This is a genomic window from Virgibacillus natechei (genome assembly GCF_026013645.1).
Taxonomy (GTDB): Bacteria; Bacillota; Bacilli; order Bacillales; family Amphibacillaceae; genus Virgibacillus_L; species Virgibacillus_L natechei.
In genome coordinates, this window is sequence record NZ_CP110224.1 from 461,373 (window position 1) to 692,058 (window position 230,686).

A 230,686-nucleotide genomic window follows, 5' to 3' on the forward strand; every position below is an offset into this window, starting at 1 on the left:
TTGGTGTCGGGCAGCAAATTACAAATCGAAATCCTCGTTCCACGGTAGGAACCGTTACGGATATGTATACGTATTTGCGTCTTATCTATGAAAAGTTGGGAGAACGTACTTGTCCAAAATGTCAAACGAAGGTCAAACCTCAGCTTGAAAACAAAGAAGTTCACATTTTTGAAGAAGTTCCAGATTATACCGAATACGTTTATTGTTCAGCTTGTAACCATGAAATGGAAAGATTATCAAGATCTCATTTTTCCTTCAATAAGCCAGAGGGAGCTTGTGAGACTTGTGGAGGACTTGGGGAAGTGGCCGAAATTAATACGAAGGCAGTATTTAATGAGGATTTTAGTATAAGTGATGGAGCAGTGCTTGTCTGGTATGATTCCTATATGAAATACCAAGTAAGCATATTAGAAGTAGCAACTAAATACTATGATATTCCATTTGATGCCGATCTTCCATTGAAGGAGCACAGCGTAATTCTAAGAGACCTTTTATATTATGGAGTAGAAAGTGAAATTTTTTCTGCGCATTTTCCAGATATTAAAGCCCCTAAAACAGTTAGTACAGGGAAGTTTGAAGGAGTACTAACCGGAATCTGGCGAAGATACAAAGAAAAAGACGGAGATACAGCCGAGGCTGCACTCTTTTTCAAAGAACCATGCCATAATTGTGATGGTGAACGGTTAAAGGAAGCAAGCAGACTTGTAAAAGTGGCGGGTTCAAGCATTACCGAAATTGCGCAAGCGTCGTTAAAAGAAATGCTTGAATGGCTGACTAGTCTTCAAGGTAAAATCGTGGAAGACGAATCGATCATCGAGACAGTGCTGCATGATTTGATTGTTAAAGTGACAAGGGTAATTGATGTAGGTCTTGGCTATCTTTCCATGGATAGACAGGCTGTATCGCTATCCGGTGGAGAGGCGCAGCGGCTGCGATTAGCTTCCATTCTCGGGTCTGGTCTTACCGGGGTACTCTATATTCTTGATGAACCAACCGCAGGCCTGCACCCGAAGGATACAAAAGGGCTAGTAAAAGTAATGCAGCAGCTTCGTGACTTAGGAAATACCGTCCTTGTTATTGAGCACAGTATTCAAGTGATGCAGGACGCCGATCATATTATTGATATGGGTCCCGGTGCTGGTCAGCTCGGCGGAACAATCGTCGGAGAGGGACGTTTACAGGAATTAGAGGGGCAGGAGGATTCCGTGACCGGGGCGCATTTGCGAGAAAGTAGCTTTATAGGCAAAAGCCGCCGTAAAGGTACAGGTCATCAACTGACCATCCACAACGCTTATAAGCATAATTTGAAAAATATAACCATTTCTCTTCCATTAGGTTGTTTTGTTACTGTTGCTGGCGTATCGGGATCTGGAAAATCAACTTTGCTATATGATCTCCTTGCATCGGGTATGAATGGCAATCATTATAGCGGATGTGAAAAAATTACTGGATTTGATGAAGTTGAAAAGATGATTACAGTTGATCAGTCTCCATTAAGCAGAATGCGCCGTTCCAATGTTGCTACATATACAGATGTGTTTACACTCATACGAAATCTATTTTCCAAATTACCAGAAGCGAAACAAAGTAACTTAACTGCGAAGGATTTTTCCTTTAATACTACTGGTGGAAGATGCAAGAAGTGCGAAGGCCTTGGCGTCGTATCGGTTGATATGCACTTTCTGCCTGACTTAGAAGCTCGTTGTCCTGCCTGCCATGGTAAAAGATTTAAGGATGAAATTTTGACCGTTGCTTATAAAGAACATACCATCTCCGATATTCTTAACATGAGTATTGAGGAGAGTTTACCGTTGTTCAATGATCAAAAGAAAATTTCAAAGATGATCCATTTGTTAAATGAGGTTGGACTTGGCTATTTGCAGTGGGGTCAATCACTTACAACTTTATCTGGAGGTGAAGGCCAGCGGATTAAGCTTGCAAAGGAATTGAGCAAACAGAATAATGGACACACCCTTTATATATTGGATGAACCATCGACGGGGTTGCATCCCAGCGATGTGAAAAAGCTTTTGGTGCTATTAAATAAGCTTGTTGATGCAGGGAACACGATTATTGTTGTGGAACATAACAGTGACATCATTGTTGACTCCGACTGGGTTATTGACATTGGACCAGAAGGAGGAGAAGCAGGAGGAGAAGCAGGAGGAGAAATTGTTGCAGAAGGGACACCCGAGGAAGTCGCTACTGTAAAAGCTTCTCATACTGGCGCTTTCTTAGGGGCCTTTTTCTAGGGATCTGTCCCCCAAACAAAAAACGTTAAATTACACTTGAACCTTACGTAAGGTCATGTATTATAGTGGACTTAACAATCTTGAAAGTAAGGGAAAGGAAGACAGTAAATTGGAAAATAAAATTGTTAAGACACTGATATATGATAAACAAGTTCGTTTATATTTTGTTGACAACACGAAATTAATTAATGAAATTTTGAGTCAGAGCAAGGTAACAAACAGACTACTTAAACTCATATTGGGAAAATCCGTATCTGTTGTGAGTTTAATTTCAGGAACCTTAAAAGGAGATCAAAGAATAAGTCTTCAAATGACGATGAGTGACCCCAAGTATAAAGTCTTTGCTGATGTTGATGCGAAAGGAAATGTACGTGGTTACCTCAATGAAGAATTACTGAAAACTTCTTTTGATGATATTAATAATGTATCGCTAGAATATTTTATTGGTCATAAAGGAACTATTCGTGTGATAAAGGGATCAGAAATGAATCAATTTACTGGCATTACTGATATGCCTTACGGAAACATTGTTGATGACATTTCACACTATTTCAAACAGAGCGAGCAGACTCAAACATATATAGGAGCCAATATTGAATTAGGAAATGATAATAGTCTTCTATTCAGTAAAGCTATATACGCCCAATTGCTTCCCGGTGCTCCCATCCATCTTCTTGATGAAGTAAAACACACCATTAATACGAATCAAGAATTCTTTAACCGCTTCGTAAATTTCAGGGCTAACAATAGTGAAAAAAAGTTGAGGAAACTATTTAAGGATGTAAAAGTGATTGGATATAGTCCAGTTCAATTTTTCTGCGGATGCTCAAAAGAAATGTTTTATGGGATGCTTCATTCATTAAGTAGAGACGATTTAAAGCAAGCGATTAATAAAAAAGAGCCTATTGATACGGTCTGTCAAATCTGTGGAAGGACATATAGCTTTGGCCAAAGCGAAATTCAAGAACTTCTTTAATTTATTACACTAAGTAAACGTCTAAAACTACATTTTTATAAGGAAGTGATGCGCATGAAAGAATACTGGAAAGTGGGAGAACTTGCAACACTAACGGGTTTAACGATAAGAACCCTTAGATATTATGATCAAATACAATTATTTTCTCCATCTCAATATACAGAATCCGGGCATCGTCTTTATACAAAACCAGATTTGACCAATCTACAACAGATTTTATCTTTAAAACAAATTGGTTTGTCTTTAGATGATATACAGGCTGTAATTATGAACAAAGAAAAAAATGCTGCTACGGACATCATAGAAACTCAAATAGATCGAATAAAAGGAGATATACAAGTTCAACAGAAATTACTATATGAATTAGAAAGTGCCCTTAAAACGGTACGTAGTAAAAGAGTGATGTCCGTAGAAGAATTAACAAAATTGCTAGGGGCAATGAAAATGAATCAAGAAAAATATTTTACAAAACAGCAATTAGACATTATGAAAAGCTATTATGTTCAAGCTGATGAAGATACTATAAAAGAGGTAGAGCAAGAATTTAAAGTGATTTTAAAAGAGATTCGTTTGGAAAAAGAAAAAGGCACATCTCCTAAGAATAGTAAGGTGCAAGAATTAGCAAAAAAATGGAGTAACATTGTCTACTCATTCACAGGAAGTGACCCAGATATACAGAAGCAAGCTGAAAAATTTCATGCTGAAAACCCTGGAAATGAATTACAGCACGGAGTAGACCATCAAATATATCGTTATATTGAAGCGGCTTTACAGGATAATTAATTACTAAGTCCGGGTGAAAAATTTTCCCGCTTTTTTCTAAATACCCTTAAATGATAGGAGTTATATTATGAAAGAGAAACAAAGTGATAAAGGCCTTAAAGCCTTTATTTCCCTTTTATTATCAACGAATATACCGAAAATGGCCCTGACATTAGGCTTAATCGGAAGTGTGATCACAACACTTGTAGGACTCACCATCCCCTTACTGACAAGGGAAATAGTAGATGGCTTCTCCATGGAATCTATAAGCACTACGATCATCATTGCCATTGGAGCGGCTTTTATCTTACAAGCAATTATTGATGGTTTTTCTACTTATCTACTAGCTTCAGTTGGGCAGCAAATCGTTGCACGACTAAGGGAGTCTATGTGGCTAAAGCTTATTCGGATGCCAGTGAGTTATTTTGACAAAAATGCAAGCGGTGAATCCGTGAGTCGTGTTGTAAATGATACGGGGATTGTGAAAGATCTGATTTCACAGCACTTCCCGCAATTTATAACAGGGATTATTTCCATTATAGGGGCAGTGACGATCCTACTCATTATGGATTGGAAAATGACATTAATTATGCTGATTGCTGTGCCGTTTACGGTTGCTCTGATGATCCCGCTTGGTAGTAAGATGGCAAAAATTTCACGTGGATTGCAGGATGAAACAGCAACTTTTACAGGGAACATTCAGCAAACCCTTGCTGAGATCCGTCTCATGAAGTCTTCAACTGCTGAACCTGTTGAAGAGAAAAAAGGAATAGCAGACATTGGAAAATTACTCACGTTTGGATTAAAGGAAGCACGGATCTTTGCCCTGATCGGCCCGCTTATGTATCTAATTATCATGATCGTTGTCGTGGTGATCATTGGATATGGCGGTATACGAGTTGCTGAGGGATCGATGTCGACAGGTTCGCTTGTGGCATTTTTACTTTATCTTTTCCAAATCATTATGCCAATTACAACATTTGCGATGTTCTTCACCCAGTTACAAAAGGCGAAAGGGGCAACAGAGCGGATTATTGGTATTCTGGAATTGCCTCAGGAAGCTGGACAGGGTGGTATGGAGAAGGATATATCAAGTGAAACTGTTCATGTGTCTAATGTATCTTTTGCCTATAATGACAAGGAGCCTGTACTTGAACAGGTGTCCTTTGAAGCCCGTCCTGGTGAAAAGATTGCTTTTGCCGGGCCAAGTGGTGGCGGTAAAACTACATTATTCGGTCTGATTGAGCGGTTTTATGAACCAACTGCAGGAGACATACGGATCGGTGACACATCGATAACGGACCTATCGATGAAATCATGGCGCGATCAAATTGGATATGTTTCTCAGGAAAGTGCGATGATGGCAGGAACCATTCGCGAAAATTTAACCTATGGATTAAGTGAATCAGAAAGTATACCAGATGATCGATTATGGGAAGTAGCTGAAATGGCTTATGCCGACCAATTTATTAAGGCATTTTCAGAAGGATTGGACACGAAAGTCGGGGAGCGTGGTGTGAAACTGTCAGGCGGGCAAAGGCAGCGGATTAACATTGCACGTGCCTTTCTAAGGGATCCTGAAATTCTTATGATGGATGAAGCTACAGCTAGCTTGGATAGTCAATCGGAAAAGATTGTCCAGCAGGCGCTAACTCGGTTGATGGAGGGGCGTACAACCTTTGTTATTGCACATCGATTATCGACCATTACAGATGCCGATAAGATCATTTTTATAGAAAAAGGAAAGATAACAGGAAGTGGGACGCATCAGGGATTGATCAATACCCACGAGTTGTACCGTGAGTTTGCGGAACAACAGTTATCATGACTTGAAGGGGTCTGTCTGGACAGACCCCTGAATTATTTTTATAATTTCACAAGCGTCCGTCCACGAACTTTCCCTTCCAGAATTTCTTCTAATACGCCTGGTACTTCCTCCAATGGTACTTCACTGACAATGTCTTCATTAAGAAATGTAGGTTTTAAATCATCTGCTAACCGGTTCCAGATTTTCTTGCGTATTTCCATCGAGCATTGAACCGAATCAATCCCAAGCCAGTTGATTCCTCTAGAGATAAACGGGAGGACTGTAGTCGATACTGCTACACCGCCTGCTAAACCAGATGTGGCGACAGAACCATCGTATTTTAACGTACTTAAAATATATTGTAGGGTTTGGCCGCCAACTGGATCCACAGCTGCTGCCCACTTTTTCTTCCTGGTTGGCGTTCCATCTGTATCGGTAATTTCTTCCCGATCTATAATTTCCTTTGCACCTAATTTTTTTAGGTATTCGGCTTCACTGGCTTTTCCAGTGCTTGCTGCAACGTTGTAACCTTTTTTAGCTAGCATGTCTACAGAAAGACTGCCGACACCACCTGTAGCACCTGCAACGAGTACGGATCCTTTGCTTGAGTTTAGGCCATTGTCCTCGAGCCTCTGGATCGATAAACCAGCTGTTAGTCCAGCTGTGCCAAGGATCATTGCCTCTTTGAGTGATAAACCTTTTGGTAGCGAAACAACCCAATCTTTCGGAACTCTCGCAACCTGGCTAAACCCACCGAAATGCCCTGTTCCTAAAGTATAGCTTGTAACAATAACTTCATCACCTTTTTTAAAACTTCCATCAGCGGAATCGATTACGGTCCCTGCTAAATCAATGCCTGGAACGTGAGGATAAGATCCAACCATTTGATTTTTTATACCGACCATCCCATCTTTATAATTAATGCTAGAGTAAGCAACCTGTATGGTTACATCTCCTTCAGGTAAATCATCCAACGTTAAATTTTTCACTTCTAAATTGGTTTGTTCATTTTCTTTATCTAACACAAGCGCTTGAAAAGTGTCCATTTTAATGATCCCATCCTTTTCTATTAGAATAGCTATACCATATCATATTTCCTTTTTATACCGGAGCAAAACACATTCGCATTCATTTGTAATATATGCCACAATATGTAGCAGATATTCCTGTCTAAAAAGAAGGAGCTGAATTATCATGACTGTGGGAGAAGTCATTCATCTTGTAAGTAAGGAACTCGAAACAATACCGGGAATTGTCGGAGTAGTATTAGGTGGTTCGAGAGCAAGGGACACGCATCGACCTGATTCTGATATTGATATTGGGATTTATTATGACGAAGTAGCTGGATTTGATACTAATGCAGTTGGGAAAGCTGCTACAAAACTGGATGACGAGAATCGGAAAAATCTAGTAACATCTTTAGGTGAGTGGGGATCCTGGATCAATGGTGGTGGCTGGATTGTTGTCGAAGGCTATCATGTGGATCTTATTTTTCGTGATGTGAATAGAGTGGAGACTGTGATAGAGGATTGTCTATCAGGATCCATTTCTTCCCACTATCACACGGGTCATCCTCATGCCTACTTAAATGTGATGTATATGGGTGAAATTTCGATTTGCAGCATCGTAGCTGATCCGACAAATCAACTTGCGGCATTACAGGCGAAGACAATACCTTATCCTGAATCCTTGAAAGATGCGATTATCGGCTATTTTATGTTCGAAGCATCTTTTTCCTTCATGTTTGCAGATGATAACGTGGATAAAGATGATATTTCCTATGTCGCCGGGCATTGCTTCAGGGTGGTTTCCTGTTTGAATCAAGTTCTATTTGCTGCGAATGAAACATACTGCATTAATGAGAAAAAAGCTGTAGCGATGGTTGAGCATTTTTCAATAAAACCGAAAAACTACAAGGAGAGAATAGACAACGCTATTCGTTTACTATCTTCGGATAAAAATAATACTAGAAAAGGCGTGAATCTACTGGGGCAGCTTGTGACAGAAACAGAACAGTTACTTGATAAAAATTAAAGTGATGTTCATAGATGCGCTTATCACACTCCTTACGTAAAAGCAAAAATGAATCTTTTTCCATAGAATAACGTGTACTTTATTGTGGAAAAAAAGAGGATGGTTCGAGTGACAGAATATGAAGTGAAGGTTTATGAGGATATAAAACTGTGGCGGAAAAAAGTTCTGAAGCGGTCTAGTCTTTTCAACCAGGTATCGAAGAAAGCACAAACAAAAGTGAACGGAATGATTCCCGAGAAAGCCCATAACATTATCACTGAGAGTATAAAAAATATGGTAAAGGCGACCTTGGTCGGATCGAATATTACCAAGGCAAAACCGCAACCAGCTGGAGTAAGTTTGTATGACAGAGATGAGCTCATGAAGGAAAAGCTGACATCTTACCGGAAAACAGCGGTTATCGAAGGAGCGGGAACTGGTGCAGGAGGTATTTTCCTAGGGTTTGCTGATTTTCCGTTGCTTTTATCGATAAAGATGAAATTTTTATTTGAAGCGGCTTCTGTGTATGGCTATGATCCAAATGAATATGAGGAGCGTTTGTTTATACTGCATGTGTTCCAGCTTGCCTTTTCAAGTGATGAGAAACGGAGGGAAACCTTTCGTATTATATCTAATTGGGAATCAGAAAAGGGAAAGCTCATGGATATGGATTGGCGGGTGTTTCAACAGGAGTACCGAGATTATATTGACCTGATTAAAATGCTGCAATTGATTCCAGGGTTTGGCGCAATTGTAGGAGCATATGCGAATCATAACCTACTTGATACACTGGGAGAAACAGCGATGAATGCGTATCGATTGCGGTTTTTGCAATGAAGGGTGCGATTTTCGGACGTTTTATCATAAAAGACAACCTGAGCCTCAGAATTGCCGAAGTTTAGGTGATCCACATGTGTTGGGTTAGCACGTAAAATTTTTGATAGAAAGTTATTATATATGCTTTTAATCTATCTGCAAACGGAGAATTAGTGTTATAATTGAGTTAATATAGATGACGGTGAGGACAATAAATGATGGATAAAAAACGACATTTTGATAGTTCAAAGGAAATCATAGAAGCAATGTACTATCTTGATAATTATTGTATCTTAAAAAATATACATGCTGAGATAGTGTTGATGGGTGGCTCTGCTATTATGATAACACTTGGAATATTAAATGGTATGAATTTTCGTTCAACAAATGATATTGATGTAGAAACTATATCCACTACCGATATGGATTTACTGCAGGAAAGTTTGGATTTATCAAATATTCATTTAGTGGGTGGGATCATGGAGGTTCCTCCATTAGAAGATCTTAAAGAAAAAGATAATTTGTACGAAATACACCAGGATTTTAGTGATATTAACCTGTTTGTACCAAACATTGAAATATTAGCCTGTTGTAAAATATTCTCAAAAAGGCAAAAGGATCTTGATGATTTGGAAAACACGCCACTTCTAGACGCTTGTGATAAAGGGAAGTTGCTCGAGATGGTTAATGAATATAAAGTTGAGCTTTTAAATCCGAATGATCCAGATCTAAATGTTCATCAATTGGATAACATTTTCCGTCAAAGAAGTATATAATATAAAATTAGAGGTATTAATAAACAAAAAGGGAGGTACCATCATGACGTATCGTTATAAAGATTTTTATCAAAGAATAAATAAACAATCTCAAGAATTACTTCATGGTGGGACCGATTATCGTAAAACTACTGTAAGTTTATCCTTATTAGTTGCTGATCAGCTTAAAACTGTAACTCCCTTTTTAGATTTATTGAATACAAAAAGGGTTGTTGAGGAACACCTTCCGGATGAGAATAAAGAAAGAGTAAATGATGTAGCAAAAATGCTTTATGTTAACGCTAGAGCTTTAGAAGTTTCTTCTAAACGAACTGCTGCTACGAAAGCGTATGTGGCTGAAAAAACGCAAAATCAGCAACCAATTAAATTAGTTAAGGCAAAAAAATAAGAAGGTCTCTCATTCTACTAGCACATAAATAAAGCGCATCACTTATTCATACAAGTGATGCGCTTTAAATGTTTTAAAATTCCTCATAAATAGCAGGGTCTTGATCTTTATTTCTACCATCAGGACGAGTCAATGTTGCGAGTGTACTCATTTCTGTATCATCAAGCGAAAAATCAAAAATAGATATATTTTGTAATTGCCGTTCAGGGGATGCAGATTTAGGTATTGAAATTGCCCCGAGTTGATAATGCCAGCGTAAAATAATTTGTGAAATCGTCTTGTTATGATGATCGGCAATCTTTTGAATCGTTTCGTGTTGTAAGACTGCATTTGCTCGGGCTAATGGGCTCCAGGATTGTGTCTGGACGTTATTCTGTTCGTGCCATTTTCTTTGCTGTTCCTGGTTGAAAAATGGATGTAATTCTATTTGATTGATGCTTGGCTTAACACCTGTTTCCTTATCTAAACGCTCGATATGTTCAGGTAAGAAATTACATACACCAATGGAACGAATCAATCCCCATTTTTTTGCGTCAATTAACGCTTGCCAAGCTTCCACATAAGTATCTTGTTTCGGGTTTGGCCAATGAATAAGATATAAATCATAATAATCCAGATTTGCGCGGTATAAAGATTCCTGAATGGTAGTAACTGCCTTATCGTATGTTTGATAACGACCTGGTAATTTGGATGTGATTCTTAACTCGCTTCTTGGAATAGAACTGCGCCTAAGGGCTTCACCTACAGTACCTTCGTTTTCATAATTATAAGCAGTATCAATTAGTCGGTATCCTATTTCCATGGCATTGTTTATAGCATTAGCACCTTCATTTCCATTGAGGTTATATGTACCAAAACCTACAGCTGGCAACGTCATGCCATCATTAAGTGTGATCTCTGGAATTGGGTTACTCATAGCCAATCACTCCTTTTTTAGTAATATATAAAGATTACCACTAATTTGAGAAAAGGTTCAACTATATGAACCGAGTGAAAAGAAAAGAGGACTGTCCGGGGACAGCCCTTTTCTAATGAAAAAGCTACTCACGCTTACGACGTTTAAATAGGATTGTTGCAATAACAAATGAGACGATAAGCAATCCACCGAACCAAGCGATTGTTAACCAGGCATTGTTACCAATCGGTGTGCCAAGAAGCAGTCCACGCAATGTTTCAATCAGTGGAGTCATTGGCTGATTTTCAGCGAATGCGTGCAACCATGAGGGCATGGTCTCGGTTGGGACAAAGGCACTACTAATATAAGGTAGGAACAACATAGGAAACGTAGCTGCATTAGCCGTTTCCACGCTTTTTGTGATTAAACCAATAGTAACAAAAAGCCAATTAAGCGAAAACATGAAAAGAGACAAGACCCCTATTACACCTAGCCATTCCAATAAACCTGCATTTGGCTGAAATCCAATGAGTATCGCAACGAGGAAAATTACTGTCGTTGCAATCGCATTGCGGACGAACCCGCCGATTACATGACCTACCATTAATGAAGAGGGGAGGAGTGGCATACTGCGGAGGCGTTCAAATAAACCTCCAGTCATGTCCTGTGTAACACTTATCGCTATCAATGAACTTCCAAAACCTACACATGTAATAATCACACCTGGAACAACATAATTGACATAGTCCGTCCCTGTCTGAATAGCCCCTCCAAAGACATAGACGAACATGACCATAATGGCTATTGGCAGTCCAATAGCCATTAACAGAGACTCTGGTTCACGAAAAATATGCTTTAAGCTCCGCCGTGACATTGTCCAGCCATCTGATACGTTCCAGTATAATTTTGAATTACGCATTTGCAGAGAGCTCCTTTCTTTTACGGTTTGTTATGTCCATGAAAACATCATCTAATGTCGGCTTGCGGAAATTAATAGATTCAGTCTCGATGCCGTGTTCATGCAATGTGTTCAATATCTGGCGTAAATTTTCCGTAGAACCTGCCGTAACTGAAATGACCCGATCCGTCTCATTTACTTGTCCTTTCAACAGACTTTGAGCCTTTTGATAGGTATCCAGTTCGTTGAAAGTTAATTCCAGTTTTTCTTCGCCGATAATTCGTTTCAGTTCTTCGGCCGTTCCTTCCTCCACAATTTTCCCATCGTCTATAATAGCAATTTGATCCGCAAGCTGATCCGCCTCTTCCAAGTATTGTGTAGTTAAAAAAATGGTTACCCCATTGTCTGAAAGACGCTCTATCAAGCTCCACATATTTCTGCGACTCCGCGGATCCAGTCCAGTTGTTGGCTCATCCAGGAAAATAACCTCAGGAGAAGCAAGCAGGCTGATGGCAATATCCAATCGGCGGCGCATCCCGCCGGAATAAGTTTTTGCTGGTTTTTTCGCAGCATTTGTTAAATCAAATTGTTCAAGCAATTCAGTTGTGCGTTCTTTAACAGCTTTCCGATTCAGATGATTTAAACGCCCCATCATCATTAGGTTTTCTTCTCCTGTCAGAAGTTCATCCACCGCAGCATACTGTCCTGTTAAACTAATCATCTTTTTAACAGACTCAGCTTCACGGCTTGTATCATAACCTGCAATTGTTGCAGATCCACTATCTGCTTGAATTAATGTGGATAAAATGCGAACCGTCGTTGTTTTACCGGCTCCATTTTCTCCGAGCAATGCAAAAATGGATCCTCGTTTCACTTCGAAATGAAGGCCATCTAAAACAGTTTGTTTTCCATAGGTTTTCTGGATATCTTTAACGGAAATAACGGTATCGTTCATAATAAAATTCTCCCTTTGTAAATAATTGACTAATTCAATCAAAAATTAAGTGCATTAAATGTTAGAACAGTTTAAAAATAACTATAATAATTGATTGATTAAATCAGTCAATCTTAGAATACAGAGTTTATCTTTATCTGTCAATCCTTTTTTCAGGTTGTTGAAAGTGGGGGGAGGGGAGATGAAAAGTATTAACGTGCAGTAATCATTCGCAAAAGAATATCTACTTTTTGGTCCATATTTTCCCTCCACCATGTCGGATCATCTGCCATAATACCTGATATAACGGTTAAATAAATTTCTAATAATTCTTCTGTGTCCCCTTGAATAATTTCTCCGGATTTCTGCCCTTCAGCAAACAAAGGGAATAATGATTCTATGTAAAATTGTCCTGATTTCTTCACGAGATCGTATATATTATCAGGCATGTCATTCTCATTGGATTTTGCTAAATGTTGGACCACCCGAAAGATATCACTGCTCACTTCGAGTTCTCCCTGTGTAAATCCGAATATTGTAAATTGCTTTATTTTCTCTAGTGGGCTTAACTGGCTTTCATTCAGTTCATGAAAGACTTGATCTACCCTGTTTCTTTCCATTGCCCATTCAAGGCTTTCATATAAAACTTCATCCTTGGATGTAAAGTAATGATAGACCAAGCCGTGGCTGACTCCAGCTTCTTTCGCAATCATACTTATTTTTGTAAGTTTTACACCATTGTCTGCAAATACCTTGAGAGCAGCTTTCATAATTTGTGCTTTTCGTTCCATTCGCTTTTGTTCTAATTGGTTTTCATTTAAAGGTGCCATCGGAATCAGTTCTCCTCTGTAATTGTTATTATGATTCTATTATACCATCATCGCTACAAATGATAAAAAACACCTCATTTTTAAAAATGAGGTGCCTGCTTAAAGCTTACATTTTAATAGGTACGTCTCTCGTAAGAAAACGAATAAACCATAGTATCATACCTATCAAAACGAGCGTACCTAATATAGATACAACAAGTGGTATATTCAAATCAAAAGCCAGCCAGTATGACAATGGTTCGGCTAATTCATTTCCCCAAAGCAGGTCGAGAAGAGTTGACATGATAATTGCAAGTGCAATAAATCCAAATCCGATGATCCAGCCAAATCGGTAGTAGCCAACACCAATCAACCAACCGATTAAATAAGCGATGAATATAGTCATACTATAAACAATCAGTGATACGAGCCAGTTACTACTATCTATGAAGGAGGAACCACTAACCATCATTCCTGTTAAATCAATCGAAATACTCTGATCGTCATTTTGTATATGACTATTTTCCATTGAACGCTCTAGTACATGCTCGATATTAATTAGCCTTAAGATAACATATTCTATTACATTTAATACGGCTGCAATGATCGCCAGTGAAATAGAGATCGCTAAAGCTGAAATTGCTGTACCTTTAAAATAATCTTTCCTTGTTATTCCATGGTTTACATAAAAAGTTAGAAAAGCATAGGCTGATAAAATACCAATGACCAGCATATAAACTTTTGAAGAACCATAAGAAAACGCCAAGAAGTCTCCAAATGTGCCTGTCAAGTTAACAGAAATTATTATTATTGTGATATGGACGAATAACAAAATACTGATATACCAAATGGACCATTTCATTTGTGCGGTATACAGATCAAAGCTAACTTTAGATAATATGGGGTTTTGTTTCATGTTACGCCTCCTCTCTTGTTAAATAGATGAATAAATCCTGAAGAGAAATTGGTCCAACTTCTAGTCCGCTCTGTATTGCCTCTTGTCTACGTGCTTCATCCAAATATTCATAGATCATCACGGATTTTGTATTGCCTAACCGCTGTTCACTTAAACGCGTTTTGCCGATGACAAATTCATCAACCACTTCTGACGATCCAGTAATGGACGCGCCTTTGGATACTAGGGCCTCGTATTCTTCATGCAGAACGAACTTTCCTTTATCAATGATGACTACCTCATCGAATAAATAATCCATTTCTGAGACGAGGTGTGTCGATAGGATAAATGTCCGTGGATGCTTTGCTTGATCCTCTAGTAATTCTTGATAAAAAATTTCCCTTGTCGGTGCATCCATTCCGAGGTAAACTTCATCAAATATAGTTAGAGGTGCTCGGCTGGCAAGCCCCATCGTTACACCAAGTGCAGATTGCATCCCTTTAGAGAGATCCTTTACATACTTATCTGTTGGAAGTTTAAATCGTTTAACGAGATAATCTGCATATTCTGCATCGAAATTAGGTCGGTATCTTCCAACAATCTCGAGCATGGCATTAACATATTCATATTCATAGGATAGATCTGACTCATATAAGAAAGCCACATGCTGCATAATGCCAGCATTTTCAAAGGAGGGTTCACCACCAATTTCGATTTCTCCTTGTGTTTGCTTATGGAGAGCGGCTAACAGGGAGAGGAGGGTGGTTTTCCCAGCGCCATTTCTACCAAGGAGGCCATAAATTTTACCACCATCAAGTTTTAAGGAGACATTATCCAGTGCCTTGAAATCTTTATACTGTAACGAGACATTTTTTAATTCAACATCAAACGTCATCGTTTATCACGTCCTTTCACCTTTTTTATTAAATCAAATACTTCGTTTTCCGTTATTGCTAATTTGTCTGCTTCTTGTACTAATTGCACAACATAATCATCAACGAAGGCTTCCTTCCGTTTTTGTATGAGCTTATCCTTCGCTCCCATTGCAACAAACATCCCAACACCTCTTTTTTTGTAAATAATTCCATCTTCAACTAATTGATTAACCCCTTTTGAAACGGTAGCATGATTTATTTTATAAAAATGGACCAGTTGATTTGTGGAAGGCGCTTGGTCTCCTTCTTTCAGTTGGTCATTTACAATCTGGTCCTCAATTCGTTCCCTTACCTGCATGAATATGGGTTTATTCGTATCGAATACGTTGCTCAATGTAGAGTCACCACCTTTTTTAGTATGATGCTTATATGGTTATATAGTTATGTGTATAACTATAATGCATGAACTGTATTTTGTCAAAAATAAACTGTAACTTAATGAATCTTTTTTACATAGTATTAAATACGCAAAAAGTTTCCCTGGGGAAAAATAGTTACTTATTAAAAAAATACTTGACAAGTGCAAAAACAAAAATTAAACTTGTGAGTAGATAAAAAACTTTACCTAGGGCAAAAAATGGAGGATGCAAGAAATGAGATTTCTCATAAAAAGAATAGGAAGTATCTTAATACTTAGCTTAATCATCTTTCTAGCTGCTTGTAATTCGGAGGAAGCAAGCCAATCGGATGATGGAAAAATTAATGTTGTAACAACCATTTCACAACTTGGAGACTCCATATCTGTTATTGGTGGTGATCGTGTAGAGGTCGAAAGTTTAATGGGGCCGTCGATTGATCCCCATTTGTACAATGCAACGCAAAGCGATATTGCGACAATTGAGGAAGCGGATGTCATTTTCTATAATGGCCTGGAACTGGAAGCGAATATGATTCGAATATTTGAAGAAATAGGTCAGTCAAAACCAGTGCTTGCTGTAGGGGAAACGATTCCTGAAGATTCTATATTAGAAGACGAGGAAGAAGCTGGGGCAGACGACCCGCACATCTGGTTTGATATTGATTTATGGAAACAGGGATTGGATGCTGCGGTGGAAGAACTCAAACAGTATTCTCCTGAAGATGCGGATTACTTTGAAGCTAATAAGCAGGAATATTTTACGGAATTGGATCAATTAAATGAGGAATCGGAGGAAAAACTCGCAGCTATTCCTGAGGAACAAAGAGTGCTTGTAACTGCTCATGATGCCTTCGGATACTTCGGGAAGAAATATGATATAGAAGTAATAGGGCTACAAGGTTTAAGTACGGAAGATGAAGTTGGTATTTCTAATATTACAGAAACAATTGAGATCATTAAAGAACGTGAAGTACCTGCTATTTTTATCGAGAGTAGTATAAGCGAAGATACGATTCAGGCAGTAATAGAAGGCGCGGAAAGTGATGGAGTCAATGTATCTTTAGGTGGGGAACTCTTTTCTGATGCGATGGGTGAGCCTGGTACGGATGAGGGTACTTATATAGGGATGTATCGTCACAATGTGGACACCATCTATGAAGCGCTAAGTGAAGGAGCTGAGTAAGGTTGACGGAGGTCGTACTTAAAGTAGAGGATTTGGCTGCATCGTACCGGAAAAACACAGCACTTTATGATGTAAATCTTGAGGTGGAAGCTGGATCTCTAACCGGGATTGTCGGGCCGAATGGTGCGGGAAAATCGACACTTCTGAAAACAGTTCTAAATCTTCACCCTGCTTTGACTGGAAAGGTGGAATACTTCGGAAAGTCGTTTAAAAAAGCGAAGAAAAGAATTGGTTATGTACCACAAAGAGGTTCGGTTGACTGGGATTTTCCTACAGACGCGCTGGATGTCGTGACAATGGGATTATATGGACAAATTGGATGGTTAAAACGGCCGTCCAAATCGCACCGGGAAAAGGCAGCTGAAGCGTTGGAGAAAATGGGAATGACAGCATATGCCAAGCGCCAGATAAGCGAACTCTCTGGTGGTCAGCAGCAGCGTGTTTTCTTGGCTCGCGCATTAGTCCAAGATGCTGATTTGTATTTTATGGATGAGCCACTGGCAGGGGTAGATGCGGCAACGGAGCGGGCTATTATGAATATATTAAAGGAGTTAAAATCCTCTGGTAAGACGGTTATGGTCGTACATCATGATCTACAAACGGTGGAAGATTATTTTGACCATGTTCTTTTATTGGATCGTAAGGTTATAAGCCATGGTCTAACAGAAGAAGTGTTTACGAAACAAAATATAGGAAAAACGTATGGGGGAAATATGCGCTGGATGGGGGATGAAAGCTAATATGTGGTCGATTCTCATGAATAGCAATACGCAATGGGTATTGATTAGTACGATGATTCTTGGCATAGCCGCTGGTATGGTAGGGTGTCTGGCATATTGGAAAAAGCAGAGCCTTATGAGTGACGCGCTCGCCCATGCAGCACTTCCCGGCGTTGTTATCACCTTTCTATTAATAGGAGAAAAGAATTTGTTTATGCTAGTCATTGGTGCTGCAATCAGCGCTTTAATTGGAGCTTTCTTTATCCAGTGGATACAATCGTCTACCAGAATATCCGAAGATACCTCAATGGGGATGGTTCTCTCTGTGTTTTATGGTCTTGGTATTATGTTGCTTACGATTGTTAATCAATCAGCAGGAGGAAATCAGGCCGGATTGGACAGTTTTATCTATGGCCAGGCTGCAGCTATGGTTCAATCTGATGTATATACCATGATTGGTTTGGCCTTGCTGGTGATTATTATTATATTTACTGGGTTTAAGGAATGGAAAATTTATCTTTTTGATCCGTCATTTGCTAAGGGGCAGGGGCTACCGCTTAAAGGAATGAATATACTTTATACTGCTGTTCTTGTAACGACAATCGTTATCGGTATTCAGGCTGTTGGTGTGATTTTAATTGCCGCACTCTTGATAATTCCTTCTGTTAGTGCTCGGTACTGGACACACTCCTTTAAAATGATGCTGCTTGTATCTGGGGTATTTGGAGGATCAGCAGGTATTGCTGGAACCATGATCAGCACGATGGGAAGCGGATGGCCAACAGGACCATTCATTGTTGTTGTAGCATCCGGAATGTTTGCTGTATCACTTGTTTTTGGGAAAGAAAGAGGTATTCTCATAAAATACCTGCAGTTTAAAGCTCGCCAAAGACAGGTTGGCGCTCAGCAGGCCGCTACCAATCTTCAACAAAGAGGATTAGAGGAGGTTGGCAAATGACCTATACGGCATGGATTATAGTGACAGCTTCTTTAGTAGGGTTGACCTGTGGCTTAATCGGTGTGTTTCTGATACTCAGAAAGATGGCGATGATGTCTGATGCTATTAGTCACACGGTTTTGTTAGGTATCGTTCTTGCGTATATGGTTACAAATGAAGTGAGCGGACCGCATATGCTTATCGGTGGAATACTGGCAGGATTGCTCACGGCATTTCTTGTACAATGGCTTCATTCACTAGATATTGAACATCATGCATCTATGGGAATTGTATTTACGACATTGTTTGCGCTTGGTGTCATTTTAATTGCCACTTCAGTAGGAAATGCCCACTTGGACGTAAAGCATGCGTTGATGGGTGAAATAACATTCATACCGTTTCATACGATGTCTATTCCTTTTATCGGAAATGTACCTGTAGCAACAGCGATGTTGGCAGTTGCTTTCGTGATTGTTCTGTTTTTCATCATAGCTTTTTATAAAGAGTGGAAGATTACGACGTTTGATTCTGCGCTGGCGGCAAGTTTAGGGATTCCTGTGGTATTGTTACATTATGTCTTTATGAGTCTTGTATCTGTAACCACTGTTGCTTCCTTTGATGCTGTCGGAGCAATCATGGTAGTTGCTATGTTGATTACGCCTGCTGCTTCCGCTTATCTTTGGACGGATAAACTCTCTGTTATGCTTGTGCTGAGCGGCTCATTCGGTGTGGTATCTGCTGTGGTTGGTTATTATATTGCAGCATGGATAGATACCTCGATTTCAGGTTCCATGGCATTCGCAACAGGGCTCGTTTTTCTAGTTAGTTTTATTTCTTCTCCGAAACATGGACTTATTTCAAAATATGTACGACCAGCTAAAACAGTAGAAGCAGAATGAAGTGCCGATTTTTTTGAGGCCCTCATTCTGCTTTTACTTTAAAGCTCTTTTCATAAATAATGTTGTTGCTCTTGGCCCAATAACGGAAGTTCAGCGACCGGTTACAGTAGAGAACTTTATTCCAAAGTAAACAACTATGATGTTTCAATAAAGTTGCAAAGTAGTAAAATAATTATAAGACTATTTTACTGTTTTCATTTTCATATAATTTTCATAACAAAAAACATTCTAAATATGTTATCCTTTTTATAGGAAGCCTTAAAAACTATTAGGGAGGAGAAAAATAATATTAAAGACATCAAAATTTGTAACCGCTTTTGTAGTTTTGTCTATTGTTGTTTTATTAGGATCTAGTCACTCTTTTGCTAGTGAAAAAAGTGACGAAAACAATGAGGGCGCAAATGAAACATTTTCCGATTTTATGGATGAGGTATTTAATGATTTGGATGGATTAATGGTTAAAGCTCCAGATAACTCAAATGTAACGGAAGAATTTATAGAAGAAGCTACTGATTATTATAAACAAGAAAATTACAAAGAAATTAAAAATATAATTGCTGATCAGAATCTTTCAGCGTCACATAAAAGTACTACAGAAATGAATGACACTGAAGTCGAAAAATTCATAGAGGATAATAAAGAAGCTATATATGAAAGCATTGACGATTCCAAAACTAAAGAACATATGGCAAAATTAATGAATAACAACAGTGCAGATAACAATATAAATGTAGTTATAGGAAGAGACATAGAACAAAGCTTTTACCACCTTGAAACGGAGTCAACGTTAAACAGGTTTACAGATGAGTGGGTAACTACTCTTTCAGGAAGCTATTTGTATGATACTATTACGCGCGAAAAATTTGGAGTTGCGGGACCACAGGTTAATTTTGATGCTTCTTTTGGAGCTTTATTTAGTCCCTCGATAAATAATGTAGTTGGTGGTAACTCCATTATTAATAACAATGTTCAATTATCTGCTAGATATGATGTGACGGCTGACATAGGTTTTTCTGTAGGAGATTTACCCTTAGGTTTCCCTCTTAACTATGGAAACCACACTGATAGTCATATTTTTTACCTTGACTAACTGTGAATTTATGATAATACACCAACACTTTGCACCTTTGCTCTTAATCGGATAATTCTATTAAACTGTGTTCTTAAGAGTAGGGCAAAGGTGCTCTTTTCTGAGAAATATGACTAGTGCCGAGAGGAACGTTAAAATATGAACGATAGTAAGATGAAAAAAAATATTTTTAAACAAAGCATTTTGTATCGTTTTATTCTTTTATTAATGTTTCTTGTAAACGGCGCGTATGTATCCATTGAAATTTATAAGGCAAAAATCAGTGAACCATTGTTAGACAAGTCTGGACTAACTCACCTAGAGTATTCCAAAATAGAACTACTGTCTCATTACGCTAGAATATTTGAAGGTATTTTTATAACCCTAGCCATTATTAGTATCTTTGTATTATTTATCAAAAAATACAAAGGGTTATTAAAAAGTTATATTTTTATACAACTGCTCTTTTTGATATCAATATTTATCTTGAATAGTGTTTTATCTACGTCTTTTGGAGTTATCGTGGGAAATACAGTACGGAATTTAATCGGGCCTTTTATACTTTTAATAGGCGTGCTTATTTATTTTGTCATTACGAAAATAAGAAATAAGGGAGCTAATATGTTTAGCAGACGAATGTAAGAAAGAAGAGGGTTATAACCATCATTTCAAACCGTTATACAATATGTTTCTATTCATAATTTTAGTGCATATGGGAAATATATGCACTGGTTGTAAAAAATAGCAATATTTTCATATTAACAACCTCTTTGGGTTATTTAATTCTAATTATTCCACTTTAGCAATTATACCCCGACCATCACTCTAATTCATTATTGCACCTTTTCGAGAGGCGATGCAAAAATACCCAATATATTATTTATTAAAACGTTATCATACCAGTAAAAAATAGCATACTAAATGTTATGTGATTTAGTACGCTAAATGTATTGTGTTTTTTATTATTTCTCCACCCGTAAGTGAACGACTTATAATTTAATCAAGCTTTTTTAATATGGCTCCGAATCATGTCCTTTTTCAGTCGCTTGTTTTGGTGCTTTTTCAGCATCTTTATTTCCAAGTGGGTTTTTACTGGAACTATCTTTGTCCATCACCTTTTTCGCTTCATCCAGTCCTTCGCGTAAGCGGCGGCCGTATTCTTCATCCGCTTCCTCTGCAAGTGCAATCATTTTATCTTGAATACGCTGATCACATTCGGAAATATCACCTACGAGGTTGGAAATCAAATCAGCTTTTTCCCATTCTTCAAACCAGCGGAACGTTTCACCGGCTTGTTTCGTATTATCATTTCGTTCGATGGATTCTCGTACCAGGTTTCCTTCGACTTTTGGTGTATGTTCTTTTCCGGTTTGCTCTGCTTCTTTTAAACCACCTAAGATAGATGGTTCATAGTTAATATGCGGGTTTTGTCCAGGTGCTTTATCGTTTGATTGCCGCATCGGCCCACCTTCATGATTGGTTGCTACTCTCTTCCTGGCAGCATTAATTGGTACTTGCAAATAATTAGCACCCACACGATATCGCTGGGTATCGGAATAGGAAAAGGTTCTGCCCTGCAGCATTTTATCGTCGGAAAAATCAAGTCCATCAACAAGGACTCCCGTGCCGAATGCGGCTTGTTCTACTTCTGTAAAATAATTCTCCGGATTTTTGTTCAAGACCATTTTTCCGACTGGCAGCCAAGGGAACTGATCCACTGGCCAAATCTTTGTATCATCAAGCGGGTCAAAGTCCAGTTCAGGATGTGCGTCATCACTCATGATTTGCACAAAAAGTTCCCATTCCGGATATTCTCCGCGCTCAATCGAGTCATATAAATCCTGTGTCGCATGGTTAAAATTTGTTGCCTGGATATCATTCGCTTCTTGTTGTGTTAAATTTTTAATGCCTTGCTTTGGTTCCCAGTGGTATTTAACAAGTACTGCTTCGCCTTCTTTGTTCACCCATCGATACGTATTAACCCCTGACCCTTGCATCATTCGGTAGTTTGCCGGAATGCCCCAAGGTGAATAAATAAATGTAACCATATGAAAGGATTCGGGTGAATTCGCACAAAAATCAAAGAAACGCTCACTATCTTGAATATTTGTTATTGGATCGGGTCTAAATGCATGAATCATGTCAGGGAATTTCATGGCATCGCGAATAAAAAAGATTTTTATATTGTTTCCAACTAAGTCCCAATTTCCATCTTCTGTGTACATTTTTACGGCAAATCCACGTGGATCACGAAGCGTCTCCGGGGAGTGCATGCCATGTACCACCGTTGAAAAACGAATGAAAAGTGGCGTTTGCTTTCCTTTTTCCTGAAAAACTTTTGCCCGTGTATACTTTGAAACAGGTTCGTCGCCAACCGTTCCATATGTTTCAAAATAACCATGGGCACCAGCACCGCGAGCATGCACAATGCGCTCCGGCACTTTTTCTCTGTCAAAATGGCTGATTTTTTCGATGTAATCATAGTTTTCGAGTGTTGCTGGGCCACGATTGCCTACTGTTCGTATGTTTTGGTTATTCGTTACAGGATGTCCCTGTCTCGTTGTCAGTGTGTCTTCATTTTCGATATGTCTTTGGTGATTGGTTTCGTTTGATTTATCTTTGGCCATTCTTTTACCTCCGATTTATTATAGATTAGATAGCATACTTCTAAAGTAAGTCTCAGGCAAAAATGAGGCTGCACTTAGGTTTATGCACATAACTATAACCTTGCCAAAAATGACCAATAATATCCTTGTTTTTAGTTTTTTGATAGTAGGTTTTGGGTTTAGTTAGTATATATCTTGCGAGTTGTATTCTTTTCCTGTTTCTATGTGTGGAAAGTATTTATACTATGTTAAAAATTCAAAATACAAATAAAGGGTTTCACCAAAAAAAATAGAAGTTTATTAAAATGAGATTTTAAATGTGGAAGGGGAAATCTGATGTACGCGGAAATATTCAACGAGGTTGTATCCATAACACATTATGATTATGCCGGATGTTTGGATAAAAAGGGCTGGGATAACCCAGAGAAATACAGAAATAAGATTCAAAAACTAGAAGAACAAAAAGAATTAACGCCTGCTTGGTTTACGGAAATGGTACAAGATTATTTACTGGATTTTAAAGATCGACATATGTATTTCAGATTGTCCGAAAGTGGTAAGCATAAGCAGTATAATGGTGGTTTTAAGGTTAGAAGATATGAAGATAGATTGTATGTTACTTCGGTAGGAAAGGAAAATCGTCTGCAAGTGGGCGACGCCCTTATTTCTTTAAACACTATACCGATAGTAGATTTAGTTGCCAAACATAAAAGAGAATTAATGGAGAGTACGGCAGAAAGAGAAAAGTGGGGACCTGTTATTAACAGCTATACATATTGTGAGGTAGTGAATGCTAATGGGGATACGAAGGAAATGAGACTGGGGAAATATGAGAAGGAAGCGTACGTTTCCGAGTATTCGATAAAAACCATTGATGAAGATATGATATTGATGACATTAAGTGATTTTGACAATCTTGATTCTATTCCAGCATTAGTTAAGAACTATGAGAAGGAATTAGCATCTGCAGAAAATTTAATTATAGACGTTAGGATGAATCTAGGCGGAAGTGGCAGTGCATTTGAGGCATTATTGCCATATATCTTTGAAGCAGGAACAACGATTGTGGACCTTAATGAAGATTATGCGATGAAGTATAATTGCACATATCGAAATTATCGATTAACAAAAGAATTAATAGGAAACTTTTTAAAGAAAACGAATGATAACGACCTGCAAAATTACGCGAATAATTTTCTGCGTGAATTTGAAAAAAACAAAGGAAAAGGCTTTGCAGCATTGAATGAGGAAGAGGGAACAAGAACTATTGAAGGCAAGGAACATCCTAAAAATATTGTTGTTTTATCCGATGTTGATTGCGGGAGTGCAGGGGAGGTTTTTGTCGATATCTGCAAAAAATCACCAAAAGTAACGGTGATAGGCCGACCGACTGCTGGTGTTAATGACTATACAAACTTGACGATTATGGAGTGGGAAGGATTATTTAAACTTTATTATCCGACAGCAAGGTTAGATAAGGTTGATGCAGGAGAAGGAACAACAGGCCTTGGGATAAAGCCGGACATTTATATTCCATGGACGCCGGAACACTTGGAAGAGGACGTTGATGTTTGTGAGTCAATGTTGCACTTATGCCGTTCCTAAAAAAAGCTGAATGAAGAAGCCCTTCATTCAGCAATTTTTATTACTTCGTCTTATATTTAGCCTTCTACTAGTAAGAGGCCAATCTTTTGCAGCGTTGCTTCTTGATAACTTTGAACTAATCCCATCGTTTTAATCGCTTCTTTTGTAACGGTTTTTTGTTTTAACGTGATGTTAACTGGATTTTCAAAAGGGAATTCATGCATTGCGATTGTATGGTTGTCTTTCCAGTTAAGGTCTATTTTGCTTTTGCTAAAATTGTCCAGCACGGAGGGGACGGGGATGCCTTTTCTGAAAAACGGATGTCCATCTTCCATTGCTACACCAGGTTCGTTGATGCTCATAAATAATGATAGACTATCACAAAGTTGGAGCAGGGCATAATGAAAGTCGAACGCATCTTTATTTAAGTCAGAAAAGGAATCCATAATCTGTTGCTGACGCTCTCTTTCCTGTTCGACAAAAGCATAAGCTTCCTTGGAGGTTTCCTCTAAAAGGAAATTCATATAATGTGTGCTGCATAACAGTCCTGCATACGCATCAAATTGTACTACTTCATCAATGCCATGCTTGTAAAAGACAGCTTTTGGAGGAGTGGGAAAATCGATAAATGTGTATGGTTCCTGTTTTTTGTCATTCCAGAAGGGTTGCTCGTCAATAGGCTTCCATCCAAGATCATGCTGGAAAATAGCGTATTCAACAGATTTTCGAAGCTCTGGTTTTTTAAATAAAGCGTCTCGCCAATTAGCTATTAGTTTACCTGAAACATGTGCATGGTCATCTTGTGTGGTCATTATAAAAGCATTTTCATGTTCTCTGACAATCATGAATCATCACCCTTTCGAATGTATTATCATATGAATACGTTTCCCATGTTAAGTATACGCAAAAATGGATCAGGGGACAAAGTATAAGGTCAAAGGCACATTGTAAGCTTCCTTAACGTGCAGTACTATTTTACGATATAAATTCCTGGTGCTGTGTTGACAGAATCTACAATAGAAATTATAATAGATTACATAAAGTAACTAAGTATTAAACGGTAATTAAATTTGGAACTACTAAAAAAAAGAAGAGGAAGATAAATATGGAAAATAAATTCTTTGAAAAACCAGCAACCTATGTGGGAGAGCTCAGTGTTAATGTAACCGATTTGGAGAAAGCACTTACGTTTTATCAAGATGTCATTGGGTTTCAAATACTGGAACAATCAGAGCGCAAAGCATCATTAACAGCTGATGGAAAAACAGCTTTGCTTACATTGGAACAGCCGGAAAATGTTCAACCAAAAGAAGGAAGAACGACAGGTTTATTTCACTTTGCTATCCTTTTGCCTACACGTGTTGACCTTTCCAGTTTTGTGAATTATCTCATTAAAAAAGGTGATGTCCGATTAGGAGCATCTGATCATTATGTAAGTGAAGCATTGTATTTATCTGATCCAGATGGAAATGGAATTGAAGTATACCGAGACCGCCCGTCATCTGAATGGAGTTGGACGAATGGTGAAGTTTCCATGGGCACAGAAGCGTTAGACGGAGATAGTCTGGTTGCAGAAAGTAATAAGGAGTGGAATGGACTACCAAGTGAGACGATAATGGGTCACATCCATTTACATGTTTCGGATCTTCAAACGACTGATAAATTTTATATGGATGGTCTTGGATTTACTGTTGTTACGAAATATTCGGGTGCACTATTTACATCAACCGCTGACTACCATCATCATATTGGATTAAATGTATGGAATGGAGAAGGCGCCCCGACCCCTGCAAAAAATAGTGTAGGTTTGAACTGGTATACACTTGTTTTCCCGAGTACAAATGTGAGGCAAGAAGCAATTGATCGTCTGGAACAGATGGGTGCAAGTGTGAGAGCTGAAGAGGAATATTACGCAGTGGAGGATCCGTCTGGGAATGTGATACACTTGGTCGTTCATTAATACGTTCATTTTTAATGCAGAAATCCCGCCGTGCATGTTAGCATTGCGGGATTTCCTGTGTTGTAAATTATATATTCTTATACCATTTCTCGGCTGCTATTACTTCATTCATCGTTAACTGGTGGCCCTTGTTTTCCCACATAAGTTCTACGTTCGCATTAGCCCCTTCAAGTAACGATTTTAGATCCTTTGACTCTTCGGGTGCACAGATCGGGTCATTTGATCCAGCTGCAATAAATACATGTTTACCTGAAAGATCTGGTAAGTCGATCCCTCTTCTTGGCACCATTGGGTGATGTAGGATTGCTGCTTTTAAGGAATGTTGATAATGGAATAGTAAGCTGGCAGCAATGTTAGCACCATTAGAGTAGCCGACAGCCACAATATTATTGCGGTCAAAATGATGCTCCTGAGCCGCTTCATCAAGAAATTCATCTAATTCTTTTGTGCGGAAAATAAGATCTTCCTCATCAAATACACCTTCACCTAACCTACGGAAAAAGCGTGGCATCCCGTTCTCCGAAACATTTCCTCGTACACTTAAAATATTTGCCTCCGGATCAATTTTTTCTGCTAGAGGAAGGAGGTCTTGCTCTGTTCCTCCAGTTCCGTGTAGTAATAGTAATGTTGGTCGTGATGGATCGTTTCCTTGTTGAAAGATATGTTTCATTATATATGCTCCTTTCGTGTTTTTGTCTATTTTGGTCTTTCCATTGAAAAAATGTCGCCGGTTTTTGAATAATTTGATCCAGCTAAACGACTGACAGCAGCTAAGGCATTCGGGTCAATTCTACCTGCGTCATATATTTCTTCATCAATATGATAGCGAACCACTTTGCCGATAATGAGATCCGTAACATTATTCTCACCTAATTCAATAGAACGCTCTAGGGTGCATTCCAACCGAACCTTGGCTTCTTTGATTCCTGGTACCGATACGGATTCACTTTCAGTCCGTGTTAGATCAGCCTTTTCGATTTCACTTTCATCAGATGGGAGGGTTGCTGCTGTTTCATTTATTTTATTTACATTCTGCTCATCTACAATGTGCACAACAAATTCCTTGTTCTCCTTGATGTTACGAGCGGTGTCTTTAGCGGTTCCTTTTATACGTTGCACGGAGATTGAGATCATCGGTGGGTTTGATGATACAACGTTAAAATAACTAAATGGTGCCCCGTTGACCGTCCCGTTCTCGGCAATGCTTGTCACAAAAGCTATTGGCCTCGGTATAATGCTACCGATTAATAATTTGTGATTTTCCTTGTCTGTATTATTGCTTGGGTCAAAGGAAAGCAAAGAAATTCCTCCTCTTTTATTTATAACGACTAAAGCGTGCTAATCTTCCTAATCCAGGTTTCTAACTTCAATTGGAAACAGGCTTTTCTGAAGCCTCTCGCGATATAGTTCATATTGCTCTGGCAACATTAACTTCTCTCCCATTGTTGCGTGTGCTTCGTCAATCGCAAATCCTGGTGGGTCTGTTGCGATTTCAAATAATATTTCTCCATGCTCTCGAAAGTAGATGGCATTAAAGTAGTTTCTGTCTTTAACTGGTGTCACACCATAGCCGCTTTTTTCCACATGCTGTTTCCAGTCCAGTTGATCTTGGTCATCTTCTGCGCGCCATGCGATATGATGTACGGTTCCAACACCCATTTCCCCACTGCTGCTGGAAGTTGCTTTTACATCAATAACATTGCCGATATCACCGTATGATCGAAAACGGATGAATCCGTCTGCTTCACTGACTTTTTCAAGTCCCATTACATCTTGGAGTAATTGCGCTGTTTTGTCTGGTTGGGCGGATAGTAGTGTAGCACCGCCAAATCCCTTGATCGCTACATCGGGTGTAACCTCACCGATTGTCCAACTGTTCTGTTCTCCATCTTCTCTTTCGACAATTTCCAATTGTAGTCCATGTGTATCTTCAAAATGTAATGTCGTTTCACCAAACTTCTCTATTTTGGTAAATACGATATTGAATTTTTCCAATCGATTTTCCCAGAAAGGAAGTGCACCGATTGGTACAACGTAGGAAGTAGTTCCAACCTGGCCGTCGCCAATTTTTCCTTGCTTGGAATCAGCCCATGGGAAGAAGGTGATAATGGTACCAGGGCTTGCATCTTTATTACCAAAGTAGAGGTGGTAGGTCCCTGGATCATCAAAGTTAATGGTTTGTTTAACCATTCTCAATCCTAAAATTCCTGCGTAAAAATCAACGTTTTCCTGTGGGTGGCCGACAATAGCTGTTATATGGTGAATGCCAGCTGTTTTTTTCATTGTTCGGTTTCTCCTTCTTTTCCTGCTTTTTTTAGCAGTTCAATTAATGTTTTCTTTTCTTCATCCGTTAAGCCTGAGAAGATATCCTCAATAACGCTTTGGTGCTTTGGAAAAATTTCATCCATTAGCTGTTTTCCTTGTTCGGTAATTTGAATATAAACAACGCGCCGGTCTTCCTTGCAATTACTTCTTTCTAATAAATTTTTAGTTTCTAATTTATCAATGACATAGGTGATCGATCCTGTATTAATGAGTACAGCATCAGAAATTTGCTTCACTGTTTGTCTGCCTTTGTGATATAAGGCTTCCAAAATAGTGAAATCCGATGTTTTCATCCCATGCTTGCTAATATCTTTTTTAATTTGTTCCTGGATGGATTTCGAGGACTTCATTAAAACAACGAATGATTTTAATGCTAAATTCTCGCTCATGCCGTCACCCCCGTCATTTATTCTGAATTAATTTATCTTTAATTAAGTATAGTTTAGCTTATAAATAGATGAATGTCAATGGATTGGTTTGCCTTTTTAATTTTGTAGTGAACCCCCCCTCCGCGTTCGTCTAGTTTTCGCACAAGCACTATAAGATTCACATAAACTGACCAAGAACCTTTCGGGGAGGTGAAACAATGTACCAACGAGAAAAACCATTCTTCTTTATAATAGCTGCGTTTTTGATTCTGTTTTCTCTAACCCTATCGATCTATTTATTTGCTAGTCTAGGCAATGGTAGTTCACCAGGAAATAGTCCTGGGAATGGCCTTAATAATAATGTCGAAAATAATATTGATGCTGAAAACGCCGATGTCGACAACTCCATTGAGAATACGATCAACAGTGGAGATGTAGGCGACATTGATAATAATGTGACAAATGATATCAACGTTAGTGTTGACGTAAATGTTTCGAACAGTATCTTGAACCATATTGAATCCGATACCAGTGGAGATGACGAGAACGGAAATGGAAATGACGACGACAATGGCAACAACGATGGCAACGGAAACGGCAATGACCAGGTTCCAGAGACTGTTTGGGGTGTTGACTCTGCAAGTCTCACCACAGAAGACATGTTAGCTTGTGTCACAGAGAATTTCGGTGATCCTAGCGTCTGGGGACGTTATCTTGGGGACAATGAAGGTGTTTCTGTCGGGTTAACGGAAGAAGAAATCGATTTACTCCAGTCCAATGATATTCAAACCTTAGTCATCTGGAATCATACGACAGATGTGACCGGCTATGATCACGGTCAAAGCGAGGCAAATCAAGCGATTGAAATGGCCCAAGATTTAGGCATCCCTGAAGGTGTGGCGTTATTTGCTAACGTAGAACCGATTTACCCAGTTGACGCTGCGTTCCTTTTAGGGTGGCATGATGCACTCACGGATTCGGAGTATAACTCTGGCGTATATGGAATTTTTGACCCAAGTGAAGAACTCTATGTTGCTTTTGAAGAAGCAGCCGAAGAAAATAGTGACTTACTCGATGAGATGTACGTTTGGACCGCATCACCAAACGTTGGAATTACGACAGAAGACGATGCACCATCTTATGAACCTGATTATCCTGAAGGATCTTTACTCGCTGGTTGGCAATATGGAATTGAGGCCGAGACGTGTAACATTGACACCAATCTTTTTGATGGGAATGTTTTAGAAGTATTGTGGTAAATGAAACCTAGCTTCGATAGAATGCAGACGCTATATTTCACAAAGAGCAACGCAATTTTCGCGTTGCTCTTCTACAATTATTCAGGTGTTCGTACGACTAAAACATCGCATTGAGCTGAGCGCACGATGGCTTCAGATACGGAACCAATTAAGAAACGCTCCACAGCATTCACCCCCTGTAGCACCACAGATAATTAAATCAGCTTCAATGGTGGTAGAGATCTCCTTCGTGATGATGCTCCTTGGAGAACCGTATTCGATTACGATATTTACGTTTTCGATACCTTCAGCCACGGCTTGTGCCTTGTAGCCATCTAATTAATTCCTTTGATTGTTGTTGTGTTTGGTCGATAATGGAATGGTCATACGTTCCAAATGATCGATTATCGAGTACGTTCACGATGTTGACGATCGAGCCTTCATACCGTTTTGCGAACTCGATTGATTTACGAAATGCGTATTCCGCTTCTTTTGAGCCGTCTACTGCTACTACAATATTTTTATAGTGATTTGCCATTTCTCCTAAACTCCTTTTTGATCATTCAAACGATCATCATCATCTAACATTTTAACTTGGCCTATTTAATTTTTTAGCGTATGAAAAAGTTTATCGCGGGTTCTTATTTACGAAAAGAGATCAGCAATATGTTGCACTTCTTTTTCCGTTAATTGAACGTCCAATGCTTTTAAATTATTTAAAACTTGCTCTGAATTCTTAGCACCAGGAATTACTGTATCGATGGAGTCACGTGTTAAATACCAGGCTAAGACAACATGACTTACTTCTGCCTGTTTTGCATTAGCTATTTCACGCAGTTGTTCCACTTTTTCTAGGTTTTGTTCGAATGCTTCACCTTTTAGGTGGGGCATTTTAGAGCGGAAGTCGTTAAACGTTGTGTTTTTTGTATATTTCCCAGTTAAGATCCCTGATGCAAAGGGGAAAAATGGGACGTAGGAAATATTATTTTCCGCTGTATAAGGGAGATAATCCGATTCGGCCGCGCGATTAAACAGATTGTAATGCCCCTGATAAACATCTACATAGCCATCTCGATTTGCTTCTATTAATTGATCCATTGAAAAATTTGAAACCCCGATTGCTCTAATCTTTCCTTCATCTTTTAATTCTTTTAAAGCGCCAACTGCCTCATCCTTTGGCGTGTTTTCGTCTGGTTTATGAATATAAAATAAATCGATATAGTCAGTTTGTAGTCGTTTTAAACTTTCTTCTACGGTTTGCTTTAAGAAGGCAGGGGAGTTATCAGTGATTACATCGTCACCGGCTAACTTCTGTGCTCCTTTTGTAGCAAGTACAATATCATTTCGCTTAGCCGTTTGCTTAACAGCTTCGCCGACTAATTCCTCCGAACGACCTTTTCCATAGCTAAATGCGGTATCGATAAAGTCCAGTCCAGCATCTACTGCATTACGGACAACTTTTTTATTGTTTTCTTCATCTAAATTTGGGTAAAGGTTATGCCCACCAATCGCATTGGCGCCAAGTCCAATTGGATTTACGTATAAATCTGTTTTGGCGATTTGTACTTTTTTTGTCATCGTGTAAAAACTCCTTTTTTCTAGTGATGGATTTAAATCTTTATTTACCTAATTGTATGAAAGTTTATCCTTTAGTTCAATGAATACAGATTCTTAGTTATTGCTGGATAGCCCAATAAGTTTAAAGGTTAGCTTGTATTGGGAATAGGTTCCATAGACAAATTTTCTCATAAGGAACGTAAAATAATGGAGGTATTTATAATGAAAATAGGCATAATTGGAGCATCAGGTAAAGCAGGAAGTCTTATTAAGAAAGAAGCTTTAGATAGAGGAAACGTCGTAACATCCATTGTAAGAGATGAAGCAAAATTAACAGGGAAAAGTGACTTTGTCATAGAAAAGGATATCTTTGATTTGAAGACAGAGGATATTAAAGATCTCGATGTGTTGGTGAATGCGTTTGGCGTACATGAGCCAGGGAAAGAACATCTTCATGTGGAAGCAGGCAGGGTTTTAATGGATATCGTGAAAGGGGATCCTGACACGAGGTTAATCGTCGTGGGAGGTGCAGGAAGTTTGTTTGTAGATGAAGCAAAAACAACAAAATTAATGGATACATCTGATTTTCCAAGAGAAGCTTACCCAACATCCGTAAATCAAGGGGAAAATCTGAAGGAATTAGAGCAAACTAGTGGAATCAATTGGACCTTCATCAGTCCGGGCGCATTCTTTGACCCTGAAGGAAAAAGGACAGGCACCTACCAAAAAGGGAATGATATTCTTATCACGAATGCAAAAGGAGAAAGCTATATAAGCTATGAAGATTATGCCATTGCCTTACTTGATGAAATTGAAACACCCGTGCATAGTAATGAAAGATTTGCGGTTGTTGCAGAAGCGGAATAGTGAATACAAGGTTTAACATATGTGTAAATGACCCTTATTATTCTAAAAGAAATAACTGTAAATAATTCCATTCCTATTTTAGGTATTGAAACCTCCTTTTGTAGCACGCTAAATATTGTTTCAGTACAATAATAAGGAGGTATTATCGTATGGATGAGAGAAAAATGGTGAGGTCTGAATCAAGAAGAGCTGCTGATGCAGAAGTTGCAGAAGAATTAGGGTCATTTAGAAGTCAAATTGATCAGTTACAACAATCAATTTCTGATATGCAGTCACAACAAGGTGCTCAAAGTCAAAGTCAGCAGCAGCCTAGTCAAGGGCAGCAGCCGGCTCAGGGGCTACAAAATCAATTGTTGCAGCAAATCCAACAATTTAGTGGTCAAACGCAAAACCAATTACAACAAACCGACCAACAACTTGAACAATCGATTCAGCAAGCAATTCAAGCATTAAATCAAGGGTTACAGCATGTGCAATCAAACCAAGCCCTGAATCAAATAAATCAATCTCTTGGACAAGCCGAACAACAGTTAAATCAAATGAGCCAACAACAAAGTCAACAAAGCCAGCAAGGACAACAATAACGAATAAGTCGAAACCATAACAAACGATAGCCTAATCCTTGAGTAAGACTGACAGATCATGATGTCAGTCTTACTTTAGTTTTATGTGATAAAAAACTTTTGGGTAAGGGGATCTTTATCAAATTATTAACGGACAGATTGAATAAATACTGTATGAAACTTCTACCCTTGTAGAAATTAGCAGCCATGTTAATATAATAGCTTCTTTGTGAACAAATAAACCCCACCTACTAACTAGGCAGGTGTGGTTTATTATGTGCTTCTTTAGTGGTGGTAACCATTATCCCCGCGTTCACGAGTTCCTCTAATAACAAATCCAGATTGCCCTTCATTAGGTTTATGAAGTTTTTCTGCATAATCGATTAACTGATCCACATTCTCAGGGGTCTAAACCAGCTTCTTCATACATAGTTTTAATGTAAAACAAGATTGTAAGCAAAAGATACGGATACTTCACATGAAAGTTTTTCACTTTTATTTTGAAAAATATTATAGGAGGTCATAAATAAATGGATACGTTACGCTTGGATATTCCAACCATTGCAATTACAGGCAGTGCTGGAAAAACGACAACCAAAGAGATGATCGCTTCAATATTGGACACAAAATGGGACATATTTAAATCTTATAAAAATAATAATAACCCTTCTTTGCATACAAAAAAACATGCTCAAATGATAGAACCTTGGCATCAAGGAGTGGTTTTAGAATATGGGATGTCAAGGGAGGGATTTGGAAAACAACATTGTAGTTATATTGAGCCTAATATCAGTATTATTACGAGTATTGGATTCGCTCATATGGGTGCTCTTGGAGGTAACCTAGAGAATATAGTCGAAGCAAAGTCAGCACTCTTTAAATATATGAAACCTACGGGCACGCTGTTAATAAATAGTGACGATGAGAATTCAAAATTATTACAGACGGATAGCTTTAAAGGCCAAATGATAACCGTAGGAATTAAGAATAAGGCTGACTATCAGGCAATTAATGTAACATTTTTGGATAATGGAATGCTTTTTCAAGTTTTGTTAGATAACCATCTTGAGGAATTTTTTATTCCTTGCTTTGGCAATTTTAATGTCATAAATGCATTGTTTGCAATTGCTGTTAGCCATCGACTGCATTTTACTCCTTCAGAGATAAGAAAAGGACTAATGAACTTTGAAAAACCTGTAAGACGATTATTTGTGAAGCATTTACGAGAAAACGCCATTCTTGTCGACGATAGCTATAGCGCTAACCCCCAAGCGGTCAAGGCGGCTATAGATGTTCTAAGCGAAATTGGAAAAGACAAAAAGAAAGTGGTTATACTAGGGTCAATGCTAGAATTAGGTCATTATTCAACTAAATTTCATGAGGATATTGGAAAATACGTAGTAATGAACAAAATCGATACGATTCTAACATATGGAAAAGATGCGAAATCAATTGGTGATGGGGCTCTCTCTGCTGGTCATCCCTTAGCGAAGCTATTCCACTTTGAAGACCGTGAACTTTTGCATGCACATATAGGAGACATCACAACATCGAATGCTGCGATTTTGGTTAAAGGCTCAAATGGTATGAAGATGAATATGACCGTAAAGTATCTTGTTAAAAAGAATGGATTAAAAAAGAAAAACTAGTGAAAAGTATAGCCGCATTCCTTTAGAGGATGCGGCTAACTTTTAGGTTAGAATACGGTGTTTGTTATAGTATTCTTAGTTTCTTTTATTATCTTTCGGTTCGTATTCTGCTTTTATTGATTTCCATATTGATACAATCATAATCAGAAGGATGACTGTAAATGGCAAAGCTGCTGTTAATGAAGCTGTTTGCAGGGCATCCAATCCACCTGTAAATAATAACACAAGAGCAATTGCTGTAATAAGAACACCCCATATTATTTTGGTTATCAGAGCTGGATTTAGACTTCCTTTAGATGTCATTGTTCCTAAAATATAAGTTGCAGAGTCAGCAGAAGTTACCATGAAGGTAAAAATCAGCAATATCGAAATGATCGATAAGATGTCTGTAAAAGGCACAACTCCGAGTGCTTCAAATAAAGCTACTGTTACATCATTGTTAACAGCCTCTGCAATACGAGTTCCATTATTTAAATCACTGTACAATGCAGTTCCGCCAAATACGGCAATCCATACACAGGCAATAGCGGGTGGTGCTAACATCACGCCTGCTACAAATTCACGGATGGTTCTGCCTCTAGACACCCGTGCTACAAATGCTCCTACAAATGGAGACCAGGCGATGGCCCATGCCCAGTAAAATATCGTCCAATCATATACCCACTCGCCACCTGTATATGGTGTCAGGCGCAGACTGTACTGAACAAAATGGGTTAAATAATCGCCTAAACCCAGCACAAAAGAGTTTAAAATAAATAATGTTGGCCCCAGTAAAAATACAATGACCATGATAAGCAGAGCCAGCCCTAAATTTATGTTGCTCAGCCATTTTATTCCTCTATCCAATCCTGTGCCAGAAGAGACTAAATAGCAAACCATCATGATTAGAGCTATTATAATCTGGACCCCGATATTATTCGGGATATTAAAGACGGATGACAACCCACCATTTAGCTGGATAAACGATAACCCGACGGTGGTCGCAACACCCATGACCGTAGCAATTACAGCCAATATGTTAATCGTATTCGCTACGCCCTTATTTTTCCCGATAACGGGTTCGATGGCAACAGAAACCAATCCGCTCCTTCTTTTTCTGAATTGAATAAAGGCAATTGCCAGTCCGGCAATCGCAAAAACGGCCCACTGACTAATGCCCCAGTGGAAAAAGGAATATCCCATTGCCACCCTGGCCGCTTCCTCTGTCTGTGGCTCAATGCCAGGAAACGGGGTTACAAAAAAATGACTCATCGGTTCTGCGACACTCCAGAAAACAAGCGATACGCCAAAGCCTGCCGAGAACAGCATACCAACCCATGTAAAAAACGGGTATTCCGGGCGTGAATCAGAAGGACCTAACCGCATTATTCCATATTTACTTATGGAAATTCCAACTAGGAATAGGATAATAACAAAAACTGCTAGTAAATAAAACCATCCAAAATTAACCGTTGTAAAATCAAAAAGTGTCTGGGCCACTGTGCCAAACTGCTCTGGCATGAAAGCACCAATGATAACTAATAAGCCAAGAATAATTGCCGAGATAAAAAATACTGGATTTTTATAACTCTCTTTTTTCTTCATAAAATATCCTTTCTGTTTCCCTTTAATTTTACGTTTTATTATAGCATATTATAGTTTACCCAACATATAAACTGCTAAACACTTTAGAACACTAAACACTAGAGGCGAAGAAATAGCCTCTAGTGGCATGCCAAAGCAGATTAATCGCTGCCGTTCTCTAACTCTTTCTTTTTAGCCAATAGTTCCTGAAATTCCTGATCCAATTCTTCGGATGGATCAATACTTAGCCTGCTCAACGTTTCGGATATTTTTGTATCTAGTAGGAGTAATTCGTCTTCCACCGGGTCAGCTTCCACCTGTGAAACATGGTTTTTGTATGCATCATAGGTTCCTTCAAATAAATGAATCTCCTGATTTTCAATTGTTAAAACGCGAGTAGCAATATGCTGGATAAAGCGGCGATCGTGAGTAACAAGCAGTATGGTTCCCACGTAATCCAGCAGGAGTTCTTCCAAAGCTTCAACTGCTTCGATATCAAGAAAATTTGTCGGTTCGTCTAATAGTAATGTGTTTATATCGCTGACAAATAGTTTTGCAAAAGCTACCTTTACTCGCTCACCCCCACTTAAAATCCCTACACTCTTATAAACATCATCTCGAAAAAAGTGAAGCCGTGCCAGAACCGTTCGAATTAAGGTTTCGTCTTGATTAGAGGTTGAACGCACATTTTCTAAAATGGATGCATTCAGGTCCAACACATCTAAATTTTGGCTGAAATAACCAATTTTCATAGCAGGGGAGATGGTAATACCTTTGTCTTCATTCACTAACTTTTTCAATAAAGTTGTTTTACCACTACCATTTTTTCCGATGATAGCTATTTTGTCACCGCCTTTAATGTGAAAGTGCGTTTCTTGCCAAAGCGTTCGATCCGCTATCAATCCTGTGACATCGTTCCATCGTAGAACAATTCGGCCTGTGAATGTTTCGTCGTTAGGCAGATCCATCTTAATAGGCGAAGATTCCTTTATTTTCTCTACTGTTTGTAATTTCTCCAATCGAGTTTCAATGGCTTTTGCCGATTTTCGGAGCTTCTTCTGTTTATTTGCAAAATAAGGCTTTGCACCTATGGCATTTGCTTCTGAAGAGCTGACATTTTTTGGGGCCTTCGTTGCTCTATTTGCTTTTTTCTCTTTTAGCTCCAATGCATTTTCAAGTTGCTGTTTCTTTTTCACATAGTTTTCGTAGGCATTTTCCTGTTGTCTACGCTCTAATTCTTTTTGTGCGTCGTAATCCGTGTAATTACCTTTGTATTCCCTGAGTATTCCATCATCTATTTCCCATATTGTTGTACATAGGGAATCCAAAAAAGCGCGGTCATGGGAAACAATAACGAGAGCTGCTTGTCGGCGCAATAACTGATTTTCAAGCTTTTCAATATGTTCGGTGTCAAGATTCGTTGTCGGTTCGTCTGCCAGTAAGATGTCTGTTTTTTTGGCTAATGCTTGATTGATATATTCTTGAGTTACTTCACCGCCACTTTTTGTTGTATTTGTGTTTTTTAGCTGTGGAAGCAGCTCGCGTGTTGCGTTCGAAATGACTGCGCCTTCACTAGATTGTTTCTGCCCAGCGAGGACTTCTAATAAAGTAGTTTTGCCACTGCCGTTGGTTCCAACTAGACCAATACGGTCATGCTGTTGAATGGTTAAGTGTTCTGCATCCACTAATAATTGGTCTTTTACATAGATTTTTAATTCCCTAGATTCTAATAAAATCATCTATTCATCTCCATTTCATACGATACTTGGAGACAAAAAAGTGCCTCCTATCCATTTTCAGAATAGGAGGTACGAGTGTACTTATGTAGTTAAGAAAGTTTTCTTAACTGCCAAAAAGAGTTTTCTCCCTTTTGATAACCACACAAACCAATCCTATTCTGAAAAATCAAGTTGACGGCATACGAAATAAGCAGAAAAATCTGCTGAAAAAGAATGCCTTCACTTGTATGTTTTCAAAAAAATAGGATTAGTACTTCATGTAATTGGGTCACCCTTTACGTTTTTAGTTAGTGTTATTATAAATGAAATGGGGTATTCTGTCTATGGCTACATAATCATAATTAATGGTATACTACATACAACTAAATATTTTGCTTTATGGTGACTTTGATAAAAGTTGAAAAGGGAAGTTGGTTCGAATCCAACGCGGTCCCGCCACTGTGATGAGGAGAACTCTTTTGTAACCACTGTTTCAGCAAGTGAAATGGGAAGGGAAAAGGTTCGATGATTCTAAGCCAGGAGACCTGCCATAAGGAAGAACATTTTAATCCTACGGGAAATAGGAAGTTGTTGCGCTCATTTATTTCATAACAGATGAAACTTTTTATGCGCGCATGAAGCATCTTCTATTATTAAGAGGGTGTTTTTTTAATTAGGAGGTAATGTTGTGGAAAAGGTAGCTATTCAGCATTCAAAAACGATTCAAACGCGCTTGGTACTTCCACCGGATACGAACCATTTGGATACGATATTCGGCGGGAAAGTGCTCGCTTATATTGATGAAGTTGCAGCATTAACAGCAATGAAGCATGCAAAAAGTGCTGTTGTGACAGCATCCATTGATTCTGTTGATTTTCTTTCAGCAGCGAAAGTAGGGGATTCCCTGAAGTTAGAGGCATTTGTGACGTATACAGGGACAAGTTCGATGGAGGTGTATGTAAAAGTTACAGCACATGATTTAATTAAGAATGAAGAGAGATTAACAACAGAATCTTTTCTGACAATGGTGGCTGTAAACGAACAAGGTAGTCCCGTCCCAGTACCAAAAGTATACCCTGAAAACGAGGAGGAAAAACAGTTACATAGAACCGCTCCTTCAAGAAAAGAGAACCGAAAAAGACGAGCTGCTATTAGATAAATGGATAGGAAGGGTATAATATAAAATGTAGAGAATGCAAACGAAAGGAGTAATAAGCGTGAAAAACCAATTAATGAAAATGCTTACAGAGCGAAAAGATGAAATGATCGAAATTCGCCGTCACTTGCACGAGAATCCAGAGCTTTCTTTTAAAGAAGAAAAGACAGCTCAGTATATTGTTGATTTTTATAAAGATAAAGATGTAGAGATGCAAACCAATGTAGGGAATGGGCATGGAATTATTGTAACAATCGAAGGGGGGAAGCCAGGGAAAAAAATAGGATTACGCGCAGATTTTGACGCACTGCCGATCGTTGAAGAGGCGGACGTTCCTTTTAAATCAAAAAATGAAGGGGTTATGCATGCGTGCGGACATGATGGTCATACCGCTTACTTGCTTGTTCTTGCTGACTGCCTTATTCAATTGAAGGCATCGCTTTCAGGTGCAATTAAAATCATACATCAGCACGCGGAGGAAACACCGCCAGGCGGGGCAAAAAGTATTATGGAGTCAGGGGTACTTGATGATGTGGATAATGCTTTTGGCGTTCATTTATTTCCAACAGACCCTGCTGGAACAGTTGGGTACAGAAGCGGGTATACAATGGCTGGCAGATCTTATTTTAAGCTGGTGATTCAAGGGAAAGGCGGACATGGGTCTTCCCCGCATATGGCAAATGATACGATTGTCGCCGGATCCCATTTTGTTACGGTCACTCAAACCATCATCAGCCGACGCTTGAATCCTTTTGAAATGGGGGTTGTTACAATTGGCTCATTTGATGGAAAAGGGACCTTCAACGTGATTAAAGATCGAATTGAACTTGAAGGGGACGTCCGTTATATGAATAGTAAAACACAAGCGCGTATTGATAAGGAGCTTCATCGTATTGTTGCTGGGATCGAGGAGGAATTCGGTGTGGAGTGTGAGCTTACATACATAGATGATTATCCAGTCTTATTCAATGATCCTGAAGTTACAGAAGTCGTCAAATCAAGTTTGGAAAATATGAATGACCCGGAGATTAAGGAAGTTAAAGAATATCCGAAATTCTCCGGTTCAGAGGATTTTGCATACTATGCAGAGAAAATTCCAAGCACGTTCTTCTTCATTGGCTGTAAACCAAAAGGGGTAGAAGAGCCGTACTTTAATCACCATCCCAAGTTTGATATTGACGAAGATGCACTCCTCGTTGCTGCAAAAGCAGTAGGGCAGGTTGTGTGCGATTATTATGAATTGGAATAAATTAGGGTTTTTCGTTCCCCGAACAGTGCCTGTCACGTCCCGGAATTTGTCGAATGGAAGCGCCCATCATTTTTTGCTGATGGGCGCTTCGATAAGGAAATGATTTATCTCATCCACCATATAATCGGTAATTAGCTCGTCTTTGTTCTCATAGTATTTATATAAAGTACCTCGTGCAATATGTAACCGTTCAGCTACTATACGAAAGGTAAACCCGGCATAGCTGTACTCAAGCAGGGTTTCTTTTGTTGTTTGATATAATTCTTCCTTGGTAAATTTTCGCTCGCGTGTCATATACTCACCTCACGTTTTATAATAAAGGAATTCTTTTTGATCCATGAATTTGTTTGGTCTTCTTGGTATATTATAATGGAATTATGGGTGTTAATGAACATGTGCGTTTTTTAAAGTTAGGGGGATTCATAAATGGCTAACTGGTTGAAGCGAATTTTGGGTATGGAAAAATGCTATATTTGTAATAATAAGGCAGTTAAACCACGCATGTATATTAATGATGAGGGTGAAAAGGTTCCTGTCTGTTTTAAATGTGTAACCTATGCGGAAAGGCGCGCAATGAAAAAATCCAGTTATTAGGAATGTCTAAAAGATTTCCTGCTGATAAACTGAAGTTGGAATATAAAATTATTAAATTTAGTTTAATCCTTCAATTGTATTTCTAAAAAGTTTACTGAATTTTTCCCGGTCCTCTGCTGTGAATGGCTTTGGACCTTTTGTTCGTTTTCCGCTTTTTCTTGCCATGGAGCTAATGTAGCGTGTTTGTAAGAGGTGGTCGATATTTTCATTTGTATACGTGAAGCCTTTATGATGAAGTACGGTGCATCCTTTTGCTAATCCAAGTGATGCAAGGCCGTAGTCTTGTGTAATAATGATATCGTCTTTCTTGGCAAGTTTCATAATTTTATAATCCGCAGCCTCTGCTCCAGTATCAACATAAATAGTCTCCACTCCATCTCCCTCTTCATCGTGAGAAAAATGGGCAAAGCTTTTGACAAGAACGACAGGAAGTTGTGCGCCTTGGGCTATTGGGATGACGATATCTTTTACTGGGCTTGCATCTGCATCAACGTAGATCTTCATTGGATTCACCTATTTTTCGTATGTAAGTTGGTAGTATAAGATGATTTTAACAAATAAACGTGACTGAAGCGACAAAATGTATGTAATCGATCTGAACACATACCAGTATATTAGCTCAAGTTCACCATTAATTTCTGCAAAAAATTGTTGAATGAAAATCATCGAATGAATAATTCATCAATCAAACTGCAACATTTATAAGTTTTGCTATTTAAAAAGCATATAATGGAAGTAAATTAAAATGGCATACAATTTTCATGTGTTAATCTCCAGCGCAGTAATATACACCCCTAAATAAATGTTTTTAAAAATACAAACTGTGGTAACATGAAACGAAAGATTGTATAAAAGGAGAGTTATATGAGTAAGAAACAAGTATTTTACAGCATATTATTTGGTTTCTTGATTATTGGAGTTTTAAGGTGGTTAGGGTTACCTTCCGCAGAAAGGTTATTATCATTATTCGGAGAACCTACTCTATTCAAAGCAATCACTATTATAAACATCCTTGCTCTCCTTATATTTATGCTTTTTAAAATTTCTTCCAAAAAAATGCAAAAGAATAAATTTTAATTTAAAATCCCACATCATTCAATAATGATGTGGGATTTTTTGTTTACTCTATTATGGATAAATATGAAATTAAGAATAAATCTCAAGTTGCAACTTGGATGAGTTGGTATAAGGAGGGGGGATTTATCGGTTTGATCAACGGATTGGTAAATACTATACATTTGGACATGCCCCTGAATTTTCAAGTGAAGATGCACTCCTAGTTGCTGTTGCTGCCAAGGTAGTTGGGCAAGTGGTATGCAAAAGTTATTAGCTAAATTGATTTTGGGCACAGAGCCATTATGTTTTTAAAAGCTAAATGGCTCTAAACTATTAATTTAGGAAGAAGATATCTTCTATAGTAAAGGTGATATCAGGAAAGATTGTTGAGGTGTAGGTTTGATTTTCTTGGTCATAAATTTCTTCTAGTTGGAAGGATTCTAGGTGTAGTACGTATTTTTCTATAATCTGGTTTTGGAAATCGACAATCAGATATTCCTTTACTCCAGCTTTTTCATAATAACGTCTTTTTAGCAGACGGTCGTTCCGGGCTGTGCTTGGAGATAATACTTCGATCACCAGATCAGGAGCGCCGTAGCAACGGTTGTTTTGCAATTTACTTCTTTCACAAACAATGGAAATATCCGGCAAAACAGTAACATCTTCTATTCCTTTCTTTTCAGCTGTAAAAGGAAGGACAACTTGTAGATTACTGCCAAATACTTGGCATGTATTTCTTTTAAGCACTGTTCTAAATTCTCCAATTAAATTTGCAATTACTCCTTCATGTTCATAAGATGCTGGAGCCATGAACACAGGAACCCCTTCATATAATTCTGCGCGTTCTTCTTTTACTTGGAATAGAAATTCATCTAGTGTATAGGTTTTATTTTTATCAAGATGATCCATTTCCTTCCTCCTTTTTTACATTCATTCTTTATCCAATAGTAGCAAGAAATAGCATGCTGCACAAGTTGACAGCAAAACAAAAATGCTTTAATTATATTTCCTAATTGTGTTTCTTAAAAGATCGCTGAATTTTTCCCGATCTCTGCTGTGTATGGCTTAGGGCCCTTTGTCCGTTTCCCGATTTTTCTAGCCATCGAACTAATGTAGCGTGTTTGTAATAGATTATCGACCTTTTCATTCGTGTAGATAAATCCTTTATGATGAAGCACTGTGCCTCCTTTTGCTAATTCAAGTAAAGCTAGGCCGTAAATTGTTGAATGAAAATCATCGAATGAATAATTCACCAATCAAACTGCAACATTTATAAAAAAACAAAAAAGTGTTGCAATTTTAAAAAATAAAGCATACAATAAAATTAAACTAGGTATTTGGAAAGTTAAATCGAATTATAAATATAAATTATTGCGAGATAGAGGAGATATAAATATGGATAAACGAGAGATGATGGAAATTAATTTGAAACAGCAAAAGGTTATTTCTGACCCTTTGCGCTCACAAATCATTGCATTGTTGTATGAAGAGCCAATGACGCCAAAGCAAACAGCAGATAAGGTAGGGAAAAACCCTGGAACGATTTATTATCATATCCAACAACTTTTTAAGCATCACATCTTAGAAATTGACCATGTGAGCACAGAAAAAGGGATCGTAGAAAAATATTACCGGGCAAAGGCGGTGTCGTTTAGAAACCCTGATGAGGAAGTCCCCTCTAATCATGTTGGCGGCAGCAGATCGCATATGTTTCTGTCTGACAAATTAGTAAAAGAATTAGATGAAGAAGTTCAGGAACTGTTTTTTAAGTACGCGCACTTGTCTTACAAAGAGACGGAGGAACAAAAGCCGTATGAGGTTGGTTTCCATATTAAAGAATTTAAAGAAGAGGAGGGGGAAGAGTGAAAGCATTTTTTATCGAACGCAATTTCCTAATATTATTGTCAGGTGTGTTCATTAACGGTATTGGTGGCGGGGTTTATGCTGTATCCGGGATGTTGCTCGTTCTTCATTTGAGCGGAAGCGTTCTCTATTCAGGTTTTGCATTTTTTGCTGTTTCACTTGCGAACGCTATGGGGTTTCTTGTTGCGCCGTTAGCCAATTATTTCAAGTATAAAAATGGGTTAGTCATCTGTGGATTTTTGAAGGCGGCTCTTCTGTTTACGATTCCATTGTGCTATATAACCGTTGGCCTTAACGTCTATTATGTCATTTTTCTATTATTTACGATTTCCCTTCTTTCTCAATTTACCTATCCAATTGAGTCGACTATTCTTCCTATAATAGTTGGAAAAGACAATATTATTCAAGCCAATTCTTATTTACAGACAGTTCGGGAAGCAATGGATGTTGTATTTGTAGCTGGTGCAGGAATTCTTGTTGCATTTATAGGATCCGTTCAAGCGATTTTAATTACGGCTATTTGCATGTTATTGTCCGCTCTTGCTTATACCTTATTTAATTTCCAACAACCAGAAGAATCTAAAGATAAACAATCAGTTGGCAATGTTTTGGATGTATACAAAAGTGATCTAAAGGCAGGGATTGGTTATATTCGATATTCACTCATTCCAAAGATGATCGTATCCATTATATTTATAAACTTGGCAATGGGCGTAATGACGACAAACTTGCCTGCTTTTGCGCTCATTAAAGGAGGAAGTGAAGCAACATATGGCTTTTATATGGCGGCGTTGTCGCTTGGGATAATGATTGGAACGATTATGACATCGAAAATAAAAGAAATTGGATTTGGACGATTAACGATCATCAGTTTTAGTGGTACCGGCGTGCTGTGGATGGGTACAGCTCTTCTTCCCGTTATCCCATCACTTATCCTTTTTTGTTTGGGAGCAATCTCCATTGGCATTATTAATATACTGATATTTTCCGCAGTTCAGCAACAAGTTGAAACGTTGTTCATTGGGCGGGTCATAACGGTATTATCAAGTGCAGCATCAATCGGTATACCTTTTGGTGCGCTTGCTGGAGGTGTCATTGGTGAAACATTTACTCCAGTTGTTCCAGTCTTTATATGCGGAATAGCGATGTGTGTCTTTAGCTTTAGCTGGTTAAGCAGTTCTGTGCTACGAAAGCTTCCTAAAATTGATGAGGCGAAATTATTCCCTGCAAAACAGGTAGAGGAAGTCTAATGTCAATAAATGTATCTATGCGTATACGAATCACCTAAAGGATAAGAAGAGGCCTCTCATGTTATAGGTCTCTTTTTATGCTTATTTCACATGATATTTTGTTAATTAATGGGAGGAGAGAGATGATCTCAATCAGAATTCCCTTTGAATTTCAGACATTTTTAGGTTGAGTTTTGTTAAATAGGTAATATACTAAATTACAAAAATACATCGGCGTTTCTGTTGGGAGAGGTTCATCGCCAACTTTGGACGCGTTTGTCTGTAACTGTTACAGTCCCAATCTTTAGAAAGAGCCTAAATAAAAGGAATTGAGCTATCATTTTGTGAAAAGCTTTATTCCTTTTCCGATGATTAAAAGTAAGTTATTATGGCTGAAATGCTAGTGATTGGATTATGATTTTAGCATGATTATAAGGAGATGAACATATGAATCAAAAAGTGATCATTAATGATTTAGCAATAAACGCAATGAATTACCAAGAAGAAACGGTTACGGAAGAGGGTAAAGATCTGTTTAAAATAGGTTTTGATTTTAAAGTAACCAGCAGTGATTACCATGATGTAACCACTTTACTTTATAAAAATGATTTTACTGTTAAGGTGCCAGGAAGAAATATCAATTTATATGCAACCATTTATAATTACTCCACGTCCATTACGAATTTGTATGAGGAAGATGCAGTCGGGGACTTTAAGCTGGAGTTAATGGAAAAGGTATAGGTCACTACCAATATCCTATGGGGGGATCTTCAAAAAGTCCAGTAAAAGTGACACAATGAAGAGGAACTTCGACTAAGTACCGACAGTCCTTGCGTCGAATGTAGAAGTCACCACAACACGTTAGAACCCAGGACGTGCTAGTGTCGGTGTTGCCACAAATGTTTTCGGTGGGGTGAGCATTTACGCGCAGTCCCAGGTCGTGGCGAACTTAACCGACGCGGTCCTTTTTATCCTTATTTTTGAACCAAGCTTATCAAAACAGAGTTGCTGGGCACCATATGATAGGCACTCCCATATACTACTAAGAATTTGGATTTTGGGAGGAATGGAAATTGAATAATGAATTTCATATGTTTGTCGAGAATATCATAGAAAGTTGGCCCGAGCAACAGCGAGAAGGCGCTGAAAAAATAATGAATAAATATGGATTACCGCAAGAAGCTATAACAAGCAGGCTAATATGGTATGACAATTATCCTTGGCAGATAAAAAAGTATAAAATACTTTCTTACTGCATAAGTGCAACTAAGGTTGTACCCTAAAGGCTTGGTGACAACCAAGTTTTCTAAGAAGAAAACAATTGTCCACCGGGACGCAGTGCCACATAATTTTCCGACGCCACACCCGGATTTTCTGGAGCAAACCATTAATTATAGAGCCCCGTTGGACGCTTTTGATGCTATTGCCTATTATGACGGCAGCTGCTACCCCGATCGAACGAAGGGGGAAGTTACTGCCGTTTGTGATAAGGAAGAAATGAATATGTTATCTATAAACCTGTTTCATGTTATCGTGACAAGAAAAAGAACGGGAGAAGAAGCAAGGCGATGCATGATTGAGATGGCGGCGGATTTCTTGCTTCATCATATTTCCTCGCCATATGTAGAGCAATTTCTTTTTCCCCAGCAATATCATACGGAAGATCCTGACAAGGCGTATTTTTAATTTACAAAGGCCACCACAACAGCCAGATTCGGGCTTTTGATCCGTCTCTGGCTCATTTAATTTATGGGCATCTATCTAGATTGTCTATGTTATAATAGAAAATAATTATGTGAAGAGAGGATGTAAATTATGCTACCAACTATTATTGTGATAGCCATTGTTCTGATTCTGGCCATTTTTCTTATCACATCGTATAACCGACTGATCAAATTACGAAACTGGGTGCAGGAAGCTTGGAGTCAGATTGATGTTCAATTGAAAAGACGTCATGACCTGATCCCCAACCTTGTAAATACAGTGAAGGGCTATGCTGAACATGAACGTGAAACATTGGAGAGCGTTGTGGAAGCACGAAGTCAATTGGTTAATGGATCACCGCAAGAACGTATAGATGCTGATAATCAAATTGAAGGGGCACTGAAATCAATTTTTGCCTTATCGGAATCTTATCCAGATTTAAAAGCGAATGAGAACTTTTTAAACCTTCAAGAAGAACTGTCAACAACGGAAAACAAAGTAGCCTATTCTAGACAGCTTTATAATAAGTCTGTTGCCGAATATAATATTAAGCGGCAATCGTTCCCTACCAATCTTATGGCAAGTATGTTTAATTTTGAAGGAGAAGAACCTCTTTCTATACCCGAAGAAGAAAGAGAAGTTCCGGATGTAAGCTTTTAATGGAGGCCTATTATGCTATATCAACAAATTAACCAAAATAAACGAAAAACAGTTTTACTTGTGGCTTTATTTAGTGTGCTTGTCCTAGTGCTTGGCTCGGCAATAGGCTATTTATTAAACAATGATTTTGTCTCAGGTGTTATCATTACGATCATTGTATTAGCTATTTATGTGCCGATCACGTTAAAAACTGCGAACGCTCAAGTATTGAAAATGTCTGGTTCAAAAGAGATCCAGCGTAAGGATCATCCGCAACTTTTTGGTGTGGTTGAGGAGCTCTCTATTGCCGCTCGTATACCAATGCCAAAGGTTTATATCGTAGAAGATCCAGCACCTAATGCCTTTGCAACTGGAACCAAACCAGAGAAGGGGGCAGTGGCTTTTACGACAGGTTTGTTAGATAGATTGAATCGTGAAGAACTATCAGGAGTAGCTGCCCATGAAATCGCACATATTCGCAATTATGATATACGTTTGATGACGATTTGTGTTGCTCTGGTTGGTGTTATTGTTCTCGTTGCTAATATTGGGTCACGAATGATGCTTTTCGGTGGTGCACGAAGAGGTGGGGGGAATAATAAGAGTAATCCGATACTAATGATACTTGCAATTGTGTTGGTTATTCTTGCTCCAATAGCTGCTCAATTTGTAAAACTGGCTGTCTCCAGAAACCGTGAATACTTAGCAGACGCGTCAGCGGTTGAATTTACACGTAATCCAAAAGGGCTAATCAATGCTTTAAATAAAATAAGCCAAGATCCAAATGATGTAAAAGAAGCAAAGGAAGCTACTGCTTCTATGTACATTTCGAATCCATTTAAAAAGAAACGGAAGAAGAAAAGCTCCTTATGGTCAACACACCCTCCAATGGAAAGTCGAATTGAGCAATTGAAGAATATGTAGCTAGTAAGGGATGAAATGATGACTTCAGCAATTGAATTAAAAGTAAAAGCGAAATATATAGCGCAATATAAAAATAAATACCCTTTGATAAGTAAGGATGCGATCCTAAATCCTGATGTGCTTAAAGGTGAAGGTAGCATTGTACATTTAGTCGATGAGAATAACCAGTTTATTGCAAAAGGCTACTATGGGAAACAAAACAAAGGGATTGGTTGGGTATTGACACATAGCAAAGGAGAGAAAATTGATTCTTCTTTTTTGAAAGTTAAAATCCAAACAGCAATAAACAAAAGACAAGCCTTCTATAAAGATAAAGAAACCACTGCATTCCGAGTTTTTAATGGGGAAGGCGATGGGATCGGTGGATTGACAATTGATTATTTTGCTGGGTTTTACTTAATCAATTGGTATAGTGAGGGGATATTTTCCTTTAAAGATCAGATTATTCGTATACTTGATGAGCTTGGAGCGTATCAGGGTATGTATGAGAAGAAACGCTTTGATACAAAGGGACAATATATGGACGATGATGATTATGTAAAAGGGGTTCAGGCTGAATTTCCAATTATTGTAAAAGAAAATGGGATGAATTATGCAGTCGATTTAAATGATGGTGCGATGGTGGGTATTTTTCTTGATCAGCGTGATGTGAGAAAAGCGATCCGTGATAAATATGCCAAGGGGAAAAATGTGCTCAACACATTTTCCTATACAGGTGCTTTTTCTGTGGCTGCTGCTCTTGGCGCTTCTAGCAAGACGACAAGTGTTGATCTGGCAAAACGCAGTAAAAGTAAAACGGTTGAGCAATTTCGTGTGAATGGGATTGATTATGAACAGCAGGACATTATTGTGATGGATGTGTTTGATTATTTTAAGTATGCGAAGCGGAAGAATCTCAAATACGACGTAGTCATTCTGGATCCACCTAGCTTTGCCCGATCGAAAAAACGGACATTCAGTTCTGCTAAAGATTATCCAGCCCTTATTGAAGATACCATTTCAATTACAGAGAAGAATGGTGTCATTATTGCTTCAACGAATAATGCAACTTTTTCAATGAAGAAATTTAAAGGCTTTGTGGAGAGAGCGTTCAAAGAAATGAATACAGCCTATAAAATTTTGGAAGAATTCTCCTTACCGCCAGATTTTCAAGTTGATCGGAATTTTCCCCAAGGTAATTATTTAAAGGTGTTAGTTGCGAAGAAATTAAGTTGATCATTCAACTCCATTCCTTTCTATCAAAAAACAGCTGTAGATTATTCTACAGCTGTTTTTATCGTATTGTTAATTTGCAGTCCATTTGTATCAATCTGTAATGCAGAGATCTGATAACCTTGTAAAAACTGTTGCATATGCTCAGCAATACTTTTCCCTTTCCCTTTTTCCGCAAAAGAAACCATGGTAGGACCGGCACCACTAATAACGGTTCCATAAACGCCACAACGCTTCGCTTCCTTTTTAATCTCATGATAATGTGGGATGAGTTCCGATCGATATGGTTCATGAAATAAATCGTTTTCCATCATCTTTCCTGCGAGCTCATAGTTCCCGGAGAAAAGGGAAGCTATCAGCACGTTGCTGATACTGCTTGCAGTAGTGGCTTGTTCTTTGGAGAAATAGGCAGGAAGGACCCCCCTAGCAGCCTTTGTTTCCAGTTCGAATTCAGGGATATATCCTACTACATCTAAATCTAAATCAGGTATTCTAAGCCAATCAACATCATTTTTAAAATGTTTTGAAGTGATGGTAAGTCCACCGAATAAGGATGGTGCTATATTATCCGGATGTCCTTCAAATTCAGTTCCGTATGTGAGTTTCTCGTCAGGGGATAAAGAGAGCTCACATACTTGGTTGGCCAGTTCAATCCCAGCAATAATTGCTGAAGCACTGCTTCCGAATCCTCGCGCTAATGGAATATCACTATTTATAGTAAGTTTACAAGTAGGTAGCTGCTTATTATGACGCTTGGCAGTTTCTTTTGCAACTTGATAGATTAAATTTTCCTCATAATTTGCATCAGTTGGCAGGAAAGAGGATTGGCTTATAAGTTCCCATTGATCAGATTCAGCAACTTTTAATGTTAAGTAAAGGTTTAATGCAATTCCGCCTGAATCAAAGGCTGGCCCTAAGTTTGCAGAGCTAGCCGGAATAGAGATGATAAATTCCTTCATACCTTCACCATATCTTCTAGGTAATCCATAACAGCTTTTTCGTCATTTGGTAACGTCACTGGATCTACCTCTAATTGATCAATAGCTGTTTGTGGATCTTTTAATCCATTCCCTGTTAGGACAGCTACAACTTTACTGCCAGGCTCAATCTCGCCTTTCTCGCATTGTTGAATAAGCCCAGCTATGGAAGCGCTGGATCCAGGCTCAGCAAAGATACCTTCTTTTTTTGCTAGAAGGTTAAAGGCATTCGTTATTTCATCATCTGTAACCGCATTGATTGCTCCATTTGATTCATCTCTTGCGTTAACAGCAAGTTCCCAACTCGCTGGATTTCCTATTCGAATCGCTGTAGCAATTGTTTCTGGATTAGGGAATACGTTGTTATTGACTATTGCTGCTGCACCTTCCGCTTCAAAGCCAAACATTTTCGGTAATCCTGTTTGCTTTAATTGGTGATACTCCTTAAACCCTTTCCAATAAGCACTAATATTCCCTGCATTTCCAACAGGAATAGCAAGGACGTCGGGAGCAGACCCCAGCTGTTCGCACACTTCGAAAGCTGCCGTTTTTTGTCCTTCGAGTCGGTACGGGTTCACGGAATTGACGAGCGTCACGGCCGTTTTTTCACTTACCCTTCTTACCATTTTTAAGGCATCATCAAAGTTTCCGTCAATCTCCACGATTTCAGCGCCATACATCATTGCCTGAGCAAGCTTCCCAAGTGCTATCTTTCCTTTCGGGATAACAATGATAGCTTTGATACCTGCTCTTGCTGCATATGCAGCAGCTGAAGCAGAAGTGTTGCCAGTTGATGCACAAATTACAGATTTACTTCCTTCTTCAATTGCTTTTGCAACAGCTAATACCATTCCTCGATCTTTAAACGAACCGGTTGGATTAACCCCTTCTATTTTTCCATGTAACTCTATTCCTAATTGCTTGGATAGAGCTGGAAAATGAATAAGTGGTGTATTTCCCTCTTGTAGTGTGAGTTCAGGTGTTTCACTTGTGACAGGGAGGTAAGGCTTATAGTGTTTCAGTAGTCCTGGCCATTTCACTTGTAACATCTCCTTCAACTTTATAATAGCTTTTTACATCTAGAACAACATTTAAATCTTTCAGTTTATTTAATGATTTGTTGAAGTTTTCCAGTGATGTTTGGTGTGTCACTAAAACAATTTCCGCTACTTCGTGTTTCTTAATCGGATTTTGTAAAATACGCTTAAAGCTAATATTTAATTCATTGAATAGCGACGAAACTGCTGAGAATACGCCAACTTCATCCTTAACATGCAACCTTAAATAGTATTGTCCAAAGCGTTGATCAGCTTTCATTAATTCCTTCTTAAAGCGTGGTTCTGTCACTTGTGTTCCATTCACACCTAAATGAATATGTTTAATTACTTCTACAACATCCGACATGATAGCAGTTGCAGTTGGCAAACCACCTGCCCCTGGACCATAGAACATTGTTTCTCCAACAGCTTCTCCGTACACATAGACAGCATTGTACTCGTTTTTAACATCGGCTAATGGATGGTTTTTTGATAGGAGCGTTGGCTGTACATTCACTTCTACTTTCTGATCCTTGCATTTGGCAGAGCCGATTAATTTCATGGTATACCCAAGCGTATTTCCGTATTCCAAATCTGCCAGTTCTAAATTTTTAATACCAGATACTTCGACTTCTTCAAGGTCTACGTTGGTTGAAAATGCAAGTCTGCCTAAGATGGCCATTTTTCTAGCAGCATCTAAACCTTCTACATCTGCAGTAGGATCTGCTTCAGCAAATCCTAGATCTTTTGCTTCCATGAGGGCATCTTCATAGGATACACCTTCGTTATCCATTTTTGTTAAAATGTAATTGGTTGTTCCGTTTACAATTCCCATAACTTGTTGTATGTGATCAGCTGAAAGCCCGCCAGTTATTCCTCTCAAAATCGGGATTCCACCTGCAACACTTGCTTCGTAATAAAAGTCACATTTGTTTAAACTTGCTATTTCTTGGAGTTCTGGACCGTGTAACGCTACTAAATCCTTATTTGCGGTAACAACATGTTTCTTTGCGGAAAAAGCTTGCAGAATATACTGTCGAGCTTCCTCCACTCCACCCATTACCTCAACGATGACATCAATTTCTGGATCCTTTAGAATATCATCAGGATTCGTGGTGATATGTGTTTGTTCTTTATCGATATTTCGTATTTTTTCAGGATCACGAACGAGCACACTTTTTACATTCACTTCTGAACCGAGTTGATGAATTAGCTTCTCTCGATGGTTTTCAATAATTTGAGCAACACCCGCTCCGACAACTCCTAAACCTAAAAGACCAATAGATATATTTTCCCTCACACTACCACCTCAAATTTATCATTTTTATAAAATTATATTTAGTACATTTAATCATGAATAACAATGCATGGCAATAGCGAATTTTAAGAATTATTTTATAAAACGCTTACATTGTAAATTCGATCGCCGAAAAATTGCTGGCTTCTTAACCAGTATCAAAAATGAAAAGACACAAGCCCTTAAGCCCGTGTCTTTTCTATTTTTCTATTCCATGACAAAGCTCCATACATTGAAAAGATTGCTGCACCAAGCGCAAGAATAACAAAGAAACCGCCAACAGTAGCGTTATAATTAACGGATGCCTGTTCAATGACCACGCCACCAATTAATGATCCAAATGCAATCCCGAAATGCAAAGCGGAGTTATTTAAGCTTTGTTGCGTATCGGATGTTTCTGGAGAAGTTTGTATTAAATAGCTTTGCATGGCTGGGGTGATCGCCCAACTCATCATGCTCCATATAATCATTACAATTAAGAACAGTGGCAATGCAAACGTCGTATATGGAATTGCAAAAATCGATAGACCGAACACAGTAATAACGTAGAGAATCGTACGTTTTGCACCAAATCGATCAGAGAACATACCTCCAATTGCTCCACCGGTTACTGCAGCGACACCGAATAGTAAATATACAATACTAACCCATGTACTATCCAAATTCATAGTTGATTGAAGAAATGGAGTTAAATAACCATATAAAGTCAAATGTCCGGCTAAGAATAGAAATGTAGTCAATTGGGCGAATAGAATTTTTTTGTTCTTCAATGTTCCTAATTGCTCTCTAATCGTAACAGGTTGTTTCGGAGCAATTTTGCCCAAGAAGAAATATACACCTATAATGGAGCCTACCGTTAAAATGGAAATTAGAAGGAAAGGAGCTCGCCAACTAAATGCATTCCCCAGCATGACCCCGATTGGTACACCTAATACGAGTGAACCGCTGATTCCCATAAAAACAATTCCAATTGCTCGAGCACGATATTGCGCGTCAACAATATTGGATGCCATCGTGATACATAAGACAACGAGTAAGGAACCACTAGCAGCAGAAATGATTCGTGCAATAAGTAACATGGCATAGCTCGGACTGATTACTGCTATTAAATTTCCAAATAAAAATATAAACAATGCTATTATCATTAATCGTTTTCGTTCCATGTTTGAGGTTGCAGCCAATAAAATGGGGGCAGCAATTGCAAATACCAGTGAAAAGATAGTAATTAACAGACCAGCTTGTCCCAAACTAACACCTAAATCTGTTGCTACTAAATCTAGTATTCCTCCTATAATTAATTCGACCATCCCCACAACAAACGAAACAATCGTTAATAAATAAACTCTTTTATCCATAATATATTTCCCTCTCTGTCTAGTTACCACTATAATAGTAACTTTTATCAAAAGAGAAAACAAGCTATTTTTTAATACAGACTTTTCTGTGCTATGATGGATGTAATATGGTATGAATGATGACAGGAAACAAGGGGTTAGCAATATGCTGCAACAATTCGGTTTTACCCAATATGAGAGCCAAGTTTATCGCGCTTTAATCACCATAGATCAAGCAATGGATGCAACATCTATCGTAAAGCGTTCTGAAGTTCCAAGATCCAAAGTCTATGATGTTCTTCGGAGGTTGGTAAAAAAAGGAATCGTGCTCGAGTCAACAACGGAGAAGAAAAGATTATATACAGCTCTACCGTTGCATTTAACGATTGAAAAATTAAAAGCGGATTTTGAATGGAATGTACAGGCATTAAAAGAAACAAAAATGAAAGAAACGCCAGTGGACGATCGTGTCTGGACATTAAAAGATAATCAATCCATACAAGTTTCTCTAAAGAATTTAGTACAAAAAGCAGGGTCTTCTATTTTTATTTCTGCATGGGCAGATGACGTAAACGCCATTCTTCCATTTTTAGAGGAAAAGCATCATGCTGGTCTTGATGTAACTGTTCATGTGATTGGGGAAATTGAAACAATTATTCCAAACACCTCTACCTTAATCCCAGATACAGAGCACAGCAAGCTTGAACGAAGCCGTATTCTTATTATAGATCAAATGGAGATGTTATTCGCGGGGGTTGAGGATGCAGAGTGGCAGGCAATCCATACGCAATCACGGCCGCTGGTAAAATTTTTTACGGAGTTCTTTTACCACGATGTGGCCTTAACGGAAATTACTCGGAAATATAAAGATACGATCATGAACGATAACGAAATTCGAGATATCTTATTGAAGTTGAGATATTAAGTCTTGACGCGGTTGAGAACAAACCATGATTGATAAAAAGAATAATGGGTACCATAAGGCCGAGTTATTTCATTTTTTTATGAGGTGAAAAGATGGATAGTCTATTATTTTTATCGTTCTCAATAGCATATCTAGGGTTGTTTTGCTACGGCATAGTATTGGCCAAGCGATACGGGTGGAAGACAAGTATGAACGTTATTTTGCTTGTTATCATGGGCTTATTATATGATAATGCTATACTTGCTGCTGGCCGTTATATCGGGGAAGGGTCTATTCTGCAAAACTTAAATTACGTCCGGTTCTGGCTCCACGCTCTCTTTACCCCATTACTTGTCGTTTTTGCATGGAATACATTAAAACAAGCGAATATTAAGTGGACTAATTATCGCTGGCTGTATTATGGAGTAATTCTGTGTACAGTAAGTTTAATTATGATAGAACTTATAACAGAAGTATTCGGACTTTCTCTTGAAGCAAAGCGGGAGTATGGAGTGCTAAGTTATCACAAGGTTGAAATGTCCAGTGGACCTCCCATCATGATCCTACTTGTCACTGCTGTACTGCTTGTTGCTTCTATTTTTGTTTGGGTGAAGCAAAAGTGGATCTGGTTTTTTATCGGTACAGTGTTGATGATTGTTGGAAGTGCTGCTATACCACCAATCGATAGTGGAGCCGTTACGAATTTATTTGAATTAATATTAATAACCTTTCTTCTATTGACCAAAGCCTATCAAAATAAACGAAAAGATGGACTGAAATTCTGATAGAATGGAATTTAATCTTATGCTAAAGTATATGATCAATTACGAGAAATAATTTGTGTTATTTGATATAATTAAATCACCTTAAAATTAGGAAGGGAGGAACAGTTGGTGGAAACTGAAGCGAAATTACAAAAAGATGCTATGCGTGTGTTAAAACTTACAAGTAGAACGTTTTATATTCCGATTAAATTACTCAAGCCAACATTGAGAGAAACAGTTGGTGCTGCTTATTTATGCATGCGTGCGATAGATGAAATAGAAGATCATGAACAATTGGATGCTGAAACAAAGCAACATTTGTTGAGGAGAACGAGTGAGTTATTACTAACTGAATTTGATGACGAGGCATATCGCGAATTACTAAAGCCGTATGAATCCCTTTTACCGGAAGTAACAATCAGAATGAACGATTGGATAGCCTTTTGTCCTGAAGGCTTCGTGGGTAAAATGAAGGAAGCAACAAGTGTAATGGCTGGTGGTATGGCTGATTGGGTCGAAAAGGACTTTCAAATAGAAACCAAAGCGGATTTGGACGATTATACATATTACGTCGCAGGCTTAGTTGGTGTTTTGCTTACCGATATTTGGAAATGGTATGACAATACAGAATCTGACAGAGACTTGGCTGTAGGATATGGTCGAGGGTTACAGGCGGTTAATATATTGCGTAATCAAGGAGAGGACGCGGAACGTGGTGTACGATTTGTTCCTGATAATTGGACAAGGGAAGATCTATTTGCCTATGCAAGGAACAATTTAAAACAAGGTGATCAATACATAGAAGGTATCGATAATAAAAATGTTACGTTGTTTTCTAAAATTCCATTAGAATTAGCGAAACGCACACTAAGGGCAATGGAAAAAGGCAATGAAAAAATGTCGCGTGAAGAAGTAGAGTCAACAGTAGAAGAGATTATTAATGAATAAAAAAAAGTACGATTAGCCTGCTAATCGTACTTTTTCTATAAAAAGGCCTAATATAATAAATTTCACGATTTAAGGTATGATAATAACAAGAAGAGCGGACACCAAAATAGGTTTAAGAAAACATATATCTCACACAAAGATAACAACTAAATAAGTTGACTTGTTAACGGGTTATTCCTATAATTAGAAATTGTGTTACAAAATTGAGCAAGCTGGTGGTATATGTCAATGCTTATTATTAATCGAATTCGGTAATAAGTATTCTCCATCCAACGGTCTTTAATGGCAAAATAAATTCTAGATTATAGACACTTGTTCCTAAAACATAGGAGGAAAAGCGTGGAATCAAAGAAAAAGGAAAAGTTGGATTGGACAGTTTTTATAGTAAGTGGCGGTTTTTTAATCTTATTTATAATATTATCTTTTATCAACAGTGACATGGTAGGGAACGGAATTACAACGTTATTTGATTATTCCGCTAAATTTTTTGGTGGATATTGGCAACTGTTATTGTTGGGTAATTTCTTCATTGGATTGTTTTTAGCCTTTTCAAAGTACGGAAAAGTTCGTTTAGGAAAACAGGACAAACCTAAATATAGTAATTTTCGTTGGGTTGCTATGATTTTAGTTACCTTATTGGCGAGTGGTGGTGTGTTTTGGGCAGCATCAGAGCCGATGTATCATTATATGGATACTCCTCCTTTACTCGGTGGTGGGGAATTTAATAATATAGACGGAGCATTCGCGTATTCCTTTATGCATTGGGGATTCTTAGCATGGGCCATTTTGGGGACATTAGCTGTAATTGTTATGATGTATGTACATTATAATAAAGGATATCCTCTACGCCCAAGAGGTTTATTATATCCTCTATTTGGTGAAAAAATTTATCATAGAAGTGTGCTGGGATCCTCGGCTGATATTTTTTCTATTATAGCGACGGTGGCTGGTACATTAGGTCCGCTTGGGTTTCTAGGATTACAGATATCCTATGGGCTTAATCATTTATTTGGTTTGCCGGATAGTTTAATGATGAGTATAGTTGTTGTAATGATACTTGTTTTAGTAGCAGCAATATCAGCTGCAACAGGTGTAGATAGAGGGATTCTAACACTCAGCCGCTATAATGTTGGGTTTACCATTTTTCTAGCAATGGTCGTACTTCTTGTTGGACCTACCATGTTTATTATGGATGCGTTCATCGGTGGTACCGGATTCCACTTGCAAAACTTCTTCACGATGAGTTTATTTCGCGGTGATGAAGCATGGCTAGGTGCATGGACTATATTTTTCTGGGGTTGGTTTATCGGTTATGCGCCGATGTTGATCGTATTTATTAGTAGAATTTCTCGTGGGAGAACGATTAGAGAGTTAGTGATTGGTGTATCAATTGCAGCTCCATTAGTTAATAACTTTTGGTTCTCCGTTGTAGGAGGAACAGGGGTGTTCTTTGAAAGAGAAAATCCAGGTTCAGTCTCAAATGCTTTGAATGAAGGTGGTATGCCTGCAGCTGTTATGGCAATCACGGACCAACTACCAATGGGTATGTTATTCGGGATAGGGTTTCTCCTTGTATCTGTTATCTTTGTTGCAACAACTGCAGATACTATGTCTTATACAGTTGCCGCTACTTTAACGGGTAATGATCAACCGAAAAGGTGGTTGCGTGTATTCTGGACGTTGATATTCGGTCTCACTACCGTGATGATTCTTACAATTGGTGAAGATAGTATTGCATCGATTCAGAATTCAATTGTTATAACGGCCGTCCCCGTGTCCCTGTTATTGTTGCCTCCGTTATGGAGTGCACCAAAAATAGCACGCAAGATGGCAATAGAACAAGGCCTTATCTGGCAGCGAGAAATTAATAAAAAAGTAAATAAATAATAGAACAGTAAGGGTCTTCGTTTCCTGACATATTCAGGAAATGAAGGCCCTTCATACTTTTTAGCAGATAAGAAACCACCATCTATTATGAAAATGTAACACAAGGATAGACGGTTATTTAAAATGGTGTGTAAAAAGCGCTCTAAGTCCGAGGTGAGTAAGGGCGAGAGCGAAAACAATCATAACAATTGCTCCTACTATCTCAAAGAAGCTTGCTACACTATCGGTAATAAAACTTATCTCAGCCAGGTTTGTTAATCCAAATCCAGCCAAAAAAGTAGCTAAATATAATAAAGCTAACTGATACATACGATATCCCTCCTTCTCTTTATTTTATGAAGGAAGAGGATACGGGTGATTGTATGGTTGTCTATTTAACTTAATTTAAGGCTAAGCACTGGATTTATAGAGCATTAAAAGCACTGAAAGGACTCAATTCTTTCCAAATCGATTCCGTAATAGGTCCATCTATTACCGTGCCAGCGATAACCTGCAATGGAGGTTCTGCCAACAAAGGTCGGATAAAACCAAAAAGCATCCCGCTGTAACCAGACATAGGTGAAGCGATACATGCATCCACGGATTCCTCCAGGATCTACTGCAAAGGTTTGAAATTGCGATTGTTCTGGAATGAAAGCGGGTGGTGGAATAGTTGGTGCAGCACCAGTTTGTTCGCCACCTGGAAATGGCGCTGGGCCACCAGGGTAGCCTCCAGGTGCGCCTGGAAAAGGTCCACCTGTACCAGGAGCCCCGCCAGGTCCAAATAATTGATTCCACATAAACTGTGATAGGTTAAATTGCCTCTCGTTATAATACGGTGGTGGCTTATCATACATTATTTATTTCCTCCCTTGATTAAATCATTCACTATAATATATGGGTGATTGTTACAGGTGGGAATGATTTTAGAAGATTGGGCGGTATTTTATTAGATTTCTTCTGTATTAAACTTTTCACCGTATTTAATTCATAATTAGAGGCGAAAAAATATACCTTTTTCGCCTCGTGAAGAACATATGGAATTCAGGTTGTAGTTAGGCGCTATAATGCTCTAACTGCTTCTTTAGTATTCTTTGCTTTGGTTATTGCTGATATAACAGAAACGCCGTCTGCTCCAGCTTTAATCACAGAATTTGCATTATCTGTGGTGATCCCGCCGATTCCTACTATTGGTAAGTCGGGAAACTGTTTTCTTAATGCTGTCATCCACTCTACTCCCACAGTTGCTTTAGCATCAGCTTTTGAGTTGGTTGCAAAAACAGGTCCTGCGCCTATGTAATCGATGATGGAAATAGGGCTTTTAGCAACTTCGTCAGCATTTGATAAAGAGAGTCCGATAATTTTATCCGGAAAATGCTTGCGAATTTCTTCTACTGAGCTATCATCCTGTCCGACGTGGATGCCATCAGCATGTAATAAACACGCTAAGTCAACATCATCATTAACGATAAAGGGAATATTATGCTGCCTGCACACTTCACGTAGTCGTTTACCTAACTCCAATTTTGCATCACCCGTTAACGAACCTTCACCTTTTTCACGGAACTGAAAGGCTGTTATTCCCGAATTGGCTGCGGATTCTAGTATTTGTACTGGATCTTGATCACAATTTTGACTGCCCATAATAAAGTATTTACGCAAGCTTTGTCTTAATGGAGGCATCATTTATTTACTCCTTTCGAGTGCTTCGGTCTCTAGTGAGAGTGCATCAATGAATCGGGGGATAAAGGTTCCGGAACCTGCTACTTCTTCATGGGAAGCAGCGAATTCAGCAGCTAATCCGTAAAATTCAATTGCTGCTAATGCCTGTTCTTCAATAGAGTACCTAGTTGTTAAGCAAGCAGTTAGGATAGACCCCAACAAACATCCCGCTCCTGTTACCTTTGCCAAAATGGAATGACCTGTTTTATTACGAATTATTTTTCCTCCTATACAAATGAGGTCTGTTTTCCCGGTAACGATTGCAGTAGTGTCATAGTCTGCTGCCACTTTTGCAGCAATCCCTTCAGTATCCTCACCACCGAGCGAATCAACACCTTTTGTTTCCCAAGGAATTTGAACAAGGTGGGCCATTTCACCAGCGTTTCCTTTGATTACAGTAGGTTTCACTTCTTGTACGATTTCTTTCATAGCAGATGTGCGAAATGATGTAGCTGGTACTCCTACAGGATCGAGTACTACTGGGATTTCTTTCTCGTTTGCAGCTTTTCCTGCAGCAATCATTGCGGGAAGCTCCACGGGTGTTAGAGTGCCAATATTAAGCAGAACGCCGTCCGCAATCGACGCTATTTCATCAGCCTCTTCTTCAGATTTTGCCATAATAGGAGCGCCGCCAAAGGAGAGTAGACCATTAGCGGTGAAATTCATGACCACTTGATTTGTTAGATGATGAATCAATGGATTATTTTCCCGTACTTCCTGAATAATGTTTGGATTCATCGTTTCACCCTTTCTTCTCGGCTTGCCCAATGATTGGTAGGCCCATTTCCAGAGCCAATTGAAAAGGAATGCTTAATAGCAGCTGTTACAAAATGTTTTGCTTTTTCAACTGCTTTTTGTAAAGGTAATCCTTGGCTTAAATAAGCAGTGATTGCAGCTGAATACGTGCATCCCGTTCCATGTGTGTTTGTTGTATCGATTCGTTTAGAAGAAAACGTGTGCATGGATGTCCCGTCATATAAAAAATCAACAGCATCACCTTTTAAGTGTCCACCTTTAATAAGGGCACCGTTAGCACCAAAATTCACCACGATTTGCTCAGCTGCTTGTTTCATATCATCGGTTGTATCAATTTTATCTCCAGTAATATATTCTGCTTCTGGGATATTTGGTGTGACCAAAGTGGTTAATGGTAAAAGCTTTTCGCGTAAATAAAGGCGTGCTTTTTCTTCGATTAATGGATCACCACTTGTAGCAACCATGACAGGATCCATTACATAAGGGGCATCAAGTTTTGGGATTTTTTCTGCAATTACCTTCATCATGTCAATATGTGCAATCATTCCTGTTTTAAATGCGTGAACTGGTATATCCGTAATCACGGATTCCAACTGTTGCTCAATCATTTGAATAGGAAGGTGGTGTACATCTTGAACGCCAGTTGTATTTTGAGCAACAACGGTTGTAATGACCGACATGCCATAGCTTTTGAGTTCCTGAAATGTTTTTAAGTCTGCTTGGATACCAGCTCCTCCGCTGGGGTCAGTGCCGGCAATAGTAAGTACGGATGGAACTTGAGTCATCTGTAAACCGCCTCCTCGTTTTCTATTCTTAAATCATCTGTAAATGTCATGGAAAGTCCTCCTCCTAATAAGTTAGGAAAGTAGGTGCCAATCTGACCACCTGACTGGCAGCGGCCGAGTTTTCTAATTGCATAGGAAACTATAGAATTTAAATGCTATGGATAACTTAGTTATCGAAATAGCCACGTCCAGCTCCAGCGCCCAGCAACTAGCGCGACTTCCTTCACCTCCGTACGATAAAGAAGACTTGCCGATTGGCTCTGCCAGAGGCTTAGTCGCACTTATACCCTGTGGGTGAAAAGAAGACTTGCCGATTGGCTCTGCCAGAGGCTTAGTCGCACTTATACCCTTGTGGTGAAAGTCAACATTGGCTTACTTGTCTTAAGGAAGGCCGACTAAAACCGGGCTTGCGCTCAGGCGTCGGCATACCCCTATGAAGGGGCATGTTTCCTTTATCTCCTCCGGCTCAGTCCAGTCCGTACGTTGCTAAACGGGCGCTTGCGCTTTGTTCTTATATGCGTACTAAACTTTGATATTTAACCTTTGATATGATAAACCAACCGATAAACGCACCGGTAATACTACTGACAAGAAATGCTGGCATAAAGGCGAAGGCACCAACAGAGCTTCCCATCAGTAGTTGTGCAAATGGTACAGCAAATAGGGAGCCAATAACCCCGCTTCCAAATGCTTCGCCAAATACAGCCCATGCTTTTTTGCCGATTTTTTTATAGAGGTAGCCAGCTAAAAATGCTCCGACCATACCGCCTGGAAACGCGAGTAATGTTCCGAGACCCAGCATATTCCGGAGTACACTAATCATAAAAGCAATGACGACTGCAGGACCTGGACCAAGCATTACGGCAGCCATGACGTTGACCGCATGCTGAACAGGGTATGCTCGTGCCACTCCAGCGGGAAACCATAATAATTGTGCAGTAATGGTTCCAATTGCTACAAAAACAGCCATCGTTGTTAATAAACGCGTTCGATTCAATATTCTCCTCCTTTCATAGGGAAACCAAAAAAGCCAGATCCGCTGAGGGACCTGACTGTGACTATGAAAATAGATTAGACGTATCATCGCATCGCCTAACTACTTCCCTCCGCTGGTGTTAACCAGATCAGGTCTATAAGAGTCAGAAAGTAAACGTACTTTCCTCTCAGCCCCCGTGATTATTGGGCACCCCTAGTAGTAATTGTTTATTATTAGATTCACTCATTAGCATAACAAATAGCTGGATGGTTGTCATGGGTAAAGTTAAAATCTTTACATTATTTTGTAAAACATATCATGATATAGAAACTATTTTCTATAAATAAATGATTGATCAAACGTTTGATTAATACTATTTTAATTCCATATCTAAAAATGCATAAAAGTCAGCCCATTCATCAATAACTTTGGATGTTGGTTTACCGAGTCCATGTCCCGCTTTTGCTTCGAGACGAAGGATGACTGTTGAATCCTTATCCGCTTTCTCGAGTAATGTGGCAGCGAACTTTTTTGCATGAGCTGGTAAAACTCGATCATCACTTTCTGCTGTTGTTATGAGAATAGGTGGATACTTTTGTCCGTTCTTTATATTATGCAATGGCGAATAAGCATATAAGAATGGAAAATGTTCTGGTTTCTCTGGATTTCCAAACTCGGGTATCCAATAACGACCGATTGTGAATTTATGGTAACGTAGCATGTCTATTACAGGAACCGTGCAGATGACAGCACCAAATAGATCAGGCCTTTGTAGCATACAAGCTGCGACTAACAGACCTCCATTTGAGCCACCCATAATGGAGAGTTTCTTTTGATTGGTATATTTCGTTTCAATTAACCATTCGCCAGCAGCGATAAAGTCATCAAAGACATTTTGTTTGTTCTCAAGCATTCCAGCTTTATGCCATTTTTCCCCGTACTCATTTCCACCGCGCAGGTTAGCTACAGCATAAATCCCGCCCTTTTCCAACCATCGTAAAATTGCAGGATTAAAAGAAGGAGTTCTGCTAATATTAAAGCCACCATACCCATTTAGAATAACTGGATTTTCGCTATCCAATTTAATGTCATTATGATGTGTAAGGAACATTGGGATCTTTGACCCATCCTTTGAGGTATAGAAGACTTGCTCTGTTTGAAAATCAGTCGTATCCACAGGTAGGGTTGATTCAGCGAATACAGTAACGTCTGGATCGTCCATTTCATAATGATAAATGATTGTTGGACTTAAGAAAGAAGTCATGCCAAAATAAATTTCATCTGTTTCTTTATGGCACGTCATCTCCGTTAATGAACCGATTATCGGTAATTTAATTTGATATAAATAGGTTCCATTTTGATTATAGACGTGTAATTGATGATGAGCATCATGAAGGAGTACAACGATGAACTTTCCGTTTATAAATTTCACGGAATCCATGACATCATCTTGTTCTGGTAGGACTTCCTGCCAATTCTGAGGTTCAGGGTGATCCAGATCAATTGCAATAACCCTACCATTCGGGCTATCTAGGTCTGTTTGAAAGTAAAAGATTCTACCTTCGTTTGTAATGTATTGGTATCCTGCATTTTGATCATCGAGCAGACGCATAAATTCCACCTTTGAATCAATAGCTTTAACAAACACTCTATTTTCTGAAGCGGTTCCTTGAAATACGTGTAGACAGAGATGTTTTTCATCATCGCTTATCATTGGTGAGAACATTAGCTCTTTTTCGTCTGGTTGTTCGTGAACTAAAGGGTCATCATCTTGACTAGTTCCGAGCTTATGAAAATAAACGGCATTGTAATTGCTTTCATCTTCTTTTTCGACACTTCCTGGCTCGGGGAAACGACTATAGAAAAATCCAGAATGATCTGGTGCCCATGCAATGGCTGTAAATTTTACATAGCGAATATGATCTTCCAAGTCTTGTCCACTCTGAATATCCCTTACATGAATTTGCTGCCAATCACTTCCATGTAAGGAGGTGGCATAGGCAATATACGCTCCATCATTACTAAAAGCGTAGTTCGTCATTGCAATTGTTCCGTCCTCACTAAGTGTGTTAGGGTCAACCACAACAGCATCCTGTTCTTCGCCCCGCTTGTAAAGAACAGCCTGATTTTGTAAGCCATCATTTTTTTGGTAAAATAAATTACTTTTCACTTGTTTTGGTACAAAAAACTTTGGATAATTCCACAATTCCTCTAATCGCTGTTTGTCGAACGCTTTTGATTCAGCTTGTGAAAAATAGGTATCGCATTGCGCTGCCAAGGAATTTCCCCATTCCACGGTTTCTAATGAGGATGAATCTTCCAACCATCGATATGGATCAGCTACCTTTGTTCCATAAAAGTCTTCAACGATGTTATCTTTTTTCACTGTTTTCATGCTACGCCTCCTGTTTTTCCTGTATACATTATGTTTCGCCAAAAGTTAGTAGATTCCTTTATTTTTTGGCAAATAGGAAAGAGGGATAGAGTACGTAAGTAAGGGTAAATAGTTTTATTATTTTGCTAGATTTTTGTTTGAAACGTGATATACTATTAGGAAAAGAAAGGAGGGTCAAAGTCAAATGGAGGAGAAATTAAATACTATTTTAGAACACTTGGAAATACTACAACAAGGACAAGTTCGATTTGAAGAGAGACAGGATCGATTTGAAGCAAGTTTAAACATTTTTGGAGAAAGACTTGGTCAAGTTGAAAGAAGTCAAGAAAAATTAGTATCAAGCCAAGAACTTCTTGCTATTAATCAAGCTTCTATGGAAGAAAGACAAATCCGCTTGGAAGAAAATCAAACCAATATGGAAAAGAACCAAGAATTGTTTGCATTAAGTCAAGTTCGTTTAGAAACCAAACTTGATAATTTTATGGTTGAAACAAGAGGTAATTTTAAGCATGTTCAGTCACAGTTGGATAGACATACAAATTTGTTTAAAAAGGTACAACTAAAACATTAAATTGTAAGGTTTACTATTCATATTGGATTTCGAGTGATTTATTAGAACGAATGATATCTTCAACTTATCCTCAATTTATTATCCTTTTGTTATATACTTCATAGAAAACTACTCCATATATTATCTAACTAAATTGTCTGTAAAAAATTAAGATGTGGATCGATTAAAAAAGATTAGCAGGTCGTGTTGAGTACGACCTGCTAATCTTTTGTTTGAATAAATGATGGAGCATAGCGGGCTCGAACCGCTGACCTCTTGGCTGCCAGCCAAGCGCTCTCCCAGCTGAGCTAATGCCCCGATGGATGAATTTTAGGAACAACCTATAATATACACGTTTTTTCGTGTGATTTCAAGTGAAATTATTATAGGAACTACAATTTGAGATATATAATTTTCAAACACTTATTATGGAGCTAGCTTTGCGATATACCTATCATGAAAATAAATCTATTTTCATGATAGGTGGTGGCTCGCTCAAGGCGAGTCATGTTGGTTCTTATTTGCAAGTCTAAAGGGCGAGCATATAAGCTCGCCCTTTAACTATTGATTTTGTTTTCTAGCAAATTGAATAAAGTAATCCAATGATCTCTCATTCGCTAATGAACCTTTATTCACTACGTTTTCAACAGGGCTACCCATTAAGATTTTCTTTACTGGTATTTCTAGTTTTTTCCCATTTAATGTCGTAGGTAAAGCTGTTACTTCGTGAAATTCGGACGGTACATGACGCGGTGAGCATTGTTCTTTGATTTGTTTTTTAATTATCTGCTGGATCTCATCGGTTAACTTATACCCTTCTTTCATTACAACAAATAGGGGTGTAAAAGAAGTACTACCAGTTGGGACGTCTACAATTAAACTATCAGCCACTTCCTTCACCTGATCGACAGCCCGGTAAATTTCGCTGGTGCCAATTCGAATACCCCCACGGTTAATGGTTGCGTCTGAACGACCATAAATAACGCTGGTTCCACGGTCTGTAACTTTTAAGTAATCACCGTGTCGCCAGATGCCTGGGTACATATCGAAATAACTTTCATGCAAGCGGCTCCCGTCCTCGTCATTCCAAAAATAGATCGGCATCGATGGAAAAGGTTCGGTGAGTACTAATTCGCCTACTTCTTTTATTTGAGGTTCACCATCGTCGTTAAAACTCTCAATTTTTGCACCAAGCCCACGACACTGGAGTTCTCCAGCATAAACCGGTAGAATTGGCGCACCTAAAATAAATGCTGTACATACATCAGTTCCTCCACTTGCGGAGGCAATCCACAAGTTGCTTTTAACATTTTCGTAACACCATTGGAAGCCTTCAGGTGGCAAAGGTGATCCTGTCGAGCTAATATTTTTTAAATGACGTAGGTCAAACTCCTCGCGTGGATTAAGTTCTTCTTTCATGCAAGCCGTAATGTAGCTCGCACTTGTTCCAAATACAGTCATTTTCGTGTCTTCAGCAAATTTCCAAAGCATCTTCTTATCTGGATAAGCAGGATTCCCATCATATAGTATAATGGTGCTTCCTGTAAGAAGGCCACCGACGAGGTAGTTCCACATCATCCAGCCCGTTGTGGTAAACCAGAAAAAGCGGTCATCTTCTCCTAAGTCTGTATGGAAGGTTAATGCTTTTAAATGTTCGAGTAAAATTCCGCCTTGACTATGTACGATGGGTTTTGGCTTTCCAGTAGTTCCAGATGAAAATAGAATCCATAGCGGATCATTGAACGGTATATGCTCATATGTCAGCTCGAGGTCCTCTTTTGACTTAATCGCATCTGACCATGTTATTGCATTTTTAAATCCACTAAAATCCGCATCTGCGTTTACGTAAGGAATTGCAATGGTTGCTTTTAAACTTGGTAGTTCAGCCTGGATATCCTCTACAATTTCAGTACGGTCAAAACTTCTTCCGTTATAGTTATATCCATCAACTGTAATCATCACTTTAGGTTCTATTTGTTTAAATCGGTCGATGACACTTTGTATTCCAAAGTCAGGGGAAGCACTAGACCAAATGGCACCAAGACTGGCTGTTGCTAAGAAAGCTACTACAGATTCATAGATGTTAGCGACATATGCAACGACACGATCACCTTTTTGGACACCGAGTTTTTGTAGTGTTAGCTGAAGTGCGGCTGTATCTTGATAAAGTTGCTCCCATGTTACTTCAGCTGTCTCTCGTTTTTCTGAAGCATGAATAATTGCAGGTTTATTTTTATCTCTATTTCTGAAAATATGTTCCGTATAATTGATTGTGGCTTCAGGGAACCATTTGGGTCCAGGCATTTGATGGGAAGTTAATATTGTTTCATAAGGCTGCTTTGATCGAATATCAAAGTATTCCCATTGTGACTTCCAGAATGCTTCTATCTCATTAACAGACCATTCCCATAGGGAGTGATAATCATCAAAGTGTAAGTTTTTACGTTCGCTTAGCCAATTCATATAATCGTACAGGAATGATTGTTGTTTTTGGTTCTCATCAGGTTCCCATAATAATGTTCCCTCTTCTATCTGTCCCATCAGATCCCTCCTGAATAGTGTGATAATTACTACTATTATATTGATTTACTCCGTTTATGTAAAGATGAGAAGCGTTTTAATTTACACTGGTTAGAAAACTTGGCTTTCGTTAAAGGGATTCTTAGAAAGCGTTCTTTGGTTATGCTTTGAAGTGCAGGCCTTTTTAGACGAATGTTCTTAGTTGTACGGATGCAGTAGGGATGTTTATGCTCCTATCTGCAAAAAAATCCCCCGCTTGTACGAAGGATTTTCCTTTTTAATCTGCTAATTTATCGGCAAATGCTTTAACATATGGTGGTAGATCCGGTGGGCGGCGGCTGGATATGATGTGACCGTCAACCACTACTGCTTCGTCACTCCACTCGGAACCAGCATTCGTCATATCATCTTTGATGCCAGGAGTGCTTGTTACCTTTTTACCTTGTAAAATCCCTGCAGAAATAAGAACCCAGCCTGCATGGCAAATTTGACCAATTGGTTTCTTTTGATTATCCATAATCTTGATGAAATCCAAAACCTCAGAATAGCGCCTTAATTTGTCTGGAGCCCATCCGCCGGGAACAAGAATCCCGTCATAATTCTCTGCGTGAACGTCAGTAAAGGCATATGCAGACTCGGCAGGCACACCATATTTTCCAATATACTTTTTATTTGCTTCTTTTCCAACTAAATCAACTTGGGCGCCCTCTTCTTGAAGGCGTAAGACCGGATACCAAAGCTCTAGATCTTCAAACTCGTGTTCAACAAGTGCGATGACTTTTTTATTTTTAAGTCGCATGTAATCCCTCCATTAGATGATAATTCCAGTTTAACAGAGGTTAAGAACGATTTCGATTTTCATGCCAAAAAACCGTCCATTATTTCTTGTTCTGCAATTCCTCATTCAAGGAGGCTTCCACCTTTTTGAAATATATATAAAAACCTATCCAAACTAAGGTATAAAACGCAATCCACACGAGTGCGTTGCTGAGAATTGCGAGAGGTGTAAAGGGCACCCATCCAGTCGAAAGCGCAATGATAAAATAAATAGTAATCGACAGGCTGAAGTGGATAACCGTTTGTTTTAAATAACTCCAGTCATGAAACTCAAATATAAAAGAAGATAATCCAAAGTAAATGCCAATAATGAAACTGCCCAACATACTCAGCCAAATTTCTGAAACGGTAGCATCTACTCCATAAAATTTGACAAAGGAAAGGACAATAAATGTATAAATTCCTCCTACAGCAATCCCGGTTGTGGCCCGTTTTAGCACTTCAACGATCATATGCTTGCCCACCCTTCATCAGCTTTTCCTTTATGGCTGCCACATATTTTCTTGTAATGTATTCTTTATTTCCAGAATGAAAGTAAACACAAAGGTTGCCGTTAAAAGATAATTCGAAGCGCTCGATACGATTTACATTTCCAATAACTGATTTAGAAAAACGTGTAAAGTCATGGGGAACCAGTATTTCCTCTACTTCATACAACTTCATTTTTATTTCAATTGTACGATCTTTTAATGTAGCAAATATCTTTCTCTTTTCAGCATAGACAAAATCGACCTCATTCGGATCGAGAAGTATCGTCTGATCCAATTCAACACCAAATAAACGCTGCTGTCTTCGCTTCTTTACAACCTTCACAATTTCCTCCAGTTCCTCCGTCCATTCCTTTGCTTGAATGGTCAGCGTAGTTTCCTCATGCTTATCATCGATATCAATGTTCACTTTCATCAGGTCATTCCCCCAGTAATTCTAACCTATGGCTTGTTTTAAAAAAGCTGGATAGCGGAGCAATGCTATCATAAATCCTGCTAATCCAAATCCAAAAAGGACAAGCGACACTTGAAAAAGATCCATATATGACAATGTGCCTGCCATGGCATCTTGAAACGCCTGATGTGCCCAGGATTGTGGCAGGAATTTACTGATCGTTTGCATGAATGCAGGCATCGTGTCGAGTGGCATCATTTGTCCGCCAAGTAACCCTCCACCAAGCGCAACCACTTGTGTGAATGCAATCCCCATGTTATTTGTTTTCACAAGCATAGCGAGTCCGAGTCCCATTCCAGTTACGGTAAATGTTAATAAGACAGATAACAGAAGCAAGTGAAATGGCTGCTCCAAGGGTATGTTATAGACAAGTTTTCCGAATAATAACAAGATAAAAATCTGTATGAAAACGATAACCATGTTCGGAATCCATTTTCCCAGTAAATATAAATAAGGGGAAAGTGGTGTGCTTGCGATCCTGGCTGTCATCCCGAGATTCCGATCCTTAAGAACCGTTTCAACCATATTAATCATGATGAAAAAAACAAACATAACGGTATAGCCTGGTACGATCGATAAGATAATTTGTTCACGTATGGTTGCTTCAGTTCCGGAAGTAAGTACAGCGATAAATAAAACGGTGAAAATAATCGGTAAAATCAACATCCAAAATAATAGTCCTCTGTCTTGAAGATATTTTTTCATTTCAAGAAAAATCAATGCTCTCATGATAAAACCTCCCTATTAGTTTAACATAATTTAATCTCGTAGTTGGCTGCCGGTTAAGGAGAAGAAAACATCCTCTAGCCGTGGCTGAACAAGTTCTAATTGCTCTAATTGCACGTTTTTCCTTTGGCAATGATTTAATACGGCCTCCATTGCTTCTAGAGGGGTTCTGGTCGCAAGTAAATATCCGCCGTCCTTGTTTTCTAATGTTCCAAACTGCCTGATGTTTTCTGGCAAACTGTTTATCCCTTTAATGAAAATGGAAGGGAAAATATTCTTTTGTAATAAGCCTTCAATACTTCCATTTTCAATAATGTCCCCCTGATCTATAAATGCAACTTCATCACATAGCTGTTCAACTTCTTCCATATAATGACTGGCATATATAATCGTACAACCTTTTTGTTTAAGCTGTTCGATCATTTGAAAAATATAACGACGTGATTGCGGATCAATCCCAATGGTTGGCTCATCCATAATAATGATCTTTGGTGTATGCATGAGAGCACAGCCAATATTCAGACGGCGTTTCATTCCACCTGAAAATGTAATCACTTTGTCATTACCTCGTCCGGATAATCCGATATCTGCCAAGACTTCAGATGCTCGGGTCTTTAGTTGCTTTCCTTTTAACCCATACAGCTTACCAAAAAAATACAAATTATCTAACGCGGACAATGTTTGTTCCAAGCAGATTTCCTGGGGGATATATCCAAACTGTTCTTTCTTTTTTCTATCGATAGTTGTTGCGCCGATGTGAACTTCCCCTTTATAGTCTTTAATGACGGAAGCAAGGATTTTCATTAACGTTGATTTCCCAGCACCGTTCGGACCGACAAGACCGCAGGCAATCCCGTCTGGAATGGTAAGGGATATATTTTTCAATGCTTGTGTGCCACCACCATAATGCTTTTGTATATTATTCACTGTCAGCATTATTACACTTCCTTTTCTTTTTTTCCATTATGTCATGAGGGTATTTTTAATACTTGGGAAAGTGAATAACATACCGTGATTTATGTATGAAGAGACAAAAAACATACATAAAAAAACATCACCTAGTTGCAAGTGATGTTTCATGAAAAATTTAGTTCAGTTTCCGCCGTACTCACCGTGTTTGATGAAGGTCTTCTCATCCTCAATCAGGCCACAAGAGCCACATTGGATCCTGTATTTCGGACCATTATAACTGGTATGAAAAACTTCTACACTTTCATTCGTATAATTATTCATAACTTCACCAGTCTGTGCATCTAATTTAACGGGTTTTGCGACTTGTTCGATCATGTTGAACCTTGAACGATTTGTTTTACAATTGGGACATCGGTATGGTTGGTTCATTATAAACACCTCCATCCCATATTATTCCTAATTGTTATTCTTTTATTTATATTGTCTTAGTGGTAAGGCATTGTGAGAATGGTTTATCAAAACCTGGGCAATTTCAATCAAACCACTTTCTTAGTTTGGAAAAAAACGACTCTGTTTCATGCTCATTGTTTATTATTTCCTCTTCAGGCTCTTCTTCTATAAAAATTTCTTCTTTATCAATCGCGTAATCATACGTTAAGACAGCACCAATATCCGTATTGTTTTCTTGATTCGTAATGGTGGTGTACGGGATGCTGTGTTTATTTGCCAGATCCTTTTCTTCCTTTAAGAAACGATGGGCAACATGTCCGTTGATTAATAATTTGGCATCTTTATGGTTCTGCATGGCTTCTTCTAATTTAGCTAGACCTTTATCTGACATTACCTGTCCTTTTGAAAGAGCAAGTACAATTCGTTCTCTGAGTGTGCCTAGGAATTGTTCCCTCTCTTCTTCTTTCGGTCTCCGTGTTCCATAAATTCCCTCTGTGAGATAATCGTCCACATTTTTCTTATTGCTCATAGTTATGCCTCACTTCTTATACTTGTAATTTTATTGTACAAAGTCCCTGTATGAGATGCAATGAAAAAAGGTGTCCTAATTTTAAGGACACCTTTATATTACTATTATTTATTTCTTTTTGCGCGTTTATCAGCTGCGCGACTTCTTGACTGCGCTTCTTTATCCTCATGATCAGCGAACTCTTCTGCGAATTCCACATCTTTGCCATCTTTCAATTGGCTTTTTGGTGTCTGTGCGAGAAAGCTATTTTTTGCTTTATTGTGTTCGTCTCTTCCCAAAGGGATCACCTCACTTCATTATTTTCATGATTAGTATGTGTAGAAGCATTTTTTCACATACTAGGACTATCCAAATAAATATAAGGAGGAATCTACATTGAACAGAGAAAATACGTGTAAGGCATGTGAAGGAACTGGGATGTTGGCAGATGATGAGGGATGGCAGTACAGTTGCAGTGTTTGTGATGGAGATGGTGAATATTCGGAATCGGATGCTTCAAGGCCGGCGAGAGTAAGGTCTGTTGATGAGAATAATCGATTGCTGGATTAAGAAAAAGACTACCTGTTTCCATATAGGCAAACAGGTAGTCTTTTGTTTTAATGCGGCATGTTTCCTTGAATGGGTGCAAAGCCATTTATAATCGCTTGCATATCTGCTTGCTTCAGCTGTGGAACTTGGTAATATTGATTCTTATTCTGATATAAGAACACTTCGTAGGCCATTTCCACCATGTTCGGAACACTATCTGCAAATACCCTTCTTAATACAGGGTTCGTTGTCTCTAATGCTGTTGTGGTGAAAGTTGTTGCTCCTGCTTTTAGCACGCTCATCATATAGCCTGAGACACATTGATCATTAATTTCATTTACAGATTGAGCAGGCGTCGTTGGCTGTGATGGTTGTAGTCCGTATGTGACATTATTGCTTTGTGTCATGTTGTAGACTTGCGTATCCACCGTAGGTTTTTGTCCTGTTTGTAATGTTTCAACAATCGTGTTATACGTTTGCGTTAAAAATGCTTTATGCTGTTCAAGCATCGTTTTTAATTCGGGGTCTTGGATATGTTGTTCAAATAATAAATATTGTTCCATTCCCCCTGTCAATGTAGATAAGGCCTCTTCAGCATCAAAAAGCTCGTGTCCACCATGTCCTTGCCAGTCGGGCATTTGTGAGGAATCGTGTAAGTTTTGTTCTTGATTTTGCATTGTTTTTGCCTCCTTAAAGTAGTCTTGTTTATCTTTGTCAAAAAAAATTTAGTTATGCGCACTTATTTATGTTGTATGGCTGTCTAAGATGCCTTTGGGGGAAATTGTTAATCCAAGCTGAAACCTTTTTTGAATCATGCTCGTAGAAGTAAGTAGCTAAAAGAAAAATGAATACGAGGGATGTTTACGATGAAAAAAGGTGTCATTTTATTACTATTGTTTGTTGTAATGGGATGTAGCGATCAGGATCCAGAAGAATCCAGTTCGCTAATAGGCGCTTGGTCTGGAACGATTGAGATTCCGGAACAACCGCTTATGATTAAGGTGGAATTTACTAATGATGATGAATTAACGGGCACAATCAGTATTCCTGCTCAAAGCGTCCAAGATTATCCGCTTTCCATCGTAAATGTAGAAGAGGAAGAGGTTATGTTTACGCTGGAAATACAGGGGCAGTCGATCACATTTGACGGGGAGATAGAAGGAGAATCGACCATTGCAGGAACGTTTATGCAGAGTGGACAGTCGTTCCCTTTTGAACTGACGAAAGAGGACGATGAGGTAACGGAAGCGGAAGAAGATGGAACGTTTCTTGAGGTTGAAACAGATCTAGGACCGCTATATGGGCAATTAGAAACGCCTACCAGCGAGGGAGAATTTCCAATCATGATTATTATTCCAGGATCTGGCCCGACAGATCGTAATGGCAATTCCCCAGGCGTCCAAAATGATAGTCTAAAACTTTTAGCCGAACAACTTGCAAAAGAGGGAGTCGCTAGTGTCCGGTATGACAAACGTGGAGCTGGAGAAAATGAACAAGCTGTCATTTCAGAGGAAGAGATGACATTTGATCAATTTATCGAAGATGCCGTTGCATGGGTGAACATGCTTAAGGAAGATGAACATTTTACGGAGGTTGGCATTATTGGGCATAGTCAAGGTTCATTAGTTGGCATGTTGGCTGCACAGGAAAGTAATGTAGATACATTTGTTTCTCTAGCAGGAGCTGGTCATCCCATCGATGAAGTTATGTATGACCAACTAAGTGAACAGCTTCCAGATGATTTGCTGAATGAAAGCGAAGAAATTTTACAACAGCTAAAAGAAGGAAATCAGGTCGAAAATGTTAATCAAGAATTGCAGGGAGCATTTCGGCCATCGGTTCAACCTTTCTTGTCTTCATGGATGAAATACGATCCTGCAGAGGAAATGGAAAAGCTGGCTATTCCAACGCTAATTATAAATGGTGGACGTGACATACAAGTTCCAGTAAGTGAGGCTGAATCACTGTATGGGACAAATGTCGACGGGGAACTTGTTATTATTGAAAATATGAACCACGTTTTGAAAGAGGTACCGGAAAATCGAGAGGAAAATTTGCAATCATATGTAGATCCAGATCTCCCACTTGCCGAGGGACTAATGGCTGAACTTGTTGAATTCTTAAAAAAATAGCTGTTACCAAGAATAAAAAAAAGTAAAATGGAAGCAATTATGCTACGATAGATTAAAGACATAAATCCTATAAAAATGGGGGTTACATGATGCAGAAAAAAGATCCAATCCAACTAGATAATCGCATTCATTTGATAGATGGATTTGATTTAGATGTACCAGATAGAACAGGCTCCTATGTTATCGATGAAGAAGCATTAACGATTGTTGAAACAGGTCCTAGTCCATCGATAAAACATGTTAAAGAAGGATTGAAAACATTAGGTTTTTCTTTGGATCAGGTAAAATATATCATTGTTACCCATATTCATCTTGATCACGCTGGTGGAGCAGGTTTATTAGTAAAAGAATGTCCGAATGCCACTGTGGTTGTTCACCCACGAGGGGAAAGACACCTAGTGAATCCGAAGAAATTGGCGGCAGGAGCGAGAGCTATATATGGCGAAAGTTTTTCGGACTTATTTGATCCAATTATCCCTGTTCCCGAAGAGCGATTACTCGTAAAAGGAGAAGGGGACACGCTTCAAATTGGCTCAGCATGTACACTTGAATTTTTGGATACACCAGGACATTCCAAGCATCATTTCAGTATTTATGATCCTATAAGTAAAGGAATGTTCACTGGAGATACAGTTGGCATCCGCTATGAACAGCTAATTCGTGAAGGTATTGATTTGTTTCTTCCTTCTACTTCGCCAAACCAATTCGATCCTAATGCAATGCAAGCTTCTATTGACCGGATGATGGATATGAAGCTAGAGCGGATTTATTTCGGTCATTTTGGTATGACGGAAAAAACAGATCAAGCGTTAGATCAAGTGTCAGAATGGTTGGATATATTTGTCGAAGAAGGGGAGCGAGTTGTGTCAGAAGGTAAGGGGTATGACGTTCTTGCTAAAGCCTTGTTAGGAAGAGTTAGACATCACCTCCGGGAATTTGATATTCCGGATGAACACGAGGCCTATATCGTGATAAATTTAGATATGCAGGTTAGTGCACTTGGAATTATGGATTATTTTAAAAAGCTAAAGCAGTAGATATAAGGCTCCATACCTTTGATAAGTATGGAGCCTTATTTATATGGGTGCTACTATTTCATCCATTGTCTAATAATGTTAGCTGTGCCTGCTTCTTTGGAAGCATTAAGCAAATAATTTAAATCCATGATAGCTGTATCAAACTTATGAATTTGGAACATTCTTTTCGCCCACTCATAGTCACTTGTCCAATCCGGGTTATCCGGCTGAGAAACTAAAGCAGACTCTAAACGATGGATAATTATGTCTTCTATTCCAATGACGAAGATATTTCTTCCATTTTCTAATTCAATACTGATTACTTTCTCCTTATTCCCCTCTAAAAAGTTAGCTGGAATTTCAATGGATATTTCTAATTTTTCGTGATACCAACTGCGACCTTTTCGGGCGAATCCAAGATGGTTTGTTAATAGATCATCGAATTTATCATGCCCATCTGTGATCAAGTCTATATCATACGTTGTATAATTATTTCGTGTGTAGATTTCTACAGATAAGCCACCGACAATTATTGGTTTAATATTATCTTTTTGAAAATACGCCGTTAACAAAGCACATATTTGCAGCATTTTTTCATGCTTTGATAAGACTTCAAGCCCCTCAAATTCATTTTTTAGTTCATTCAGCTGGATCATAGTACATCCTTCGCTTTCCGATCATTTTCATCTTACCTTCGCGTTTTGCTCTTTCTACGCTTGCTCTGGTGATTTTTGTTAATGCAATTTGTTCGTCCAAAGACCGTGTTCTGGCTCTCCTGACACGTGGCTTATCCCCATGTTCCGAACGTATTTGCGCATTAACTTGTTTACGCCTTTTCTTAATTGAATCTTCAATCTGTGTCATTTTAATCGAACGCATTAGCTACACCACCTTAAATGTATATCACTATAATTATTATATCCTTTAAAAGGAGATAATGCACCTTGTCCGGTAAATTTCATTGTCTTTGAACAGAAAAAGAGCTGATCCAAGAGATCAGCTCACTATTTATTTACTGCTTACATATTCTAATCTTCTTCCGTCTTCATAAATGTTAACAGCAAGAAGAATACGAAGCTTATTAGTAGTATGGTGCCACCAACAATAAAGAAGATAGTTGTAAAGGTATCCCCGAAATTAAACGGGCGAACATAATATAACCACATTCCGCTTGTTAAGCCGATGGTACCTATAATTGCTGAGTAGACATGTAAGGCTGCTAACGTTTTATTTGCTGGGGTGAAAATTTTATAATAAACAGCAAAGGCAAACAGTGAAAGCCAGCCGACCACCAAAATGTGCGCATGGACTGTTTGAAACTCTGGACCGCCTGCACCCGCCATATGTGAGCCTATAACAGCTCCTAATAATGCAAACACTGCTGAAAAGCGAAGTAATATTTTACTGTAGTTGTTCATGTGTTATCCTCCTTCTTATTAATAAATTGACTAATAGTACCAGTATAGCTTATCTATATGAACAGAAGATGAATAACGGATTGTACTATTCTGGAGGATCCATTTCCAACATCACAGGGCAATGATCGCTTCCCATCACTTGTTGATGAACCTGGGAATCTTTTAATAAGTATGTCATTCTTTCGGACACAATAAAATAATCAATTCTCCATCCGACATTCCTTTCTCGGATCGTTTTCATATAGGACCACCAAGAGTATAGACCTTCTGTATCTGGGTAGAAATACCTTAGGCTATCGACAAAGCCGGATTCCAAGAGTCGCGTCATCTTCCCACGTTCTTCTGTAGTGAATCCTGAATTCCCATGATTGGTCTTATGATTTTTTAAATCAACTTCATTATGCGCGACGTTAAGATCGCCACAATAGATAACCGGTTTTTCAGCATCCAGCTTTTTTATATAACGATATAGTTCATTTTCCCATTCTAATCGATCGTCTAATCTTGTTAGATCTCTCTTGGAATTAGGGGTATACACATTTACTAAGTAAAATTTATCGAATTCGAGTGTAATGATACGCCCTTCTTCTTGGTGGTTATCACTTCCCACGCCGTATCTGACTGATAATGGCTTTTTCTTTGTAAAGACTGCTGTACCCGAATACCCTTTCCTTACTGCATAATTCCAATACTGATGATAGCCTTCTAAGTCTAATTCAATTTGTCCTTCCTGTAACTTTGTTTCCTGAAGACAGAAGATATCAGCATTTACTTCATGAAAATAATCTAAAAACCCTTTTCTTACACATGCGCGAATTCCGTTTACATTCCAAGATACAAGTTTCATAAATGAATTGTTTCTCCCTTTATTAAGATGGTTGCTTTGTCCATTTTAGCATATTATCTTAGTTGGGTCGTGCAGATCAAGTGTTTAAAAATAATCATTTTGCGTATTGACAGCTTGGTGTATTAACCGTATAATACACTTCAGATAACGTGTTAATTGGTCCATACATGCATTTTTTTGTTGGTTGTGTATTAATAGATTAACACACACCGGAGAAAACATATAGGAGACGGGGCTATAATTATGAATTTTAATAATCGGGATCCTGTCTATGTGCAGGTTGTCCGCAAATTTAAAGAAGAGATTGCTACCGGTACCATAGATCCCGGCGAGGCGATTCCATCAAGAAGAGAATTGGCGAACAAATTAAAAATAAATCCCAATACAGCACAGCGAGCGTATAAAGAGATGGAGGAACAGGGCTTGATTCATACAGAGGGTAATTTACCTAGTAAGATTACAAAAGATGAAAAAGTTCTAGAATCAGTTAGAGGAGAACTCATCGAAGAAGCGGTAGATTCTTTCGTGGCATCTATCCATTCGATAAACGTTCCACTCGATGAAATAGTAGGTTTGATCAGAGAAAAGTACACAAGTGGGGGGGATAAGCATGATTGAGGTTAAAGAGATCACGAAAAAGTTTGGCCGAAAAAAAGTATTGAATGGCGTTTCATTCACAGCTAATAAAGGAGAAATAACATGTCTCATCGGTATTAACGGTGTGGGTAAGACAACGATCTTGAATGCGGTTATGGCATTAACACCAATCAATTCTGGTGAAATTTTAATCAATAAAGAGAAAGTAAATAAACAGAGTTACGAAATAGTTACCTTTATTCCTGATGCCATTACAATGATGCCGCAAATGCGTATATCAGAAGCGATGGAGTTTATGCAGGATTTTTACGATAACTGGAACCAGGAACGCGCAACAGAATTACTTAAATTTTTTAAATTAGAGGAAAGGGAGCGGATCTCGGATTTATCAAAAGGGAATACAGCTAAAGTGAATCTGCTGCTTGGATTAGCGCTGGATGTTGATTTTCTGTTAATGGACGAACCGTTTTCCGGGATTGATATTTTCAGCAGGGAGCAAATTGCTGAGGTGTTCGCAAGTCATTTAGTGGAAGATCGTGGGGTTATTATTACGACACATGAAATTAATGATATTGAACACTTAATTGATAAAGTAGTATTGCTTGATAACGGAAAGGTTCTAAAAGCCTTCAACAGTGAGGAAGTCCGGGAAACGCAAGGAAAATCCGTCGTTGATGTAATGAGAGAGGTGTATCAGCCATGAACCGATATTTGAAACTGGTTAATTTTGAGTTGGCTCGTTTTATGAAAATTTATCTTGTACTCATTGCGATCACAATCGTTTCACAAATTACTGGAGTGATCGTAAAGTCAAGAAGTTACTTAAGTGATGCAAATGAGGCAATCTATGAAGATTTAATGCCGATGGAGCAATTTTTGGAGCAAACGGGTCCATTGAGTATGGTACAGATAAACCAAAGTATATGGTCCGTGGGCCCGATTGCATTATGCATTATAGCATTACTCTTCTATTGTTTTTTCATCTGGTATCGTGATTGGTTGGGGAAAAATACATTCATCTACCGTTTATTGATGTTACCAACTGCTCGTCTGAATGTTTTCCTTGCCAAAGCCACTGCAATATTTTTAATGGTCTTAGGATTGGTTTCACTGCAGCTCATCTTATTGCCGGTGGAGAGTACGATTCTTAAATGGACCGTGCCATTGGACTTTCGGATAGATATGGCCGTCGGAGAAATTATTAATAACTCCGTTTATGGTGTGTTTCAATTACTGATTCCTCAAAGCTTCATTCAGTTTGTTATAAATTACGGAATTGGCTTTATGGCAGTGTTTATCTTATTTACAGCAATTCTTTTTGAACGAAGCTTTCGGTGGAAGGGAGTGCTGTTAGGGAGTGTATATAGCCTAGTAGCTATAGCTGTATTTTTACTACCTATTCTATTGCAAGGCTTCTTTCAACTAAATTATTTGTATCCCGTTGAATTACTGATTATTGAAGTCTTCTTGGGAATTCTTGTTACTACAATATCTATATGCATGAGCCGTTATCTATTAAATAAAAAAATAACTGTGTAAGGGGGAAGAAGATGATGCGTTATTGGAAATTAATCACCATTATGGTAGTGGTTGTACTGTCTATTGGTTCCTATTATATCGAGTCAGCTATAACAGGTACTAATTATCCAGAATTTGTATTTGAGCATCATAGTGGTAACGAGGAAGAAGTTAAGAATCTTATCTTAGATGCACAATATATTAATGAATTGAAACATAATATGCTACAAGTAACTGCAGAGGGAACAAAATATCAAAATGAGGAGTCCTATTTAGAGGGGCTTGAGAGTCATGTCGATGATACTATCAAACAGCTTCAGGAAGATTACCCGAGTTTCATGCGTGGTAAAAGCGAACATTCATTAGCCCCGTTTTATGAAAATGAAACGATATTGGTATATGTAAATCAAAATACGAATTCTCCTGATGCAGAGAAAAGCGATTTTACTTTAGATATTGAGGTTTTAGATAAAGGTTCAGGAGATCGAACAGCTTTTACAATAAAGCTTCCTGAGACAAAAGATTATCAAACGATGCGTATTGGTGACGTTCAGGTTATTGATGGAGAAATGAAGATTATTACGCGTAACTTCTTACACGTGGCCCAAACAGGCTATACTTCCTCAGAGGAAATACATGTATATAACCTTGATGTAGCAAATCAGGAGGTAACAAGTAATGAAGTGATTGTTTCGAATGCGGAACCAAACAATGCAACAGTTACTTATATTACTATTATCAACGAACATGGCGGCATAAACCAGAATGAATACGTTCTAGTCCATTTCGATTATATGGAAACGGTTGAACATGAAAATGGAAGCTCAAATCTCGAACAGATAGGAAGAGAGTTAATTGCATACAATCTCGAAACAAATGAACAGGAAGAACTCGATTTACCGGAAGCGTTACAGGATTCACTGCATACAGCATTACTGAGCGACTCTACAATTTATTTTAATAAACTTACGGAGACTGGGGTTGAGATTCTAACCTATGATTTAAATAGTAAAGAAATAGAAACGGAAAAAGTGTTGGAAGATACAGCAGCGTTTGAAGTGGAGCCACATATGGCAGTTAAAAATGATAACATGTATCTAACAAGTAAGTACAAGTATACGGATTCACATGCAGCTATTTTTGTAGTTGATTTAACTGAAGGCGATATTCTTTATGAAGGGGCAGTAGAAATGAAAGACCAACAAGCCGAGAAAGAAGAAGAGGATGTCTTGTACATTGATGATATGTTAATCGAGTAATTCATGTGGCTGGTTATAGCTATCCAAGCCCATTTCATCAGCCTATTTTTCATTTATTAGGGATGTTTATCTTAACCATAAAAAGGATAAACAATCTATGAGGTGAAAATATGAGTACGAATGATAAAAAATCACTAAAAAATCAGAAAGATCGTATTGAAGAAAGAACAAAATTGGATAAGTTTAAAGAGCAGGAATTGGTAGATGATATCCCGATGGAAGATCTAAAAATAGAACAAAAGGATGAGAAGAAAAAGTTCAAATCGAAGAATGCATCACAAAGTGAAAGAAAGCATCAAACAATGAAGGGTGATAAGTAGGGAGTCTGCATACTTGCATATAGCCCTAATAAAGTTATGGCATTGCACGGGATAAGACGGATTGAAAATCATTCAAGAGAGATCGCTTCATCCTGTGCTTCAGCTCATATATATACAGCCACTAAAGGAAGAATACTATAAAGCCTATTTTTAGGCAGATAGGATAGTATAAACTTTCCCACTGCATCAGTACAACTAAGGATATTCATCTAAAGGCGAATGCCAAGTTTTCTAGTAAAACTGAGCAAACTGACACAGAAGATATAAAAATAGGTAGTGTTACTAGTTGATATGCCGAGTCAATTTAACGTTATTTACATAAGAATAATGTAAATCGATACAAGTCTTGTAGAAGATTTAACCCATGAATATACCCTTTATAGAAAACCAATTGATCACTGGTTTTCTATTTTTCATTTTATAAAAGGACAAGTTGAGAGAAAGGAATACATAAGACATAAAGGGAAAAATCCCTTATAAAAAAATGAATCGTTCATATACATGAGTATGGTGTTTGTTTATCTTATACCATTGTTTGCATATGATAAATTGTATGGACCTTAAGATAAACGCAAACTCAACTTTCAAAGAACGGAGGTTTCATGTTGAAAGATATAACTGCTATTCTCGTGCATTATACGAATCAGTCCGTATTGTATAAAGCGTTAACCTCTTTAAATAAAATTAGCTCTAGAATTCAATCGGTTATTGTTTTGCAGGAAGAGGAAATGCCTTTAGATGTGATGGATAAATATGATTGGTTTGATCGAATTGAATATACGATGGCGGAAGGTAATGATTTAGGGGCAACACTGAATCATACGATCAATAAAATAAGCAGTTCTTATGTCCTCTTTCTATACGATACAGATTATCTTTCATCTTCCCATTTAGATTCTCTTAGCCTATCCAATCCTAAGTCAGTTTTAGAAACCTTCTATCATAATCAGAACATTATTATTCACCAACCTGTGCTAGTTCGTACTTCTTATCTAAAAAAGCAACCTTTCTTATCAAACCTCCAACTTCCATTCAAGGAAGCGATTCTTCCTGCCTGGCTTTCAAATGTAGACAATTCTCTTAAATGCTTTAAAAAGGGGATTGTGAGCCAATCAAGGAAAAATAGTTCTACTAATACGATAGAAAAACAAAAAAATATACAGAAATACCAGCTGCAGAAAACCAACACGAACCATCCGAGCCTTGCCGTCTTAATTTCAACTTATAATATGGAAGCTTATGTTGAAACTGCCGTTGTTTCCTGCCTTTTACAAAATGAACAATTGGAACAGTTGCTGATCATGGATGACGGCTCAACGGATAACTCCTATAAGCAACTTCAAAGTTGGAGTGATGGAAAAAGAGTGAGGCTATTCAACAAAAAAAACGGGGGGAAAGCTAGGGCGTTAAACGAGCTATTGCCCCTTGTTACGAGTGAATTTGTAATGGAACTTGATGCCGACGATTGGCTCGATCCCGATGCTATTTCCGTTATTAAAAAGTATCTTTCGGAACTTCCTCAAGATATTTCGGTGTTGTATGGCAATCTAAGAAAGTGGAAGCAAATGGAGAGTGATGTTCTCTTTAAAGGGGTAGCGAAAGGAACGCTTATAAAGGGAAGAGCTGACCTGTTATCTTATCGTTTCCCTCTAGGGCCGAGGATTTATCGGACTTCTTCACTAAAGAGCGCAGGGGGATTCCCCGTGATTGCGTTTGAAAATGGAAGGATTTATGAAGACGTAAGTATGTTAAACCAATTAATAGGAGATTCCCGGTTTTGGTATCATGATTTTACTGTTTATAATGTACGCGAACACAAGGATAGTATCACAAAAAATAATCTATCAAACTGGAAGGGATTTTTAAAGACGCTAAAATAGAGAACAATGGATGTTTCTTATCCATTGTTCTCCAAAAATTTATTTACGGTTGAAATGATATAGTCTTGTTTTTGAAAAGATAACGTAGGGGAGATAGGGAGTGCCAATATTTTTTCGGCAGTTTTTTCCGCAATCGGGAAATCCCCCTTTTTATAATGAAGATAGTGGAAGGCCTGCTGCAAATGTAGAGGGATGGGATAATAAATAGCCGAGGCAATACCGTTATTTTTTAATTCTGAAACTAATTCATCTCTTTTATCTAATTCAATACAGTATTGATGAAAAGTGTGTTCTCGATTTTCTGAGATTGGTGGCTTTTTTAAGAGATTATTGAGCTTTTCCGTGTACCTTCTTGCGACCTCCTTTCGCTTATGCAAAAAGATGTCTAGATAATATAATTTAACAAGTAGAATAGCTGCCTGAAGTTCATCAAGTCTGCTATTCATACCAATCGATGAATGTTGGTATTTCTTCTCACTCCCATGATTCCGGAGTTGACTAATCTTTTCATAAAGCGCTTTATGATTGGTTGTGACTAAACCAGCATCTCCAAATGCTCCAAGGTTTTTCGACGGAAAGAAGGAGAAGCAGCCAATATCGCCAATTGCTCCAACTCTACTCCCATCATATTCTGTCCCTATTGCTTGACAAGCATCTTCTATTACCCTCAAATTATACTTGTTTGCTATCGCCATTATTTCTTTCATATTAGCAGATTTTCCATTCAAGTGGACTATAATTATAGCTTTTGTGTTTTGTGTTATTGCTTCTTCAATTTTAGAGGGGTCCATATTATAGTTAGCTTCTTCGATATCGACAAAAATGGGTTGAGCGCCTACTTGCGCAATTGTCTCTCCAGTGGCAAAAAAGGTAAATGGTGTGGTGATCACGTCGTCGCCAGGGCCAATATCTAATGCCATTAGAGATAATTGTAGGGCGTCAGTGCCGTTTGCTACCCCAATACCATAGGAAGCCTCTACATATTCAGCTACTAACTTTTCCAGTTTTTCTCCTTTTTCCCCCAATATATATTCCCCACTATTTAATACCTCGGTTACCATCTCTAAGATGGGGGTTCTTATAAGCGTTAATTCTTCTTTTAAATCAACCATTGGTATTTGGTTAAACGTGTTGTTTGACATTGTAATTCTTAAACTCCTTTAATTTCCTATCCCTTCATATTGAATACCTAACTGGGATATTTCTTTTTTATTTAGTTTATTTCGACCATCTAAAACGAGCTTACAACTAGCGAATTTATGGAAGTCTAGATGGCTATATTCCTGGTGAAAAGCTTGAAGGATAACGACATCAATTTCAGAAATAAAAGAATCATTTAAAGATAAAGGATTTGCTCCGTACTTTGCGATTTCGCTATCTGAAAATAATGGGTCATTTACGAATAGGTTCGCTCTGTTGTCCTTAAGTTGATCAATTAGCAACAAGGCGGTTGATTTAGTAGTCTCTTTTACATTTTCTCGATAGGATAATCCTAAAATAAGAATATTTTTATTCTGTAAGGAACCTATCCTTTTTTTGATTTTTGAGATTGCATAATTTGACATGTTATCATTGACTTTTCTAGACAAAGAGGTCAATCCTTGATCTAATCCTTTGTTTATGAAAAAATAGGGATAGATTGGGATGCAATGTCCCCCAACTCCAATACCAGGGGAATGTAAATGCGAAAAGGGCTGACTATTACTAGCTGTTATCACCTCAGACATATTGACACTTTTGTCTTCAGCAAACTGTGCAAGTTCATTAGCAAGAGCGATATTTACATCACGATACACGCACTCTGCAACCTTTGAGAATTCTGCGGTTTCTAAAGAACTCACTTCGATTAATTTGCAATCGAGTGCTTTTTTATAAAAGTTTGACGCTAATTCAAGGCTTTTCTTGTTCACTCCACCAACGACTTTTGAATAGTTTTGTAAGTCCTGAATAATCTGATTAGAGTAGACTCTTTCGGGGCTATAAGCGAGATAGAAGTCTTCCCCCATCGTCAAACCAGAGATATCTTCTATTTTTTCTCCAAACTTATTTTTTGTATCTCCAGGAGGAAGTGTTGTTTCAAAAATTATTAAAGAGCCTTTCTTAACACCTTTGGCTATATCTTGAACAGCTCTATCAATAATTTTGTAATCAATATTGTTTTGTTCATCAACTAACACTGGAACAATGACAACTATTATATTCGATTGGGCAACAGCTTCTGATGTTGCTGTAGTGGCTGATAATGTTTTATTTTTATGAGCATTTAAGACCAAATGATCTAATCCCGGCTCATTTTTTACATGGGATTCACCTTGATTTATGGAAGTTACAACATCTTTGTTTATGTCCGCACCGAAAACTTTATATCCATTATTCGCGAAAATAGCAGCCAAAGGCAGTCCTATTTTGCCTAGTCCAACAACAGCCACATTTGGTAATGGTGTGCTTTGATCTATCATTATAAATTCAACCTCACTTTTGTGTTTATTAAGACGTATTTAATTATAATTTATGTTGATAAAATTCAAAGTGACTGTACTAATGAACGATACTGTCGAATATAGTTAGAAGTATGTTTTCAAAAAGACACCGAAAACATTTGGGACTGCGCGTAAATGCTCGCTCCAACGAAGTGATTCGCTGCTTATCATTTATCTACTTTATGAACACCTCTACGAGCATATTAAGCATTACCCATGTCTTTGCCTAATCGGTCATATATAGCAAATAGCCTCTTTTCCATGTGTTCCCAACTGAACTGGGTTTCCATTACATCTCGTGCATTTACACTCATTTCATGGATTTTACTTCTGTTGGAATGAAGAAAAAGGAGGGCTTGAAAATAATCCTCGGCAGTGGCTTGTAACCTATTGACAACATATCCGCATTTATAAGTTTGAATAAATCTTTCCATTTCTGTGCATTGATTTACTAAAACAGGAACGCCATTATTTAAATAACTAAAGAACTTATTCGGCATAGCGAAACGGTTATTCAGGGAATGAACAGCGTCTAAATCTACCCATCCTAAATCAACGTCCTTCATGGCTTCGGGAATCAAGTCATAGCTTACCCATCCGGTAAAATAGACTTTATTTTCTAAGTGGGGAGGAATAAAAAGGCTATGATCTTTTTTGGATCCCCCGATAATTTTGACTTTTAGATCAAATTTTTTATCGCATATATCTAATATGTTCATCAACTTATTAAAATTTCCTCTTTTATGATTCATCACACCTTCATAGGCAATAAGAAGTTCTTGTTTATTCAGCTGTATTGATTCATATTCGAAAGCTAATGGAGGAGAATTGTGAATTACTTCTATAGGGAGCTGTGGATCTAAATCTAAATACCATGATTTAATCGATTCCGATACTGTAATGACATAGTCTAATTCTTTTAACATATACGCGAGCATCTGCTGTTTTATATTTTTGGTTCGTTGAGGTTGATGAACCAAGGGATCGGGTTCTAATTCATGGCTATCATAAATTAATTTGCAGTGTTTTCCCTTTGAAGAAAGGGCACGTTTAATTCCAATGCCAGAATAGAGCGAATAAAACTCATGGGCATGATAGAAATCAGCTTTTTGTGCGATACCTAACTGTGTTAGTGGGTCAGAAAAACGAGTGAAATTTCCAGAGCGGAGATTATGATGAAGTTTTTTGATCTCTTTTTCAGGATAGATCTGTTCATACGTAATGATGTTAATTCCCTCATGTATAAATTCTGTCGATCGATAATTATCATAAAAAATAGTACCATCCACATCAAACAGGTATCCGTCTTTTCTAGGTACTATCATTGTTACCCGATAACCTTGTTTTAACAAACTTTTAGCTTCTTTTTTAAAAATGCGCGCATCTAAAAAGGGATGTTCCGATAGTAAAAAACAAATTTTTTTATTCATTATTTTCCTCCTATCTTATTCAGCATCAGCCTTGTTATATAAGGAATTTATAATTTTTTCCACCCTCTAACTCTTTCTATGATATTTGTGTTTATGTGAAATCATGTTCAAAAATGATGAATAGTTCAAAATGATATCTAATATATGAATCATAAATTAGATATCGTTTTTGAGGAAGGGTGAAAGCAAAGAAATGAAAATATTAACAATAGTAGGAGCTAGACCTCAATTTATAAAAACAGGTATGTTGTCTAAAACCTTAAAATTAAATTCAGAAATTGAAGAAGTTATCGTACACACCGGACAACATTATGATGATAATATGTCCACCATTTTTTTTAAGCAATTGAATCTCCAAAATCCCGATTATTATTTAGGAGTAGGATCTGGATCTCATGGAAAGCAAACAGCCAAAATGCTAGAGGAACTGGAGAATGTTATGGTTTCCGTCGATCCAGATATTGTACTAGTTTATGGAGATACAAATTCTACGCTTGCTGGGAGCCTAGCAGCGTCAAAGCTCCATATTCCAATAGCTCATGTTGAGTCTGGGCTGCGAAGCTTTAACAAAAAAATGCCTGAGGAGATTAATCGAATTATTACAGATCACCTATCTGATTGGTTGTTTTGTCCCTCAGATGCTGCAGTTAAAAATTTAAGGAAGGAGGGAATTGATAAAGGGGTATATCAAACGGGAGATATCATGTATGACGCTGTTTCTTATTTTAAACCTTATGCTGTGCAACAATCTTCTATCCTGCAGGACTTATCGCTTGTAGAAAATAGGTATTATTTGGCAACCATTCACCGGGCCGAAAATACAGATGATCCCCAACGTTTAAAATCGATTCTTGAAGCTCTGCAACAATTAGAAATGGAGGTAGTTATTCCGATACATCCCAGAACCAAAAGTAAAATAAAACAATTTAGACTAATGAATAGTATTTCGTATCCTCCAATTAAATTAGTAGAACCTTTAAACTATTTTGATATGTTAACGATTGCTTCCAATGCCAATGTGATCTTAACCGACTCTGGAGGTGTACAGAAGGAGGCTTATATGCTTCAGGTTCCTTGTATTACCATTAGGGATGAAACAGAGTGGGAAGAAACGGTGCAGTCTGGTTGGAATCACCTAGCAGGTTCTGACACGCAGCAAATAGTAGATACTGTAAAGGCACTACAAATCCCTAAGGAATATCCAACGCTTTTTGGAGATGGTAGAACCTCACAGAAAATAGTTGAAATCTTGATGAGGGAGTTTGAAAATAAATAGCTTTAATTATTTAATTTGAATACGTAAAGCTGGATTTTCTCATAGTAAAAGAGGTGAGTAAGAGCTCACCTCTTTTATTTAGGTAAAATGGAAAACAGGGAAAGAAACCTTGGTCTATTTGTATTAGTGTCTTTTATTTTCCTGCCATATCTATAAATTTTTATAAACGTCAATATACTGGTTAACTACTTTTGCAGCATTATGATGCTGTTTGACATAGGCTCTTCCCTTAACGCCTAGATCCTTCCATCGATTAGGGTTATTAATTAAATCTTCTAAGACAGTAAGAATCGTATCCGGGTTTGCGTTCACAACAGGAAACCCCGCTGGATATTTATCTACAAGATCCTCTCTTATATAGCATATAACTGGTTTCCCTAATGCCATTGCTTCTGTACTGAGATAACCGGCTGAACCAATTCTTAACTGGTCAATAACAATATCAGCTTCTGATAACAGTTCCATCGTCTTTTGATGATCCAAACCTTCAATTAATTTAAAATCAAACAAAACTCCGTCATTTTGTAATTGTTCAACGGCTTCTAAAATAAATTCTGTTCCTTTTAAATTACGTTTTGTAGGGGCGTGAACAATGAGAGGCTTCGTCTTTTCTTTGGGATAGTTTGGTTGGAGTTTACTAATATCGATGATGTGGGGAATAACATGAGTTTTCTCATAATACTCCTTAATATAAGTTTCTATTTCATAATCCAGAACAATAGCATGATCAATATACTTAGAGAGATGGGATAAATTTTTTCTGATTTTTTCCTCCGTCCATTCGGGTTTAACACGGACAAAACGATTATGACTTTTCGCAGCAGATAATAGACGTGCCTCAGACCCACGATGATGAACAACCATTTTCTTTCCAGCTCTTTTCAGTATCTCTAAATCACTTTTGTCTGGAAAAAAAGTTCCCCCGAAATGAAAGTGAAAGATATCGTATTCCTTTATTGCCTTATTCAAGTACTTTCTAATTTCATCATCCCGTAAATGTTTTGGTGTTTCTTGTAAATTCAAACAAACGTCGGATTCAAAATTGTAACGATTGGCATAAAAATGACATGCAGTTGCAGTAATGCCCTTCGAACGTAGAGCACGACATAAATTAATCATTGGTAATCCACCTTCAGGAATATGCAATATGCGCAACTGTTCCACCCTTTCTTTAACATGATCCTCGCTCATGCATTCGTTTAATTGGTTTGAAGTTGTTGATAAATAGTAAACAATCGTTCTTCCATCTTTTCCCACGAATATAAATTTTCCATTACCTTACGCCCATTTTTGCTCATTTCTTTTAATTTATTTTTATTATCATGAAGAGAAAGTAAAGCATCTGCGAAATCTTGAGATGTTGCATTCGTTTTGTCAACAACGTAACCACATTGATGTGTACGTATGAAACCTTCCATTTCATGGCATTTATTCACTACGACTGGTATACCATTATTAAGATAACTAAAAAACTTATTTGGCAATGAATATGTGCGATTAAGAGAGTATTCTACATCCTCTAAATCAATCCAGCCAATATCAACATCCTTCAAATACTTTGGAATGGAATGATAATCGACCCATTTAATTAAATTTATATTACTACGAAGATGCTCTGGTGTTAAAACCGAATCTCCATATCGACTTCCTCCAATAATTTTGAATTGGAAGTCTATCTTCTTTGAGCATATTTCAGAGATGCCAAATATTTTTTCTTTACTTCCTTTTTTATCGTCAATGTTTCCTTCGTAACCAATAATTAACCCATTCGAACTATAATCTTTAACTAGATAGTCTTTAGCAAGTGGAGGGGAGTTATAGATCACTTCCACAGGTAATTTTGGTAAGTGAGATAAATACCATGATTTAATCGAATCTGAAACCGTAATGACATAATCAACTTCTTTAAGCATTGTAAGAAGTTTTTGTTTCAATAGCTTTCTTTTTTCCTCGGAATACCGAGGGTGTAGTGGATCAGGTGTTAATTCATGGCTATCGTATATTAACTTTACTTCCTTTCCTTTTACTTTTTTCATTAATCGTTTTATACCAACTCCAGCAAAAAGAGAAAGATATTCATGCGTATGATATATATCTGCATTTTCCTTGATAGCAAGTTGTGTTAAAGGATTAGTAAATCCCTGACTTTCCCAAACAGATTCATCACTTAAGACTTTATTCAACTGTCGTTTGCTACTCTCGGAATTATAAGTGACAAATTTAATTCCCTCATGAGTGAAAACCTTATTTCTGAACTGCTTCTTAAAAGGGCTACCATCAATGTCGAATAAATTTCCATTTTTTCTTGGAACAATCATCGTGACGGAGTACCCCTTTTTTTGTAAGCTTTTTGCTTCCTTCTTAAAAATTCTTGCATCCATAAACGGATGATAAGCAACAACCATGCAAATCTTTTTCGACATAATTATTCTCCCTTTCTTGGCCGTGTATATAGGATAATATATTTATTGTTTGTTTTATTCACTCCTCGCAAGTTCAATGTAGAAATATCATTCTATTTTTTTACAAGGAAGTCATCGTGATAATAGCTGTGAATATCAAAAATTAATTTTCTTTGCCGGAACCCCTGTAGCTGTTATGTTATCTTCCACATTTTTTGTGACAACTGCTCCGGCACCTACTATACTATTCATGCCGACAATAACACCTGGCAGAAGTGAGGCATTATTTCCAATTTTAGCCCCCTTTTTAATATGCGGCCCATTTAGGGAATAAGATTGGGCTCCCATGTATTTATCATTTGACATTGAAACGCAAGGGCCGATAAATACATTCTCCTCTAATGTCGTATCCCCTGTTACGTATGCGAGCGTTTGAATGGTGCAATTTCTTCCTATCGTCGTATTCAATTCAATAATCGCTGCTCTTCCAACTACCGATTCTTCAGCAACTGAAACATTCTCCCTTATACTTGCGTGATCTCCGATAAACACATTTTCTCCAATCAGCGTACCAGAATAGATGGAGACTAAATGCCCTATTTGTGTACCAGATTGGACAACTAGCTGCGTATTACCTTTAGAAATTTTTCGCATCCTTTGGCTGTTGCCTGGCTGGACTCCAAGGACACAATTACAACCAATTGTGACATTATCTTTAATTTGGGTACCTTTTAAAATGATAGTGTTATGCCCTATAACAACATTTTCCCCGATGGTTACATCATCCTCAATAACAATTTGCTTTCCTAGTTGTGTACTTTCAGGAATCTTAGACATGTAAAAAACTCCTTTACTTATGAATTATGGTTTCTATTCTTTTAACCAGCTTCTCTGTCCGTTGTTTAACGGAATGCCTTTGGCGGATAAAGTTATAACCTTGGTCAACAATTTGTTGTCGTTCTTTTTCATTCTCTAGAAAGTAAGCAGCCTGCTTTTTAAAATTGGATTCGTCTATCGGTACAAAATGAATGCCTGGAATAAAACCAAGGTCTTCCAATTCGCAGAAGGTTGGAGCTAAAAGGAGTGTTCTGCAAGCAAGGACTTCAAAATATTTTATGACAGGATAATGTAGAACGGAAGGGCAGGTAAAGAAAAGTTTGGCCCGGTTGATTTCCTTAGCATACGCGTGACCAATAAAATTTTCACTTTCTTCTTTTTCACTAAAGTCCCGGTAGCCAGGGTGGTTGTGATAGACGAAATTATCATCACCTTTATAGAAACTCAATATCTTTTGCCTCAATGGATAGTAGTCATTAACGGCTCCCATCATTAATAAATTGTTGCTCTTTTTTAACTCATAGTCCTTATACAATTCTGTATTAACAAAATGAGGAAACCATTCCATTTTATTTTCGAATTCCGGATACGTCTCTAAGAATTTGTCTCGTACAACCGTGAACACATGAGAAATTTTATTTTTTTTTATGTAGTTTCTTCTGAGATTTGTAAAACGATGAACATCATTCACAAATAGGCCTGTGGGGATATCGGTATGGGCAAGTCCTTTAATCATGGGGGACATTTGGTGATCGATATCATTTAACAGCAAAATAAAGTCTGGTCGAGTGGGGAGCTGCTTCAAAATATAGTTAATATGACCGGGTTTTCTCCATATCGTTAAGTTTACGATGTTTCTAAGTTCCTGCTCTAAATAATAAAAGTTTTTATTTAACTGCCTTGATGTATCTTCCGTTAAAAACAATACATGAATCATGCTTTTACCTCCTTTTTCAAGACGTCTAGTATTTAGTCACGTTAATAGGACAAAAGCCAAATTTGTCTTTTCGGTATGGTAGTCTACCTCATTTCATAGCTGGCGCATAGAATAAATTAGTATTTTATAGAGTGAGGAGATATATTATGAAAGTCGGTGTAATCGGAGTAGGAAATATGGGAGAAAACCATGTGCGAACGTATTTATCCATGCAGGATCAGTGCCAGCTTGTAGGTCTATACGATAATGATGAAAAGAAAAGCAACCAGATTGCGAAAAAATATAACGTAAAACCGTTTCAGTCTATCGATAGTCTGCTTCAATCAGTTGATGCTGTCAGTATTGCTGTACCTACTGAATTTCATTATGATATCGGCTTATCCTGTATACAACACAACGTCCATATGTTGATGGAAAAACCGATTACTACTACAGTCGTGCAGGCTGAAGATCTGATCCAAAAGGCTAACGAAGTAGACATAAAAATTCAAGTAGGACATATTGAACTTTTTAATCCATTAATTCAATTTCTTACAAAAATAGTAGAAAATGAAACAATAATTGGGATTCTTTTTCACAGAATGAGTCCTCCTGGAGAAAGGGTTAAAAATGTTAATGTTGTAAATGATTTAATGATCCATGACCTTTATATTTTAAACCAACTCCTTCCTGGTAACGTAGTGGAATTTTACGCTCTAGGAAATGTGGTAGAAAATATACCAAAACATGCTGCTGCTATTATCAGGTATTCCGAAGGGGTGACAGCCCAGCTTACAGCCAGTTTTAAATCAATGAAAAAAGTCAGGATCATTCAAATTCTCACAGAGGAGGCTTTTCTTGAAGCGGATATTTTAAATAGGGAAATTAAAATAACGCGTTCGATTATAGAGGATACTAGTAAAGTTCCCGTACCTATAACCCAAACAATTCAGATCGACGATTCGATACAACCATTACGTATTCAGTTATTGGATTTCATAAATTGTATTACCTGTGACACAGAACCATTCGTTTCCGGTGAAGATGGGAAAAAGGCACTGATAATTACCAATAAGATTACCGAGTCCATCATCAATCATAAAATATAGTTGCTTTAGTTATTTGTATGTCGGAAAATGAAATTTATTTATTAAAGTCATTTTTTTCATCTAATTTTTATCGCAGTTTAACGGATGGCAAAACCTCCACTGAATAAAGGTTAACTTTATAGTTGGGGGTTTTTAGTTGTTTAGCTTAAATGTCTATAAAATATAAAATACCTTGGCTCATTGAACCAAGGTATTATTAAGCGATTGCTTCTTCTAGCTATACAGTTGTGTTTATGCTGCTACAGGGAAATTCATAAAGTTAATAGCATCTAGGGATATATAGAGTTTAACATTATCCCCATAACCGTTATTTACCTCAATAACTAGAACCAACTCTGGTGTGACAGTTGAGAGGATTCCTTCTATCAAATTATTATCGGTAGCTACTTCAACCAATGAACCAACACGATTGGCTAATTCGGCAGCGAAAGTTTCTTCAAACATCTAAATTCCTCCTCCCTTACAATTCATTGACTAGTTCAATGTTTTCCATACGGACTAGTGTCTGTGCTCCAGTTGCTTCAACCAATGCGATATAATCGTTTCTTACGGCAATCAATGTGCCTGTTACGCCACCAAAAGGGGTCGTAACTTCTACTTGTTCATTTACTAAATTTAACAAAACGTCTCTCATAGTTGTGGGAGAACCAGGTACGTCTGGTACGTCTGGTACGTCTGTTTCCTCTTCCCTTGAACCAAAATCTAAATTTAACCCTCCATCGGCGCTAAATCCTGGTAAATCAATAGAAAAATTTTTACTTAGTCCACTAGTATCATTTGTCATATTTTGGGATAATTGGTTAACCAAATTTAGTAAATTATTCCTTTGGGCGTTTGTTAGATTTGCCAATTTCATACTTCCTTTCATTATATTATTTTCATAGAGACTGGGATAATCAGGTAAGAGCTAACGTTAAAATGTGAGATGAGATATACGAATAGAAAATATATCTCATCTTATTACATTTCCTGAATTCCCTTCTCTTTAAAGAATGTCTAGGCTAACAACAATTGCAACGAGAACCTGGATTAATAATTGGATATTAACGATTACGTCCGTATTCACTGTGCTGATCTCAACATTCTGTGATTGTTCTATAATTGTTTTTTGATGATTTACTTGTCTTGTTCTGGCAATTTGTCTAAGGTCTTGAGTGACCCCCTCGGATTCATCACCACTACCGATGCTAATATTAATGATAGCTTCGATAGCTGCTTGAATACCAACTTGTAAGGAAACAGCTGCTTGTGTATCCGTACTTGTAACATCGACTCCCTCGGAATCCTTGATAATAATCCATTCATTTGATATTTGCTGCTCCGATACGGACTGTCCTCCATCTTGAATGGCAGCCGCATCACTTTGTACATTTCTAACATCATCGCAGTGGTCTAAAGCACGCCATTTTGTAGTATTACTCAAATCTAGTCACCTCTTTCATTTTTATTTACCGCATTTTTAACGGGTAGTGGGGGAGAACCAATCCCCCACGGAATGAAGTTTTCTTTTATAAAACATCAATCATAACTACCAATGCGATTAGTAATTGCAGAAGAGCTTGAACATTGACTGCTAAGTCGGTGTCTGTCGTCGATATATTAATATCTTTGGAGTTATAGATGAAAATTTTCTGCTTATTTACTTGTTCCGCATTAAAATACTCTACGAGCTCTTGTGATACAGCTTCCCCCTGGTTAGAATCAGCAACTGTAAGATTAATAACTAACGTGATAGCCAACTGTAAACCTGCTTGAAGGGAGACTCCAACTTGTGTGTCTGTTGTATCGACTTTGATGTTGCAAGATTCTTTTACCCAAATCATTTCAGCGGACTCTTGCTCCATAAAAGAATATTGATCTGCTTCTTGAACAACTGTTGCGTCTTGGTTACTAGTAAATGTTTCATATTGATTCAATGGTCTACTAGACGGACTGGCATGATCGTGATCATGATGGTGCTGTTTCTTGCACGTTTCGCAGTCTGTACTGCATTTATTGCAGTCTCTTACTTTAAAATCATGACAACATTCCTTCTGTCCTTCATAGTAAAGGGTAAGGTATCTATTGGGATAATTAGTTTTGGATGGTTTATATGACGCCATATTAATGAACACTCCTTTCTTTCGTTATACAATAATCTATGGATTTAACTATTATAAGACTGTACACATTAACTAGAATCGCTACTTTTTCCAAAAATAAAGAAAACACCTATTAGATAGGTGTTTTCTTTAATAGACCTTTATTCACTTGATTGATTCGTATTTTTCTGTTTTTCACTGAATTGTTCAACCTGTGTTTTTAAATCGTCGACCATCTCTTTAAGCATTTGTTTCTGTTCATCTGAGATATTTTTTTTAACTTGTTCAGGTTTAACACCATTCTTTCTAAATATATCATCAACCATTAGTTGCACTACCTTTTCTGGGACTGCCTTCTGTTTAGATGAATCGTCCATATTTATTTCACCTGCCTTCTTCAACTATTTATTTTATATTATGGTGCGTAACATAATTTGATTGTGTTGTTGTCTATGAAAATTACAAGATTTGGGTATTTGATATATTCTCATTTAATAGGAATATTGGTTATAAGCTTTAGAAAATTAGCACCTGGCACTTCAAATAGACCACAAGGTTGTTAAGTGGCAGGGATTCAGGAAGTTAGATCTGAAATTGCATGCAAGTGCGTGTCATTTTTACCGGACTTTTTGAACAACCTCTGCAAACACTTTTTACAAAAGGTAATTGCTTTACGGTAGTGGTTTAGATATAATATTTCCGTGTTAAACGTTTTCGAATAACCTTGAAGAAAAAGGTTAGTTTAGAGATAAGGAGGAAGATTACAACGATGAATAAAGAAGACACATCTAAGAAAAAAATTGAATTTCCTCACGTATTTGTTATTTTATTTTGTATTATTTTGATTGCATCCGTTTTTACTTATTTTATACCAGCAGGAGAATACGAAAGAGAGACAACCGAAGATGGCGTGGAAACGGTCGTTGACGGTACATATGGTGAAGTAGAATCTGAACCGATTGGTTTTTTTGAGATATTTCAATCCATTCATGCGGGGATGGTTGAAGGTGCAGAAATTATTTTCTTCATCTTTATTGTTGGTGGGGCATTCGGAATTATGAATGCAACCAATGCTTTAACGAGTGCGTTTGGTTCCTTATCGAGGAAGTTGGCTGGGAAGGAATTGTTTTTAATTCCGATAACGATGACAGCCTTCGCGATAGGCGGAGCAACTTTTGGTATGGCTGAAGAAACCATTCCTTTTATCATCATATTGATACCAATCGCTATGATGGTTGGTTTTGATTCCATGGTAGGAACGGCGATGGTGCTTATCGGTGTATATGCCGGTTTTACGGCAGCGTTTATGAACCCATTTACAGTAGGAGTAGCACAAGGAATTGCTGGTTTACCAACCTTTTCAGGGATGGGAATCAGGGCTGTTTTTTTTGTTGTTTTTCTATCTGTAAGTATTTTGTATGTTATGAGGTATGCAAGAAAAGTTAAAAAAGATCCTTTAAAAAGTATGGTTTATGAAGAGGATCAGCGAAGAGACGTCAAACAAAGTTTAGCTGATCAAGCCGCTATGACAAAGAGACAGGGGGCCATTATTGGTGTTTTGATTTTAACGATAATTGGTCTGGCACTAGGTGTTACCATCGAAGGCTGGTATATGAGAGAAATTGCAGGATTATTTTTCTTAATGGGTATTGTCATCGGGCTTATCGCTAAAATGAGAGTGAATGAAATTGCGACATCATTTCTGAAAGGGTGCGAAGAACTGGTCTTAGGAGCTCTTGTAGTTGGTTTTGCTTATGGGATTTTAGTTGTACTGGAAGACACAAATACCATCGACACCATTTTATACGGAATATCTTCACTAGTTTCCGGATTGCCGACAGGATTAACAGCTATGGGGATGCTCGTGACCCAAAGCCTATTAAACTTTGTAGTACCTTCTGGAAGTGGGCAGGCTGCGCTTAGTATGCCAATTATGGCTCCACTTGGAGATTTGGTAGGTGTTGACAGGCAGACAGCTGTATTAGCCTTCCAATTTGGTGATGGTATTTCCAATATCTTAACACCAACGGCTGGTGTTCTGATGGCTGCGTTAGCCCTTGCTAAAATATCATGGGTTAAGTGGGTGAAATGGGTTTGGCCATTAATTGTAATTTGGTATGTGTTGGGAGCAATATTTGTAACTGTTGTTCATATGTTCATTTGGTAGGAGGAGAATATGTTGGAACATTTATATAGTAAATTACAGGAAATATATCCTGAATTAGTGGAATTTCGGAGAGATCTTCACATGTATCCAGAACTTTCACATCAGGAAGTAAATACGCCAGAAAAAATTGCTGCTTATTTAAAGAATTTAGGAGTAGAAGTGAGAACGGGAGTAGGTGAAAGAGGTGTAGTCGGAACGCTAAAAGGTGGGAAGCCTGGCAAAACGATAGCCTTACGTGCAGACTTTGATGCGCTCCCTATTCAGGAAGAGAATGATCTAGCGTATAAGTCACGGATTCCTGGAGTTATGCATGCTTGTGGTCACGATGTGCATACGGCAACCCTGCTTGGTGTAGCAAAAGTTTTAACGGGAGTGAAAGCGGAAATTCCAGGGACAGTCGTGTTCATCCATCAATTTGGCGAAGAAGCAACACCTGGTGGAGCAAAGTTGATGATCGAGGATGGATGTCTGGATGGTGTTGATGTTATCTATGGTGCGCATGTCATGGCTTCAGAAGAATTTGGCACAGTTAAGGTGAAAGAAGGGTATAACTCCACAGCACAGGATGACTTCTTTATTAAAATTCATGGAAAGGGTGGACATGGCTCTGAACCGCATCAGACGGTGGACCCGTTAGTAACAGGCAGTCAATTAGTTGTGAACCTGCAGCAAATTGTTAGTCGAAGGGTGAGCCCACAGCGTTCTGCCGCTGTGACAGTCGGTTCTTTTATTAGTGGTGATGCGACCAATGTTATTCCTGACACTGCAGTCATTAAAGGGACAGTACGTACGTTTGATGAGGATTCTCGGGCTATTATAGAAAAAGCTATGGAACAAATTGTGAAATCCACCTGTGAAGCGGCTGGTGCTACGGTTGAATACGAGTATGTAAAAGATTGCCCATCGATTTGGAACGATCCTGTAACAGCAAAAAATGTGCAAGAAAAAGCCGCTGTACTAGTTGGTGAAGAAAATTTGAATCGCATTGATCCAATGATGGGAAGTGAGGATTTCGCATTCTATCAAAAGGAAATACCAGGTGTATATTTCACAGTAGGTGGCAGAAACTCGGAGATTGACGCTACGTATCCGCATCATCACCCAAGGTTTAATGTAGATGAACGAGCAATGATTAATATTGGAAAGATGTTTTTAAGTATTGTGATGGAGTAAGTAGATATAGCTAATAGTTACTTGTCAAAGAGAAAAGGCGGTATTGTATTATGACCACATCCCTTCCTTTACAAGATACTCCAAGTTTAAAGCCAGTCACTCCTCGTGTTTTATCGATTCGTGACTGGCTTATTTGTTAGTTCTTATTTATGGCTAGGGCTGTTTGCTGAGATAGAAACGGTCATAACCGTATGACTGGAACCTGCTTCAACAGTTGTCTGAAAAACTTGCTCTAACCCATTAAATATTGAAATGGCTTCTCCATTGAGGTGAGTAGAGTAATGTGCTGATGAGACAGTAACATGCTCTTTCATTGCTTCAATTTGGTCATAGATAATGTCCATATAATTTCCACCACCTAGTGGGTAAAGTGAAAATTTTGCTGCAACAGGTTGTTTGGTATTTTTTATCTGATCACGGTTAACAGGACTTTCATCTTCTGACATATAAACATCTCCTGAAGAATCACCAGGACATCCTAATGAATAGGTGGCTTGGAATGCAATATGCTCTCCTGTTTTTGCTGCATGTGTGAAGATTGCTTTTGTCACGTCAAATACGTGAATAAGTTTTCCACGTACAGTGGTCGTTACGTCGTCTGTATTCATCCAAACTTTAGATGTGTCTACTTCATTTAAGGCACCTTCGATAATTTGGATAAAATTGTCACTCATTGGGTGAAGCGAAAAGCTAACTCCTGCAATGTTACTATCGTTACAAGATTGATTCGTCATATGAAACGCTCCTTTTTCGCAATGGTCGTGGCCCCAAGTTAAAATCAGAAATAAAAAAACTGCACTCTCAGAGGAATGCAGTCGGTTTGTATGGTTTGTCATATAAAGTTAATTATACCCAAAGTTCGACTACACTTCCCCACGCTGGTATTATCCAGTTCGGGTAAGAGGGTCAGAACCATGCAGTTCTTCTCAGCCATATATAGCTCCCCTAGTGCCACTATTGCTTATTTAGTTTATATGTCTATTTTAACATAGATGGTTTTATTGTTAAAGCCATGATCACTAGACTTGTTTCATAACTTTATGTTTTTTTACCAATTAGAATATCCAGGTCAACGGTTATTTCAGCAGAGTCCTTTTCTAAAAATGAATTTACTTGCTCGTTTGTAGCTGCCCATGATAAAGGCGTCATTTGAACGAGTGCCTGAATAAATGGGTTATCTAGATTCACGGTATAGCGTAGCCTTGAGTGATCTACAAAATGGAAATTCTCATTAAAACGTTTAACAGTTTCAGCATTCGTATAACGCTGTTTTTCTGGATCATCAAAAAGACCCTCTCTTAATTCTTTTAAGTAATCACTTTGAGGGACTACCTTTACGACTAACCCATTCGTATTTAAAAGTCTATTGAATTCTTCATAATTTGAAGGTGATAAGATATTAAGAATAACATCAAAAGTACCGTTTTGAAACGGTGTGTTTGTTAGATCAGCAACGGACCAGATTTTATCTGAATAGTTCTTGGCAGCTGTCAAAATACCTTCTTTCGAAATATCAATACCTACTCCCATGACTTCCTTTTTAAAATCAGAGCTCAGCCTATCACAGATGGTACTAAGATGTGAGCCTTCTCCGCAACCGGTATCGAGCACAGCTATTTCATCTTTTTTATTTCCACTGTGTTCATTTATCACAGTGGAAATAAACTGAATTAGAGGGTCAAAAAAGTCAGCTTCTGTCATAAGCTTTCTTCGAGCTTCGAAAAGCTCCCTACTATATTTTGTTTTCATTTGGTTTGTTGCTAAGTTGAGATATCCTTGCTTGGTAAAATCAAATGTATGATTACGTGAGCAGGTTAAACTTTTTGATTCAGAAACCTTCATAGATGAACCACAGGTAGGGCACTTAAATATGGATTCAAAATGACGTACATAGATTGCACTCTTTACTCGTTTATTTATTTTATTCAAAAAAGCCACCTCATTTATTTGCGTTATTTAACTATGGGAATAATGTACACCGTTATCTTTCTTATAAATATAACATAAGTGTCCACCTATTCCGTCGATCATTCAACAGATAATTAATTGCACAATCTTAAGTAAGCATAAAATAAAACCTCATTTAGTAAGGATAGACGTACAGGACATGCTAGTATGGAATGGCAGAGGAAAGGAAACGTCCCGTGAAAAACGTCAAACGCAAAAAAGATTTCTTTTTCACGAAAATCCTGTTTAGTCGATCTACCAGTTAAACGATGCCTAACCGTATGATTAAAAACAAGTGTAAAAGGTAATTGTAATAAAGAGGTGATAAAATGCTGACAGAATCTGTAATACGTATTATCTTGTCCGTCATAATTCTAATCATTATGATCGTCATTTTAACTCGTTTTAGAGCAGGTAAATCTCAAGCTCCTCCAAGAGATTCGCTTCATGTTTTGAAAAAAAGACTCGAAAAAGGGGAGATAACGCAAGAGGAATATGATGAAGCAAAGAAAAAACGCGGAAAGTAAATATGTACGGAATTATATTTCGTCATTTCCCGGGAAATAGTGATAAAATATCTCTACTAAATTAACAAGCTGCCGAGATACTCGACAGCTTGAAAACTTTTAGGCTTATTATTTTGCGAATCAAGTTAGTTTTTAGTGAAATTTAAAACCAAGCCGCACCTACGATTATGAGGAGAATAAATAGTACGACGATTAACGCAAATCCACCGCCGCCAGCACCGGCACCAGGTGCGCCATATCCGTGCCCGCAGGCACCAGCACCATATCCAGCTCCGTAGCCGCCATATCCAAACATAGAAACACTCCTAACATTATTTTTTATTTAACTCAGTTCTTAATATCCGTAACCACCGAAAGAAGCACCAACAATAATTAATAGGATAAACAATACTACGACAAAGGCGAAGCCTCCACCATAGCCTGCTCCTGCAACAGCTCCACTCATTAATAAAACACCTCCATATGTTCATTTGTTAGTAATATATGTAGATGATTCAATTAGTGATATGGACACTATCCCAAATTTGGCGCCTTGGAATTAAAAAATGGAAAATATGTTTGAAGTATTCTCTAGAATAATTTTTCACCAATAACTAATGCAATTGTCCATTACGATAATACAGGAAGTACATATACTGTCGTATGCTTCATAAAGATACGGGGGTGAATGAATGTCAGCTGGACATTATTATGGACTATGCCAACAATATAGAGGAAGAGCTGTTGAAATTAAAACGCGTACTGGAGTAACTCATAGAGGGGTTATTTGTCACGTTGATGAGCATAATGTATATTTGCAGCCACTTGGTCGTCAAGGTGGCTTTGGTGGTTTTGGCTATGGAGGCTTCGGCGGCATCGGTTATGGTGGACCCGGAGGATTCGGGGGCTACGGCGGCTTTGCTGGACCAGGCTATGGCGGCGGTTTAGGAATGGGCGTTGCGTTAGGATCCATTGGTACGTTGGCCTTACTTCCATTGGTAGGATTTATTTAAGGCTTAAAAATAAAGAACAGACGGGTATTTTTCGTCTGTTCTTATCTCTTTATAATCACTCCGTTTTTATTTGTGCGATTTTAGACGTAGGAAAAGAAAGTAAATCCTTACTCAACGTATTATTTTCGTCTATATACTTTTTAACTAAATAATAGCCAACACTATAACCTACCATTTTTGGATAAAACCGTAATCCGTACAATATTTCTTGATGTTTTCTCTCCTGATTGTGTACATCTTTTTTCGGTAGAATTAAATGATTAAATAACTTTTTGAGTTCTTCATTTGAATAATACGCAGTCCAATTAGCAAGGTATTCTTCTCCAAATTTTTCACGTACAGCATTCTCCGCTAATCCTTCCAGAATGATTGTGTCTAGCAATACGTAATCCTTTTCACTTTTTTTAAATTTGGACAAGCGGCATATATGATTATACTCATGTGCGAATAATGCTCGTATTTCTTCTTCCTTATTTTCATTGGAAATAAATAAAAATAGCTTATTTTTGAAAGCTAGCCCGGATTTACCATTAAAATCTTGTTTAAGTTTTCTGTTGCTCGTATCAGATGGAAAAATGAAAATGGGGATATTTGGTCCTGACCACAGTTTTCTTAGTTTTTGACTTTCATCTTGCACGATATGCCAAACCTTCTTTTCTTTTAAATGATCGACTATCTCATTGTTTCCGTTTCTGGATGGCTGCCGGTACATTCCATGGGAAAGTAAGTAATTATATATTTCGGAAGCTGATGCACCATCAAAATATTTCTCCAAATTTTCACATATATCTATCGGCTTATCATAAGAGTCCATTAACCATTTATCTGTTCTAATAACACCCATCGTAACACCCCTATTTACACATCTCGTCTGATAAAGTATGCATTTTACTAACAATTGTTACTAATGGTTGATACTCACTAGAAAATTTTTGTGAAACAGGACAAAAACCTTCTCATAAAACGTTATTCTGAATACGATGTAGCAGACCGTTAAATAGGAGGTGTAATGTTTATGTTTCCTGCAAGACCAAGACGACCAATGCCACCATTTCAATCACGTCCACCTGGACCACCTTTTCAATTTGGCCCACCTCAAAGACCACCTCAAAGGCCACCTCAAAGGCCACCTCAAAGGCCACCTCAAGGGCAACAGCCAAACAAACCAAGTTTAAAGTCTCAATTTCAAACACCTGAAGGACGGTGGGATTTTGAGAAAATATCATCAACTGCCCAACAAATGCACGGGATATACAACCAGGTAAGTCCGATGATTACGCAAGTGGGTCCAATGGTTTCCAAATTTTTTACAAGGTAAATAATAGGAATCTCTTGATTTGAAAGTAACGTAATGACAGGGCTCGTTATTTATCCTTCCATTTCTAAATATCCAAGCTTGTAGGAGGGTAATTCTTTTTACAAGCTTGGAATTAAATATAGTAATGAACTATTTTATCCAAAAATCATAATGTATGGTAGTTACTTTCTAGTCCTGTGCTTTTTACCAGTCGCACCGCCGGCATTAGCACGTACTGGGGCTGGGACTGCGCTTACTCGTCCCACCGAAGACATTTGCGATTACTCGCCCCAACACAAACATTAAGCAATGAGGGGTAGGTTATAGAAGGGGGAAGGGGCACTAAATTGAAACATTCATATCTCGATTTTTTGGCATTATTTGGGGTTGGGGGTGCACATCCTGGGGGACTTAAGCTTACAAAAGCTATATTAGCGACAGAAAATTTAGATGAAAAGAAGTCCGTTCTTGATGTTGGTTGTGGAACCGGTCAAACCTCTGCATATATTCAGGAACAGTATCAATGTACGGTTACGTCATTAGATTCCAACAAGATAATGGTGGATAAGGCAAGACAGCGGTTCTTATCCTTACAATTACCAGTGGAAGTTATAGAGGGGAGCGCTGAGGCCCTCCCTTTTAATGAATCCGTATTTGATATGGTTCTTTCTGAATCCGTAGCATCATTTACAGATGCATCTTTAACTATTCCAGCGTTCAAAAGGATGCTCAAATCAGATGGTGTGTTGATTGTAGTGGAGATGGTACTTGAAAAGCCACTTATTGAAAAAGAAATGAAACCAATTGTTGATTTTTACGGTGTTCATCAGTTATTAACGGAATCCCAATGGTATGACAGATTCAAAAGAGTAGGTTTCACTCATATAGATATCCAGAAAGTTACGTTAGGAGATGGGGGAGAGGATCTGGAAAATGCTCCAGACTTTTCTGTATCTGAAAATATAGACGATGCATACTTTGAGATTCTCGAAAAACATGAACACTTAACGAAATTTTATAAGGATATATTAGGTTTTCGCATTTTTAAATGTTATTAGTGCCCTGATAAATATCATGTGAAGTCTTGTCACTTGTTCCAGATATCATTCAAAAGGGTGGTGAAAGGTTAATGACTATTAGAGTAGCTACTTATAGTGAAACACAAAAAATTTTAAAGTATGCTCCTGCTGTATTAAAAGAAGCTACGGTGGGTTATTATGAACCAAGGCGAGATATAGCGCGGCAATTAGCGTCCTCCTTTTTAATTGGTGGTGGGTATTATATTGTTTATACCGAAAATAATGTTATTCAGGGTTGGGTTGGTGTAGGAGAGATCTTTGATAATTATTCCAGTGAAAAGATCGGTTTTATTCCAGAAATTTATGTTATGCCAAATGATAGAAAAAAGGGAATAGCAGATAAATTATGTAAAGAAGTATTTAGAAAACTGAAAGAAAGTGGACATAAAAAAGTACAATTAAATGTGTTCTCAGGGAATCATGCAAAAGATCTTTATCACAAACTTGGGTTTCAAGATATATCCACAATAATGGAGAAAGGTTTAGATGGCGATGACCTTTAACTTTTGTCTAAACAGATGTTGTATACGGATGTAAATTGTGATTTTTTGATATAATATTAATTGAAGTAAGAGGTAAGTGATATATTATGTCAGAGGTGACCCTATTGAATAAAGTTCTTTTAGTAGATGATGAACAACGGATGCTAGATTTATTGGGACTGTACTTGAAGCCATATAATTATACGTATAAAAAAGCCCTGGGATCCAAAGAAGCCTTATCTTACATGGAACAGGAATCTTTTCAGCTTGTTTTACTTGATATTATGATGCCAGATTTAGATGGTTGGGAACTTTGCCGAAAGATTAGAAGAATTTCGGATGTCCCTATTATTATGATAACTGGTCGCGACCAACCAGGTGATATCATTAAAGGACTGCGATTAGGTGCTGACGATTATATGATTAAGCCATTTCATAAGGATGAATTATTAGCCAGAATGGAAGCATTGTTACGCAGGAGAAATCCTAGGAATCCTAATCAAGTATTTGCGAGGGAACAATTAATTGATTTGGTATGGGGATACACTTCCGTTACGGATGAAAGAACAGTAGATTCCCACGTGAGGAATATGCGAGGGAAAATTAGAGATGCAGGATTTCCAATCGATAAGCATCTAAAAACAGTTTGGGGGGTAGGATATAAATGGATGAATGCTTAACGTTTTTTCGTTTTGATTAAGTGCGAAACGAAAAAAGAGCTATTGCAGGGAACAGCTCTTTCAGAATAGATTATTCTACGATCAATGTAGTTACCATGTCATCATGTCCTTCACCACATGGGATATTACAATATATGGTGTATTTACCAGGTTCATCTGCTGTAAATGTTGTCTCGCCCTCACCATCAAGATGTACATCAAGTTCATCGATGGAAATTCCGTGCATACCTTCTTCATTCGTGAGCGTTAGACTAATTTCTTCACCAGCTGGTACTGTGACGTCTTCGCCTAAGTCAAAGTTAGTTGCAGTTATATTAACTTCATTGGCGGCATCTCCTGCTCCTGCATCTTCACCACTCGCCGGTTCACTGCTATCGCCACCACCGCAGGCTGCAAGAATCAAAACCAGGCCTAAAAATAAAGTTGCTAATAGACTTTTTTTCATAAATAAGTCCCCCTAAATGATATTTAATTACCTTTACAATAATGATTATAGAGATTAAATATGCAGTTTTTATGGAGAACTTAAGGCAAATCTATGAACAATAATGCACAAGCTAAATTATGAATCTTTTAATGAAGCTTTTTTCTAAAAGATTGTGACTGTGGTTACTTGTCCCACTGAAAAGAATTGTTGTTTTGATACAAAATCTATAAAAGACGACATAGTTTGAAATTAAGGTTGATGCTTTTTACCCGCTACGGAAATACACTACGCTTTCCGCGGGTGACCCGTGAGCCTTCTCGAACTCCGTTCTGCGGGGTCTCACTTTGGCCACTGTTCCCGCAGGAGTCTCCGTGTATTTCCTTCGCTGGTATTGTTCATTGTAACTTTTTAGAAAACTTCGGCAGCATTATATCCCATGAAAAAATCGGTGTTTGTATTTTTGAGGAGTCTCGCGTCTTCCGCGGCTTCTAACCGTTTTCTTCATGTGAGAAGAACTAATCAAAAACGTTAATTTCATGGGCTACAACAAATCGATAACCAGAATGCCTCAGATCAGCGAAGGCAGAATACGTAGACTCCTGTGGGAACAATGGTTTTCGGTGGGGCGAGCATTTACGCGCAGCCCCAGCACGTGACCGAAGACCCCGCAGCGGCGATCTTCCGCGAGGAGGCTGAGGCCGTGCCCACGGAAAGCGGAGTATTCTGCCGTAGCGAATCCAAGCACCAACCATCATTAGAACGAGAGGCAGCGTCACGAAAGAGAATTGTCACTGCGTCGTCTTTTATATCAACTCCGAAAATGTAAAAACAACAATACTTACAAAAAGAGCCTGTAATAGATGACGATTCCTTATCAAGATGTAAACCTCGATAAGGGACCTTCGCTTTTTAAAAGTTAAATTTAACTTCTGTATTTTCCTGGTCTTCTACGCCTTTCATATAATCAATTCTACGCTGTGCGGATGCTTGGGTTACTTGCTCATCCGCATGGTACGAGGAGCGTACAAACGGGCCGGCTTCACAATGGCGAAATCCCATTTCTAATGCAATTTGTTTTAGTTCTTCAAACTCATCTGGATGGTAATAACGCTCGACCGGTAAGTGTTTTTTTGTTGGTTGTAAATATTGACCGATTGTTACAATGTCTACATCGTGAGCTAATAAATCATCCATTGCTTGAATTAGTTCTTCCTTTGTTTCACCAAGCCCAACCATAATGCTTGATTTCGTAGGTGTATCTGGAGCGATCTCTTTCACACGCTGTAAAAGCTGTAATGAACGGTCATACATCGCTATTGCTCTAACTTTTTTTGTCAAACGCCGTACGGTTTCAATGTTGTGGTTAAATATGTCTGGTCCGCTATCCATTAGTGTATGCAGACTCTCATAATCGCCCTTCATATCAGAAGGTAAGATTTCAATGGTGGATCCAGGATTTTGGGTGCGAATTTGTCGGACTGTTTCAGCAAAAACTGCTGCACCGCCATCTTTCAAGTCATCGCGTGCAACTGCTGTAATCACCGTATGCTTTAACCCCATAATGGCAACAGATTCAGCAACTCGTTTCGGTTCTCCCCAGTCGAGTTCATTTGGCAATCCTGTTTTCACTGCACAAAAGCGGCAACCACGCGTACATGTATCGCCTAAAATCATAAATGTAGCCGTTTGTCGTTCGCTCCAGCACTCATAGATATTTGGGCATCGTGCTTCTTCACAAACGGTATTTAATTTCTTGTCCCGCATCAGGTGCTTAAGCTCTCTGTATGATTCATTGGTGTTAATCTTCGTCTTCAGCCATTTCGGTTTACGTATATACGTTGCTTGTTCTGCCACTTATAACACGCTCCTTCGATTTATTATTCCATAACGATGAATCATATTTTGTATTCGCTAAATGGTATACTTCTTCCCACTGGCTTTTCGATAGCTCTATGGGGTTTAGCTCAATATCTAACCCTGTTCGAAAACCTTCTTTGAAAGCTACTGTCATCATGTCATACGTATGCTTTTGGTTCGTTAGCTGATCAATGGTAATAGCCTTTTTTTCAAAGGATTCACGCTTTCGTTGTTTTATCGCTTCAGAAGGGAAAAGGAACATGTCAAATAACATCTCTGCGTCAATACTCATAGGAATGGAACCATGTTGCAGAAGGACACCTTTTTTCCTTGTTTGTGCGTTACCAGAGATTTTCTTGCCATCAACGACCATTTCATAAGATGCTGGCTTTTCAAAGCAGATAGCTGTTCTGTCCTTATTCCTTTTCTTTTCCGGTATGGCATAATCGGCTTGGATACCTAAATTTTTATACCCCTCCAGAACACCTTTTGATAACACATAGTAGGCTTCTTTTACCGACTTTGGAAGGGAAGGGTCCTGTTCAGAAATGACAAGACTATATGTAAGTTCATTGTCATGTAATACAGCACTTCCTCCAGTTAGCCGACGGACGTATTGACAACCGTGTTTCTCCAGAGCATTAAAATCAATCGATTTCTCTGCCTTTTGAAAATGGCCAACGGTTAAACTGGGTACTTTCCATCCATAAAGCCGTAATGTGGGTGGAATTTCTCCTTTGCTATGCCAATTTAATAAAGCTTCATCCAATGCCATATTAACTGCTGCATTGTGGAACCCGGTATTCAAAAAACCCCATTCTTTTTCCAAAAAATCACCTCCGATTATAAAAAAAATTTTTATAAACAAGCTAGAAATTAACGTAATGAGCCCTTAGGGGGAATTCGTCTAATATTGTATACTGTTCCGATTGAAATACATGGTTTTAATGTTAAAAAAAACAGACTACATCCCTTAAGAAATGCAGTCTGTTTGTATGTTTATTCCTAAACATATATGAATATACAAAAAAACGCACATCCCCACGCTAGTATTATCTATTTCGGGTACAAAGGGTCAGAACTATTCAGTTCTTCTCAGCTACTTTTACAGCACCCCTAGTGCTCATCGTTATATACAATTTCTATACTTAGCGTATAGGAAATACTTCCAATTGTAAAGGAAATAACTGTTTATTTTGTTTTGTTGAACAAAGGGAATTGGCTGAAAACGAGGCTAAGTCGTATTTCTTTTCCTCTAAAGAATTAATGGTTGATTTCAAGCTTTAAACTCCCATGTATCAAGTCTTTAATTTCATCGGTTTTTCCTTTGTGTAATAAATCTACAATCTTGCTTCCAACGATCACACCATCACAATAGGAACTGAGATCACGGGCTTGTTGGATATCTGAGACCCCGAATCCTGCCAAGACAGGGACGGAACTGTGCTCCTTCAGCATCTGCAGGTAATCTTCTACCATTGCGTCATGTACCGTGCGAGCTCCCGTTGTTCCCGTAACAGAAACAGCATAGAGGAACCCTTCCGATCGTTTTGCTAGTTCGACCAAACGCTCTTTCGGACTTGTCATTGCTGCAAGTCGAATAAAAGCAATCGAATTTTCCTGTAAGTGTCCAGCTAGAATCGATTCCTCCTCTAACGGCAAGTCGGGAATAATCACACCGTCAACACCGGATTCCCTGCAATCAACAGCAAATTTTTCTGTACCATATGCTACGATCGGATTTAAATACGTCATTAAGATAATAGGAACAGAACGATTTTCTTTAAAATCCTGCAATTTCTTGAGTATGGACATAAGTGTTGTTCCATTTTCCAATGCGCGAATCCCTGCTTCCTGAATGGTTGGGCCGTCTGCAACTGGATCGGAAAAGGGGATGCCAAGCTCAATTGCTGCCACACCACATTCCTGTAAAAACTGAATCCGTTCTTCTAAACGATCGAGTCCACCATCACCAGCCATAATGTAAGGGACAAATAATTTCTCATTAGCTGCTTGTTTTTCCTGAAAGGATTGATCTATTTTTGATTTCCCCATATTATTTTTCCTCCAATCTGTCTTTTACTTGTTCAACATCTTTATCACCACGGCCGGACAAGCAAATGACCAATGTCTGATCTTGTTTCATTTCTTCAGCGAATTTCATGGCATAAGCCACGGCATGTGCGCTTTCTAGTGCTGGGATAATTCCTTCTGATTTGGATAATTCCTGTAATGCATTTAATGCTACTTCATCTGTTATCGATGTGTATGTCACACGATCTGTTTGGTGTAAATGACTATGCTCAGGGCCAACACCTGGATAGTCGAGACCTGCTGAAATGGAGAACGCCTCTTTAATTTGGCCATCGTTGTCCTGTAATAAATGGCTTAATGTCCCATGTAATATACCTGTCGTACCATGAGATAATGTAGCAGCATGGTTACCAGTTTCCAAACCTTCCCCACCAGCCTCAACACCGAATAGCTTTACATTTTGGTCCTGAATAAATGGATAAAACATTCCCATCGCATTACTGCCCCCACCCACACAGGCAACAATGGCATTCGGTAACGCGCTCGTCTGATCAACAATTTGTTTTTTTGTTTCCTCGCCAATCACAGATTGAAAGTCACGAACTATTTTTGGAAAAGGATGTGGGCCAACGACGGAACCTATAATATAGTGGGTGTCATTCACATGACTTACCCAGTAGCGTAAGGCTTCGTTGACTGCATCTTTTAAGGTTCCACTGCCATGCGAAACACTTCGGACTTCAGCTCCTAATAATTCCATTCGAAAAACATTCAATTTCTGGCGACGAATGTCCTCCTCACCCATAAAAACGACACAATCGAGATCCAGTAGTGCACAGACTGTGGCGGTCGCTACCCCGTGCTGTCCTGCACCTGTTTCAGCGACCACTTTTTTCTTCCCCATTCTTCGTGTTAGAAGGGCTTGGCCGACTGTGTTATTAATTTTGTGTGCACCGGTATGGTTTAAGTCCTCGCGCTTTAAATAAATTTGCGGTCCACCTATTTTTTTCGAAAGTTTTTCAGCATAGTAAAGCGGTGTTTCACGACCTACATACTGTTTAAGGTAATAATTTAGTTCGTCAATAAATTCAGGATCATTCTTTGCCTCGTCATATGCTTTTTCCAACTCAATTACGGCCGGCATTAATAATTCCGGGACAAACCGCCCGCCGAAATCACCGTATTTTCCTGTTTTGTCAGGCATTGTGTATGTTGTCAATTGACTCATCCTTTCGTGTGCTTTTTGCTAATCGGATAAAATTCATGATCTTTTTAGGATCCTTTTCGCCGTTTGTTTCGACGCCGCTAGAAACATCAACGCAGCCAGGGTTAACTTGCTTCCTTGCCTGTTGGATGTTTTCAGGTGTTAACCCACCAGCTAACATAATTTTTGCTCGATCAATGGATAGATTGCGCGTTACATCCCAGTCAAATACAGTTCCGTTGCCTCCGCGGTTTTTCCCAAAAGGACTATCGAGAAGATAAAAATCACTCGGATACGTATGCATTGCTGAAAAATGTTCAGGCTCGGCTGGAAATGCTTTAATAATTTTGAATGGAAGCTGTTCAGCCAATTCTGGAGTCTCATCCCCGTGAAGCTGAATGAAATCTAAACCAACAAGTGTTGCGATCTCCGTCATTGTCTCGATTGTTTCATTTACAAAAACACCAACTTTTTTAACGGAAGGGGGGATCGACTGAGCAATGGTAGCAGCATCTTCGGCTGTGATTTCGCGTTTACTTGGTGCAAAAACAAATCCGATAAAGTCAGCGCCAGCATTTACTGCGGTCTGAGCTGCCTCTTCTGTTTTAATCCCACAAATTTTCACCAGCACGTTCTATCTCACCCCTTTTTCAGGGGTTGGTACCTTTAGATCCTGAAAGGTTTCTGTTAGATTATCCGCACGCATCAATGTTTCACCAACTAGAATGGCATCTGCACCAGCTTCGCTGACACGTATTACATCTTGTTTTGTTTTAATCCCACTTTCACTGACAAGGATTGTATTCGGATTTGTTACCATAGATGCTAAATTATTGGTTGTCATCAGATCAACTTCAAATGTTTTTAAATTTCGATTATTTATTCCGATAATCTCTGGATTCACCTCAAGTGCCCGTTCCATTTCTTCTTCATTATGCACTTCACAAAGTACCTCTAAATCTTGGCTTAATGCATAACGATAAAGTTTTTTAAAATTTTCATCCGATAAGGCGGCAACAATTAATAAAATAATGGTGGCACCAGATGCCTTAGCCTGATCAATCTGAACCGGGTCAATCATAAAATCCTTGCATAAAATCGGTAAATCAACTGCTTGCCGAATCGCGCGTAAGTCATCCATCGACCCATTAAAGAAAGGTTTATCGGTCAATATAGAAATGGCAGCAGCACCTGAAGCTTCGTACTTTTTCGCTTGTTCTACTGGGTTGACTCCCATATTAATTTCTCCTTTGGATGGGGAGGAACGTTTTATTTCAGAAATAACGTTTATCTTGTCTGATGCTGCTACCTTTTCCTTGAAGGTTGTTGGTCTGTTAAATGAGACTTGATCAAACGTTTGATTAAGAAGCAGAGAAACCTCTTTTTCTTTTTCCGCTAAAATTTTATCTAAAATGGTCACTTACATCACCTCACTTGGAATTTTTCTACTGTACTCAATTAAATATTGTAACCTTTCCATGGCAGCACCTGATTCAATACTTTCTCTTGCTAATTCTATCCCAGCCTTAATCGTTTCCGCACTTCCATTGGCGTACAGTCCCAAACCTGCATTCAAAAGAACCGTATCATAATAAGCGTCTTTTTGACCGTTTAGTACGTTTTGTAAAATCGTTGCGTTATCTATCGCGTCGCCACCGCGAATTTGCTCATTTGGATAGGTTGGCAATCCTACCTCTTCAGGATGTAGGGTGAAGGTAGTTATGTTTCCTTGGTCAAGAAGGGAAATTTTGTTATCACCTGCTAATGATGCCTCATCCATTTCTCCTGCACCGTTTATCACAATAGCACGGCGTCTGCCTAATTTACGCAATGCCTCTGCTAGCATCTGAACCATGTCTGGACGATAGACACCAAGTAACTGGGAATCAAGGGAAACCGGGTTTGTTAATGGTCCGATCGCATTAAAAATGGTTGGCAGTCCCAGCTCTTGACGAACCTTTGAAAAAGGCTTCAACGCAGCATGAACATGTGGTGCAAATAAAAAGGCGATCTTATTCTCATGTAGCATTTCTTCTACATGATCATTCGTGAATGACAGGGAAACACCTAAATGCTCGAGCACGTCTGCACTACCAGTTTTACTGGATATGCTGCGGTTGCCGTGCTTGGCAACTGGTATACCTGCACCGGCTATGACAAATGCTGAAGTTGTACTGATATTGAAGCTATAGGATTTATCACCGCCAGTGCCACAATTATCCATCGCATTTGGTATATGCGCCGTGTTAAAAGAAGACCTGGAACGAATCACCTCTACAATTCCCGCAATTTCATCCGCCGTTTCTCCTTTTACTTGTAAAGCAGTTAAAAAGGAAGCAATTTCAGAATCGGTGATGGTATCCGTGAAACAATGATTGGCTGCATCCTTCATTTCCGCCACCGTTAGGTCTTCCTGATTAATCAATTTTTCAAGATAGTTTTTCATTTTGCCTCGATCTCCTTTCCCATTTCCTGTACGAAATTTTGAATGATATGCTTTCCTGTATCCGTGCCAATCGATTCCGGATGGAACTGCACCCCGTATACTGGGTAATCACGATGTTGGATGGCCATTACTTCATTATCTTCGAGTGACGAAGCAACAACTTCCAACTGTGCTGGAACTGATTTTCTATCAACTACGAAAGAGTGATAACGCATTACCTCCAGTGGATCAGGTAGGTTATGAAATGGCCCAGAAGTGTTATGTGTGATCAGCGATGTTTTCCCGTGTTTGATTTGTTTTGCTTTCGTTAATTTGGCTCCTAATGCTTCGGCAATAATTTGCTGGCCTAAACATATTCCAAGGATCGGTATCTTTTTATGAAAATGTCTAACCATATCTACACAAATTCCAGACTCTTCAGGTAGACCAGGTCCTGGGGAAATTATGATAGCCTCCGGATTTAAGGCTTCAATCTCTGCCAGTGTAATTTGATCATTACGGGCTACGTTGATTTCGTTATGCACCTCTGAAAAGTACTGGTAAACGTTGTATGTGAACGAATCATAATTATCCATTAACAAGATCAATATTATTCACCTCCATTAATGACTTTGCTTTTTGTAATGTCTCTGCAAATTCCTTTTCAGGTACGGAATCATAAACGATACCAGCACCGGTTTGTAAATAGGCTTGGTTTTTTTTGATGACAAGTGACCTGATGGCAAGGGCTATATTGACATCGTGATTGAAACTGATATAGCCAATTCCCCCTGCATAGGCACCACGCTTTTTTTCTTCCAAGTCGTTAATAATTTGCATTGCCCTAATCTTGGGCGCACCTGAAACGGTACCAGCTGGTAAACAAGCAATTAGTGCATCAATACTGGTGAAATTGGAATTCAATTTTCCTTTAACTTCAGAAACGATATGCATAACGTGCTGATATTTCTCTATGGTCATATAGGTTGGAAGACTGATGCTGCTAATTTCACAAACACGACCCAGATCATTTCTGCTTAAATCCACTAGCATCCGGTGCTCAGCAATTTCTTTTTCATCTGCAAGTAGATCCGCCATCAGTGCCTCGTCTTCGTCCGCTGTTTTTCCGCGGGCTCGGGTACCAGCAATCGGATTTGTAACAACCTCATCGCCAGTCGTCTGTATGAGGCTTTCCGGCGATGCCCCCAACACGAGATAATCGTCAAAGTCGATATAGAACATGTAGGGGGAAGGGTTTGCTTTTCTAAGCTTTCGGTAAAAGGAAAAAGGATCGCCATCAATTGTCGCTTTCATCCGCTGTGATAAAACAACTTGAAAAATATCCCCCTGATGAATATGTTTCTTAGCTATCTCCACTTTTTCTTTAAATTGTTCTTCTGTACTATCAGGTTGAAACTGTACATTGCTAAGGTCACCTTCTGTAGTATCTACTGGTGTTGTAAGCATCCTTTGTAGATGCGCTAACCGATGATCCAGTTGGGACTGGGCCTGGTGATCTGGATTCATGGCAATTAAATAGACAACTTCTTTCGTGTGATCAAAAACAATCACATTTTTATAAATCATGAAATGAATGTCCGGCATGTTTAACTCATCTGGTAAGGTCTCACCTATATTTTCAAATTCCCGGATCGCATCATAGCCGATATATCCAATAGCGCCACCATGAAAAGGGAGTGGGAGATCTGTATCAATTTTTGGTAACTGTTCTTGTAAATAGGGCAATGCAGATTGTGCGATTGTCTCGACAGTGCTTTCTTCATGTTTTACATCCGTTGTTATGTTCCCATGACCAATTATTTCTCGATATGGATCCGAACCAATAAATGAATACTTACCCTTTTTTTCATGTTGAAAAGAACTTTCCAGTAAAAACTTCTTCTTTCCATTTACCCTTTTGAAAATTTCAATTGGGGTTAATGTGTCCGCATTTTGTTTTATAAATTGATACGGAGTTGTCTTTACGCCAGTATTTTTCATCCGTTTCATTCCTTTCTTTACGATATAAAAAAAACCTCTATAAACACATATGTAAATGTGTTTATAGAGGACGATTGTGACCGCGGTGCCACCTCTGTTGAAAAGAAACTAAATCTTTTCATCTTATTCAGATACGGGAATCATTATAAATAAAGCCTTCCAGTGAGGATGGCTAGTGAAATGATCCGATATCCTATCCGTGTAACGGCGGAGCCCGTGTTTCCCTACTTTTCATTGTTCAGGAAACCTCTCATAAGTCCATTCAGCATTTGTCACGTACTGGAATTCCACCAACACCAGCTCTCTGTTACGTTACAAATAATGCTTACTACTCTTAATCCATGATTTTACTATTAAATTTTCGTAAGTGAATATTAGAAAACTTGGATTTTGCCGAGCCTTCACGGCAAAGTCCTTAGTTGCGCTTATGAATATAAAAAAATCCTTCATCCGAAAAGGACGAGGAATCGTGGTACCACCTTTATTAGCTGAAAACAGCTCACTTTGGTAATATCAAACAAATTTGCTTGATATCGTCTCGTGTAACGATGAGACATGTTCGCCAAAGCCTACTGCCTGTTAGGTTCGGTTTGGAAGCTCAAAAGCCCATTCATCTACCAGAATCACACTGGTTTGCACCAACCACCAGCTCTCTAAGGTGTTCAAATAGATTACTATCTTCTTCAACGCTTTAGTTAATTAAATTATTAATTTTTATAATAGAGTAGTTTGAATAAAAAGTCAAGTGGTTTTTGACAATTATATGATTGTTTTTTCTAATGTTTCTGTTCTACATACAAGCTGATTTATGCTATTTTAAATATATAGCTATTTAGCAGATAAGAAAGTATAAAAACTTTCTTACTGCATAAGTGCAACTAAGCCTTTTGCCGTAAAGGCTAGGCAAAAGCCAAGTTTTCTAAGGAAGGATGTCTGTTGTATGGCAAAAACAAAAGTTGGTATTATATTTGGTGGGAAATCTGCTGAACACGAAGTTTCACTGCAATCTGCTAAAAATATTGTAGAAGCAATTGATAGAAATAAATATGATGTTGTATTAATTGGAATTGATAAAGATGGAAAGTGGCATTTAAATAATGAAGATTCTTATTTGTTAAACGCTGAAAATCCAAAGCTTATAGAACTAAATAAGTCGAACGACATGATTGCACTCGTTCCTGGTGAATCGGAGAATCAATTAATTCATGCTGCAAGCGCACGTCAGTTGGATCAGCTAGACGTTGTATTTCCAATTGTCCATGGAACGTCAGGGGAGGATGGAAGTTTACAGGGAATGCTTCGTATAGCCAACATTCCATTTGTAGGTTCAAGTGTTCTAGGGTCATCTGTTAGTATGGATAAAGATATTGCAAAACGTCTATTAAAAGAATCGAATATAAATGTAGCTAAAGGACTTGCATATACCAGAGCAAAGAAGCCGCAGATAAATTATAAGGAAGCGGCAGAATATTTAGGTGTCCCGATGTTTATCAAACCAGCAAATCAAGGCTCATCTGTCGGTGTAAGTAAGGTGTCTACAAAGGCCGAATTTGAAGCTGGTGTAGAATTCGCTTTTCAATTTGATCATAAAATTATCATTGAAGAAAATCTAGTAGGACGAGAAATAGAATGTTCGGTACTTGGAAACGCTGAACCAAAGGCTTCCTTATTGGGGGAAATACTACCACAAACAGAGTTCTATTCTTATGAATCCAAATATATAGATGAAAAGGGCGCTGACTTGGCAATACCTGCGGATATTACGAATGAAATGACGAAACGTATGCAGGAAGTTGCGGTCAATGCTTTCGAAGCGCTTCAATGTGAAGGCTTGTCCCGTGTTGATTTTTTCTTAACAGATGAGGGTACTATCTACGTGAATGAAGTAAATACACTGCCAGGATTTACAAAAATCAGCATGTATCCAAAATTATGGGAGATAAGTGGCATCTCTTATCCGGAACTAATTAGTGAATTAATCGAGCTGGCAATTGAACGCCAGCAAAATGATAGCATGCTTAAGAACACTGTCTGGGATCATTAAAAAAACCACCAAATGTTGAGTGACATTTGGTGGTTTTTTCGCATTTGCAGCCATTTGTTCAACGTACGATCTGATTCATTCCGCGTACGATCGAATTTATCCCGCGCTCGCAACCATTTGTTCTGTTCCGCGTACAATCGTATTTATCCCGACAAACCGTAAATGCTCGCTCATCGAAAAGGTTTGTGTGTCGTAAGTGGGGGCTTTGGCTATCGCTATAAGGCTTGCACTCCAAAGCATAAAGGGTATTAACAAAGCAGAGAACGCTTTCTAAGAATACCTTTAACGAATGCCACGTTTTCTAACCTTCAAATCTACTGAATTTCTCTGTTGCCTGTATTCTTGGTTTTTTTATTGGCATATCGTCAAAGTACCCAAGATGGACAAAGGCTGCAATTTTTTCATTTTCACCAACATTTAAGATTTCTTTTACATTTGGATCATAAATATGTGGATTTGTTTTCCATACGACGCCAAGTTGCTTTTCCCATGCGAGTAGCCAGAAATTTTGGATCATAGCTGCAGTCGCACCAAAATTTTCATCCCACGTTTTTTGGGTTTCGGGTTCTTCCATAATAACCACTAAAATGGCATTCGGTTCATTTAAATAGTCTTCACGATTTTGTTGTCTTTCTTCAGGATATGTTGCTGCCACCTTTTTGGCAAAACTTCCTAATTGATCAGGTCCAACAAAAATAAAACGCCAAGGCTCACGCATGCCATGTGTCGGCGCCCATATTGCATCGTCTAATAGCTCTTTAACGGTTTCCTCTGTAACAGCTTTATTATTATATCCTTTTTTAACCGCACGACGTTCACGGATAATCTTCGCTAGTTCTGTCTGATTTTTTGTTTGTTCCATTTCATCTCTCCTCTTTCAAACAAAATCTTTATACACTGATAACGGTTATCAATTAAATTGTAGCCGATAATGCGAGGAAAAGCAACTGGCTGGATGAGGGCGGGTCCTGGATGCGGCGGGAAATGAGGGAACCGAGGGAGCGCGCTGAAATCGGTAGAGACTTCGACTTGGACGTTTTGGTGCTCGAGTGGGCGGGAGATTGCTTCACTCGAGCGACAGATGCTTCTACTCGAGCGAACGGGAGTAGAAGTCGAGCGAGAGCGATAATTTTGTAGTCTGGCGCTCGATCTGGGGGGGTGGCGCTCGACCTGGGCGTGTTGGTGCTCGAGTGAGCGGGAGACCCGAACCAGGAGAGAGCGGCCCGAAATCGGGAGAGCAGGACCCAGAACAGGGAGACAACACCCAAAATCATATTAAATTTAATTTTTTTCAAAAAACGCTTGATATGTGAAACAATTAACGTAATAATAGGTAATTAACAGGACGTATAATGAGCAAGATCACACAATGCATGTGAATGTATTCACAGGTAAGGAGGGAGAACATGAGAAATTTTCTTGAGCGAAAAGGGGTTTCGCTTTCGATTAGAGAATATTCGATCACTGCTTTGAGCTATATGGCATTGGGGCTATTTTCATCGTTAATCATTGGACTTATTATTAAAACAATCGGGGAACAAGTGGCATTTTTAGATTTTTTTGTAGAAATGGGAGAGTTTGCCATGGATACAAAAATTATGGGTGCTGCGATTGGAGTTGCGATCGCATATGGTTTAAAGGCACCGCCGTTAGTGTTATTTTCAACAATTTTTGCTGGGGCTTTCGGTGCTGAATTAGGGGGGCCTGCTGGTAGTTATGTCTCAGCATTATTTGCGACTGAACTTGGAAAGTTAGTCTATAAGGAAACACGTGTGGACATTATTATAACGCCATTTGTAACCATACTAGTCGGATTTGCAACCGGTACATTTATAGGACCCCCGATTGATTCATTTATGGTAGGATTTGGTGAGGTAATCAATTGGTCTACAGCGCAGCAACCATTTATCATGGGAATTTTGGTAGCGGTGCTCATGGGATGGGCGTTAACAGCCCCAATATCTGCTTTAGCAATTGCTATGATGCTATCATTAGACGGACTCGCTGCTGGTGCAGCAACGATCGGATGCGCTGCTCAAATGATGGGTTTTGCTACATCAAGCTACCGGGATAATGGTTTTGGAGGGTTTTTGGCACAAGGGATCGGGACGTCGATGCTGCAGGTTGCTAATATTATTAAAAAACCGATCATCATACTACCGCCAACTATTGCTGGGATTGTTTTGGCGCCTTTTGCTACAGTTTGGCTAGGGTTAACAAATAATGCATCGGGTGCAGGCATGGGGACGAGTGGTCTAGTAGGGCAGATCATGACCTTCGAATCAATGGGCTTTTCGATGAATATTTTTTGGAGTATTTTAATTCTACATATTATTGCTCCAGCAATTATTAGCCTCGGAATTTCAGAGTGGTTCCGTGTGAAAGGGTGGATAAAGCCGGGAGATATGAAGATAACGTATGAGTAAGTAGTTGTTAATAAAAAGGAGTAGCCAAATGAATCATTTAATTGAAAAAGCATTATATAAGGCTAATGATCACTCCGCCTTAAAAAATAGGAAACAGATACAAGGCGGATCAATTAATAAAAGCTATTATGTTGAAACAGAGGCTAATCGATACTTCATCAAATATCATACCGATGCACCGGATAATTTTTTTAGGTTGGAAGCGGAAGGTATCGAACTTATAAGGAGTACCGATTCCATAGCTGTGCCAGAAATAGTGGCATTTTCCGATGAAGAAAAGGAAGGCTTTCTAATGATGGAATGGGTGGAAGGAAGGAAAACACAGAAAACAGCAGGGATGCTAGGGGATCATATTGCAAAAATGCACCAAACATTTGGAGAACAGCATGGATTTTACCAGGACACATTCATTGGTTTGTTGCCACAGCCAAATGGCTTGTTCACGAGTTGGTTGGAATATTATCGGGATCAGAGACTACGTGCGCAATTGCAATTAGGGGTAAGGCAAAATGCTATTACTGGAAAACGGCGCGATCGACTGGAGAATCTATTGGGAAAGCTGGAAAAGTGGATACCTGAAAAGGTCGATCCCTCGTACCTGCATGGAGATTTATGGGGCGGGAACTGGCTAGTAGGTCAGGGTGGCATTCCGTGTGTGATCGATCCATCCTTTTTATATGGAGATAGACATTTTGAACTAGCTTTTACGGAGCTATTCGGTGGGTATTCGGGTGAATTTTATGAAGTCTATAAAGAGAGATTCCCGCTCGCAGACTACTATGAAGAAATAAAAGCCCTTTATCAGCTTTATTATTTGTTGGTGCATCTGAATATTTTTGGTGAAGGGTATGGAAATGCTGTGGATTCGATTTTGAAAAGATATGTAGGCTAATGAAAGTTCACTAAATTGTTATAACGAAGTGGTTTAGTGTGTGGTAAATCACACCCCCTATCTATCTATAACGGTATGATTAATTTGGAAGGCTCTTTTCGTAAGTGTTGGGACTGGGACTGGGACTGCGCTTACTCGTCCCACCGAAGACATTTGCGCTTACTCGTCCCACCGAAAACAATTGTTGTTTTTAAATCTTTGTAGTTGATATAAACTGTGGCATAACTGCTGGTTGCATTCCGCTCAAATCAACTGCCATAATAGTGAAGAATCATGATTTCTATTATTCACCACAGCCGCTCGCGGAAAGCATCATGTATTTCCTGCAGCGGTAGATTAAGACTACGCCGTACTTTATAGATCTTATGTCAAAAACAACAACCTTTTAGAAAATAGCCATTTGAAAAGATAGTAGGGAGTTTAAGCCATGACATTCTATGAATTACTTCTATTTGTTCATATTTTTTCAGCCATATTAGGTTTAGGGCCAGGATTTGTGATGATATATGTTGTGAAACAAGCGACAAACATGACACAGTTGAAACATGCCTATAATATCCGTAATCGATTGCATATTTTTGTGATGGTTGGAGGGACACTCCTAATAATCACAGGTTTATGGATGGGATTTATAAACACCTATCTATTTACAACGGGTTGGTATGTGACAAGCTTAACCCTGTATTTAATCGCTTTAGCATTTGGTCCATTGGTTTTATCCCCACGGTCTAAACCAGTTAAGGCATTGTTAAAGGAGCATGAAGGGGAAGAGATTCCAGCAGAATATTATACGTTATCCAAAAGATTATTCTTTTACGAACGGATTGAAAATGTCATCTTTTTAATTGTTATTGCATTAATGATAGTAAAGCCTTTTTAAAAAAACTAAACTAGCGCATCAACATATATTGCTGATGCGCTAATTTCTATGATAATAATTAAATTTTCTTTTTCAATAATCCAGCTGCAAAGGCGGTGACAATCGTACCAACTGCAATCGCTAATAGGTAGAGTAATATTTGTCCCAATCCACCATCTACAAAGCCGATAACGAATACCCCACCATGTGGTGCAGGCAACCCTATATTAAATAACATTGTTAACGCACCAGTTGTAGCCGCACCTAATACGGCAGAAGGAATAACACGAGCCGGATCAGCTGCTGCAAAAGGGATGACACCCTCTGTAATGAAGGCTGCACCTAATACATAGGAAGTTTTTCCTGCTTCACGTTCTGTCTTCGTAAACCGGTTCTTAAATAAGGTTGTAGCAAGAGCCATTCCGAGTGGTGGCACCATACCTGCAGCCATTGCCGTTGCAATAAATGAGTGGTTGCCAGCATCTAGCATGGCTATCCCGAATGTATAGGCAGCTTTATTAACCGGACCTCCCATATCAACAGCCATCATACCACCTAATATAATCCCTAGAAGTACCTGGTTTGTTCCACCCATTCCTTCTAAAAATGTTGTTAGACCCGTATATATTTGTGTTAATGGAGGATTGATCGTCATCATGATTAATCCAGTGATTGCTATACTGAATACAGGAAAGAATAAAACAGGCTTTAATCCATCTAATGACTCAGGAATACGAGAGAATGCTTTCTTCACAAGGAGCGTGACATAACCGGCAAGGAAACCAGCAATTAGACCACCAAGGAAACCAGATCCACCGTCTGCGCCTTCAGCTCCTGATACGCTTACTGCAATTAGACCACCAACCATACCTGGTGCAAAACCTGGACGATCAGCAATACTTGACGCAATAAAACCTGCTAGTACTGGAACCATAAGGAAGAATGCCATTCCTCCTCCAATTTCATCGAGCATTGCTGCAAATTGATTATACTGATCACTTGTTGGATCAGAAGCATCTATTCCCCAGAAGAAGGAAAGTGCGATCAAAATACCGCCACCGACAACGAATGGAAGCATATTGGAGACACCGTTCATTAAGTGTTTGTAGAAACCGTTTTTGCCTTCTTTTTCAGAGGATTCACTTGCTGATTCCTCATGGGAATACGTTGATGTATCCTTTTTCATGGCACGATTTAATATCTCTGTTGTTTCGTGAATGGCTTTTCCAACAGGTATTTGTAGAACGGACTTCCCGTGAAAACGAGCCATTTCCACCTTCGTGTCCGCTGCGACAATAATAGCGTCAGCCTCTTCAATATCTTTTTCTGTTAGCCGATTTTTAACACCGCTTGACCCGTTCGTTTCAACTTTAATCGGGATGTTCATTTCTTTCGCTGTTTCATTTAATTTTTCAGCAGCCATATACGTATGTGCAATCCCAGTTGGACATGCTGTAACAGCTAGTATTTTAGATGCATCGCTGTCAGTTTCCGTTTCTTCTTCTGGGCCGTCCACTTCTATTTCTTTTTCATTTACAGCTTGTAAAATTTGCTCTTTTGAAGTAGCTTGTAAAATAGTTTTACGGAAGTTCTCGTCCATCAAAAAGGTGGAAAGGCGAGACAGAGCCTCTAAATGGTCGTTATTAGCACCTTCACTTGCAGCAATCATGAAAAAGAGTTGTGCCGGTTGTCCATCAAGTGAATCAAAATCAATACCATCCAACGAACGGCCAAAGGCAATTGCTGGTGTTTTTACAGCACTTGATTTTGCATGTGGGATGGCGATGCCTTCCCCAATTCCGGTTGTGCTTTGTTCTTCTCTAGCTAAAATCCCTTCCGTAAAAGTTGCTTGATCGTTTAAACGTCCCGCCTGATCAAGTTGACCAATTAATTCGGTCAAGACTTCTTGCTTCGTGCTCGCACTTACATCAAGGATAATCGTTTCTTCTTTTAGCAGTTCCGTGATTTTCATATGAATCACATCCTATTCGTCAAAATTTTTAATCAAAACGTTAGATAGCAATGCTTCTACATCGGTTTCTTTACATAAATCCGTCTGAAATGCTGTGGCGCTACCACTTGCGACACCATAACGGAATGCTGCGGCTGCATCTTTATTCGCCATATAAGAGGCAAGGAATCCAGATACTAACGAGTCGCCGGCGCCCACTGTATTAACAACTGTTCCTTTTGGAGATTCAGCTGTTAATACGAGATTATTGGTAACTAAAATGGCACCTTCTCCGCCCATGGAAACAATCACATGCTCAAGGCCAGCCGCAACAAGCTGCTTGGCATAATATACGGCTTCCGCTTTATTAGAAATGGTGGTATCAAATAGTTCACCAAGCTCATGCTCGTTTGGTTTAATCAAGAATGGTTTTGTCTGAACCAATTGTTTAAGGGCTGATCCAGATGTGTCCAGAACAAAATGGACACCATTTTCCCGACAAGCTGCTGCAAGTTCCTCGAAAAAAGACGAAGGAATTGATTCAGGAAGACTACCAGCAAGTACGAACCAATCACCCTGCTTGAAGTTCTTAACTTTTTGAAGTAATTCTTCCAACTGTGCTCCCTCTATAGTAGGTCCAGGCCCGTTTAGTTCAGACTCTGTATCAGCTTTCACTTTTACATTGATTCGTGTAACTTGATTCGTTTCCGTAAAATCAGTTTGAATACTCTCATCACTTAAGAATTGCTTGATATAATCGCCAGTAAATCCTCCGGCGAAACCTAAAGCAATACTGTCTCGCCCCAACCGTTGCAGAACCCTGGATACATTGATTCCTTTTCCACCTGGATAATAATAAACTTCATCTGCTCGATTAAGCGCTCCCGCTTTAAATGTAGGTAAATAGGTTGTGTAATCAATCGAAGGTGTAATGGTGCATGTATAAATCATGTGTTATACGCTCCTTACTGTAGTTAATTTTTGTAAGGCTAACCGATCGGACTCTGAAAGGTTGCTTGTAATAATGGTTGCATCTTCTAGCTCGCTTATTTTTGCAAAATTTGTTTTCTGATATTTGGAATGATCCGTTAGTACGTAAGATTGGTTTGACAGATTTTGAGCGGTTTGCTTCATTATAGCTTCCTCCGGATCAGGGGTTGTATACCCAATACCAAATTTAAATCCATTAATACCAATAAAACATTTATCAAAGCGATAACGTTGAAGGTTTTGTACAGCTTGTGGACCGATAAGGGCGCGTGTTTTCATCTTAATTTTCCCACCTGTCAAATAGGACGTGATTTCATGCTCAATCAGGGATTCTATATGTGTAAGTCCGTTGGTAACAACAACAATATCCTTTTCTTTTAAGTAAGGTATCATTTGGAATGTAGTCGTTCCTGCGTCAAGATATATGCAATCGCCGTTTTGAACGAGCGAAGCAGCCTCTTTTGCAATGGCCATTTTGGCTTCCAGATTTTGGGATGATTTTTCCGATACACTGAGCTCTTGTTGTTTTCTTTCAGTCCAAGTTGCGCCACCATGGATCCGCGCTAATTTATTTTGCCTTTCCAACTCCGTTAAGTCACGGCGGATAGTAGATTCTGAAGCAGCGGTAATCTCCGTGATTTCCTGTATTGTAATGGTTTGTTTTTGTTTTAATAAATCGATAATAATAGCATGTCTCTCCGTGGTCAGCATGTTCGAACATCACCTTCTATTATTTATAAATTTATTATAGCGTAAACGATTACAATAATCAATCAAAATATATCAATTTCAATCAAAATAAACCACTTTTATACGACAACACTAATTTCATCACTGTTCATTCGTAACCATTTGTGTTTCTTTCAAATTTTTGTGGGAATTGGTTATTTGTATTTTTGCTGAAAAAATATAGCCGTTGCGATTAGTGGATTCCGTTACCTATCACAAATATTTAAAATACCACTTAAAATAACTACTAAATTGTAAAATGGAATATATGGAATTATTTAAAGAAAGGAATGAAAAATATGAAAGCAGCGATGAAAATCTCTATATGGTCATTGATTGGGTTATTAATTGTTTTCATTTTGGGTTTTGCTTACTATTTATATGAAGGGAATCCATGGTTAAGAAGTGATAGAATGGAGCAGGTGGAAAACTATATTGTTGAAACAGGGGGAGATATAGATAATATTAAAGAAATGGAGAGTCGTTGGCTTACTAGTTCGGGAGACTATGATATTAACGTTGTTTTTGAAGATGAGCCGGAGTTAACATATGTCTATCTTTATAATGATAATGAAGGCGGAGTTATTCTTACAGGTATTTTTGAAGGAGAACCATTTCAAGGAGATAGACAAGAAGAAGGAAAAAATGGATCATTAGAAGAAGACGATTTAGATCATAATTAATGTTATTTCATTACCAGATGTTTAGCTTAACGAGAAATTGAAAACATTTATAAGAAATAGGTTAGATCCCTGAACTGTCCCATTTTATTTTTGCAAACAAAAAGAACCACATTTGTGGTGCAATTAATTATACAAATTCACTAAGATTTGGCCTATAAATTAGGCTTTTGCGATAGGTAACGGAACCCGTTATGTTACGATCACTTTCTTTCTAAATAAAAGAAAATGAAACATAAAGAAACCTGCCCATAGGTGAGCAGGTTTCTAAATAATATTATTCAACGCCATAGTATTCCTCTAATGTGATTGCTTGAGCTGTAATTTCTTGAGCCGTTTTTTCTCCAACATATCTGATATGCCATGGCTCAAATTGATATTCGGTTATTTCTTCTTTTCCTTCAGGATAACGAATGATAAATCCGTATTCAGCTGCATGTTCTTCAACCCATTTTCCTTCAGCTGTCTCCCCAAATTCGATCGTTAATTCGTTGTTTATATGAGGCGTCGTTACATCCATGGTTAAGCCAGTCTGGTGTTCGCTTTCGCCAGGTTGCGCACTGAAATTATTTGCCGCTTCCTCGCCATGAGCTTCTACGTTAGATGCGAAGATGGTATCTTGTCGATCATAGGAACGATAACCAGATTGGGCTACTAAATCAAGTCCAGCTTCATCCGCTGCTTGAAACAATTCCTCCAAAGCATCTGCCGCTACTGCGCGCAATTGTTTCTGTGGTAAGTCCTCGTCAAATGGGAACGGAACGTCTGGTACTACAAGATCATCGGGCGTGTAATCGGACGGTAATGCATATTGCTTATTAACGAGTGCCAGTTGATCGTACGGGTTTGCAAGAACGTGCGTGTCCTCGTGTGATGTACTAGCTTCTTCCGCATCTAGAGGAAGACCGGCCTCCGCTTCGACTGTATCCCCCGTGGAAAGTAGCTCTTCCAATGCCTCTTTTGTTTCCGCATTATACACCCCTAATGCTAGTAAATCTTCTTGCTGTAATTGGAAATCGGTCACTGCCCATGTTGTAGTATCGTCAAAGTTTCCGTTAGATGTAATGGAATAACCAATTTCATTTAACACTTCTTGTAGTGCTTGGACAGCCGTCCCTTCATCCATTTTTTGTAAATCCGTTTCAGGAAGTTTAAGCTCTTCTGCTGCGTCAGCGGTTTTTGTTTCGTTATTATCGTTTTCTTGAGAGGGATCATTAGTTGTTTCATCTGTCGAACAAGCGGTGACCAGTAGTAAAAGCATAAGTAAACCTATTACATAGGATGCATATTTTTTTAACATATTCTTCGCTCCTCATAAACTAACCTCTTGATATAATCAACGTTAAGTTTCTCATAGAATATGCTTAGGAGCAATGGAAATACTCTTATAAAGATATGTCAAAATGATGAATTATTACAGGGGCTGTTTGCACACAGCAGCATTTTTCATTAAAAGGTGACGGGTTTACTTCGACTCAAGTAATCTGCAAATCTCTACAATAACATTCGTTGCTTTTTCCATATTATCGACAGAAATATATTCATATTTTCCGTGGAAATTCTCCCCGCCTGTGAAAAGGTTAGGTGTCGGTAGTCCCTTATAGGAAAGTTGTGAACCATCCGTTCCACCGCGTACTGGCTTAATAGCTGCTTCAATGTTCAAGTTATCCATTGCTTGTTGTGCGATGTCCACGATCTCCATTACAGGTTCAATTTTTTCGCGCATATTATAATATTGATCATTCATTTCAAGTACAACGTTGTCTTCTCCGTATTTTTCCTGTAATTCATTCGTAAATCGCTTCATTGTCTCTTTTCTAGCTTCAAACTTTTCTGTATCAAAGTCACGTATGATATAGGAAACGTTCGTGTTCTCTACATCGCCATTAAGCGATAACAAATGATAAAAGCCTTCGTACTTCTCTGTGTGTTCGGGTGCTTCTTGTTCAGGGAATTTGCGGATGAATTCTGCGGCCATTTTACCAGCGTTTACCATTTTGTTTTTAGCTGTTCCAGGATGAACATTGTTTCCTTTGAAAGAAACCTTTGCTGCAGCAGCATTAAAGCTCTCATATTGTAATTCACCTAATGGGCCACCATCTACTGTATAGGCGTATTTAGCATCAAACCGTTCAACATCAAATTTATGTGGACCGCGCCCGATTTCCTCGTCAGGGGTAAAAGCGATACGTACTTTCCCATGTTTGATTGCTGGGTTTTTAATCAAATAGGCCATTGCTGTCATAATTTCAGCAATTCCAGCCTTATTATCTGCGCCGAGAAGTGTGGTTCCATCCGTTGTTATCAACGTATGCCCTTTATAACGGGGGAGCTCAGGGAAATCCTTTGCTGACAAAACAATGTTTAACTCCTCATTGAGGGTGAGGTCGTTTCCATCGAAATCTTTCATAAGTTGTGGCTTTACATTTTCCCCAGTGAAGTCGGTTGCTGTGTCGATATGTGCCAAGAATCCAATTGTCGGTATTTCTTTATCCGTATTAGAAGGAAGTGTTGCCATGACATATCCGTTGGCATCAACGGTTACATCATCCATGCCGATTTCTTTTAGTTCCGCAACCAGCACATTTGCCAGCTCGAACTGTCCTGGTGTCGAAGGTGTTTCTTGATTATCCTCATTTGACTGTGTATCCATTTTTACATATGTAGTAAAGCGATTGATTATTTCTTCTTTCATGGCGGACTCATCTCCTTAGATTCATTTCCTATTATACTATCACAAAGTAAAACTTCATTCAGTGGAGGGGGTTCGGTGCACAAGACGTGGCGTATTTAGTCTGCCTCCTCGCCGGACGAGATCAATTTTATACTGTACAAGGAGTATTAGAAGGACAAGAATGTTTAGATGAATTATTTGAATAATTGGAAGGTTTGCCTTTATTTCAACAGCTTCATGGGTTAAAATGAATAGTAATTAATGAAATCCATAGTGGCTATAAAAGGTAAAAAATCATTGGTTTTTAAATAAAAGAGGACAGATCATGAGCAAGCTATTGGAGGGGAAAGATAAAATGTCATATGTGATTAATGTAAATCGTTTAAAGAACCGATTGGAAAACAATCAGGGCAACACCGTGATTGTGGACGTCAGGTTTCAGTTAGATGATCCGGATGCCGGGAGGAAAATGTATTTGGAAAGTCATCTCCCTGGTGCGGTCTATATGGATTTAAACAAAGATTTATCCGAAAGAGCTGAAAAGCACGGTGGTAAACATCCGCTACCAGATATGGATATGTTTGCTGCAAAAGTTGGCAAAATCGGAATTGATCATGACACATCTGTTGTCATTTATGATCAGGAAAATGATATGTTTGCAGCGCGATTATGGTGGTTACTTCATTATTTAGGTCATAAAAAAGTGTATGTACTAGAAGGTGGATACGAGGGTTGGATAATGGACGGAAACGAAGTCACCGATGAAATTCCTGCGCTAGAATCGAAGGCGTTTGAGCCAGATATAAGTGGTGGGCAGATCGCGGACATAGAAGAAGTAAAAGAGAAATTAGAGGATCGTTCCGCAACCTTAATCGATTCACGGGCGAAGGAAAGGTATTTAGGCAAAGTGGAACCCTTATATATCAAAGCAGGGCATATACCTGGCGCAAAAAATTACTTCTGGAAGGATGTTTTCACAGCGAAAGGTTCTTGGAAAAAGGAAAAAGAACTGCAGGAACATTTCACTTCGTTGCCTAAAGATGATGAAATCATTGTTTCCTGTGGATCAGGTATCTCTGCATGCCCAAATGTACTTGCATTGAAAATGGCAGGGTATAGGAATGTGAAGTTATATCCAGGTAGTTTTAGTGACTGGATTTCGTATGAAGAAAATGTGGTAGAGACGAGGGAAGAGTAGAAATGAGTCAAAATCGTTGCGCTTGGGTCACATCCGATCAACTATATCTAGATTACCACGATCACGAATGGGGCAGACCAACCCATGACGACCGAGAATTGTTTGAAATGCTATCATTGGAAGGCGCTCAGGCAGGTTTGAGCTGGATTACCATTTTGAAACGAAGGGAAAATTACCGAAAAGCATTTGATTATTTTGATGTTGCAACAATAAGTGAATATAATGAGGAGAAAATTCAGGAACTATTAGAAGATGAAGGTATTATTCGAAATAAACTTAAGGTCCGTTCCGTCGTCACGAATGCACAGTGCTTTTTAAATGTGCAAGCAGTGTTCGGGAGTTTTGATGCGTATATTTGGCAATTTGTAGGCGGTGAACCGATTATAAATGAATGGGGGACACATGCAGAGGTACCAGCATTTACAAAGGAATCAGAGGAAATGAGCAAAGATTTGAAAAAGCGCGGATTTAAATTTGTAGGACCAACGATTTGTTATGCATTCATGCAAGCGACTGGTATGGTGAATGATCATACGAAGGAGTGCTTTTTAGCAGATAAAGATTCGTTCGAAGGTCACCGAAGAGAATGACTATCCAGGCAATGTCCTGAAAAGAAAAATAGCTACCCTCCAAGGTAGCTATTTTTCATCAAACATTAAACAAACCGAAATGCCCTAAGTTCTTCATGCAATTGATCGGCAAGCTCCGCTAGTTCATCTGCACTGTTCGAAACTTCCTCCATGGAGCTGGATGTTTGTTGTGCGGAAGCGGCAGCCTGTTCAACCCCTGCTGCTGATTCTTCTGAAACGGAGGCAATTTCTTCAATAAGATTATTCATATCTACACTGCTTCCTGCGATTTCCCTTAAATTGGTCGATATACCAGTTATCTTATGAACCATGTCTGTTACCGAATGATTGATCGTTTCAAAGTTTCTTCCGGTAGTCTCGATTTGAATTGTTCCTTCTTTTACCTCGCGATAGCCTGTATTTAATGAATCAACAACCTGATTTGTTTCGGATTGAATATTTCCTACAATCGTTGTAATCTCTCCGACGGATGATGCTACCTGTTCTGAAAGTTTCCGGACCTCATCAGCTACGACAGCAAATCCTCTTCCATGCTCACCTGCTCTTGCTGCTTCGATAGCAGCATTTAAAGATAATAGATTCGTTTGATCCGCAATATTTTTTATAACGAGTACCAATTGAGATATTTCATTGGATTGTTTAGCCAAACCTTGTACGTTATCGACAGCATCAGCAACAATAGCATCGATTTGCTTCATTTGATCTACTGATTTTTCCATAAGTTCCGTACCTTCAGTAGTTAATGTAAGGACGTTGTCAGAACTGGATGCAATCTCTTTACCGTTTTCTTCGGATTGTCGAACCTTCTGTACAAAATCATTCATGCTCTCCGCTATATCGGAAGCACCGTTTGCTTGTGTTTCTGCTCCTGACGAGAGTTCTTCCATTGTTGATGCTATTTGTCCATTACCTTCTGTTATTTCATTTGCTGATTGTGTTAATTCTTCGCTTCTTGACTGCACAGCTGTAGAAGCAGATGCTACCTTATAAAGGATGCCATGGATGTTATCCTTCATTTGATTGACAGCCCCAGCCAATTGTCCGATCTCATCTTTCCCTTCATAATCCATTGATTTTACTTTTAAATTCCCGTCTGCAACCTCTGACGTTATTGAAACAACTTGTCGCAGGTGTGCTGTTATTCGGCGGCTAATTAGAATCATTAGGGCGACACCCAGTAAAATCACTGTTATGTTTGAAATAGCCATGACGGCAGTGCTATTATCGGTTTTTTGTGTGACTGCTTCAACGGTCGCTTCCTGTTCCATTTGGACAATTTCGATTAAGTCATCGACTAAATCAATTGTTTCGCCTCGAAGTCTGGATGAGTAATCTCGTAGTGAATTTGCCAAAGCCGTATCCCCACTATCAACAGCTCCTACCAACCTATCTGTAAATGTACTATCAATAATTTCATTGTTCGTCACTATTTGATCAAAGGTATCGACTTGTTCTTCGGTATTCATGGTCGGTTCTAATTCTGCTGCTAAATGAGCAATTTCATCTTGGTATTCACTGAATGAATCAATATAAGTGGCATTTCCAGTGATGAGATAATCCGCACTTTGCACGTCTTTAGCCTGAATAAGTGTAGCCATCTGTGCCATGCCATTTGCTCGTACACTTTGATTATCTATCGTTTCGACATCCTGCTGTACTTCCTGTAATTGAATGTATACGATAACACTTGACATGAGGAACAAGATTGCAGTCAAAAAGAATACGGATAGGTACTTCTTGCCTATTCTGACATCTTTCCAATTAAATTTGTTTCCTTTTATTTTTGCTTGTAACTTTGGTATAGACCCCCTCATATTCGGTATCTTAACCCCTTTTAATCTCTTTTTCATATGTATCCCCCATCGACATAATAAACATTTCTTCTTATATCGACAACTTCTATCTGATTATTAAGTACTATTCATTTTAAAATGAAATTTCTAACAGTTGAAACCTAACTCGAATATATAGTAATATGACAAATTGTGTGCTCAACCGAAGCAGACAATTAATCCGTTAGATAGGTGATTTACATGGTATATTCTGCTTTTATGGAGAAGCCAAAAGATACAGATGAAATAAAACAAGAACTGGATTCATTAGAAATACAATTATTCCGAATGCAAAATAATATGAAAGAAATTGCGAAAAGTTCAGAAATTATTAGCATTGATCAAGCAAGAGATGAACAATGGGTAATTATTTATGCCGATAAAAAAGAGGGTGTATTTCAAATTATGCTTCATGACTGCACAAAACCTTATCGAGGAAAATGGAACTCAGCTATTCAAGCAGAATATAAAGATGAGCATACGATTCATATTGCAGATATAAAAGGGGAAGAAAACAAAGGTTACGGATCTGTTCTATTGAAACATTTAAAAGAAACGGCACGAGAGAAGAATGTCCAAGCAATTACCGGTGATATTGTAAAACGAGATTTCGACCACGTTAACCGGTTGAAGTATTTTTACAACAAGCATGACTTTGATGTACAGATTGATCATCAAAAACAGTATGGAAAGATTGTTTGGAAGGATGATTGAGGGGCTATTTTTGTATGAAGTAGCCTGTTTTTTTGACGCAGATAAAAACTTTCTTACTGCATAAGCGTGGGCTAGGATATTCGACTAACATACTCTATGGTATGTTTACTTGTGGATTGGCACCATAATTTTAAACAAAATAAATCCTTTGAAAACTCCTCACCGCGCAGGTTAAGGCTTTAATTTAGTTTGGCTTTTTTCCATTGCTTGTACCATTTAGTTACACTCGGACTAACCTCTAAACTCAGTTCATCCAACGCCTTTTCCAATTGATGATACTGCCGGTTTATTTGTAAACCGAATCCCAGCCTTCCATATAATTTCATTAATGAAAAGTGAGCATCTTCCTCTTCCGGACTTGTGGTACAAATTTTAACATACCACGCTTCTGCCTTTTCCAAATTATCCTGCTTATCATAATAACCTGCCATTTGATAAGCGGTTTTTAGCCATAGCTGTTCTAATCGATACCGCTCTGCTTCCACCCATAAATAGTCATACTCCTGTAAATAGGCACCCGTATATAATTTCATGATTTCTTCATAACGGTCTATGGTTTCTGAATTAAGTGGCAGAGCAGATTTTAGCTTATTTTCCCACTTGACCAGATCAATGAAAACATTTTTTGTAGATAAAACGTAGCCTTCTCTCATGTTCTCTATCTTAAAATGGCTGCTGTATTTATTTATTATTTTTCGTATATGATATATTGCTGTGTATAATTGTGAATATGCTCTGTCTTCTTCAAAATCTGTCCAAATTAATTCGACCAGTTCTGATTTACGAATCGTTTTATCACGGTGATGAAGTAAGTAGAGAAATAATTCCTGGGATTTTGTAGTTCGCCATTGAACGAATTCAGGTTTCCCATTTATAAATTCGAAACGAAGCTCCCTGGATACATTTATCCGCAGCATTTTGTTTTTTATGAAAGGTTTATGTATTCGATTATTTACCTTTAATTCCACTCTTTCCAGCGTTTTTTTCAAGCGCTCCAATTGGATGGGTTTAAGAACATAATCCAATGCATTTAATTCAAATGCTCGTACGGCATAATCATTAAAAGCGGTCACAAAAACAATGGAAATGTCCGCGTTAATTTCCAGTATTTTTTCTGCCAGTTCAAGCCCATTAATCTCAGGCATTTCTATATCTAAAAATATAACATCTACTTCCTCCAAGAGAGTAGCATTCTTCTCGAGGACCAAGTTATTAAATCTTCCAATTACTTCAATACTGCCAATTTTATTTACTTGGAGTTCCAGAAATTCCAAAGCGAGTGCTTCATCATCCACAAGAATTGCTTTCATAAGGCTTCCCTCCTTGGTATATTTCTAGACTCCATTATACAGTTGTAGTGCTAGGAAATAAAAGAATTGCGCGCTTATTTTCCATTATTAATCTATTTGTAGATAATTTGTAGAGTATTACCTTATATACTGTCTCTTGGGTATGGCATTAGTGCTATTCATATAAGGAAGGAGAGTATGTGGAAATGAACAAACGATTAAGCATTCTGTTTATATTTATGCTGACCTTTCAGACGATTTCCGGTAGTTTATTTTTACCCTCACAAGCTGCAGCAGAGGGATCGGATTCGGAGCAAAGCGTTTTTACTGGAATATCGTTCACAGATGAAGATGGAAAAGCAGTAAATAATGACGAAATGGATGGCGAATCAGCAGTGAATGTTCATGTTGATTGGTCAATTGAGCATGTAGAAGTAGAAGAGGGAAGCACTGATTCATTTTTACTTCCAGATGAATTACATATGGAAGAGGAACAACAGGGTGCATTAACAGATGGTGAGAAAGAAGTTGGAACTTACCAGGCTGCTATGGATGGAGAAGTGTCGGTTAGTTTTAATGATGTGGTTGAGGAATACACAGCAGCAGAAGGAACCTTTGTTGTAAATGCTGTAGCGGTTGAACAACTAGCAGATCAGGGTGAAGAAGCTGTTGAAGAAGAGGGGTCAGAAGCAAATCAAGAGGAAGAAGTAGTTGAAGAAGAGTTTGAAGAAGCAGCAACAGAAGAAGACCCCGAGAAGCAAGAAGCAGAAGCGATTGACGAATCTGACGAACAATCGTTGAATTCTGAGGAAATAGTTGAAGAAGACAATGCGCTGGAGGAAGACATTACAACTTTTAATGCCTCAGCAGTAGAATCACTTGATGGGAATCTTTCAGAAAATATATTCACTTTCGTAAGTTTGACTCATTATGGTAATGAAATTGTGGATGGATCATTTGTCGACATTAGTGATGGAACACAAGTAGAGATTGAATTTGCTTGGGATACCGAAGGACTTGATGTTCAAAGCGGAGACACTGTTTCAATGCAGTTACCTGATACTTTTGAACAAGTCACTACACCGAACACACCTATAGTTACAAGTGGTACCACAGTTGGAACGTACAGTATTCAAGATGGTGAATTGATATTTGTATTTGACGACACTATTGAAGATGGTGATGTTTCCAACGGAGAAGTTGGCTTGAATTTAGACTTTAACTTACAAAAGTTTGAAGAAAACATTGAACAAGTCATTCAATTTAGTGACTCAGATAATACAGAGATTAATGTTATGGCTAGACCCACTAATACTGCAGAAGATATTACAAAAGAAGGACATCCAGATCAAAGTCACAACGCAAGTGAAATTACTTGGACTGTCGAGGTAATTAATAACAGTGATGAAGCAGTATCTGATGCTACATTATCAGACGTTTTACCTGATGGTCTAGGTTCTCCAGAGAATTTCGTTGTAACAGAATTATCTACTGGATTAAATGGTGACAAAGCTATTGGTGAAGTAGTTGATGATATTTCACCAAGTGTTGATGGTAATGAATTCAACTTTGCATTTGATGATTTGGAGCCTTATCAAGGATATCGTATAGAATATGCTACGGCTGTTACTGATAGGGATCAAACAGAATTCACAAATGATGCTACATTTTACAATGGTGAAGAGAATTTGCTTGCAGACGCGACTGTGTCTGGTCTGACTGCAAGTAATCCAGTTGAAAAGTCTGGTTCATATAATAATGAAACAGGTCAAATAGATTGGACAATCGTAGCAAATGAGAATGGTTTTAATATCGAAAGTGCAATCATTGATGATGATCTACCAGCAGGATTGACTGTCGATGGAGACACATTAACAGTTGAAAAATATGTTGATGGTTCTCATGATGAAAGTATAAGAATTGATACAAATGATTTCCCAATTGAACTTGGAGGAACAGATGCAAATGAACATTATGTAATCAACTTTAGTACAGATATTGATTATGAAGAGGTTAACGAAAGTGAATATCAACGTGAAAACAGCTTTACTAACGTTGCCACTTTAAAAGATGGTGATGAAGAACTGGCTGAAGATGATACAACTGTTGAATTTAATAGAGAACCGCTTTTAGAAAAATCAGGTGAATCTAATGTTGACTATGAAAATAAAACGTTAAGTTGGACAATTGATGTAAACAAAGCGCAACATCCGCTTAATGAACTTGTAATTACAGACATGATTCCAGCAGGCTTAAGCATCACGGAAGAAGATATCGTAATTACTAACGAAAATGAAGTTACTGTAGAAGCAGATATTGAAATCATAGATGATGATCAACAAGAAGTTGTTATCAATCTTAGTGATGTTGGTACACAACATATAACGATAGAGTACACAACAGAGATTGAAGATTTTGAGATTGATAGTTTCAAAAATGCTGTTGGCATAGGCGGGGACGGTATCGGTGAAGGTGACCATGATACTGGTGCACAAATTAATCCACCAGGAAACTCTTTTGGAAAGACTTATGTAGAAGATAGCATAAACTACAATGAAAAGACCATGGAATGGCAACTTACAGTTAATCCTCGACGTGAAGCTATAGATGAGCTGCAAATAGTAGACACATTTCCTAATAAGGGATTGATTCTATTACCAGGTACATTGAGTATTACAGTAGACGGTCAGGATATTACAGGTAGCGTTGATCTTTCTCCAAATACAGAGGATGGGGAAACGGGCTATCAAAAAGGATTTACGCTTGATTTTGATGACCGCACTTTACCATTAAATAATAATGTAATTGTCACGTATAAAACGTCCTATGATCCACAAGAGGAAGTCGAAGGTGATTTTCTAGATCCACATGAAGGTGAAGAGCAAAATCAAATATATGATAACGAGGCTCTATTCACTGGAACCACTGTTAATGAAAATGACTTCGAACCAGTTAGAGCTGATTATGTAGAGGTGAGAGAAGACTCCTGGAACAGTGGTAAAAAGGAAGGTCAGCTCGTAAGCGTCGATGAAGAAGGAAATATAGTAAATGATAATGATTGGCAGAGCGGTTCGGAAAGAAAAATTGCTTGGCAACTATTTACTAACTACCAACAACAAAATCTTGGAACAGGTGTTGTGATTACAGATACCTTGGAGTATGAAGGTGCGATTGATGAAGGTAGTGTCACAGTGACTGTTTATGATGTTGATGCCGATGGTGACACATCAATTTCTGAGGACGCTACTGTACTAACTGAGAACGAAGACTATACAATTGAGCACGCTGGTGACGAGTTTACTTTAACATTCAATGATGATTTTACTGTCGACGAAAGATATGTTGTTGAATTTACAACAACAGTACCAAACATTTCCCAAGAAAATTATACGAACGAAGCGACAGTTTCAGTTGGTGATGACGAGTATCCGTATACTGGTACAGTCAGCTACGATAACTATAATAACTTCTTAGATAAATCAGCGATTGGGCAAGAAGGTTCTGAAGTTTATATTGGTGATAAAGTTAATTGGGAAGTTAAAGTAAATGATAGCTTATCCATTATCAATAATGCAGAAATTAAAGATATCATTAGTGATGGAATGGAATATGTGGAAGGCACACTTGAGATTTCAACAGGAGACGGTAATTCACTAAATGAAGGCGAAGACTACATCTTTTCGAATACCAAAACTGAAGATGATAGAACAATCCTTTCAATTGAACTTAGTGAATCACTAAACCAAGCACTAAACCAAGCACTGACTCTAAACTATACAACAGTAGTCACAGCAGAGGATGGAGATACAGTCAGCAACGAAGTTAGTTTAAATGGAGAAGATATTGAAGTAGATTCTATTAGTTCTCAAGAACTGACTGCAGAAGAATTTAGTTGGGTATCTGGTGAATTTAACGAAAACCGCGGGGCATTGCAAATTGTCAAAGCCGACTCTGAAACAGGAGACCCAATTGAAAATAATTCAGCTACGTTCGAGTTGTATTATGATTTAAACGGAGAGCGTGTGCAATTTGGCGACCAGTTTGAAATAGAAGAAAATGGTGAAATCGTGATTGGTAACTTACCACTTAGAACATATTACTTACAAGAAGTAGAAGCACCTACTGGCTATACCATTGATGAAGAAGAGCAAGTAATCGAGGTTACTGAGCCATACGGTAATGAAGAACATGTTTATGAATCGGAATTTTTAAACACTAAGATAAAAACAGATATCTCAGTTACTAAAGAATGGGATGATGCTGACAACCAGGACGATTTACGTCCGGGATTTATTGAAGTTCAGTTGCTCGCGAACGATGAGGAAGTTGGAGATGCGCAGACACTTTCAGATGACAGCGAGTGGGCACATACTTGGACAGATTTAGATGAGTATCAGTCTAATGGACAAATAATTGACTATACAGTTGAAGAAGTTAATGTACCTAATGGTTATGAGTCATCAATTGATGTTGATGAGGATGGCTATATAACTATCACTAACTCTCATGCACCGGAAATGACTCAAGTTTCAGTCTCCAAAGAATGGGATGATGCAAATGATCAAGACGGTGTCCGTCCAACTAATGTAACGGTAAATCTATTAGCTGACGGTGAGATTGAAAGTCAAACTGTTTTAAATGAAGATAAAGATTGGGAACACCTATTCGCCGATCTTCCAGTATATGAAAATGGAGAAGAAATCAGCTATAGCGTCACGGAAGATGCAGTGACTGATTATTCAACAGATATTAAATTTACTGGAACAGAGGAAGAACCAGCTTATACGGTAATAAACTCCTATACACCAGGAGAAACAAGTGTGACCGTAACAAAAGCATGGGATGATGCAGACAACCAAGACGGTAATCGCCCAGAAACACTCGAAGTTCAACTTTTAGCAAACGGTGAGGAACACGGTAATCCTGTAACTCTAGATGGATCTGATTGGTCCCACACATGGAATGAACTAGATGCTAATTCAAATGGTGAACCAATCGAGTATACGGTTCAAGAAATTGAAGTTCCAGAAGACTATGAAGTAAGCGTGAATGACGATGACCACGGAAACATCATCATTACAAACAGTTACGAACCAGAAACAACGGAAATAGCTGTAAGTAAATCATGGGATGATGCAAATGATCAAGACGGTGTCCGTCCAACTAACGTAACGGTAAATCTATTAGCTGACGGTGAGATTGAAAGTCAGACTGTATTAAATGAAGATAAAGATTGGGAACACCTATTCACCGATCTTCCAGTATATGAAAATGGTGAAGAAATCAGCTATAGCGTCACGGAAGATACAGTGACTGATTATTCAACAGATGTTAAATTTACTGGAACAGAGGAAGAACCAGCTTATACGGTAATAAACTCCTATACACCTGGTGAAACAAGTGTAACCGTAACAAAAGGTTGGGATGATGCCACTAACCAAGATGGTAATCGTCCAACAAGCATTGAAGTTCAATTAACAGCAGATGGAGAAGCCCATGGTGAGCCTGTAACGCTAAATCAATCGAATTGGACACATACGTGGGGAGAATTAGATGCCAATGCAAATGGTCAACCAATCGAGTATACGGTTCAAGAAATTGAAGTTGCAGAAGGCTATGAAGTCTCTGTAAATGACGCGGACCATGGAAATATTATGATTACAAACAGTTATGAACCCGAAACAACGGAAAGAACGGTTCGTAAAGCATGGGATGACGCGGATAATCAAGATGGGATCCGTCATGATAATGTAACAGTCAATCTATTAGCTAATGGAGAGGTTGTCAGCACAACCGTTTTAGATGATGAAAATGACTGGCAGCACACATTCTCTAATCTTCCAGTAAATCAAAATGGGGAAGAAATTAATTATAGAGTGACAGAAAATAACGTAGCCAATTATACGGCTTCCATTGATGCCGATCCAGACAATGAGAATGGATTTGTTATCACAAATAGCTATACACCAGAAGAAACTGCAGTAACCGTAACAAAAGCATGGAATGATGGAGACAATCAAGATGGTAATCGACCAGATACAATCGAAGTACAGCTTATTGGAAATGATGAAGAAATTGGAGATCCAGTAGAAATAGATGCATCCAATGATTGGACGCACCAATGGACTGGATTAGATTTAAATGAAGACGGGGAAGCAATTGAATACACGGTTGTAGAACAAGATGTACCTGAAGAATATACAGTAACAGTGAATAATAATGATCACGGTAACATCATTATTACAAATAATTATACGCCTGAAGTAACAGAAATTCCTGTTACCAAAGTATGGGATGATGATAAAGACAGAGATCGCGTTCGTGCATCAAATGTGAGAGTAATTCTTCTTGCAGATGGTACAATTGTTGAAGAATCAATATTAAACGAAGCTCGTGATTGGGAGCATACATTCACCAATCTTCCTGTGTATGAAGATGGGACGGAGGTTAACTACAGTGTTACGGAGTTAACCGTTCCAGAATATTCTACTTCGGTTGAAGCGGATGATGATGGATTTGTAGTGACAAACTCTTACACACCAGAAGAAACAACAGCAACCGTAATAAAAAATTGGAACGATGCCGATAACCAAGATGGTATCCGACCAGAAAGTATCGAAGTTCAATTAACAGCAAATGGCGAAGCAACAGGATATCCAGTAGAAATAGATGCAGAAGATGGATGGACGTATACTTGGGATAGTCTTCCATTAAATGCAGATGGTGAAGCAATTAACTACTCTGTTGAAGAACTTAATGTACCAGAAGGATATGAAACTGCAGTAAACGATGAAGATCATGGCAATCTCATCCTAAAGAATAATCATACACCTGAGGAAATTAATATTACTGGTACGAAAAATTGGGATGACGCCGATAACCAAGATGGCATTCGTCCGGAAGCAATTACAGTAAACTTATTTGCAAACGACAACTTTGTCGAGTCAGTAAATGTAACAGAATCAGATGAGTGGAACTATAGCTTTGAAGACCTGCCGAAATTCGAAGCAGGCGAGGAAATAAATTACACGATTACAGAGAATAAGGTGGAAGGATACGAACCTGAAATAGACGGATTCGATATTACCAACACCCATACACCTGAAGTAATCGATGTAAATGGTACGAAAACATGGGATGACGCCGATAACCAAGACGGCATTCGCCCAGAATCAATCACCGTAAACCTGTTAGCGGATGGCGAGCCAATTGACTCTACTGAAGTAACAGCAGATGATGATTGGTCATACAGCTTCACAGAGTTACCGAAGTTTGAAGCAGGTGAAGAAATCGTCTACACAGTTACAGAAAACACAGTAGAAGATTACACACAAACCATCAATGGATTCGACATCAAGAACGAATACACACCAAGCAAAACAGCAGTAACGGTAACGAAGAACTGGGATGATGCGTTTAACCAAGATGGCATCCGACCAGAAACGATTGAAGTTCAACTAACAGCTGACGGGGAAGACCAGGGTGAACCAGTAGAGCTATCTGAAGATAACAACTGGACACACACTTGGACGGAACTAGATGAAAAAGCAGCTAGTGAACAAATTGTTTACTCTGTTGTAGAAGTTACAGAGTTAGGGGAATATGAAACGACTACCGATGACGAAGATCACGGAAATATTATCATTACAAACAGTTACACACCAGAAACAACAGCAGTAACTGGTACAAAAACATGGGATGATGCTGAGAACCAAGACGGCATCCGCTCAGAATCAATCACGGTGAACCTCCATGCAAATGGTGAAGCAATTGATTCAGAAGAAGTAACAGAAGAAGATGATTGGAGCTACAACTTCGAAAACTTGCCGAAATACGAAGCAGGTGAAGAAATAACTTACACAATTACAGAGGATGAGGTAGAAGGTTATGAAACCGAAATAAACGGATTTGATATCACGAACACCCATACACCTGAAATGATTGATGTAAATGGTACGAAAACATGGGATGATGCGAACAACCAAGACGGTATCCGTTCAGAATCGATTACAGTCAATCTACATGCTGATGGTGACTTAGTTGATACTGCTGAAGTAACAGCAGCAGACAATTGGAACTATATGTTCACAGATCTACCGAAATATAAAGATGGAACAGAAATAGATTACACAATCACAGAAGAAACTGTAGAAGCTTATGAAACCGAAATCGACGGATTTAATATTACAAACAGCTACACACCAGAAACAACAGAAATAACTGGAATAAAAACATGGGATGACGCTGACAATCAAGATGGTAATCGTCCAGACTCAATTACAGTGAACCTGTTAGCAAATGGTGAGCAAGTTGATTCAGTTGAAGTAACCGCAGAAGATGATTGGGAATATAGTTTCATAGATTTACCAAAATACGAAGCGGGTGAAGAGATTGTTTACACGGTTACAGAGAACCCTGTAGAAGGATATACACAAACAATCGATGGATTCGACATGACGAACCAATACACACCAGGACAAACAGCAGTAACGGTAACAAAAAACTGGGATGATGCAAACAATCAAGATAGCATCCGCCCGGAAGTAATCGAAGTTCAATTAACAGCAGACGGTGAAGAACAAGGTGAGGCAGTAGAGCTTTCTGATGAAAATAACTGGACACACACTTGGACGGAACTGGATGAAAAAGTAGCAGGAGAAACAATTGATTATTCAGTAGTTGAATTAACAGAAGTACCCGAGTATGAAACAACAGTGAATGATGCTGATCATGGAAACATCATCATCACCAATGCCTACACACCGGAAGAAATAGAAATCTCTGGTACAAAGACATGGGAAGATGCTGATAACAAGGACAACACTCGTCCAGAATCCATTATAGTTAATATTTTGGCAAATGGAGAAGTCGTTCATTCAATTGAAGTAACCGAAGCTGATGATTGGAATTATAGCTTCACAAACTTGCCGAAATACGAAGCTGGAAAAGAGGTCGTTTACTCTGTTTCAGAGGATACTGTAGAAGGTTACGAATCGAGAGTGGAAGGTTATGACATCACAAACACTGTAATACCTGTTACTCCAGAAACGGAAGAGCTAGGAGGAACTACACCTGATTCTACAGACAAACCAAGTGGTTCAGCAGAAGAAGTATCAGGTACAACAGAACCAGCAGATACAGCTAGAGATACTGGCAGTAAATTACCAGATACAGCAACAAATATGTTTAATTTACTTGTGCTTGGAATTGGGTTGTTAATCGTTGGGATTGTTATATTACTAGCTTATAGAAGGAAAGAAAAAGCTTCATAATATGGCATACTCATTAAAACGAATCATTTCTTTAATTCGTAAAAACCAAAAAAGCTTTTCACATCTAAGTATGTGAAAAGCTTTTTTGCTTATTTGATAATATATACAAATTCTATTTATCTACTTAAGTCTTCTTTAATCGGAATTTGAAACGTCACGGTAGTTCCGTGGTTAGGTGTGCTTTGGATAACCAACCCTTTCCCGTATCGTTTCTTTAATCGGCGGTTTGTATTTGCGATTCCAATCCCATCTTTAATGTTCGTTTTCTCACTAAGGATTTCTTGTAATTTTTCTGGCTCTATTCCTACGCCGTCGTCTATAATCGCTAGTTGAGCGTAGGAGCCATGGTCCGTAATGTGAATAGAAACGGTTCCACCATTTACTCGATGAAGTACACCATGATTTACAGCATTTTCAACAATTGGTTGTATGGATAATGGCGGAACTTCAATAAGTAAATCATCTACCTGCCATTTGACTTGCAGCCTATCTCCAAAACGTACTTGTTGAATATATAAATAAGAGCGAGTAAGATCAAGCTCGTTCTCTAAAGGACCTAGCATTTTTGTTGTATTTATATTAAAGCTTCTTCGTAAATAATTGCCAAATTCATTTAGAAGTTTAACCATTCTGGCTGTATCAATTTCACTTAGTGAAGCAATAGTATTTATTGTATTAAATAAGAAGTGTGGATGGATTTGTGCTTGGAGCAAGGCAGCTTCCATCCTGAGTTGCTCATGAACTGACTTTTTCACATCCGTTAAAGCTTTAACGCGAGCTGTCAATTCCATTGTATCCATCGGTTTCGTTACATAATCGTTAGCACCTGAAAGAAACCCTGTATAAATATCTTCCGATTGGTTTCGTGCAGTTAAAAGCAATATAGGCAGTTCGGATACAGAAAACTGCTCACGAATAATTCGCGTTAATTCATAGCCGGACATGTTCGGCATCATCACATCAGAGATGACCAAATCCCATTCTTCTGCATCAATAAGTTGTAAAGCTGTTTTTCCGTTCGTTGCTGTAGCAACATAATATTCGGCCGAAAGTATATTAGATAAAATCTGTAAATTAATTGGATCATCATCAACAACCAATATCTTAGCTATGCTTCTGTAGGTTTTGGATAAAGACGCAGCAGAATCACTGACTATTTTATCCGATTCAGTGGACAGTTCAACTGGATGAATGGATGCAGCTGCTTCTAGACCATCTTTTGTTTCTTTTGTCGACTTGCCTGCTAATGGTAAGGTGAAAGAAAAAATAGATCCTTTCAAAAGGGTTGATTCTACAGAGATCTCACCACCATGCAGTTCCACTAATTGCTTGGAAATACTGAGCCCTAACCCGATCCCACCTCCAATGGAAGTCATACTGCTATCTTCTTGTGTATAAGCCTGGAAAACTTTTCTTCTGATTTCTTCGCTCATTCCAACTCCAGTATCTTTCACGTAAACAGTAGCCATTCCATTTTTGTGATCAGCTTCTATGGTGATCCGTCCATGATTCGTATATTTGACAGCATTATGGATTAAATTAAATAAAATTTGAATCAAGCGATTTTTATCTGCATCTACCTTAGGAAAAGAATCTGGAATATTTAGTTGTATCTGTAAGTCTTTGGCCTCTGTCATAAAACGGATCATATCAATTACACCAAAGGCAGTCGTATTAAGGCTAACAGGTTTTCTGACCAGCTGAATATGATACTCTTGTAATCGTGTTATATCAACAATATCATTCAGTGTATATGTCATTCTCTTACCTACACGTACAAGTGTTTTTAAACTCTCCTTGTTTTTTGGGCTTAATGATTCTGTTTCATCATTCAGAATCGTTTGCGTTATATTGATCATCCCATGGAGTGGATTTCGTAATTCATGTGAAGTGTTCGTTAAAAATTCATCTTTTTTCTTATCTGCCTCCTGAAGCTCTTTCGTTTGTTCTTCATTTAAACGAGTCATATCAATATGCCGTTTAAATAAGAGAAATGCGATAGCAATAATGGAAATAATAAAATCAAATGGATAATAAGGAATGTTACTCAAGTTAAGTTTGATTAATGCCCCCCAAATTGTGTTTGAAGTGTAACTTGTAATGAAAAGAAGTATAAAGATGGCATCCATAGAGCCATTTCGAATAAATTGTATTGTTTTGACAAATAAAAATATAATCCCCAAAATATAGAAAATTGCAACGAATATTCCAAAATAGAGAAAATGTTCAAAAGGAACGATCCATTCACTGATGGATAAAAGGATATATAGCGTAACAAGAAATGAAAAAAATCGTGTTTTCAACTGAAATAAGTGTTTAATAAAAGTAAGCATAACGATTAAGGTACTATTCATTAAAAATAGTAGTAGTTTGAAATAGGTTTCAATATGAATTGGTAGTTGTAATACAATATCATCGTCTATTAAAATAGTAAAAGCACTTATTAGAAGCATTAAACCGTAATAAAATTCTTTTTGGTACCTTCCTTTACCAAAATAATATACGCTAAAAGCATACACACCGTGTAACAGTAAAATGACACTGACAACAATTTGTAAGGTTGATGACGCTGTCGATTCTTGCGTAATTGCTGATTCTGTACCAATTCTAACAGATTCAGAGATTCCACCCCAGAAGGGAATTTCATGATTGGATAGATGTATCGTCAGGTTCACTTCATTATTGCTTGTATGAAATAATGTGTTAAATGGACCAGGTTTTCCCTCTGAATCATTCGCAGATTCCGCAGGTTGACCGGATTGTGTTACTAACTCCCCATCTATATACACCTTGCTAGCTGCTGTATTTCTTTCAAATCGAATGCCGTATAGTTCCTGCTCATCTTCAGGAAGAAGGATTTTTAAATGATACGTACCATAACCATGAGCGGGTATTTCGTTATCAGCGAATTCTTCACTCCAATCTTCTGGAACTGATATAAAATTCTTCTGTTCCTCTTTATATTGATTATTATCTGAATCAGGATTTAGGAATTGACTTGGGTAAAATTCCCATTCACCATCAAGTGTGAGGGTTTGATTATCATTAAATGACCAATTCGTTAAATCAATTACACCCTTTTCGGCAGGCGGGTTATCGGGAGATTCATGATAGATAACCCAACCAACGCGAAAACTGCTAAGTATAAGTAGGAATAAACTAATTATAAGGAGAATTTTCTTCGTCGACATTGGTTTATCATTAGTCATGATCAATTTCAGTCCTTTAATAGAAATAAGTTATATTCTACTACTATTATAGATTAATTATAAAGAATATAACATTGTTATGTTAGCGGTTATGGATTACTGGTATCGTAAAACGAGATTTCGACCACGTTAACCGGTTGAAGTATTTTTACAACAAGCATGTCTTTGATGTGCAGATTGATTATCAAAAGCGGTATGGAAAGATATTTTGAAAGGACGGTTGAGGGTAAATTTCTCTATTAATGAGGGGAAATCGAAGAGGTCGCTGATCAACAAGAAGCAAGTTTTAGATAGTGGTAGCATCCATTAAGAAAATGCTTGCAACCATTGTGTTGCAAGCATTTTCCAAAGTGTGTTTGGATCCAACTAAAACGTCCGCTCCTGCTTTCGGATATATTTGTCCAATTTTTCAAGTTCTACCATTAGCTTAACGATACTGCTTGCTACAGGGAAAATTTCAATCCATTTTTCAATTTCGGATTGCTGTAATTCATTGATTAGGTCGTTAATGGTTAAATTCATGGCTGTAAAGCTTTCTTTTTGAAGTGTTTTTTGTACAGTTATTTTGTCTTCGTATGTCAGTATAATATTCTCATGGTACTCGACAATCTTAGTGACTAACTTTTTGACCAAAAAGGACTGGTTTGGTGATATTTCCTCAATCTTATCTATTTTTTCTTCCAGATTTTCAATTAAATCAGCTTCAAGGTCGACCACTTTATACATCTGTCTGAAAACCACAATATCACGCATAAAATGGTACCGGTTTCGAATGAACATTCGGCTTTTTTCGTCATCGATAATTTCGAGATAATCACTTATTTCCTTGAGATCCTTATCCAAATCCCCTTCCCTTTGTCTCAGCTCTCGAACTTTCATTGTTTTATTCGGAATAACCCGTAATAAAAAACTCGTTTTATCCAATGATTTTTTAATCATATTATAAAGCAGTTTTTGATGATTTGGCGGAAAAATAAATGCATTTACTAAAAATGCAGACGAAATACCGATGAAAATTAAGGATAAGCGTTCAATAAGGTACATTAAATGAATTTGTTCATCGCCAGAAAGCATGATAATCGCGATGGTCAAAATCGTAATGTTAACTGTCTTCACCCAGCCCATCTTGATGTTAACCGCAATCGCAATGATCACCGTTATACCAATAGAAACCGGATGTAAACCAAGTATATATGCTCCAGCTAATGCAAATACAACCCCGATCAGCGTGGACAACGCAGTTTCTTTAATGTAGGTGAATGATCGCATGATGGAAGGCTGCATCGCGATGACGGCGGTGAGGACAGCGACCATTCCGAGTTCGAAATTCAGACTCTCTGTTACCAATATTGCTAAGGCAACAGCCAAACCGGTTTTCATCATCCTCGGTCCAATATTAAAACTCACTTATTTTCCTCCTAGAAAAAGACCCATTCTTCTTGCAGTTTCATTTTACATTTATATGATAATAGTATCATTTCCTGGCAAAGCTATCCATATGTAGGCGAACATTTGATAAATGAACCATCCAATCCGAGCTACTCCTGTAAACATCAATTGTTATCTGGCGGCGTGGTTTAGAAGAAGTGTATCTCTTAACAACCTCAGAATAAGTAATTATTGAGAAAGTCAACGATTAATGATATATTAATAATAGATAAAGCATATAATATTATTGCAAGGGTTTCAGAGGATGGAACAGGCAGCCATCACCCTTTGTTTGGAGATGCGGGAGTGCCACCCCGCCTAAACCTTGTATATTAAAGTCATAGCATTCCCGCTATGGCTTTTGTTTATCTCATTCCTTGTTATACTTAATTTAAAGCACCTGTTTCTCTATACCTTCTTACTTTATTTTTATTTATAACAAATAAAGTCCTAGCAAACATAACTCCGGAATTAGTAGCCCGTACAGCTACTAGAACATAATCATTTTTCTCATTATCATAATATGTTTTGATGTATTCAATTGAATCTTTGTGGGGATGCTTTGTAATAACGCGTCAACGGAAATGGAAGTTTTCCAAGCAGCAGAGGAAACGATCAATGATATACGCGTGCTTGTTAATAAGCTGGTGCAGAATGTCAGTGCATCGAACATTGTTATAACCGCAGATCATGGATTTATGTATCAACGAGATGCGCTTACCAAGAGTCAGAAGACACCGAAGCACATAGATGATGCAGTGCTTGCCAAACGCCGCTTTATGATAACTGATGAACCAGTGGAAGTGGAGGGAACCTTAACCTATGCAATGGATGACGTTAGGGAGCAGGAGAAAGACTTGTTTGTCACTGTTCCAAAGGGCATTAGTCGATTTGCTGTCCAGGGAGCGGGGGCGAATTTTGTACATGGTGGAGTGATGCTACAGGAAATCGTGGTTCCTGTTATTACGTTCAAAAATGATCGCAGTCGTTCGTCAGCGAATAAAGCACGTAGAGTAGATGTGAAACTGACGACGCCAACGCGCAAAATCACCAATACCATTACGTATTTGACGTTTCTGCAAACAGCCAAGATTGAGGACAAGAAATTGCCGCTCCTCCTGAAATTGTATTTCGTGGATGAAAACGGACAACGTGTTTCAAATGAGAATATTATAATCGCTGAGAGTGTTTCATCCCAACCAGGAGATAGGACATATCGTGAGAAATTTGTATTCAAATCAATGACTTATGACAAGCGGAAAACGTACTATCTTGTTTTAGAAGATGAGGACGAGAAGACAGATGGTTTTTATGAACGGTATCCGTTTCATATAGATATTGCGTTTGCTGGGGAATAGGTATCTGCGATGGGATAGAAAATACACTAAAAAACTGAATCAGGAGTAATTAGGTTGAAATTGAAACAGAAAATGTATTTGAATGGAATGAATAAGAGAAAGATTGCCAAGAAAAAAAGTGGTAGTAGACGATGAAACTGTTGTCGCACAATAAAGGCCGAGAACTAGTGTCCTCGGCTTTTATTCTATCTATAATCATTACTCGGAAGCCTTAATTGTGGCAAGGTCTGCACGATGCTTTAGAAATCTGGTCAAATATTCTGCTCCCACTACCATAAAAAACATGACAATTGTAATACCAAGCATCTCATTGTATGCAATCATGCGTGAAGCACGGACAAGTTCCCATCCAATGCCCCCGGCACCAACAACACCTAGAACAGCTGCATAGCGCAGATTAATATCAAATCGGAACACGGACCACGAAATAAAGGTACTCATAATCGTAGGAATAATACCTTGCATTATGACTTGAAATGTACTACCTCCCGTTGCTTTAATCGCTTCAATAACACCAACTTCAATTTCCTCAATTGATTCGGCATATACTTTTACAAGCATACCGATACTATTCACAGCCAAAGCTAGAATGCCCGGAGTAGGTCCGAGTCCCACAGCAATAATAAACAGGAGAGCCCAGATCAATGCTGGAACAGCTCTTACAAATGCTGCAAAAGATTTGACTAAATAACTGACAGAAATGTGTGGAGTCATATTTTTAGCAGCAACGAAAGACAATATAATAGAAAATATGATCCCCAACATCGTTCCCATAACAGCAATTTGTAAAGATTCAATAGCGGCCATCATTACATTGGATGGTTCATCCATGGTAGGTGGTAGCATATGATCCACTAGATTTTGAGTTCTGGAGAAACTGTTCACTATTTTTTCTGGTACAATATCCAGCTGCAGCATACTTATAATTAGAAATAATATTGCTAAACCACCTAAAATCCACTTGGTCAGTTTGCTTTTGTGCTCAGACATCTCATTCATAAAATCCTCTCCCGTATCTTGGCTGTTGTGAATTCAACGATCAGAATGAGTACAAAAATAAATAAAATTCCAACCGTAGTCTGTCGGTACTGAAATAAATTAATACTGCTTTCCAAGGTATAACCAATTCCTCCTGCACCTACGACTCCCAACACCGCTGCTTCCCGAATATTTAAATCCATTTTGTATAAGGACCAGGATACAAAACCGGGTTTAAATTGTGGCCATACACCTTGCCCCATGATTTGCAACCAACTTGCCCCTGTGGCTCTCACGGCATCTACTTGGTGATGGTCAATTTCTTCAAGCAGATCGGAAAATGCTTTGCCAAGTATACCTATCCCCGCTAGTCCTAAAGCTAATGTACCTGCAAGAGGGCCTAATCCAATAGCTGCAACTAGAAGGATACCCCATACAATAGCGGGAATCGAGCGTAATAAGGCAATGAACGACCGACTTATCACCGCTGCAATAGGATGTATAGTCGTATTCTTTGCTGCCATAAATCCAAAGAAAATGGAAAAAACCAAAGAAAATATCAACCCAATATAACTCATATATAATGTTTCCAGAGCGGGACTCACAAAGGATCCAATTGTAGAGAAGTCTGGTGGTAATAAATCTTGGAAGATAAAAGCAGTTATATTAGTGGCTCCGGAAAAGAGAGCCACCATACTGAAGCTTGTACCGATCCAGGACCATATCACTAACCCGGCGATAATTAACCAAATCATTAACCGATTTTTAAGTAGTTTGCGCTGTCTGCGTTTCAACTCTGCATACTGTTTCTCACGCTGATTGAACGGGAGGAATTTTACTCGCTCAAGAGGTATACTCATATGTCCGATCCCCCTGAAAATAAATGTCATCGATCATAAGATTAGACAGTTCATTTGGACGACCATCAAATACAACTTCACCTGCTTTAATCCCAATGATACGATGAGCAAAATGTTTAGCGAAATCGACCTGATGCAAATTGACAATCGTTGTAATACCATCTTCTTCACTAATCTTCTTCAAATAGTTCATTACATTGTTTGAAGAAGAAGGATCAAGACTGGCTATGGGTTCATCTGCCAAAATTAAAGACGGTTTTTGGGCAATGGCTCTAGCAATCCCTACACGTTGTTGTTGACCTCCGCTGAGTTCATCTGCTCTCTTAAACGCATGATCTTCCAATCCTACACGTTTTAAAATAGCTAAGCCTTCATGAACATCATATTCCGAAAACCTTCCGATGCCTCCCTTTAAAGATGACATATAACCGAGTCTCCCATGTAAAACATTTCGGATTGTACTAGAACGTTTTATGAGATTGAAATCTTGAAATACCATACCGATTTGCCGTCGAATCAACCTTAACTTCTTTCCGTTGGCCCTAGTGATATTTTGGTTTTGAAATAGTACTTCTCCAGAAGTAGGTTTATTTAAACAGTTAATCGAACGGAGAAACGTACTCTTTCCAGCACCACTTGGACCAATGATGGAGACTAACTCTCCTTGTTTGAACGTTAGAGAGATCTTTTTCAATGCTTCTGTTCCGTCCAGATATACTTTTGTCAATTCTCGCGTCTCTAAAAATACATCTTCCATTGTGTATTCTCCTCTGTTGTTATTCTAACAATTCTTCCGGACTCATACCCAAATCCTCAGACGTCTGACGCACGATATCATAGTCTGCATCTTCTGATGGATAGAAACCAGTAATTCCTCGTTCTTCAAAAAACTGCTCATCTTCATATGCATAATAAAATTCTCTGATTTCCTCTTTAAGGTCTTCTGGAAGATCCCCCCGATATGCGTCAGGACCACGTGGAATGTCATCAGAAGCATGAATGATTTTGAAATCATCTTCATCCACTTGACCTTGAGCAATCATAGCGTCCATAACATCTGTGGCAATACCTGCCCCATCTACATCACCGTTGATAACTGATAAGATCGATGCATCATGACTTCCTGAGAAAGAAATATTACCAAAGTATGAATCTACTTCTTCATTGGTAATCCCTATTTCATCAATCACAGAAGACCGGGGAAAAATATGACCGGAAGTAGATGCAGGGTCCACAAACAAGAAATCTTGTCCTTCCAAATCAGAAATATCTTCCGCTTCAGAGTCTGCTGGTACGATAAAAGCACTTTGATAAGTAATATCGTCTTCACTTTCAGCACCAATAGCAAATACTTCAGCACCACTTCGTTCATTGGCAAGTGTGTAGGCAAACGGGCCAAAGAATGCTATGTCAACATGTTCATTGTTCATCCCTTCAATCACAGCGTTATAATTTGACCCCATAAAAACATCAACTTCAATTTCTAGTTCTTCACCTAATTCATCGCCAAATTGTTCTACACGTGGAGACACGGAAGTCTGGTCTTCAGCAGGTATGACCCCCATGACAAGTTCTTCTGGCCATTCACTAGAACTCTCTTGTTCTGCTGCTGCATTCTCATTTGCTTCGTCATCATTTGGTTCTTCCTCTAGTCCATTCTCTTCTGCCGCACATGCTGCTAGTACAAGAACAGTCAATACTGAATAGATAAAAAGGACAAATCCTTTTTGTTTAATTTTGTTCATTTTATTCCTCCTCTTTTTTGATTTATTTCTTCTTACAAATTCACTATAACAACAAAATGTTTATTTAGTATTAATATTATGTAAATTTTTATTAATATTTGATAAATATAATTTTTTTACAATTGTCAGAAGGTAGAGTTTTAAAAACCGCCACAACCTATCGAGTATAATGATTTGCGATTGGAAGGTGGCATAAGTGGGAAGTCACAAGAAACTGCAACAATTGGTTTGAAAAACTCATTGTTTGCAGTGTGTATATACGATAAAAACACATTAATCGGGATGGGTCGTGTAATTGGTGATGGAGAAGCTTTTTTTCAGGTAGTTGATATCGTCGTAAAACCAAGTTATCAAGGGAAAGGACTAGGAAAGATGGTTATGAAGGAAATAATGAACTATCTAGACCAAAACACGTACCCCGGCTCTTATGTAAGCCTGATAGCGGATGATCCAGCTAACAAACTTTATGAACAATTTGAATTTAGGTATACTTACCCTGGATCACATGGTATGTGTAGAATGTATTAGATTTGGTTCTTCCTCAACTTTATGAAAAATGTTTTGTAGCTCCGTTCTAGGCAACAAAAAATGTACGTGAAAAAAATGTGTGTTTTGATACGATAAGATGGTGAAACTTTTTTGACTTTTGCGTTTAATACTTGTTTATACTAAAATCAAAGGATGCAGTAATTGTATGGATGAGTTAATGGGAGGTAGTTAGGATGAAACATCATTATTTGAAGCTTTTCGTCATTTCTATATTTGCAGTGATGCTTTTGGGTGCATGTGGAGCTGATGAAGAAGCACATGGTGAAAATGAGAATGGAGAGGAAAATGCAACCGAGCAGGATAAAGCTGAGATGGAAAGTGAAGGCCAACAGGATGATGAATCTGCTTCGGAGGAAGAAGAGGCTGACACCTCAGGAGCTGTAGCCCCTCAATCCTCGGAGGATGAAGTTTCGTTTGAGCAGGTTTCATGGATAATGGGGTCTCCTGACCGTCGAGCGGAAGCAGGGATCTGGTTTTATACAGAAGACGAACATCCAGAGGACTATGATAGTAGTTTCGATTGGGAAGAGGAAGATATTCTTCTCTGGCAAATCAGCGATGAAAAATACGCGGGACATAGTCCAGATACGGAACAGCTTGTCAAAATGGATGATGATGTGATTAAGATAGTGGTCGTGTTTGATGAGGATGAAGAGCCTTCTGATGAAAAGATGCCACGCAATTATCTAAAAGCACCCAAGGGAGAACTTGAAGGTAAAAATTATATGATCGAGACCATCGACGGAGAAGAACTATCTCTTGAATAAAAAGCGAAATGTGGTGGCTCCTTTGTGGGCAGACTACACAGGAGAGATTAGCGAAAATATAATAGATTTATATACTAATTTTAATGAATCCCAACCCTTATTTCGTATGAGGGATTTGGGGTTTTTTAATACACTTAATGCTCAAGGTCAGCATAATATTTGATGGTAGTTTCGTATAGAAAATATTATATGTAGTTTTTTGCTCATATAATTGAACTTTATCCTTGTTAAAGGCCTTGAAAATCATTTTTCAACGTACAATAGAAATTGCAAGCGGAATAAAATAGCAGTATACTAAAACCAATCATTTAGAAATCACATGAGGAGGTTTGAAATGAAAAATATTAATTCACCAGAAGAATTATATGAAGAACTGGAGAAATTGGGTAAAGACAATTCTCTTACACGGTTTTCAATTCCTGGCAAGGGGAAATTCACACTTGTTTATGAAGAGAATGAGAAAACGATTCAAGAAGAAGTGGAAGAAGATGAGGAGCTAAAACAAATGATCCATGAAAGCAGGAAGGATTATAAGGAAGGAAGATATAAGACCACAAGTGAAATTATCGAATCCATGTATAATAAGGACTTTTTTAAATGAAGCATGTTGTTTGGTCTGAGACAGCGGAAAATAAAGTGATATTTTATAAAAGTGAGCATTATACGGTAGAAGAAACACGTGATTTTATTGCTCGGCTTATGAGCGATATAGAAAGCCTCTTGCTAAACCCTTTCCTAAGCAAACGATACCTAGAAGATCAAGGGAAATATAAAGGAGTATCTCGCATTGTTCTTCATAAATTTATATTCTATTATAAAAAAGTAGATGATGAAATTATTGTTTTAGCCGTAAAATATCCTGGAGAAATGTGAAACCCCATACCATAATAAACAATAACTTATAATCCACTTATTGATAAATAACTCCAGCTAGAAAAAAACCACGCTGCTATGGTTATATAAATAAGAAGCCCCTTTTCAATTATTCTGAGGATGATAAGGAGAAATCATTCATTATCCCTATGTTATACTACCGTAAAAGGACGGTGTTGGATATGGAATATATTTCGCGAGATCAATTTGATGACATTGTTCAGGATAAGCAAAGTATTAAAGTTGCAGATCTGGTTTATGTATTGGAAGAAAAAATGGGTTATGCTGTTACCCTTGAAAAGAAGACGCAATTAACTGAAATGCAAAGAAAAAGAATGACAGATCTTATTTTTTCGAATGAGGATATTCTAAGTCAATTAAGAAAAGCAGCCCAAGACCAGGACTATATTGAAAATGACGAAGAGGCATTTGAAATTATTCGTAGGTCCCGTGATGGAAAATAAGCGATATCGTCTTGTTTGGGAAAGAAACGCGCTTGATGGATTAGTAAGTTAAATGAAAACGGGATAATAAATCTAGGATAATAGAATTATTTATCGCAAGAATTTACAAGGTTAAGTTTTTGAAAAACCATGGTTCGTATGTAAATTGCAAGCGGAGTAAAAGGAGTAAAATAGCAGTATACTAAAACCAATCTTTTAGAAATCATATGAGGAGGTTTGAAATGAAAAATATTAATTCAGCAGAAGAGTTATATGAAGAACTGGAGAAATTGGGTAAAGACAATTCTCTTACACGGTTTTCAATTCCTGGCAAGGGGAGATTCACGCTTGTTTATGAAGAGAATGAGAAAACAATTCAAGAAGAAGTGGATGAAGATGAAGAATTAAAACAAATGATCCATGAAAGCAGGAAGGACTATAAGGAAGGAAGGTACGTGACCATTAGTGAATTTATAAAATCTACCTATGAAAAGGATTTTTTCAATGAATAAAGTGGTTTTGTCTGCACTTGCACGAGATAAACTGAAACGTTACAAAAGTGAATATTATACCGAAGATGAAACCAGAGAATATTTACGAAAACTTTCAACAGAATTAGAAAGTCTTCTGCTAAATCCTTTCCCAAGCAAACGATACCTAGAAGAGCAGGGGAAATATAAAGGAGTATCTCGCATTGTTCTTCATAAATTTATATTCTATTATGAAAAAGTAGATGATGAAATTATTGTTTTAGCCGTAAAATAACCTGGAGAAATGTGACTCCTAGATCCTCCACCCCCATTACTAACCAATCACTTATCGTTAAGTAGCTTTAGATTGATTTTATCATTTTTATGTTGAGGCAAGAAAAGAAATAGCACACGCCTACACTACTATTATGACAAACACTAGGAAAATTTCACCATGCTCGAGGCATTTATTCATGTACTTTCCATTGCATTCCAAATAGAACGATTTGTCCGCTACCATATAAAAATAAAGCTCCGTTAAATCTTCTAAGTTATTTATATCCGTGTATTAGTATAGTTTCCCCAATAGTGTGGCTTTATATCAGTCTTTTTTTTACCCTTCCACTTTGATTGATTCGGATATAGAAAATTATTCGATGAACACAGACAAAAACATTACATGAGTTTTCTTTAACATTGATATTACTGTATCAGGAGAGTATGATTATTAGCATTAGAGGGTATTCGCTTGATAAAAGTGTATCTCGGCAGATAAGAAAGTTAAAAACTTCTTACTGCATAAGTGCGAGCTTTGGCATTAACCGAAAAGCTTGGTAAATGCCAAGTTTTCTAATGAGGAGGTAGAGCTGATGGAGGACGACCAATTATGGTACAGGCTTGATAATGCAGGAAAATTGTATTCGTCTATTATTTCATCTCGGGCAACAACTCTTTTTCGGGTGTCTGCAACGCTCACTTCTACAATTGATTCAGGGTTTCTTCAAGCGGCTCTTGAGTCGACTTTGGAACGTTTTCCTTTTTATAAAGTGCAACTTAAACAAGGGTTTTTTTGGTATTATTTTGAAGGAACCGACCAAATCCCACAAGTTGCAGAAGAAGTTTATTATCCATGTATGAGTTTATCAATTAAAAAGCGGGGGTCATTTCCGTTTAGGGTGTTATATTTTAATAAACGAATTTCCTTGGAATTATCTCACAGTATTACAGATGGTACGGGTGCGCTTAACTTCATACGTGAACTCGTTACCAATTATTTGCATTTAAAAGAGTCCGTCCCTTTACAGAAGGGGCAGGTAAGTGATGAACAGCTGAGACTGGAAACGGAAAATTCATTTCGAAGACACTATGAAAAAGATATTCCTGTTTCAACGTCGCAGGTTGGCAAGTCATTTAAGATTCCAATTGACCTGGACAAAAAAGGTCATTATTACATAACAACAGGGATTATGAATTTGGAATCCTTAAAGCAGAAAGCCAAAGAATATGATACGTCTATTACGATATTGCTTACTGCTGTTTATATGCAAACGCTATTAAAAATTCAAGAAAGTACGATGCATCGCAAACAACCAATTGTCATTAATGTTCCCGTTAATATGCGGTCTTTTTTTGAAAGTGAAACAATGCGAAATTTCTTTGTTAGCATAACGCCTTCCATTGATGCCAGACTCGGTGAATACGAATTTGAAGAGATTATTGAAGAATTAAAGATTGAGTTTAGACGATTACTTACGCGGAAAAAGTTAAAGCAATACATTAAGCGAAGTGTAGTTGGCGAGGAATCATTGGGTTTGCGGTTAATGCCAACGCCAATGAAGAATATTATTGCGCCATCACTTTATTCCTTTTTTGGTGAAGGAAAATATACAAGTGGCTTGTCCAACTTGGGACTTGTTCAAGTGCCAAGTGAAATGGAGGAGTTCATTGAACGATTTGAGTTTTATCCGCCCCCTAGTATCGGAAATAAAGTAAAAGCAATGGTGATTAGTTATAAGGAGCATATTAACATCTCCTTTGGAAATTTATCGAAGAATCGAATGGTAGAACGCGAATTTTTTCGCAGGATTCGCGCACTGGAAATTGATGTATCCATCGAAACAAATGATGAGGAGAATTAACATGGCCTATTGTCCGAAATGTGGTGTTGCGGTTGAAAAAGATAATCACCCCTGCCCATTATGCGGTTTTCATATCCCAAAGGTGAATGAGTCGAAAGAGCCTGTGGAACGAAAATTCCCTAAAGCTGACAATCCCTATCCTGCACATATGCGAAGAGTGTTGAATCGTATCTTTGTTTTTGTATCCCTATTAATATTCGTAGCGGTTAGTCTCATGTTCTATGTGAATTATGAGATAAGCGGTGCGTTTACATGGTCGAGATACAGTAATTTAAGTGTTCTTGCTGGTTGGGGGATATTATATTTTTCATTTGGCTACGTGCAAAACTTCTATAAGGTAATTATCGGTATTGCGCTGATTTCGTTAGTTCTCTTATTTGGATTAGATATTTTCGGTGGTCAACTGGACTGGTTTATTCCGTTAGCATTTCCTATCGTTGTCGGGACAGCCGTAATAGGTTTGTGTTACTACAGTCTTATAAGGTCTTTATCAGTAAAAGGTTTTAACGTCATTGGCTTTTTCTTTGTAGCGGTTGTCATCCTGTCCATGTGGATAAATTTCTTCATTAGCAGTCATCAAGGTGAAACGGACTTGCTAAGGTGGTTAATCGTTACGGGACTACAATTATTACCAGTTTCTTTAGTTATGCTGTACGTCAAATATGGTTTACCGGAGCGTGTCAAGCAAAAGATTGCCAGGAAATTCCATTTATGATGTGAGACTGATAATCGGGTTATCTCACTATTGAAGGGGTTTATTGGGTTAGAGTGCAGGAAGGGAAGGAAGATCCTGTTTTCTTCATGGTGAATCGATTTTGTTATATAATGTGAAGGAGAGAAGGGGGTTTTTAGCTTGTTAAAAAAGCTAGAAGCAGAGAATCATGCGCAGCCGTTCAGAGGTCCATTCACCATTACACGTGTTCTGCCAGGTGGAATTTTGGGGAACAAAACCGCGGATCCTGCATTTGGATCGTTAGCTAACATTGATCATGCGGTTATGAAAAAGGGCTTAACGATTAAGATGCATGAACATGTCAATGATGAAATTTTAAGTTATGTAGGTTCAGGCGTCATGCATCATAAAGATTCCGCAGGGTTTGAAGCGTCGATTGCACGTGGGAAATTAATGATGATGAATGCGGGCGCAAGCTTTTGGCATGAGGAAAAAGTGAAGGATGATGAAGTTGAAATGCTACAAATCTTTGTCCGACCAAATGAAACGAACCTATCCTCAGAGATTCAATTCCACGACAAACCGGTAGACAATCGTAATTGGTATGTCATGGTGGGGCCTGAAGGAAGCGAAGCACCACTTTATGTGAGACAAAACGTCTACATATTAGACGCACACCCTAAAGCTGGAGAAGAGTTGGAAGTTCCAACGTATGATGGCCATAAACCAATTCTCTACGTGATGAACGGCGAAATTACGCTTCAAGGTCTTACAATTGGCAAACAAGAGGCTGTAACGGATTTAGTCAATCCACTTCCACCTCTAGTCGCGAATGAAGATACTACAATTGTATTGTTTTTTGTCGATAGGAATGCACCGATGTCTATGGAAGGGACAATTAGTGGCTTGAGGCAAGAATAATAGCAATATAATTTAAAAAGATCAGAAGTATTTCCCTGTAAAGGTAGTGGAGAAAGGATAAAAGTCATATAAAAACCTAACGGGTTCAGTTTAGGGAGAGAAAATATAAAATAATATAAAATCCAAGGATACAAATCACAAATGATTCAGTACCCTCTTTTTTATTGATATGACAGTCTTTATTTCAATTTATATAATGTAATAGCATTTTTATCTTTTTATTTATAATCATCAACGAACATTAACAGAGCCTAATACAAAGGAGTTTATTATTATGAACAGTAAATTTTTTAAACCTAAATATGAAAATAAAGTACAAAGACCAGGTAAATTTCAGAAATTTACTATGTATATTCTTATGGTTATAGGCGTTTTCTCATTATTCGGTTCAGTTTTAGGCTTCTTGACGAAAGTGACGGAAATGGCTCTAGCATTTGGAGTGATTGCAGTTGTCACTTTAGCTGCAGTTATATTATTGAAACGTGCATATAACACTTCTTATGAAGAAAACTTTGAGTATTTTATTTTAATCTCCAGGAACAAAGAAAACCAAGTTTTTTATGAAAACATCATTGATTGGCAACCATCATTTAATGAAATAAAAATACTCGATAAGACCAAATCAGACAAGAAATATATAAGGGTCAATATTAAATTTTTCAAACCAGAAATTCTGCTACGAAAAATGGCTGATATGGCATTCGATGGTAAATTCAACACAATAAACCCAGAAGATCCAACCAGAAAAATTGATACGGTCTATTACCTCGTTGATAATCGATATGGATATCTAGTAGAGGACTATGTTGACAAAATAGAGAACAAATATCAATTAAATGATTAATTTAATGCCATAACGATTGTAAGTTTATTATGTTTATAATGGTATAATTAATCTAAATTGTGTGATCTAGAGGGAAGGCTGATGATTTTGAACTTATTGGGTATTAATGATTTATCTGAGTTTCAAATATCCGAGATTTTCGCCTTGGGTGATAAACTAAAATCTCATAACTCAGGAAATAACTTAAATGGGAAAACATTCATATTATTTTTCCCAGAGTCAAGCATAAGAACTAGAATTACTTTTGAGAAAGGGATAAAGGATTTGGGAGGAGAATGCATATTATTTCCTCCAGATACTTTGGATAAGAGGGAGAAGTTGACAGATGTTATTCAATATATTGAAAACTGGGCTGACGGTGTAATTGTTAGACACCCGGATTCTTCAAAAATCCAGGAGTTATCAAGGTATACTTCTATACCAATCATTAATGCGATGACTTCTGATAATCACCCATGTGAGATTTTATCTGATTTATATTCTATTAGTAAGATAAAAGAGGATTATAGAGATCTTGTGTATACATTCGTTGGTGGGGCGGGCAATATTTCGAGGTCGTGGATGAACATTGCAAAAGTTATGAACCTAAAATTTAATCATGTTTGCACAAGTGGTAATGAGTTATGTAAAGATAACCTTAATTATAAATTTCATTCGGATCTCGATACAGTATTGATGAGTAGTGATGTGATTTTAACAGATTCCTTATCCAGTGATTTACGAACAAATGAGTACATAAATAAATATCAAATAACTTTAGAGAGAATGAAATCAACAAAGAGACAATCAATATTAAACCCATGTCCACCATTTTTTAGAAATGAAGAGATTAGTGAAAATGCTATTTCCTCAGATTACTTTGTTGGGTATGGATTTAAAAAGAATTTGATTTATGTCCAACAAGCTATCATTTTATATTGTTGTGGAATAAAAAAAGTTTGAACCCATTTCAATAATCTTAGTAATTCCAGAAACGGGCGCGATTGTGGAAAAGAAAATAAATTATAACGCTTTAAAAAACGCCCAGATATATCTGAAGTTTTTTTGTTTGCTATTTATATTGTTAATTTACAGGTGAAAAGGATACCAAATAGTGTGTTTTTTCCTCGATATTAGCATTTTTCTCTTCCAGAACTGAACCCGTTAAAAAAACCCCTCCATAGATCATATGAGGGGTTTTTATACTTATAAGTAATCTCTACGCAATTCCTCCGCTGATTTTGGAGAAATGTATCCAGGTGCTACATCATAAATTGTTTTCGCACCTTTTTGACCTTCTTTATTTAAACGGTAGGCTGCACGTGTATAGGCGGTGAGAACACTTGCAGTGAATTCAGGATTACTATCCAACGTTAAACTATATTCTGCAATTTGATTATTTCCTTCCCCTGTTTTACCACTGCGAATGACAAATCCACCGTGTGGCATGGAAGAGTGATCCCGTTTCAATTCTTCTTCCGTAATAAAGTGAACGGTCGTTTCATAATCAGCAAAATAGTTCGGCATTGTTTTAATTTCCTGTTCGATTTTCGCTGTATCGGCACCCTCTTCGGCTACAATATAGCATGTCCGCACATGGCGATCACTTTTGGAAACATCTGGATTTTCTCCATTTCTAACTTGTTCGATCACTTTTTCAGATGGGATTGTATACTGAACACCCTTTTTCACACCTTCTACTCTGCGGACAGCATCAGAGTGACCTTGGCTCAGGCCTTTGCCCCAAAACGTATAGGTCTCACCTTCAGGCAGAAGCGCTTCCGACATGACACGGTTAACCGAAAACATACCTGGATCCCAACCAACTGAAATAACGCTTGTTTTTCCACTAGCCTGTGCTACTTTATCGACAGATGCAAAGAACTCAGGGATTTTTGCGTGTGTATCATAACTATCTACTGTATTAAACATTTCCGCAAAAGTGGGAACCTGTTCAGGAAGGTCTGTTGCGGAACCACCGCATAAGATCATTACATCGATTTTGTCGGTGTAGTTCTTTGCTTCATCGATATGTAACACACTTACGTCCGGATTAATAATGTTTACACTATCCGGGTTTCTTCTTGAAAAAACAGCGACAAGCTCCATGTCTGGCTGTTGCGCGATAGAAGCCTCTGTACCTCTACCTAAATTACCGTATCCTACGATACCTACTCTGATTTTACTTTCCATATATTCCCCTCCATTAGTTCGCTTTTACTTCACTTGCTCACGTTTCTCTTTATACTATCGTTTTTTATTTTCATGTGCAATATCTATGGTTCAAGGATTCGATAAAATGAGTGTATTTATTTAGCGAAATCCTGAAACGGGAGACAGCCACCTTAAACTGGGAGACACCCCTGCCGAAAAAGGAGAACGCCCACCTGAATCAGGAAACTTATCCAAAAACCCGCTCCACAACATCCGCATAATCCCTAAAGTAATTTGGTATGTCACGATCATCTAGCCCAACATACATATTCGCAACAACCGATCTGTTATACCACATTTGTTTTTCAAATCCTGCGTTAAATTTGTCCCATGCTGCATCACCTTGCTGTTTTAAGTCTATTTCCATACCAAGCAGATTATCCAGTTTATCAGCGATGATCAGGTATTTAATTTCTTTTTCAGCATATCTAATAGTGTCGATGGTATGTTGTTTGCGCTCCTGCCATGATTTGGATTTGTCTTCTGTATGGGTGGCGACAAGCGCTGCAACTCGATCACCGAATTCACGCTCGATATCCTCTATTTCATAGAGCGTATCTTCAACTACATCATGTAAATAGCCTGCGCAAATGAGTTCAGTTGAATATGCATTCTTCTCAAGTCTTTCCGCAACTCGAATGGGGTGGGTGACATACGGAGTATCTGAATTTTTTCGAGTTTGCCCTGCATGTGCCATCTCTGCAAATTTCTTAGCCTGTTGTTTCAAATCATTTCCTCCTGGATCTATTAGTACCTCTAGCTATACCATTTTTATGAAGGGCAAACAAGTGCGTACTTGAAAAACATTCACACATAGATGGTTTCTCCATTACATTTGTAAAAAATATTGGTATACTGTAAGTAATATTGTTGTAATAGAATAGGAGGGTCCCTTGAAATGGAAGAGGGCATAAATAAGCGTAAAACGGAGCATATCAGACTTTGTTTAACGGAAAATGTAGAGGGTGTAAATAAGTCGACTGGACTTGAAGGAATAAATTTTATACATAATGCGTTACCAGAAATTAATTTAGATGATATTCAACTGGATACAACTTTTCTGAACAAGAAAATGAACGCTCCATTTTTGGTAAGCTCGATGACTGGCGGTTCTGAGCTTGCAACGAAGATTAATCAAAACTTAGCAATTGCTGCAGAAGAAAAAGGATGGGCAGTGGCACTTGGTTCGACAAGAGCTTTACTTGAAAGTGATGCACATAAAGGTTCTTTCTTAATTCGTGAGCAAGCCCCAACCGTACCTCTGATTGCGAATTTGGGTGTCGTTCAATTGAATTATGGTTATGGTGCTGAGGAAGCGAAGCGTATTGTTGAAATGACTGGTGCAGATTCACTTGTTTTACATTTTAACACCTTACAGGAAGCTGTTCAGGATGGTGGCGATTTAAATTTCGAAAATCTATTACCAAAGATAGAAAAAGTCACCCAAGCATTAGATGTACCTGTTATTGCGAAAGAGGTTGGCTTTGGTATTGACGGAACAGTTGCTGAAAAATTATATCATGCAGGAATATCTCATATAGATGTAGCGGGCGCTGGTGGAACATCATGGAGTCAGGTAGAAAAACTTCGTTCAGAGGATCCATTAAAACGGGCGGCAGCAGAGGCCTTTAATGATTGGGGACTGCCAACGAAAGATTGTATTGTGTCTGTTAGAAGTAAATTACCAAACGTTCCACTTATAGCTAGCGGTGGGATGAAGACAGGTGTGGATGCGGCTAAAGCGATCACTCTTGGAGCAGATGTAATTGGTTTTGCTCGTCAATTGCTGCAAGCTGCGACAGAGTCATCTACAGAAGTCGTCCGAACAATGGACCAAATTGAGCTTGAGTTGAAAATGGCAATGTTCGGTATTGGTGCAGGGACATTGGAGGAATTAAAAAACACAAAACGCGTCAGTATTATGGGAAGATCCTTATTGGATGAAAACAGCTAAAGCCGGAAGCGGTTTTAGCTGTAATTTTTTGGCAAATGTTTCATTAAAAAATAATTGGGAACTATACATACAAACAAAGCCTCATAAGAGGATATTTACGACGAGTAGAGCATGATAAAAGATAAGCCACGTCAACGTTTTACCAGGCATATTATTTAATCAATTTTCTAAGCTATGCTATAATATCCACAGAAATGAGGTGTAGGTTATGAAAATTGAGATATGGTCAGATTTCGTATGCCCATTCTGCTACATTGGAAAAAGAAGATTGGAAGTTGCTCTAGAAAAGTTTCCGCATAAAGATGATATTACTCTAGAATATAAAAGCTATGAATTGGATCCAAATGCAGAAGTAAATCCTGGACAGAATATGCATGAATACCTAGCTGCTAAAAAAGGAATGTCTGTAGACCAGGCTAAAAGCATGAATGAAAGTGTCGGTCAACAAGCTGCAGAAGTAGGATTGACGTATAACTTTGACACGATGCAACATACGAACACATTTGATGCACATCGTGTAGCAAAGTATGCAGGAGAGCAAGGCAAAGGAAAAGAAATGACAGAACGTCTCTTGTCTGCTTATTTTACAGAATCAAAACTTATCAGTGATCAGAAGACCTTAATCGAACTTGCTGAGGAAGTTGGTTTGGATGTGAATGAGGTAACTGCATTACTTAAAGTGGATGATTATGCGGAACATGTCCGTGGGGATGAAGAGCAAGCGCGTCAAATTGGCGTACAAGGTGTACCGTTTTTTGTATTTAATGAAAAATATGCAGTATCTGGAGCCCAGTCCCCAGACACTTTTACAGACGTTCTGAAACAGGTTTGGGAAGAAGAAAATGAAAAAACAGTTCTGCAATCATTAAATCCAAAGAAGTCTGAAACCACGTATTGTACAGATGAAGGATGCGAAGTAAGAGAGGACTAATAGCAACTAATTAATCATTTAAATAACTTTAGTGAGGGTATGTTTCTCACTAAGGTTATTTTTTTGTTTGCAAATACAAAAAAATAACTTTCCTATTTGTATAAGTGCGGGCTAAGGCATTCACCGAAAGACTGGCACTCCAAAGTATGGAATGCCAAGTCTTCTATTCAAAATTAATAGCTTGGTTTTCATTGACGAATCAAGATATTCTGATATACTAAACGTATAGCTTCTAATTGATAATGAATATCATTCTTAATTAGATTAATTTGCAAGTGATAATCATTATAAATAGTAATCTATACAGCATATATAGCAAAAAATTAGCGAGAGTTGAGAAGGTCGTTTCTATGAAATTAAGATACTTATTTTTAGCGCTGATCGTTCTTTCCGTTACATCCGTATTTCTTGGTGTTTCTGATATCACACCATTAGACCTGTTTAGCTTAACAGAAGACCAGGCACAAACCTTAATGGTTAGCAGAATTCCACGCCTTCTAAGTATCTTGATTGCAGGAATGAGCATGAGTATTTGTGGTTTAATCATGCAGCAGTTAAGCAGAAATAAATTCGTTTCTCCGACAACTGCAGGTACATTGGATTCGGCAAGATTGGGGATTCTTGTTTCCATGATGATCTTTACATCTGCTAGCCAATTTCAGCAAATGATTGTAGCTTTTATGTTTGCACTTCTAGGTACATTCATATTCATGAGACTATTAGAAAAGATCAGATTTAAAGACGCCATATTCATCCCGCTAGTAGGATTAATGTTTGGTAATATTATTAGTTCCATATCAACTTTTATTGCCTATCAAAATGATCTTATTCAAAACATGACTTCCTGGATGCAAGGCGATTTCTCTATGATCATGAGTGGAAATTATGAATTGATGTTTGTTAGTATCCCAATTCTTATTCTGGCGTTCTTTTATGCAAATAAATTTACGATCGCAGGAATGGGAGAGGACTTTTCTAAAAACTTAGGTCTTAATTATCGGCAGATTGTAAACCTTGGTCTGATTATTACGGCGCTAGTAACAGCCTCTGTTGTATTATCTGTTGGTGTGATTCCGTTCCTTGGTTTAATTATTCCGAACATTGTAACCATTTATCAAGGGGATCACTTGAAGAAAAGCTTATTACATACTGCATTACTAGGTGCTGTATTTGTACTATTTTGCGATGTTATCGGCAGAGTCATCATATATCCATATGAGATTCCAATCAGTTTAACCGTTGGGGTTATAGGTAGTGGAGTATTTATCTACCTATTGTTAAGGAGAAAGAAATATGGGTTCTAGTAGGAAAAAGTTAATTATTCTGGCCGTAATCGCAGTGTTACTCGTATTATTATATATATTTTATGACCTAAGTGGGAATATTGGATACATTTTGCCTAGAAGAATCATCAACATTGTAGCCATCGTTTTAACAGGCGGGGCAATCGCTTTTGCAACGTCAATCTTTATGACAGTTACGAACAATAGAATTTTGACACCGAGTGTATTGGGTCTTGATTCCCTTTACCTCCTGCTTCAGACACTCATTATTTTTATATTCGGTGGAAGCTCCCTTGTGATGATGAATAGTGAGATCAACTATATCATCTCGATTGGGATAATGATGTTATTTTCCTTATTGCTTTATCGTTTTCTCTTTAGGGGAGAACAGAACAACATCTATTTCCTTCTATTGATTGGACTGATTTTAGGAACATTCTTTAGTAGCTTTACAGATTTCATGCAAGTATTAATTGATCCAAATGAATTCATGATTGTACAGGATCGCATGTTTGCAAGCGTGAACAATGTAAATACGGATCTTGTCTATCTGTCTATTGGTCTTATTGCGGTAGTTGGATTGTATTTTATGCGATTTTATAAGTACTTGGATGTATTAGCATTAGGAAAAGACGAGGCAGTGAATCTAGGCGTTCCATATAACTATGTTGTAAAACGGTTACTCATCATTGTAGCAATATTAATCTCTATAGCAACTGCATTAATCGGTCCCATCACGTTTCTTGGATTGTTAGTTGTGAATCTGGCATATGAATTTTTAAAGACGTTTCGCCATTTCTATGTCATCATCGGATCGATGTTAATTAGTATTATCGCATTGGTTGGCGGTCAATTTATCGTAGAGAAAATCTTCACATTTGATACAACAATTAGCGTTATTATTAACTTTGTTGGTGGCGTGTACTTTATATTTCTTTTATTAAAGGAGAATAAATCATGGTAAATTTAAAAAATGTAATGAAAAAATATAACCAGAAAAAAGTTATTGAAGATGTTTCCGTGGAAATAGAAAAAGGAACGATTACGTCCTTTATTGGACCAAATGGAGCTGGGAAAAGTACCTTAATCTCAATGGTTAGTCGTCTTATTTCAAAAGATGATGGAGAAATAACGATTGATGGAGAAGATATTCTAGAATCTAAGAATAATGAGCTTGCAAAGAAAATTTCGATATTAAAACAATCGAATGCAATCAATTTGAAATTGACGATACGTGAACTCGTGTCATTTGGTCGTTTTCCTTATTCACAAGGCAAACTGGGCAAGGAAGATTGGGAAAAAGTAGATCAGGCAATTGACTACATGGAGCTTCGCGATATGCAGGATAAATTCTTGGATGAACTGAGTGGAGGGCAACGCCAGCGCGCCCACATTGCAATGGTTATCGCACAGGATACAGAGTATATATTACTTGATGAGCCCTTAAATAATTTGGATATGCGTCACTCTGTTTCTATCATGAAAACATTACGTAAGTTGGTAGACGAACTCGGGAAGACGATTGTAATTGTTATTCACGACATTAATTTCGCTTCTTGTTACTCGGATAACATTGTTGCACTAAAGGATGGGGAAATAGTGAAACAGGGGAGAACCTGTGATGTTATTGATAAGTGTGTGCTGAAAGACATTTACGATATGGATATAGATATTAAAGAAATCGACAACAGACGCATTTGTGTATATTTTTAACCAATTTAATTGTAGGAGCACCGAAACTTTAAGGGGGTGATAAGCGTATAACTACAGCTGAAAAAGGGGGGAGAATATATAAATAAATGCACACAAAAATAGTGCCATTTCCCATAAAAAAATCCCTTATATGAAAGTGACCTTGAGATCACTTCCAATATAAAGGAAACCTACATTATTTAGTTTACCTTACTTTTTTAATTAGGTAAACAAATTTGCTTGATAAACAAAAAATTAGATACAAGAGGATGTTCAAAAAGTCTGGTAAAAATGACACATCGAATTTCGTCGTTGGCTTGCTTTTCCGTTGCTCACGTATTAATTGCATACGTTCCGCTACTCAAAGCTACGCCGCCTCGAACTTCTCGATCCTTTTTATCCTCCTTTTGAACACGCACTACAAATCTATTTAATTATATAGGAGTAGATAAAATGAAACGATTTTCGCTATTGTTGATAATGAGCCTTTTCCTAATTGCACTTGCCGCTTGTGGTTCATCTGCAGAAAGCAGTGATGGGGACGCAGAAGGTGAAGAAACAAATGAAACAGTGACAGTAAACCATGAGCTTGGTGAAACAGAAGTGCCAAAAAATCCAGAAAATGTTGTCGTATTTGATTACGGTATATTAGATACGTTAGATAAATTAGATGTTGATGTGGCAGGGATTGCGAAAGAAAGCTTGCCATCATACTTAGAGAAATATGAAGGCGATGAATATGAAAATATCGGAACGTTGAAAGAGCCTGACTTTGAAAACATCTCACATACTGATCCGGATGTTATCATTATCTCCGCGAGGCAAGCAGAGCTAGCGGATCAATTAGAAGAAATCGCTCCAACCATACATCTTGGAGTAGATGATACAAACTATATGGATTCATTTAAAGAAAACATGCATACAATCGGTGACATTTTTGATAAAAAGGATGAAATAGAAGAAGAACTTACTGCTATTGAAGATTCGATTGCTTCTGTAAATGATAAAGCAGCTGAAAAAGGGGATGCTCTGATCACGTTGGCGAATGACGATAAAATCAGTGCATACGGTCCAAGTTCCAGATTTGGTTTAATTCATGATGTTCTTGGTGTTCCAGCAGTTGATGACGGGATTGAAGCATCAACACATGGAATGAATGTAACGTTTGAATATGTTGTAGAACAGGATCCTGACCTATTATACGTAGTAGATAGAACAGCAGCTATTGCCGGTGATGCATCTGCCGAGCAGTTTGTAGAAAATGATTTAATGCGTAGTACGAAAGCATATGAAAATGACGATATTTATTACCTGGATCCGGATTACTGGTATTTATCCGGTGGTGGTCTAGTTTCTGTATCGGAAATGATTAAAGAGATTGAGGCCAGCTTGGATTAGGTTGCCTTAACGGAAAAACAGCCCAACCAATGGGCTGTTTTTTTCTGTGCAGATAAGTAACTGCTAATGCTTTCTAAGAAGCCCTCTAACGAATGCCACGTTTTCTTATACATAATAAATGGGACTTTGTGGCACAGATAAGGTAGGCGAGCAGGAAAATGTTATGCAAATGTAAACAAGCTAACAAACGTTGTCAGGATACGCGTTGAAGGGTTTTTTGGCCAACTACCCTACTTGAAATGTTTCGTGTGATTATGTTTGAATTAAAAGACACTTATTTGAAATGAGGGAATCAATCAATGAAAAAATTAATCGTATTAGCGTTTGCGTTAAGTATAATGATCGTATTGGCTGCATGTGGCGATGACGGTCAACAAGAAGATGCAGAACAGGAAGCTCAACCAGCGGCGACAGACCCAGTGGAGTTTACCGATGAGGAAAAAGTTGAGGAAGATAGTTCTGTTGCAGATGTTAATGGAAGTGAAATAACAGGGGATAAATACAACGCCTTGTATCCACAAGTAAAAATGTCCCTTCAACAAAATGGCCAAGATGTTAGTGATCAAGATCAAATAAAAGAATTTACGATCAACATGCTGATTGAGCAAGAGTTAATAAAACAAGCGGCACAAGAAGAAGGTATTGAGATTACAGAAGAGGAAGTAGAATCTGAGTTTGAGATGATGGAGGAGCAAGCAGGAGAAGAGCTGACAACAGTTCTGGACCAGTTCCAACTATCAGAGGAAGAATTTAAAGCTCAATTAAATGATGATTTGATTACGGATCGATATATGCAAGAAAACTTCGATGTTGAAGTAACGGATGAAGAAGTAGAGGAGTACTATGAACAACTAGTAGGTGAAGCTGGCGATGAAATAGGGCAATTAGAAGACGTAGAAGGGCCTATTAGACAGCAGCTTACCATGAGTAAAACACAAGAAATGCTACAAGCTGAGATAAATGAATTAAAAGAGGAATCAGATATCGAAACATTGATTTAATAAAAATCATGAAAAAGCACCGCCCTGTAATAGATAGGTGCGGTGCTTTTTCATATCTCCATTTATTGGAACTGTTGTAGCCTGGAGAAGAAGTCTATAACAAAGTCATAAAAGACTTTTTCTGAGGGTGCGAGGTTTTTATTTTTTTGTTTAATCACTCCGACCGTTCTTCTGATTTCGGGGATGTCAATTGGGATTTTTACTGTCATTCTTGGGGTTAACTCTTGAAATGTACTCTCAGGCAGAAGTGTAACACCAATACCCGCAGCAACGAGCCCTTTAATAGCGTCTAAATCTTCGCCCTCTGATGAGATTTTAGGAACAAATCCAGCTTGTTTGCATGCATCCATAATTATTTTTTCCAATACAAAACCTCTTGGAAAACTAACAAATTCATCATTTTTTAAATCGGTAAGGTGTAAGCTTTTTTTATTCGATAGTGCGTGTGTTTGTGGCAAAAGAGCTGAAATGTATTCAGCGAACAATATACTGCTTTCGATATCCGGATCATCTTTAGGTGCAGGTCCAAGAAAAGCTACATGGATATCTCCTTTTTTTATTGCCTCGATTAGAAATTTATAAGATCCCTGTCGTAATTGAAAAGCAATGTTCGGGTATTCTTCTTTAAAAGCAGAGATGACACTTGGAAGTAAATGATTGGATAAGCTTGTTGGGAAACCAATTTTAATTGTTCCTCGATCAGGGGCCAGGTATTCATCAATTTGTTTTTTGGCGTCCTCAGCTGACCTTATCACGATCTTCGCATGTTTCAAAAATTCCCGTCCTATTTGGGTTAATTTGACATTTCTTCCATCTCGTTCAAATAAAGTAACGCCAAGTTCTCCTTCTAAATTCGAAATCTGCTTACTTATTGCCGACTGAGCTACATGCAAGTGTAACGCTGCCTCAGACACGTGTTCACGCTCAGCAACTTCTATAAAATAGCGTAATTGTCGCAGTTCCATTTGTACCCCTCCGTCCATTCATCTCATTTACAGATCACTCTAATCTTAATTATATATGATTTCGAACGATTTGGATACCTTATTGCAGTAGCTAAGAATGACAGAAGCGTCCAACCAAAGATCATGTGCTCCATAATCTGAATCTAATTTGCAAAGAACAAAGTCCCGAAATTAATTCCGGGACTTTGTAGTGTTCATGATTTTATCCAACTTCTTAAAGAAATCTTCCATATTCTCATCTGTACCAATGGTAACCCGAAGATAGTTATCAATGCTAGGTTTTTTAAAATGTCGTACGAGTATGCCATCCTTTTTTAGATTTGTATATAAATCTTCAGCAATCCAATTATAGTGACATGCAAAAATGAAATTGGTTTGAGATGGTAGCACATGAAATCCGCGCTGCTTCATTTCTGCTGTAACCCATTCCCTCGTATGAATAACCTTCTCAATTGTATCTGTAAAGTAATCGGTATCTTTTATAGCTGCCTCTGCACCAGCAATAGCCAGCCGATCAAGCGTATAGGAATTAAAAGAATCTTTGATCCGGATCAATGCTTCGATAAGGTTAGGGTTTCCCATCGCAAATCCAACACGTAAACCGGCAAGTGACCTTGATTTGGACATTGTTTGCACAATTAATAGATTTTCATACGTATGAATGAGCGAGGCTGCAGATTCTGTTGCAAAGTCAATATAAGCTTCATCAATAATGACGATTTGGTTTGGATTATTTTCTAAAATATCGATAACACCACTGAGCTCTAAATAGACGCTAGTTGGGGCATTTGGATTTGGAAATATGACGCCACCTTCTGATTGAAAGAAATCTTCAACAGGTAGTGTGAAATCGCGATTTAAAATGATCTCTTCATATGGAATGTTGAAAAGTTTTGCATAAACCGGATAAAAGCTGTATGAAATCGCTGGAAAGCGAATTGGTTTACCTGGTTCAAAAAAAGCCATAAAGGAGAATGCTAAGACTTCATCCGATCCGTTGCCAACAAAAACATGATCTTTAGATAGATTATGATAGGTTGCAATTTCGTTTCTTAACTGATCTGTTGTTGGTGAAGGGTAAAGATTTAATTTATGATCAAGCTCCCTGCTAATTGCGTCCGTCACCTTTGGCGATGGTGGGTATGGATTTTCGTTCGTATTCAATTTTATTATAGTCGGATCATCTAGCTGTTCCCCTGGCACGTATGGCTCGGTTCGCTGTACGGTTTCACTCCAAAATTTATTCACTTGAATGACCCTCTTTTTGAATGTGTCTGTTGTGTAATTCTGCCTTTATATCGTCCATTGTTACATCTGTTATCTCCATTAATACCAGCGTGTGGTAGATTAAGTCGGAAATTTCACAGGTTAGTTCATGCGCATCGGTATTTTTCGCACCAATAATAACCTCACTTGATTCTTCGCCGACTTTTTTGAGGACCTTATCAATACCCTCATTGAAAAGATAGGTCGTATAGGAGCCGTCTACGGGCTGCTTACGGCGCTCTTTTAATTTCGCGATAATCGTATGAATAACATCTTGCGTTACTTCTTCTTGTTGGTGAAGCAGGTTATGAAAGCAACTTTCTTTTCCAGTATGGCAGGCAGGCCCAATTGGTTTCACTTGAACGAGAAGCGCGTCAGCATCGCAATCAAATGTTATAGCTTGAACGATCTGTTTATTTCCTGAGGTTTCCCCTTTATGCCAAAGCTGCTGACGTTTGCGACTGAAAAACCATGTCTCATTTGTTTGAATCGTTTTGAGTAAGGATGATTGATTCATATATGCTAGGGTTAATACATTTCCGGTTATCGCATCTTGTACGATAGCCGGTATAAGACCATTCTCATTAAAAACAAGCTGCTCAATGTTTACTTCCATTATGAATCCCTCCGGACAATCACGTTTTCCGTTTCTAGATATTTTTTTAATTCAGGTATTGGGATTTCGTTGTAATGAAATACAGATGCTGCCAAAGCTGCGTCGGCACCTGCATGGGTTAATACCGATGCGAAATGTGCGATCGTTCCTGCACCGCCACTAGCAACAATAGGTATATTAACCGATTCACTAATGGCACTGGTTAAAGCAAGGTTATACCCATTCTTCTCACCATCAACGTCGATGGCATTTACAACAATTTCCCCTGCGCCGAGCTGTTCCCCGCGTTTTGCCCATTCCATTGCATCCATGGTAGTATTGTTTCTTCCACCCTTTGTGAATACGTGCCACTCGCCTGTGTTTGTTTCTTTGGCGTCTATCGATAAAACGATACATTGACTGCCAAATTTCAAGGCTGCTTCTTTGATAATTTCAGGGTTGGCAACAGCAGCACTATTGATCGACACTTTATCTGCTCCTGCACGTAGAACTTTGTGAATATCTTCCACTGTTCGAATCCCTCCACCGACTGTGAAAGGTATGGCAATTTCGGCTGCGACCTTTTCTACGACATCTAGAAAGATATCTCTCTCCTCATTTGATGCGGTAATATCATAGAAAACAAGTTCGTCAGCACCTTCTTCATTATATCTTTTCGCTAATTCAACTGGGTCCGCTACATCCTGTATGTTTTGAAATTTTTTCCCTTTAACCACTCGGCCATTGTCAACGTCCAAGCAAGGGATGATTCGCTTAGCGAGCATGTTGTTCACCATCCAATAACGTTTTAAGTTCTATTGTTCCGTCATATAATGCTTTTCCAATAATGGCACCATATAAATCTAGTTCTTTTAATTTGTTCACATCTTCTTTTGATGTAACACCACCAGAAGCAATGACATTCATAGATGTCGCTTCGTTAATGGCTTTTAATTCGTTGAAATTGGGGCCTTGCAACATCCCATCTTTTAAAATATCCGTATATATAATCGTTTGTACACCAATTGCTTCTAACTCTTTGACGAGATCAACCGCTTTTACAGTACTTGTTTGAGTCCAGCCATCTGTGGCTACATAGCCATTTCGTGCATCGATCGATACTGCTATTTTTTCTCCGTATTTTTTGATTGCGTCTTGCAAAAATGCTTTATCATTAATCGCGGCTGTACCTATAATGACACGACTAATGCCAGCGGAAATATACGACTCTATAATTTCCAGTGAACGAATGCCTCCGCCTAATTGAATAGGGATATTGGTTCGTTCTGAAATAGCTTTTATTAGGGCTTTATTACTTGTTTCACCTGATTTTGCGCCATCAAGGTCGACGATATGCAGATACGCAGCATGTTGCGCTTCCCAGCTCGTGGCAATCTTACCTGGATCTTCGCTATAAATTTTCTCTTTACTGTAATCGCCCTGAATAAGGCGGACGCATTTGCCGTCTTTAATATCAATTGCTGGAAACAGAATCATGAAATCATCTCCCCGAAGTTTTGTAAAAGCTGTAATCCAGTAGAACCGCTTTTTTCTGGATGGAACTGCATGCCAATAATGTTGTCTTTTTGTATAATAGCAGGGACAGTTCCGCCATATTGCGTACTACCTATTAATGTTTCTTCTTGATAGCTCGATACAGCATAAGAGTGAACGAAGTAGACGTAGGCATTGTCTGTGATTTTGTTAAATAATGGGTTAGTGGTTTCCTGTGTCAACGTATTCCAACCCATATGTGGTACTTTTACAGAATTGCTGATACGGCTAACCTCGCCTTTCAGTAGGCCAATCCCACTCCAATCTCCATCTTCATAGCTTGTGTCGTAAAATAGCTGCATACCTAAACAAATCCCGAGTATCGGTTTTCCTGCAGCAGCTTCTTTTTGGAGAACCGTTGTTAACCCTAATTGGTTTAGGGCCTTCATGGCATCGTTAAATGCTCCTACACCTGGAAGAATAATAGCTTTGCTTTCTTCTATTGATTGTTTGTCTGTTGTCAGGCGAGAGTCTATATTTAGTTTTGTTAAAGCGAATTGCAGGCTTTTTATATTACCCGCCCCATAATCGATAATGGCAATCATACGTTATTCTCCCTTCTGTGTTAGAGAGACCCTTTTGTTGAAGGGATCTTCCCATCGATACGTGGATTATTCTCGCTTGCTTGATCAAGTGCTCGACCGAATCCTTTGAAAATAGATTCAATGATATGGTGTGTATTTTTCCCGTAAGCAAGATTGATGTGAAGCGTTACATTAGCATGTCGGACAAACCCTAAGAAAAATTCTTCGATTAATTCGGTATCAAAATTTCCAACTTTATCCTTTAACCCCTCGACGTTATAGACAAGATAGGACCTGCCACTGATATCTAAAGATAGGGTTGATAATGCTTCATCCATTGGTGACGTGACGGTTGCATAACGTGTGATGCCTTCCTTGTTGCCTAAGGCCTGATGAAAGGCTTGACCCAACGCAATGCCGATATCTTCTACAGAATGATGCTGATCCACGTGAAGGTCACCTTTGCAGCGTACCTGAAGATCAAATAAGCCATGCTTGGTCATTAGGGTTAGCATATGATCGAGAAATCCTACACCTGTATCCATAGAGGCATTCCCTGTCCCATCGATTGTAAAATCTAAGTCAATTGCTGTCTCACTGGTTTCTCTATTAATCTTATAATTACGCATCGGGTTTCTCCTTTCTTATTTGAATGGCATTCGCATGTGCTGTTAATCCTTCTGTGTTTGCTAATGTTTTAATAGGCTCTGCATTTGTAAGCAGTGCAGCTTGTGAATACTGGATAACACTAGATCTTTTAACAAAATCATAGACGCCAAGTGGTGATGCAAATCGAGCTGTGCTACTTGTAGGCAATGTATGGTTAGGACCTGCAAAATAATCACCCAATGGCTCGGGGGAATAGTTTCCTAAGAAAATAGCACCGGCATTCTTGATGTATTGTAGGCTTTCAGATGGGTTTTGAATCATCAATTCCAGGTGTTCTGGCGCCAATTCGTTAACGATGTTAAACGCATCCTTCAGATCGTTAGCAATAATAATTTTTCCATTTTGACTCAAAGAACGTTGAATAATTGCTTTTCTATCGAGTGACGCTGTTTGTTTTTCTACCTCTATCGTTAATTTTTCTGCCAAGGTATTACTTGTAGTTACACAAATAGCAGTTGCAGATTCATCATGTTCCGCTTGGGATAATAAATCAGCAGCAATATAACTTATTGGAGCGGTTTCGTCTGCTACCACGCATATTTCACTTGGGCCAGCAATCATGTCAATAGCTACATCCCCGTACACCCATTTTTTCGCTCGAGCGACATAAGCGTTGCCTGGTCCGACAATTTTAGCGACTTTTTCAACTGTTTCTGTTCCATAGGCAAGTGCAGCGATAGCTTGAGCCCCGCCCAGTTTATAAATGGTGTCAACCCCAGACTCTTCAGCTGCAACAAGTACATATGGATTAATGGTTCCATCAGACTGTGGCGGGGTAACGATTTGAATATTTTCCACACCAGCTAATTTTGCAGGTATGACATTCATTAAAACGGATGATGGATAAGCAGCTTTTCCACCTGGAATATAGATACCTACTTTTTCTAAAGGCGTGACCTTTTGACCGAGAACAATCCCAGGTTCTTTGTCCATAAACCAGGAATGTTCCACTTGTGCCTGGTGAAAGGTCGTAATGTTTGTTTTTGCTTGTTGAATAGACGTTAGGAAATCGGAGGAAACCATTTCTCTGGCCTCGACAAATTCCTGTTCGGAAACAACGAATTCATCCAATGTTACACCATCAAATTTTTCAGTGTAGTGAAATAGAGCTTTGTCACCATTTTTCATGACCTGTTTTAAGATCTCTAATACGGCTTGATCAATTGCTTCATTATCCGATTGGTTGGATGTGCTGTTCCTTTTTTCTGATCGAAATTGCTCAGCTGTTATAGTTTTCATTGCTTATCACTCCAAGGCAGATTTTAAATTATTTATAAAAAGGTTTATAGAAGCAGATTTAGTCGCAAAGCTAGCTTTATTTACAATTAATCTCGTGCTAATAGACTCTATCTCTTCGAAAATCGTTAACCCATTTTCGTCGATTGTGTTTCCTGTTTCAACGATATCGACAATCATATCGGATAAGCCAATAAGTGGAGCGAGTTCAACGGCCCCATTTAATTTTACGGTTTCAATGGAGGTTCCTTTTTTTTCAAAGTGTTTTTTGGCAATAGTAGGGTATTTTGATGCGATCGTCAGGTTCCGCTTCTTTTCCGGATCCGATTCCGGGTATTTACCAGCAACAACAAATTTACATTTCCCTAGTTTTAAATCGAGCATTTCATATACGTCAGCCTGTGCTTCTAAAATGTTGTCTTTCCCAACAATACCAATATCCGCCGCCCCTTTTTCAACGTATGTCGGTACATCAACAGCTTTAACAAAAATTAATTTTAGGCTTTGATCATCATTATAAAAGACCAATTTTCTGCTTTTCTCGTGAAAATCGTTAAAGTAAATACCAGCTGTTTCTAAAAGTTTGAATGTGTCTTTGGCCGTTCGGCCTTTTGCCAATGCGAGTGTAATATAATCCAATTAGAGATCCCTCTTTTCCTTTAACTGTTTTCTAAAAGATTGTTTTTTGACACAAAATCTATAAAAGACGACGTAATTACTGTTTGCTATAAGTATTTGCTATAATAGCCGTTCGGGATCGCTCTGGGCGGATGCTTTCCGCGGGCACGGCCTCAGCCTCCTCGAGAAAACCACTCTGCGGGGTCTTCAGACTCGTGCTATTCCCGCAGGAGTCACCGCCCTTCGCTCACTCGAACTGGTGAGGCGGTTGGATGTTTTGAGTATTGATTACTAATGCAATTTAGCGGCAGTAACGGAACACCCAGCGGAGGAAACACATGAAGACTCCTGCGGGAGGAAAGGCCTCGGTGAGACCCCACAGTGCGTAGCACGAGGAGGCTCACCAGCCGCCCGCGGAAAGCGAAATGTGTTTCCGTAGCGAATCCCTGCTCTCAACCAGCGTTTACGAAGGAATTGTCACTGCGTCGTCTTTTACATCAACTTCGAAGATTTAAAAGCAACAATAATTATGATAAGAGCCTTTCCTCTTGAAGTAGGTCAATTAGTTCTTCCACGTCAACGAATGGTACTTCTTGATTCTGATAAACGACCTGCTGCTTCGCTTCATAACGTACAGTGAATAAAGAGCGTGTGTCCTCAGGGTGAATCGTGCTAGTTGGGAATGTTACGATCTGATATCCCGCTTCGCGTAATCGATAGGCAGCATATAAGGCATCCTTTTGTCTAGTTAGCTCATAATAGATAACCATATCTACAGACGGTTGCTTACGCTGTGCTAACCCTTGCTGGCTTAGCGCATGTAATAGAAGCTCAATTTCAAAGGCAAAACCAATCGCTGGTATCTGTTCGTTGTATTGATCACTTAAATTATCGTATCGTCCGCCCATTAAGATGGGCTTGCCAATGTTATCAACAAATCCTTGAAAAATAATTCCAGAGTAATAATTCATATTATTAATTAATCCAAGGTTGAAAACGACAGAATCTTCTGCTTGGAAATCCTTCAGTACATCATATACGTCGATCAAGTTTTGCAGGATGGCTTGCATTTCTTCATTGCGAATAATTTTCTTCGCCTGCTGAATTACATTTAAGGGATCACCGTACATTAATGGAATGGCCTGTATAGCTTCTTGTAAATCCGTATCGATAGCTAAATTTTTGAGAAATGGTTCTATTTCTGCTGTGTTTTTTGATTGTATAAGGGAAAGGAGGACGTCCAATTCCTCTGGTTGTATGAGTGCTTGTTTAACGAGTTCTTTAAATAAGCCCGCATGGCCAATTTCTATTTTAAAATTTGAAAAACCTAAGTCTTTCAATGTGTGGATCGCGAGCATGAGTACTTCTGCGTTGCTTTGTGGCGTGTTTTCGCCGAAATATTCAATACCGGCTTGTGTTTTTTCTTTTTGGTCTTCTTGTTCAAATGCTTGTCGAAATACATCCATTACATAAAAAACACGCGTGTTATTGGTGGATCTGCTTTGTTTGTTTAATGCAGTCATTCTACTTATCGGAATGGTCACATCAGGCCGAAGTACCATCACTTTCCCAGATGTATCTACAACTTTTATCATTTCATCTTTATTTACCGTACCGGAGATGCTGGAATACAAATCATACGATTCAAAAGTAGACGTCTGTATTTGTTTATAGCCGTAAGTAGTAAAGCGATTTTTTAATGTGCGTACAAGGTTATCTCTTACTTGAAAATCTTCAACACTAGTATCTTGGCTGTTATCAATTATATATGGTTGCACGTAAAATCTCCTTCCGATTCACTTTATCACTTTATCGCTTTATTTAAGTAAAGTTATATAGTATTCTAATAAGTATAATAATAAATGTCAACTTAGAAGGGGAGATTTAATAATGTTTGATTATCATATTCATAGTGATTTTTCAGCAGATTGTGAGACACCAATGGAGAAGACGATTGAGCAAGCGATGAAAATAGGGGTAGAGGAACTTTGTTTTACCGAGCATATAGATTACGAGTATCCGGATGAGTCTATTGTATTCGAATTCAATTTGGATAGGTACGATAAAAAAATAAAAGAAATGCAAGAAGCTTACGGGGAACAGGTGCGAATAAAAAAAGGAATTGAAATAGGTGTACAGCCACATTTATTGAGCAGGTATGAATCGCTGATGCAAAAAGAGGTATTTGATTTTGTGATTTGTTCGATGCATACAACAGAGAAAAAGGATTTACATTCTGGTAATTTTTACAAAAACTATACAATCGACGAGGCTTTTCAACTATACTATGAGGAGCTTTTATATTGTGTAAAGAACTATAAAGACTTTGATGTTCTAGGACATGTGGATTTGGTTAAACGTTACACAAAGGAGAAGAGTTCCAAGGATTTTCATGATATTCTCACCGAAATTTTCAAGGAAATTATTCCTCAAGGGAAGGGGATTGAATGGAATACATCTGGTGTTAGGCATGGTATGAAAAGCGCTATGCCCAGTATAGATATAGTGAAATTATACAAAGAATGTGGTGGAGAAATCATAACGATTGGATCAGATTCACATGTCGACTCAACCCTTGCATACCACTATAAGGATACCTTGGAGAGCCTTCAGTCTATTGGTTTTGATTATGTAACTACATTCTCAGACCGGAAGCCTGAATTTCATTTGATTCAAAATCTAAAATAATTCATAGAATGTTCGTATCTAAGCGAGGGTTAAAATGCTATAATGGAAACAATATGCTAATTAACATTGCAAGTAAATGAGGGAACGTTCTTGAAGAAAAAATACATGATAAGCATTACATCATCTTTGATTATGATAATCGGTGTCGTAGCCATTTTATATACACCGAATAAAGCGAAATCTGAGCATTACAATGGCCCGCCAACTGTCTTTGTTCATGGTTATAAAGGAACATCAAATTCTTTCGGCTTCATGCTGAAACGATTCGAAAACATTTATAATTGGGGAAATAAAGGGTTGGTATATCATGTTTCCGCCGAAGGGAAAGTTCAAGAATATAACCTTAGTAAAGGAAACGGTGAACCTATGTTTGTTCAGGTGGTTCTTGAAGATAATCGTGCCAGTTTTAAAGATAGTACCGAGTGGTTATCGAATGCCTTGTATCATATGAAAGAAAAATATGAGGTGGAATTAATTAATCTTGTTGGCCATTCGATGGGTGGAATCGTTTCGCTAAAATACGTACAGAACTTTAACGAAGAGTCCTATCCAAATGTTCATAAACTAATAACGATTGGAAGTCCTGTTGACGGTATTTACAGCAAAGATTATTTTAAAGTTCATCGGGATGCAGGAGCAAAAGATTTAAAGCCAGGATCACGAGCACTTGACTTATTGCATGACCGAACCATACCAGAAAATATTGAGGTACTCAGTATTGGTAGCACGGGAGATGGGATTGCGGTGCCCGAAAGTGTGCAGGCATTACGATCTATCATACCGAATGAGCAATTAGAGGAAGTAATGATTGAAAATAAGAAACTTGGGCATAGTGCATTACATGAGAATCGACGAGTAGATAAATTAATTTACGCTTTTCTGTGGCAAGATGAGCTAGCATAAACTACAATAGTACAAGTGAACCGTGATGCAATTATCGAAGAATGTAATAAATTTAAAGGAATGATAGTAGTGGTAAATTATCATCATATGAAAGAAAAATTAATAAATATAACATCAAAGAAAAATGTGATGGTGAATGAACACTTGAGAAACCATACGTATACCCATCTTGGTGGCAAGGCGGATTTTTTAGTAACACCGGAAACCTATGAACAAGTACAGGAAATCGTGAAGCTCGCAAATCGTGAAGCAATTGATTTTACGTTACTGGGCAATGGATCTAATTTAATTGTAAAAGATGGCGGTATTCGCGGAATTGTTATGAACCTGCAGAAATTAACGTCGATTAAAACAGATGGCACCATTATGGTCGCGCAAAGTGGGGCAAGAATAATTGATGTTTCTCGGGAAGCTTTAGGTAAGCATCTCGCTGGATTAGAGTTTGCTTGTGGCATTCCAGGTTCCGTAGGTGGAGCATTATTTATGAATGCAGGAGCATACGGAGGGGAAGTTAAGGATGTTCTTGAAAGTACAATTGTGGTTGATCGAGAAGGGAATCTGCTAAATCTGAACGCTGATGAACTAGACTTGGAATATCGCAAGAGTAATATTCCTGATAATGGATATATCGTTTTAGAAGCTACGTTTTCTTTAAAAGAAGGAAAATACGATGCAATAAAAGCCACGATGGATGACCTAACCTATAAACGTGAATCGAAACAACCGTTGGAATATCCATCCTGTGGTAGTGTATTTAAACGCCCACCAGGGTACTTTGCCGGGAAATTGATTCAGGACAGTGAATTGCAGGGAGAGCAAATCGGAGGCGCTCAAGTATCGCTGAAACACGCAGGCTTTATTGTGAATAGAAGCGATGCCTCCGCCAAAGAGTATATTGATTTGATTCACCATGTGCAAGATACAGTTAAAACAAAATTTGGTGTCAACCTCGAACGCGAAGTGAAGATTATCGGAGAAGATCTGTAACTATAAAAATAAAAGCTGCAGACACCTGGAGAGAGGATGTCTGCAGCTTTTTATTGCAGTTGGAGCGTAGGGCGGGACAAACGAGAGCTCTCGTCGCTCGAATGAACAATCTCCCGCTCGCTCGAGCACCAGCATCCCGAGGTCGAGCGCCGGCATCCCGAGGTCGAGCGAGAGCATCAGTGCCGCTCGATTGAGACTCTCTCCCGCTCGAGTAAGAGCTCTCGTCGCTCGAATGAACAATCTCCCGCTCGCTCGAGCACCAGCACCCCAAGGTCGAGCACTGAACCAACAAGCATCATCGCGGAAGAATCGATAACCCGCCGCTTCCTTTTGCTCAACAAAAAATTGTCCACCGCCAAAACTGGCGAAGGACATTTTTTTATCTTCTGAAACGATGCAAGAAACTTTGCAGTCGCTCGTTCGTAGAGTGTTCAAGCACCTGGCTTGGAGGGCCTTGCTCAGCAATAACTCCGTCATCCAGGAATAAGACTTTATCGGCAATATCAAGTGCAAATTCCATTTCGTGTGTAACGAGGATCATTGCCATTTCACCTTCATTAGCAAGATCGCGGATTACTTCAAGAACTTCTCCTACTAATTCAGGGTCAAGTGCTGAAGTTACCTCATCGAATAACATGACTTTTGGACGCATAACCAGTGCTCTTGCCATTGCTACACGCTGTTTCTGTCCACCGGAGAGTTGACTTGGGAACATCTCCAGCTTATCTCCGAGTCCTACTTTTTCCAGCATTTCGGTGGATCGCTTCTGTGCTTCTTCTTTATCCACTTTCCGAACATGGATTAGTGCTGACATACAGTTTTTTAAAATTGACATATGCGGGAACAGGTTAAAGTGTTGGAAGACCATCCCTATTTCGTCACGTACTTCTCTTAGATGTTTTTCATTCGCTTGAACCGTTTTGCCTTTCTTTTCCATTTTCCAAAGGTTAACTCCATCGACGATGATGTCACCAGATGTAGGTGTTTCCAATGTCATTAACATGCGAATAATTGTCGTCTTACCAGAACCACTTGGTCCGATAACAGCAACTTTTTCAGCTGGTTTAATATCCAGGTCAATTCCTGTTAAAACTTTAACATCGCCAAATGATTTGTGAATATCTTTAAATTGTACAATAGGTTCTAACATTAGGCCGCTCCCCCTTTTTCCATGGTGCTTAACGCTGATTTTTTGTTAAAGTTTCCATTAACTTTATTCTCTAACTTTCTAATTAGAATAGCAGATGGATAACTCATTACTAGGAATAGAATTGCCACAATCGTTAATGGCTCAATATAAGTCCAATGCTGTGCCCCGTAATTGTTAGCCATTTGCAGGATACCTACTACACCAATTGTAGATGCCAGTGGAACTTCCTTAAACATGATAATCAAGTAATTTCCAAGCATTGGTACAGTCGGCGGTATCGCTTGCGGTAATACAATTCTAGTCCATTTTTGTCTTGTTGAAAAATTTAATGCACGGGAAGCTTCCCATTGGCCTTTGTCGACACTGTCAATGCCTGAACGATAAACCTCTCCAATATACGTACTAAAATGTATACCAAGACCTAATACAGCACTTGTAAACGGACTTAAGGTTACCCCAATAACAGGGATCATTGGCCATGCATAATAAATAAAGAATAATTGAACAAGTGGTGGAGTGGAACGAATAAATTCCATTATCCATGTAACAACCCAATGAAAGGGTTTATTTGGTACTCTTCTTAAAAGTGTCCATACAAAACCAAATAGTAATGCGAATAAGTAACACGCGATTGTTAAGCCTAACGTTATTCCAATACCTTGAATAACGATAGGGAAGGCGTCAAAGAATGTTTCCCAGCTCCAGCTATTGTTATTCATTAACTAGCCACCCCTTTCTTGGAAATTTGCTCCATTTTACGGGTTAACCATATTAATGGAAGTGCCATAATAAAGTAGAATACGAGCACTAACAGATACACAACTGGTGCCTGTGACAAATCGTTGCTTCTTAATATATCTCCATAATATAATATATCTGTCATACCAATTAACGATACGAGTGATGTAGCTTTTAACATTTGGATAAGGTAATTACCGAATTCGGGTAACATCATACGTACGGCTTGCGGCAAAATAACAAGGCGCATCCGTTGAAAACCTGACATATTAAGTGCTGTGGCAGCTTCTTTTTGTCCGTTAGCTACGGAAAGAATCGACCCGCGTACAACTTCAGACATGTATGCACCATAGTTTAAGGCGATGGCAATGACACCTGCCCACCAATTACTGCCAAGTTCAATTCCAAAAAGTATCGGGATTGCGTAATATAACCAAAATAATTGAACGATTAAAGAAGTACCGCGGAATACTTCTACATAAAAACCGGTGAATTTACGAAGTACAATATTATTTGAAAGGCGGCATAATCCGGAAATAAATGCCATCGAATACCCAAAAAAGGCAGAAGCAAGAAGTACCGTAATCGTAATCGTAATTCCTTGCATTAACACTGGGAATATCTCAATTATCGCATTAATTGTCATCACTCCTTTATATGATTGATTAACTTAACTTTAAAAATATGCCACGAAGCCAGCTATAAAAAAACATAGGGTCAGCTCCCCTTGGCCGAGGAGCCAGACCCTATGGAGTAACTTATTAGTAATTTTCCCCGCTACATACTGATTCTGCAGTAACTTCTCCTGCAGCTACGAAATTACTTTCTGGGTCAAACCCATTCGCCTCTAACAGATCAGCTACTGTACCATCTTCTTTTAATCCTTCAAGCGCTTCATTGTATGCATCACGAAGATCGGCATTATCTGGATGAAAAGCTGGTGCTCCATAGCTTGGCACACCCTCAATATCTGGCTGTTCAAAGTTCTCTACGAATTCAAGTTCTGATTCATCAGAAGTTTCCATTGCTAGTCGAAGTGTCATTTCTGTTGCTGTTGTAACGTCAGCCCTATCTGCTTGAACAGCAGAAAATGTTGCTGGAATATCTGGGGCATTTGTTACTTGATCATCACTTACACCTGTTGTTTCTAAATAGCCAATTTCTGTCGCGCCAGACATTACCGAAACCCTAATATCAGGATTATTAGCAATATCCTCATAGCTTTCTATACCTAACGGGTTTCCTGCCTGAACGACAACCCCCTCGCCGTATACCATTTCCGGCTCAGCAAATATTGCATTTTCACAACGATCCGGTGTGATTGCCATCCCTGCAGTAACAAGATCATATTGTCCTGCATTTAGTCCAGGGATTAATTGGCTGAAATCCTGTAGTTGGGAATCCATTTCATCAACGCCAAGCTCAGCAAAAACGGCTTCTGCTATATCAACCGCTGCCCCTTTTAGTTCCCCATCGTCTCCTTGATATCCGTACGGTTCTTCATTTGCAAAACCAACTGTTACCGTACCTGCTTCCTGTAATTCTGCTAGTCGATCTTCCCCATCTGAACTTTCTCCACTTTCTTCTGTATCAGCATTATCTCCGCCATTTCCATTATCCCCATTTTCGCCGCCTGTTTCTTCATCAGATCCCCCGCAAGCAGCTAGCATGACAACGGCTAGCAATAATACTAAAGTAAGTAATAATTTTCTCATTTCTAAATGACCTCCCTTTATAAATTAAAAATCTTTAAACTATGTTGCAGAAAAAAGTGACTATTCTACTAGGTAGAAATCACCTATGAAACTCGAAAAAAAATTGCAAGATAACTGGGGAATTATCTTTCAAACAATCATAGTACAATGTTATAGGTAAATTTAAATTCATTCAAACGCAGTATTTTTAGATTATTTGTAATATAACGGCAAAAATATCTGTGAATAAAGTTTGGCTATGATTTACCAAGAGATACTACGATTTGGTGCGTATTTCTTTTATATACCCGATATTTGCCTATACGCGCTATATTATTTTAAAAATTACAATAAATTAATTTAGGTTTACTGTTATGGACAACACATAAGTGAAAAAGGTACCATAGAGGTAATTAAATGTGGTGGGGGGAAGGGATATATGCATATTGTTGTTTTTGGGGCTGGAGCTTTAGGAACTTATGTCGGAGCACGTTTGGAGGAAGCGGGTGAAGACGTAACCTTTTTGGTGCGAGAAGGAAGAGCACAGCAAATACAAAAAAATGGTCTATATATTTGGAGTGCAAAAGGAGATTATGAAATAATAAATCCAAGAGTTATTACAGATCCGAATGATGCTCGAGATGTTGATCTTGTTCTTATAAGTGTAAAAGGCTATCATCTACCTGCAACGCTGGACAATTTGAAGGTATTAACCGAAAAAGGGGCTTATGTTCTACCTGTATTGAATGGTATCGAGCATATAGAAACCTTGAAGATTCATCTAGGTAGTGATTCCGTGATTGGCGGCCTTTCGTTTATTATGGCAACTTTAAATGATGAAGGACATGTCATCCATTCTAGTGATTTTCATGATCTGATTATTGGTGAATTAGAACCGACACAATCAACCATTTGTACTAAATTTGAAGAGATTTCCCAAAAAGCAAATATGCATGCTACGCGCAGTGATTCTATTTCTTTAGAACTTTGGAACAAGTATATGTTTATCAATGCTCTTTCCGGTATTACTACTGCTACGAACCTACCAATTGGACCGATTAGAGCGAATAAGGAAACGTTCTATGTCGCTGAAAAGGTTTTAAGGGAGATGAAAATGCTAGCAAATGCTTATGGTGTGCAAGTAAGTGAAGCTGATCTAGAGACTGCTAAGACTAAATTATGGCGTTTGAGTAAGGAAGCCACTTCTTCCATGCATCAGGATCGACGTAAGGACACAACGCTTGAAGTGGAACACCTACATGGGGGCGCCATTCGGCTAGCTGAAAAAGCGGGAATAGACCTGCCGTATACACAAACAATCTATGGAATAATAAAACCATTTGAAAATGGATAAAGAGCACTATTAAGGAAAAAGAGAGGGTATGAAATGGCAATATATGTTGTAGCGATTATTTCTATACTAGTTGTGGCATTCGTTTTGATTCTATCATTGGTTACGATTTCAAAAGGGTATGCTTATAAACATTCGGTTGACCCACTTCCAGATGAAGAGGTTCAAGAACAAAATTCGGAGGAGAAAGAGGTGCAATAGATTTGAAGTTTTCAACCATTGGAACAAGCTGGATAACTGAATCATTCATTAAAGCTGCAAAACATTCAGGTAAAGCAAGTCTTTCCTCTATTTATTCACGTTCAGAAGAAACAGCTAAGGAGTTTGCTGATAAAAACCAGGCAGATAACTGGTATACAGATTTGGATTTAATGTTGGAGGAAGATACGGAATTCATTTATATTGCGTCACCTAATAGCATGCATGTTGAGCATATATTAAAATGTATTGAAAATAAGAAACATGTTTTCTGTGAGAAACCGATGGCAATTACGGAAGAACAATTAAATGTAGTAACGATTCAAGCCAAAAAGCAGGGCGTTTTTATTTTTGAAGGATATAGACACTTATTCACGCCTAATTATCAAACTTTAAAAGATGCATTACCGCAAGTTGGACAGGTTCGTAGTGTGTTGTTACAGTACATTCAATACTCTTCACGCTATGATATGTATAAACAAGGAAATGTTCCAAATATACTATCCAAGGAATTTGCTGGTGGCGCATTAATGGATTTAGGCGTTTATCCACTAAGTATGGCAGTTGATTTATTTGGAGAACCAAAAGAGGTTGATTATTTTCCTGTATTATTATCAAATGGAATTGACGGAAGTGGGACATTAATTGTCACATATGAGGATTTTAATGTAACCATTATGTGTTCGAAAATAGCTCAAGGGACAATCTCTTCCGAAATTCATGGAGAGAAGGGAACATTAACCATGGATCATCTTGCTCCAATTCAATCGTTGGAATTGTATGACCTAAAATCGAAGGAAACGCAGGAACTCGCAAAGCCGCAGTCTGATTTGGATATGGTATATGAGGTAGAGGCATTTGTGAAAATGATTGAAGAGAATGATAATGCGTATCATGATTGGTTATTGGAAAGAAGCCGCCACGTTGTGAGTGGACTGGAAAAGGCAAGGAAGAAACAGGGTATATTATTTCCTGGAGAGTAACGGGTGCATATATCAAAGGAAAAACAAAAATAACCATCCTTTAAGCTGGTTAGCATTAGGATGGTTATTTTTCATTTTCTATTGTGAGTCTGCCTATATATTCATTCTATTTTACTGGATTTTCTATTACTACTTTTGCAGGGACTAGATTAACCTGATTTGCAATGGTATCCCCAACAGGGCAATGGGATTCAATAAATTCCTTATAGGCCTGTATTTTCTCTTCAGGAGCATCTGTTTCAAGATGGAACGTATATCGAATATCGGAAAAACCTGGTCGTACATCCGATTTGCCAAGGAACCCATCCAGATCAATATCCCCCTCTAATTCGACCCAAAAGTTTTGAAGATCAATCTCAAATTTTTTAGCATAAGTTCTAGCAACGATAGACTGGCATGCACCTAAAGAAGAAAGTAACAGCTCTACTGGATTCATCCCTTTATCTGTTCCACCTAAACTTTAAGGTTCATCTACTATAACTTTGTGACCTCTAGCTTCGGCTTCCACCAACACATTTTCTTTTAAAACCGTTTTCGCACTAACTGTTGTAATTCCCATTTAAAATCTCTCCTTCCTCATTTGATTGTTTATATAAATTAAAAACCCTTCTCAGTAGAGAGAAGGGTTAACAAAATATAGATTCATTTTGCCAGTGCCTTCTCATCTACGGAATCTCAGTTGATTCCTCTGAATTTGGCACCAGGTTCAATCTGCAAATCGTAGGCTTTTTGACTACGTATCGTAATTCAGCAATGCTTTATGGAGCTATGACCGAGAGTTCACAAGGTCAGTCCTTCCCTCTTGATAAGAAGTGAGTGATTTTAATTCATATTATTTTTATTGGAATTATTCTATATAATATCACAATTAGATGAATAGTCAATACATTAGAAAAATAACTTTTTTGGCAAACAGGAAAGTTTTATCCTCAGGTTAAAACACCTGCTTATTAACAATGTTCCCGTGCAAGAAAAAGATTCAGATACATTTTTTTATATTCCGGGAATAAACGCATTATTTATTAATGCACTTGTTTTTATCTATTTTTCTCAATATCCTCAACTTGAGAAACAATGTCTGAAATCATTTTTCCGACAGTTTGTCTTTTGCTTAATCGGGAAGTTTGGCCACTCCAAAGATGAATCCATTCTGGGCGATTCTGCTTAGCTGCCTCACTACGAATCGATTTGGTTAATGTATTTAATATCGGATACCCTGGTAGACTTTGTTCATAAGGTGTCATTTTCGTAACGAACTCATTTTGAATACCCCTTGCCGGTTTACCACTAAATACCGATGTAATAACTGATTGATCTTCGGTACTGTTCAAAATTGCATCGATATGTTGTTTTTTCGCCCCACTTTCCAAAGCAGTAACAAAAGCTGTACCCATTTGAACGGCTTGAGCCCCTAGGGTAAGGGCTGCTAAAACACCTCTTCCGTCCATGATTCCACCTGCGGCAATCACCGGAATGTTAACATGATCCACAGCCTGTGGAACCAGCGACATCGTCCCAATCAGGGCATTATCAAATGATCCTGAAAAAGTACCACGATGGCCACCTGCTTCACTTCCTTGCATTACAACCATATCCATACCGTGTTCTTCGTTGATATTGGCCTCTTTTACTGTCGTTGCAGTACCTATTGCAACAATGTTTTCCTGTTTTAATTGGTGAACCTTTTCCTTAGAGGGAACACCGAATGTAAAGCTGCAAACGGGCACTTTTTCTTGTATTATAATTTCCATTTGCTTTTCAAAAATCTCGGTTGATGGTTTTGTAATTTCTGGTTCCGTTACTTTTAATTCTTCACGATACGGACGCAATAATTCATTGGCTTTTTCAATCTCTTCTTCTGATGCATCGGTTATCTCAGGGATGAAGAGATTAACTCCGAAAGGCTTATCTGTTAGTTCTTTTATTTTCTTAATAGCTTCTTTCATTGGTTCAGCTTTCATATAACCCGCACCTAGAGTTCCAAGTCCCCCTGCATTGGAAACCGCAGCGACTAGTTCAGGTGTTGTTGTACCGGCCGCCATTCCTGCCTGGATGATTGGATATTGAATGTTGAGTTCTTGAGTAAATTTGTTCTCATTCCACATATTCTGTTCACCCTTCCTTTTTTAACATTACGCCACCTCAAGGAATGTGGAGGTGATAGGCCAACGAGTAGGTGGACACTACAACTTAGTGTGACTTCTTCGTATCCAAAGGCTTTAATTTAGTTTCTATTACCTCACGCTGATCTTCGAAATATGGCGGTAATGCCAGGGACTCTCCAAGGTAATCCATATCCTCATCTGTAGTAAATCCTGGGCCATCTGTAGCAAATTCAAATAAAATGCCATTAGGATCACGGAAATAGAGGGATCTGAAATAAAAACGCTCCACTAAACCAGAATTAGGAAATCGGAATTCCTGCAGGCGATCTCTCCATGCGGCCAATTCTTCTTCGTTCGCTACACGCAATGCAACATGATGTACACTTCCACGGCCTGGTCTTTCCTTTGGTAAATCATTTCGCACCTCGAGATGAATCTCTGCACCTGTTCCACCTTCACCAGTAGAAAAAATGAGAATATCTTCCTGACCGCTTACAGGAGATGGGTAGCTGCTAACTTGTTTAAATGTAAGAATTTCTGTTAAAACGGTGATTGTTGGTGTTGGATCCTGTACCGTTAATTTACTTGGCCCGAGTCCAATAATTCCTTTGTCTACAGGAACACTACTACGTTCCCATACGTTTCCGCCTGCAACACCAGTATTCGTTTCATCGGAAATCAGGGTTAAACGCTGTCCCTCTGGATCGCGGAAATGAATTACTTTTCGTTCACCTTGTTTTGAAATTTCGTCCTGATCAACATTATATTCATTGAAACGATCTTGAAAATACGTTAAAGCAGCATCATTTGGTACACGTAAGGAAGTACCGGAAATACTGTTTATTCCTGGATAAGTTGTTCCCGCATTTGGTATTTCAAAAAAAGTTAAATCAGTTCCGGGCTTACCTACTTCATCTGCATAAAATAAGTGATAGACAGATGTATCATCTTGGTTAACGGTTTTTTTGACGAGACGCATACCTAATATTTCTGTATAAAAGTGGTAATTTTCTTTTGCATTTGCTGTAATAGCAGATACATGGTGAATCCCTTTTATTTCCATGACCATTCCTCCTTAGCAGGTAACTGTAAAAGTATCCTGAATTCAAGATACTTTTAGTGTAATACATATTGTAGTCAATAGTCTACTTGTCTGCTTCATCATGATCTTCAGGAGCTGGGCGCATCCCTCTTTGAAGTTGATCAATACTTAAACCAAAATCCATTTGCAGATGTGGATAGTCAGGAAACCTATTCCAATCCCCACCCCATTCAAAGCCTAAATCTTTTGCAAGTTCAGCTACTTCAAACCAGTCTGATTCTCCACTATCTGTTCCATCGTACTGAATATCCCAATGGATATCACCATTATTATCCAGCAATGCATAATCAATTGCGAGTCCATAATTATGATAGGATTCGCCACCTTTAGCATTTGTGACAATGTTTCCACTTGCCGATCTCCCTTGTTCATATAATTCATTTTGTTCATCGATAGAACGTGTTTTATCTGTAATAACGACATCAATATCTATAGCTTCAGCTTGTTCCAAAAGAATGTCTTTTTTTTCTTCCACTAACGGATGCAGGTCATCTGGAAGGGGGGCATCTTCGCCCATATCTAAATAGTTTTCTTCCATACGATTATATAAGATAAATAGAATACTTAAAAATATAATAATCATAATCCATGGAAGGAGTATTTTTCTTATGCCTTTCATGTTGTGAGATCCTCTCTTCTAATACGTTGCTGACATTTTACCACTGAATTGCGGCTGACTTCGAGCTTTTTATCCTAAGGGCCTCATTATTATAAAAGTTGGAAAAAGAGGGGCGTGGAAAAAACAATAAGGATAAATAACATTTGAATTTAACAGCATCCATAGCTTGAAACAAAACATGCTTTTTCCCTTGAAAAATAAACCGTTTACATATATTATAATAGTATAAGTGAATTAGTTTGTTTGGCGGACAAAATAATTAAACTATGGGAGGAATATTTATACAATAAATTTTTATCGCAGTTTAACGGGCGGTCGACAATCGCAAAACAGAGTCACGTCCTATGACAACGCCGGCATAGCTCGTCCTGGGACTGCGCGTGAATGCTCGTCCCACCGAAAACATTTGTGCGTTCACCGGCTAGAATCGCGACGTCCTGTCGCAACGCCGGCATTAGCACGTCCTGGGACTGCGCGTGAATGCTCGTCCCACCGAAAACATTTGTGCGTTGTAATTTTACATGCTATTTTAAAAATAAGGAAAGGTTGATGAACATGAAAACATTTATTACGGATGATTTTTTATTATATAATGAAACAGCGAAAGACCTTTACCATAATACCGCGAAGCATTTACCGATTATAGATTATCATAATCATTTAAACCAGGAGGAAATTCTACAGGATAAAAATTATACTAATTTATCCGAAATCTGGCTGGCAGGAGACCATTATAAATGGAGAGCAATGCGAGCAAATGGTATTGATGAAGCGTATATTACGGGAGACAAAAGTGATTATGAAAAATTCTTAGCATGGGCTAAAACGGTTCCGAATACGTTCGGTAATCCGTTATATCATTGGACTCATCTGGAACTATTACGCTATTTTGATATTGATGAAGTATTAAATGAAGAAACAGCACCAGCGATATGGGAAGAAGCGAAACGAAAGCTTGCTACCCCGGAGATGTCAGTAAGGTCTTTACTGGAAAAGGATAAAGTAGAGTTTGTTGGAACAACAGATGATCCAACAGACGATCTAGCGAGTCACATTCAATTAGCGAAAGAAGGGTTTTCAGCTAATGTATCCCCCTCATTCCGTCCAGATAAAGGGTTGGGCATCGAGAAGGAAGACTTTCTTCCATGGGTGGAAAAACTGGGTCAAGTCACAAACGTAACCCTTGAAACCTATGATGCTTTCCTTGATGCATTGGCAAGTCGGGTAGATTATTTTGATGAGCACGGATGCCGAAGTTCAGACCATGGTATAAATGTTTTGTTTTATGAAAAAGCATCCAAAGATGAAGTCTCAGCTATTTTTGTGAAACGATTGAAAGGTGAGGCGCTTTCGGCTAAAGAAATTGATCAGTTTAAGACGTACACATTACTTTCTTTAGGAGAACTTTATGCGGATAAAGGCTGGGCAATGCAGCTCCATATAAGTCCACTCAGAAATAATAATACGAAAATGTTTAAAAAATTAGGGCCTGATAGTGGGTTTGATTCTATTGGCGATCCACTAGTCGCTGATAAATTGTCTGGGTTATTAGATTCAATGGAAGAAAAAGGGAAGCTTCCAAAGACGATTCTGTACAGTTTGAATGCTAATGATTATAATGTGCTTGCAGCAATGGCAGGTAATTATCAAAATGCTGAGATTCCTGGAAAGGTTCAGTTTGGAACTGCATGGTGGTTTAATGATACAATTGATGGTATGGAAGACCAAATGAAGACTTTAGCCAATATCGGACTGATTAGCAACTTTATTGGAATGCTTACGGATTCAAGAAGTTTTCTATCTCTTTCTCGTCATGAATACTTCAGAAGAATCTTATGTAATCTTCTAGGAACATGGGTAGAAGAAGGTAAAGTGCCAAAAGATATGGCGTTACTTGAGAAGTATGTTCGTGGCATATGTCACGAAAATGCGAAACAGTATTTTGCCATATAAGATTTAAATCTATGGCTGTTTTCTAAAAGGTTGGGACTGCGGTTACTCGTCCCACCGAAAAGAATTGTTGTTTTTGACACAAAATCTATAGAAGACGACGTAACTACCAGGTTGATTTCCGCTGCGTACAGTCGCTTTCCGCGGGCACGGCTTTGCCCTGGCAAAGGGTATGTCGACGTTGTTCGCAAAGAACGGTTTTAGTCGACCTTCCTTAGGGTAGTCCTGCGGGGTCTTCAGACTCGTGTTGGGGCTGCGCGTAAATGCTCGCCCCACCGAAAACCTTTGTTCCCGCAGGAGTCGACTGTACTCCGCTCCAATCAACCTTCATAAGAGTGCATGGCTATATTTGTTATATAATTAAGCAATTTTGATGAAGTTGAAAAGCATCTTATCAGCGGAGGAAACACATGAAGACTCCTGCGGGAGGAAAGGCCTCGGTGAGACCCCGCAGTGCGCCAGCACAAGGAGGCTCACCAGCCGCCCGCGGAAAGCGAAATGTGTTTCCGTAGCGAATCCCTGCTCTCAACCAGCTTTTGCAAAAGAATTGTCACTACGTCGTCTTTTATACCACTGCGAAGATTTAAAACAACAACATTTACGATAAGAGCCAAATCTATGGATAAGGAAGGTAATGAATATGTCACAACAAGTTGGTGTTATAGGTTTAGCGGTTATGGGGAAAAACCTTGCGCTTAATATTGAGAGCAGAGGGTATTCCGTGTCTGTATTTAATCGTTCTCCAGAAAAAACAGAAGCTTTTCTAGAAGAAGAGGCAAAGGGCAAGAACTTTGTTGGATCGACTAGTATCGAAGAATTTGTTAACTCATTGGAGAAGCCGCGTAAGATTCTATTAATGGTTCAAGCCGGTCCAGCAACAGATGCAACTATTCAATCACTACAGCCGCACTTGGATCAAGGCGATATTCTGGTTGATGGTGGAAACACATTATTTGAAGACACCATTCGTCGTAATAAGGAACTAGAGAAAACAGGAATACATTTTATTGGAACAGGAGTCTCTGGTGGTGAAGAAGGAGCATTAAATGGCCCTTCCATTATGCCTGGTGGCCAAAAAGAAGCATATGAACTTATAGCGCCTATTTTCGAAGCCATTTCAGCAAAAGTTGATGGTGACCCTTGTACAAGTTATATAGGTCCTGATGGTGCTGGCCACTATGTGAAAATGGTTCATAATGGAATTGAATACGGGGATATGCAATTAATCTCTGAAGCTTATTATATTCTGAAACATGTACTTGGGCTTGATGCACAAGAGCTTCATGAGGTATTTTCGGAATGGAATAAAGGTGAGCTGGATAGTTACCTGATCGAAATCACTGCAGATATATTTACAAAGACAGATGAAGAGACAGGAAAGCCGCTTGTTGATGTAATTTTAGATACAGCAGGTCAAAAAGGGACAGGAAAATGGACAAGTAAGAACGCATTGGATTTAGGTGTTCCACTTCCGCTAATTACTGAATCTGTATTTGCTCGTTTTATTTCGGCAATGAAGGAAGAGCGCGTGAAGGCAAGCAAAGTACTGAGTGGACCAGAAGTTCCGACATTTGAAGGAAATAAAGATGAATTGATTGAAGCTATTCGTAAAGCATTGTACATGAGTAAAATCGTTTCTTATGCGCAAGGTTTCGCACAAATGCGTGCACAATCAGAAGAAAATGATTGGAATCTTCGCTATGGTGATATTGCAATGATTTGGCGTGGGGGCTGTATTATTCGCGCAAACTTCTTGCAAAAAATTAAAGAAGCATATGATAATGAGCCAGCTTTAACAAACTTATTACTGGATCCTTACTTTAAAGATATTGTAGAAGGGTATCAGTCTGCATTGCGTGAAGTCGTTTCCGTCGCGATCAAGCACGGTATTGCTGTACCATCATTCTCCAGTGCAATAGCTTATTATGACAGCTATCGTTCTGCGAATTTGCCAGCTAATTTATTGCAGGCACAGCGCGATTATTTCGGTGCACACACGTATCAACGTAAAGATAAAGAAGGCGTGTTTCACACGAACTGGTTTTAATAGGATAAAAAACTCCCCATTCGTAAAGTTGATTGGGGAGTTTTTTATGCGATTCGGATGGGGCCATGCTGTTAAAATCGAGCGAGAGCTTAGTTCGTGCGCGAGTATGAGCATCTGTCGCTCGAGTGAGTCCCTTCCCCGCTCTTGTAGCTTGTCGCTCATTAGAACGAAGAGAGTGTCACAGCACCTATTTCACTGATTTCATCCTCTTCCCTTCAGCATTACCAGAAGGAATATGATTTTCTGTTCTATCTAAAAATAGCTCGGGAACTTCTAAGAACTGTTTAATAGCTAATGCGCTCGCGCCCATAACACAAGCTTTACCTCCAAGTTCAGACAAAGAAATTTCGCGGTATTGGCTTACGTTTGATTTTAAATTATGTTTAATTTCACGTATCGTATTTGGATACATTTCGAGGACTTCACAGTTTAGGACAATTGTTTCTGGGTTATATAGATTGATAACATTATTTAATCCAATCGCTAGATAGGTGATATACGCATCAAGTTGTTCGAAGGTGACTGTATCCTTTTCCTTGATTAGCCTTTTCACATCTTTATGTGTGATTGTTGGTTTATCAAGTTTTTCAGCTAACGCTGCAAATAAACTAGGTTCTGAGTTATAGAGTTCCCAGCAACCGTGATTACCACATCTGCAAGCCTTTCCACCAGGTGAAACAATCATATGCCCCATTTCTCCCGCATACCCGTGGTACCCCTTGTGAAGTTCACCATCTAGCATCATGCCAGCCCCAATACCTGAAGATAAGTTAATGGAAAGTAAATTATCGCTTTGATGATGATTGTATACTCTTTCTGCATACACGGATAAGTTGGCATTGTTCTCTATATTAATCGTTACGTTTAAGTCAACTTCGTTTTCTAAATCGGTTTTTAAATTTTTATTATACCATTGTAGTTTGGGTACAAAATCAATATGTTCATCGTTATTCACTGTTCCATGGATTCCAATCATCACACCTACTAAGCCATAGCGGCTACTTGAAAACTCCTTAAAACTTGCCTTGATATGCTTGGCAACTATCTGAACAATTTCATGATAGTTATCGCTTTTTAGAGTTATTGCTTCACTGTGAACTGGATAACCGAGTAAATCAGTTGATGTAAATTGAATTTTATTATAATCAAGGTCAATTCCTAATACATAGCCAGCGTCACGATTAATGGAAAGCATGATGGGTCTTCTACCAACAGCATGATGCTCTTGCTGTGTTTCGTAAATTAATTCCTCTTCTAATAGGTTAGCAACCTGGACCGATATGGTTGCTTTATTTAACCCAGTAATTTTAGATAAATCTGCCCGCGAAATCATGCCATATTCAATGATTCGTTTTAAGATAATACTTCTATTGATTTTTTTGATATAAGCGCCATCACCTGTAACCATATGAATCCTCTTTTCCTTATTGTTTGTATTTATAAACGGCAGTAAAACCATCACTGAATGAAGCTTTCCTTTATTGACGGGAATATCCAATAGTGATATTCTTTGATTAATTATAACTTTAATTTGTTTGGTGGACAAATTAAATAATAGAAGTTTAAAAAAAGACCTATGTGAACGATATATACTACGAGTATTGAAAGGGTTTGCAAAAATGACATAGGTTAGTCTTACAATTTCTAGTTGATACATACTATTATAACAGAAAAAGGTGATTTTGAAATGAAAATCCTATACTTTGACTGCTTTTCAGGGATAAGCGGTGACATGACCATTGGCTCTTTGATTAATGCGGGAGCAGATATAACGGTGTTGGAGAGCGAATTAAAGAAGCTCCAAATGGAAGATGAATATGAATTGAAAACAGAAAAAGTTGTAAAAAACGGGATCACTAGTACTAAATTTGATGTTGTATTATTGAACGAGGAACATCATCATCATGATCATGACCACAAACACGAGCACCATCATGATGGACACGATCATGGTCATCATGCACATACCAACAATCATGATCACTCGCATGAACATCACCATCATCACCGTTCTTATCGCGATATCGTAAAGCTCATTGAATCAGCCGATTTCCCTGAGCAAGTAAAGGATATGGCATTGAAAATATTTAAGAAAATTGGTGAAGCAGAAGGAAAGATTCATGGGGTACCACTGGCTGATGTGCATTTTCATGAGGTTGGTGCAGTTGATTCCATTATTGATATTGTAGGATCAGCAATCTTAATTCACAATATGGAGATAGATGAAGTAAGGTCATCCTCAATTCCGGTAGGGTCGGGTAAAATTCATATTGATCATGGTGTTTATCCAGTCCCCGCACCTGCAACGCTCGAAATTTTGAAAGGAGTTCCATTAGCGCACAGTGATTTAAAAGCCGAATTGACAACACCAACAGGGGCAGCTATTATAGCGGTGCTTGCTGAAAAATTCTCCAATTTACCATCGATGAACGTACATGCAATTGGTTATGGGGCAGGTACAAAAAGTTTTGAAAACCACCCAAATGTATTACGCATCATTATCGGAGAATAACACGATTATTAACTATCAATAGATAAGGGGAAAAATGTTATGAAAATCGCATTAATTGCTCACGATAAAAAGAAAAATGATATTATACAGTTTGCTCAAGCGTATAAATATAGCTTAGAAAAACATGAACTTTATGCTACTGGGACAACAGGAATGAAAATCTCCGAACATACTGGTTTATCTCTACATCGTTTTCAATCCGGTCCACTCGGTGGTGATCAGCAGATCGGTTCAATGGTTGCTGAAAATAACATGGACATGATTATCTTCTTCCGTGATCCATTGACTGCACAACCACATGAACCAGATATCACTGCTTTGTTACGGCTTTGTGATGTATACAATATACCGTTAGCAACAAATATGGGTACAGCTGAAGTCTTGATCCATGCACTAGAACGTGGCGATTTGAAATGGCGAGAAATTATTCATGATAACGAAGGTAAATAGATCATTGGTCCAGGGCTAATTATACGGATTCAAACGTAGATGTTTAAACCCGTATAATTAGTCCTGTTTTTGCAATTAAAATCCTACTACTTACAAGGTTGTTTGCTTATAATGAATATGCAAGCACTTACATTACTAAAATATTTTGAATAAAAAACGGAATGCATTTCAATAAGTCAAACTATATAGTGAGGAGAATGAAAATGAAAAAAGTACGCTTAGGTATTATTGGTTTAGGCGCACAAGGTGGCGCATATGCAGGATTTATCATGGAAGGAAGAGTTCCAAATATGGAGGTCGGTGCTATTTGTGATATCGATCCAGCAAAAAAATCTGAAGCCGAAGAAAAGTATCCTGGTGTTCCATTTTACGACAATTATATCGATATGCTTGAAAGCGGTGACATCGATTCAGTCGTTACATGTGTTCCGCATTACTTGCATCCGGAAATGGGTATTGAATCATTAAAAAGAAACATCCATGCTCTAGTTGAAAAGCCAGCAGGTGTGTATACAAAACAGGTGAAAGAATTAAATGAATTTGCGGCAACAAAACCAGAAGTAACGTTTGGCATTATGTTTAATCAGCGAACAAATGAACTCTATCAAAAAGTAAAAGAAGTTATAGATAATGGAGAAATTGGTGACATCCGCCGAACAAACTGGATTATTACAACATGGTGGAGACCTCAAGGTTATTATGACCAAAGTGCATGGAGGGCAACTTGGGAAGGTGAAGGTGGTGGTGTACTCGTAAACCAGGCACCGCATCAGCTTGACCTCCTTCAGTGGATTGCAGGCATGCCGAAGAAAGTATATTCCAACGTGAAATATGGTTACCAAAGAGATATCGCGGTAGAAGATGAAGTAACGGCAATGTTTGACTACGGCAATGGTGCAACAGGTGTATTTATTACTGCCACGCACGACGTTATGGGTACAGACCGGTTTGAGATTTTAGGTGACAAAGGAAAAATCGTCGTTGATGACAGTAAGACTGTAACGATTAAACGTCTTAAAACACCTGAATCTGAAATGAGTGCAACCATGGACATGCAAGATGTTATGAAAATTTTCATGGGTGACGGTCCGGGAGAAATATATGATGAAGAAGTACTAGAATTTGAAAGTGTATGGGGAGCGCAACATACAGCTGTTATGGAAAACTTCGCAGCAAATGTCTTAGATGGTACGCCGTTACTTGCACCAGGTAGTGATGGGATCAATGGTGTGGCATTGGCAAATGCGATCCATCTATCAAGCTGGTTAGGCAAAGAAGTAGATCTTCCAGTAGATGAAGATTTATATGTAGAGGAATTAAACAAGAAGATTGCAGAAGAAAAAAAGTAGTGTAGTAGATTGTTCAAAAAGTCTGCACGCACTGTAATAGATTCAGACGAACTCATTTCCATCCCGGTTATGAGTTCGTTTGCAACAAGAAGGGGGGAGAACTAATGCTTAACATAGCCGTTATTGGCCTTGGAGATATTTCGAAAATTCATCTTCCCGTTATCGAGGAGAATCCAGATGCCCGTCTAGTAGCAGTATGTGATGTTGATGAGTCATTAAAAGATAGTGTTGCAGGTGCAACCTTTTATACAGATTATCACGAAATGCTGGAGAAAGAATCACTGGATTGTGTACATGTTTGCCTGCCGCATCACCTTCATTATCATGCAACAAAGGCTTGTGTTGAAAGAGGTATCCATGTATTTCAGGAAAAACCTTTGGCGCGAAATGCGGAAGAAGGCATGGCATTAGTTGACTTAGAAGAAAAATACCCAGATGTTAAAATCTGTGTTTCTTTTCAAAATCGTTATAATGAGACATTCGAAAAACTACGTGAAATTGTTGCAAGTGGAGAATATGGCAACGTAACTGGATTGAAGGGTTTGGTGACCTGGTTTAGGCCAAAAGCTTACTATGATGTAAAACCTTGGCGAGGTAAAATGAGGTATTCTGGTGGAGGCGTCATGATTAATCAGGCAATTCATACCTTGGATTTAATGCAGATAATCGGTGGCGAAATTGAAACGATAAGAGGAACGATAGATAATCTATTTGATTATGGATATGAAGTAGAAGATACTGCTGTGGCCAATATTCAATTTAGGAGTGGAGCAACAGGGTTATTTTTTGCAACCAATACAAATGCTGGGAATTCCAGTGTAGAGTTTCAAGTTCTCATGGAAAAAGGAAAATTAACGATTAAAGATAGTATTCTAACAAAAATGAACGGTAGCGGTAAGAAGGAAGAGGTAATAGAGGATGAAAAGTTACCTGGTAAGAATTTCTATTATGGCGCGAGTCATTCAAAATTAATTAATCATTTCTATACGTGTATAGAGAATGATAGCCAGGATTATATCCATGTGAAAGACTCCCAAGTATCGATGGAAATGATTAGTGCAATTCGGCAATCCTCTGAAATTAAAAAAGAAATAAAAATGGAGGTATATCAATGAAAAAAGGAAAAATTGGCGTGCAAATGATGATGCTTAAAGGTAAGGTTGAAGAACTTGGTGCCTATGAAACAATGAAACAATTGCATGAGCTAGGCTTTAGAGCTGTAGAAGTTTCACAAATTCCTATGACGGAAGAAAATGTAGGCGAATTAAAACGGGCAAGCGAAGACTTTGATATAGAGATTGCAGCAATGTCTGCTCCTTTAGAGCCAATGATGCCAGGTGCTCCTGGAGAAACACTAACAGCTAATTTTGATAAAATTGTCAAGGATTGTAAAACGTTAGATTGTAACTTCCTTCGTATCGGAATGCTCCCCCTAAACATCATGGGCGACAAGGATCAAATCATGGAATTTATCAAAAGAGCGGAAGCAATGGCAGAGCGCTTAGCAGAGCATGGAATCGAATTGTATTATCATACACACCATATCGAGTTCCAGAAGTACGACGGAGAATATTTACTGGATCTGATGAAAAATAATACGTCCAAACTTGGGTTTGAATTAGATGTCCACTGGATCCAACGAGCTGGTGAAGATCCCGTACAAATTATTAAAAACTATAAAGATCGAATATCGCTATTACATTTGAAAGATTATCGTATTGGTGAATTGGATATTCAAGAGGAAGATCTTCAAGACATGGGTAAGTTTTTTAGTAAATTCACGGACCTAATTGAATTTGCGGAAGTTGGAGAAGGGAATCTTGATATGAATGCAGTGATTGACGCTGGTCTCGAAAGCGGCGCACAGTATTTCTTAATCGAGCAGGATGACACGTATGGACGTGACCCATTTGATTGTTTGAAAATATCAGCAGATAACTTGAAGGAATTGGGTTATGCAGATTGGTTCTAGAATGTTAGCAACAAAAGGAGTGGATAAGCATGAGTAATGACGGAATGAATTATGCACCAAAAGGAAAGCCGAATCCAGTCGTTAAAGAAGGAGAATTTCAGGTTGCGGCAGTTGCACTTGATCATGGGCATATTAATGGCATGTGTAATGGTTTGGTAGAAGCAGGCGCCACGTTAAAATGGGTATATGACCCAGACCAGGAAAAGGTGAATAGTTTCCTTGAAAAATTTCCTGGAGTAGAAGTAGCAGATTCCTTGGAACAAATTTTAAATGATGAATCTATCAAGCTAGTAGCAGCGGCAGCGATTCCATCAGAAAGAAGTGGACTTGGCAATAAGGTAATGGAAGCTGGAAAAGACTATTTTACAGATAAAACACCTTTTACAACAAAAGCACAATTGGAAGAGACGAAGCGTGTCGTGGAACGGACTGGCCAGAAGTATATGGTGTATTTCAGTGAACGCCTCCACGTCGAGGGTGCTGTATTTGCAGGCGACTTGATTAAAGATGGAGCAATCGGAAAAGTTATTCAGGTGACTGGCTTCGGCCCGCACCGATTAAATGCAGACAGTCGTCCAGATTGGTTTTTCAATAAAGAACAATATGGTGGTATTCTATGCGATATCGGGAGTCATCAAATTGAGCAGTTCCTCTATTATACAGGCAGCGGGGACGCAGAAATCCTGCATAGTAAAGTAGGTAACTATAATAATCCTGATCATCCGGAACTAGAAGACTATGGCGACGCAACATTAGTCGGCGATAATGGGGCAACACAAATCTTTAAAGTAGATTGGTTCACACCGGATGGATTGAGCACATGGGGTGATGGACGTACCTTTATTACCGGGACAGAAGGAACAATAGAAATTCGTAAATATGTGGACGTGGCACGTGAGGAGTCAGGCGACCACCTTTATCTAGTGAACAAGGACGGGGAAAAGCATTACGCACTATCAGGTGAAGTAGGTTTCCCATTCTTTGGAGCATTTATCAAAGATTGTATCAATCGTACCGAAAATGCAATGACGCAGGAGCATGCATTTAAAGCTGCGGAATTGTGCTTAGAAGCGCAGGAACAAGCGATTGTTGTTTCTTAAGTTGTTACAATAAAGTTTAGATTACTAAAAACCACCACATTAAGTATTTCAATATGAGGTACAGACATATAAATTAGTGACATGAGTTGAGCGTTGAATTGCAAAGCAATTTGATGCTCTTCTTTTTTTAAAAGATAGGAAAGCATAAGGGATTCTAACAAAGCAAAGAACGCTTTCAAAGAATCCCTTTAACGAATGCCAAGTATTCTTATAATCAATCATAAACTATAAATACACTTCATTCCATCGTGATTTAGCTTCTTTCTTTAGGCTGTTAATATGTTCCGTTATTACATTTGAAAAGGCAGAAAAATCACGCTCTCTCATTGCTTCGTATAAATGCCAGTGATCTGTATGTCTTTTCGTTGTGCTTTCCAGTGAGGTAGAGTGGACGATACGGGATAAGGATACGTGGGTGTTTAACGAGGAAAATAGTTCTATTATTTTATTATTTCCTGTCCATTCTATTAAAGTCATGTGAAATTTCCGATCTACCTTATTATAGGTCTCAAAAGGAAAAGGAGTAGCTTTGAGGAGTGAATCCATTTCCTGGACGATTTGTCCCCAATTTTCCACCTTATCTGCTGAAATAAATTGAATCACTTGCTTGCCAGCCCATAATTCAATCATTAATCGAGCATCAAGTACTTCAATAAATTCAGTGAAATTTAATTCTGTTACATAAGTACCTTTACGAGGGATGATCTCTAGTAATCCATCGTACACAAGTTGATTGATTGCATCTTTTACAGGAGAGCGGCTTACACCAAACTCATCTGCTAATTTATGAATATCTAACTTATCACCAGGACTGTATTCTCCAGCAATTATTTTACTACGTAGTACATCGTATACCTGACTAGTCAAAAGAGATGTATCAATTTTTGTCATGATTCTATACCCCTTTATCAATTTTTAATAGTTTTGTTTCTACCAAATGACTCTATGAATTCCAATTATATATGGTTTTATAAAAAAAGAAAATACATCTCACTTAAAACTGTTGACTCCCATTAATAAATATTGTACTCTATTTAATGTAATATGTGAAATGTCACATGTTACATATCAAAATTAAAGAAAGCGATTTCGATAATAGTATTCGTTTATTACATGTCGTTTTCATAGGAGTGCCAATGATAGAAGGCTTAACAATAAAGACAAGGAATGATAGCCAATAAATTTCTTTAAGAGGTTGTTCAAAAAGTCCGGTAAAAATGACACATCGAATTTCTTCGTTGGCTTGTTTCTCCGCTGCTCGAAACTACACCGCCTCGAACTTCTCGGTCCTTTTTATCCTCCTTTTTGAACATGGACTTTTACGAATAATTTTTTGTTATGAATGAAAGGGATTACAAATTCTATTAAAACGTAGGAGGTATAAATAAGATGAAAGCAGTTTGTATTTCAAAAGCAAATACGATTGAATTATTAGATGTCGAAGAACCAACTATAAAGCAGGAAAATGAGGTAAAAGTAAAAATCAAAAGGGTAGGTATCTGTGGTTCAGATATGCATATTTATCACGGCACCAATCCGCTTGCAACCTATCCTAGAATCGTTGGACATGAAGTAACAGGAGAGATAGTGAAGACGGGTAAGGATGTAAATCGTGTGACAGTTGGTGATCATGTCGTAATTGAGCCCATCACCTTTTGCGGCGAATGCTATGCATGTAAAAGTGGTAGACCGAATGTATGTAAAGAAGTTTCCGTGTTTGGTGTACATGAAGATGGAGGAATGAGAGAGTTTGTTACGCTCCCAGAAAAACAAGTGCATCAAGTAGATTCTGAGATTGAGTGGGATGAAGCAGTAATGGCTGAACCTTATACTATTGGTGCCCAAGCAACGTGGAGAGGTAATGTTAAGGAAGGGCAAACCGTCTTTATCCAAGGTGCTGGCCCAATTGGGATAACTGTATTAAAAATGGCTAAATTGCGTGGTGCGACTGTCATTATTTCAGATTTTACAAATGAACGTCTGGCGCTTGCAAAAGAAAATGGTGTTGATCATACAATCAATCCAAAAGAGGTTGATTCTATGACGAAAATTAATGAAATAACAAATGACGAGGGTGCGAATGTTGTCATCGATGCAGTAGGTTCTCCTCAAACATTTGAATTGGCTGTTGAAGTTGCATCGCCAGCAGGTAATATCGTAACACTCGGATTTAACGAAACACCATCATCCATTGCAATGATGCATATTACGAAAAAGGAATTAACCATAACTGGATCAAGACTTCAAACCAATCAATTTGGCAAAGTTGTTGAACTGATAAACACAAAACAATTAACACATAATGGTCTTGTGACACATCGGTTCCATATTAACAACGTGAAAGAGGCATTCGAGTTTATTGAGAAAAATCCGGATAAAGTAAGAAAAGCAGTTATTGAATTCGAATAAGGTTTTGATCGGGGCTAACAGAGTTCGAGTTCCTGATTAGAAAAACCGTAATTATAAAAAACAATATTGAATCAATAGTAACCGTTATCAATATAAAAAAATGATTATTTTTATACAAAGGGGAGAGAAAGTATGCCATTACTAATCGTCGCGCTCGGCATTGTCTTATTACTAATTTTAATAATGAAATTCAATGTAAACACATTCATTTCATTAGTTGTTGTTTCGTTTGTCCTTGCATTGGCATTAGGTATGCCGATCAGTGAAGTTGTTGCATCCATTGAATATGGTTTGGGTGACACTTTAGGTGGAATTGCATTAGTCTTTGGACTTGGTGCTATTTTAGGTAAGTTAGTCGCCGATGCTGGTGGAGCCCAGCGAATTGCCATGACGCTGATTAATAAATTCGGAGAAAAACGAATTCAGTGGGCAGTTGTTGTTGGTGGTTTCATTCTCGGGATTGCGCTATTTTTTGAAGTTGGACTTGTATTATTAATTCCGATTGTTTATCAAATTGCTAAACAACTAAACATACAATTCTTATGGTTAGGATTACCGATGGTTACTGCATTATCTGTAACACATGCATTCTTGCCACCATCTCCAGGTATTACTGTTATTGCTCAGCAATATGGCGCCAATGTAGGGTTGGTATTAGTGTATGGGATTATAATTGGAATTCCAACTGTGATTATAGCAGGGCCATTATTTACGAAATTTGCTAGAAAAATGGTTCCATCCGCATTTGAAAAAGAACCATCTGGAAGTATGGCCTCTATTGGTGATGCAAAAGAATACAAATTGGAAGATACACCAAGCTTTGGGGTCAGTATATTCACATCATTATTTCCAGTAATTTTGATGGGGATTTCTACAATTATTACGTTGGTACAAGACACAATGGGTATGTCAGCTAACATGTTTTTTGACATTGTCGCGATGTTCGGTGCTCCAACTACTGTTATGCTAGTTTCAGTTTTACTTGCAATATATACCATGGGGGTAGCAAGAAAGATTCCAATGAGTCAGCTCATGAAATCAGCAGAAAATTCTATTGCTGCTATCGGTATGATGTTACTGATCCTAGGGGCAGGTGGTGCATTAAAACAAGTATTAATTGATGGTGGAGTAGGAGATTATGTTGCGCAACTCTTTGAAGGAAGTACGATGTCTCCAATCATATTAGCTTGGTTAATTGCTGCTTTGTTGAGAGTTGCACAAGGGTCAGCAACTGTTGCCGCTCTAACCACAGCTGGATTAGTCATTCCATTGATGCAGGGTACAGATGTTAGCTTAGAATTAATGGTACTTGCAACAGGTGCAGGAAGTATTATTGCTTCTCACGTCAATGATACCGGTTTCTGGATTGTTAAAGAGTCCTTTGGCTTAACAATGAAAGAAACATTTGCAACTTGGACAGTACTGGAAACAATTATTTCCGTATGTGGTCTTGTGTTTGTTCTGTTCTTAAGCTTATTTGTTTAAGATATGCTGAATTGAGACTAGAACCATCGAATAGTGGTTACGCACTATTCGGTGGTTTTTCTTATGTGCAATTATCAAAATTTCTCTTAGTTATTATTCAGTAATGAGATGAACGGAGCAGAAAATTAATTCGGGGTGTTAATGCGAAAAAAACAGCAGAAGCGTAATTGCTTCTGCTAGTTTTTGTGCAAAAAGAGACACCTGTCATTTGTCATACAAGACATCTTTTTCCTACTTATCTAAAAAGGATCCCACCATTATTCATATCTCAACCCATGACCAAGCCTATAAATATTACCATCGCTATCCTCATAGGCATAGGTGAGTCCTTCCGGCAGATATTTGTCCTTATCATAGCCAGGGACATCATTTCTTGAGACGCAATCACCGTTCTGATAAACTGCAATGACTTCTTGATTAGCTGGTAATGTCAATGGTAAGACGCCTACTGGTTGGTTACCCGCCATCACCTCGAACTGTGGCTTGAAGAATGTATCATATCCGGCGACGAGTGCATCTGCCAAAGGTTCAACATTGCCAAGGATCCATGGCATAATGATATTAACACTCATCACTACTTTTCCACCACGACTATGAATATTGTCTGCGACTGTCTTCAGATGATCCATACCGCTCAATGTTGTTTCCTGGTATAAAGAACCTTTCAAATCAGTTTCCACTTTATTCTCACACAGCTCAAGTTCTAGAAATCCTGGTGTTGCCGAGAAATAGGAACCGGATTTCGGATATAAGAACAAAATGACGGTGTCAGCTTCTTCATAGTTAGCTGTCAACGTAAAATGTCCATGCTCTTGGCATTCCCTCCTTGCTTGTTCTGTGAAAGATTTAGCTTGCTCGGGTTCCTTATGGAAAACTTCCACATAAACTTTCTTACTGCCACGTTTTTCAGCTGTTAGAGGCAATGTCTGATTGTTATTTTTGAGTACAGTTACTGATTTTTTATGTGCTTCATACGCCGATTCCCAATTCGCTGCGTTACTAACGACAGATGTAGCCACTTCTGGTGAATTATAGGTCCGATCATCAAATAAGCCTAACGTGAACATTTCCGTAAGGAGGCGTATATTCGCTTCATCGATACGTTTTTCGCTAATCCATCCTTTGTCAATGGCTATTGTAAGATTTTCAATATCATTTGTATCAGCAACGATATCTGTACCAGCGTTGATTGCTTTGGCAAAACGTTCAGCCACGCTTAACTCTTCAACACCCCAGCTCATATTATTAACAATCCCGCTATCGCTATTTACATAGCCTTTGAATCCAAGTTTGTCTCTAAGTATATGATTGATAAAATAATGATTAAATGTAAATCCAACCTCTTCAAAAGGAATGTCTTCGTTCTCAAATTCTTGTACGACACTCTTTTTGATGCTTGGGATAGAATAATACGGCATGATGGAAGACGTTCCATGTTCGACGGCTGCTCTAAATGGTGGCAAATGATACTTTTCCAAACTTCCTTTTGTTGGATATAGATTCCATTTACCTTCTTCATAATGCGGGTCAAATCCGTTTTCTCTCGCACCTCCGCCTGGAAAGTGCTTCGTCGTCAATGCGATGCTATTTTTCCCTATGCTTGTCCCTTGAAATCCGTCAATAAGGCGGCCGATAGCATCAGAAATAAATTCAGGATCTTCGCCAAATGTACCGTAAGTCCGTTGCCATCTCGGATCTGTAACGGTGTCAGCCATGTACATATAGCCTTTTCTAATTCCAGTAGCATCCCATTCTTTGCGTGCGGTTTCAGCAAATTGACTAATGAGTGAGGAATTCCCGCCATTTTTTATTTCGCCCTTTGCTGCCGCTGCCAGTCCCAGAGTGCCGGGCCATGTAGAAAAGGTTCCTGCTGCATCATTCATACCAAAGACAGCTTCCGCATTTTCATTCCTGGAGTTAGACGTCACAAGAACAGGGATACCTAAACGCGTTCCCTCTGCGATTTCATTCATTTTATTAATCCACGCTGCAATGTCTGCTGGACTAAAGTTATCTCTTAGAATAAAGTGTCTTAAATGTCTGTTTTCAATCGTATGTGTTGTTCCATATACTTTTGTAGCTGCAAATATATTTTCACCTTTTTCAATAACTGCTTCATCTAATACGCCATCATGACTTGTCTTGCTTTTATCATCTTGAGACAGCCCCATCCTACGGGAGTTAATGAGCATCATACCAATTTTTTCGTCCATATTCATCAGCGATACTAAGTTTTCTGCACGTTCTTTTGGGCTTAAGCGCCAATCCTCATAGGGATCTAATTTCCCGTCATTATTCAAATCTTTAAATTTTAATCCTTCTATTTCGATGATGTTTTTGACTTTTGTTTCTAACTCTGGCTGTTGATCGTCCACTGTAGTGCCTCCTATGCTTCATAGTCCTGAAAACTTTGAGTGAATCTATTATCATTATATCATGATGATAAGGACCCTTGCTAAATAAATAGTTGCTAAAATTCACTTCACAAAATGCAGATGTATGGGTAGGAGAGGAGGTGCGCTATTCCTTAGCGATCGGTTATATAGAGGTATATCAAATCGTGTAGGTGAATATGGACATATGGTCAACCATACGGCAACAATGCGAGCTGTAACTTTTCATCCTTTAAATTTGAATGGAATGTAACGCAGTGCTGATGTAAATGCCAGCACTACGTTAAAGCATTAATTCACTGTAACTTTGTCTTCTTGAAATTGAGGAAGATGCTCTTTATGCGCCTCCATCATTTCATCGACAATTTGTTTAGCAGTCGCGTCACTTGGGGTTAGCGGATTAATCGTTAAAGCAAGTACTGCTTTATTATAATCACCGGTTACAGCTGCCTCTGCTGATATGCGTTCGAATGACTTTATTTGCTGAACAAGTCCTCTTGTCGCAACTGGTAGATCTCCCATCGCCAACGGTATAGGACCATCTTTTGTAATAACACAACTGATTTCGACTGCTGATTCATCTGGAATACTAGGAATAGCACCACGATTCATCGTGTTTACTGGCTGAATGTCACGTTTGTCGTTGTAAATAGATGTGATCAAACGAACCGCTGCATCGGAATAATATGCTCCGCCTCGTTCTTCTAATTGAGGTGGTTTAATATCAAGATTTGGATCTTTATAAAGCTCAAACAAATCATTTTCCAATTGCTGAACGACTTCAGCACGAGTACCTTCTGTCTTGGAGCTTTCAATCGTCTTATCCAACATTTCCTTCGACTTGTAATAATACATATGGTACGGACATGTTAAAGCATTTAAGGATTGAATAAACTCAGGTTCCCACCCTATTCCTTCTATATTTTTAACGAAACTTGAGTTTTCCGGATCGGATAATTTTTGCATGACTTCATCCTTTACACTGACTCCATCCAGATATACATCCAGACCGTAAACCATATGATTCAGACCTGCAAAATCAATGTGAACTCGAGAATGGTCTACATCTAATAATTTGGCAATACCCATTTCCATTCCGATAGGTACATTACACAATCCTACAACTTTTTTGATGTTGGAGTAGCGTAGTACGGCTTCTGTTACCATGCCAGCAGGATTCGTGAAGTTGATTAACCAAGCATTCGGACAAAGTTCTTCCATATCTTTCGTTATATCCAAAATGACAGGGATCGTACGTAAACCTTTAAATAGTCCCCCAGGCCCATTGGTTTCTTGTCCAAGTACGCCATATTTCACTGGGATGCGCTCGTCTTTTGCACGAGCATCCAAACCGCCAACACGGAATTGCGTTGTAACAAAATCAGCACCCTTTAAAGCTGCTTTTCTATCAAATGTTAAATGCACCTCGATTGGAAGCCCTGCTTTTTCAATCATTCGTTTTGTAAAGTTTCCAACGATTTCTAGCTTTTCTTTTCCTTCTTCAATATCTACTAACCATAATTCTTTTACTGGGAATTCATTATATCGTTTGATGAAACCTTCTACTAATTCAGGGGTATAACTAGATCCCCCGCCTATCGTTGCAATTTTAATACCTTTTGTCATACTCTATACACCTCCAGGTGATTTTAAGAACCTCTTTAACTTTAAAAGGACTTATACATAAATTGTATCAATATTTAGTAAGAGATAAATAAATGAAGGGCATTTAGTTTTTAATAACGAAAGAAGTAATTTGTTTCATGAATGTAACAAGGTGTATCTTGTTAAGTAGTTGTGTTAAAATGAAGTTATAAGGGTTAAAGAAGGAGAATCCTACACAATGTTTACACATAAGATGATCGCTTCATTCAATGAGTTAGAAACTTCTTTATACAATTATATCAGTCAAAATAGTGAAAAAGTCGCCTATATGCGGATCCGTGAACTTGCAGATGAAACCCATGTATCCACAGCCACGATCCTTCGTTTTTGTAGAAAAGTAGATTGTGAGGGTTTTTCCGAGTTTAAAGTAAAGCTAAAAATGCATGTAGAAGAAAATAAGAAAACGGTTTTAAAAGAGTCTCAACATTCCGTAATGGAGTTTTTTGATCGGACATTAAAAGGAGATATAGAAGAAAATATTAGGGAAGCTGCAAGACTAGTTAACAAAGCAGATAGTGTCATTTTTATTGGCATAGGAAGCTCAGGTATTCTTGCTGAATATGGAGCAAGGTATTTCTCAAGCTTGGGTAAATTTTCGATGTATATAAAAGATCCGCTTTTTCCGATTCATTCCAAGGTACGTTATAATAGCGCAACCATTGCTTTATCCGTCTCGGGAGAATCTAACTTTACCGTTACTCACCTTAATCAAATCAAACAAGAAGGAAGTAAAATTATTAGTATTACGAACAATAAACACTCGACCGTTGCAAAAATATCTGATATAAACATTCCATATTATGTAACGGAGGAGTGGTTTGAAAATGCTAATATTACGACGCAAGTACCTGTGATTTATATTCTGGAAGCACTGGCCCGTGAAATATATAAGCTTGGGTGAATAAGATGTAGAAGCTATTGACATGTGGTCGAACCATGATGATTACAAGAGATGCGGCTGTTAAGTTAGTTAAATTACATTTCCCATGAGGTGTCAAATGGTGGAAAACGCGACTAATAAAGGGTATAATGTAAAAAAGTCGGTGAGAAAACTGATTGATCAAATAAAGCAATTTGATCAATAATTTTCCAGATGGTGTGTTTACTGTTCCACATCCTCCAAATGAACCAGAGTAAGGGTTCGCGCATTACATGATTATTGTAAAAAAGGGAATTCAGCCTTCAGACTTAAGTGAAGGAGAAATGGAACGGTTTCTTGGTCGATAGTGGATCCGTAATCTTCATAGTTGATTTAACGGGATGTAGCTCAGCTTGGTAGAGCACTAGCATGGGGTGCTAGGGGCCGCAGGTTCAATTCCTGTCATCCCGATATTTTATTGCGATATGCTGATATTTATTATTAAGTAGGCTGGTATAAAATCGATCGAGGACGGCTCGAAAACGTTCAAGCAGCACACCCCCATTAAAATAACTATGCTTCTCACTTGGATATGTCATCCCCAATTTTAGGACTGTTAGTAAAAACCAAAAGAAATCACTATAAAACTTTTCGGTATAATAAGCCTTTGATTGGTTGTTAAATGCCACTCCTAAATTTCATTTAAATAAAAAGTGGACGTCTCATGAGTGGACATCCACTTTTGTGCGAGAGAAAGCACATTAGGTTTAATTTATCGGTTCTCTAACTCATAGGTTTCCGGTGACTCGCGAACAATTTCCATAACATTTACATCAAGGGCTTTTGCTATTTCTTTCATCGTGTCTATTGATAAATTTTGATTTGCGTTCTCAATCCTGGAAATGCCACTTTGCTTAGTCTTTAGCGCTTCAGCAAGTTCACTTTGTGTAAGATGTTTTTTTTACGTAAATGTATAATGTTTCGGGCAATTACATACTCAAGTTCGCTATCTTCCCACTCCTGTCGAAACTTAGGATCTTTTAACCGTTCTTCCAGTCTCCTTTTTAGGTAGCTCATTATATTCCCTTCTTTTTTTGTCGCAAAAAACCATCCCGATACTTTTTCGCTCGTATGATTTCTATTCTTGGTGTCTTTTGCTGTTTCTTCGTAAAACCATGAAGAAGTATCAATTTACCAAGAGAACCTATAGAGCCAGCGAATCGCTATAAAACTTTTCGGTGTAATAAGGCTGTGATTCGTCATTAAATGCCACTCCGACCCCTAAGTTTCTATAATTTCCCTGGAGGATATTTTCTCTGTGTCCCAAGGAATTCATCAGTCCCTCGTGGGCATAGATGCTGCTGAACTGACCGTATGCTAGGTTTTCACCAGCCGTCGTAAAGCGAATATCGTCTTCCTCCATACGATCAAACGGAGATTGGCCTTGTAAATTCACATGATCGAAATAGTGATTTTCCGCCATGTCCAAGCTATGATCCTGAGCCGTTTCTCTTACCTGATCATCCCATGATAAAATGGGCAGGTCGTGTTTTGCTCGTGTCGCATTTGTTAAATCAAACAACTGATATTCTAAGCCTTCTTGCAGTTGCTCGCTAGGTTCGGTATAAAACGCATTTTTGTTTTGTTCCAGTCCCTCCTCGATAACTTGGATGGCTGTAACTGTATCATTTTCGTGCTTATCATAAAACATGGTGACATAGTTGTTGTCGGTCTGGAATACATCATACTCTCCATTATGATTAATCTGATAGTTGACTAAACCTTTTCTTATAGACGATTCAGGCGTACCGAGATGCTCATCAACAGATTCTTTTGGACTTCCGAGTTCTATTCCAGTTGAGGAGGCGATCAAATCCTGATTGGTATAAAGGCCGCGAACGATATCTTCTTCATCATAAGCAACCATAATGAAATTTTGGTAGTTTTCATGATAGGCCTCCCAGTCCACACCATATTCATTTTCCGAAGTCCGCTGCGGCTCTCCGGTTTCCTGTTCAACTTCAGCTCTGGAATCGCCTATTTCAATATTATGAATCGAAAATACTTGATCTGTGGGATCTGTTAATTCTGGTGTTTCAATGTCTGTATCGTTTGAATCTGACGGCGACAGATCACCAATCGTCGCAAATAAAGAATTCAATTGCTGATTTAGACTGTCAATCGCAGCATCGATATCTGGATTTTCCTGTGCCCAATCAACTGTAGATTGGATGGGGTTCATTACATATGAAGAAACAAATTGTTGAACTGGCTCTTCCCATAACGGCTTTGAGACATAGCCGATAAACACAATCATTAATAATAAAATAAACCGTTTCACAGCTACACGCTCCAATTTTATATAATATACGGAATGTTCAGGGGAACAATCCTTTTATAGGTATTGTTTTTTTAGATCATAAATTATTCTCTTGCAAAAGTAAATGAATTGCTTTTGATCGTGGATTATAAATGTCTATTTGTGAATAAATATGAAGGAAAAACCTGTTGAAGAAAAAATGACGGACTATAAATATAGTCCGCTGCAATGTGTTTTTTAAAAAGTTATTAAAACGTTACCTCAGTCAACTTCCTTAACTACTTTCGCTGGTACTCCTGCAACGACAGTGTTTTGCGGAACGTCTTTTGTAACAACGGCGCCAGCGGCAACCACGGCGTTTTCTCCAATCGTTACACCTGGTAAAATCGTTGCATTGGAACCAATCCATGTGTTTTTTTCAAGGTTAACGGCTGAAGCATACGTCGTATTTCGTGTTTCTAACGACATCCCATGGTTAAGGGTTGCAATCGTAACATTCATACCCAGTAATGCACCGTCTCCGATATGAAGTCCAGCTCTATCCTGAAATGAACAGCCTGTGTTAAAGAATACGTTTTTTCCGATAGTGATATTTTTTCCAAAGTCCGTATAAAAAGGCGGGAAGCACATAAAAGACGAATCAACTTTGTTACCTGTCAGTTCACTAAATATCTCAACAATTTCTTCCTTTGAATGATAAGATGTATTTAACTCCATCGTTATTCGTTGTGCTTCAAAGCTGCATTGTGTTAATAGTCCGTGAAGTTCCTTATCCTCTCCGGAGATCGGGTTTCCTGCTTTGCAATATGCGATAAACTCTTCCATGTTCATTGTATAATCACCTTTCAATATTCTATCGTCTTACTCTATATCAATCGTTACTTCGACATCATCCGGATAATTCTCCAATAACTCCACACCATCTAAAATTTCTCCCAATTTCACGAGTCCATGAAGCGGTTCGTGATCTCCTTTATAATAAATGACAAAGGCCTCTCCCGGTGTCCAATAGGAAATGTCTCCTTTGCTAAAATGGGAGATATTTGTTTCATCCGCTAAACCACTTATTTCTACATATTTTTCCCGTTTATGCAAGTCATGCATCGTAATCGTCATGGGGAGTTGTTTAATAAAGTCTCTAGTCGTTGCGTTGTCATCTAACGTCGCTCTCAATTGTTTATTATCAAATGTAATTATTATATGTTGATTCTCCATGTATGCGGAATCCCCCTCATTGCTCGGATTTGCTCAATATCAATTGTTCAATAGCATATGCAACACCATTTTCATCGTTAGATAACGTTTGAAAGTCAGCAGCTTCTTTTACAGATGGAGTTGCATTATTCATTGCCACTCCACATCCAGCGTACTCAATCATACTTAAGTCATTTTCACCGTCACCTATTGAAATGATTTCTTCTCTTTTAATAGAAAGTTTTTCTGCAAGCTGCTTTATTGCACGCCCTTTACTTACGATGGGATGAAGAATTTCTAAATAAAATGGCGTGCTTTTTATCATCATGTATTTTTCCTTGAATGAATCTGGTATAGTTTCAATGATTTTATCTAAGCGCTCTGGCTCATCGACAAACATGGCTTTAGGAATTACAATGTCTGCCGGTGTTTCATTCATCGGTCGATAGTGGATCGGAATTTGATTAGCAAAGGCTTTATAGATGGTGTATAGGTTAATCGTTTTATTTGGGTTATACATATGCTTTATATCAAAATAATGCATTGGTGATTGAATTTCTTTGCTTAGTTCATACAAAGCTTTTAAGTCTTGATATGTTAAGTTGTTCTGTGAAACCACTTCCTCAGTGTATGTATTTTGTACAAGAGCGCCGTTAAATGTTATGGCAAAATCCGCCTCATTATTTAATTTCAATTCCTCAATAAAGGGATTGATGCCAAAAATTGGCCTTCCCGTGCATAGTACTACGCTCACGCCGTTTTCTTTAGCAGCTTGAATGGCATCATTGACTTCTTTGGTTATTTCGTTGCGGCTATTGAGAAGCGTACCATCAATATCAATTGCGACTAGTTTATACACATAAATTCCTCCTTTGTTATTAATTTTAGCGTGTTTATTGTTCATACTTGCTCTAAATAGTTACTCTAATTCTGAAAGTGATATTCTATATAGCCTGTCATCACTTTCCTCTGGATTACCGCGTCCGTCTCCATTATTACTAATGAAATAAAGATAGTTATCTTCCACCAGCACATCTCGAATTCTTCCAATATCGGTTATTACTTCACGGTATTCGCCTGTTTCCAGGTCAAATTCTAAAACGGCGGATCCTCTTAGTGCGGCAACATATAATTTATCTTCATCATAATCCATGCCGGAGGGCGCCCAAGTCTCTTCATTTCCAGATGTGAATAACGGTGAAACTAAATCTTCCTGTTTTTCATTGCCTTCGATTATCGGCCACCCATAATTTTGACCGGCTTCGATTCTATTGATCTCGTCATTTGCATTGTCACCGTGCTCACTTGCATATAGTGTACCATCAGATGACCAAGTAAGCCCTTGAGGATTTCGATGCCCATAACTATAGACATAGGAATCTGGAGATGGGTTATCACTTGGTATGGATCCGTTTAAATTCATTCTTAAAATTTTTCCGCCTAATGAATCAAGATCCTGAGCTATTTCGCGTTCAGAAGCATCCCCAGCTGTTGCGTAAAGGTTTCCACCCGGTCCTATTTTAATTCTACCTCCATGATGATAGTTACCGCTAGGAATTTGGTCAAGAAGCAGACTCTCCTCTCTCCACACATTATCTTCCAAGCGGAGTGTGATGATACGATTGAATTGTCCAACACTATCTTCATACGTATAATAGGCATAAGCTAGGTTCGATTCGGTAAAGTTGGGAGCAAGAACAAACCCAAGCAAACCTGCCTCTGCAGCTGTTGCAAGATCTCTCTCGAGTTCCACACTTTGTCGTTCCACTTGTCCATTTTCAATTTTCGCAATGTTTCCTGGCCTTTCTGTCAAATAGAACGTATTCTCATGTGTTTCGATAGACCAGGGAACATCAAGATATCCTGTAATCACTTCTAGTGCTTCAACAGGTAAAGATAACTGTTTTTGTTGTGTATCTTCCAGCTCATTGGAAGAATTTTGTTGCTCATTTTCAGAACACCCGACAAGGAAAAGAAAAACTAATAGAAGGGGGCCCATTACAATTTTTTTCACAAACATCACTCCTAATATTTATTCTCACATTTAAATAGGGCTCGTTCTTTCCCACCAATAAAAGCGATAATGGAAAGGATGCCCAAAAGTAGAATTTTGGGACATCCTCGATACTGGCATTGGAATTCTATTAATCAACTCAGGTACTAACATCAGAAGCTAATACTCGTTCATTTTCTCCATTGTTGTTTTACTCGCTTTTTACAGAATAGCGAATCCATAATGTGCCGTGTTCCAATTCTTTAACGGATTCAAGTTGAAAAGCTTTTTCTTCGATGCTGGAATATGGTTCTTTTGCAACGAAGAATCGGTTACCGTCTGGATCGCCATTTGCGATAGGGGCCAAGATGACGCTGACTTCATCAACCAGTCCGTTTTGAACCATAGACCAGTTGATCGTTCCGCCTCCTCCAACCATCATTCGCTCGATATGAAAGAGGTTATAGAACTTGTCTAGCATCACTTCATAATCAATTTGGTCAATGCCTGCAATGATATAGGATATCTTTTTCTTTCTGAGAAAATCTTTATAGGAATTTGACGCTTGCTCCGTTAAGACTACTACAATGTGGGAAGAGACATTGCCATAGCCAAAGGTATTCTCTTCAAAGGCTAATTCTCCTCGTGGGTCTATGGATAAATAATACATGGGAGCGTCGGGGTCCGCCACATAATCCCCTTCAGGAACAGGGTTAGCGTTTTCATCTAACTCAGGTTCCTTGTAATGGGTAATGTTGTCTTCTGCAGATGTTTTACCGTTCAGATATCCTTGTATTTCAAACTGTTGTTTTTCAGGGTCCAGTGAAAGTTCTTGATATTGTCTACTCGCTTCTTCAAATTCTCGTAAATTCATAATATCCAGATTCCCATCGATGGACGTATGTGTGTGTATAATAATATAAGGTTTGTTCATCCTTAATCCTCCAAATTTTTTATTAAGTGCAGCAATCGTATCGTTTAGATTATCGCTTTACGCGAGTTCACATTGTGCTTATGTCGATCACAAAACGATATTTTACATCCGAAGCTAAAACTCGTTCATATGCTTGGTCAATTTGATCGGCCGAAATCACTTCAATTTTAGGTGCAATGTCATGTTTTGCGCAGAAATCCAGCATCTCCTGCGTCTCACGGATGCCACCAATCATGGAAGCTGCGAATGAGCGTCGTTGACCGATGAGGGAGAACACACTTAATGATAAGGCTTCAGCGGGTGCACCAACATTGATTATTGTTCCATCCAGCGTTAACAGGGAAAGATAAGCGTCCATGTCGATGTTTGCACTTACCGTGTTAATAATTAAGTCAAAAGATCCAGCAAGTTTTTCAAATGTTTCTGGATTACTAGTGGCATGATAGTCTTTTGCACCGAACGAAAAGCCATCTTCCTTTTTATTCAGTGTTTGTGATAGAACGGTAACTTCTGCCCCCATGGCGTGTGCAATCTTAACAGCCATATGTCCAAGGCCGCCCATGCCAACAACTGCTATTTTCTTGTCTGGGCCAGCTTCCCAATGATTAAGCGGCGAATAGGTTGTAATACCTGCGCAAAGCAATGGTGCTGCAGCGTCAAGTTCAATGTTATCAGGTATTCTCAGTACAAAGTCCTCCGTTACAACAATATGAGTAGAATAGCCACCTTGTGTATATTCACCGTACTTGTCAACCGCTGCGTAGGTGTCAACTTTTCCATTGAGGCAGTATTGTTCTTCTCCTTTGCGGCAGTTCTCACATTCGCCACAGGAATCAACCATACAGCCAACCCCTGCTCTGTCACCGACTTTATACTTTGTCACCTCAGGGCCAACATCTGTAACTATACCCGCAATCTCGTGTCCGGGAACGAGTGGGTAGTTCACAGGCCCCCATTCACCATGGGCAGTATGGATGTCTGAATGACAAATGCCTGCATATTTAATTTCTATTAGAACATCACGTGTATCAAGGTCACGTCTTTCAATTTCAGCAGCCCGAAACGATTTGTCTGGACCGTCTACTGCTCGTGCTTTAGCTGTTATCATAAATAAGACCTCCGATAATGTATATTTGCCAAGCTAAGGTGCTTGCCCCCGATATCAATGAATGGCTTTGGTTCACTTTTCCCTTCATTTCTATCTTGCAAATTATCTTATCCCCTATAGTTAACTCGAGGTCAAGTAGTTGATTTATATTTTTTTGACTTTGACATTTTACAAATGTCGTGATAGAATTTTTGAAAATCCTAGAGTTGACTCTAGGTATACATATATTAAAAGGGGAGAAATGGGAATGACATATTCGATCGGCGATGTTGCAAAGAAATTAAATCTCACTGTATATACGTTGCGTTATTACGACAAGGAGGGGCTTATGCCTTTTGTAGAACGCACACCAAGTGGAAACAGAGTATTTAAAGAATCTGATGTCGAATTGTTAAATGTCATTGAATGTTTGAAATCCAGCGGCATGCCGATTAAGGATATCAAGAACTTTATTGAATGGTTGTCGGAGGGAGATTCGACCTTACAGCAAAGGTATGACATGTTCATGGAGCGAAAAACTGCTGTAGAAACACAAATGGAGGAACTACAAAAGACAATGGATCTCATCAAACATAAATGCAGCTATTACAAGACTGCACTGGATGCAGGAACGGAAGATATTCATAAAAATGATAAAATAGGGACTGCTGTTTTTGATTAACATCCCATAAATGGATGACCCAGGAGTTCATGGTTTCTCTCCTGAACGGTCATCTTTTGCTCGCCGGCTTTTAGCAAGTGGCTAAGACATCAAATTTGTTGCTGAATCTACTGGTTTGACTAAGGAAAGAGTTATGGAACTTAAACATGAGATGAAGTATTAAAGGATCTTCAGGCAACAGCATAAAACCACCTCTGTTCACAAACTATATGTAGAGGTGAGAAAAATAAAATAGCAACCAAAAAACATTTGACACGACAACAGGGACAAATACTGGGGTAAGTATAGGCTAAGCAATACGGCTAAATAATTCACGAGTCAACAGGTAACGTTATCACGGGTGACGGACGAATTAGCAGAATACGTAATAGTGATATTTTTTTGAAAAAAGTATCAAGTATTTTCCGCCGCTGCTGATATGTTTTTAACAGAGATTCAGGCGAAATTTTCAAGTCATTTGTAAGGTGAGAGAATTTCATAATTACCCTTTAATTGTTTGACGAACAGGCTGAGAAATGCTATTCTTTAATTAATAATTTGTTTATCCAACAAACTAATCAGAGGGTCAACTGGCATATAAACAAGTTTCTATTTATCCACCATTGAAAGGGATTACATGACGTTGGCTCGTTTTTCCATTATCATGGTGTTAAGAAGGCTATATAAGGGGAATATAAAAATAGAAAGATATAACCAGAAAAAATACATATAAAAAAAGGAGTGTTCATAATCGATGGGTATTCTTCAAGAGCTCTTGCAAGACATTCCTGTTCCTAAAATGGCAAAGGTGAGTCAGGAATTTGAACCTGATAAGATAGATGACCTCGGCAGTGCGCTGCAATCTGAACTGGAAAAGGAACATATTAAAGAAACCGTTAAGCCGGGAATGGAAATTGCGGTGGCGGTTGGAAGCAGAGGCTTAGATCGTCTAGTTGAAATGACTGCTGTGACGGTTAAGTTTCTGCAGGATTTAGGTGCAAAACCGTTTATCGTGCCGTGTATGGGGAGCCATGGTGGAGCTACCGGTGATGGACAAAAAGCGGTGCTGGAACATTTGGGCGTAACCGAGGAAAGTGTAAACGCAGAGATCCGCTCTTCCATGGAAGTAATCAAAGTCGGGGAATTGTCGAATGGACTCCCTGTCTATATTGACGAAATTGCTTCGAAAGCAGATGGAATTGTCGTTATCAACCGAGTGAAGCCGCATACAGCTTTCCGTGGGCCGGTTGAAAGCGGAATTATGAAGATGATCAGTATTGGACTTGGCAAACAAAAAGGTGCCGAAGCATGCCATCAGCTTGGCTTTAAACATATGGCGGAATACGTTCCAGCAATGGCCAAAATGACGATGGAAAAAATGCCAATCATCTTTGCGGTAGCGTCTGTTGAGAATCCGTTTGATAAAGTGGCAAAAATAGAAGTACTGGCTCCTGAAGAAATCGAGGAAAGAGAAACAGAACTACAGAAGCTTTCCAAACAGCTATTACCGAAACTTCATTTTGATAAAATAGATGTCCTTGTCATTGATGAAATTGGCAAAAACATCAGCGGTGACGGCATGGATCCGAATATAACAGGACGCTATCCAACGCCTTATGCATATGGTGGACCAGATGTAACGAAAATGGTTGTGCTTGACCTAACGGAAGAAACAGAAGGAAATGCAAATGGTGTCGGAACAGCAGACTTCACCACGCAGCGTCTTGTGGACAAGATGGACCGGGAAGCGACGTATGCCAATGGGTTAACTTCAACGGTTGTAACACCGACACATATAGCCACAACGCTTCCAAACGATCAACAAACGATCCAGGCAGCCATTAAAACAAGTAATATTCTAGATTTTAATGATGTAAAAATGGTCCGGATTAAAAACACATTGGAACTAAGTGAAATTGAGGTATCAGAGGGACTGCTTGATCATATGAAGGATCATGAAAGCATTGACCAAATTTCAGACCTGTATGATCTAGATTTTGATAATGAAGGAAATTTAGCGTAAAAAAGTTTTAGGGGGAATTATAAAATGAGTAACTTATTCGATTTAACAGGAAAAACAGCAGTAGCAGTCGGTGGAAATAGTGTATTAGGTGGTTCCATCGCAAAAGGTTTGGCAGCACAGGGTGCACAAGTAGCTATTATCGGCCGTAATATGGATAAAGCGGAAGAAGTAACAAAGGAAATTGAAGCTGCTGGCGGTGTCGCAAAATCATTCCAAGCGGATGTCAGCGATCTTGAATCCATTGAAAAAGCAGCAAAAGATATTGAAGCATGGTCAGGCGGCTGGGACATTGTTCTAAATGCACCAGGTAAAAACAGCTCTACCCCGTTCATGGAATTAGATACAGATGAATGGGATGACATTATGGATGTAAACTTAAGAGGCCTTGTATTTACAACGCAAATTTTCGCGAAAAAAATGATTGAACAAGAACGAAAAGGCAGCATCATTAATATTTCATCTGTTTCATCAGGTCCGCCATTATCAAAAGTATTTACGTATTCTGCATCAAAAGCTGGCGTAAATAATGTGACACAATTCCTGGCAAACGAATTTGCTCCAAATGGAATTCGTGTAAATGCTATTATTCCAGGATTCTTCCCTGCAGAGCAAAATCGTAAAATCCTAAGTGAAGACCGGATTGCGTCCATCATGGGCCATACACCACTCAATCGTTTTGGTGAACCGGAAGAACTACAAGGAGCAGCTGTATACCTTGCTTCTGATAAAGCATCAGGTTTTGTAACAGGAACGCTGCTACGTGTAGATGGTGGATTTGGAAGTATGACAATATAGAAAAATGAAAGGCTTTGGGGCAAACTCCAAAGCCTTTTCTAAGTATAAAATCTGATTCCTGATTTGGGTAGAAGATTTAGATAGCGAATCGGCTATTTCGCCGATTTCTACCAATCCAACTCCTGACTTCTAACCTCTGGAAAGACGAGGCGGCAGCCAGTTTTTTAACAGAAATTTATGTGTAAAGGAAGCGATAATGATGGGAAGAAAATTAGTCGCCGGACTTGATCTCGGGACAACAAGTGTAAAAGCGGTTCTATTTGACCTTCGTGGAAAATTAATTGCTGAATCAGAAAAAATGAACACCACCTATTATCCGCATGCAGAATGGGTGGAGCAGGATCCTCATGAAATCGAGCGATCTTCGGTACGTGCAATGAAAGAAGTGATGGAGAAAGCAGATGCAGAAGATGATGAATTGTTAACGGTTGGTATCTCCTGTGCGATGCATTCGATTATTTGTGTGGATGAGCGTTTTGAACCTTTATCAAACATGCTCATCTGGTCTGATGGTAGAAGCAGCGCTCAGGCTGAAGAACTCCTGCAGTCAAATGGAATGGATATTTACGAACGAACAGGCACACCCATTCATCCGATGTCTCCACTGCTTAAACTCCGGTGGATGAAGGAAACGAATGATGAAGCTTATCAGAAAGCAACGTACTTCATGTCGATGAAAGAATTTTTGCTGCAAAAATGGTTCGGAAAACGTGTTGTTGATTACGCGATGGCATCCGCATCAGGGATGTTAAATGTAGAAGCATTGGATTGGGACGAGGAAGCGTTAGAGCTGGCGGGTGTAAAAAGGGAACAGTTATCGCAAATTGTTCCCCCTACAGAAGTGCTACCAGCTTTAAATCCTTCCATTGCAGAAGAGATTGGTATCGACCCACAAATTCCTTTTGTTATTGGTGCGGCTGATGGACAGCTGGCCAACCTAGGAAGTGGTGCAATTTCTCCTGGTGAAGTGGCTGTTTCGGTTGGCACAAGTGGTGCGATTAGACAATTTATTAAGGGAGCAGGTGTCAATGAAAAGCATGAGACGTTTACATACGCTTTCACGGACGATACATCGATAATAGGTGGCGCTACAAATAATGGTGGAATTGCTTTACAATGGTTAAAGGATCTATTAGATTTCACTGGAAGTCACGATGAACTGACTGCTGAAGCGGAGGAAGTCGAGATTGGATCTGATGGGATCATTTTCCTTCCGTATGTAAATGGAGAAAGAGCGCCATTGTGGAACCAGCGTGCGAAGGGTAATTTTTACGGATTAAGTATTGGCCATAAAAAAGAGCACTTAGTACGAGCGGTTCTTGAAGGAATAACGTTCAATATTTATCATATCGGAAAATCACTGGAAGAAATAGCTGGCAAACCTAAAAAAATTAGCGTCAATGGTGGACTGACCCAATCCCCACTATGGGTGCAAATCATGGCAGATGTATTTGGACAAGAGATACATCTTTCAGATACGCATCATAATGCAGCATGGGGAGCGGCGTGGACAGCTTTGGTAGGAATTGGAAATGTTCAATCCTTTGAAGCGATAAAAGAAAACATGCCAGTTGAAAAAGTAATTCAACCCAACATGAAGAATCATGAAATGTATACGGAAATCTATGAGAAGTATGAGAAGATCTCGAAGGAGTTAGCAGTTTACTTTACATGATAAACTTCTATCAGCATTGATTTGCTGATGGAAGTTTTCACAAGCCAAAAGAGGTGTCCAATACGAATGGAAGATATTTTAAAGCAAGTCCAAGATGGTACATTATCGGTGGAAAAGGCAAAGAAAAAACTAGCTGGATATGAGGATTTAGGCTTTGCTAAAGTGGACCATCAGCGAAAAAAACGCCAGGGTTTTCCGGAGATTATTTATGGGGAAGGAAAGTCACCTGAACAAATTACCGCAATCATTGAAGCGATTAAGTCACAAGATAATGATGTATTAGCGACAAGAATAGCAAAGGAAAAGGCTTCCGTAATTTGTGAACAACACCCCGAATTGATTTATTACGATGTCCCGGAAATTTTGTCTTGGAAACAAAAACCTGCACGCGTCAACGAATCCGATGGTTATATCGCGGTTGTCTGTGCTGGCACTTCTGATTTAAAAGTAGCAGAAGAGGTTGCTGTTACGGCAGAGTTGTTGGGTCGTAAGGTTAGACGTTTTTATGATGTTGGTGTTGCGGGAATTCATCGTTTACTGGATAATGCCGAAGAAATCCAAAATGCCACTGTTTCTGTTGTTATAGCTGGTATGGAAGGCGCACTTCCTAGCGTTGTTGGTGGCCTTGTTGCGCATCCCGTAATAGCTGTTCCTACAAGCGTTGGATACGGTGCGAATTTCCAAGGATTGTCCGCCTTGCTGGCAATGTTAAATTCCTGTGCATCGGGGATTAGTGTTGTAAACATAGATAATGGCTTTGGCGGGGCTTATAATGCAGTGTTAATTGATCAGCTAGCAAATAAAGCATAGACATGAGAGGAGTTTTTGACATGGTTTCCTATCCCCCTCCTGATAATGAGCATATTGATGATCAAATGATCAAAATGGAAGTGAATCTCGATGACATTTCCGGTGAATGGCTTGGCTATGTGATGGATGTCTTATTTGAAGCTGGAGCAAATGATGTATTCTATACGCCTATTTATATGAAAAAAAACAGACCGGGGGTTTTGCTTCAATTGCTTTGTCCCCGAAAAAGTATGGATAAAATGAAAGAAATCCTACTTAAAGAAACGACTACATTCGGCATTCGTTATTACCCCTTAACTGTCCACCGTATGGAACGAAATTTTGTCAACGTAGAGACAGAGTGGGGAACGGTTACGGTTAAACAAGGGATATATAATGGTGAGGTTTTTCAGCGTTCTCCGGAATTTGAGGATTGTAAGGCGATAGCGGAGGAGTTTGGGGTACCGCTGAAGGTGGTTTATGAGCGGGTTTGGCGGGAAATGGGCTAGGTGTTTGTATCTTATTATAAAAAAATGTAAATAGCATGAATGAGCTAATGCATACCTATGTACCTATATTAATTAAAGGTGCATAGGTATTTTTTATCATTTTTTAAAAATCTTTTTAAATGTATTGAAAATTAAAACGCTTACAGTTAAGATGTATTTAGTTCACTAGTTTGTTTGGCGAACAAATTAATTTGGTGGAGAATTAATCTGATTTTGCTTTAACACTTTAGAAGGGAGGGTAAGAAGCATTTTTTATTTAACAACTATGAAAACGCTTAAATAAAATAGGGAGGGGAAATGATGGGAAAGACAATTTTTGGGAGTAAAGTAGTGTTGTATTTTCTTACTTTGTTGTTAGTGTCCTCACTTTTTGTATCATCAATTAGCGCGCAAGATGGAATTAATGCAGATCCAGACGTTGATACTCGAGTGAAAGACACTATGGAAGTGGATGGAAAAACGTTCAGGGATTTAAACGGAAACGGGGAATTAGATCCTTATGAGGACTGGAGACTCCCTGTTGAAGAGAGAGTGGAAGATCTGGTTTCACAAATGAATGCTGAAGAAAAGGCGGGATTGATGCACATCTCCAGCCTTCGTGACGAATCAAGCACGGGACTAACGGATGATCACCTACGTTACTTTGTCGTTCGTGATGATCCGAATGCTTATGACTTGGCTGAGAGGGGTAACGAGTTTCAAGAACTAGCAGAATCTACTCGTCTGGGAATTCCAGTTGTAATGACTGCTAATCCACGTGATCATATCAACTTTGACCAGGTTGTAGGACATGCTGAAGCGAGTGGTCAATGGCCTGGGGAGTTAGGATTAGCTGCTACTCAGGATCCAGAGTTAGTCAGGGAATTTGCTGAGTTATCAGCTGAGCAATGGCGCTCGTCTGGTATGCATAAGATGTATGGATATATGGCAGACGTGCTAACTGAGCCGCGCTGGACTCGAACAGATGGTACGTTTGGTGAAGATCCTGAACTCATCGCTGATATGATGACTTCGATTGTTGAAGGCTTCCAGGGTGAGGAATTAAGTGAAAACAGCGTTTCATTGACGACGAAGCACTTCCCTGGTGGTGGACCTCGTGTAGATGGTACTGATCCACATCATGAATGGGGACAGACCAATGAATATCCAACTGAGGGAAGCTTATATAATTACCATCTACCGCCAATGGTGGCTGCTATTGAAGCTGGTACA

Annotated in this window: 228 protein-coding genes, 2 tRNA genes, 3 pseudogenes, 4 riboswitches and 2 other annotated features (2 of these 239 only partly in view); of the genes and pseudogenes, 109 read left to right on the top strand and 124 right to left on the bottom strand. The window is 38.5% G+C overall.

What is annotated here, in order from left to right:
- The 4 genes from uvrA to OLD84_RS02705 form a co-directional block, all read left to right on the top strand.
- Positions 1 to 2,252, top strand: partial view of an excinuclease ABC subunit UvrA gene (gene uvrA / locus OLD84_RS02690; protein ID WP_209461594.1) — the 3' portion only. 238 nt of this gene lie to the left of the window's left edge; only the last 2,252 of its 2,490 coding nucleotides appear in the window; its start codon lies off the left edge, out of view; its stop codon occupies positions 2,250 to 2,252.
- 109 nt (positions 2,253 to 2,361) lie between these two features.
- A complete protein-coding gene (locus tag OLD84_RS02695) occupies positions 2,362 to 3,228 on the top strand; it encodes an Hsp33 family molecular chaperone HslO (protein WP_209461595.1) in 867 nt (288 codons plus the stop codon).
- A gap of 54 nt (positions 3,229 to 3,282) precedes the next feature.
- Positions 3,283 to 4,011: a MerR family transcriptional regulator gene (locus tag OLD84_RS02700; protein WP_209461596.1), complete on the top strand. Its 729-nt coding sequence runs from the start codon at positions 3,283 to 3,285 to the stop codon at positions 4,009 to 4,011.
- 67 nt (positions 4,012 to 4,078) lie between these two features.
- Complete coding sequence (locus OLD84_RS02705; RefSeq protein WP_209461597.1) at positions 4,079 to 5,818, top strand: ABC transporter ATP-binding protein; 1,740 nt, start codon at positions 4,079 to 4,081, stop codon at positions 5,816 to 5,818.
- A 38-nt stretch (positions 5,819 to 5,856) separates the two neighbouring features.
- On the opposite strand, the gene OLD84_RS02710 is transcribed toward OLD84_RS02705, so the two are convergent.
- Positions 5,857 to 6,843 carry an acrylyl-CoA reductase family protein gene (locus OLD84_RS02710; RefSeq protein ID WP_209461598.1) on the bottom strand — a complete coding sequence of 329 codons (987 nt, stop codon included), beginning with the start codon at positions 6,841 to 6,843 and terminating at the stop codon, positions 5,857 to 5,859.
- 148 nt (positions 6,844 to 6,991) lie between these two features.
- Here OLD84_RS02710 and OLD84_RS02715 point away from each other — a divergent pair, with 148 nt between their 5' ends.
- From OLD84_RS02715 to OLD84_RS02730, 4 genes are all read left to right on the top strand, one after another.
- The gene (locus tag OLD84_RS02715; protein WP_209461599.1) at positions 6,992 to 7,831 is read left to right on the top strand and encodes a nucleotidyltransferase domain-containing protein; all 840 of its coding nucleotides are present in this window, start codon (positions 6,992 to 6,994) and stop codon (positions 7,829 to 7,831) included.
- Positions 7,832 to 7,939: 108 nt separating this feature from the next.
- Positions 7,940 to 8,647 carry an EcsC family protein gene (locus OLD84_RS02720; protein ID WP_209461600.1) on the top strand — a complete coding sequence of 236 codons (708 nt, stop codon included), beginning with the start codon at positions 7,940 to 7,942 and terminating at the stop codon, positions 8,645 to 8,647.
- Between the two features lie 194 nt (positions 8,648 to 8,841).
- On the top strand, positions 8,842 to 9,402 hold the full coding sequence (locus tag OLD84_RS02725) for a DUF6036 family nucleotidyltransferase (RefSeq protein ID WP_209461601.1): 561 nt from the start codon (positions 8,842 to 8,844) through the stop codon (positions 9,400 to 9,402).
- A 43-nt stretch (positions 9,403 to 9,445) separates the two neighbouring features.
- On the top strand, positions 9,446 to 9,790 hold the full coding sequence (locus OLD84_RS02730; protein ID WP_209461602.1) for a hypothetical protein: 345 nt from the start codon (positions 9,446 to 9,448) through the stop codon (positions 9,788 to 9,790).
- Positions 9,791 to 9,863: 73 nt separating this feature from the next.
- Here OLD84_RS02730 and OLD84_RS02735 read toward each other — a convergent pair whose 3' ends face one another.
- The 7 genes from OLD84_RS02735 to OLD84_RS02765 form a co-directional block, all read right to left on the bottom strand.
- A complete protein-coding gene (locus tag OLD84_RS02735; protein ID WP_209461603.1) occupies positions 9,864 to 10,706 on the bottom strand; it encodes an aldo/keto reductase in 843 nt (280 codons plus the stop codon).
- Positions 10,707 to 10,830: 124 nt separating this feature from the next.
- Complete coding sequence (locus OLD84_RS02740) at positions 10,831 to 11,604, bottom strand: ABC transporter permease (protein WP_209461604.1); 774 nt, start codon at positions 11,602 to 11,604, stop codon at positions 10,831 to 10,833.
- Positions 11,597 to 12,538 carry an ATP-binding cassette domain-containing protein gene (locus OLD84_RS02745; protein ID WP_209461605.1) on the bottom strand — a complete coding sequence of 314 codons (942 nt, stop codon included), beginning with the start codon at positions 12,536 to 12,538 and terminating at the stop codon, positions 11,597 to 11,599. The genes OLD84_RS02740 and OLD84_RS02745 overlap by 8 nt, the downstream gene beginning before the upstream one ends.
- A 191-nt stretch (positions 12,539 to 12,729) precedes the next feature.
- Positions 12,730 to 13,347 (bottom strand): TetR/AcrR family transcriptional regulator, encoded by a 618-nt coding sequence (locus OLD84_RS02750; protein ID WP_209461606.1) that lies wholly within the window; start codon positions 13,345 to 13,347, stop codon positions 12,730 to 12,732.
- Between the two features lie 106 nt (positions 13,348 to 13,453).
- Positions 13,454 to 14,242 carry a hypothetical protein gene (locus OLD84_RS02755; protein ID WP_209461607.1) on the bottom strand — a complete coding sequence of 263 codons (789 nt, stop codon included), beginning with the start codon at positions 14,240 to 14,242 and terminating at the stop codon, positions 13,454 to 13,456.
- A gap of 1 nt (position 14,243) precedes the next feature.
- Positions 14,244 to 15,116 carry an ATP-binding cassette domain-containing protein gene (locus OLD84_RS02760; RefSeq protein ID WP_209461608.1) on the bottom strand — a complete coding sequence of 291 codons (873 nt, stop codon included), beginning with the start codon at positions 15,114 to 15,116 and terminating at the stop codon, positions 14,244 to 14,246.
- A complete protein-coding gene (locus OLD84_RS02765) occupies positions 15,113 to 15,490 on the bottom strand; it encodes a GntR family transcriptional regulator (RefSeq protein ID WP_209461609.1) in 378 nt (125 codons plus the stop codon). The genes OLD84_RS02760 and OLD84_RS02765 overlap by 4 nt, the downstream gene beginning before the upstream one ends.
- Before the next feature lie 259 nt (positions 15,491 to 15,749).
- Between OLD84_RS02765 and OLD84_RS02770 the strand changes: the two genes are divergently transcribed.
- From OLD84_RS02770 to OLD84_RS02790, 5 genes are all read left to right on the top strand, one after another.
- Positions 15,750 to 16,697, top strand: coding sequence for a metal ABC transporter solute-binding protein, Zn/Mn family (locus tag OLD84_RS02770; protein WP_245301440.1), 948 nt, complete (start codon positions 15,750 to 15,752; stop codon positions 16,695 to 16,697).
- Between the two features lie 2 nt (positions 16,698 to 16,699).
- Entirely contained in the window at positions 16,700 to 17,437 is a 738-nt protein-coding gene (locus OLD84_RS02775) for a metal ABC transporter ATP-binding protein (RefSeq protein WP_209461611.1), read from the top strand.
- 1 nt (position 17,438) lies between these two features.
- The gene (locus OLD84_RS02780; RefSeq protein ID WP_209461881.1) at positions 17,439 to 18,374 is read left to right on the top strand and encodes a metal ABC transporter permease; all 936 of its coding nucleotides are present in this window, start codon (positions 17,439 to 17,441) and stop codon (positions 18,372 to 18,374) included.
- Complete coding sequence (locus OLD84_RS02785; RefSeq protein ID WP_209461612.1) at positions 18,371 to 19,252, top strand: metal ABC transporter permease; 882 nt, start codon at positions 18,371 to 18,373, stop codon at positions 19,250 to 19,252. Before OLD84_RS02780 ends, OLD84_RS02785 begins: the two co-directional genes overlap by 4 nt.
- Positions 19,253 to 19,577: 325 nt before the next feature.
- Positions 19,578 to 20,342, top strand: coding sequence for a hypothetical protein (locus tag OLD84_RS02790; protein ID WP_209461613.1), 765 nt, complete (start codon positions 19,578 to 19,580; stop codon positions 20,340 to 20,342).
- A gap of 989 nt (positions 20,343 to 21,331) precedes the next feature.
- Here OLD84_RS02790 and OLD84_RS02795 read toward each other — a convergent pair.
- On the bottom strand, positions 21,332 to 22,948 hold the full coding sequence (locus tag OLD84_RS02795; RefSeq protein ID WP_209461614.1) for a catalase: 1,617 nt from the start codon (positions 22,946 to 22,948) through the stop codon (positions 21,332 to 21,334).
- A 315-nt stretch (positions 22,949 to 23,263) separates the two neighbouring features.
- Here OLD84_RS02795 and OLD84_RS02800 point away from each other — a divergent pair, with 315 nt between their 5' ends.
- Positions 23,264 to 24,532 (top strand): S41 family peptidase, encoded by a 1,269-nt coding sequence (locus tag OLD84_RS02800; RefSeq protein ID WP_209461615.1) that lies wholly within the window; start codon positions 23,264 to 23,266, stop codon positions 24,530 to 24,532.
- 56 nt (positions 24,533 to 24,588) lie between these two features.
- On the opposite strand, the gene OLD84_RS02805 is transcribed toward OLD84_RS02800, so the two are convergent.
- Positions 24,589 to 25,356 (bottom strand): DUF3891 family protein, encoded by a 768-nt coding sequence (locus tag OLD84_RS02805; protein ID WP_209461616.1) that lies wholly within the window; start codon positions 25,354 to 25,356, stop codon positions 24,589 to 24,591.
- Positions 25,357 to 25,616: 260 nt separating this feature from the next.
- On the opposite strand from OLD84_RS02805, the gene OLD84_RS02810 reads away from it, so the two are divergent.
- Positions 25,617 to 26,471 carry a VOC family protein gene (locus OLD84_RS02810; RefSeq protein WP_209461617.1) on the top strand — a complete coding sequence of 285 codons (855 nt, stop codon included), beginning with the start codon at positions 25,617 to 25,619 and terminating at the stop codon, positions 26,469 to 26,471.
- 67 nt (positions 26,472 to 26,538) lie between these two features.
- Here OLD84_RS02810 and OLD84_RS02815 read toward each other — a convergent pair whose 3' ends face one another.
- From OLD84_RS02815 to OLD84_RS02830, 4 genes are read right to left on the bottom strand one after another with little or no spacing between them, the layout of a single operon-like run.
- Positions 26,539 to 27,141, bottom strand: coding sequence for an alpha/beta hydrolase (locus OLD84_RS02815; protein WP_209461618.1), 603 nt, complete (start codon positions 27,139 to 27,141; stop codon positions 26,539 to 26,541).
- A gap of 26 nt (positions 27,142 to 27,167) precedes the next feature.
- Positions 27,168 to 27,770 (bottom strand): flavin reductase family protein, encoded by a 603-nt coding sequence (locus OLD84_RS02820; RefSeq protein ID WP_209461619.1) that lies wholly within the window; start codon positions 27,768 to 27,770, stop codon positions 27,168 to 27,170.
- 48 nt (positions 27,771 to 27,818) lie between these two features.
- Positions 27,819 to 28,754, bottom strand: coding sequence for a ring-cleaving dioxygenase (locus OLD84_RS02825; RefSeq protein WP_209461620.1), 936 nt, complete (start codon positions 28,752 to 28,754; stop codon positions 27,819 to 27,821).
- The gene (locus OLD84_RS02830; protein ID WP_209461621.1) at positions 28,751 to 29,185 is read right to left on the bottom strand and encodes a MarR family winged helix-turn-helix transcriptional regulator; all 435 of its coding nucleotides are present in this window, start codon (positions 29,183 to 29,185) and stop codon (positions 28,751 to 28,753) included. Before OLD84_RS02830 ends, OLD84_RS02825 begins: the two co-directional genes overlap by 4 nt.
- A gap of 197 nt (positions 29,186 to 29,382) precedes the next feature.
- Here OLD84_RS02830 and OLD84_RS02835 point away from each other — a divergent pair, with 197 nt between their 5' ends.
- The gene (locus OLD84_RS02835; RefSeq protein WP_209461622.1) at positions 29,383 to 30,423 is read left to right on the top strand and encodes a glycoside hydrolase domain-containing protein; all 1,041 of its coding nucleotides are present in this window, start codon (positions 29,383 to 29,385) and stop codon (positions 30,421 to 30,423) included.
- Between the two features lie 77 nt (positions 30,424 to 30,500).
- Here OLD84_RS02835 and OLD84_RS02840 read toward each other — a convergent pair.
- Together OLD84_RS02840 and OLD84_RS02845 are read right to left on the bottom strand one after the other, a co-directional pair.
- A pseudogene (locus OLD84_RS02840) lies at positions 30,501 to 30,940 on the bottom strand (universal stress protein).
- Between the two features lie 107 nt (positions 30,941 to 31,047).
- Positions 31,048 to 31,980, bottom strand: coding sequence for an aldo/keto reductase (locus tag OLD84_RS02845; protein ID WP_209461623.1), 933 nt, complete (start codon positions 31,978 to 31,980; stop codon positions 31,048 to 31,050).
- Positions 31,981 to 32,181: 201 nt separating this feature from the next.
- On the opposite strand from OLD84_RS02845, the gene OLD84_RS02850 reads away from it, so the two are divergent.
- From OLD84_RS02850 to OLD84_RS02860, 3 genes are all read left to right on the top strand, one after another.
- Positions 32,182 to 32,826, top strand: coding sequence for an NAD(P)-dependent oxidoreductase (locus OLD84_RS02850; RefSeq protein ID WP_209461624.1), 645 nt, complete (start codon positions 32,182 to 32,184; stop codon positions 32,824 to 32,826).
- A gap of 149 nt (positions 32,827 to 32,975) precedes the next feature.
- Entirely contained in the window at positions 32,976 to 33,410 is a 435-nt protein-coding gene (locus tag OLD84_RS02855; RefSeq protein ID WP_209461625.1) for a hypothetical protein, read from the top strand.
- 509 nt (positions 33,411 to 33,919) lie between these two features.
- On the top strand, positions 33,920 to 35,038 hold the full coding sequence (locus OLD84_RS02860) for a UDP-N-acetylmuramoyl-tripeptide--D-alanyl-D-alanine ligase (protein WP_209461626.1): 1,119 nt from the start codon (positions 33,920 to 33,922) through the stop codon (positions 35,036 to 35,038).
- 75 nt (positions 35,039 to 35,113) lie between these two features.
- Here OLD84_RS02860 and OLD84_RS02865 read toward each other — a convergent pair whose 3' ends face one another.
- Positions 35,114 to 36,622 (bottom strand): BCCT family transporter, encoded by a 1,509-nt coding sequence (locus OLD84_RS02865; RefSeq protein WP_209461627.1) that lies wholly within the window; start codon positions 36,620 to 36,622, stop codon positions 35,114 to 35,116.
- Positions 36,623 to 36,762: 140 nt separating this feature from the next.
- Complete coding sequence (locus OLD84_RS02870; RefSeq protein ID WP_209461628.1) at positions 36,763 to 38,340, bottom strand: Vga family ABC-F type ribosomal protection protein; 1,578 nt, start codon at positions 38,338 to 38,340, stop codon at positions 36,763 to 36,765.
- 362 nt (positions 38,341 to 38,702) lie between these two features.
- Positions 38,703 to 38,886, top strand: a riboswitch (cobalamin riboswitch).
- 121 nt (positions 38,887 to 39,007) lie between these two features.
- Between OLD84_RS02870 and OLD84_RS02875 the strand changes: the two genes are divergently transcribed.
- Both OLD84_RS02875 and OLD84_RS02880 read left to right on the top strand, forming a co-directional pair.
- On the top strand, positions 39,008 to 39,478 hold the full coding sequence (locus tag OLD84_RS02875) for an acyl-CoA thioesterase (RefSeq protein WP_209461629.1): 471 nt from the start codon (positions 39,008 to 39,010) through the stop codon (positions 39,476 to 39,478).
- A 58-nt stretch (positions 39,479 to 39,536) separates the two neighbouring features.
- Positions 39,537 to 40,724, top strand: a complete 1,188-nt coding sequence (locus tag OLD84_RS02880; RefSeq protein WP_209461630.1) for an amidohydrolase — start codon at positions 39,537 to 39,539, stop codon at positions 40,722 to 40,724.
- Positions 40,725 to 40,790: 66 nt separating this feature from the next.
- Here OLD84_RS02880 and OLD84_RS02885 read toward each other — a convergent pair whose 3' ends face one another.
- Complete coding sequence (locus OLD84_RS02885) at positions 40,791 to 41,018, bottom strand: TetR/AcrR family transcriptional regulator (RefSeq protein ID WP_209461631.1); 228 nt, start codon at positions 41,016 to 41,018, stop codon at positions 40,791 to 40,793.
- Positions 41,019 to 41,150: 132 nt separating this feature from the next.
- Here OLD84_RS02885 and OLD84_RS02890 point away from each other — a divergent pair, with 132 nt between their 5' ends.
- Positions 41,151 to 41,318, top strand: a complete 168-nt coding sequence (locus OLD84_RS02890) for a hypothetical protein (RefSeq protein WP_209461632.1) — start codon at positions 41,151 to 41,153, stop codon at positions 41,316 to 41,318.
- A gap of 57 nt (positions 41,319 to 41,375) precedes the next feature.
- Here the strand turns inward: OLD84_RS02890 and OLD84_RS02895 are convergent, their stop codons facing one another.
- Positions 41,376 to 41,822, bottom strand: coding sequence for a YaiI/YqxD family protein (locus OLD84_RS02895; protein ID WP_209461633.1), 447 nt, complete (start codon positions 41,820 to 41,822; stop codon positions 41,376 to 41,378).
- 360 nt (positions 41,823 to 42,182) lie between these two features.
- On the opposite strand from OLD84_RS02895, the gene OLD84_RS02900 reads away from it, so the two are divergent.
- A complete protein-coding gene (locus OLD84_RS02900) occupies positions 42,183 to 42,395 on the top strand; it encodes a hypothetical protein (protein WP_209461634.1) in 213 nt (70 codons plus the stop codon).
- A 312-nt stretch (positions 42,396 to 42,707) separates the two neighbouring features.
- Here the strand turns inward: OLD84_RS02900 and OLD84_RS02905 are convergent, their stop codons facing one another.
- Positions 42,708 to 43,283, bottom strand: coding sequence for a Uma2 family endonuclease (locus OLD84_RS02905; protein ID WP_209461635.1), 576 nt, complete (start codon positions 43,281 to 43,283; stop codon positions 42,708 to 42,710).
- 87 nt (positions 43,284 to 43,370) lie between these two features.
- Positions 43,371 to 43,591 (bottom strand): annotated as a pseudogene (locus OLD84_RS02910) (DUF188 domain-containing protein); the annotation flags it as partial.
- 178 nt (positions 43,592 to 43,769) lie between these two features.
- Here OLD84_RS02910 and OLD84_RS02915 point away from each other — a divergent pair.
- The 8 genes from OLD84_RS02915 to OLD84_RS02950 all read left to right on the top strand — a co-directional run bounded on the left by OLD84_RS02915 (position 43,770) and on the right by OLD84_RS02950 (position 49,948).
- Entirely contained in the window at positions 43,770 to 44,240 is a 471-nt protein-coding gene (locus OLD84_RS02915) for an ArsR/SmtB family transcription factor (protein ID WP_209461636.1), read from the top strand.
- Positions 44,237 to 45,487, top strand: coding sequence for an MFS transporter (locus tag OLD84_RS02920; RefSeq protein ID WP_209461637.1), 1,251 nt, complete (start codon positions 44,237 to 44,239; stop codon positions 45,485 to 45,487). Before OLD84_RS02915 ends, OLD84_RS02920 begins: the two co-directional genes overlap by 4 nt.
- Before the next feature lie 426 nt (positions 45,488 to 45,913).
- Positions 45,914 to 46,207: a DUF3219 family protein gene (locus tag OLD84_RS02925; RefSeq protein WP_209461638.1), complete on the top strand. Its 294-nt coding sequence runs from the start codon at positions 45,914 to 45,916 to the stop codon at positions 46,205 to 46,207.
- Positions 46,208 to 46,539: 332 nt separating this feature from the next.
- Positions 46,540 to 46,749 carry a hypothetical protein gene (locus OLD84_RS02930; RefSeq protein WP_245301442.1) on the top strand — a complete coding sequence of 70 codons (210 nt, stop codon included), beginning with the start codon at positions 46,540 to 46,542 and terminating at the stop codon, positions 46,747 to 46,749.
- Positions 46,750 to 46,756: 7 nt separating this feature from the next.
- Positions 46,757 to 47,152, top strand: a complete 396-nt coding sequence (locus tag OLD84_RS02935; RefSeq protein WP_264917484.1) for a hypothetical protein — start codon at positions 46,757 to 46,759, stop codon at positions 47,150 to 47,152.
- A gap of 129 nt (positions 47,153 to 47,281) precedes the next feature.
- Positions 47,282 to 47,830 carry a LemA family protein gene (locus OLD84_RS02940; protein WP_209461639.1) on the top strand — a complete coding sequence of 183 codons (549 nt, stop codon included), beginning with the start codon at positions 47,282 to 47,284 and terminating at the stop codon, positions 47,828 to 47,830.
- A 12-nt stretch (positions 47,831 to 47,842) separates the two neighbouring features.
- Positions 47,843 to 48,733: a zinc metalloprotease HtpX gene (gene htpX / locus OLD84_RS02945; protein ID WP_209461640.1), complete on the top strand. Its 891-nt coding sequence runs from the start codon at positions 47,843 to 47,845 to the stop codon at positions 48,731 to 48,733.
- A gap of 18 nt (positions 48,734 to 48,751) precedes the next feature.
- Entirely contained in the window at positions 48,752 to 49,948 is a 1,197-nt protein-coding gene (locus tag OLD84_RS02950) for a class I SAM-dependent rRNA methyltransferase (RefSeq protein ID WP_209461882.1), read from the top strand.
- Between the two features lie 41 nt (positions 49,949 to 49,989).
- Here the strand turns inward: OLD84_RS02950 and thrB are convergent, their stop codons facing one another.
- The 4 genes from thrB to OLD84_RS02970 all read right to left on the bottom strand — a co-directional run bounded on the left by thrB (position 49,990) and on the right by OLD84_RS02970 (position 54,611).
- On the bottom strand, positions 49,990 to 50,904 hold the full coding sequence (gene thrB / locus OLD84_RS02955; protein WP_209461641.1) for a homoserine kinase: 915 nt from the start codon (positions 50,902 to 50,904) through the stop codon (positions 49,990 to 49,992).
- Positions 50,901 to 51,962, bottom strand: a complete 1,062-nt coding sequence (thrC, locus tag OLD84_RS02960; protein ID WP_264917269.1) for a threonine synthase — start codon at positions 51,960 to 51,962, stop codon at positions 50,901 to 50,903. Before thrC ends, thrB begins: the two co-directional genes overlap by 4 nt.
- On the bottom strand, positions 51,931 to 53,259 hold the full coding sequence (locus OLD84_RS02965; RefSeq protein ID WP_209461643.1) for a homoserine dehydrogenase: 1,329 nt from the start codon (positions 53,257 to 53,259) through the stop codon (positions 51,931 to 51,933). Before OLD84_RS02965 ends, thrC begins: the two co-directional genes overlap by 32 nt.
- A gap of 179 nt (positions 53,260 to 53,438) precedes the next feature.
- The gene (locus OLD84_RS02970; protein WP_209461644.1) at positions 53,439 to 54,611 is read right to left on the bottom strand and encodes an MFS transporter; all 1,173 of its coding nucleotides are present in this window, start codon (positions 54,609 to 54,611) and stop codon (positions 53,439 to 53,441) included.
- Positions 54,612 to 54,756: 145 nt separating this feature from the next.
- On the opposite strand from OLD84_RS02970, the gene OLD84_RS02975 reads away from it, so the two are divergent.
- The 4 genes from OLD84_RS02975 to OLD84_RS02990 all read left to right on the top strand — a co-directional run bounded on the left by OLD84_RS02975 (position 54,757) and on the right by OLD84_RS02990 (position 59,093).
- On the top strand, positions 54,757 to 55,515 hold the full coding sequence (locus tag OLD84_RS02975) for a TrmB family transcriptional regulator (protein ID WP_209461645.1): 759 nt from the start codon (positions 54,757 to 54,759) through the stop codon (positions 55,513 to 55,515).
- A 188-nt stretch (positions 55,516 to 55,703) separates the two neighbouring features.
- Complete coding sequence (locus OLD84_RS02980) at positions 55,704 to 56,279, top strand: hypothetical protein (protein ID WP_245301444.1); 576 nt, start codon at positions 55,704 to 55,706, stop codon at positions 56,277 to 56,279.
- A gap of 108 nt (positions 56,280 to 56,387) precedes the next feature.
- Positions 56,388 to 57,206 (top strand): phytoene/squalene synthase family protein, encoded by an 819-nt coding sequence (locus tag OLD84_RS02985; RefSeq protein ID WP_264917270.1) that lies wholly within the window; start codon positions 56,388 to 56,390, stop codon positions 57,204 to 57,206.
- Between the two features lie 339 nt (positions 57,207 to 57,545).
- Positions 57,546 to 59,093 (top strand): BCCT family transporter, encoded by a 1,548-nt coding sequence (locus OLD84_RS02990; RefSeq protein ID WP_209461647.1) that lies wholly within the window; start codon positions 57,546 to 57,548, stop codon positions 59,091 to 59,093.
- Between the two features lie 114 nt (positions 59,094 to 59,207).
- Here the strand turns inward: OLD84_RS02990 and OLD84_RS02995 are convergent, their stop codons facing one another.
- The 7 genes from OLD84_RS02995 to OLD84_RS03025 all read right to left on the bottom strand — a co-directional run bounded on the left by OLD84_RS02995 (position 59,208) and on the right by OLD84_RS03025 (position 65,706).
- Complete coding sequence (locus tag OLD84_RS02995) at positions 59,208 to 59,402, bottom strand: hypothetical protein (RefSeq protein ID WP_209461648.1); 195 nt, start codon at positions 59,400 to 59,402, stop codon at positions 59,208 to 59,210.
- Between the two features lie 104 nt (positions 59,403 to 59,506).
- Complete coding sequence (locus OLD84_RS03000) at positions 59,507 to 59,929, bottom strand: hypothetical protein (RefSeq protein WP_209461649.1); 423 nt, start codon at positions 59,927 to 59,929, stop codon at positions 59,507 to 59,509.
- 205 nt (positions 59,930 to 60,134) lie between these two features.
- Complete coding sequence (gene thiE, locus OLD84_RS03005) at positions 60,135 to 60,758, bottom strand: thiamine phosphate synthase (protein ID WP_209461650.1); 624 nt, start codon at positions 60,756 to 60,758, stop codon at positions 60,135 to 60,137.
- Positions 60,759 to 61,532 (bottom strand): hydroxyethylthiazole kinase, encoded by a 774-nt coding sequence (gene thiM / locus OLD84_RS03010; protein ID WP_209461651.1) that lies wholly within the window; start codon positions 61,530 to 61,532, stop codon positions 60,759 to 60,761.
- Complete coding sequence (gene thiD, locus OLD84_RS03015; RefSeq protein ID WP_209461652.1) at positions 61,529 to 62,335, bottom strand: bifunctional hydroxymethylpyrimidine kinase/phosphomethylpyrimidine kinase; 807 nt, start codon at positions 62,333 to 62,335, stop codon at positions 61,529 to 61,531. The genes thiM and thiD overlap by 4 nt, the downstream gene beginning before the upstream one ends.
- A 511-nt stretch (positions 62,336 to 62,846) precedes the next feature.
- Positions 62,847 to 63,332 carry an energy coupling factor transporter S component ThiW gene (gene thiW / locus OLD84_RS03020; protein ID WP_209461653.1) on the bottom strand — a complete coding sequence of 162 codons (486 nt, stop codon included), beginning with the start codon at positions 63,330 to 63,332 and terminating at the stop codon, positions 62,847 to 62,849.
- An 87-nt stretch (positions 63,333 to 63,419) separates the two neighbouring features.
- A riboswitch (TPP riboswitch) is annotated at positions 63,420 to 63,536 on the bottom strand.
- 148 nt (positions 63,537 to 63,684) lie between these two features.
- Entirely contained in the window at positions 63,685 to 65,706 is a 2,022-nt protein-coding gene (locus OLD84_RS03025; protein WP_209461654.1) for a prolyl oligopeptidase family serine peptidase, read from the bottom strand.
- A gap of 184 nt (positions 65,707 to 65,890) precedes the next feature.
- On the opposite strand from OLD84_RS03025, the gene OLD84_RS03030 reads away from it, so the two are divergent.
- Positions 65,891 to 66,277, top strand: coding sequence for a hypothetical protein (locus OLD84_RS03030; RefSeq protein ID WP_209461655.1), 387 nt, complete (start codon positions 65,891 to 65,893; stop codon positions 66,275 to 66,277).
- A gap of 224 nt (positions 66,278 to 66,501) precedes the next feature.
- Here the strand turns inward: OLD84_RS03030 and OLD84_RS03035 are convergent.
- The 10 genes from OLD84_RS03035 to OLD84_RS03080 form a co-directional block, all read right to left on the bottom strand.
- Positions 66,502 to 66,574 (bottom strand) — tRNA-Ala (locus OLD84_RS03035).
- Between the two features lie 243 nt (positions 66,575 to 66,817).
- Positions 66,818 to 68,797: an acetoacetate--CoA ligase gene (locus OLD84_RS03040; RefSeq protein WP_209461656.1), complete on the bottom strand. Its 1,980-nt coding sequence runs from the start codon at positions 68,795 to 68,797 to the stop codon at positions 66,818 to 66,820.
- 256 nt (positions 68,798 to 69,053) lie between these two features.
- Positions 69,054 to 69,575, bottom strand: coding sequence for a type 1 glutamine amidotransferase domain-containing protein (locus tag OLD84_RS03045; protein WP_209461657.1), 522 nt, complete (start codon positions 69,573 to 69,575; stop codon positions 69,054 to 69,056).
- Positions 69,576 to 69,654: 79 nt separating this feature from the next.
- Entirely contained in the window at positions 69,655 to 70,065 is a 411-nt protein-coding gene (locus OLD84_RS03050; protein WP_209461658.1) for a DUF3021 domain-containing protein, read from the bottom strand.
- Positions 70,055 to 70,516, bottom strand: coding sequence for a LytTR family DNA-binding domain-containing protein (locus OLD84_RS03055; RefSeq protein WP_209461659.1), 462 nt, complete (start codon positions 70,514 to 70,516; stop codon positions 70,055 to 70,057). Before OLD84_RS03055 ends, OLD84_RS03050 begins: the two co-directional genes overlap by 11 nt.
- 21 nt (positions 70,517 to 70,537) lie before the next feature.
- The gene (locus OLD84_RS03060) at positions 70,538 to 71,284 is read right to left on the bottom strand and encodes an ABC transporter permease (protein ID WP_209461660.1); all 747 of its coding nucleotides are present in this window, start codon (positions 71,282 to 71,284) and stop codon (positions 70,538 to 70,540) included.
- 30 nt (positions 71,285 to 71,314) lie between these two features.
- Entirely contained in the window at positions 71,315 to 72,217 is a 903-nt protein-coding gene (locus OLD84_RS03065) for an ABC transporter ATP-binding protein (protein ID WP_209461661.1), read from the bottom strand.
- Positions 72,218 to 72,373: 156 nt separating this feature from the next.
- Complete coding sequence (locus OLD84_RS03070) at positions 72,374 to 72,622, bottom strand: DNA alkylation repair protein (protein WP_209461662.1); 249 nt, start codon at positions 72,620 to 72,622, stop codon at positions 72,374 to 72,376.
- A 103-nt stretch (positions 72,623 to 72,725) separates the two neighbouring features.
- Entirely contained in the window at positions 72,726 to 73,172 is a 447-nt protein-coding gene (locus tag OLD84_RS03075; RefSeq protein ID WP_209461663.1) for a YueI family protein, read from the bottom strand.
- Positions 73,173 to 73,276: 104 nt separating this feature from the next.
- On the bottom strand, positions 73,277 to 73,450 hold the full coding sequence (locus OLD84_RS03080; RefSeq protein ID WP_209461664.1) for a YfhD family protein: 174 nt from the start codon (positions 73,448 to 73,450) through the stop codon (positions 73,277 to 73,279).
- Between the two features lie 97 nt (positions 73,451 to 73,547).
- Between OLD84_RS03080 and OLD84_RS03085 the strand changes: the two genes are divergently transcribed.
- A complete protein-coding gene (locus OLD84_RS03085) occupies positions 73,548 to 73,721 on the top strand; it encodes a hypothetical protein (protein WP_209461665.1) in 174 nt (57 codons plus the stop codon).
- Positions 73,722 to 73,768: 47 nt separating this feature from the next.
- Here the strand turns inward: OLD84_RS03085 and OLD84_RS03090 are convergent, their stop codons facing one another.
- The gene (locus OLD84_RS03090; protein WP_209461666.1) at positions 73,769 to 74,377 is read right to left on the bottom strand and encodes a spore coat protein; all 609 of its coding nucleotides are present in this window, start codon (positions 74,375 to 74,377) and stop codon (positions 73,769 to 73,771) included.
- Between the two features lie 189 nt (positions 74,378 to 74,566).
- On the opposite strand from OLD84_RS03090, the gene OLD84_RS03095 reads away from it, so the two are divergent.
- Together OLD84_RS03095 and OLD84_RS03100 are read left to right on the top strand one after the other, a co-directional pair.
- A complete protein-coding gene (locus OLD84_RS03095) occupies positions 74,567 to 75,832 on the top strand; it encodes an alpha/beta hydrolase family protein (protein ID WP_209461667.1) in 1,266 nt (421 codons plus the stop codon).
- 89 nt (positions 75,833 to 75,921) lie between these two features.
- On the top strand, positions 75,922 to 76,869 hold the full coding sequence (locus tag OLD84_RS03100) for an MBL fold metallo-hydrolase (protein WP_209461884.1): 948 nt from the start codon (positions 75,922 to 75,924) through the stop codon (positions 76,867 to 76,869).
- A gap of 53 nt (positions 76,870 to 76,922) precedes the next feature.
- Here the strand turns inward: OLD84_RS03100 and OLD84_RS03105 are convergent, their stop codons facing one another.
- From OLD84_RS03105 to OLD84_RS03120, 4 genes are all read right to left on the bottom strand, one after another.
- Positions 76,923 to 77,504, bottom strand: coding sequence for a DUF6036 family nucleotidyltransferase (locus OLD84_RS03105; RefSeq protein ID WP_209461668.1), 582 nt, complete (start codon positions 77,502 to 77,504; stop codon positions 76,923 to 76,925).
- Positions 77,488 to 77,727, bottom strand: a complete 240-nt coding sequence (locus OLD84_RS03110) for a hypothetical protein (protein ID WP_209461669.1) — start codon at positions 77,725 to 77,727, stop codon at positions 77,488 to 77,490. Before OLD84_RS03110 ends, OLD84_RS03105 begins: the two co-directional genes overlap by 17 nt.
- 149 nt (positions 77,728 to 77,876) lie before the next feature.
- Positions 77,877 to 78,266: a hypothetical protein gene (locus tag OLD84_RS03115; protein WP_209461670.1), complete on the bottom strand. Its 390-nt coding sequence runs from the start codon at positions 78,264 to 78,266 to the stop codon at positions 77,877 to 77,879.
- Between the two features lie 85 nt (positions 78,267 to 78,351).
- Positions 78,352 to 79,113: an exodeoxyribonuclease III gene (locus OLD84_RS03120; RefSeq protein WP_209461671.1), complete on the bottom strand. Its 762-nt coding sequence runs from the start codon at positions 79,111 to 79,113 to the stop codon at positions 78,352 to 78,354.
- 237 nt (positions 79,114 to 79,350) lie between these two features.
- On the opposite strand from OLD84_RS03120, the gene OLD84_RS03125 reads away from it, so the two are divergent.
- The 6 genes from OLD84_RS03125 to OLD84_RS03150 all read left to right on the top strand — a co-directional run bounded on the left by OLD84_RS03125 (position 79,351) and on the right by OLD84_RS03150 (position 84,687).
- Complete coding sequence (locus OLD84_RS03125) at positions 79,351 to 79,731, top strand: GntR family transcriptional regulator (protein ID WP_209461885.1); 381 nt, start codon at positions 79,351 to 79,353, stop codon at positions 79,729 to 79,731.
- Positions 79,724 to 80,413, top strand: coding sequence for an ABC transporter ATP-binding protein (locus OLD84_RS03130; protein ID WP_209461672.1), 690 nt, complete (start codon positions 79,724 to 79,726; stop codon positions 80,411 to 80,413). Before OLD84_RS03125 ends, OLD84_RS03130 begins: the two co-directional genes overlap by 8 nt.
- Positions 80,410 to 81,249, top strand: coding sequence for a hypothetical protein (locus tag OLD84_RS03135; RefSeq protein ID WP_209461673.1), 840 nt, complete (start codon positions 80,410 to 80,412; stop codon positions 81,247 to 81,249). The genes OLD84_RS03130 and OLD84_RS03135 overlap by 4 nt, the downstream gene beginning before the upstream one ends.
- A gap of 11 nt (positions 81,250 to 81,260) precedes the next feature.
- Positions 81,261 to 82,487: a hypothetical protein gene (locus OLD84_RS03140; RefSeq protein ID WP_209461674.1), complete on the top strand. Its 1,227-nt coding sequence runs from the start codon at positions 81,261 to 81,263 to the stop codon at positions 82,485 to 82,487.
- A 110-nt stretch (positions 82,488 to 82,597) separates the two neighbouring features.
- The gene (locus OLD84_RS03145) at positions 82,598 to 82,807 is read left to right on the top strand and encodes a hypothetical protein (protein WP_209461675.1); all 210 of its coding nucleotides are present in this window, start codon (positions 82,598 to 82,600) and stop codon (positions 82,805 to 82,807) included.
- Between the two features lie 602 nt (positions 82,808 to 83,409).
- Positions 83,410 to 84,687 (top strand): glycosyltransferase family 2 protein, encoded by a 1,278-nt coding sequence (locus OLD84_RS03150; RefSeq protein WP_245301446.1) that lies wholly within the window; start codon positions 83,410 to 83,412, stop codon positions 84,685 to 84,687.
- Between the two features lie 17 nt (positions 84,688 to 84,704).
- Here OLD84_RS03150 and OLD84_RS03155 read toward each other — a convergent pair whose 3' ends face one another.
- The 3 genes from OLD84_RS03155 to OLD84_RS03165 all read right to left on the bottom strand — a co-directional run bounded on the left by OLD84_RS03155 (position 84,705) and on the right by OLD84_RS03165 (position 88,597).
- Positions 84,705 to 85,829 carry a DegT/DnrJ/EryC1/StrS family aminotransferase gene (locus OLD84_RS03155; protein ID WP_209461676.1) on the bottom strand — a complete coding sequence of 375 codons (1,125 nt, stop codon included), beginning with the start codon at positions 85,827 to 85,829 and terminating at the stop codon, positions 84,705 to 84,707.
- 18 nt (positions 85,830 to 85,847) lie between these two features.
- Positions 85,848 to 87,146, bottom strand: a complete 1,299-nt coding sequence (locus OLD84_RS03160) for a nucleotide sugar dehydrogenase (protein ID WP_209461677.1) — start codon at positions 87,144 to 87,146, stop codon at positions 85,848 to 85,850.
- Positions 87,147 to 87,370: 224 nt separating this feature from the next.
- The gene (locus OLD84_RS03165; RefSeq protein WP_209461678.1) at positions 87,371 to 88,597 is read right to left on the bottom strand and encodes a glycosyltransferase; all 1,227 of its coding nucleotides are present in this window, start codon (positions 88,595 to 88,597) and stop codon (positions 87,371 to 87,373) included.
- A gap of 193 nt (positions 88,598 to 88,790) precedes the next feature.
- On the opposite strand from OLD84_RS03165, the gene wecB reads away from it, so the two are divergent.
- Positions 88,791 to 89,873: a non-hydrolyzing UDP-N-acetylglucosamine 2-epimerase gene (gene wecB / locus OLD84_RS03170; protein ID WP_209461679.1), complete on the top strand. Its 1,083-nt coding sequence runs from the start codon at positions 88,791 to 88,793 to the stop codon at positions 89,871 to 89,873.
- 150 nt (positions 89,874 to 90,023) lie between these two features.
- Here wecB and OLD84_RS03175 read toward each other — a convergent pair whose 3' ends face one another.
- The 4 genes from OLD84_RS03175 to OLD84_RS03190 form a co-directional block, all read right to left on the bottom strand.
- A complete protein-coding gene (locus OLD84_RS03175) occupies positions 90,024 to 91,130 on the bottom strand; it encodes a glycosyltransferase family 4 protein (protein ID WP_264917271.1) in 1,107 nt (368 codons plus the stop codon).
- Positions 91,073 to 92,296 carry a glycosyltransferase gene (locus OLD84_RS03180; RefSeq protein ID WP_209461680.1) on the bottom strand — a complete coding sequence of 408 codons (1,224 nt, stop codon included), beginning with the start codon at positions 92,294 to 92,296 and terminating at the stop codon, positions 91,073 to 91,075. Before OLD84_RS03180 ends, OLD84_RS03175 begins: the two co-directional genes overlap by 58 nt.
- Positions 92,297 to 92,431: 135 nt before the next feature.
- A complete protein-coding gene (locus OLD84_RS03185) occupies positions 92,432 to 93,112 on the bottom strand; it encodes an acyltransferase (protein ID WP_209461681.1) in 681 nt (226 codons plus the stop codon).
- A gap of 13 nt (positions 93,113 to 93,125) precedes the next feature.
- Positions 93,126 to 94,049: a glycosyltransferase gene (locus OLD84_RS03190; RefSeq protein WP_209461682.1), complete on the bottom strand. Its 924-nt coding sequence runs from the start codon at positions 94,047 to 94,049 to the stop codon at positions 93,126 to 93,128.
- Positions 94,050 to 94,195: 146 nt separating this feature from the next.
- On the opposite strand from OLD84_RS03190, the gene OLD84_RS03195 reads away from it, so the two are divergent.
- Positions 94,196 to 95,137 (top strand): Gfo/Idh/MocA family protein, encoded by a 942-nt coding sequence (locus OLD84_RS03195; RefSeq protein ID WP_209461683.1) that lies wholly within the window; start codon positions 94,196 to 94,198, stop codon positions 95,135 to 95,137.
- A 231-nt stretch (positions 95,138 to 95,368) separates the two neighbouring features.
- Here OLD84_RS03195 and OLD84_RS03200 read toward each other — a convergent pair whose 3' ends face one another.
- The 5 genes from OLD84_RS03200 to OLD84_RS03220 all read right to left on the bottom strand — a co-directional run bounded on the left by OLD84_RS03200 (position 95,369) and on the right by OLD84_RS03220 (position 97,595).
- Positions 95,369 to 95,581, bottom strand: coding sequence for a hypothetical protein (locus tag OLD84_RS03200; RefSeq protein WP_209461684.1), 213 nt, complete (start codon positions 95,579 to 95,581; stop codon positions 95,369 to 95,371).
- A gap of 16 nt (positions 95,582 to 95,597) precedes the next feature.
- Positions 95,598 to 95,987: a DUF2642 domain-containing protein gene (locus OLD84_RS03205; RefSeq protein WP_209461685.1), complete on the bottom strand. Its 390-nt coding sequence runs from the start codon at positions 95,985 to 95,987 to the stop codon at positions 95,598 to 95,600.
- A 135-nt stretch (positions 95,988 to 96,122) separates the two neighbouring features.
- Positions 96,123 to 96,560 carry a spore coat protein gene (locus OLD84_RS03210; protein WP_209461686.1) on the bottom strand — a complete coding sequence of 146 codons (438 nt, stop codon included), beginning with the start codon at positions 96,558 to 96,560 and terminating at the stop codon, positions 96,123 to 96,125.
- A gap of 85 nt (positions 96,561 to 96,645) precedes the next feature.
- Complete coding sequence (locus OLD84_RS03215; RefSeq protein ID WP_209461687.1) at positions 96,646 to 97,239, bottom strand: spore coat protein; 594 nt, start codon at positions 97,237 to 97,239, stop codon at positions 96,646 to 96,648.
- 140 nt (positions 97,240 to 97,379) lie between these two features.
- Positions 97,380 to 97,595 (bottom strand): spore coat protein, encoded by a 216-nt coding sequence (locus tag OLD84_RS03220; RefSeq protein WP_209461688.1) that lies wholly within the window; start codon positions 97,593 to 97,595, stop codon positions 97,380 to 97,382.
- Between the two features lie 392 nt (positions 97,596 to 97,987).
- On the opposite strand from OLD84_RS03220, the gene OLD84_RS03225 reads away from it, so the two are divergent.
- Both OLD84_RS03225 and OLD84_RS03230 read left to right on the top strand, forming a co-directional pair.
- Positions 97,988 to 99,385, top strand: a complete 1,398-nt coding sequence (locus tag OLD84_RS03225; protein ID WP_209461689.1) for a YfcC family protein — start codon at positions 97,988 to 97,990, stop codon at positions 99,383 to 99,385.
- Positions 99,386 to 99,394: 9 nt separating this feature from the next.
- The gene (locus OLD84_RS03230; RefSeq protein WP_209461690.1) at positions 99,395 to 100,558 is read left to right on the top strand and encodes a M20 metallopeptidase family protein; all 1,164 of its coding nucleotides are present in this window, start codon (positions 99,395 to 99,397) and stop codon (positions 100,556 to 100,558) included.
- 143 nt (positions 100,559 to 100,701) lie between these two features.
- Here OLD84_RS03230 and OLD84_RS03235 read toward each other — a convergent pair whose 3' ends face one another.
- Positions 100,702 to 101,292 (bottom strand): YkoF family thiamine/hydroxymethylpyrimidine-binding protein, encoded by a 591-nt coding sequence (locus OLD84_RS03235; protein ID WP_209461691.1) that lies wholly within the window; start codon positions 101,290 to 101,292, stop codon positions 100,702 to 100,704.
- A 119-nt stretch (positions 101,293 to 101,411) separates the two neighbouring features.
- Positions 101,412 to 101,515: riboswitch (TPP riboswitch) on the bottom strand.
- A gap of 81 nt (positions 101,516 to 101,596) precedes the next feature.
- Complete coding sequence (locus OLD84_RS03240; RefSeq protein WP_245301447.1) at positions 101,597 to 102,487, bottom strand: putative RNA methyltransferase; 891 nt, start codon at positions 102,485 to 102,487, stop codon at positions 101,597 to 101,599.
- A 347-nt stretch (positions 102,488 to 102,834) separates the two neighbouring features.
- Between OLD84_RS03240 and OLD84_RS03245 the strand changes: the two genes are divergently transcribed.
- Positions 102,835 to 103,032: an SHOCT domain-containing protein gene (locus OLD84_RS03245; RefSeq protein ID WP_209461692.1), complete on the top strand. Its 198-nt coding sequence runs from the start codon at positions 102,835 to 102,837 to the stop codon at positions 103,030 to 103,032.
- Positions 103,033 to 103,174: 142 nt separating this feature from the next.
- Here OLD84_RS03245 and OLD84_RS03250 read toward each other — a convergent pair whose 3' ends face one another.
- Together OLD84_RS03250 and OLD84_RS03255 are read right to left on the bottom strand one after the other, a co-directional pair.
- A complete protein-coding gene (locus OLD84_RS03250; protein ID WP_209461693.1) occupies positions 103,175 to 103,327 on the bottom strand; it encodes a YjcZ family sporulation protein in 153 nt (50 codons plus the stop codon).
- Between the two features lie 39 nt (positions 103,328 to 103,366).
- A complete protein-coding gene (locus OLD84_RS03255) occupies positions 103,367 to 103,477 on the bottom strand; it encodes a YjcZ family sporulation protein (RefSeq protein WP_209461694.1) in 111 nt (36 codons plus the stop codon).
- 226 nt (positions 103,478 to 103,703) lie between these two features.
- On the opposite strand from OLD84_RS03255, the gene OLD84_RS03260 reads away from it, so the two are divergent.
- A complete protein-coding gene (locus tag OLD84_RS03260; protein ID WP_209461695.1) occupies positions 103,704 to 104,024 on the top strand; it encodes a hypothetical protein in 321 nt (106 codons plus the stop codon).
- A gap of 55 nt (positions 104,025 to 104,079) precedes the next feature.
- Here the strand turns inward: OLD84_RS03260 and OLD84_RS03265 are convergent, their stop codons facing one another.
- Positions 104,080 to 104,868 (bottom strand): DUF2268 domain-containing putative Zn-dependent protease, encoded by a 789-nt coding sequence (locus tag OLD84_RS03265; RefSeq protein WP_209461696.1) that lies wholly within the window; start codon positions 104,866 to 104,868, stop codon positions 104,080 to 104,082.
- Positions 104,869 to 105,066: 198 nt separating this feature from the next.
- Here OLD84_RS03265 and OLD84_RS19425 point away from each other — a divergent pair, with 198 nt between their 5' ends.
- From OLD84_RS19425 to OLD84_RS03285, 4 genes are all read left to right on the top strand, one after another.
- The gene (locus OLD84_RS19425) at positions 105,067 to 105,342 is read left to right on the top strand and encodes a YppG family protein (RefSeq protein WP_406724846.1); all 276 of its coding nucleotides are present in this window, start codon (positions 105,067 to 105,069) and stop codon (positions 105,340 to 105,342) included.
- Between the two features lie 326 nt (positions 105,343 to 105,668).
- Positions 105,669 to 106,379 (top strand): class I SAM-dependent methyltransferase, encoded by a 711-nt coding sequence (locus OLD84_RS03275; protein WP_209461698.1) that lies wholly within the window; start codon positions 105,669 to 105,671, stop codon positions 106,377 to 106,379.
- Between the two features lie 71 nt (positions 106,380 to 106,450).
- Positions 106,451 to 106,903: a GNAT family N-acetyltransferase gene (locus tag OLD84_RS03280; protein WP_209461699.1), complete on the top strand. Its 453-nt coding sequence runs from the start codon at positions 106,451 to 106,453 to the stop codon at positions 106,901 to 106,903.
- A 104-nt stretch (positions 106,904 to 107,007) separates the two neighbouring features.
- The gene (locus OLD84_RS03285) at positions 107,008 to 107,562 is read left to right on the top strand and encodes a response regulator transcription factor (protein ID WP_209461700.1); all 555 of its coding nucleotides are present in this window, start codon (positions 107,008 to 107,010) and stop codon (positions 107,560 to 107,562) included.
- Between the two features lie 70 nt (positions 107,563 to 107,632).
- Here OLD84_RS03285 and OLD84_RS03290 read toward each other — a convergent pair whose 3' ends face one another.
- From OLD84_RS03290 to trpE, 10 genes are all read right to left on the bottom strand, one after another.
- Positions 107,633 to 108,007 (bottom strand): cupredoxin domain-containing protein, encoded by a 375-nt coding sequence (locus OLD84_RS03290; RefSeq protein WP_209461701.1) that lies wholly within the window; start codon positions 108,005 to 108,007, stop codon positions 107,633 to 107,635.
- Between the two features lie 891 nt (positions 108,008 to 108,898).
- Entirely contained in the window at positions 108,899 to 109,843 is a 945-nt protein-coding gene (lipA, locus tag OLD84_RS03295) for a lipoyl synthase (protein WP_209461702.1), read from the bottom strand.
- Positions 109,815 to 110,675 (bottom strand): lipoate--protein ligase family protein, encoded by an 861-nt coding sequence (locus OLD84_RS03300; RefSeq protein WP_245301449.1) that lies wholly within the window; start codon positions 110,673 to 110,675, stop codon positions 109,815 to 109,817. Before OLD84_RS03300 ends, lipA begins: the two co-directional genes overlap by 29 nt.
- A 192-nt stretch (positions 110,676 to 110,867) precedes the next feature.
- Positions 110,868 to 110,974: riboswitch (TPP riboswitch) on the bottom strand.
- A 135-nt stretch (positions 110,975 to 111,109) separates the two neighbouring features.
- Positions 111,110 to 111,901: a tryptophan synthase subunit alpha gene (trpA, locus tag OLD84_RS03305; RefSeq protein WP_209461703.1), complete on the bottom strand. Its 792-nt coding sequence runs from the start codon at positions 111,899 to 111,901 to the stop codon at positions 111,110 to 111,112.
- 1 nt (position 111,902) lies between these two features.
- Entirely contained in the window at positions 111,903 to 113,099 is a 1,197-nt protein-coding gene (gene trpB, locus OLD84_RS03310; RefSeq protein WP_209461704.1) for a tryptophan synthase subunit beta, read from the bottom strand.
- The gene (locus OLD84_RS03315) at positions 113,077 to 113,715 is read right to left on the bottom strand and encodes a phosphoribosylanthranilate isomerase (protein WP_264917272.1); all 639 of its coding nucleotides are present in this window, start codon (positions 113,713 to 113,715) and stop codon (positions 113,077 to 113,079) included. The genes trpB and OLD84_RS03315 overlap by 23 nt, the downstream gene beginning before the upstream one ends.
- 3 nt (positions 113,716 to 113,718) lie before the next feature.
- Positions 113,719 to 114,504, bottom strand: a complete 786-nt coding sequence (gene trpC / locus OLD84_RS03320) for an indole-3-glycerol phosphate synthase TrpC (protein ID WP_264917273.1) — start codon at positions 114,502 to 114,504, stop codon at positions 113,719 to 113,721.
- Positions 114,505 to 115,530 (bottom strand): anthranilate phosphoribosyltransferase, encoded by a 1,026-nt coding sequence (gene trpD / locus OLD84_RS03325; RefSeq protein ID WP_209461705.1) that lies wholly within the window; start codon positions 115,528 to 115,530, stop codon positions 114,505 to 114,507.
- Complete coding sequence (locus tag OLD84_RS03330; protein ID WP_209461706.1) at positions 115,527 to 116,117, bottom strand: anthranilate synthase component II; 591 nt, start codon at positions 116,115 to 116,117, stop codon at positions 115,527 to 115,529. Before OLD84_RS03330 ends, trpD begins: the two co-directional genes overlap by 4 nt.
- Entirely contained in the window at positions 116,098 to 117,510 is a 1,413-nt protein-coding gene (gene trpE, locus OLD84_RS03335) for an anthranilate synthase component I (RefSeq protein WP_209461707.1), read from the bottom strand. Before trpE ends, OLD84_RS03330 begins: the two co-directional genes overlap by 20 nt.
- 63 nt (positions 117,511 to 117,573) lie before the next feature.
- Positions 117,574 to 117,861: a binding site (T-box leader), on the bottom strand.
- Positions 117,862 to 117,962: 101 nt separating this feature from the next.
- Positions 117,963 to 118,206 (bottom strand) — a binding site (T-box leader).
- Positions 118,207 to 118,450: 244 nt separating this feature from the next.
- Between trpE and ddlA the strand changes: the two genes are divergently transcribed.
- Positions 118,451 to 119,554 (top strand): D-alanine--D-alanine ligase, encoded by a 1,104-nt coding sequence (gene ddlA / locus OLD84_RS03340; protein WP_209461708.1) that lies wholly within the window; start codon positions 118,451 to 118,453, stop codon positions 119,552 to 119,554.
- A 301-nt stretch (positions 119,555 to 119,855) separates the two neighbouring features.
- Here ddlA and OLD84_RS03345 read toward each other — a convergent pair whose 3' ends face one another.
- A complete protein-coding gene (locus tag OLD84_RS03345; protein ID WP_209461709.1) occupies positions 119,856 to 120,416 on the bottom strand; it encodes a nitroreductase family protein in 561 nt (186 codons plus the stop codon).
- A gap of 544 nt (positions 120,417 to 120,960) precedes the next feature.
- Here OLD84_RS03345 and OLD84_RS03350 point away from each other — a divergent pair.
- The 3 genes from OLD84_RS03350 (at position 120,961) to OLD84_RS03360 (ending at position 123,752) form a co-directional block, all read left to right on the top strand.
- Complete coding sequence (locus OLD84_RS03350; protein WP_209461710.1) at positions 120,961 to 121,980, top strand: PTS sugar transporter subunit IIC; 1,020 nt, start codon at positions 120,961 to 120,963, stop codon at positions 121,978 to 121,980.
- Between the two features lie 28 nt (positions 121,981 to 122,008).
- Positions 122,009 to 122,872: a fructosamine kinase family protein gene (locus OLD84_RS03355; protein ID WP_209461711.1), complete on the top strand. Its 864-nt coding sequence runs from the start codon at positions 122,009 to 122,011 to the stop codon at positions 122,870 to 122,872.
- A 427-nt stretch (positions 122,873 to 123,299) separates the two neighbouring features.
- Entirely contained in the window at positions 123,300 to 123,752 is a 453-nt protein-coding gene (locus tag OLD84_RS03360; protein ID WP_209461712.1) for a DUF2269 family protein, read from the top strand.
- Between the two features lie 58 nt (positions 123,753 to 123,810).
- Here the strand turns inward: OLD84_RS03360 and OLD84_RS03365 are convergent, their stop codons facing one another.
- From OLD84_RS03365 to OLD84_RS03375, 3 genes are read right to left on the bottom strand one after another with little or no spacing between them, the layout of a single operon-like run.
- Positions 123,811 to 125,703: a PTS fructose transporter subunit IIABC gene (locus OLD84_RS03365; RefSeq protein ID WP_209461713.1), complete on the bottom strand. Its 1,893-nt coding sequence runs from the start codon at positions 125,701 to 125,703 to the stop codon at positions 123,811 to 123,813.
- 12 nt (positions 125,704 to 125,715) lie between these two features.
- Complete coding sequence (gene pfkB / locus OLD84_RS03370; RefSeq protein ID WP_209461714.1) at positions 125,716 to 126,633, bottom strand: 1-phosphofructokinase; 918 nt, start codon at positions 126,631 to 126,633, stop codon at positions 125,716 to 125,718.
- Positions 126,634 to 126,636: 3 nt separating this feature from the next.
- Positions 126,637 to 127,383 carry a DeoR/GlpR family DNA-binding transcription regulator gene (locus OLD84_RS03375; protein ID WP_209461715.1) on the bottom strand — a complete coding sequence of 249 codons (747 nt, stop codon included), beginning with the start codon at positions 127,381 to 127,383 and terminating at the stop codon, positions 126,637 to 126,639.
- A gap of 317 nt (positions 127,384 to 127,700) precedes the next feature.
- Between OLD84_RS03375 and OLD84_RS03380 the strand changes: the two genes are divergently transcribed.
- The gene (locus OLD84_RS03380; RefSeq protein WP_209461716.1) at positions 127,701 to 128,084 is read left to right on the top strand and encodes a DUF3139 domain-containing protein; all 384 of its coding nucleotides are present in this window, start codon (positions 127,701 to 127,703) and stop codon (positions 128,082 to 128,084) included.
- A gap of 274 nt (positions 128,085 to 128,358) precedes the next feature.
- Here the strand turns inward: OLD84_RS03380 and OLD84_RS03385 are convergent, their stop codons facing one another.
- Together OLD84_RS03385 and pepT are read right to left on the bottom strand one after the other, a co-directional pair.
- Entirely contained in the window at positions 128,359 to 129,381 is a 1,023-nt protein-coding gene (locus tag OLD84_RS03385; RefSeq protein WP_209461717.1) for a D-alanyl-D-alanine carboxypeptidase family protein, read from the bottom strand.
- A 165-nt stretch (positions 129,382 to 129,546) separates the two neighbouring features.
- Complete coding sequence (pepT, locus tag OLD84_RS03390) at positions 129,547 to 130,776, bottom strand: peptidase T (RefSeq protein WP_209461718.1); 1,230 nt, start codon at positions 130,774 to 130,776, stop codon at positions 129,547 to 129,549.
- 304 nt (positions 130,777 to 131,080) lie between these two features.
- Between pepT and OLD84_RS03395 the strand changes: the two genes are divergently transcribed.
- Positions 131,081 to 131,953: a sulfurtransferase gene (locus OLD84_RS03395; protein WP_319961885.1), complete on the top strand. Its 873-nt coding sequence runs from the start codon at positions 131,081 to 131,083 to the stop codon at positions 131,951 to 131,953.
- A gap of 2 nt (positions 131,954 to 131,955) precedes the next feature.
- Positions 131,956 to 132,543, top strand: a complete 588-nt coding sequence (locus tag OLD84_RS03400) for a DNA-3-methyladenine glycosylase I (protein WP_209461719.1) — start codon at positions 131,956 to 131,958, stop codon at positions 132,541 to 132,543.
- Positions 132,544 to 132,608: 65 nt separating this feature from the next.
- On the opposite strand, the gene OLD84_RS03405 is transcribed toward OLD84_RS03400, so the two are convergent.
- A complete protein-coding gene (locus tag OLD84_RS03405) occupies positions 132,609 to 134,393 on the bottom strand; it encodes a methyl-accepting chemotaxis protein (protein ID WP_209461720.1) in 1,785 nt (594 codons plus the stop codon).
- 183 nt (positions 134,394 to 134,576) lie between these two features.
- Here OLD84_RS03405 and OLD84_RS03410 point away from each other — a divergent pair, with 183 nt between their 5' ends.
- Positions 134,577 to 135,089: a hypothetical protein gene (locus OLD84_RS03410; protein ID WP_209461721.1), complete on the top strand. Its 513-nt coding sequence runs from the start codon at positions 134,577 to 134,579 to the stop codon at positions 135,087 to 135,089.
- A 179-nt stretch (positions 135,090 to 135,268) separates the two neighbouring features.
- Here OLD84_RS03410 and OLD84_RS03415 read toward each other — a convergent pair whose 3' ends face one another.
- On the bottom strand, positions 135,269 to 136,399 hold the full coding sequence (locus tag OLD84_RS03415) for a response regulator (RefSeq protein ID WP_209461722.1): 1,131 nt from the start codon (positions 136,397 to 136,399) through the stop codon (positions 135,269 to 135,271).
- 185 nt (positions 136,400 to 136,584) lie between these two features.
- Between OLD84_RS03415 and OLD84_RS03420 the strand changes: the two genes are divergently transcribed.
- Positions 136,585 to 145,650, top strand: coding sequence for a Cna B-type domain-containing protein (locus OLD84_RS03420; RefSeq protein WP_209461723.1), 9,066 nt, complete (start codon positions 136,585 to 136,587; stop codon positions 145,648 to 145,650).
- A 116-nt stretch (positions 145,651 to 145,766) separates the two neighbouring features.
- Here the strand turns inward: OLD84_RS03420 and OLD84_RS03425 are convergent, their stop codons facing one another.
- From OLD84_RS03425 to OLD84_RS19430, 3 genes are all read right to left on the bottom strand, one after another.
- Positions 145,767 to 148,859 carry a hybrid sensor histidine kinase/response regulator gene (locus OLD84_RS03425; RefSeq protein ID WP_209461724.1) on the bottom strand — a complete coding sequence of 1,031 codons (3,093 nt, stop codon included), beginning with the start codon at positions 148,857 to 148,859 and terminating at the stop codon, positions 145,767 to 145,769.
- Positions 148,860 to 149,225: 366 nt separating this feature from the next.
- On the bottom strand, positions 149,226 to 150,266 hold the full coding sequence (locus OLD84_RS03430; protein ID WP_209461725.1) for an FUSC family protein: 1,041 nt from the start codon (positions 150,264 to 150,266) through the stop codon (positions 149,226 to 149,228).
- A gap of 407 nt (positions 150,267 to 150,673) precedes the next feature.
- On the bottom strand, positions 150,674 to 150,856 hold the full coding sequence (locus OLD84_RS19430) for a hypothetical protein (RefSeq protein WP_406724848.1): 183 nt from the start codon (positions 150,854 to 150,856) through the stop codon (positions 150,674 to 150,676).
- On the opposite strand from OLD84_RS19430, the gene OLD84_RS03435 reads away from it, so the two are divergent.
- Positions 150,845 to 151,645, top strand: a complete 801-nt coding sequence (locus OLD84_RS03435; RefSeq protein ID WP_209461726.1) for a PglZ domain-containing protein — start codon at positions 150,845 to 150,847, stop codon at positions 151,643 to 151,645. The genes OLD84_RS19430 and OLD84_RS03435 overlap by 12 nt on opposite strands.
- Positions 151,646 to 151,843: 198 nt before the next feature.
- Here OLD84_RS03435 and phnE (OLD84_RS03440) read toward each other — a convergent pair whose 3' ends face one another.
- Genes phnE (OLD84_RS03440) through OLD84_RS03455 form a run of 4 tightly spaced genes read right to left on the bottom strand, consistent with a single transcriptional unit; the run spans position 151,844 to position 155,228 of the window.
- A complete protein-coding gene (gene phnE, locus OLD84_RS03440) occupies positions 151,844 to 152,644 on the bottom strand; it encodes a phosphonate ABC transporter, permease protein PhnE (protein WP_209461727.1) in 801 nt (266 codons plus the stop codon).
- Positions 152,641 to 153,483, bottom strand: coding sequence for a phosphonate ABC transporter, permease protein PhnE (phnE, locus tag OLD84_RS03445; RefSeq protein WP_209461728.1), 843 nt, complete (start codon positions 153,481 to 153,483; stop codon positions 152,641 to 152,643). Before phnE (OLD84_RS03445) ends, phnE (OLD84_RS03440) begins: the two co-directional genes overlap by 4 nt.
- Positions 153,467 to 154,240 (bottom strand): phosphonate ABC transporter ATP-binding protein, encoded by a 774-nt coding sequence (gene phnC, locus OLD84_RS03450; RefSeq protein ID WP_209461729.1) that lies wholly within the window; start codon positions 154,238 to 154,240, stop codon positions 153,467 to 153,469. Before phnC ends, phnE (OLD84_RS03445) begins: the two co-directional genes overlap by 17 nt.
- 19 nt (positions 154,241 to 154,259) lie before the next feature.
- A complete protein-coding gene (locus OLD84_RS03455; protein ID WP_209461730.1) occupies positions 154,260 to 155,228 on the bottom strand; it encodes a phosphate/phosphite/phosphonate ABC transporter substrate-binding protein in 969 nt (322 codons plus the stop codon).
- 174 nt (positions 155,229 to 155,402) lie between these two features.
- Here OLD84_RS03455 and OLD84_RS03460 point away from each other — a divergent pair, with 174 nt between their 5' ends.
- The 12 genes from OLD84_RS03460 to OLD84_RS03515 all read left to right on the top strand — a co-directional run bounded on the left by OLD84_RS03460 (position 155,403) and on the right by OLD84_RS03515 (position 163,848).
- Entirely contained in the window at positions 155,403 to 155,756 is a 354-nt protein-coding gene (locus OLD84_RS03460) for a GNAT family N-acetyltransferase (protein ID WP_245301450.1), read from the top strand.
- A gap of 194 nt (positions 155,757 to 155,950) precedes the next feature.
- Complete coding sequence (locus OLD84_RS03465) at positions 155,951 to 156,544, top strand: hypothetical protein (RefSeq protein ID WP_209461731.1); 594 nt, start codon at positions 155,951 to 155,953, stop codon at positions 156,542 to 156,544.
- A 334-nt stretch (positions 156,545 to 156,878) separates the two neighbouring features.
- Positions 156,879 to 157,145 (top strand): hypothetical protein, encoded by a 267-nt coding sequence (locus OLD84_RS03470; RefSeq protein WP_209461732.1) that lies wholly within the window; start codon positions 156,879 to 156,881, stop codon positions 157,143 to 157,145.
- On the top strand, positions 157,142 to 157,417 hold the full coding sequence (locus OLD84_RS03475) for a type II toxin-antitoxin system RelE/ParE family toxin (RefSeq protein WP_209461733.1): 276 nt from the start codon (positions 157,142 to 157,144) through the stop codon (positions 157,415 to 157,417). Before OLD84_RS03470 ends, OLD84_RS03475 begins: the two co-directional genes overlap by 4 nt.
- A 182-nt stretch (positions 157,418 to 157,599) precedes the next feature.
- Positions 157,600 to 157,881, top strand: a complete 282-nt coding sequence (locus tag OLD84_RS03480; protein WP_209461734.1) for a hypothetical protein — start codon at positions 157,600 to 157,602, stop codon at positions 157,879 to 157,881.
- 221 nt (positions 157,882 to 158,102) lie between these two features.
- A complete protein-coding gene (locus OLD84_RS03485; protein WP_209461735.1) occupies positions 158,103 to 158,372 on the top strand; it encodes a hypothetical protein in 270 nt (89 codons plus the stop codon).
- Positions 158,365 to 158,625: a type II toxin-antitoxin system RelE/ParE family toxin gene (locus OLD84_RS03490; RefSeq protein WP_209461736.1), complete on the top strand. Its 261-nt coding sequence runs from the start codon at positions 158,365 to 158,367 to the stop codon at positions 158,623 to 158,625. Before OLD84_RS03485 ends, OLD84_RS03490 begins: the two co-directional genes overlap by 8 nt.
- Before the next feature lie 574 nt (positions 158,626 to 159,199).
- Complete coding sequence (locus OLD84_RS03495; RefSeq protein WP_209461737.1) at positions 159,200 to 160,468, top strand: alcohol acetyltransferase; 1,269 nt, start codon at positions 159,200 to 159,202, stop codon at positions 160,466 to 160,468.
- Between the two features lies 1 nt (position 160,469).
- The gene (locus OLD84_RS03500; protein WP_209461738.1) at positions 160,470 to 161,183 is read left to right on the top strand and encodes a DUF6320 domain-containing protein; all 714 of its coding nucleotides are present in this window, start codon (positions 160,470 to 160,472) and stop codon (positions 161,181 to 161,183) included.
- Between the two features lie 138 nt (positions 161,184 to 161,321).
- Positions 161,322 to 162,062, top strand: a complete 741-nt coding sequence (locus tag OLD84_RS03505) for a pirin family protein (RefSeq protein WP_209461739.1) — start codon at positions 161,322 to 161,324, stop codon at positions 162,060 to 162,062.
- A 274-nt stretch (positions 162,063 to 162,336) separates the two neighbouring features.
- The gene (locus OLD84_RS03510; RefSeq protein WP_209461740.1) at positions 162,337 to 162,906 is read left to right on the top strand and encodes a DUF1129 domain-containing protein; all 570 of its coding nucleotides are present in this window, start codon (positions 162,337 to 162,339) and stop codon (positions 162,904 to 162,906) included.
- A gap of 81 nt (positions 162,907 to 162,987) precedes the next feature.
- Positions 162,988 to 163,848: an ornithine carbamoyltransferase gene (locus OLD84_RS03515; RefSeq protein WP_245301451.1), complete on the top strand. Its 861-nt coding sequence runs from the start codon at positions 162,988 to 162,990 to the stop codon at positions 163,846 to 163,848.
- Between the two features lie 243 nt (positions 163,849 to 164,091).
- Here the strand turns inward: OLD84_RS03515 and OLD84_RS03520 are convergent, their stop codons facing one another.
- Together OLD84_RS03520 and OLD84_RS03525 are read right to left on the bottom strand one after the other, a co-directional pair.
- On the bottom strand, positions 164,092 to 165,078 hold the full coding sequence (locus OLD84_RS03520; protein ID WP_209461741.1) for a diaminopimelate dehydrogenase: 987 nt from the start codon (positions 165,076 to 165,078) through the stop codon (positions 164,092 to 164,094).
- A 208-nt stretch (positions 165,079 to 165,286) separates the two neighbouring features.
- Positions 165,287 to 165,826 (bottom strand): HD domain-containing protein, encoded by a 540-nt coding sequence (locus OLD84_RS03525; RefSeq protein WP_209461742.1) that lies wholly within the window; start codon positions 165,824 to 165,826, stop codon positions 165,287 to 165,289.
- A 171-nt stretch (positions 165,827 to 165,997) separates the two neighbouring features.
- On the opposite strand from OLD84_RS03525, the gene fni reads away from it, so the two are divergent.
- The 7 genes from fni (at position 165,998) to OLD84_RS03560 (ending at position 173,358) form a co-directional block, all read left to right on the top strand.
- Positions 165,998 to 167,053 (top strand): type 2 isopentenyl-diphosphate Delta-isomerase, encoded by a 1,056-nt coding sequence (fni, locus tag OLD84_RS03530; protein WP_209461743.1) that lies wholly within the window; start codon positions 165,998 to 166,000, stop codon positions 167,051 to 167,053.
- A 208-nt stretch (positions 167,054 to 167,261) separates the two neighbouring features.
- Positions 167,262 to 167,984 carry a DsbA family oxidoreductase gene (locus OLD84_RS03535; protein ID WP_209461744.1) on the top strand — a complete coding sequence of 241 codons (723 nt, stop codon included), beginning with the start codon at positions 167,262 to 167,264 and terminating at the stop codon, positions 167,982 to 167,984.
- A gap of 350 nt (positions 167,985 to 168,334) precedes the next feature.
- Positions 168,335 to 169,288: an ABC transporter permease gene (locus OLD84_RS03540; protein ID WP_209461745.1), complete on the top strand. Its 954-nt coding sequence runs from the start codon at positions 168,335 to 168,337 to the stop codon at positions 169,286 to 169,288.
- The gene (locus OLD84_RS03545; protein ID WP_209461746.1) at positions 169,278 to 170,231 is read left to right on the top strand and encodes an iron chelate uptake ABC transporter family permease subunit; all 954 of its coding nucleotides are present in this window, start codon (positions 169,278 to 169,280) and stop codon (positions 170,229 to 170,231) included. Before OLD84_RS03540 ends, OLD84_RS03545 begins: the two co-directional genes overlap by 11 nt.
- On the top strand, positions 170,225 to 170,980 hold the full coding sequence (locus tag OLD84_RS03550) for an iron ABC transporter ATP-binding protein (protein WP_209461747.1): 756 nt from the start codon (positions 170,225 to 170,227) through the stop codon (positions 170,978 to 170,980). Before OLD84_RS03545 ends, OLD84_RS03550 begins: the two co-directional genes overlap by 7 nt.
- 432 nt (positions 170,981 to 171,412) lie before the next feature.
- A complete protein-coding gene (locus OLD84_RS03555; RefSeq protein WP_209461748.1) occupies positions 171,413 to 172,357 on the top strand; it encodes a siderophore ABC transporter substrate-binding protein in 945 nt (314 codons plus the stop codon).
- Between the two features lie 299 nt (positions 172,358 to 172,656).
- Entirely contained in the window at positions 172,657 to 173,358 is a 702-nt protein-coding gene (locus tag OLD84_RS03560) for a SurA N-terminal domain-containing protein (protein ID WP_209461749.1), read from the top strand.
- Between the two features lie 62 nt (positions 173,359 to 173,420).
- Here OLD84_RS03560 and OLD84_RS03565 read toward each other — a convergent pair whose 3' ends face one another.
- The 10 genes from OLD84_RS03565 to hisZ all read right to left on the bottom strand — a co-directional run bounded on the left by OLD84_RS03565 (position 173,421) and on the right by hisZ (position 182,563).
- On the bottom strand, positions 173,421 to 174,323 hold the full coding sequence (locus OLD84_RS03565; protein ID WP_209461750.1) for a glutamate biosynthesis transcriptional regulator GltC: 903 nt from the start codon (positions 174,321 to 174,323) through the stop codon (positions 173,421 to 173,423).
- Positions 174,324 to 174,494: 171 nt separating this feature from the next.
- Positions 174,495 to 175,571 (bottom strand): histidinol-phosphate transaminase, encoded by a 1,077-nt coding sequence (gene hisC, locus OLD84_RS03570; RefSeq protein WP_209461751.1) that lies wholly within the window; start codon positions 175,569 to 175,571, stop codon positions 174,495 to 174,497.
- Positions 175,564 to 176,205, bottom strand: coding sequence for a bifunctional phosphoribosyl-AMP cyclohydrolase/phosphoribosyl-ATP diphosphatase HisIE (gene hisIE, locus OLD84_RS03575; protein WP_209461752.1), 642 nt, complete (start codon positions 176,203 to 176,205; stop codon positions 175,564 to 175,566). Before hisIE ends, hisC begins: the two co-directional genes overlap by 8 nt.
- Positions 176,205 to 176,969: an imidazole glycerol phosphate synthase subunit HisF gene (gene hisF / locus OLD84_RS03580; RefSeq protein WP_209461753.1), complete on the bottom strand. Its 765-nt coding sequence runs from the start codon at positions 176,967 to 176,969 to the stop codon at positions 176,205 to 176,207. The genes hisIE and hisF overlap by 1 nt, the downstream gene beginning before the upstream one ends.
- Positions 176,959 to 177,681, bottom strand: a complete 723-nt coding sequence (gene hisA / locus OLD84_RS03585) for a 1-(5-phosphoribosyl)-5-[(5-phosphoribosylamino)methylideneamino]imidazole-4-carboxamide isomerase (RefSeq protein WP_209461754.1) — start codon at positions 177,679 to 177,681, stop codon at positions 176,959 to 176,961. The genes hisF and hisA overlap by 11 nt, the downstream gene beginning before the upstream one ends.
- Positions 177,678 to 178,283, bottom strand: coding sequence for an imidazole glycerol phosphate synthase subunit HisH (gene hisH / locus OLD84_RS03590; RefSeq protein ID WP_209461755.1), 606 nt, complete (start codon positions 178,281 to 178,283; stop codon positions 177,678 to 177,680). Before hisH ends, hisA begins: the two co-directional genes overlap by 4 nt.
- A 20-nt stretch (positions 178,284 to 178,303) precedes the next feature.
- Positions 178,304 to 178,891, bottom strand: coding sequence for an imidazoleglycerol-phosphate dehydratase HisB (gene hisB, locus OLD84_RS03595; RefSeq protein WP_209461756.1), 588 nt, complete (start codon positions 178,889 to 178,891; stop codon positions 178,304 to 178,306).
- Positions 178,884 to 180,170, bottom strand: coding sequence for a histidinol dehydrogenase (hisD, locus tag OLD84_RS03600; RefSeq protein WP_209461757.1), 1,287 nt, complete (start codon positions 180,168 to 180,170; stop codon positions 178,884 to 178,886). The genes hisB and hisD overlap by 8 nt, the downstream gene beginning before the upstream one ends.
- Before the next feature lie 6 nt (positions 180,171 to 180,176).
- Positions 180,177 to 180,806 (bottom strand): ATP phosphoribosyltransferase, encoded by a 630-nt coding sequence (gene hisG, locus OLD84_RS03605; protein WP_209461758.1) that lies wholly within the window; start codon positions 180,804 to 180,806, stop codon positions 180,177 to 180,179.
- Between the two features lie 506 nt (positions 180,807 to 181,312).
- Complete coding sequence (gene hisZ / locus OLD84_RS03610) at positions 181,313 to 182,563, bottom strand: ATP phosphoribosyltransferase regulatory subunit (protein ID WP_209461759.1); 1,251 nt, start codon at positions 182,561 to 182,563, stop codon at positions 181,313 to 181,315.
- Between the two features lie 112 nt (positions 182,564 to 182,675).
- Between hisZ and OLD84_RS03615 the strand changes: the two genes are divergently transcribed.
- The 3 genes from OLD84_RS03615 to murB all read left to right on the top strand — a co-directional run bounded on the left by OLD84_RS03615 (position 182,676) and on the right by murB (position 185,363).
- The gene (locus tag OLD84_RS03615) at positions 182,676 to 183,473 is read left to right on the top strand and encodes a histidinol-phosphatase HisJ family protein (protein WP_209461760.1); all 798 of its coding nucleotides are present in this window, start codon (positions 182,676 to 182,678) and stop codon (positions 183,471 to 183,473) included.
- A gap of 90 nt (positions 183,474 to 183,563) precedes the next feature.
- Positions 183,564 to 184,376, top strand: a complete 813-nt coding sequence (locus OLD84_RS03620; protein ID WP_209461761.1) for an alpha/beta hydrolase — start codon at positions 183,564 to 183,566, stop codon at positions 184,374 to 184,376.
- A gap of 87 nt (positions 184,377 to 184,463) precedes the next feature.
- Positions 184,464 to 185,363, top strand: a complete 900-nt coding sequence (gene murB / locus OLD84_RS03625) for a UDP-N-acetylmuramate dehydrogenase (protein ID WP_406724850.1) — start codon at positions 184,464 to 184,466, stop codon at positions 185,361 to 185,363.
- A 379-nt stretch (positions 185,364 to 185,742) separates the two neighbouring features.
- Here murB and ehuA read toward each other — a convergent pair whose 3' ends face one another.
- The 4 genes from ehuA to ehuB form a co-directional block, all read right to left on the bottom strand.
- The gene (gene ehuA / locus OLD84_RS03630; RefSeq protein ID WP_245301453.1) at positions 185,743 to 186,513 is read right to left on the bottom strand and encodes an ectoine/hydroxyectoine ABC transporter ATP-binding protein EhuA; all 771 of its coding nucleotides are present in this window, start codon (positions 186,511 to 186,513) and stop codon (positions 185,743 to 185,745) included.
- Positions 186,513 to 187,232: an ectoine/hydroxyectoine ABC transporter permease subunit EhuD gene (gene ehuD / locus OLD84_RS03635; protein ID WP_209461763.1), complete on the bottom strand. Its 720-nt coding sequence runs from the start codon at positions 187,230 to 187,232 to the stop codon at positions 186,513 to 186,515. Before ehuD ends, ehuA begins: the two co-directional genes overlap by 1 nt.
- The gene (ehuC, locus tag OLD84_RS03640; protein WP_209461764.1) at positions 187,232 to 187,897 is read right to left on the bottom strand and encodes an ectoine/hydroxyectoine ABC transporter permease subunit EhuC; all 666 of its coding nucleotides are present in this window, start codon (positions 187,895 to 187,897) and stop codon (positions 187,232 to 187,234) included. The genes ehuD and ehuC overlap by 1 nt, the downstream gene beginning before the upstream one ends.
- Positions 187,898 to 188,012: 115 nt before the next feature.
- Positions 188,013 to 188,966 carry an ectoine/hydroxyectoine ABC transporter substrate-binding protein EhuB gene (gene ehuB / locus OLD84_RS03645; protein WP_209461765.1) on the bottom strand — a complete coding sequence of 318 codons (954 nt, stop codon included), beginning with the start codon at positions 188,964 to 188,966 and terminating at the stop codon, positions 188,013 to 188,015.
- Positions 188,967 to 189,384: 418 nt separating this feature from the next.
- Here ehuB and OLD84_RS03650 point away from each other — a divergent pair, with 418 nt between their 5' ends.
- The 3 genes from OLD84_RS03650 to OLD84_RS03660 are packed head-to-tail and all read left to right on the top strand — an operon-like array spanning position 189,385 to position 191,477.
- Positions 189,385 to 190,299: a ketopantoate reductase family protein gene (locus OLD84_RS03650; RefSeq protein WP_209461766.1), complete on the top strand. Its 915-nt coding sequence runs from the start codon at positions 189,385 to 189,387 to the stop codon at positions 190,297 to 190,299.
- Between the two features lie 33 nt (positions 190,300 to 190,332).
- Complete coding sequence (gene ytzI / locus OLD84_RS03655) at positions 190,333 to 190,497, top strand: YtzI protein (protein ID WP_209461767.1); 165 nt, start codon at positions 190,333 to 190,335, stop codon at positions 190,495 to 190,497.
- Positions 190,498 to 190,499: 2 nt separating this feature from the next.
- Positions 190,500 to 191,477: a Gfo/Idh/MocA family protein gene (locus OLD84_RS03660; protein WP_209461768.1), complete on the top strand. Its 978-nt coding sequence runs from the start codon at positions 190,500 to 190,502 to the stop codon at positions 191,475 to 191,477.
- 106 nt (positions 191,478 to 191,583) lie between these two features.
- Here OLD84_RS03660 and OLD84_RS03665 read toward each other — a convergent pair.
- From OLD84_RS03665 to OLD84_RS03680, 4 genes and pseudogenes are all read right to left on the bottom strand, one after another.
- Positions 191,584 to 192,036, bottom strand: a pseudogene (locus OLD84_RS03665) (OsmC family protein).
- A gap of 478 nt (positions 192,037 to 192,514) precedes the next feature.
- Complete coding sequence (locus OLD84_RS03670; RefSeq protein ID WP_209461769.1) at positions 192,515 to 193,582, bottom strand: NAD(P)H-dependent flavin oxidoreductase; 1,068 nt, start codon at positions 193,580 to 193,582, stop codon at positions 192,515 to 192,517.
- Positions 193,583 to 193,667: 85 nt separating this feature from the next.
- Positions 193,668 to 194,645 (bottom strand): ring-cleaving dioxygenase, encoded by a 978-nt coding sequence (locus OLD84_RS03675; RefSeq protein ID WP_209461770.1) that lies wholly within the window; start codon positions 194,643 to 194,645, stop codon positions 193,668 to 193,670.
- An 82-nt stretch (positions 194,646 to 194,727) separates the two neighbouring features.
- On the bottom strand, positions 194,728 to 195,303 hold the full coding sequence (locus OLD84_RS03680; protein WP_209461771.1) for a M15 family metallopeptidase: 576 nt from the start codon (positions 195,301 to 195,303) through the stop codon (positions 194,728 to 194,730).
- A gap of 555 nt (positions 195,304 to 195,858) precedes the next feature.
- Between OLD84_RS03680 and uxaC the strand changes: the two genes are divergently transcribed.
- The gene (gene uxaC, locus OLD84_RS03685) at positions 195,859 to 197,256 is read left to right on the top strand and encodes a glucuronate isomerase (protein WP_209461772.1); all 1,398 of its coding nucleotides are present in this window, start codon (positions 195,859 to 195,861) and stop codon (positions 197,254 to 197,256) included.
- A 637-nt stretch (positions 197,257 to 197,893) separates the two neighbouring features.
- The gene (gndA, locus tag OLD84_RS03690; RefSeq protein WP_209461773.1) at positions 197,894 to 199,300 is read left to right on the top strand and encodes an NADP-dependent phosphogluconate dehydrogenase; all 1,407 of its coding nucleotides are present in this window, start codon (positions 197,894 to 197,896) and stop codon (positions 199,298 to 199,300) included.
- A gap of 187 nt (positions 199,301 to 199,487) precedes the next feature.
- Here gndA and OLD84_RS03695 read toward each other — a convergent pair whose 3' ends face one another.
- Entirely contained in the window at positions 199,488 to 200,708 is a 1,221-nt protein-coding gene (locus tag OLD84_RS03695; RefSeq protein ID WP_209461774.1) for an ROK family transcriptional regulator, read from the bottom strand.
- A 279-nt stretch (positions 200,709 to 200,987) separates the two neighbouring features.
- Between OLD84_RS03695 and OLD84_RS03700 the strand changes: the two genes are divergently transcribed.
- From OLD84_RS03700 to OLD84_RS03725, 6 genes are all read left to right on the top strand, one after another.
- On the top strand, positions 200,988 to 201,812 hold the full coding sequence (locus OLD84_RS03700) for a nickel pincer cofactor biosynthesis protein LarC (protein ID WP_209461775.1): 825 nt from the start codon (positions 200,988 to 200,990) through the stop codon (positions 201,810 to 201,812).
- Positions 201,813 to 201,851: 39 nt separating this feature from the next.
- Positions 201,852 to 202,262, top strand: coding sequence for a methylglyoxal synthase (mgsA, locus tag OLD84_RS03705; RefSeq protein ID WP_209461776.1), 411 nt, complete (start codon positions 201,852 to 201,854; stop codon positions 202,260 to 202,262).
- Positions 202,263 to 202,465: 203 nt separating this feature from the next.
- Positions 202,466 to 203,611 carry a Gfo/Idh/MocA family protein gene (locus OLD84_RS03710; RefSeq protein ID WP_209461777.1) on the top strand — a complete coding sequence of 382 codons (1,146 nt, stop codon included), beginning with the start codon at positions 202,466 to 202,468 and terminating at the stop codon, positions 203,609 to 203,611.
- A gap of 104 nt (positions 203,612 to 203,715) precedes the next feature.
- Positions 203,716 to 204,726, top strand: coding sequence for a Gfo/Idh/MocA family protein (locus OLD84_RS03715; RefSeq protein WP_209461778.1), 1,011 nt, complete (start codon positions 203,716 to 203,718; stop codon positions 204,724 to 204,726).
- Entirely contained in the window at positions 204,723 to 205,583 is an 861-nt protein-coding gene (locus OLD84_RS03720) for a sugar phosphate isomerase/epimerase family protein (protein ID WP_209461779.1), read from the top strand. The genes OLD84_RS03715 and OLD84_RS03720 overlap by 4 nt, the downstream gene beginning before the upstream one ends.
- Positions 205,584 to 205,612: 29 nt before the next feature.
- The gene (locus OLD84_RS03725) at positions 205,613 to 206,683 is read left to right on the top strand and encodes a Gfo/Idh/MocA family protein (RefSeq protein WP_209461780.1); all 1,071 of its coding nucleotides are present in this window, start codon (positions 205,613 to 205,615) and stop codon (positions 206,681 to 206,683) included.
- Between the two features lie 225 nt (positions 206,684 to 206,908).
- Here the strand turns inward: OLD84_RS03725 and OLD84_RS03730 are convergent, their stop codons facing one another.
- On the bottom strand, positions 206,909 to 207,574 hold the full coding sequence (locus tag OLD84_RS03730) for a GntR family transcriptional regulator (RefSeq protein WP_209461781.1): 666 nt from the start codon (positions 207,572 to 207,574) through the stop codon (positions 206,909 to 206,911).
- Positions 207,575 to 208,072: 498 nt separating this feature from the next.
- Here OLD84_RS03730 and OLD84_RS03735 point away from each other — a divergent pair, with 498 nt between their 5' ends.
- Positions 208,073 to 209,092 (top strand): zinc-binding alcohol dehydrogenase family protein, encoded by a 1,020-nt coding sequence (locus tag OLD84_RS03735; RefSeq protein ID WP_209461782.1) that lies wholly within the window; start codon positions 208,073 to 208,075, stop codon positions 209,090 to 209,092.
- 132 nt (positions 209,093 to 209,224) lie between these two features.
- Entirely contained in the window at positions 209,225 to 210,577 is a 1,353-nt protein-coding gene (locus tag OLD84_RS03740; RefSeq protein WP_209461783.1) for a gluconate:H+ symporter, read from the top strand.
- A 257-nt stretch (positions 210,578 to 210,834) separates the two neighbouring features.
- Here OLD84_RS03740 and OLD84_RS03745 read toward each other — a convergent pair whose 3' ends face one another.
- Together OLD84_RS03745 and OLD84_RS03750 are read right to left on the bottom strand one after the other, a co-directional pair.
- Positions 210,835 to 212,952 (bottom strand): glycoside hydrolase family 3 protein, encoded by a 2,118-nt coding sequence (locus OLD84_RS03745; RefSeq protein WP_209461784.1) that lies wholly within the window; start codon positions 212,950 to 212,952, stop codon positions 210,835 to 210,837.
- Between the two features lie 309 nt (positions 212,953 to 213,261).
- Entirely contained in the window at positions 213,262 to 214,596 is a 1,335-nt protein-coding gene (locus OLD84_RS03750; RefSeq protein ID WP_209461785.1) for a 6-phospho-beta-glucosidase, read from the bottom strand.
- Between the two features lie 217 nt (positions 214,597 to 214,813).
- Here OLD84_RS03750 and OLD84_RS03755 point away from each other — a divergent pair, with 217 nt between their 5' ends.
- The gene (locus tag OLD84_RS03755) at positions 214,814 to 215,536 is read left to right on the top strand and encodes a MurR/RpiR family transcriptional regulator (protein WP_209461786.1); all 723 of its coding nucleotides are present in this window, start codon (positions 214,814 to 214,816) and stop codon (positions 215,534 to 215,536) included.
- A gap of 355 nt (positions 215,537 to 215,891) precedes the next feature.
- Positions 215,892 to 215,965 (top strand) — tRNA-Pro (locus tag OLD84_RS03760).
- A gap of 301 nt (positions 215,966 to 216,266) precedes the next feature.
- Here OLD84_RS03760 and OLD84_RS19435 read toward each other — a convergent pair.
- The 10 genes from OLD84_RS19435 to OLD84_RS03800 form a co-directional block, all read right to left on the bottom strand.
- A complete protein-coding gene (locus OLD84_RS19435; RefSeq protein WP_390336648.1) occupies positions 216,267 to 216,398 on the bottom strand; it encodes a hypothetical protein in 132 nt (43 codons plus the stop codon).
- 17 nt (positions 216,399 to 216,415) lie between these two features.
- Positions 216,416 to 216,571 (bottom strand): hypothetical protein, encoded by a 156-nt coding sequence (locus OLD84_RS03765; protein WP_209461787.1) that lies wholly within the window; start codon positions 216,569 to 216,571, stop codon positions 216,416 to 216,418.
- Positions 216,571 to 216,684, bottom strand: a complete 114-nt coding sequence (locus OLD84_RS19440; RefSeq protein ID WP_209461788.1) for a type II toxin-antitoxin system RelE/ParE family toxin — start codon at positions 216,682 to 216,684, stop codon at positions 216,571 to 216,573. The genes OLD84_RS03765 and OLD84_RS19440 overlap by 1 nt, the downstream gene beginning before the upstream one ends.
- A gap of 14 nt (positions 216,685 to 216,698) precedes the next feature.
- Positions 216,699 to 217,835 (bottom strand): CAP domain-containing protein, encoded by a 1,137-nt coding sequence (locus OLD84_RS03770; protein ID WP_264917274.1) that lies wholly within the window; start codon positions 217,833 to 217,835, stop codon positions 216,699 to 216,701.
- Positions 217,836 to 218,075: 240 nt separating this feature from the next.
- Positions 218,076 to 218,645 carry a DapH/DapD/GlmU-related protein gene (locus tag OLD84_RS03775; RefSeq protein ID WP_209461789.1) on the bottom strand — a complete coding sequence of 190 codons (570 nt, stop codon included), beginning with the start codon at positions 218,643 to 218,645 and terminating at the stop codon, positions 218,076 to 218,078.
- A gap of 30 nt (positions 218,646 to 218,675) precedes the next feature.
- A complete protein-coding gene (locus OLD84_RS03780; protein WP_209461790.1) occupies positions 218,676 to 219,029 on the bottom strand; it encodes a cyclophilin-like fold protein in 354 nt (117 codons plus the stop codon).
- 16 nt (positions 219,030 to 219,045) lie between these two features.
- Positions 219,046 to 219,867 carry a sugar-phosphatase gene (yidA, locus tag OLD84_RS03785; RefSeq protein ID WP_209461791.1) on the bottom strand — a complete coding sequence of 274 codons (822 nt, stop codon included), beginning with the start codon at positions 219,865 to 219,867 and terminating at the stop codon, positions 219,046 to 219,048.
- A 60-nt stretch (positions 219,868 to 219,927) separates the two neighbouring features.
- A complete protein-coding gene (locus OLD84_RS03790; RefSeq protein ID WP_209461792.1) occupies positions 219,928 to 221,028 on the bottom strand; it encodes a PQQ-dependent sugar dehydrogenase in 1,101 nt (366 codons plus the stop codon).
- 184 nt (positions 221,029 to 221,212) lie between these two features.
- Positions 221,213 to 221,935, bottom strand: a complete 723-nt coding sequence (locus OLD84_RS03795; RefSeq protein ID WP_209461793.1) for a dihydrofolate reductase family protein — start codon at positions 221,933 to 221,935, stop codon at positions 221,213 to 221,215.
- 67 nt (positions 221,936 to 222,002) lie between these two features.
- A complete protein-coding gene (locus OLD84_RS03800; RefSeq protein WP_209461794.1) occupies positions 222,003 to 223,043 on the bottom strand; it encodes an NAD(P)-dependent alcohol dehydrogenase in 1,041 nt (346 codons plus the stop codon).
- 247 nt (positions 223,044 to 223,290) lie between these two features.
- Here OLD84_RS03800 and OLD84_RS03805 point away from each other — a divergent pair, with 247 nt between their 5' ends.
- From OLD84_RS03805 to OLD84_RS03835, 7 genes are all read left to right on the top strand, one after another.
- Positions 223,291 to 223,704, top strand: coding sequence for a MerR family transcriptional regulator (locus OLD84_RS03805; protein WP_209461795.1), 414 nt, complete (start codon positions 223,291 to 223,293; stop codon positions 223,702 to 223,704).
- Between the two features lie 733 nt (positions 223,705 to 224,437).
- Positions 224,438 to 225,706 (top strand): nickel pincer cofactor-dependent isomerase, group 22, encoded by a 1,269-nt coding sequence (locus OLD84_RS03810; protein WP_209461796.1) that lies wholly within the window; start codon positions 224,438 to 224,440, stop codon positions 225,704 to 225,706.
- A gap of 24 nt (positions 225,707 to 225,730) precedes the next feature.
- Positions 225,731 to 226,501 (top strand): SDR family oxidoreductase, encoded by a 771-nt coding sequence (locus OLD84_RS03815; RefSeq protein ID WP_209461797.1) that lies wholly within the window; start codon positions 225,731 to 225,733, stop codon positions 226,499 to 226,501.
- Positions 226,502 to 226,697: 196 nt separating this feature from the next.
- A complete protein-coding gene (locus OLD84_RS03820) occupies positions 226,698 to 228,176 on the top strand; it encodes a gluconokinase (RefSeq protein ID WP_319961914.1) in 1,479 nt (492 codons plus the stop codon).
- Between the two features lie 66 nt (positions 228,177 to 228,242).
- Positions 228,243 to 228,986: a nickel pincer cofactor biosynthesis protein LarB gene (larB, locus tag OLD84_RS03825; protein ID WP_209461798.1), complete on the top strand. Its 744-nt coding sequence runs from the start codon at positions 228,243 to 228,245 to the stop codon at positions 228,984 to 228,986.
- Between the two features lie 20 nt (positions 228,987 to 229,006).
- The gene (gene larC, locus OLD84_RS03830; protein WP_209461799.1) at positions 229,007 to 229,474 is read left to right on the top strand and encodes a nickel pincer cofactor biosynthesis protein LarC2; all 468 of its coding nucleotides are present in this window, start codon (positions 229,007 to 229,009) and stop codon (positions 229,472 to 229,474) included.
- A gap of 297 nt (positions 229,475 to 229,771) precedes the next feature.
- Positions 229,772 to 230,686, top strand: the 5' portion of a protein-coding gene (locus OLD84_RS03835; RefSeq protein ID WP_209461800.1) for a glycoside hydrolase family 3 protein. 1,371 nt of this gene lie beyond the right edge of the window; only the first 915 of its 2,286 coding nucleotides appear in the window; its start codon is at positions 229,772 to 229,774; its stop codon lies off the right edge, out of view.

What these genes read in the sequence shown, in the direction of transcription:
- OLD84_RS02915 (WP_209461636.1), top strand. Translation starts at nt 43,770, where the DNA reads ATGGATAAACGAGAGATGATGGAAATTAATTTGAAACAGCAAAAGGTT.
- OLD84_RS02750 (WP_209461606.1), bottom strand. Translation starts at nt 13,347, where the DNA reads ATGGCACCTTTAAATGAAAACCAATTAGAACAAAAGCGAATGGAACGA.
- OLD84_RS02885 (WP_209461631.1), bottom strand. Translation starts at nt 41,018, where the DNA reads ATGACACGCGAGCGAAAATTTACCAAGGAAGAATTATATCAAACAACA.
- OLD84_RS03615 (WP_209461760.1), top strand. Translation starts at nt 182,676, where the DNA reads ATGTTTGATTATCATATTCATAGTGATTTTTCAGCAGATTGTGAGACA.
- OLD84_RS03120 (WP_209461671.1), bottom strand. Translation starts at nt 79,113, where the DNA reads ATGAAACTTGTATCTTGGAATGTAAACGGAATTCGCGCATGTGTAAGA.
- OLD84_RS03565 (WP_209461750.1), bottom strand. Translation starts at nt 174,323, where the DNA reads ATGGAACTGCGACAATTACGCTATTTTATAGAAGTTGCTGAGCGTGAA.
- OLD84_RS03185 (WP_209461681.1), bottom strand. Translation starts at nt 93,112, where the DNA reads ATGTCTAAGATTCCTGAAAGTACACAACTAGGAAAGCAAATTGTTATT.
- OLD84_RS03145 (WP_209461675.1), top strand. Translation starts at nt 82,598, where the DNA reads ATGAGTACGAATGATAAAAAATCACTAAAAAATCAGAAAGATCGTATT.
- OLD84_RS03105 (WP_209461668.1), bottom strand. Translation starts at nt 77,504, where the DNA reads ATGATCCAGCTGAATGAACTAAAAAATGAATTTGAGGGGCTTGAAGTC.
- OLD84_RS19425 (WP_406724846.1), top strand. Translation starts at nt 105,067, where the DNA reads ATGCCACCATTTCAATCACGTCCACCTGGACCACCTTTTCAATTTGGC.
- OLD84_RS03780 (WP_209461790.1), bottom strand. Translation starts at nt 219,029, where the DNA reads ATGGAGAATCAACATATAATAATTACATTTGATAATAAACAATTGAGA.
- OLD84_RS02970 (WP_209461644.1), bottom strand. Translation starts at nt 54,611, where the DNA reads ATGGATAAAAGAGTTTATTTATTAACGATTGTTTCGTTTGTTGTGGGG.
- OLD84_RS03415 (WP_209461722.1), bottom strand. Translation starts at nt 136,399, where the DNA reads ATGAAAGCAATTCTTGTGGATGATGAAGCACTCGCTTTGGAATTTCTG.
- OLD84_RS03100 (WP_209461884.1), top strand. Translation starts at nt 75,922, where the DNA reads ATGCAGAAAAAAGATCCAATCCAACTAGATAATCGCATTCATTTGATA.
- OLD84_RS03550 (WP_209461747.1), top strand. Translation starts at nt 170,225, where the DNA reads ATGGTAAATTTAAAAAATGTAATGAAAAAATATAACCAGAAAAAAGTT.
- OLD84_RS03755 (WP_209461786.1), top strand. Translation starts at nt 214,814, where the DNA reads ATGTTTACACATAAGATGATCGCTTCATTCAATGAGTTAGAAACTTCT.
- OLD84_RS02865 (WP_209461627.1), bottom strand. Translation starts at nt 36,622, where the DNA reads ATGAAGAAAAAAGAGAGTTATAAAAATCCAGTATTTTTTATCTCGGCA.
- OLD84_RS03535 (WP_209461744.1), top strand. Translation starts at nt 167,262, where the DNA reads ATGAAAATTGAGATATGGTCAGATTTCGTATGCCCATTCTGCTACATT.
- OLD84_RS02705 (WP_209461597.1), top strand. Translation starts at nt 4,079, where the DNA reads ATGAAAGAGAAACAAAGTGATAAAGGCCTTAAAGCCTTTATTTCCCTT.
- OLD84_RS03715 (WP_209461778.1), top strand. Translation starts at nt 203,716, where the DNA reads ATGCTTAACATAGCCGTTATTGGCCTTGGAGATATTTCGAAAATTCAT.
- ddlA (WP_209461708.1), top strand. Translation starts at nt 118,451, where the DNA reads ATGGCAAAAACAAAAGTTGGTATTATATTTGGTGGGAAATCTGCTGAA.
- OLD84_RS03200 (WP_209461684.1), bottom strand. Translation starts at nt 95,581, where the DNA reads ATGTTTGAAGAAACTTTCGCTGCCGAATTAGCCAATCGTGTTGGTTCA.
- OLD84_RS02715 (WP_209461599.1), top strand. Translation starts at nt 6,992, where the DNA reads ATGACTGTGGGAGAAGTCATTCATCTTGTAAGTAAGGAACTCGAAACA.
- OLD84_RS02995 (WP_209461648.1), bottom strand. Translation starts at nt 59,402, where the DNA reads ATGTATCAGTTAGCTTTATTATATTTAGCTACTTTTTTGGCTGGATTT.
- OLD84_RS03255 (WP_209461694.1), bottom strand. Translation starts at nt 103,477, where the DNA reads ATGAGTGGAGCTGTTGCAGGAGCAGGCTATGGTGGAGGCTTCGCCTTT.
- uxaC (WP_209461772.1), top strand. Translation starts at nt 195,859, where the DNA reads ATGAAAACATTTATTACGGATGATTTTTTATTATATAATGAAACAGCG.
- OLD84_RS03235 (WP_209461691.1), bottom strand. Translation starts at nt 101,292, where the DNA reads ATGACGAATCAATCTTGTAACGATAGTAACATTGCAGGAGTTAGCTTT.
- OLD84_RS02760 (WP_209461608.1), bottom strand. Translation starts at nt 15,116, where the DNA reads ATGACGTTTGATGTTGAATTAAAAAATGTCTCGTTACAGTATAAAGAT.
- OLD84_RS03110 (WP_209461669.1), bottom strand. Translation starts at nt 77,727, where the DNA reads ATGCGTTCGATTAAAATGACACAGATTGAAGATTCAATTAAGAAAAGG.
- OLD84_RS02855 (WP_209461625.1), top strand. Translation starts at nt 32,976, where the DNA reads ATGGATGAGAGAAAAATGGTGAGGTCTGAATCAAGAAGAGCTGCTGAT.
- wecB (WP_209461679.1), top strand. Translation starts at nt 88,791, where the DNA reads ATGAAAATATTAACAATAGTAGGAGCTAGACCTCAATTTATAAAAACA.
- thrB (WP_209461641.1), bottom strand. Translation starts at nt 50,904, where the DNA reads ATGAAGGAATTTATCATCTCTATTCCGGCTAGCTCTGCAAACTTAGGG.
- OLD84_RS03720 (WP_209461779.1), top strand. Translation starts at nt 204,723, where the DNA reads ATGAAAAAAGGAAAAATTGGCGTGCAAATGATGATGCTTAAAGGTAAG.
- hisIE (WP_209461752.1), bottom strand. Translation starts at nt 176,205, where the DNA reads ATGGAAGTAAACATTGAGCAGCTTGTTTTTAATGAGAATGGTCTTATA.
- OLD84_RS03465 (WP_209461731.1), top strand. Translation starts at nt 155,951, where the DNA reads ATGAAACATCATTATTTGAAGCTTTTCGTCATTTCTATATTTGCAGTG.
- OLD84_RS02900 (WP_209461634.1), top strand. Translation starts at nt 42,183, where the DNA reads ATGAGTAAGAAACAAGTATTTTACAGCATATTATTTGGTTTCTTGATT.
- OLD84_RS03025 (WP_209461654.1), bottom strand. Translation starts at nt 65,706, where the DNA reads ATGAAAACAGTGAAAAAAGATAACATCGTTGAAGACTTTTATGGAACA.
- OLD84_RS03805 (WP_209461795.1), top strand. Translation starts at nt 223,291, where the DNA reads ATGACATATTCGATCGGCGATGTTGCAAAGAAATTAAATCTCACTGTA.
- OLD84_RS03400 (WP_209461719.1), top strand. Translation starts at nt 131,956, where the DNA reads ATGAGTCAAAATCGTTGCGCTTGGGTCACATCCGATCAACTATATCTA.
- OLD84_RS03395 (WP_319961885.1), top strand. Translation starts at nt 131,081, where the DNA reads ATGAGCAAGCTATTGGAGGGGAAAGATAAAATGTCATATGTGATTAAT.
- OLD84_RS02815 (WP_209461618.1), bottom strand. Translation starts at nt 27,141, where the DNA reads ATGAAACATATCTTTCAACAAGGAAACGATCCATCACGACCAACATTA.
- OLD84_RS02895 (WP_209461633.1), bottom strand. Translation starts at nt 41,822, where the DNA reads ATGAAGATCTACGTTGATGCAGATGCAAGCCCAGTAAAAGATATCGTC.
- OLD84_RS03160 (WP_209461677.1), bottom strand. Translation starts at nt 87,146, where the DNA reads ATGATAGATCAAAGCACACCATTACCAAATGTGGCTGTTGTTGGACTA.
- OLD84_RS03455 (WP_209461730.1), bottom strand. Translation starts at nt 155,228, where the DNA reads ATGAACAAAATTAAACAAAAAGGATTTGTCCTTTTTATCTATTCAGTA.
- OLD84_RS03250 (WP_209461693.1), bottom strand. Translation starts at nt 103,327, where the DNA reads ATGTTTGGATATGGCGGCTACGGAGCTGGATATGGTGCTGGTGCCTGC.
- OLD84_RS03090 (WP_209461666.1), bottom strand. Translation starts at nt 74,377, where the DNA reads ATGCAAAATCAAGAACAAAACTTACACGATTCCTCACAAATGCCCGAC.
- phnC (WP_209461729.1), bottom strand. Translation starts at nt 154,240, where the DNA reads ATGGAAGATGTATTTTTAGAGACGCGAGAATTGACAAAAGTATATCTG.
- pfkB (WP_209461714.1), bottom strand. Translation starts at nt 126,633, where the DNA reads ATGATTTATACATGCACCATTACACCTTCGATTGATTACACAACCTAT.
- OLD84_RS03350 (WP_209461710.1), top strand. Translation starts at nt 120,961, where the DNA reads ATGAGAAATTTTCTTGAGCGAAAAGGGGTTTCGCTTTCGATTAGAGAA.
- OLD84_RS02870 (WP_209461628.1), bottom strand. Translation starts at nt 38,340, where the DNA reads ATGATTTTATTAGAATCTAGGGAATTAAAAATCTATGTAAAAGACCAA.
- OLD84_RS03030 (WP_209461655.1), top strand. Translation starts at nt 65,891, where the DNA reads ATGGAGGAGAAATTAAATACTATTTTAGAACACTTGGAAATACTACAA.
- hisF (WP_209461753.1), bottom strand. Translation starts at nt 176,969, where the DNA reads ATGCTCGCTAAGCGAATCATCCCTTGCTTGGACGTTGACAATGGCCGA.
- OLD84_RS02725 (WP_209461601.1), top strand. Translation starts at nt 8,842, where the DNA reads ATGATGGATAAAAAACGACATTTTGATAGTTCAAAGGAAATCATAGAA.
- larB (WP_209461798.1), top strand. Translation starts at nt 228,243, where the DNA reads ATGGAAGATATTTTAAAGCAAGTCCAAGATGGTACATTATCGGTGGAA.
- OLD84_RS03135 (WP_209461673.1), top strand. Translation starts at nt 80,410, where the DNA reads ATGAACCGATATTTGAAACTGGTTAATTTTGAGTTGGCTCGTTTTATG.
- ehuC (WP_209461764.1), bottom strand. Translation starts at nt 187,897, where the DNA reads ATGACAATTAATGCGATAATTGAGATATTCCCAGTGTTAATGCAAGGA.
- OLD84_RS03405 (WP_209461720.1), bottom strand. Translation starts at nt 134,393, where the DNA reads ATGAAAAAGAGATTAAAAGGGGTTAAGATACCGAATATGAGGGGGTCT.
- OLD84_RS03050 (WP_209461658.1), bottom strand. Translation starts at nt 70,065, where the DNA reads ATGATCGTTGAAGTGCTAAAACGGGCCACAACCGGGATTGCTGTAGGA.
- htpX (WP_209461640.1), top strand. Translation starts at nt 47,843, where the DNA reads ATGCTATATCAACAAATTAACCAAAATAAACGAAAAACAGTTTTACTT.
- OLD84_RS03355 (WP_209461711.1), top strand. Translation starts at nt 122,009, where the DNA reads ATGAATCATTTAATTGAAAAAGCATTATATAAGGCTAATGATCACTCC.
- OLD84_RS03280 (WP_209461699.1), top strand. Translation starts at nt 106,451, where the DNA reads ATGACTATTAGAGTAGCTACTTATAGTGAAACACAAAAAATTTTAAAG.
- OLD84_RS02785 (WP_209461612.1), top strand. Translation starts at nt 18,371, where the DNA reads ATGACCTATACGGCATGGATTATAGTGACAGCTTCTTTAGTAGGGTTG.
- OLD84_RS03700 (WP_209461775.1), top strand. Translation starts at nt 200,988, where the DNA reads ATGAAAATCCTATACTTTGACTGCTTTTCAGGGATAAGCGGTGACATG.
- OLD84_RS03375 (WP_209461715.1), bottom strand. Translation starts at nt 127,383, where the DNA reads ATGCTGACCACGGAGAGACATGCTATTATTATCGATTTATTAAAACAA.
- OLD84_RS02810 (WP_209461617.1), top strand. Translation starts at nt 25,617, where the DNA reads ATGGAAAATAAATTCTTTGAAAAACCAGCAACCTATGTGGGAGAGCTC.
- trpA (WP_209461703.1), bottom strand. Translation starts at nt 111,901, where the DNA reads ATGGGGAAATCAAAAATAGATCAATCCTTTCAGGAAAAACAAGCAGCT.
- OLD84_RS03810 (WP_209461796.1), top strand. Translation starts at nt 224,438, where the DNA reads ATGGGTATTCTTCAAGAGCTCTTGCAAGACATTCCTGTTCCTAAAATG.
- OLD84_RS03345 (WP_209461709.1), bottom strand. Translation starts at nt 120,416, where the DNA reads ATGGAACAAACAAAAAATCAGACAGAACTAGCGAAGATTATCCGTGAA.
- OLD84_RS03095 (WP_209461667.1), top strand. Translation starts at nt 74,567, where the DNA reads ATGAAAAAAGGTGTCATTTTATTACTATTGTTTGTTGTAATGGGATGT.
- ytzI (WP_209461767.1), top strand. Translation starts at nt 190,333, where the DNA reads ATGGCAATATATGTTGTAGCGATTATTTCTATACTAGTTGTGGCATTC.
- OLD84_RS03130 (WP_209461672.1), top strand. Translation starts at nt 79,724, where the DNA reads ATGATTGAGGTTAAAGAGATCACGAAAAAGTTTGGCCGAAAAAAAGTA.
- OLD84_RS03725 (WP_209461780.1), top strand. Translation starts at nt 205,613, where the DNA reads ATGAGTAATGACGGAATGAATTATGCACCAAAAGGAAAGCCGAATCCA.
- OLD84_RS02770 (WP_245301440.1), top strand. Translation starts at nt 15,750, where the DNA reads ATGAGATTTCTCATAAAAAGAATAGGAAGTATCTTAATACTTAGCTTA.
- hisB (WP_209461756.1), bottom strand. Translation starts at nt 178,891, where the DNA reads ATGCGTAATTATAAGATTAATAGAGAAACCAGTGAGACAGCAATTGAC.
- OLD84_RS03815 (WP_209461797.1), top strand. Translation starts at nt 225,731, where the DNA reads ATGAGTAACTTATTCGATTTAACAGGAAAAACAGCAGTAGCAGTCGGT.
- OLD84_RS02925 (WP_209461638.1), top strand. Translation starts at nt 45,914, where the DNA reads ATGAATCAAAAAGTGATCATTAATGATTTAGCAATAAACGCAATGAAT.
- OLD84_RS03420 (WP_209461723.1), top strand. Translation starts at nt 136,585, where the DNA reads ATGAACAAACGATTAAGCATTCTGTTTATATTTATGCTGACCTTTCAG.
- OLD84_RS03190 (WP_209461682.1), bottom strand. Translation starts at nt 94,049, where the DNA reads ATGATTCATGTATTGTTTTTAACGGAAGATACATCAAGGCAGTTAAAT.
- OLD84_RS02700 (WP_209461596.1), top strand. Translation starts at nt 3,283, where the DNA reads ATGAAAGAATACTGGAAAGTGGGAGAACTTGCAACACTAACGGGTTTA.
- OLD84_RS03075 (WP_209461663.1), bottom strand. Translation starts at nt 73,172, where the DNA reads ATGAGCAATAAGAAAAATGTGGACGATTATCTCACAGAGGGAATTTAT.
- OLD84_RS02860 (WP_209461626.1), top strand. Translation starts at nt 33,920, where the DNA reads ATGGATACGTTACGCTTGGATATTCCAACCATTGCAATTACAGGCAGT.
- OLD84_RS03055 (WP_209461659.1), bottom strand. Translation starts at nt 70,516, where the DNA reads ATGAAAGTGAACATTGATATCGATGATAAGCATGAGGAAACTACGCTG.
- OLD84_RS02745 (WP_209461605.1), bottom strand. Translation starts at nt 12,538, where the DNA reads ATGAACGATACCGTTATTTCCGTTAAAGATATCCAGAAAACCTATGGA.
- OLD84_RS03510 (WP_209461740.1), top strand. Translation starts at nt 162,337, where the DNA reads ATGAACAGTAAATTTTTTAAACCTAAATATGAAAATAAAGTACAAAGA.
- OLD84_RS03060 (WP_209461660.1), bottom strand. Translation starts at nt 71,284, where the DNA reads ATGAGAGCATTGATTTTTCTTGAAATGAAAAAATATCTTCAAGACAGA.
- murB (WP_406724850.1), top strand. Translation starts at nt 184,464, where the DNA reads ATGAAAGAAAAATTAATAAATATAACATCAAAGAAAAATGTGATGGTG.
- trpE (WP_209461707.1), bottom strand. Translation starts at nt 117,510, where the DNA reads ATGAAAAATACTGGCGTAAAGACAACTCCGTATCAATTTATAAAACAA.
- OLD84_RS03425 (WP_209461724.1), bottom strand. Translation starts at nt 148,859, where the DNA reads ATGACTAATGATAAACCAATGTCGACGAAGAAAATTCTCCTTATAATT.
- thiE (WP_209461650.1), bottom strand. Translation starts at nt 60,758, where the DNA reads ATGATGCCTCCATTAAGACAAAGCTTGCGTAAATACTTTATTATGGGC.
- OLD84_RS02730 (WP_209461602.1), top strand. Translation starts at nt 9,446, where the DNA reads ATGACGTATCGTTATAAAGATTTTTATCAAAGAATAAATAAACAATCT.
- OLD84_RS02780 (WP_209461881.1), top strand. Translation starts at nt 17,439, where the DNA reads ATGTGGTCGATTCTCATGAATAGCAATACGCAATGGGTATTGATTAGT.
- OLD84_RS02710 (WP_209461598.1), bottom strand. Translation starts at nt 6,843, where the DNA reads ATGGACACTTTTCAAGCGCTTGTGTTAGATAAAGAAAATGAACAAACC.
- OLD84_RS03495 (WP_209461737.1), top strand. Translation starts at nt 159,200, where the DNA reads ATGGAGGACGACCAATTATGGTACAGGCTTGATAATGCAGGAAAATTG.
- OLD84_RS03115 (WP_209461670.1), bottom strand. Translation starts at nt 78,266, where the DNA reads ATGAACAACTACAGTAAAATATTACTTCGCTTTTCAGCAGTGTTTGCA.
- phnE (WP_209461728.1), bottom strand. Translation starts at nt 153,483, where the DNA reads ATGAGTATACCTCTTGAGCGAGTAAAATTCCTCCCGTTCAATCAGCGT.
- OLD84_RS03545 (WP_209461746.1), top strand. Translation starts at nt 169,278, where the DNA reads ATGGGTTCTAGTAGGAAAAAGTTAATTATTCTGGCCGTAATCGCAGTG.
- OLD84_RS03650 (WP_209461766.1), top strand. Translation starts at nt 189,385, where the DNA reads ATGCATATTGTTGTTTTTGGGGCTGGAGCTTTAGGAACTTATGTCGGA.
- trpD (WP_209461705.1), bottom strand. Translation starts at nt 115,530, where the DNA reads ATGAAAAACTATCTTGAAAAATTGATTAATCAGGAAGACCTAACGGTG.
- OLD84_RS03225 (WP_209461689.1), top strand. Translation starts at nt 97,988, where the DNA reads ATGAATAAAGAAGACACATCTAAGAAAAAAATTGAATTTCCTCACGTA.
- OLD84_RS03360 (WP_209461712.1), top strand. Translation starts at nt 123,300, where the DNA reads ATGACATTCTATGAATTACTTCTATTTGTTCATATTTTTTCAGCCATA.
- OLD84_RS03490 (WP_209461736.1), top strand. Translation starts at nt 158,365, where the DNA reads ATGAATAAAGTGGTTTTGTCTGCACTTGCACGAGATAAACTGAAACGT.
- OLD84_RS03385 (WP_209461717.1), bottom strand. Translation starts at nt 129,381, where the DNA reads ATGTTAAAAAAATATGCATCCTATGTAATAGGTTTACTTATGCTTTTA.
- OLD84_RS03290 (WP_209461701.1), bottom strand. Translation starts at nt 108,007, where the DNA reads ATGAAAAAAAGTCTATTAGCAACTTTATTTTTAGGCCTGGTTTTGATT.
- ehuD (WP_209461763.1), bottom strand. Translation starts at nt 187,232, where the DNA reads ATGAATAACAATAGCTGGAGCTGGGAAACATTCTTTGACGCCTTCCCT.
- hisD (WP_209461757.1), bottom strand. Translation starts at nt 180,170, where the DNA reads ATGAAAACTATAACAGCTGAGCAATTTCGATCAGAAAAAAGGAACAGC.
- OLD84_RS03410 (WP_209461721.1), top strand. Translation starts at nt 134,577, where the DNA reads ATGGTATATTCTGCTTTTATGGAGAAGCCAAAAGATACAGATGAAATA.
- OLD84_RS03140 (WP_209461674.1), top strand. Translation starts at nt 81,261, where the DNA reads ATGATGCGTTATTGGAAATTAATCACCATTATGGTAGTGGTTGTACTG.
- OLD84_RS02905 (WP_209461635.1), bottom strand. Translation starts at nt 43,283, where the DNA reads ATGGATCATCTTGATAAAAATAAAACCTATACACTAGATGAATTTCTA.
- OLD84_RS03730 (WP_209461781.1), bottom strand. Translation starts at nt 207,574, where the DNA reads ATGACAAAAATTGATACATCTCTTTTGACTAGTCAGGTATACGATGTA.
- OLD84_RS03040 (WP_209461656.1), bottom strand. Translation starts at nt 68,797, where the DNA reads ATGGGACAGATAGAAGAGGGAACATTATTATGGGAACCTGATGAGAAC.
- pepT (WP_209461718.1), bottom strand. Translation starts at nt 130,776, where the DNA reads ATGAAAGAAGAAATAATCAATCGCTTTACTACATATGTAAAAATGGAT.
- OLD84_RS03220 (WP_209461688.1), bottom strand. Translation starts at nt 97,595, where the DNA reads ATGGACGATTCATCTAAACAGAAGGCAGTCCCAGAAAAGGTAGTGCAA.
- OLD84_RS03245 (WP_209461692.1), top strand. Translation starts at nt 102,835, where the DNA reads ATGCTGACAGAATCTGTAATACGTATTATCTTGTCCGTCATAATTCTA.
- OLD84_RS03695 (WP_209461774.1), bottom strand. Translation starts at nt 200,708, where the DNA reads ATGGTTACAGGTGATGGCGCTTATATCAAAAAAATCAATAGAAGTATT.
- OLD84_RS03520 (WP_209461741.1), bottom strand. Translation starts at nt 165,078, where the DNA reads ATGGAAAGTAAAATCAGAGTAGGTATCGTAGGATACGGTAATTTAGGT.
- OLD84_RS02755 (WP_209461607.1), bottom strand. Translation starts at nt 14,242, where the DNA reads ATGAAACAAAACCCCATATTATCTAAAGTTAGCTTTGATCTGTATACC.
- fni (WP_209461743.1), top strand. Translation starts at nt 165,998, where the DNA reads ATGGAAGAGGGCATAAATAAGCGTAAAACGGAGCATATCAGACTTTGT.
- OLD84_RS03800 (WP_209461794.1), bottom strand. Translation starts at nt 223,043, where the DNA reads ATGATAACAGCTAAAGCACGAGCAGTAGACGGTCCAGACAAATCGTTT.
- OLD84_RS02940 (WP_209461639.1), top strand. Translation starts at nt 47,282, where the DNA reads ATGCTACCAACTATTATTGTGATAGCCATTGTTCTGATTCTGGCCATT.
- hisH (WP_209461755.1), bottom strand. Translation starts at nt 178,283, where the DNA reads ATGATTGCCATTATCGATTATGGGGCGGGTAATATAAAAAGCCTGCAA.
- OLD84_RS03670 (WP_209461769.1), bottom strand. Translation starts at nt 193,582, where the DNA reads ATGTGGAATGAGAACAAATTTACTCAAGAACTCAACATTCAATATCCA.
- phnE (WP_209461727.1), bottom strand. Translation starts at nt 152,644, where the DNA reads ATGAATGAGATGTCTGAGCACAAAAGCAAACTGACCAAGTGGATTTTA.
- OLD84_RS02805 (WP_209461616.1), bottom strand. Translation starts at nt 25,356, where the DNA reads ATGATTGTCAGAGAACATGAAAATGCTTTTATAATGACCACACAAGAT.
- OLD84_RS03165 (WP_209461678.1), bottom strand. Translation starts at nt 88,597, where the DNA reads ATGAATAAAAAAATTTGTTTTTTACTATCGGAACATCCCTTTTTAGAT.
- OLD84_RS02740 (WP_209461604.1), bottom strand. Translation starts at nt 11,604, where the DNA reads ATGCGTAATTCAAAATTATACTGGAACGTATCAGATGGCTGGACAATG.
- OLD84_RS02950 (WP_209461882.1), top strand. Translation starts at nt 48,752, where the DNA reads ATGACTTCAGCAATTGAATTAAAAGTAAAAGCGAAATATATAGCGCAA.
- thiM (WP_209461651.1), bottom strand. Translation starts at nt 61,532, where the DNA reads ATGAATCCAAACATTATTCAGGAAGTACGGGAAAATAATCCATTGATT.
- OLD84_RS02795 (WP_209461614.1), bottom strand. Translation starts at nt 22,948, where the DNA reads ATGGCCAAAGATAAATCAAACGAAACCAATCACCAAAGACATATCGAA.
- OLD84_RS03195 (WP_209461683.1), top strand. Translation starts at nt 94,196, where the DNA reads ATGAAAGTCGGTGTAATCGGAGTAGGAAATATGGGAGAAAACCATGTG.
- OLD84_RS03740 (WP_209461783.1), top strand. Translation starts at nt 209,225, where the DNA reads ATGCCATTACTAATCGTCGCGCTCGGCATTGTCTTATTACTAATTTTA.
- OLD84_RS03675 (WP_209461770.1), bottom strand. Translation starts at nt 194,645, where the DNA reads ATGGAAATAAAAGGGATTCACCATGTATCTGCTATTACAGCAAATGCA.
- OLD84_RS03070 (WP_209461662.1), bottom strand. Translation starts at nt 72,622, where the DNA reads ATGAACCAACCATACCGATGTCCCAATTGTAAAACAAATCGTTCAAGG.
- OLD84_RS03265 (WP_209461696.1), bottom strand. Translation starts at nt 104,868, where the DNA reads ATGGGTGTTATTAGAACAGATAAATGGTTAATGGACTCTTATGATAAG.
- OLD84_RS03230 (WP_209461690.1), top strand. Translation starts at nt 99,395, where the DNA reads ATGTTGGAACATTTATATAGTAAATTACAGGAAATATATCCTGAATTA.
- OLD84_RS03775 (WP_209461789.1), bottom strand. Translation starts at nt 218,645, where the DNA reads ATGAACATGGAAGAGTTTATCGCATATTGCAAAGCAGGAAACCCGATC.
- OLD84_RS03680 (WP_209461771.1), bottom strand. Translation starts at nt 195,303, where the DNA reads ATGAAAGGCATAAGAAAAATACTCCTTCCATGGATTATGATTATTATA.
- OLD84_RS03710 (WP_209461777.1), top strand. Translation starts at nt 202,466, where the DNA reads ATGAAAAAAGTACGCTTAGGTATTATTGGTTTAGGCGCACAAGGTGGC.
- larC (WP_209461799.1), top strand. Translation starts at nt 229,007, where the DNA reads ATGGTTTCCTATCCCCCTCCTGATAATGAGCATATTGATGATCAAATG.
- OLD84_RS03480 (WP_209461734.1), top strand. Translation starts at nt 157,600, where the DNA reads ATGGAATATATTTCGCGAGATCAATTTGATGACATTGTTCAGGATAAG.
- hisA (WP_209461754.1), bottom strand. Translation starts at nt 177,681, where the DNA reads ATGATTCTGTTTCCAGCAATTGATATTAAAGACGGCAAATGCGTCCGC.
- OLD84_RS03765 (WP_209461787.1), bottom strand. Translation starts at nt 216,571, where the DNA reads ATGAGCTACCTAAAAAGGAGACTGGAAGAACGGTTAAAAGATCCTAAG.
- OLD84_RS03820 (WP_319961914.1), top strand. Translation starts at nt 226,698, where the DNA reads ATGATGGGAAGAAAATTAGTCGCCGGACTTGATCTCGGGACAACAAGT.
- ehuB (WP_209461765.1), bottom strand. Translation starts at nt 188,966, where the DNA reads ATGAGAAAATTATTACTTACTTTAGTATTATTGCTAGCCGTTGTCATG.
- OLD84_RS03045 (WP_209461657.1), bottom strand. Translation starts at nt 69,575, where the DNA reads ATGCGACTTAAAAATAAAAAAGTCATCGCACTTGTTGAACACGAGTTT.
- OLD84_RS02980 (WP_245301444.1), top strand. Translation starts at nt 55,704, where the DNA reads ATGAACGTTATTTTGCTTGTTATCATGGGCTTATTATATGATAATGCT.
- OLD84_RS02800 (WP_209461615.1), top strand. Translation starts at nt 23,264, where the DNA reads ATGTACGCGGAAATATTCAACGAGGTTGTATCCATAACACATTATGAT.
- OLD84_RS03180 (WP_209461680.1), bottom strand. Translation starts at nt 92,296, where the DNA reads ATGTCGAAAAAGATTTGCATGGTTGTTGCTTATCATCCGTTTATGGAT.
- OLD84_RS03515 (WP_245301451.1), top strand. Translation starts at nt 162,988, where the DNA reads ATGATTTTGAACTTATTGGGTATTAATGATTTATCTGAGTTTCAAATA.
- OLD84_RS02830 (WP_209461621.1), bottom strand. Translation starts at nt 29,185, where the DNA reads ATGAGCGAGAATTTAGCATTAAAATCATTCGTTGTTTTAATGAAGTCC.
- OLD84_RS02975 (WP_209461645.1), top strand. Translation starts at nt 54,757, where the DNA reads ATGCTGCAACAATTCGGTTTTACCCAATATGAGAGCCAAGTTTATCGC.
- OLD84_RS02735 (WP_209461603.1), bottom strand. Translation starts at nt 10,706, where the DNA reads ATGAGTAACCCAATTCCAGAGATCACACTTAATGATGGCATGACGTTG.
- OLD84_RS03215 (WP_209461687.1), bottom strand. Translation starts at nt 97,239, where the DNA reads ATGGCGTCATATAAACCATCCAAAACTAATTATCCCAATAGATACCTT.
- OLD84_RS02825 (WP_209461620.1), bottom strand. Translation starts at nt 28,754, where the DNA reads ATGAAAAAAACAGCTGGCATTCACCATATAACAGCTATTGTCGGCCAC.
- OLD84_RS03750 (WP_209461785.1), bottom strand. Translation starts at nt 214,596, where the DNA reads ATGACAAAAGGTATTAAAATTGCAACGATAGGCGGGGGATCTAGTTAT.
- gndA (WP_209461773.1), top strand. Translation starts at nt 197,894, where the DNA reads ATGTCACAACAAGTTGGTGTTATAGGTTTAGCGGTTATGGGGAAAAAC.
- OLD84_RS03735 (WP_209461782.1), top strand. Translation starts at nt 208,073, where the DNA reads ATGAAAGCAGTTTGTATTTCAAAAGCAAATACGATTGAATTATTAGAT.
- OLD84_RS02845 (WP_209461623.1), bottom strand. Translation starts at nt 31,980, where the DNA reads ATGACAAAAAAAGTACAAATCGCCAAAACAGATTTATACGTAAATCCA.
- OLD84_RS03065 (WP_209461661.1), bottom strand. Translation starts at nt 72,217, where the DNA reads ATGCTGACAGTGAATAATATACAAAAGCATTATGGTGGTGGCACACAA.
- OLD84_RS03150 (WP_245301446.1), top strand. Translation starts at nt 83,410, where the DNA reads ATGTTGAAAGATATAACTGCTATTCTCGTGCATTATACGAATCAGTCC.
- OLD84_RS02835 (WP_209461622.1), top strand. Translation starts at nt 29,383, where the DNA reads ATGTACCAACGAGAAAAACCATTCTTCTTTATAATAGCTGCGTTTTTG.
- OLD84_RS02850 (WP_209461624.1), top strand. Translation starts at nt 32,182, where the DNA reads ATGAAAATAGGCATAATTGGAGCATCAGGTAAAGCAGGAAGTCTTATT.
- OLD84_RS02890 (WP_209461632.1), top strand. Translation starts at nt 41,151, where the DNA reads ATGGCTAACTGGTTGAAGCGAATTTTGGGTATGGAAAAATGCTATATT.
- OLD84_RS03500 (WP_209461738.1), top strand. Translation starts at nt 160,470, where the DNA reads ATGGCCTATTGTCCGAAATGTGGTGTTGCGGTTGAAAAAGATAATCAC.
- OLD84_RS03560 (WP_209461749.1), top strand. Translation starts at nt 172,657, where the DNA reads ATGAAAAAATTAATCGTATTAGCGTTTGCGTTAAGTATAATGATCGTA.
- OLD84_RS03555 (WP_209461748.1), top strand. Translation starts at nt 171,413, where the DNA reads ATGAAACGATTTTCGCTATTGTTGATAATGAGCCTTTTCCTAATTGCA.
- OLD84_RS03475 (WP_209461733.1), top strand. Translation starts at nt 157,142, where the DNA reads ATGAAGCATGTTGTTTGGTCTGAGACAGCGGAAAATAAAGTGATATTT.
- OLD84_RS03470 (WP_209461732.1), top strand. Translation starts at nt 156,879, where the DNA reads ATGAAAAATATTAATTCACCAGAAGAATTATATGAAGAACTGGAGAAA.
- OLD84_RS03790 (WP_209461792.1), bottom strand. Translation starts at nt 221,028, where the DNA reads ATGTTTGTGAAAAAAATTGTAATGGGCCCCCTTCTATTAGTTTTTCTT.
- OLD84_RS03485 (WP_209461735.1), top strand. Translation starts at nt 158,103, where the DNA reads ATGAAAAATATTAATTCAGCAGAAGAGTTATATGAAGAACTGGAGAAA.
- OLD84_RS03380 (WP_209461716.1), top strand. Translation starts at nt 127,701, where the DNA reads ATGAAAGCAGCGATGAAAATCTCTATATGGTCATTGATTGGGTTATTA.
- OLD84_RS03540 (WP_209461745.1), top strand. Translation starts at nt 168,335, where the DNA reads ATGAAATTAAGATACTTATTTTTAGCGCTGATCGTTCTTTCCGTTACA.
- ehuA (WP_245301453.1), bottom strand. Translation starts at nt 186,513, where the DNA reads ATGTTAGAACCTATTGTACAATTTAAAGATATTCACAAATCATTTGGC.
- thiD (WP_209461652.1), bottom strand. Translation starts at nt 62,335, where the DNA reads ATGACTCAAGTTCCATCCGTACTTACTATTGCCGGCACTGACCCCAGC.
- OLD84_RS03435 (WP_209461726.1), top strand. Translation starts at nt 150,845, where the DNA reads ATGCTTTGTAATAACGCGTCAACGGAAATGGAAGTTTTCCAAGCAGCA.
- OLD84_RS03365 (WP_209461713.1), bottom strand. Translation starts at nt 125,703, where the DNA reads ATGAAAATCACGGAACTGCTAAAAGAAGAAACGATTATCCTTGATGTA.
- OLD84_RS03000 (WP_209461649.1), bottom strand. Translation starts at nt 59,929, where the DNA reads ATGTATGATAAGCCACCACCGTATTATAACGAGAGGCAATTTAACCTA.
- OLD84_RS03155 (WP_209461676.1), bottom strand. Translation starts at nt 85,829, where the DNA reads ATGTCAAACAACACGTTTAACCAAATACCAATGGTTGATTTAAAAGAA.
- OLD84_RS03260 (WP_209461695.1), top strand. Translation starts at nt 103,704, where the DNA reads ATGTCAGCTGGACATTATTATGGACTATGCCAACAATATAGAGGAAGA.
- OLD84_RS03795 (WP_209461793.1), bottom strand. Translation starts at nt 221,935, where the DNA reads ATGAACAAACCTTATATTATTATACACACACATACGTCCATCGATGGG.
- mgsA (WP_209461776.1), top strand. Translation starts at nt 201,852, where the DNA reads ATGAAAATCGCATTAATTGCTCACGATAAAAAGAAAAATGATATTATA.